Origin of the sequence: Pseudomonas fluorescens (genome assembly GCF_018614655.1) — a bacterium.
Lineage (GTDB): Bacteria > Pseudomonadota > Gammaproteobacteria > Pseudomonadales > Pseudomonadaceae > Aquipseudomonas > Aquipseudomonas fluorescens_BX.
Genome location: NZ_JAGGOG010000018.1, coordinates 1 through 226,408, shown reverse-complemented (window position 1 = coordinate 226,408; position 226,408 = coordinate 1). Strand labels below are relative to the sequence as shown.

Below are 226,408 nucleotides of genomic sequence, written 5' to 3'. Positions count from 1 at the left end.
CACTTTATCGATAGGTGATCCCAGGTTTTGCTGTGCTGATACGCGTGCCGGCATGGCCCTGGACGATAGCTTCGATGTCCGAGAGTGAACCGATCACTGCGGTTTTTCCAGTCTGGCGGGCGAACTCGCACGCGGCCTGAACCTTGGGCCCCATGGAGCCGGCGGCGAAGCCGAGTTTTTCCATTTCGTCGGGATGAGCCTGGCCGATGGCCTTCTGGGTCGGTTTGCCGAAGTCGATAAAAGCGGCATTGACGTCGGTGGCGATCACCAGCAAGTCGGCGCCCAGTTGCCCGGCCAGCAGGGATGAGCAGAGGTCTTTGTCGATCACCGCTTCAATGCCCTGGAGCTTGCCGTCTTCGCCATACATCGTCGGAATCCCGCCGCCACCGGCGCAGATCACGATGCTGCCTTTTTCCAGCAGCCAGCTAATCGGGCGGATTTCAAAAATGCGTTTGGGCCGGGGGCTGGCGACCACGCGGCGATATTTGTCGCCATCGGGAGCGATGGTCCAGCCTTTTTCGGCCGCGAGTTTTTCGGCTTCGGCTTTCGAGTAGACCGGGCCGATGGGTTTGCTCGGGTTCTGGAACGCGGGGTCCTTGGCGTCCACTTCCACCTGGGTCAGCAGCGTGGCGAACGGCACTTGGAAGTCCAGCAGGTTGCCCAGTTCCTGTTCGATGATGTAGCCGATCATGCCTTCGGTTTCGGCGCCCAGCACGTCCAGCGGGTAAGGCGAGACTTGGGTGTAGGCCGCCGCCTGCAACGACAGCAGGCCCACTTGCGGGCCATTGCCATGGGCGATGACCAGCTCGTTGCCGGCGTGGATCTTGGCGATCTGTTCGGTGGCGATGCGGATGTTGGCGCGTTGATTGTCTGCGGTCATGGGTTCACCACGGCGCAGAAGGGCGTTGCCGCCCAGTGCTACGACGATACGCATACAGAGTGTCCTTTCAGAAATCAGCTTTGTGAACACAGGACAAAATGTGGGAGCGGCGGTGCGACGATTCGACTTGCTCGCGAATGCGGTGGATCAGCCACCAGATGTATCAACTGACACCCCGCTTTCGCGAGCAAGTCGAATCGTCGCACCGCCGCTCCCACACTGACTGTGTTCCGACAGCGAGAGTTAGATATCCGCCAGTGCGGAGACCAGAATCGCCTTGATGGTATGCATGCGGTTTTCCGCCTGCTCAAAGGCGATGTTGGCCGGGGACTCAAACACCTCTTCGGTCACTTCCACGCCATTGGCCAGGTTTGGATACCGCGCGGCGATGTCCTTGCCGACCTTGGTTTCGCTGTTATGGAACGCTGGCAGGCAGTGCATGAACTTCACCCGAGGGTTGCCCGAGGCTTTCATCATCTTGGCGTTGACCTGGTACGGCAGCAGCTGCTCGATACGCTCGTCCCACGCTTCCACTGGCTCACCCATGGACACCCAGATATCGGTGTGGATGAAGTCCACGCCTTTAACAGCCTCTTTCGGGTCTTCGGTGATGGTGATGCGCGCGCCGCTTTCTTCAGCAAACGCCTGGCACTGCTTGATGAAGTCTTCATGGGGCCACAGGGCTTTTGGCGCGCCAATGCGCACGTCCATACCCAGCTTGGCACCGATCATCAGCAGTGAGTTGCCCATGTTGTAGCGGGCGTCACCGAGGTAGGCGTAGCTGATGTCATGCAGCGGCTTATCGCTGTGTTCGCGCATGGTCAGGGTGTCGGCGATCATTTGGGTTGGGTGGAACTCAGCGGTCAGGCCGTTGAACACGGGCACGCCGGCGAATTTGGCCAGTTCTTCGACGATTTCCTGTTCGAAGCCACGGTACTCGATGGCATCGAACATGCGACCGAGGACGCGGGCGGTGTCTTTCATGCTTTCTTTGTGGCCGATCTGCGATGACACCGGGTCGATGTAGGTGACGTGGGCTCCTTGGTCGTGGGCCGCCACTTCGAACGCGCAGCGCGTGCGGGTCGAGGTTTTTTCGAAGATCAGCGCGATGTTTTTGCCCTGCAAGTGCGGGCGCTCGGTGCCGGTGTATTTGGCGCGCTTGAGGTCACGGGACAGGTCCAGCAGGTAGTGCAGCTCGCGAGTGGTGTGGTGCATCAGCGAGAGCAGGCTGCGGTTGCGCATATTAAAAGCCATGGTGGATCTCCTTCCCCGACACTGTGAAAGCTACTGCGCTTGGAAATCCTGCGTTAAAAACAGGCTCGGAATGCTCATTTACAACCAGTAAACTCCGCTTCCTCGCCTGTTTTTGCCTTGTCTTTCCTGCGCTCGCTACGCTTTCACAGCGCCGGGTCGCAATAAGTTAAAAAATTTAGGGTTAGTAGTCGATAGGGTCGCGAATGATCGGGCAGGTCATGCAGTGGCCGCCGCCGCGTCCACGGCCCAGTTCGCCGGCGCTGATGGTGATGACCTCCACACCGGCCTTGCGCAGCAGGGTGTTGGTGTAGGTGTTGCGGTCATAGCCGATCACCACACCTGGCTCGACGGCCACCACGTTATTGCCGTCATCCCACTGCTCGCGCTCGGCGGCGAAGCTGTTGCCGCCGGTTTCCACCACGCGCAGGGTTTTCAGGTTCAGGGCTGCAGCGACGGTGTCGAGGAAGCTGGTTTTTTCCCGTTGGATATCGATACCACCGGGCTTGCTCTCGTCAGGGCGCAGGGTGAAGGCGACTATCTGGCTGACCACTTCCGGGAAGATCGTGACCAGGTCGCGGTCGCAGAAGCTGAACACCGTATCGAGGTGCATCGCGGCGCGGGATTTCGGCAGGCCGGCGACGATCACGCGCTCTACAGCCTTGTGCTTGAACAGGTTCAGCGCCAGCTGGCCGATAGCCTGGCGGGACGAGCGCTCGCCCATACCGATCAACACCACGCCGTTGCCGATAGGCATCACGTCACCGCCTTCCAGCGTGGCGTTACCGTGTTCCTGATCCGGGTCGCCGTACCAGACCTGGAAGTCGGCGTTGGTGAACTCGGGGTGGAATTTGTAGATGGCGCTGGCCAGCAAGGTTTCCTGGCGTCGCGCGGGCCAATACATCGGGTTCAGCGTCACGCCGCCGAAGATCCAGCACGTGGTGTCGCGGGTGAATTGGGTGTTAGGCAGCGGCGGCAGAATGAAGCTCGAATGCCCGAGGAAGTCGCGGAACATTTCGATGGTCTTGCCACCGAAGCTGCTCGGCAGGTCGTCGGCCGACACGCCGCCAATCAAAAACTCGGCGACTTTGCGCGGCTCCAGGCTACGCAGCCACGAGCCCACTTCATTGACCAGACCGAGGCCGACCTGGTTGGCGGTGATCTTGCGCTCCAGGATCCAGTCCAGGGCTTCGGGGATGGCAACAATGTCGGTCAGCAGGTTGTGCATTTCCAGCACATCGATATCCCGCTCGCGCATCTTGGTCACGAAATCGAAATGGTCGCGCTTGGCCTGGGCCACCCACAGCACATCATCGAACAGCAGTTCATCGCAGTTGTTGGGGGTCAGCCGCTGGTGGGCCAAACCTGGGGAGCACACCATGACTTTGCGCAGTTTGCCGGCTTCGGAATGTACGCCGTACTTCACTTTTTCCGTGGTCATTACAGATCCTCCAGTGAACAAAGCTTTCTTTGGATAACAGCTACAGAGTCAAGAAGCCGTCATAGAGCCCATAGGCAGCCACCAGGGCGCCTATGACCACTGCGGCGAAAATCAGCTTCTCGACGTGGGTGAAAATCGGTTTGCCCAGTTCATGCTTGGCCTTGGCGAACAGGATCGCGCCGGGGGCATAGAGCAGGGCGGACAGCAGCAGGTACTTGGTGCCGCCGGCGTACAACAGCCAGACCGCGTAGATCAGGGCGATGGCACCGATGAATAGGTCTTTCTTGCGTTCGCCCAGGGCGTTTTCGTAGGTCTCGCCGCGCACCGCCAACAGCAGTCCATAGGCCGCCGACCACAGGTAAGGCACCAGGATCATTGAGGTGGCGAGGTAGATCAGCGACAGGTAGGTGCTGGCGGAGAACAGGGTGATCACCAGGAAAATCTGCACCATGGCGTTGGTCAGCCACAGGGCGTTGACCGGCACGTGGTTGGCGTTTTCCTTACGCAGGAACGCCGGCATGGTGTGGTCTTTGGCGGCGGCGAACATGATCTCCGCACACAGCAGCACCCACGACAGCAACGCTCCCAACAGCGAGATGATCAAGCCGACGCTGATCAGCACCGCACCCCAGTGGCCCACTACATGCTCCAGCACGGCGGCCATCGACGGGTTCTGCAGCTTGGCCAGTTCCGGTTGGGTCATGATCCCCAGCGACAGCACGTTCACCAGCATCAGGAACAGCAGCACCGTGATGAAACCAATCACCGTGGCCTTGCCGACGTCGGAGCGTTTTTCGGCGCGGGACGAGAAGATGCTCGCGCCCTCGATGCCGATAAATACCCAGACGGTGACCAGCATCATGTTGCGCACCTGGTTCATCACGCTGCCCAGGTCCGGATTTTTTACGCCCCAGATGTCGGCGGTGAAGATGTCCAGTTTGAACGCGAAGAGCGCGATCAATACAAACAGCACCAGCGGCACGACCTTGGCGACGGTGGTCACCAGGTTGATGAACGCCGCTTCCTTGATCCCGCGCAGTACCAGGAAGTGCACGGCCCACAGCAACACCGAGGCGCCGATCACCGCCGCCGGGGTGTTGCCTTCGCCGAAGATCGGAAAGAAGTAACCGAGGGTGCTGAACAACAGCACGAAGTAACCGACGTTGCCCAGCCAGGCACTGATCCAGTAACCCCAGGCGGACGAAAAACCCATGTAGTCGCCGAAGCCGGCCTTGGCGTAGGCATACACGCCGCCGTCCAGATCGGGTTTGCGGTTGGCCAGGGTTTGGAAGACAAAAGCGAGGGTCAACATACCGATGGCGGTAATTACCCAGCCGATCAACACCGCGCCGACATCGGCACTGGCGGCCATGTTTTGTGGAAGTGAGAAGATCCCGCCACCAATCATTGAGCCCACGACAAGTGCAACCAGGGCACCGAGTCGGAGTTTTCCGGGAGATTCAGACATTGCATGACTCCAATGCAGGAGAAGAGAGACCACAGAATAAATCCGTGCGCTAATCAAACAGCTGACTCAGATCACTTCATTGGCACATTCCATTGTGAATTAATGGCTTATGATGAAAGAACGCAGGCAATAAGATCCCTCGAAGAGGCTTGTTCCAGAGCCGTTCTCCGTTTCAGATGACAAGATTTCTCATAGGCGTGGACGTTTGAAGCTAGTCCGTTTTCCCAGATGTGCAAATTTTTTCAGGAGGGTTTGCCAAATAGCCCGCAGTCAGGAAAGTTCCAGCCGTATTTAAATTCCAAATTTGCCTAAACTCTATTTATTGCCATGCCTTTAAGTTATGAGGTGCGGTGTTTTATTCGCTATATCTAATAAACGTTGAACGTGCAGCGCACATTAGTCGCCTGTAACAGTTGTTGGCGCAAAGACTGTTTTTCTATTGGGAGTACCCATGTCGCAACCGGCGCAAAAACTTCGACTCAGCGCATTGATCGCGCTAGTGGTGGGTTCGATGGTGGGTGGCGGGATCTTCTCGTTGCCGCAGAACATGGCGGCGCGGGCCGAAGTAGGGGCGGTGCTGATCGGTTGGGCAATCACCGCCGTTGGCATGCTGGCCCTGGCCTTTGTGTTCCAGACTCTGGCCAACCGCAAGCCTGAACTGGACGCCGGTGTGTATGCCTACGCCAAGGCCGGGTTTGGCGACTACATGGGTTTTTCGTCCGCCTGGGGTTACTGGATCAGCGCCTGGATGGGCAACGTCGGTTACTTTGTGCTGCTGTTCAGCACATTGGGCTACTTCTTCCCGGTGTTCGGCCAAGGCAACACGCCCATTGCCATCGCCTGTGCCTCGCTGTTGCTGTGGGCCGTGCACTTTCTGGTACTGCGCGGGATCAAGGAGGCGGCCTTCATCAACCAGATCACCACTGTGGCCAAGATCGTGCCGCTGCTGATGTTTATCGTCATCGCCGCCGTGGCGTTCAAGGCCGATATCTTTATTCGGGATATCTGGGGCTTGAGCAACCCGAACTTTGGCAGCGTGGTGGATCAGGTGCGCAACATGATGCTGGTCACCGTGTTCGTGTTTATCGGCATCGAGGGCGCCAGCGTCTATTCGGCGCGGGCTGAGAAACGTTCGGACGTGGGCCGGGCCACAGTGATCGGTTTTCTCGGGGTATTGGCACTGCTGGTGCTGGTGAACGTGCTGTCGCTGGGGATCATGAGCCAACCGGAATTGGCCACCTTGCAGAATCCGTCCCTGGCCGGTGTGCTGGAGCATATCGTCGGCCCGTGGGGGGCGCTGTTGATCAGTATCGGCCTGGCGGTTTCGTTGCTGGGCGCGTTGTTGTCCTGGGCGTTGCTGTGTGCCGAAATCCTCTATGCCACCGCCCATGACCGGACGATGCCGGCGTTCCTGAAAAAGGAAAACGTCAATCATGTGCCGGTCAATGCGTTGTGGCTGACCAATGTGATGATCCAGATTTTCCTGGTGATCACCCTGTTCTCGGAAAGCACCTACACCACGCTGATTTATCTGGCTTCGTCGATGATTCTGGTGCCCTACCTGTGGTCGGCAGCCTATGCGGTGTTGTTGAGCGGGCGCGGTGACACCTATGAAGGCGCCCACGGCCAGCGGATGAAAGATCTGCTGATCGGCGTAATCGCTTTGGGCTATGCGATCTGGCTGCTCTACGCCGGTGGCTTGAAGTATTTGCTGCTGTCGGCGTTGCTGTATGCACCGGGGGTGATTCTGTTTGCTCAGGCCAAGCACGAACAGGGTCAGCCCTTGTTTACCCGTGTGGAAAAAGGCATTTTCGGCTGCGTGATCGCCGGGGCGAGCCTGGCGGCGTATGGGTTGTACAGCGGGGTGTTGTCATTGTGAAGGTGCAGTTGGCGTATCAAGCCCCTTATGACTGGGAGGCGATGCTGGGTTTTTTGGCGGCGCGGGCGATCAGCGGGTTGGAGACGGTGGTGGCGGGTATGTATACGCGCAGCATCAGCATCGATGGTCGGCATGGCTGGATCAGTGTTGCGTCGGGTGCGGGGGATTGGCTTGAGGTGACGGTCGACTTCGCTGAGCCGGATGCCTTGCCGGAGATTGTCCGGCGTTTGCGGGCGATGTTTGACCTGGACGCTGATCCGCGAAGGATCAATCGACAACTGGCAGCCGATCCCTTGATGGCACGGCTGGTGGCGGCGCGTCCGGGCCTGCGGGTGCCAGGGGCGTGGGATGGCCTGGAAGTGGCGATTCGGGCGGTTTTGGGACAGCAGATTACGGTGGTCGCGGCCATTCGTTTGGCGGGCAAGCTGGTTGCGCACTATGGCGAGCCACTGATGACACCACATGCGGGCGTGACGCACGTCTTTCCTGTGGCCGAGGTGCTGGCGGCAGCGGATCTGGCCAGCCTGGGCATGCCGAAAAGTCGTGGGCGAACCTTATCGGGCGTGGCCCAGGCGTTGTTGGATGATCCGCAGATCTTCCAGCCCAAGGCCAGTCTCAAGGACGTTGTAACGCGGTTGATCGAGTTGCCGGGGATTGGCGACTGGACCGCGCAGTACATAGCCATGCGCCAGATGCGCGAGCCGGATGCGTTTGCGTCGGGGGATATCGGTTTGATCAATGCGTTGGCGGCACTGGAAGGCGGCCCCGTTACCGCACGCCAGTTACTGGCGCGGGCCGAGGCCTGGCGGCCGCTTAGAGCGTATGCGGCGCAGCATTTGTGGACGTCGCTGAGCCGGGCAGATTGAGGGTGCTTTTCAGGGCCTCTTCGCAGGCAAGCCAGCTCCCACACTTGATCGGTGCTGTTGCTGGAAACTCGGTCAAATGTGGGAGCTGGCTTGCCTGCGATGGCAATCGGAAGGTCACCATTGAGGCCGATGTGACCCCAATTCTCCCGCCGGCAAATCCCACTGCAACGGCGTGCCGCTGATGGTAAGCGGCGCCAGCAAGCGATGGGCCTGTCCCCAGGCCGTTTGCTCCACCACCAGCCCCTGATCGGCAGGCTCTTCGGCTCTCAGCGCGGGTTGTTCGGTGGTCAGCCCAGCCTCCACCAATAATTTCGCCGTGCGCGCCAGTGACAGCAGCGCCGAACTGCCCCGGCCGGATTTCAGCCGCTCACTCAGCGCCCGAATCGCACCTGCTGCCATCAAGTAACCGGTGGCATGGTCCAGTGCCTGTAACGGCAACGGTACCGGCTTGTTGGCCTGTTTCCACTGCATGCCGGCCTGAGCAATGCCGCTGCTCATCTGCACCAGGCTGTCGAAGCCTCGGCGATTGCGCCATGGGCCGCTCCAGCCATAGGCGTTGAGGCTGACGTCGATCAGGCCCGGTGCGAGTAGCTGCAACTCGGCGGCTCCGTATCCCAATTGCTCCAGGGCATCGGCGCGGTAGCCATGGAACAGAATATCGGCGTCCTTGAGCAGGTCTTCGAAGACCCTCCGGTCACCTGGGTTCTTCAGGTCCAGGCGAGCGCAGCGTTTACCCAGGGTCATTTCCGGCACCACGCCCGCTTCGTTCCAGTCGGGGGAGTCGATGCGCAATACATCGGCGCCTAACCCTGCGAGAAAGCGGCTGGCCACCGGGCCCGCCAGAACGCGAGTCAGGTCGAGCACCTTGATACCGGCCAAGGGGCGCGCCACTGAACCGAGCCAGGGTTTTTCGCTGACGGCATCGCTGGTTTGGTGTTGGATCAGTGGCTCCTGATTGACCGCCAGGCCTTGAGGATGGGCCTGCCAGTCTTGCCACGAGCGCATCTGCGCCGCACAGCCACCCTCGTCGACGATGGCTTGTTCCAGTTCAGCAGCGTTCCATTGGGCGACCTTGAGCGCCATGGCCTCACGATCAGCCACTTGCCCCAACACCCGCTCGGCGGCGGCGCGGTGGTGGGGCGCGTTGGTGTGCAGGCGGATCCAGCCATCGGCGCTGGCGTAGTCCCCGGCAATCGGGTCCCACAGCGGCGGTACGGTCCAGCCGACGGGGCGTAGCGACGTGGAAAACCAGAAGGAGGCGAGGCGCCGGTCCACGCAAATCGTGGGCAGGCGTCCGGTTTGTTGTTGCAGCAACTCGGCAACGGCCTGGCCTGCTGCGCCGACAGTAGCGCTGGCCAATTCAGTCACGGCAAAGGTCGAAGGCAGGGCGCCAGCCTCGGTGAAGGTCAGCGGGGTACGTGGCAGGTCGAGTGCAGCTTGGATGGATGTGAGCAGATCAGTCATCAAAGGCCCTCCATAAGAGAAGGGCCAGCATAGAACAACCTTAGGGTTGTACTGCAACCCCCGGCTCCAACGGCAAGTCGAGGCTCGCGATAAATCCGCCTCCGGGGTGATTGGCCAGAATCAGGCTGCCGCCATGGCGTTCGGCGGCGCGGCGTGCGATGGCCAGGCCCAGGCCATGGCCTTGGGCGGTTTGCCCGGGAGCGCGGTAAAACGGCTCGCCCAGTTGGCCCAAATGCTCGGTATCCACGCCGGGGCCGTGGTCGCGCACGCTGATCACAATACGCTCGCCCTGGCGTTGGGCCTGCATTTCAATCGGCAGTCCTGGCGGGTTGAAGCGTTGGGCGTTGCGCAGCAAGTTGTCCAGTGCGCGCTCGATCATCGTCGGCCAGCCCTTGAGCTGCAGCCCCGCTTGGGCTTCGAGCTGCACGGGTTGGTCCGGCGCGCCGAGCAGGGCATCTTTTTGCAGGGTCTTGAGCAGCGGGGTGAGTTCGATGTCTTCGGCGCTGGCATTGTCGGCATCGACGCGGGCCAGCACCAGGATCTCGCTGATCAAGGCCTCCAGACGGTCGCATTCGCGGGTCAGGCGTGGCCAGAGTTTTTCCCGAGCGTCGGGCGTGGCGCGTTCCGCCAGGGCCAGGGCGATCCGCAGGCGAGCCAGGGGCGAGCGCAATTCGTGGGACACGTCCCGCAGTAGCTGGCGTTGACTGCTGATCAGGCTTTGCAGGCGTGCGCCCATGCGGTTGAAATCGGTAGCCAGCACGCCAAATTCATCACGGCGGTTAGACAGTTGCGCCAGGCTGTTTTGCTGATAAGTGGTCTGGCCCAGGTCATGCACTGCGCTGCGCAGGCGACTGAGGGGGCGGGTGATGGAGAGCGTCACCAACAGGCTGAACAGGGTCAGCACCACCAGGGCAATGGTCAGCGCACTGAAGGGCCACAGCAGGCTGCTGCGGTGCCAGGCGTCCAGTTCCGGGTGGGGAATGCGGTAGATCAATAGGTAGGTGTCGCCCGTTTTCGCGCTGGTGTATTCAGCGGTCAGCCGGCGCCAGGGCAGGTGGCGGTCCTGGTTGTCGTTTTGTCGCGCTTCGAAGGCGGCGGCCCGGCGCGGAAAGGTACCGCGTACCACCGGTTCGCCGCTTTCGTTAAGCACTTGCACGTCGATGTGGTACTGGCGCTTGCGCTGTTGCAGCAAGTCCTGGGCAGCGTCCTCGCCCTGGGCTTCGTAGAGCTGGGTCCATTCTTCGGCGAGGTTGGCGAGTCCGGGGTGGCGGCTGAGAATCCAGGCATCCTGGTTGAGCATATGCCCAAGCAGGAGCGACAACCCGGCAACCAGGGCGATAGCCAGCCAGAAGCTGGCAAGGATGCGCCAGAACAATGAACGCACGGGAAACCCTCAAACAGGAAAAGCCCAGTGGCACAGGCCACTGGGCTGGGAGTGAAGCTAGGTCATTATTGCGCTTTTTGCGGTTGTTGCGCTTTCCAGGCCTGGAATTCCTTCCACTCGGCACGGCGCTCGGCTTGTTTTTTCACGATCTCGTCGAATTTCTTCTGTTGATCGGGCTTCAGCACGGCGCGAATGTCAGTCTGGGTTTTCTGCTTGGCGGCAGCCATTTCGTCTTGCATGGCTTTCTGGTCGGCGGCCGGGAGTTTATCCAGGTACTTTTTGACCAGTTCCTTGCGACCGTGCATTTGCTGGCCCATCAATTTGCCGATCTGCTGGCGCTGTTCGCGGCTCAGATCAAGCTGGCTGAAGGGGCCGCCTTTGCCACGCATGCCGTGTTCGCCGCCATGGCCCGGGCCGCCCATCATGTGGCCTTCGGACCCGCCCATTGGGCCTTGGCCTTCTGGCATGGCCGCCATGGCAACAGTAGGCAGGGCTGCCGCGAACATCAGAGCGATAAGGGTCTTGCGCATGGTGTTTCTCCTGTCTCGATTCCGGTGAGTCCGGATGTGAGTAGATTAAGGAGATCAAGGTCAGCGGCGGTCAGGGGAGGGTAAAGCTTGGGTAAAGACGATTTTGGCGCAGGCTTACAAAACTGGGGACCTGATTTTCTGTAGCCGCTGCCGAGGCACGAGGCTGCGATGCGGTCCGCAGGGTCGCCCCGGGGGCGGCTGCGCCACCCATCGCAGCCTCATGCCTCGGCAGCGGCGACAGAGGGAACATCAGAGGCTGTAGTAGTAACCACGGCTGCGCAGCGCCATGATCCGTGGTCGGCCATCCGAGTGGGGGCCGATCTTCTTGCGCAGGTTGCTGACGTGCATGTCCAGGCTGCGGTCGTACAGGGTCAGCTTGCGGCCCAGGGCGATTTGCGCCAGTTCCTGCTTGTCCAGCGGCTCGCCCGGCTGGCGCAGCAAGGCTTCCAGCAGACGGCTTTCGGAGACGGTGAGGGCAAATTCCTGCTCGTCGATGGTGACCACGCCGCGCACCGGGCTGAAGCACAGGTCGCCCAGCTCCAGCTGGGTCGACACCGCAGCCGGATGGCTGCGCCGCAATACAGCGCGCAAACGAGCGGTCAACTCCCGGGGGTCACAGGGCTTGGCCAGATAATCATCAGCGCCCAGTTCCAGGCCGAGGATGCGGTCCAGCGGTTCGCCCCGGGCCGAGAGCATCAGCACTGGCAGCTCCGGGTGATCGCTACGCAATTGTTTGAGCAATTCCAGACCGCTGCCGTCGGGCAGCATCACGTCAAGCACCACCGCTGAGGGGGCGGCTTCGGCCAACGCTTTGCGCGCGCTCAGGCCATCATGGCAAGCGCGCACCTGGAAACCTTCCTGGCTCAACCAACTGGTCAGCAGCTCACAGAGCTCCTGGTCATCGTCTATCAGTAACAGCTCGCTCATGACTCACTCAATTTAGCCATTGTCGACGGCGCCGGTGCCCGCCGCTGGCAAAGATACCGCATAGCAGGGCGATCAGCGCTACTCCTGCACCTGTCACAAACCATTGTTGCTGCTCAGTCAGCCAGCGTGGCAACACCGTGCCCTGTGCTTCTTTGAGTTGCTGGACCAGGCGTTGGTTCTCCTGGCGCAGTCGATTCAATTGGGCACTGTCGCGTGAGGCATCGGCGCCTTTCAATTCGGTGCTTTGCAATTGTTTGCTCAGTTCGTCACGCAGTCGTTCGCTTTCCTTCAAGCGTTGCTGCAACTCGGTGATCTGGCTGCCAGCACTCAAGGACAGGGGCGTGAAACTGCCGGTGTTCGAGGTCTCTTCAGCATGGGCGGTTGCCCCGATCGTTAACACTGCCAACAGACACAACTGACTTAAGCGCATCGGAACTCCTGATTCCAATCGATTGTTCAGCACGTTGTCGGCAGCTTACCGAGAATGATGAGCGATAGGAGTACGCCGAACTCAATAGGTTCAGCGTAGCCGGGTCAAGGCAGGACTTGTTTGAACGGTTTGATCACGACATTGGTATAGACGCCTGCCGCGACATATGGATCGGCGTCTGCCCAGGCCTGGGCATCGGGCAGGGAGGCGAACTCGGCAACGATCAGGCTGCCAGTGAAACCGGCTGCGCCAGGATCATTGCTGTCGACGGCCGGGTGAGGACCGGCAAGCACCACGCGCCCTTCGGCTTGCAGCTGTTTCAGGCGCTCGAGGTGGGCCGGGCGCGCGGCCAGGCGTTTTTCCAACGAGTTGGCAACGTCGGTAGCAATGATGGCGTAGAGCATGTCAGTCCTCGGTTTTCGGCGTGGTAGGGTCGGTGTCATGCAGGTGGCGCGACAGGTAGATGCCTTGGGCGACCAGGAACAGCACGGTCATGCCCAGGCTGCCGAAGACCTTGAAGTCGACCCAGTAGTTCTGAAAGGTAAAGGCGACGAACAGGTTAGCCGCGCCGCAGAACAGGAAAAACGCAATCCAGGCGATGTTCAGGCGAGTCCAGACCGGCTCCGGCAATGTCAGCGCGTGGCCCATGATTCGCTTGATCAGCAGGCGATCACCGATGAAGTGGCTGCCGATGAAGGCCAGGGCGAACAGCCAGTTGACTACCGGGGCTTTCCATTTAAGGAAGGTTTCGCTGTGGAAGGCCAGGGTCAGGCTGCCGAAAACCAGGCAGGCGATCAGGGTCAGCCATTGGCTTTTTTCCAGTTTGCGCTGGGAGATGAAGAGGGCGCCGTAGACCACCAGGGAGCTGATGATCAGCACCGCGGTGGCGCTGTAGATGCCACCGACCGTCAGCTCATGGCCTGCGATATCGATGACCCGAGGGTCGAGCTTGTAGACGATGAAAAACAGTAACAGCGGGATGAAGTCGATGAATTGTTTCACAGTAAGAGCCAGAAGCTGGATGTGGCGGCATAATAACAAACATCCTTGGTAGCGAAAGCGCCAGCTGACTTGAGGTTACACACTCCCGTGAATGTTGATTTGCACTGCCACAGCACGGCCTCCGACGGCGCCCTGGCGCCCGCGGTACTGGTTGCGCGTGCGTTTGAAAAAGGCGTGCGAGTCCTGGCGTTGACCGACCACGACACCCTCGAAGGCCTGGAAGAGGCCCGCGTTGCGGCGAATACCCTGGGGATGCAACTGGTCAATGGCGTTGAATTGTCCTGCACCTGGGGCGGCGCAACCATTCATGTACTGGGCTATGGTTTTGACGTAAACGCGCCGCCACTGGTGGAGGCCATCGCCAAATTGCACGATGGCCGCTGGCTGCGGTCCGAAGAAATAAGCCGAAAACTGGCGCTCAAGGGTATGCCCAACGGTCTGGATGGCGCCCGCGCCATTCAGCAGGAACTGGGGGATAGCGGCAACGCGCCGGCCCGTCCGCATTTTGCCGACTGGATGGTGCGTGAAGGTTTTGTAAAGGATCGCGCCGAGGCGTTCCGAAAATGGCTGGGGGCGGGCAAGCTGGGGGACGTCAAGCAACACTGGCCAACCCTGGAGGACACCGTCGCCACGTTGCGCGCGGCAGGCGCCTGGGTCAGCCTGGCGCATCCCTGGCACTACGACTTTACTCGTAGTAAACGCCGCAAACTGATTGGCGACTATATTCAAGCGGGTGGCCACGCCATCGAAGTGGTCAACGGGCATCAACCCGCCGAGCAGGTGGGCAGCCTGGCGATTCTGGCCCGTGAGTTCGGACTGCTGGTGAGTGCCGGCAGTGATTTCCATGGCCCTGGCGGCTGGTCGGAGATTGGCGAATACCGTCAACTCCCGGAAGATTTGCCGCCCCTTTGGTGTCGGTTCAAGCATGACCCCATTATTGCCACCGTCTGAACAGGTAGAGAACGTGAGTCAATTTTTCCAGATTCATCCGGAAAACCCGCAAGCGCGCCTGATCAAACAGGCGGCGGAGATCATCCGTGCCGGCGGCGTGGTGATCTATCCCACGGACTCGTCGTACGCCATCGGTTGCCAGATCGGCGACAAAAACGCCGTTGAACGGGTAAGACGCCTTCGTAACCTGGACAAAAATCACAACTTCGCGCTGATTTGCAGCGACCTTTCCCAGTTGGGGTTGTTCGCCAAGGTCGACACCGGCACCTTCCGACTGCTCAAGGCCCACACGCCGGGGCCCTACACCTTCATTCTCAACGCCACCCGCGAAGTGCCGCGCCTGTTGCTGCACCCGAAGAAGCGCACCATCGGCTTGCGGGTTCCGGAGCACCCGATTGCGCTGGCGCTGTTGGAGGAACTGGGCGAACCGTTGATGAGCGTGTCGCTGATCCTGCCTGGGGAAACCGAGCCCTTGTACGACCCCTACGAAATGCGTCGGTTGCTGGAAAAACACGTCGACCTGATCATTGACGGTGGCTACGGCGGCAACAAGGCCTCCACCGTGATCAACCTGGCCGATGGCGAGCCGGAAGTGGTCCGCGTCGGTTGCGGCGACCCGGCCCCGTTCATGGTCGAGGCCTGAATGTCGGTCGTGGAAACCGTCGACAGCCAGGCCGGCGCCCAGCAGGAGCTGCCATTCGCCATGGTCTACGGCCAGGCGGTCATGGAAATGCCCCTGGACCTGTACATTCCGCCGGATGCCCTGGAAGTCTTCCTCGAAGCCTTCGAAGGCCCGCTGGACTTGCTGCTGTACCTGATCCGCAAGCAGAACATCAACATTCTCGACATTCCGGTGGCGGAAATCACCCGTCAGTACATGGGCTATGTCGAATTGATGCAGTCGGTGCGCCTGGAACTGGCCGCCGAGTACCTGGTGATGGCCGCGATGTTGGCGGAGATCAAGTCGCGCATGCTGTTGCCGCGTTCGGAGACCATCGAAGCGGAAGAGGATGACCCGCGCGCCGAACTGATCCGACGCTTGCAGGAATACGAGCGCTTCAAGGCCGCGGCCGAAGGCATTGACGGCCTGAGCCGGGTCGGTCGTGATGTGGTGGTGCCCAAGCTTGATGCCCCGGAAGCGCGGGCGCGCAAGCTGTTGCCGGATGTGAGCCTGGAAGAATTGCTGATGTCCATGGCCGAGGTGCTGCGCCGTGGCGATATGTTTGAAAGCCATCAGGTCAGCCGTGAAGCCTTGTCCACCCGCGAGCGCATGAGCGATGTGCTGGAGCGCCTCAAAGGCGGCGGTTTCGTGCCCTTTGTCGAGTTGTTTACCAAAGAAGAAGGGCGCCTGGGGGTGGTGGTGACGTTTATGGCGATCCTCGAACTGGTCAAGGAATCCTTGGTCGAGCTGGTACAGAATGAGCCTTTTGCGGCTATCCACGTGCGGGCGCGAGCCGAATAAAGAGCTGAATCGATGAATTTGACTGAACCCCGCGAACTGGCCCCGTTGCTGGAGGCTTTTCTCCTGGCCTCGGGCAAGCCGCAATCCCTGGAGCGCTTGTTCGAGCTGTTTGAAGAGGCTGAGCGCCCGGAACCGCCGGTGTTCAAGAAGGCCTTGGAGATCCTGCGCAAGTCCTGCGATGGCCGGGCGTTCGAACTGCGCGAGGTTGCTTCGGGCTACCGCCTGCAAATCCGCGAGAAATTCTCGCCGTGGGTCGGCCGCTTGTGGGAAGAGCGCCCGCAGCGTTATTCGCGGGCGATGCTGGAGACCATGGCACTGATCGCCTATCGCCAACCCATCACCCGTGGCGAGATCGAAGACGTGCGGGGCGTGGCGGTCAACAGCCATATTGTCAAGACATTGCTGGAGCGTGAGTGGATCCGCATCGTTGGCTACCGTGATGTGCCCGGGAAGCCCGCGATGTTTGCCACCACCAAAGTGTTTCTCGATCACTTCAACCTGAAGAACCTCGACGACTTGCCACCCCTGGCCGAGCTGCGGGAAATAGAGCCGGATCCGATATTGGACTTCGACGACGTGCCGGTGCCTGCTGCGTTGCAGGAACTGGCCGATGCCAGTGCCGAGCCGGAAGAGCCCAAGGATGAAACCAGTTTCCATACGTTGTTGCTGGAACTGGATGATATGGAACAGGGGATCAAGACCGACTTCGACGATTTGCTGCGCGATGGAGTGAGCGAGCCTGATCCGGAAATGACGGTGAATGTTGAAGTCGAGGCTGAGGTCGAGGTTGATGACGCTGAGCCCGAACCCGAACCCGAGGAAGACATCCTCGGTGTGGCCGAAGCCCGGGAGAAACTCCTGGCCGCCGTGGCCGCTCTTGAGCAGCCGGAACTGAGTGATGAAGAGGCCGAGGCCCAGGCATTGGCCGAGGCCATTGAAAATGAGCGCCGCCAATTCGAAGAGTGACCCGATCTGTCAGGCTCCGCTGAACCCCAATGTGGGAGCGGCGGTGCGACGATTCGACTTGCTCGCGAAAGCGGAGTGTCAGCCAATACATGTATGACTGACCCACCGCTTTCGCGAGCAAGCCCGCTCCCACATGGGGACCAACTTCGTCCAGGAAAGCCACCGGTCGGCGGAAAAACAAATGATCCAGCGCTTCTCGACTAGTCTCTGATGCGCAACGCTCGCCATGAGCGTATGATTCGCGACCCTTTGGCGATGCGTTCGCCAACAGCCCAGCTTTTACTATCTTCAGGCCAAGCCTGAATCGACACACCGGGAGGTGCTTAAGATGAGTGACCAAGACCAGAAAGACAGCCAGGAAATTGGCCCTGCAGGCGAAAAGCTGCAGAAAGTCCTCGCCCGTATCGGCGTCGGCTCGCGCCGTGACGTAGAAGCCTGGATCACCCAAAAGCGAATCAAGGTCAATGGCGTTGAAGCCACCCTTGGCCAGCGCGTCGACCTGCACGACGCCATCACCATTGATGGCAAGGTCATCAAGCGTGAAGAGGCCGCCGAATCGGTGCGCCGCGTCATCATGTACAACAAGCCTGATGGCGAAATCTGCACCCGTGACGACCCGGAAGGCCGTCCTACCGTATTCGACAAGATGCCGCGCCCTAAAGAAGGTCGCTGGATCAACATCGGTCGTCTCGACATCAACACCACTGGCCTGCTGATGTTCACCACCGACGGTGAACTGGCCAACCGCCTGATGCACCCGTCCTACGAAATGGACCGCGAATACGCGGTACGTGTACGGGGCGAAGTCGATGACGAGATGATCGAGCGCCTGAAAGCCGGCGTCGTGCTGGAAGATGGCCCGGCCAGGTTCACCGACATCAAGCAGGCGCCAGGCGGCGAAGGCTTCAACCATTGGTACCACTGCGTAGTGATGGAAGGCCGTAACCGTGAAGTGCGTCGTCTGTGGGAGTCCCAGGGCTTGGTGGTCAGCCGCCTGAAGCGCGTGCGTTTCGGTCCGGTGTTCCTCAACTCCGACCTGCCGATGGGTCGCTGGCGCGAAATGAGCCAGTACGAAGTCGACATTCTGAGTGCTGAAGTGGGCTTGACGCCTGTAGCCATGCCGCAGATGAACGCCAAGAGCAAAGACAAGCTTGAGCGTATGCAGCGTAAATCGTCGCGCCCAGTGGCTCGCACCGAGCGTGTTGCACGCACTGTACGCCCAGCCTTGGATGCACCGGCTACTGGCGGTCGCATCTCCCGTGAACCGCACGTGGAAGGTGATCGTCGTCCGTCGGCACCTGCTCGTCAGGACGGTGAGCGTGCTCCACGCACGCCGCGCCCGGCAGGTCGTGGTGATGCGCCAGCGGGCGGTCGCAGTAACCGTGGCGAGTCGGGTCGTGGTGCTCCGGCGACGGATCGCCCGGCTGACAGTGCCAGCACCAAGCGCCCAGCCAAGCCTGCGCCGAAAAAGCGCCCAGCGCTGAAGTTGGTAGACGATGCACCCTCGGGCAAGCGCCGTGGCGCGCCGGCCGGTTCGGGTCAGCGTCCAGGTTTTGGTCGCAAGAAGCCGCAGTGATGCTGTAAGCACTGCACAAAAACGCCAACCCTAGGGTTGGCGTTTTTTTTGGCGAATGGTTTGGAATGCAATCTGCCAAACAACAACGATCAACTGTGGGAGCGGCTCCCACCCGGATCTCCTGTGTTTTCTAGAACACAAACGCCCCATCAAATACCGGCTTATCATCCAGCGCCAACACCCCGCTGGCAAAAATCAAATCCAAGTGATGGCTGCCTTTCTGCCCGCCGCCCAACCCAAGATGCAATCCGCAATGGCGCTCCTCGAAGCCAGCATTGCGCGCATACAGATCCTTCACCCCTTCATTGGTGCCGATGCCCAGCTCTTCCACCCGCCGGTTGGAGGGGTTGGCATTCAGGTACTTGTTGAAGTCATCGGCCAGCCCTGGCACGTCACTGGCGACGGAGCAGATGGTCGAGTTCTCGATCCACAACTCCAGCGGTGACTGCAATACCCCGTATTTACGGGCGAAGGGGATGGTGCTGAGAAAGGTGCCGACAAATCGCACTTGGCCGTTGATGGCTTCGCTGTGGGTGGCAATTTCACCGGGCGCCAGGTCGTGGTTGCCGACGCCGTTGATATTGGTCCACTTCTTGATGCTGCTCATGGGTGCTTCAAGGCGTGAGCCGTGCTCATCGGTGAAGCTCAGCACGCTGGCCTGGGACATGCGACGGATCAGTGTGGCATTGAGGTCAGCAATGCGTTGCGGGGCGACGCTGAAGGTGTCGTAGAAGTAGTCGCCATAGTCTTTGAGCAACAGGGACTTTTTCCAGTGCTCGGCCATGATGCCTTGTAAGGCGCGGATAAAGTCGGGGCCTTCTGCCCGGGGATTGGGCAAGGTCGAGGAATCGTAGAGAAACATGTACAGGTCGCAGTCTTCGATGGACTTGGCCAGGACTTCGCTGGGTTCCAGGTCCAGGCGCTGCACCTTGAAGTCAAAGCGCGCGGCACTGCTTTGGGTGATGGCGTGGGTGATGGCCTCGTAGCGCTCGGTATGGCCCAGGAGCACGGTTGGGCGGTGAAGGCCAGTCAGGGCCGGGTGATGTGCCAGGTAATAGAGAAAATGTTCGACGGCGCGGGCCTTGTCCATGACGTCCATCCTTCAAAGCCTTCGGGAAAGTGGCAGATGCAGCGGACTGCACCTGCCTGGATGCCTGCCTGGTGTTAGAAAGGCCACATCGCGGTGCCGAACGGCACAACGGCGTCAGCTTGCATCATTTCAACGGCGGCCTCATGGGTCGGCGCTTCAAACCAATCGTCGAGTTGCAGTTCGGTTTCCAGGTCGTTTTCCAGTGCTTGCATGGTGTATCTCCTAGAGGACGTTGTTTGAGACGGAGCTTGTCAGCGGGCTGCGCCGAGCAAGTGGAAAGAACCTAGATTAGAGTGTTTCCGAATGCAAAAAATATATTGACACCGTTCCATTTGGATTTTTTATTCTGTTTTTATGGCGATATTTTTATTAATGAAAAACAGATGGCTAGGTGGGTTTATCGGTCAGGAAATGTCCTACCGTCAATTTCTCGTTATCTGACGAATCTATGTCATCTGTCCCGGATATGTGCCACATCGTAACGATTACTTTACGAAAATAGCCCTCGAAGACACAGGTTGTGGAAGAGGAGAAGCGCTGTAAGGAAAACCTGACGACAGGTAGATTCCAAAGCCTTCGGCAGGGTCCTGGGCCTCTTGTTTCGGCTCGCGGCAAAGGCTGTGATGGTGTCGTGCCACGTGCGGTACACCACAACAAGAAGGAGGCGCAATGAACGCCGTATTGCCAAATGATCCCGCCGATTCCCTCGCGCCCGCAGGCCTCATGCGCCGCCTGTCTTCAACGCCCGTGCCCGCAAAGCCCCTGAATAGACCTTTACCGTAAACGCCGGTGTCCGCCCGAACGGTGTTGGCGGTGTACAATGCGCGGCGTTTTACTGTGACCCAACTGCGTATCCGCGCATTTTGCGCCCGTCGGCTGTCGTGATGCCCTTGTGCTCATCGCTGCACCCAAAGGCCAATACCTCAGGGCTATCCGCCTTGTTCACTCCGCCTGGCCACAAGCCAGCCGGGTTCGATTTCGTCACAGATAAAAACAAACAGGTGACGCATGACCGCTAGAAAGACGCTGAACTCCTGGTGCCTGCGCTGGGGTTTGATCGGCGCTGCTTGAGTCCGTTTCAAAGCAGCAACGTGCAACGAACATCATCAAACCTTGCGTGAGACCCTTTTCATGAGTGGACCCAACTCGCATTCAGGCGAGCTAAAACGCGGCCTGAAAAATCGCCATATTCAACTGATCGCCCTCGGTGGCGCGATCGGTACCGGCCTGTTCCTGGGCTCGGCCGGGGTGCTGAAATCCGCCGGCCCATCGATGATCCTGGGCTACGCCATTTGCGGTTTTATCGCCTTCATGATCATGCGCCAACTGGGCGAAATGATCGTTGAAGAGCCGGTAGCCGGCTCCTTCAGCCACTTTGCCCACAAGTACTGGGGCGGCTTCGCCGGCTTCCTGTCGGGCTGGAACTGCTGGATTCTGTACATCCTGGTGGGTATGTCAGAGCTGACAGCTGTCGGTAAATACGTGCACTACTGGTGGCCGGAGATTCCGACCTGGGTCTCGGCTGCAGCCTTTTTTGTGCTGATCAACGTGATCAACCTGGCCAACGTCAAAGTCTTCGGTGAAGCCGAGTTCTGGTTTGCCATCATCAAGGTAGTGGCCATCGTCGGCATGATCGCCCTGGGCAGTTACTTGCTGGTCAGCGGTACCGGCGGGCCACAGGCCTCGGTGACCAACCTGTGGGAACACGGCGGGTTCTTCCCTCATGGTGTCGGCGGGTTGGTGATGGCCATGGCGATCATCATGTTCTCCTTCGGCGGCCTGGAAATGCTCGGTTTCACGGCTGCTGAAGCGGACAAGCCACGCACCGTGATCCCCAAGGCGATCAATCAGGTGATCTACCGGATCCTGATTTTCTACATCGGCGCCCTGGTGGTGCTGTTGTCGTTAACGCCGTGGGACAGTTTGTTGGCGAGCCTCAACGCCTCGGGTGATGCTTACAGCGGTAGCCCGTTTGTGCAGGTGTTCTCGATGTTGGGCAGCAACACGGCTGCGCATATCCTCAACTTCGTGGTGTTGACGGCGGCGCTGTCGGTATATAACAGCGGCACTTACTGCAACAGCCGCATGCTGCTGGGTATGGCTGAGCAGGGGGATGCGCCCAAGGGCCTGGCGAAGATCGACAAGCGTGGGGTGCCCGTGCGGTCGATTCTGGCGTCGGCGGCGGTGACCTTGGTGGCCGTTTTGATGAACTACCTGATTCCGCAACATGCGCTGGAATTGCTGATGTCGCTGGTGGTTGCGACGCTGGTGATTAACTGGGCGATGATCAGTTTTTCGCACTTCAAGTTTCGTCAGCATATGGATCGGACGGGGCAGGTGCCGTTGTTCAAGGCGCTTTGGTATCCGTATGGAAACTATGTCTGCCTGGCGTTTGTAGCGTTTATCCTGTGCATCATGTTGATGATTCCGGGAATCCAGATCTCGGTGTATGCGATTCCGGTTTGGGTGCTGTTTATGTGGGTGTGTTATTGCATCAAGAATAAGCGCAAGGCTCAGGAAACTCTGAGTACAGCCTCGGTGCTTAAATAGGCTCAGGCGATAAATAACAAACCCGGCCATGTGCCGGGTTTGTTTGTTCAGGCAGCCTCATTCCAGCGTCCCTACAAAACTCATCAGTCCTAAATCAGCAAATGGCTACAGAAACAAAGGCCCAGCAGGTGATAAATAACCGTCGAGATTCTGCCCCCAATCGGTGAGGATATTTCCCCATGATCACGACATCACCCTTTTATCCGCAGGTGTTGCATGGGCCCGCACTTGATCCGAGTATGCATCAGAGCAATAACGTTACCGAGAACAAGCAGCTAGAGGCCAATCTTGGCCGAGTGGCCAGTGAAAGCCCGGCAGCCCACAAAACGGTGGATGCCTTGCTTTCAAGCGTGACCAGGCTGTTTACGTTAGTCGAAGGTAGTGAGCTGAAAGCCAGAGCAAAGATGCTCGCCAGTTACTCACTGGACTCTCCCAGTTTTGGGGTGATTGGCCAGTTGGGTGCCGGTGGTTTCACCCGCATCCTTGATGAGGCGCGCCATGGCGGGGTAGACCGCCACCGCAGCGGGCAAGAGCCACTGACACTGCGAGAAAAGGCCACCGCCTTTTTCAACCTGAGCAACTCGCCTTACTTTCGAGAAACCATGGAGCGTATTCACGGTTCGCCCGAGTTGAAAGAACAGGCTGGCGCAATTATTGATATTCGCTATCTGGAGTCAAAACAATTCGGGCCTGCGCGGGGCAGCAGCAAGGAGCTGCCATTACCCGACCAACTGGCGCTTTATACATTCAAAAATGAAAGCACTCAGGATGCTTCGAAAAACGCGCATCTCTATGAGCAAATCAAGGAGGTGAACGGCCAGCCTGTGGTGAGCAATCCAGCCAAGGCAGGTGCCAGTTTGACTAAAGTGCAGAATGATTTCCGTGAAGCCCTACCCCTTGCGAACAAGGTTTGGACGTCGGCCGCTGACCTGAAGAGTGATCAGCGGTTAACCTCCCGTGAGTTTGATTTTGCGCGTCTCAATCCACGTAATCGCATGGATCGGGACGACGGCCAGTTTGGCCATCAAGGCCCGATAAAAAGTTTTACATCCTTGCCCCTCGAGCAAACGGTGGTTCCTCGGGGCAATGGCTTTGCGGTCTGGCAAGTGAAGCAAGACACCGGCTTTGCGCGCGACGCGGTGTTGCAGGCGAAACCAGTCGTGGCAGGACCCTCCGGTACTAGCGACCGCTTTATGACGGCTGCCCGTCTTTTGGGTAATGGCCTGATTAACGAACTGGGCCTCAACTCACCCAAGGCCGGAGAGTCCCACTCGCAAAGTGAGGCCAGGGCACAGCGGGAAATGAAAGAACTGGTGCGCTGGATGGCTACCGGCTACCTGGTGGACGACAATCACCACTCCATGGTTGAGGTCAACCTGGGCGCTGCCAACCACGGTCTTGCGGCGCAATGGGGGGAGGAGCTATACCGCGAACCCTTTACCGCGCCGATCAATACCCGCCAATTCTCTATCTCCAACGCCGACGTCGCACGAGAGTTGGAATGGCAACCGGCAGTGACGACCCATTATGAGAAGTTTCGACATGACTTGCAGGGTGGCAATCGTGCAACGGTGACGCCTGATGGACGGGTGCTCTGATCCCCGGGCCGCCTGGCCGCAGCCGCGGCGACATTCGCGTATCCTTGGGTTCTTCTGACCCAAGGATCCAAGCCCTTCATGCTGGTGATTTCCAACAACGTGCACCTCCCCGACGCTGAGATCGAGTTGACCGCCATCCGTGCCCAAGGCGCCGGTGGCCAAAACGTCAACAAAGTCTCCAGCGCCGTGCACCTGCGCTTCGACATCCCGGCCTCATCATTGCCGGAGTTCTACAAGGAGCGCCTGCTGGCCCTACGCGACAGCCGCATCACCAGCGAAGGTGTACTGATCCTCAAAGCCCAGCAATACCGAACCCAGGAACAGAACCGCGCCGATGCCCTGGAGCGTCTGGTGGAGTTGATCCTCAGTGCCACCAAGGTCGAAAAGAAGCGCCGCCCTACCAAGCCTACCTTGGGCTCAAAAAAGCGTCGCCTTGAATCCAAGACCAAGCGCGGCAGCATCAAGGCCGGCCGCGGCAAGGTCGATTTCTAAGTCGCTTCCCGCGCTTCCCGAGACTTCGGCGCCTGCCGGTACAAATACAGGCTGAGCAGCAAGCCGCCAAACGCCGCGATGGCCGCAAACAGGAAGATCGACGCAAAGCCGAACCCCGCCGCAATCGCCCCGGCCAATGGCCCGGTGATCCCCAGGGACAAATCTATAAACAACGAATACGCCCCCACTGCCGCGCCACGGCTGGACGCTGGCACCAGATTGACCGCTTCCACTCCCAGCGCCGGAAACACCAGGGAAAAGCCGAACCCGCTCAAGGCCGCGCCAGCCAATGCCAGGTGGGCGTCCGGCGCCAGCCACAACAACAGCAGGCCCAGGGTTTCCACCGACAGGCAGGCAATCGCCACGCGAAAGCCGCCGATCCGGTTGATCAGGTTACCGAACAGCAGTCGTGCGCCGATAAAGCTGGCACCGAACAAGCTCAGGCACAGCACTGCGTTGTCCCAGTGCTGGGTGGCGTAATACAGGGTGATAAAGGTGGCGATGGTGCCAAAGCCGATGGAACCCAGGGCCAGCCCGCAACCATGGGGCAACACGCGCCCCAGTACGTGCAGGAACGGCAAGCGTTCCCCCATGACAATGGGCGCTGCGACTTTCGGCCAGGCCAGCACCAGTCCCACCACAGCCAGCAGGATAATGCTGACCCCCATGCTCCACAGCCCCAGGTGGCTGACCAGCAGCACGCCCAGCGGCGCGCCGACGGCCAGTGCGCCGTAGCTGGCGATACCGTTCCAGGAGATGACCTTGGCGGTATTCGCCGCACCCACCCGGCCGATGCCCCAACCGATCGAGCCGGAGCCCACCAGGCTTTCGGCGCTGCCCAGCACCAGGCGGCCGATCAACAGGCTCGTCAGGCTCCAGGCCGGCTGGCTTGTTAGCCAGGCCGAGAGCAGCATGAACACACCGCTCAAGCCACAACCCGCCAGGCCGTACATCACTGCGCGTTTGCTGCCGAGGTTGTCGATGATCCGGCCGGCATAGGGTCGGCTCAGCAGCGTGGCCAGGTACTGCACGCTGATCACCAGCCCGGCGATCACCGCGCCGAAGCCCAGGTCGCTATGGACATAGCCCGGCAGTACGGCCAGGGGAATGCCGATATTCAGGTAGCCGATAAAGGTGAAGAGGACGATGGAAACGACTTGCAGCGTGACCGCCATGGGGCGCTGGGTATCTGGCATGGGGAGAGGTCCACTGTTGCAGCAGGAAAAGATAGGCTGCTTATGATACCGATGGTTTTGCCTGGGCGGGGGGGCAAAACATAAAACGCTTGATCAAAGTTTGGGAGTGGCGGGGTTCAGCAATTGCGTGGTCACCAGGGCGGCGAGGGCGTTTTCCTGGGTGCCGAAGCGCTTGAGTAGCAAGGCTTGTTTTTCCGGGCTGAGGCGGTTCCAGACGTCGACCATCTGCAAGGCAGCGTCGAGCAAGGCGTTGTCGGGCGCGTCGTTGGCGTTGTGGGGCATGGCATCTGTCTCGGGTGATTCAGGCGGTGTGGAAAGCGCGCAATGTAACGCTTTCCACACGGTCTGGGTACGGCGCTCAGTCCTGGCTTTCGCTGTCGACTGGTTTTGCTTGCACAGGCTCAGGTTGTTTGCTGCTGGCCTGTTGCGGGGTTGGCTGCTCAGTTTCGTGCAGGCTTGGGAAGGGGAGATTAGGTATTTCGTGCATCGTCGTCGCTCCTCGCAAGGTCTGTTTTTTCAATCGCAGGTGATTCCGCGCTTTCAAAAAGCCTTGGCAGGATACAGCACTGTAAATGACAAAAAGATTTTTATATCGACAAATGGACCAACCTTCATCGGGTAGGCGCAAGTGACAAGGGGTCACACCCAGGCAGAGAGCCTAAAACGGCACCTTGCCCAGAATCATGTCGCGGTACATCACAAAATCCCCCAGCAGGCTGTAAAACGGATGCTGGAAGGTGGCGGGACGGTTTTTCTCAAAGAAGAAATGGCCGGCCCAGGCAAAGCTGTAACCGGCCACCGGCAATGCCAACAACAGCCACCAGGCGCCCTTGCCGACGGCAAATGCCAGAATAAAAATGACCAGGCTGGTGCCGATGAAATGCAGGCGGCGGCAGGTGCTGTTGCCGTGTTCGCCCAGGTAATAGGGATAAAACTCTGCAAAGCTATTGAATTGTTTGACGTTTTCCACGATGGCCGGCCCTCTGTTTATTGTTCCGCCCAGCAGATGCTCGGCGGGGAGCTTATTTGAGTCTAGAGTCATCGGGCGTAACAGCCAGTGACAATAGATGCCACTTTAGTATCCTTGGGTTCCTGGCTGTAGTTTCAGCCTGCCTTATCAAGAATGCGTGTCAAGAAAACGCCATGAGCGAACGAACAACTTCTGCAAGCTGGGCGATGGGGATAGTCAAGGCACTGGAGATGGACGGCTTGGATTGCCGTGTCTTGTTCAAGCAGCTTGGCCTGGACTATGCCGCCCTGGAAGACCCCGATGCGCGTTTCCCGCAGGATTCCATAACGCGGCTCTGGCAGCGGGCGGTGGAGTTGTCGGGCAACCCGGCGATTGGCCTGAACATGGGCAAGGTGGTGCGCCCGGCGTCGTTTCATGTGGCCGGTTATGCCTTGATGTCCAGTCGTACCCTGGCTGAAGGCTTCATGCGCCTGGTGCGTTATCAACGAATCATTGCTGAAAGCGCCGACTTGAGTTTCCGACTCTTGCCCGAAGGCTATGCGCTGATTCTTACGGTACACGGCGATCACTTGCCACCCACCCGGCAAAGTGCCGAAGCGTCTCTGGCCAGTGCCCTGGCGCTGTGCGGCTGGTTGACTGGGCGTACCCTGCAGCCGCGCAAAGTGCTGGTACAGGGTGATCAGCCGGCGGACCTTGAACCGTACAAAAAAGCTTTCCATTCGCCGCTGGTGTTCAACGCACCTTATGACGCGCTGATTTTCGAGCGCGCGGACATGGAGGCCCCGTTGCCCACGGCAAACGAGGCTATGGCACTGTTACATGATCGTTTTGCCGGCGAATACCTGGCGCGCTTTTCGGAGAGTCGGGTGACCCATCGGGCGCGGCAGGTGTTGTGTCGACTGTTGCCCCAGGGCGAGCCCAAGCGCGAAGTGGTGGCCCAGACCCTGCACCTGTCCCAGCGCACCTTGCAACGGCGGTTGCAGGAGGAGGGCACCAGTTTTCAGACCCTGCTGGACGACACCCGCCGCGAACTGGCGGAGCAATATCTGGCGCAGCCGACCATGACCCTGCTGGAAATTGCCTATTTGCTGGGGTTTGCCGATCCGAGCAACTTCTTCCGGGCCTTCCGCCGCTGGTTCGACGCTACGCCCGGCGAGTACCGGGCGCGGTTGCTGGAAGCGTCAGCGCTGATCAGTGCCGCCAGAACGCCGGAATACACAGCACAAACACCGTAATGATCTCCAGTCGGCCCAGGAGCATACCCAGGGACAGGATCCACTTGGCCGCGTCCGGCAGGCTGGCGAAGTTGCCGGCCGGGCCGATGGTTTCTCCCAGGCCCGGGCCGACGCCGGACACGGTGCTGGCAGCGCCGGTCAATGCGGTCATCCAGTCCAGGCCCAGCAGCGACAGGGCCAAGGCGATCGCGCAGATGGTGATGGCGAAGAAAAACGAAAAGGTCAGGATCGAACGAACGATTTCTTCATCCAGGCGATGGCCGTTGTACTTTTGCTTGATTACCGCCCGTGGGTGAATCAGTTGATTCAGGTTAGCCTTGAGCAGGATGTAGGCTACCTGGAAGCGGAAGATCTTGATCCCGCCCGCCGTGGAACCCGAGCAGCCGCCGATAAAGCCCAAGTAGAAGAACAGCATCAGTGAGAAGTTTCCCCACATGCTGTAGTCCCCGAGAGCAAAACCAGTCGTGGTCACGACCGATGTGACGTTCAGTGCCACATGGCGCAGGGCGTCCAGCCAGTGCAAGTTGGTGGTCCACCAGTACCAGGTGCCCAGCACCAGCCAGGTCACCAGCAGCAATCCGAGCAAGCCTTGCACCTGTTGATCCTTGATCAGCGCCCGGCGATTGCCGCGCAACATGGCCACATACAGGGTGAACGGCAGGGCGCCGAGGATCATCACCACAACCGCCACCCAATGCACCGCCGGCTGTTTCCAGTGGGCCAGGGATTCGTCGGAGGTGGAGAATCCGCCGGTGGAAATCGCCGACATCGCATGGTTGATGGCATCGAACAAACTCATGCCGGCCCACCAGAAGGCCAAGCTGCCGAGGATGGTAATGCCGACATAGGCCGCCACAATCAGGCGCGCCACCATGTGGGAGCGAGGCATCACTTTTTCCGAGCGGTCCGAGGATTCAGTCTGGAACAGACGCATGCCACCGATGCGCAGCAGCGGCAGGATCGCCACGGCCATGCCGATAAAACCGATGCCACCGAGCCAGTGCAACAACGAGCGCCACATCAGGATCCCGGGGGACATGCTGTCCAGGCCGCTGAGTACCGTGGAGCCGGTGGCGGTGATGCCGGACATGCTTTCAAAGAAGGAGTCGGTGTAGCTGATGTGCTGGGTCAGCAGGAACGGCAGCGCGGCGAAGATGCACACCAACACCCAACTGGAGACCGTCAGCAGGTACATGTCTCGGGGGCGCAGGTGCACGTGCTCCGGGCGACCGGGTATCACCAGGGCGAGGCCGGCGAGGAAGGTGATCATGCTGGCCCAGAGAAACGACGGCAGGTCGCTGGTACGTTCGAAAATGACCAGTGTCGCCATCGGCACGACCATGGCGATCGCGAGGGTGATCAGGAAGATGCCGATAATGAAACCGATCATTCGTAAGGTCGGCAACGCCATGAGGTCCGCTCGGTGACAGGGAAAGGCGCCATTCTACCTGCGGTGCAGGGCATGTAAACCAAGGCTCGAGGCGACGCCGGGCAAATGTGGGAGCGGGCTTGCTCGCGAAAGCGGTGTATTAGTCAACGGATGCATTGGCTGACCCACCGCTTTCGCGAGCAAGCCCGCTCCCACAGGGGGTTGCGGTGCTTAATGGACCTTGAAGTTCAGGCACAAAAAAAGGCGACCCGAAGGTCGCCTTTTTTACTCATCCAAACAGCGTTGCTCAGAACTCGTGATCGGCGTTGTCCGGGTTCAGGTCGCTGATGCCCAGCTTGCCCGCCGCCAGTTCGATGGCGCCGGTCTGCTGGACTAGCGCGGCAATGGCGTCGCGCACGATCTGGTTGCCCGCGTCGTTGCCGGCGGCGATCAACTGGTCGTAGTGCTCACCCTTGTTGGCGTGGTCAACCATGACCTGGATCTTCGCTTCGGTGGCCGCCAGGTCCGCTTTGAGGGCTGTGTCGGCGGCCGGGTCGGCCTTGGCCACCAGGGACGACAGGCTGGCGCCGGTCATTTTGTTACCGTCGACACGGGTGTATTCGCCCAGGTAGACGTTGCGGATGCCCTTGGCGTCGTAGAAGTGCGAGTTGTGGGTGTTGTCGCTGAAGCAGTCCTGTTCGTCTTCTGGCGAGTTGGCTTCCAGGGAAACCTTCATGCGCTCACCGGCCAGTTCGCCCAAAGACAGGCTGCCCATGCCGAACAGCATCTTGCGCAGGCCGTCGGTGGCAGGTTCTGCTTCCAGGGTGGCGCGGTAGTTGTCTTCGACGTTGGGTTTCCAGTTGCCGACCATTTCTTCGAGGTCGCTGACCAGCAGTTGGGTGACAGCGCGCAAGTAGGTGCGGCGACGCTCGTTGTGGCCGCCCGTGGCGCCGTCACCGGTCATGTAGTCCGAAGCCGGACGGTTGCCGGCGCCAGGGCCGGTACCGTTCAGGTCCTGGCCCCAGAGCAGGAATTCGATAGCGTGATAGCCGGTGGCGACGTTGGCTTCGGAGCCGCCCAGCTCATTGAGGCTGGCGAGTTTTTCCGCGGTGATGTCCTTGACGTCAACCTTGTCTTCGCCGACCTGGACCTCGGTGTTGGCGATGATATTGGCGTTTGCACCTGGGTTGCCGAGTGCGTGCTCGTAGGACTTGTCGACGTAGTCGATCAGGCCCTCGTCCAACGGCCAGGCGTTCACCTGACCTTCCCAGTCGTCGATGATGGTGTTGCCGAAGCGGAACACTTCACTCTGCAGGTACGGTACGCGTGCGGCGATCCAGGCGGTGCGAGCGGCTTTCAGGGTTTCGTCGTTCGGGTTGGCGAGGAAGGTGTCGATGGCGCTTTGCAGGGTTTTGGCCGTGGACTCGGCATCGCTGTAGACCGCAAAGACCATGTCTGCGTAATGCGCGACCACAGCCTTGGCAGCAGCCTCGTCGACCTGGCCAGCAGGCGCGGCAGCCGCAGGTGCGGTAGCGCTGGCGACTGGTTGAGGAGCGGCGGCCTTGTCTTTGCCCTCACCGCAACCGGCGAGAGAAATGGCAATGGCCAGCAGACTGGCGGTAGCCAGAGGCATACGAATCATGGCGAACATCCTGCGTCGGTAGATGGCTGGGGCGCGTATGGCGGCGCGCAAAACTGCAACATAATGCGAAAGATTTGCATTATGTGTAAAGGGTTAACGCGGTAAAAGTTTTTGACATAGGTGGCTGACGCCCTGGGGTGGCCAGCATGGACTTACAAAATCATCGCGTTGTCCCGTTGGGACTGCTTCAGATACGCCGCCAACTCCCGGGCCGGCAGGGGTTTGCTGTAGTGGTAGCCCTGACCTTCATGGCAGCCTTCGGAGATGATGTAGGCCTCCTGCTCGGCGGTTTCTACCCCTTCGGCGATCACCTGCATGCCCAGGCTTTTACCCAGTTGGATAATCGCTCGCACAATAGTGGCATCGTCGTCGTCATCCAGCAGGTCCTGGACGAAGCTCTTGTCGATCTTGATCTTGTCCAACGGCAGGCTTTTCAGGTAGCTGAGGGATGAGTAGCCGGTACCGAAGTCATCAATGGCGATCAACGCCCCTGAGCGGCGCAGGCTCAGCAGATGCTGGGCGGCGGTGCTGATGTCTTCCATCAGGCCGGTTTCGGTGACTTCCAGCTCCAGGCTGCGGGGCGGCAGGCGATAGATCTGCAGCAGGTTATTGACCACCCGCGGCAACTCGGCATGGTGCAGTTGTACCGTGGACAGGTTCACCGCCATGCGCAGGTCGCTGAAGCCCATGTCATGCCATTCCCGCAGTTGTCGACAGGCCTGGTCCAGTACCCACTCGCCGATCGGAATAATGGTGCCGTTCTGTTCTGCCAGCGGGATGAACAGGTCGGGCGGGACCAGGCCGTGTTCCGGGTGTTGCCAGCGCAGCAGCGCCTCCACTCCCACCACCCGATTCTCGCGATAGCTGATCTGCGGCTGGTACACCAGATGAAACTGCTCGCGGCTCAAGGCATCGCGCAAGTCCTTCTCCAACTCCCGGCGACGGCGCATTTCGCTGTCGACGCTGGCGATGTAGAACTGATAGCGATTGCGTGAGCGGCTCTTGGCCAGCGTCATGGTCTGTTCGGCTTTTTGCAGCAGCTTCTCGGTGCTGTCGCCGTCTTCCGGAAACAAGGTGATGCCAATCGTGGCGCGCAGGCGAATTTGTTCGTGGTCGAGGGCGAACTCGGCTTCCAGGTCATCGAGGATGCTTTGCGCCAGTTCGGCTGCTTCATAAGGTTGTTCGATATCGGCCTGGACCAGGGCGAACTGGTCGCCTCCCAGGCGCGCCAGGGCCCCGAGGCGGCCGCTGTGGGCGCGCAGGCGGTCGGCCAGGGCCAGCAGCAGTTGGTCGCCGGCCTGGTAGGTGAATTGCTCGTTGACGCTTTTGAAGTCATCCAGGCCAACACATAACACCGCCACCCGACGTTGTCGGCGGCCGGCGTCGATCAGGATCTTGTCCAATTGCTCCTGCAACTTCTGGCGGTTCGGCAGACCGGTGAGGAAGTCGTGCTGGGCCAAACGCAGCAGGCTGTTTTCTGCTTCATGGCGCAAGTGGGTGTTGCGTTCGATGGATTCGAGCAGCTGGTTGGCGGTGTTGATCCACAACCCCAGTTCGTTCTTTTCATGACCCTTGAGCTGCGGAATCTTGTGCTCGCTGGGACGGTCGGGGTTGATCGAACTCAAGTGCCCGATGATCCGTGACAGAGGTTTGGTCAGCAGCCAGTGGTAGACGAGGTACAGCACCAGGCCCATGGCCAGGGCGCGCAGCACCCCGGAGATGAAAATGATCACTGAGTTGACCAGAAAGCCTTTGCCATAGGTGGCGGTGTCAAGGGTGATGCTCAGGTCGCCGTAATACTCGCTGTAGGGTCCGCGCCCCACCAGCGGCGTGGTGAAGGTGCGTTCCTGGCCGAGGATCGGGTCGGTGAGCCAGCGACTGGAGGACTGCTGCAGGTCACGGCTTTTCTCGGCGAGCATGGCTTCGTTGGGATGGCCGATGGATGCCATGCGCACGGCGTCATCCTGGAACAGGCCTTCGATGACCTGCATGCCCATCTCCCGGTCCAGGCTGTAGACCGCCTGGGTGGAGGGGTCGCGAAACATGTCGAGAATGCGCTGGGCATCGCCGGCCACGGCCTGGCGGGTTTTATAGGCATCGAAAACGATCTGCGCCACGCTCAGTGCCACGCCTACTATCAATGCCGAAAGCAGTACAACCCGGAGCAACTTCACCGACAAGCTGTTTTTGAGTTCCAGCTTCAAAGGGTCATTCCTTGTTCCATTCGGGTAGCCTCAAGATGCCATGAGTATTGGCAATCCGGTGATGGCAGTCAAAGGGACATTGAAGCAGCAGGCGCTTTGGGTTTTGTCTGGATAAGTTTTGAAAGGCGCTACGTAGAGTTAGCACGGCTTGGAAGGGGGCAGGGAGCGATTGTTGCTCTGAACGTTTTGTTGAAAAGGAGACGGATTGCATCCGCCTCCTTGTTTACACCGCTTGGCTTGCGCCGGAGCATGCGTGTTTTTCAGCGCCCAAAATGGGAAATCGGTGGGCGTCTGACTTTACTTATTACCCACCGATTTTCGCTGGATTATTATCTCCAGCCTGCGCTAGCATCGAGGCCAGGTCCTGACCCCCGCTCTGGTCCGGTGGCGAGTTGCTTTCCGTTATTCCTTTCACAAATCCGCCGATTAGCCCGCCTGCTGCTTCGCCTGCCATTCCTAGCATTCCGCCCATTCCGCCCATAGCGCCCATAGCGCCCATAGCGTCATTCTCCAAAGTTTAATGAGAGGGACATTCCTCTCGCTTCGTAGGTGGCAACTTCCTGTTATTGAGTTCCACTAATCGCCGCTCGCTTTTCCAGTTATGACTACCCACAAAAAAGCCCGGCAATCGCCGGGCTCTTTCTACTGCGAGCGTTGCTTAAGCGGTGAAGGTCTTGCCTTCGAACTGCTCAGCGACGAACTTCCAGTTGACCAGGTTCCAGAACGCTTCTACATACTTTGGACGCACGTTGCGGTAGTCGATGTAGTAAGCGTGTTCCCAGACGTCGCAGGTCAGCAGCGGGGTGTCGCCGCTGGTCAGCGGGTTGCCGGCGCCGATGGTGCTGGCCAGGGCCAGGGAACCGTCAGCTTTTTTCACCAGCCAGCCCCAACCGGAACCGAAGGTACCGATGGAAGTCTTGGAGAACTCTTCCTTGAACTTGTCGAACGAACCGAACGCCGCGTTGATGGCTTCAGCCAGCGCGCCGGTAGGTTGACCGCCGGCGTTTGGCGCCAGGCAGTTCCAGTAGAAAGTGTGGTTCCAGACCTGAGCGGCGTTGTTGAAGATACCGCCCGAGGAAGACTTGACGATTTCTTCCAGGGTCTTGCCTTCGAACTCGGTGCCAGGCACCAGGTTGTTCAGGTTCACGACATAGGTGTTGTGGTGCTTGTCGTGGTGATATTCCAGGGTTTCCTTGGAAATGTGCGGCTGCAGGGCATCGTGTGCATAAGGCAGCGGCGGCAATTCGAAAGCCATGATGATTCTCCTAATCAGGTCAGTTGCGGTGAGCGCAAGGCCGATCACGGGCGGCCATACAAGCGCCGGGGAGTTTGTACTCTTTGCGGCGCAGGGTCCGGATCATAGCACCGGGGGTGCGGCAAAACCACGCAACAACTGTGTGGGATAGAGGTTCCAGAGTCTTTTGGCTGCTCTTCAAATACGTTCAGCTCGTGCTTATTAATTGATAGGCCACGCTGAACATCATTGCTGCCACCAACAAGTCCAGTAAACGCCACGTGGTCGGGCGTGCCAGCCACGGAGCCAACCAGGCTGCGCCGAGCGCCAGGGCGGAAAACCACAGCAGCGAAGCACTGGCGGCGCCGGCGACATAAGCGCCAGGTTCAGTTTGTTGGGCACCCAAGGAACCAATCAACAGCACTGTGTCCAGGTACACATGCGGGTTGAGCAGCGTCACTGCCAAGGCGCTGAGCAGCACCGCGCGCAACGAGCGAACCTTATGGTTTTCTCCTTGCTCCAGGCTTTGCCGTGAACAAGCCCGGCGCAGCGCAAGGGTGCCGTACCACAACAGGAAGGCCGCGCCACCCCAGCGGGCAATGGCCAACAACAACGGGCTCTGGGCCAGCACCGTCGCCAGGCCAAATACCCCGGCAGCCACCAGGATGGCATCACACACTATGCACAGCGCGGCCACCGGCAGGTGATGTTCCCGGCGCAAGCTTTGCGCCAGGACAAAGGCGTTTTGCGTGCCGATGGCCATGATCAGGCCGAGGGCGACCAGCAGACCGTTCACGTAACTTTGCCACATGGTCTTTACTCTGCCTTGGCTGCCAATTGGTGCAGCACGGTCATGGCTCGTTCGGCGTCGCTGTGGCCGACAAACAGGTGGTCGTGGTAGTAACCGGCAATCACGTTGCAACTGATCCCGGCCTGGCCCAGGGCGCTGGCGAAAGCCGCCGTGAGACCGACTGCCTCCAGCGCCGAGTGCACGTTCAAGGTGATCCAGGCGGCGATGTACTCGTAGGGCAATCCCGCTTGTTCGGCCTGTTGGCGCTCGACGATCACCGTCAGGCCTTCTTGTTCACGAAAGCTGCCGATCACCTCGCAACCGTCCGGGATGCGGTGGTCGGGCAGGGTGCAAAATACATAGTCGCCCTCGTTGAGGTGCGGGCTCATGCTGCGCAACAGGGTTGCCAGGGCGGTTTCGCCGGCCATGGGGAGATCCTTGAAAAGTGGAGAAGCGATGCTGGCTATTCTCGGGGTTGAAGCTGTATAAGAAAAACCAATACTGCTGATCGCCCATTAGGAAAACTGATGTTCGACTATAAATTACTGGCCGCCCTGGCGGCGGTGGTGGAACAGGCCGGATTCGAGCGGGGCGCCCAGGTGCTCGGGGTCTCGCAATCGGCTATTTCCCAGCGCATCAAACTGCTCGAAGCGCGGATCGGTCAGCCCGTGCTGGTGCGGGCAACGCCGCCGACGCCGACAGACATCGGCCGACGGCTGCTTAACCATGTGCAGCAGGTGCGGTTGTTGGAGCGGGATCTGCAGAGCCAGGTCCCGGCCCTGGATGAAGAGGGCATGCCAGAACGCCTGCGCATCGCCTTGAATGCCGATAGCCTGGCCACCTGGTGGGCCGAAGCGGTCAGTGATTTCTGCGCCGAGCAGCACCTGTTACTGGACCTGGTGGTGGAGGACCAGACCGTGGGCCTCAAGCGCATGCGCGCCGGTGAGGTGGCAGCGTGTATCTGTGCCAGCGAGCGGCCTGTGGCGGGAGCCCGCAGCTTGCGGCTGGGGGCAATGCGCTATCGGGCGCTGGCCAGCCCCGCGTTTATCGCCCGGCACTTTCCAGACGGGGTGCGCGCAGATCAAGTGGCACGCACCCCAGCGCTGGTGTTTGGCCCTGATGATTTCCTGCAACATCGTTACTTGGTTTCCCTGGGCATCGAAGGGGGGTTCGAGCACCATTTGTGCCCATCGTCCGAAGGTTTTATGCGCATGGTAGAGGCCGGGCTGGGCTGGGGCCTGGTACCCGAATTGCAGGTGCGCGACCAGCTTGAGCGGGGCGTTCTGGTGGAGTTGTTGCCAGATAAGCCCATTGACGTGCCACTGTACTGGCATCATTGGCGCAGTGGCGGGCAATTGCTCGGGATGCTGACTGAGCATCTGGCCCGAGCGACTGGCCAATGGCTAGTGCCGTTGGAGTGACAGGAAGCGTCAAGGTAGCAGCGATGAAAAACGAAAGAATGCGGAGTAACACATGAAAATTCTGGTCACCGGCGCAAGCGGCTTTATCGGCGGACGCTTTGCGCGTTTCGCCCTGGAGCAGGGCCTGGACGTACGGGTCAACGGGCGGCGGGCCGAAGGTGTCGAGCACCTGGTACGGCGCGGCGCCGAGTTTATCCAGGGTGATTTGAATGATCCGGACTTGGTGCGCGACCTGTGTCGTGATGTCGAGGCGGTGGTGCATTGCGCGGGTGCCGTGGGGCTGTGGGGGCGCTATCAGGACTTTCACCAGGGCAACGTGTTGGTGACCGAAAACGTTGTCGAAGCGTGCCTCAAACAGCGGGTCGGGCGCCTGGTGCACTTGTCGTCGCCGTCGATTTATTTCGATGGCCGCGACCACGTGGGATTGACCGAAGAGCAGGTGCCCAAGCGCTTCAAACATCCCTATGCGGCCACCAAGTACCTGGCCGAACAGAAGGTTTTCGGTGCCCAGGAGTTCGGCCTTGAAGTGCTGGCCCTGCGCCCGCGTTTTGTCACCGGCGCCGGTGACATGAGCATCTTCCCGCGCCTGTTGAAAATGCAGCGCAAGAACCGCCTGGCAATCGTCGGCGATGGTTTGAACAAGGTTGATTTCACCAGCGTGCACAACCTCAACGAGGCGTTGCTCAGCAGTTTGCTGGCCACTGGTTCCGCCTTGGGCAAGGCCTATAACATCAGCAACGGCACCCCGGTACCGATATGGGACGTGGTGAACTATGTAATGCGGCAGATGGAAATGCCCCAGGTCACGCGTTACCGTTCCTACGGTTTGTCCTACAGCGTCGCGGCGCTCAATGAAGCATTCTGTGCGATGTGGCCTGGGCGCCCGGAGCCTTCACTGTCCCGGCTGGGCATGCAGGTCATGAACAAAGATTTCACCCTCGATATCAGTCGCGCCCGGCATTATCTCGATTATCAACCCAAGGTCAGCCTGTGGACCGCCCTCGACGAGTTCTGCAATTGGTGGAAGGCCCAGGATGGGAGGGCGCAATAGAACCGACCAATGACCTGTAACACCCCGGGAACCGAAGTTCCGGTTCCCGGTCGATCAGTGCGACGGGCAAGGGGTTTATACTCCGCCGCCAGGCTTTCCATGTGGCCACCTCAAGGATTTAAGGTTGATTCATGCGTAACGATGCTAACGACGACTTCGACAACGTTCCCAGCCTGCGGGCTGACACCGGGGGCGACGATGATTTTGCGCCAACCGCTGCCACGTCCGTCCGCTCCCGGCCGGCGCCAGCGGTCAAGGTCAAGAGCGCCAGCACCGGGCCTTTGTGGGCGTTGGTCGGCGCGCTGTTGTTCGCCTTTGCGGGCCTTGCCTGGTGGAGCTTCCAGCAGATTTCCCTGATGGGCCAGCAGTTGGTGGCGACCCAGGAAAGCTTCGCGCGTATCAGCGAAGAGGCGGCCGGGCGCCTGCAGGATATTTCCGGCAAGGTGGTGGCCAGCGAGGCCAACGTCAATAACGGTAGCGAAGCGCTGAAACTGCAGATTAAGCAGCTCGAAACCCAGTTGCTGGAGCAGAGCAAGCAGCAGTTGGGCGTGGCCGGCCAGGCCACGGATCTGGACAACCGGCTGGCGGCAATGACGTCCGGTACCACTGAACTGTCAGCTGCCAACGTGAAGTTGCAAGGACAGGTTCAGGCCCTGACGGAGGCCGTTGCGACGCTCAAGGCGGGCCAAACCGATGCAAGCAAGCGTGATGCCGAATTCAAGGAGTTGTCCGCTGATGTGGCAGCCTTGAAGAAGCAGGGCAATCCAACAGCGGCCATCGCTCGCCTGGAACAGGATCTGCTGGTGCTCAAGAGCGAGCAGGACAATCGCCAGGCCGCTGCTGACGGCCCGACGACCAAAGAGTTCGATGTGTTCCGCATCCAGACCACCCGTAATGTCACGACCTTGCAAAGTCAGGTGCAGAACCTGCAACAGCAGATCAGCGGAGGGAACCGATAGGTGTAAGGGGTATTTCAAATGTCACCGGTTGGTGACATTTCCAGCCGCCTTCGTTACTTGCCCTCTCCCTGTCCTTGTTTAGACTCCGGTCATCCCATAAAAACAAACAGGGCCCACTATGACCACGCAACCGCTGCCTTCCAGCAGTTGGCTGAACGCACCTGCCCATCACACCTGGCTGGCCACTGAAGGTCAGCGCCTGCTGTCGTTCGCCAAGGCCTCGAAGCTGCCTGAAGGCTTTGGCAACCTGGATGACCAGGGCCACCTGCCGGCCAATGCCATCGCCGAAACCATGAACACCGCCCGTATGACCCACAGTTTCGCCATGGCCCACGCCCAGGGCCTGCCGGGCTACGCCGACCGGGTGGAGCACGGGGTAATCGCCCTCAGCGGCCCGTTGCGCGATGCCCATCACGGTGGCTGGTTCGCTACCCCGCAGGCTTGCGACGGGAATACCGGCAAGGCCGCCTACCTGCATGCCTTTGTCGCTCTGGCTGCCAGTTCGGCAGTGGTGGCTGGTGCACCCGGCGCACAAACCCTGCTGAATGACGCCATCCACATCATCGACCAGTATTTCTGGAGCGAGGAGGAGGGCGCGATGCTCGAATCCTTCGCGCAGGACTGGACGGGGGTAGAAGCCTATCGCGGCGCCAACAGCAACATGCACGCCACTGAAGCCTTCCTTGCCTTGGCCGATGTCACTGGCGACACGCGTTGGCTGGATCGTGCGTTGCGCATCGTTGAGCGCGTGATCCACCGTCACGCCGCCGACAACCAATTCATGGTGATCGAACACTTTGATCGGCACTGGCAACCCGTGCGCGGCTACAACGAAGACAATCCGGCCGATGGCTTTCGCCCTTACGGCATTACCCCAGGCCATGGTTTCGAATGGGCGCGGTTGGTGCTGCACCTTGAAGCGGCGCGCCAGCAAGCCGGGTTGGTGACGCCCGAGTGGCTGTTGACTGACGCCAAGGGCCTGTTCGCCAGTGCCTGCGAGTATGGCTGGGCGGTGGATGGCGCTCCCGGCATTGTCTACACCCTCGACTGGGCCCAGCGCCCGGTGGTCCGCGAGCGTTTGCACTGGACTCACGCCGAAGCCAGTGCTGCGGCGCAGGCCCTGCTCAAACGCACGGGCGAGTTGCATTACGAAACCTGGTACCGGCGTTTCTGGGAGTTTTGCGAGACCCATTTTATCGACCGTATCCATGGCAGCTGGCACCACGAACTGAGCCCGCACAACCAGCCCAGCAGCAAAATCTGGGGTGGCAAACCGGATCTGTACCATGCCTGGCAAGCCGTGCTGCTGCCTGGTCTACCCTTGGCCCCCAGTATGGCCAGCGCCTTGGGCGCGGGACTTAATGTCACCACTTGGTGACATTTGTGCGTCCCTTTGTTACGTGCACCTTAAATATCCCTGTTTAAAATCCTATGCAGCGCAAGCTCTAGACTTGCATGCATAACAACAAAAAAGGTACTCAGATGAACGCGATTAATCGCCTCGCCGTTGCTATTTCCATTGCCTCGTTGTTTCCCCTCAGTGCTTTTGCCGCCGACTCGAAAGGGACGGTTGAAGTTGTGCATTGGTGGACCTCGGGTGGTGAGAAGGCGGCAGTAGATGTCCTGAAGGCCCAAGTTGAAAAAGACGGTTTCATCTGGAAAGACGGTGCCGTCGCAGGCGGCGGTGGTTCCACGGCCATGACCGTGTTGAAAAGCCGCGCCGTTGCTGGCAACCCGCCAGGTGTTGCCCAGATCAAAGGCCCGGACATCCAGGAATGGGCGTCCACCGGGCTGCTCGACACCGACGTCCTGAAGGACGTTGCCAAAGAAGAAAAGTGGGACTCTCTGCTCGACAAGAAAGTCTCCGATACCGTGAAGTACGAAGGTAACTACGTGGCCGTGCCGGTGAACATTCACCGCGTCAACTGGCTGTGGATCAACCCTGAAGTCTTCAAGAAAGCCGGTATCGAAAAAGCACCGACCACCCTCGAAGAATTTTACGCAGCCGGCGACAAGCTCAAGAAAGCGGGCTTCATTGCGCTCGCCCACGGTGGCCAGCCTTGGCAGGACAGCACCGTGTTCGAAGCCGTGGTCCTTTCCGTGATGGGGGCCGATGGCTACAAGAAAGCCCTGGTCGATCTGGATGAAAAAGCCCTGACCGGCCCTGAAATGATCAAGTCGCTGACCGAGCTGAAGAAAGTCGCGACCTACATGGACGCCGACGGCAAAGGCCAGGACTGGAACCTGGAAGCCGCCAAAGTCATCAACGGCAAGGCCGGCATGCAGATCATGGGTGACTGGGCCAAGAGCGAGTGGACGGCGGCCAAGAAAGTCGCTGGCAAGGATTACGAGTGCGTAGCCTTCCCGGGTACCGACAAAGCCTTCACCTATAACATCGACTCTTTGGCGGTGTTCAAGCAGAAAGACAAAGGCACTGCTGCCGGTCAGCAGGACATTGCCAAGGTCGTGCTGGGTGAGAACTTCCAGAAAGTCTTCAGCATCAACAAGGGCTCGATCCCGGTTCGGGTCGACATGCTGAAAGACATGGGCAAATACGGTTTTGACTCCTGCGCCCAGACCGCAGCCAAGGACTTCCTGGCAGATGCCCAGACCGGTGGCCTGCAGCCGAGCATGGCGCACAACATGGCGACCACGCTGGCCGTACAGGGTGCGTTCTTTGACGTAGTGACCAACTACATCAACAACCCGAAAGCCGATCCAGCCACTACCGCCAAGCAACTCTACAGTGCGGTCAAGTCGGCCAAGTAAGCCTTGTGGGAGCGGGCTTTCCCGCTCCCTCATTACATGCCCTTGTAATCTTCCCTGGTACTGGATTTTCCCATGAGTTCTGTTGCTGTGTTCAGCAAAGCCTCGCCGTTCGATGCACTGCAGCGCTGGCTACCCAAACTGGTGCTGGCGCCCAGCATGTTCGTCGTCCTGGTGGGCTTTTATGGCTACATCCTGTGGACGTTTGTCCTGTCGTTCACTAACTCGACTTTCCTGCCGTCCTACAAATTTGTAGGCCTGGCGCAATACGCACGCTTGTTCGACAACGACCGCTGGTGGGTGGCGAGCAAGAACCTGGCGGTGTTCGGTGGCATGTTCATCGGCATCACCCTGGTGATCGGCGTGACACTGGCGATTTTCCTCGACCAGAAAATCCGCCGCGAAGGCTTCATCCGCACCATCTACCTGTACCCGATGGCGCTCTCGATGATCGTCACCGGTACCGCCTGGAAATGGCTGCTCAACCCGGGCATGGGCCTGGACAAACTGCTGCGTGACTGGGGCTGGGAAGGCTTCCGCCTGGACTGGCTGATCGACCCTGATCGTGTGGTGTACTGCCTGGTGATCGCTGCCGTGTGGCAAGCCTCGGGCTTTATCATGGCGATGTTCCTGGCCGGTTTGCGTGGGGTTGATCAATCGATCATTCGTGCCGCCCAGATCGATGGCGCGAGCATGCCCAAGATCTACTGGAAAGTGGTGCTGCCCAGCCTGCGCCCGGTGTTCTTCAGCGCGGTGATGATTCTGGCGCACATCGCGATCAAGAGTTTTGACCTGGTGGCGGCGATGACGGCCGGCGGCCCGGGCTACTCGTCCGATCTGCCTGCCATGTTCATGTACTCCTTCACCTTCAGTCGCGGCCAGATGGGCATGGGCTCGGCCAGTGCAATTCTGATGCTCGGTGCGATTCTCGCAATCATCGTGCCTTACCTGTACTCCGAGCTAAGGACCAAACGTAATGACTAGTCTCGCCGGCAAACCTTCCATCAGCCTGAGCCGCATCGCGATCTACGCGGTGCTGATTCTCGCCGTGCTGCTTTATCTGGTACCGCTGGTGGTCATGCTATTGACCAGCTTCAAGACGCCGGAAGACATCAGCACCGGCAACCTGCTGAGCTGGCCCGCCGTGGTCACCGGCATTGGCTGGGTCAAGGCCTGGGCCACGGTCGATGGTTATTTCTGGAACTCGATCAAGATCACCGTCCCGGCGGTGTTGATCTCTACCGCCATCGGCGCGTTGAACGGCTATGTGCTGTCGATGTGGCGTTTTCGCGGTTCGCAGTTGTTCTTCGGCCTGTTGTTGTTCGGCTGCTTCCTGCCGTTCCAGACCGTGCTGCTGCCAGCCTCGTTCACTCTCGGCAAGATGGGCCTGGCCAGCACCACCACCGGCCTGGTGTTCGTGCACATCGTTTACGGCCTGGCGTTTACTACACTGTTCTTCCGTAATTACTACGTGAGCATTCCTGATGCATTAGTGAAGGCGGCACGGCTGGATGGTGCGGGATTCTTTACGATCTTCCGCCTGATCATCTTGCCGATGTCGACTCCGATCATCATGGTCTGCCTGATCTGGCAGTTCACGCAGATCTGGAACGACTTCCTGTTCGGCGTGGTGTTCTCCAGCGGTGATTCGCAGCCCATCACGGTGGCGCTGAACAACCTGGTCAACACCAGCACCGGGGTCAAGGAATACAACGTGGATATGGCGGCGGCGATGATCGCCGGGCTGCCGACCCTGCTGGTCTATGTGATCGCAGGCAAGTATTTCGTGCGCGGGCTGACGGCCGGCGCAGTCAAGGGGTAATCATGGCAACGCTAGAACTTCGCAATGTAAACAAGACCTATGGCGCCGGCTTGCCGGACACCTTGAAGAACATCGAACTGTCGATCAAGGAAGGTGAGTTTCTGATTCTTGTCGGGCCTTCGGGTTGCGGCAAGTCGACGTTGATGAACTGCATCGCCGGCCTTGAGAACATCACCGGCGGCGCGATCATGATTGGCGACCAGGACGTCAGCGGCATGAGCCCCAAGGATCGCGACATCGCCATGGTGTTCCAGTCCTACGCGCTGTACCCGACCATGAGCGTGCGCGAGAACATCGAATTCGGCCTGAAAATCCGCAAGATGCCGCAGGCTGCCATCGACGAAGAGGTGGCGCGGGTGGCCAAGCTGCTGCAGATCGAGCACTTGCTCAATCGCAAGCCGGGCCAGCTGTCAGGCGGCCAGCAACAGCGTGTGGCCATGGGCCGTGCATTGGCCCGTCGGCCGAAGATTTACCTGTTCGACGAGCCACTGTCCAACCTCGACGCCAAGCTGCGGGTTGAGATGCGGACCGAAATGAAACTGATGCACCAGCGCCTGAAAACCACCACCGTTTACGTCACCCACGATCAGATCGAAGCGATGACCCTGGGCGACAAAGTGGCGGTGATGAAGGACGGCATCATCCAGCAGTTCGGTACGCCGAAACAAATCTACAACGACCCGGCCAACCTGTTTGTGGCAAGCTTTATCGGTTCACCACCGATGAACTTCATCCCTCTGCGCCTGCAACGCAAGGATGGTCGACTGGTGGCGCTGCTGGACAGCGGCCAGGCCCGTTGCGAATTGGCGCTGAACATGAACGACGCCGGTCTGGAAGATCGCGATGTGATTCTCGGCCTGCGCCCGGAGCAGATCGTGCTGGCGGCGTGCGAGGGTAATGGATCGTCGAGCATTCGTGCCGAAGTGCAAGTGACCGAACCGACCGGTCCGGACACCCTGGTGTTCGTGCAGCTCAATGACACCAAGGTCTGCTGCCGTTTGGCGCCGGACGTGGCACCGCAGGTCGGCGAGACCCTGACCCTGCAATTCGATCCGGCCAAGGTGTTGCTGTTCGACGCCAAGACTGGTGAGCGACTGGGTACCGCTGTTTCGCTGCCGGCACAGGGGCATGCTGACAACGTGGCGCAGTTCAAGGGCCGTTGATGCCTCTGTAGGAGCGAGCTTGCTCGCGAAGGTTGTCAACGATGACGCGGGCATCCTGGGTGAACGCGGTGAGCTTGAGTTTTTCGCGAGCAAGCTCGCTCCTACGGACATGCAATTAAAGCTTAACTTGTTGTTTTAATTAAAAAATGTAACCCGCGTTAGATAAAAACAGTTTAATAACAATAAAGACGAGGATGTACGGATGAAAAAGCAACACAACAACACCCGGCTGCTCTGCCAACTGTCAGCAGCAGCAGCCTTTGTATTGTCCGCCAATGCGATGGCGGCCGATGCGTTCAGCGCCGATTCCAAGTGGATGACCGGCGATTGGGGCGGCGAGCGTACCAAGCTGATCGAGCAAGGTATCGATATCAAGGCTGACTACGTAGGGGAAATGGGCTACAACGCCCACGGCGGTTACAACGATGACAAGACCGGTCGTTACTCTGACCAGTTCGGTCTAGGGGTGGCGCTGGACCTGCAAAAGCTGTGGGGCTGGGATAACACCCAGGCCAAGATCCAGCTCACAAACCGTAACGGTCAAAATATCTCCAATGACCGCGTTGGTGATCCGCGTGCCGGCACCTTGAGTTCCTCGCAGGAAGTCTATGGTCGTGGCCACATGGTGCGTCTGACCCAGTTGTGGATCCAGCATCAGTTCCTCGACGGCAAACTGGACGTGAAGGCCGGTTACTTCGGTGAAGGCGAAGACTTCAACACCTTCCCATGTGAATTCCAGAACCTGGCGTTCTGTGGCTCCCAAGTGGGTAACTGGGCAACCAACATCTGGTACAACTGGCCGGTCATGCAGGCGGCGTTGCGCGTGAAGTACAACATCACGCCTGAGTTGTATGCCCAGATCGGTGCGTACAATCAGAACCCATCGCAGACTGAACACGGTAACGGCTTCAAACTCAGCGGCAGTGGTACCAAAGGCACCGTCTTGCCAGTCGAATTGGTCTGGTCGCCGAAGGTCAACGGCCTGCCGGGCGAATACCGTGTGGGTTACTACAAGAGCACGGCCGACGCCAATGACGTCCGTGAAGACGTGAACGGCCAGGATGCGGGTGCCACCGGTAACCCTTACCGCGTACGCAACAGCAAGAGCGGCTACTGGGGCGTGGTGCAACAGCAACTCACTACCCACAACGGCGACGCCTCCCGCGGTCTGAACGTTGCGGCGAACGCGACCTTCCACGACAAGGACACCAACTTCATCGACAACTACCAGTCGCTGATGTTTGTGTACAAAGGTCCATTCGACGCACGTCCAAAGGATGACATCGGTATCGGTTTTGCCCGTATCCATGTCAACGATGATGTGAAGAAAAATGCTGAGTTGATCAACGCGTCCGGCGGCTTCACCGACTACGATCAGGCCGGTTACATGCCGCTGCGAAGCACTGAGTACAACTACGAACTCAACTATGGCTTCCACGTCACCAACTGGCTGACCGTGCGTCCTAACCTGCAATACATCACCCACCCAGGTGGCGTGGATAAAGTCGACAACGCCTTGGTTGCCGGTCTGAAAATTCAGTCGGTGTTCTAACGCTGTTGCGATAAGCTCCTTCTCTCTGTGCGCATTTTGCGGGTAGCCATGGCTATCCGCTTTTTTTTGGGTTGCACTGTGATAATCAGGACCGTGGCACATGCATGAGCATCCGCTGCAACGCTTTTTCAAATCTCTGCGCGAGCGTCCGGTGTTCGCCTGGGAGCGCTTTCAGATGCGCGACGTGTTGGTGATTGACCACCCCCTGTGCCAGGCGGTGTTCAGTCGCCAGGGCGCGCAATTGCTGCACTTTCAGCCCACGGGCCAGAGACCCTGGCTGTGGTGTGCCGCCAAGTGGCCGCAAGTCGGCGCCATTCGTGGTGGCGTGCCGGTGTGCTGGCCGTGGTATGGCCGCCATCCCAGTGAAAACGCCTGGCCATCCCACGGTTGGGCGCGCCTGATCGACTGGAAACTGCTCGACAGCAGCACCGAGGACGATGGCGTACGCCTGCACTGGCGATTGCAGCTGTGTGATTGGCAAGTGGACTTGCATGCACACTTGGGCGAAACCCTGGAACTGCGCCTGAGCACCGAGCATCAAGACGAGTTGCCGTGCCAGTTGAGTCATGCCTTGCACGCTTACTGGCGTATTGGTCATGTTGATGAGGTAGCGCTGTCTGGACTCGACGGGGCGCAAGGTTATGACCAGCTCAATCGCCAGGTTTGCCAGCAGGAAGGTGAGCTGCGCGTGGATGGCGGTTGCCAGCGGGTGTTCCAGCATGACGGTGAATTGCAGCTCAAGGACCACGCCTGGCAGCGCGAGCTGTGCATCGATACCGGCGACAGCGCCGACACGGTGGTGTGGCACCCGGGCAGCCGGCCGCTGCTGGGCGTAAGCTTTAACGAGGCGTCGGGATTTGTCTGCGTTGAGTCGGCGATGGCGGGCGCGAGCCTGGCGCCGGGGGAGCGGGCGCATTTGAGTTTGCAGGCCAGGGCTGGGGTTTGATCCAGACCGAGGTGGCTTTTTGTGGCGAGCGGGCTTGCCCGCGTTGGGCTGCGAAGCGGCCCCAGAGCCATCCTCCTTGTTCTAACTGAAGAAACGCGGCGGCTTTAATGGGGCTGCTGCGCAGCCCAACGCGGGCAAGCCCGCTCGCCACAGAGTCCGACTCACCCAGGCTTTTGGGCTGCCTTAGTTAAACTCATCCCCCACCGGATATCGGCTGTCATTCAAGCTTTCTTTGATCTTGCGCAAATGCGGCTGGAAGTCCACCCCGCGACGCAAGGTCATGCCCGTTGCCAGCACATCCAGCACTGTCAGCTGAATGATCCGCGAAGTCATCGGCATGTAGATGTCGGTGTCTTCCGGCAATGGAATGTTCAGGCTCACCGTACTGGCCTTGGCCAGTGGCGAGTTCTCGGCAGTCACGCCCAATACCGAAGCACCGTTTTCCCGGGCGATACGCGCCACTTCCACCAGTTCGCGGGTACGCCCGGTGTAGGAAATAATCACGAACAGCTCGCCCGTGTGGGCCACCGACGCGATCATTCGTTGCATCAGCACATCAGCATGGGCCGTCACCGCCAGGTTGAAGCGGAAAAACTTGTGCAGGGCATCCATGGCCACTGGCGCTGAAGCACCGAGGCCGAAAAAGTGAATCTGCCGGGCCTGGATCAGCAAATCCACGGCTTTGCTGATCAGGTTCGGGTCCAGCGCCTGGCAGGCGGCGTCCAGTGACGCGATGGCACTGCCAAAGATCTTCTGGGTGTAGGCCTCGGGGTTATCATCGGCCTCCACCGCACGACTGACGTACGCTGCGCCGCTGGCCAGGCTTTGCGCCAGCTGCAATTTGAGTTCAGGGTAACCACTGACGCCGAACGAGCGGCAGAAGCGGTTGACCGTCGGTTCGCTGACCGATGCGGCTTGGGCGAGGGCGGCGATAGAGAAGCGGGTCGCCTGCTGCGGGTTGAGCAGGATGACCTCGGCGACTTTTCGCTCGGCCTTGTTCAGTTCTTCGAGGCGTTTCTGGATCTGTTCCAGAAGATTTCGCACGCGGTCCATTCATGTTTCCTTAGGGCGACGATGCAAATAAGGGTCGTCAACCAATCGACGAGTGGCCCTTTGCGGTGGCCTATCCTACTGAGGGTAGTTCAACACCACCACTCGCAATGCGTATTTCGGGAAAATGTTGTGGTTATTACTACATTTTTCCTTGAGTGATGCCTTGAAAAAAGGTATTTGTAGCTTAACTTGATAAAAGAACAAACATCATGCCTTCGATAACCGTAGAACCCTGCACCTTTGCCCTGTTTGGCGCCTTGGGTGATCTGGCGCTGCGCAAGTTATTTCCTGCCCTCTATCAACTCGATGGCGCCGGGCTCTTGCACGACGACACCCGCATCCTGGCCCTGGCCCGGGAAGCCGGCTCCGAGCAACAGCACCTGGCCCACATTGATCAAGAATTACGCAAATACGTTGGCAAGGAGCTGGATGAAGCTGTTGCCCAACGCTTCCTGGCGCGCCTGAGCTACCTGCACGTCGACTTCATGAAGGCTGACGACTACGTCGCCCTGGCCGAGAAGGCCGGTACCGAGCAGCGTCTGATCGCCTACTTCGCCACGCCTGCGGCGGTGTACGGCGCGATCTGCGAGAACCTGTCCAAGGTCGGCCTGGCGGAAAACACCCGGGTCGTCCTGGAAAAGCCCATCGGTTCGGACCTGGAGTCTTCGCGCAAGGTCAACGATGCCGTGGCGCAGTTTTTCCCGGAAAACCGCACCTACCGTATCGACCATTACCTGGGCAAAGAGACCGTCCAGAACCTGATCGCCCTGCGATTTGCCAACAGTCTGTTCGAAACCCAGTGGAACCAGAACTACATCTCCCACGTGGAAATCACCGTGGCCGAGAAGGTCGGTATCGAAGGCCGCTGGGGTTACTTCGACAAGGCCGGCCAGTTGCGGGACATGATCCAGAATCACCTGCTGCAACTGCTTTGCCTGATCGCGATGGACCCGCCGGCCGATTTGTCCGCCGACAGCATCCGCGACGAGAAGGTCAAGGTGCTCAAGGCCCTGGCGCCCATCAGCCCGGAAGGCCTGACCACCCAAGTGGTGCGCGGCCAATACATCGCCGGTTACAGCGCCGGCAAACCGGTGCCGGGTTACCTGGAAGAAGAGAATTCCAACACCCAGAGCGACACCGAAACCTTCGTTGCCTTACGCGCGGATATCCGCAACTGGCGCTGGGCCGGCGTGCCGTTTTACCTACGTACCGGCAAGCGTATGCCGGACAAGCTGTCGCAGATTGTCATTCACTTCAAGGAACCTTCCCACTACATCTTCGCCCCCGAGCAGCGCTTGCAGATCAGCAACAAGCTGATCATCCGCCTGCAGCCGGACGAAGGTATTTCCTTGCGCGTGATGACCAAGGAGCAAGGCCTGGACAAGGGCATGCAACTGCGCAGCGGGCCACTGCAACTGAATTTTTCCGACACCTATCGCAGTGCACGAATTCCCGATGCCTACGAGCGGTTGTTGCTGGAAGTGATGCGCGGCAATCAGAACCTGTTTGTCCGTAAAGATGAAATCGAAGCCGCGTGGAAGTGGTGTGACCAGTTGATCGCCGGGTGGAAAAAGTCCGGTGATGCGCCCAAGCCGTATGCGGCGGGTTCCTGGGGGCCGATGAGCTCCATTGCACTGATCACGCGGGATGGGAGGTCTTGGTATGGCGATATCTGAATTGAAACTGCCTCAGGGTGTCAGCGCTCATGAGTACCGTAACCCGGTGCTGCTGGCCGAAGGCTTGGCCAATGACGTGGCTGAACAACTGCGCGCGGCCATCAGTGCCCGTGGCGAAGCGGTGCTGGTGGTGTCCGGCGGTCGCAGTCCGGTGGCGTTTTTCCAGAACCTGGCCAAACAAGGCCTGGACTGGTCCAGGGTGACCATCACCCTGGCCGACGAGCGCTGGGTACCGGTGGAACACGCCGACAGCAACGCCGGCCTTCTGAAGAAATACCTGCTGCAAGGCCCGGCGGCCAAGGCGAAGTTTTTGAGCCTGTACCACGTTGCCGCCAATCTTGAAGACGCCGCCGAACTGGCCGACCGTCAGTTGGCAGAGTTGCCGGCGATTGATGTGCTGGTGCTGGGCATGGGGGATGACGGTCATACCGCATCGCTGTTCCCCAACAGCCCGAATCTGCTGGAGGCCTTGAAGCCGGACGGCAGCCGCCGATGCTGGCCGATGCTGGCACCGACCGTGCCTCATCAGCGTCTGACCATGAGTCGTGCGCTGCTGGGCACGGCCAATTACACCGTATTGTCGATTTCCGGCAGTTCGAAACTCACCACCCTGAGCGAAGCACTGGCCAGTGACGATGTTGCTGCCATGCCGGTTCGGGCGTTTTTGCAACCTACTTTAGAGATTTACTGGTGCCCATGAGCCAAGGATCAGCCGCGATGAAAAGCCCTCAACCTACCGTTTCCATGGCGGACAAAGTTGCCTTGATCGACAGTCTCTGCGCTAAGGCGCGGATCCTGCCCGTGATCACCATTGCCCGTGAACAGGACATTCTGCCACTGGCCGATGCCCTGGCGGCCGGTGGCTTGACTGCACTGGAAGTGACCCTGCGCTCGCAGTTCGGCCTCAAGGCCATCCAGGTGTTGCGTGAGCAGCGTCCGGAGTTGTGCACTGGCGCTGGCACTGTGCTGGATCGCACCATGCTCGAAGCGGCAGAAGTCGCAGGCTCGCAATTTATCGTCACCCCAGGCATTACCCGTGACCTGCTGGAAGCCTCGGTGCACAGCCCCATCCCACTGCTGCCAGGTATCAGCAATGCGTCGGGCATCATGGAAGGCTATGGCCTGGGTTATCGCCGCTTCAAGCTGTTCCCGGCGGAAGTCAGTGGTGGCGTCGCCGCGATCAAGGCCCTGGGCGGCCCGTTCGGCGAAGTGAAATTCTGCCCGACTGGCGGCGTTGGCCCGGCCAATATCAAGAGCTACATGGCGTTGAAAAACGTGATGTGCGTGGGCGGTAGCTGGATGCTTGATCCGGAGTGGATCAAGAACGGCGACTGGGCGCGCATCCAGGAAGTCACCGCACAGGCGCTGGCGCTGCTGGACTGATTGGATTTACCGAATCGTTGTTGCTGTGCTTAACGGCATTTTTGCGGTGCACTTGGTCGGTGTACCGCTTTTTTTTGCCTGCTGAAAAAACCAAGAGGGTGATGTTCGTAGCAGCTGTCGAGCCTTGGCGAGGCTGCGTAGGGCTTGACTTGGTCTCGCGCCTGTTTGATACGGCGTTGCTGTCAACGCCGCCTCGCCAAGGCTCTGCAGCTGCTATGGGAGTGGAGGTGGGGCAGGGAGTTAGTTCGTGGCCAACTCGGTAATGGCTTTGATCAGAACACGGATGTCCGCCGCTGAAGTCACAAACCCGGGCGTCACCCGAATACAACTGCCAAACGAGGCGCCGCTGCGGGTCGTGGTAAACAGGTCGTACTCCTTGAGCAAGCGATCCACCATCACTTGCTGATCCACCTGCCCGGTGAACTTGAACGACGTAATCGCGCAATACAGGCGTGGATCATCCGGCGTCAGCACTTCAACCCCCGGCAACTGCCGCACCTCACGCACCCACAAATCCCGCAGGTAGTTGAGCCGGGCGCCTTTGGCCTTGGCGCCGCCCAACGCGCGATGCTCCTCGAACACCAGCGGCAAGGTCATCAGTGCCGGGATATTCGGCGTGCTATAGGGCGTACGAGCGCGTACATCGGTGGCCGGGTAGTGGAACTCGCCCATGTCCGGATCAATATCCGCCAACCGCTGCGGGTCGATATAGATAAAGCCCAGTGTCAACGGTGCACCGATCCACTTGTGCAGGTTGAAACCCGCAAAGGCGATACCCAGTTGGGCCAGGTTGAATTCGATCTGGCCCAGGGCGTGCGCGCCATCGAGGATCACATCGATCCCGTGTTCCCGAGCGGCGCTCGCGATGGCCTCCACCGGCATCACCAGGCCGGTACGATGGGTGACGTAGGTCAGGGCCAGTAATTTGAGGCGAGGGTAACTCACGAAGGCGTCGCGATAGGTTTGCACCAGGCTGTCGAAACTGGCCGGGTGTTGGTGGGAAATTTCGATCACCTCTACCCCACGGTGGCGCGCCAGCCAGCGCATGGCGCCTTTCACGGTGTCGTATTCCAGGTCGCTGATCAGCACCTGATCGCCCGCCTGCAAGCGGTTGTAATTGCGGATCAGCGATTGCAGCGCGTCGGAGGCGCAGCGGGTGAGGGCGATAGCTTCGGGGTCGGCGTCCAGCAAATGCGCCAGCTGGTTACGGACCGCGACGTTTTCGCCCTGCTCGTACCGCTGGCGCGCATAGATCGAATTGCTGCGATTGATGAAGGCAATATTGTCCTGGTACTGCTCAAGTACTGCACGGCTCATGCGCCCGAAGTACCCGTTTTCCAGGTTGATAGGGCCGGGTTCCAGGTCATAGCGCTGGGCGATGGTTTGCCAGTGAGTTTCGTCTTGTGCGTTCCGTTGCATGCTCAGGCTCTTAGTGGCGGGGGGCGGGCTTGCCGTGTTTGGCGCGCAGTGGTTCCAGCAATTCGGAGAGGCCGTTGTGGTCGATCTCTTGCATCAGCGCCAGGAGACCGCCCAGTTCACCGTGAGGAAAACCTTCACGGGCGAACCAATTCAGATAGGGACCCGGCAGGTCGGCGATGATCCGTCCCTTGTACTTGCCGAAGGGCATTTCACGGGTGATCAGCAGTTCAAGTTTTTCAGGGTTCATTGGGCTTCTGGCGTTTGAGTCGATGGCTTGGAAAATACAGGCATTCTGCATGCAGGCCAAATGACAGATCATGCAAAAAAAGCGGATACAGATTTTTAGTGTTGTTTTAACTTATTGATAATTAACGATTAAGGTGTTTTCAAAGACCTGGCACGAGCACTGCAATTAGTAAGGGTAAGTTCCATAACCCGCGAAGGAATTGAAAAATGACTGATATCAATAAAGAGTCGATTTCCGTACTCAATGACCTGATCGAGACCAGCAAGGACGGCCAGGAAGGCTTCAAGACCTGCGCCGAAGATATCAAGCATCCAGAGCTTAAAGCGCTGTTTGCCAAACGCGCCGTTGATTGCGCCACTGCCGCTGCTGAATTGCAGACCGCGGTCAAGGCCTTGGGCGGAGATCCGGAAAACTCCGGTAGCGTCGCGGGCGCATTACACCGTGGCTGGGTCGACGTGAAGTCGATGGTGACCGGCAAGGATGAAGAGGCTGTGTTGAACGAAGCCGAACGCGGTGAAGACCATGCGCTGAAGGCTTATAAAGAAGCGATCGAGAAGATCAACAAGCACAACCTGCTGGGCATTCGTGATCTGGTGGAGCGTCAGTATCATGGCGTGCAGCGCAATCATGATCAGGTGAAAGCCCTGCGTAACCAGGCTCGCGCTCAGTCTTGAGTCGTCGCTGAATAGAAAAAGCCCCGCAGGTGCGGGGCTTTTTCATGGGCGCAGGTTTAGCCGATGCTGATGGCCGGCAACTCGGTCAACGTCACGACCTGTTGTTTGCGTGGCGCCAGGATTTGCGCCTCGCCGTCCACCACCAACTCATCGTGCTGGTTGAACACCCGAGTGGCGATCCGTACGCGGAATTTTGGCAGCTTCTCGAGAATTTCCAGACGCACGGTCAGGGTGTCGCCGATTTTTACCGGTTTCTGAAAGCTCATTTGCTGGCCGATATAGATAGTGCCCGGCCCAGGCAACTCACACGCCACTGCCGCGCTGATCAGGGCGCCGCTGAACATGCCGTGGGCAATGCGCTCCTTGAACATGGTTGCCTTGGCGAATTCGGCATCCAGGTGCACCGGATTGTGGTCGCCGGACATCGCTGCGAACAGCTGGATATCGCGCTCTTCAACGGTTTTGCTGTAGCTGGCGGTCTGGCCGACTTCGAGGGCTTCGTACGGTGTGTTGGTAACCTGGGTCATCTAATGGTGCATCCTGTGGCTAATCAGTAATCTTAATTCGTTGATTTTAAACGAAAATATTTAGACGTTCATTCGCAACGTGCAGGGCGGCGCAGGTTGACGGCCTGCGCCAGCCACGCCAGCACATCGGCTGTGACCGCGTCGCGGTTGGTTTCGTTGAACAATTCATGGCGTGCCTGCGGGTAAATATTCAGTTGCAGGTTCTGGCAACCTCCATCACGCAGGGCATGGGCCAGACTTTTGAGACGCTTGCCTTCACTGACCGGATCACATTCACCCCCCATCACCAGGATCGGCAGGCCCGGATCGATCTGAGCGAGATTGGACGCTTTGCTGATTTGCTGCAAGCCGCCCAACAGGTCGATCCATAGCTGGTTGGTGCAGCGAAAACCACACAGAGGGTCGTTGACATACTTGTCGACCTCGTCCGGGTCGCGGCTGAGCCAGTCGAACGCAGTGCGATTGGGCTTGAACGCCTTGTTGAATGAGCCAAATGACAGAAAATCGATCAGCGCGCTGCGGCCCCTGCGACCCTGGCGCAAGCGTTCGATGTGGGCGATCACCTTGGCGGCGCGGTACAGCGCCACCGGTTGGAAATTCGAGCCGCTGAGAATGGCCCCATTGAGGCTGGCGCTGTGGTGCAGCAGGTAAGCCTGGGCGATATAACTGCCCATGCTGTGGCCCAGCAGAATGATCGGCAGCCCAGGCTGCTGCTGGCCGATGTGCTGGTTGAGGCTGGCCAGGTCACCGACTACTTTGTTCCAGCCGTCACGCTCGGCGAACAGCCCCAGGGTGCCTTCGTCGGCTGTCCGGCCGTGGCCACGCAGGTCGGGGGCATACAAGCCGTAGCCGGCGCCACACATCGCTTCGGCCAGGCGGGCGTAGCGACCACTGTGCTCGGCCATACCGTGGGCGAGCATGATTAACGCCTTGGGCGGTTCGTCCGGCAGCCATTGGTTGACGTACAGGCGACTGCGGTCATTCGCGGTCAGCCAGAAAGTGGTGTGATTCATGGCGCTTCCTTTGCTCAGGGTCGTTGCTGTGTATAGCTCATCTGCCGAGGGTCGTCAGATCAGCCCAGGCCTCAGGGACAAGATTCATACAATCAATGACACGTTTTTGTGTATTTGCCTGTTTGGCCATAGCTGCTAACGTCCCCAAAGCTCCGCTTGTCATAGCAGTAGAAAGCGGCCGGACACACTCAGGTAAGAGGACAAGAATAATGCAACCTGATTTCTGGAATGACAAACGCCCGGCGGGCGTTCCTACCGACATCGACCTGACTGTCTACAAGTCGGTAGTCGAAGTCTTCGAGCGTTCCTGCAAGACCTTTGCCGATCGTCCGGCGTTCAGCAACATGGGGATCACACTGACCTACGCCGAGCTTGAGCGCCAGAGTGCTGCGTTCGCCGGTTACCTTCAACAGCACACCGACCTCAAGCCGGGCGACCGCATTGCGGTGCAGATGCCCAACGTCCTGCAGTACCCGATTGCCGTGTTCGGTGCCTTGCGGGCCGGGCTGATCGTGGTCAACACCAACCCTTTGTACACCCCGCGTGAGATGCGCCATCAGTTCAAGGATGCCGGCGTTCGTGCGCTGGTCTACCTCAATCTGTTTGGTTCGCGTGTACAGGAAGTGACGACCGACACCGAGATCGAGTACCTGATCGAGGCGAAGATGGGCGACCTGATGCCCGCCGCCAAGGGCTGGTTGATCAATACCGTGGTCGATAAGGTGAAGAAAATGGTCCCGGCCTACAGCTTGCCCCGGGCCGTTTCCTTCAAGCGTGCCTTGCGTCTGGGCGCGGGCCAGGGCATTACCCACCACCCGGTCACTCTGGACGACATTGCCGTGCTGCAATACACCGGCGGCACCACCGGCCTGGCCAAGGGCGCGATGCTCACCCATGGCAACCTGGTCGCCAACATGCAGCAAGTGCGCGCCTGCATGTCGCAGCTGGGCGACGACGGTCACCCGCTGATCAAGGAAGGGCAGGAGGTGATGGTTGCGCCGCTGCCGCTTTATCACATCTATGCTTTCACCGCGAATTGCATGTGCATGATGGTGTCCGGCAATCACAACGTGCTGATCACTAACCCCAGGGACATTGGCGGTTTTATCAAGGAGCTGAAAAAGTGGCGCTTTACCGGGCTGCTGGGGCTCAACACGCTGTTTGTGGCGCTGATGGACCATCCGGACTTCAAGAGTCTCGACTTTTCCCACCTCAAGCTCACCAACTCTGGCGGTACCGCGCTGGTGAAGGCCACTGCCGAGCGTTGGCAGCAAATCACCGGCTGCGCAATCGGCGAGGGCTATGGCCTGACCGAAACCTCGCCGGTGGCCAGTACCAATCCCTATGGCAACAAATCGCGGTTGGGAACCGTGGGTATCCCGGTGCCGGGCACGGCGATGAAAGTCATCGATGATGAGGGCGCGGAATTGCCCCTGGGCGAACGAGGCGAGCTGTGTGTGAAAGGTCCGCAAGTGATGAAGGGCTATTGGCAGCAGCCGGCCGCCACTGCTGAGGCGCTGGATGCCGAAGGTTGGCTCAAGACGGGCGACATTGCTGTGATCGACCCGGATGGCTTTGTACGTATCGTGGATCGCAAGAAGGACCTGATCATCGTCTCGGGCTTTAACGTTTACCCCAACGAAATCGAAGATGTGGTCATGGCGCACCCGAGTGTCGCCAGTTGCGCGGTGATCGGCGTGCCGGACGAACGCACCGGAGAAGCCGTGAAGCTGTTTGTGGTCGCCCGTGCCCAGGGCGTCAGCCTTGAGGAGCTGAAGACCTACTGCAAGGTCAACTTCACGGGTTACAAGGTGCCCAAGCACATAGTGCTGAGGGATTCGCTGCCGATGACGCCGGTAGGGAAAATCTTGCGGCGCGAACTTCGCGACATCGCTTGATTTGAAATGCGGTTGTAGCCGCTGCCGAGGTACGAGGCTGTGATGGACTGCGCAGCGGGCCCTAAGGGCGGTCCTGCGGACACGCATCGCAGCCTCGTACCTCGGCAGCGGCTACAACCGCATTCGCGAGCAAGCCGAATCGTCGCGCCGCCGCTCCCACATTTGGTGTGTACACCCCTGATTTAGAGCCTTTTCACAGCGTATAGAATTTTTGCTCTAAATGTGACTGCTGGATATTCTTGAGTCATGTTTATGACTGTAGAGGCCGCTTTTGGCTCTAGGCGGCCTTTGGCAAAGCTGCTACTCTCGGCGCGCTTTGTGACATCTCGGCCTGCTTGAAACAGCCAGACTCACCCTAAAAAACACAAACAAATAATAATCGCATCAAATGCGATGAATGAATTCGCGTCGCTGAGGAGTGGGCTTCCATGATCGAAGACTTTTGGAAGGATAAGTACCCTGCCGGGATTGCTGCAGACATCAATCCAGACGAGTATCCGAATATTCAGGCGGTACTGAAACAGTCCTGCCAACGCTTCGCCGACAAACCGGCTTTCAGCAACCTGGGCAAGACCATCACCTACGGTGAGCTGTACGAGCTGTCCGGTGCATTTGCTGCGTACCTGCAACAGCATACCGATTTGCAGCCCGGTGATCGAATCGCCGTGCAACTGCCCAACGTCCTGCAATACCCGGTGGCCGTGTTCGGTGCCATCCGTGCCGGCCTGATCGTGGTCAACACCAACCCGCTGTACACCGCGCGGGAAATGGAACACCAGTTCAACGACTCCGGCGCCAAGGCCCTGGTGTGCCTGGCCAACATGGCCCACCTGGCCGAAAAAGTCGTTCCCAAGACTTCCGTCAAGCATGTGATCGTCACCGAAGTGGCCGACCTGTTGCCACCGCTCAAGCGGCTGCTGATCAACAGCGTCATCAAGTACGTGAAGAAAATGGTCCCGGCCTATCACTTGCCCAAGGCGCTCAAGTTCAACGATGTCCTGGCCAAGGGGCATGGCCTGCCGGTCAACGAAGCCAGCCCCACCAGCGATGACGTGGCCGTGCTGCAATACACCGGTGGCACCACCGGCGTGGCCAAGGGCGCAATGCTGACCCACCGCAACCTGGTGGCCAACATGCTGCAATGCAAGGCGCTGATGGGCTCCAACCTCAATGAAGGTTGCGAGATCCTGATCACCCCGTTGCCGCTGTACCACATCTACGCCTTCACCTTTCATTGCATGGCGATGATGCTGATCGGCAACCACAACATCCTGATCAGCAACCCGCGCGACCTGCCGGCGATGGTCAAGGAACTGTCGAAGTGGAAGTTCAGCGGCTTTGTCGGCCTCAATACCCTGTTTGTGGCCCTGTGCAACAACGAAGGCTTCCGCAAGCTGGATTTCTCGGCGTTGAAAGTCACCCTGTCCGGTGGCATGGCGCTGCAACTGGCGGCGGCCGAGCGTTGGAAAGCGGTCACTGGTTGTTCCATTTGTGAAGGTTACGGCATGACCGAAACCAGCCCGGTGGCCACCGTCAACCCGATCCAGCACATCCAGATCGGCACCATCGGTATTCCGGTGCCATCGACCCTGTGCAAAGTCATCTCCGACGACGGCGTCGAGCTGGCCCTGGGCGAAATCGGCGAGCTGTGCGTCAAGGGCCCGCAAGTGATGAAAGGCTACTGGCAGCGTGAAGACGCTACCGCCGAGATCCTCGACAGCGAAGGCTGGTTGAAGACCGGTGACATTGCGATCATCCAGCCGGACGGCTACATGCGCATCGTCGATCGCAAGAAGGACATGATTCTGGTCTCCGGCTTCAACGTTTATCCCAATGAGCTGGAAGATGTGCTGGCAACCCTGCCGGGCGTGCTGCAATGCGCGGCCATTGGTGTGCCAGACGAAAAGTCCGGGGAGCACATCAAGATCTTCATCGTGGTCAAGCCGGGCGCCACGCTGACCAAGGAGCAGGTGATGGAGCACATGCGCGCTAACGTCACCGGTTACAAGGTGCCGAAGGCCGTGGAGTTCCGCGATGCACTGCCGACCACCAATGTTGGCAAGATCCTGCGCCGTGAGTTGCGGGATGAAGAACTGAAGAAGCTGGGCTTGAAGAAGTAACCTGGCCTCCAACAAAAAGCCCCGCATTTGCGGGGCTTTTTGTTGGAGGCTGATTTTCCTGCGATAGCAGTTGTAGCCGCTGCCGAAGAATGAGGCTGCGATGGGCTTGGTGCGGCACTCCGACGAAGCAGACCCTGAGGGCGGTCCTCATTCTTCGGCAGCGGCTACAGGTTGGGAGATTCAAAAGAGGCGTAGATACCCATGGCTATCGCAGGTAAGCCCCAGATTATTTCTGCGGTGTTCCTATAGCGCAAACTGCGCGAAGCTCACACCCGCACCCGCCGGGCGCACATCTTTCAAGAACGAATCCTTGTCGGCGCTCAGCTCCAGGGTGATCTCCGGCTTGCGCTTGCCGGCGTTGCGCACCACCAGGCCTTCAAGCTTCTCGCGCATGAACGCCGTCGGCACTTTCAGATGCAGCAACTGGTCGGTATCTGCGTTGTGCATCAACAAGTGAATCCACTCGTACTGGCCCACGCCAATACGGGTCACCGGCAAGTCGAACCACCAGATGTTGCGCTTGCGGTCCAGGTCGGTGAAGTGGCAGTTGTTGACGCCGAGCACGGCACCGCCCAGTTCTTGGTTTCTGCGGGCGATGGCTTGGGTTTTATTGAGTGTCATAACGTTCCTACGGGATCAGGTATTCAGCGTTTTAGCCTGAATGTGCCGGGCATTCTCGTGGGTTGGCCGCAAAACATAAAGCCCAACCTGTCGGCGGCGATGAAATGGTTGGTCAAAAATAATTGAAACTCTGCCAGGCAGCCCAGGGTCAACCTGTACGTAATGACCATAACCCTTGATTGTTCCCGGGAGAAATACCATGAGTAGCACATCGGATAAGGCAAAAGGTTTAGCGAACGAGGCCATCGGCAACATCAAGCAAGGAGTTGGTAAAGTCACCGGCAACGATAAGCTGCGTGCTGAAGGTGTGATTCAGGAAAAGAAAGGTGAAGTACAAAAAGCCGTCGGCGACGCCAAGGATGCGGTAAAGAAAGCGGTCAAATAATTCTGATCCGATTGCTCGCGAATGAGCAGTCCAACGGCCATCCACGGATGGCCGTTTTTGTGTGATGTGCAGTGATTAAAGTTTCGAAATTGTTTCAAGGTCGCCAAATAGGCTACCTTGATGTAGAAAACGGCCCCTGAGTCGCCCACCAACTCAACCTTTTGCGGCGAAAGGAGACGCTATGATTTTTCCGGTATTGAAAGGCTTACCCCTGCACAAAGTGCTGGTACGCACGGTCACCGAGTTCATCGATGACGAGATGCCCACTTACGCCTCGGCACTGGCCTACCAGATGCTGTTCTCGCTGTTTCCCTTCCTGTTGTTCCTGATTGCCCTGATCGGCTTCCTGCATTTGCCGGAGTTTTTCACCTTCCTGCGTGACCAGTCGGCGCTCGTGTTGCCACCCCAGGCCCTGGAACAGGTCAACCCGGTGATCGACCAATTGCAGCAATCCAAGGGCGGCTTGCTGTCCGTGGGTATCGTCGTTGCGCTGTGGACCGCCTCAGCGGGCGTACGCCTGATGATGAGTGCGATGAACGCCGCCTATGATGTGGTCGAAGGCCGGCCGATCTGGAAGCGTTTTCCGCTGTCGGTCTTCTACACCATCGGTGTTGCCGGCATGCTGCTGATGGCCGCTGCGCTGATGGTCCTCGGGCCACAGGTGATGGAGTGGCTGGCGGGCCAGATTGGCATGGAGGAATATGTGGTCACCCTGTGGACCATCCTGCGCTGGCCGGTGATCGTTATCTTGCTGATGTTTGCCGTGGCCTTGATGTACTACGTGATGCCCGACGTGAAGCAGAAGTTTCGCTTTATCTCCCCGGGCTCGGTGCTGGCGGTGGTGGTCTGGATTCTCGCCTCCCTGGGCTTTGGCTTCTACGTCAAAGCCTTTGGTAACTACAACGCCATGTATGGCAGTATCGGTGCGATCATCGTCCTGTTGCTGTACTTCTACATTTCCGCGGCCGTGCTGTTACTGGGGGCGGAGATGAATGCAGTGATTGAACACATGTCGGCCGAAGGCAAGAACCCTGGTGAGAAGGACTTCGGCGAACACGATGATAAACAGCATGTCTCGGGCCTCGGCCGGGACCACTCGCTCAAGCCCACTACTGACGAAGTCTGATCCATGATCCGTGACATCCTGAAAATGGGCGATGAACGCCTGCTGCGTATCGCACCACCGGTTCCTCCGGAAATGTTCGACAGCCCCGAGTTGTGGCAGTTGATTGACGATATGTTCCAGACCATGGAGCACGTCGGCGGTGTCGGCTTGGCTGCACCGCAGGTTGGCGTTGATTTGCAACTGGTGATCTTTGGTTTCGAGAGCAGCGAACGCTACCCGGATGCCCCGGCCGTGCCTCAGACCATTCTGATCAACCCGTTGATCACGCCGTTAAGTTCGCTGCTGGAAGAGGGCTATGAGGGCTGCCTGTCGGTGCCTGGCCTGCGTGGTGCGGTGGACCGTTATCAGCGGATTCGCTATGAAGGGTTTGATCCCAAGGGCGAACCGATTGTGCGTATTGCCGAGGGTTTTCATGCGCGGGTGGTGCAGCATGAATGCGATCACCTGATTGGCCGGTTGTACCCGTCGCGTATTACCGACTTCAGCAAGTTCGGGTTTATCGAGGTGATGTTCCCGGATATGGATCCTACGGCTGACGAATAAGCCATGACCCCTGTAGCGAGCGGGCTTGCCCGCGTTGGGCTGCGCAGCAGCCCCAAACCAGTCACTGAGTTTTATCTGATAAACCTCGATCGTCTTAATGGGGCCGCTTCGCGACCCAACGCGGGCAAGCCCGCTCGCCACAAATGTGCAGTTATTTGGCCGGCTTGACGAACCGCAACGTCATCCGATCCGACTCCCCAACCGCCAGATACTTCGCCTTATCCTTATCCCCCAGCTTCAACGCTGGCGGCAATGTCCAGACCCCATCCGGGTAATCCTTGGTGTCTTTCGGATTAGCGTTGATCTCGCTTTGCCCGTCCAGCTTGAACCCCGCATCCGTCGCGAGTTTCACCACATATGCCGTGGTCAGGTACCCGCTGTGCTTGATGTCATCCAGCGATGCACCATCCTTGGCCCGGTGATCCACCACGCCCAGTACACCACCCGGTTTCAACACGTTGAAGAAGGCTTCAAATGTTGCCGGTGCGGTGTCGGCCAGCACCCAGTTATGCACGTTGCGGAAGGTCAGCACCGTATCTGCTGAACCCGGTTTGCCCAGCGTCGGTGCCTTGGGGTCGAACTCTACGAAGCCAACCTTGGCGTAACGGACCGGGTCGGCGGCGAATTTTTGTTTCAGGCTTTCCTCCGAGGTGCGGGCATAGGCGCTGCTGGTCGGGTTTTGCACAGCGGCGATGTAATGCCCTTGATCCTTGAGCAGCGGCGCCAACACTTCGCTGTACCAGCCGCCACCGGGGGTGATTTCGATCAGCGTCTGGTCGGGCCGCAGGCCGAAGAACGCCAGGGTCTGCTGCGGATGGCGATACACGTCACGTGCACTGTTGGCCGGTGCACGCCAACTGCCAGCCAGCACGGTGGCATATTGCTGGGCAGAAACCGGAGCCTCGGCCGCCTGGCTCACAGTTGGGAGAAGGAGGGCGCTGAGGGATAAAGCCGCAAGGGTCGCTTTCATGATCATCCTGGTGTGGGCCGTTGTGCCGAGGAGGCTAGCACGCAGCCCGCAGCCGCTGATCATCCATTATTGAAGGTCGACCTAACCAACGGTTCTAAGCCCATGGCGATCATTGGCTTATTGCGTTTGTAGCGTACCAATCGTTCGGCCAGTGACTGGGGCAGCAGTGTGTCCTGGGTAAAACCGAGGCGCTGATAAAACCCTTCCAGGTCCGGATGACAGAACAACCACACTGTGCCTTGCACCGGTGCAACGGCCTCACGAATCAAGCGTGCCGCCAGACCTTGGCCACGCAACGCCGGGTCGACAAACAGCCCGGTCAACCATTGCCCGCCCACCACCGAGCTCAAGCAGAGGCCAGCGACAATTTCGCTGTGCCTGGCCACCCACAGTTGGCCGCCCTTCAGGGCTTTCATCGGCGAGTTGTGGCTTCGGTAAAACTTGTTCAGCAGCGGCCAAAGCGGCTCTGCCAGCAGATTGATGTGCAACTCGGGCATGGTATTTCGACAGGCGTGATCAAGGGGCTGGGATTATAAGTCGGGCAAAGCGCCTTCTGTTGGGCAATAGGTGTTATACCCCTTGTTACATCCCCTGTAAGTGGAGCACGTATCATGGCCAAAGGTATGGATTCAAAGAAAGCCGCGAAGAAGAAACCGGCAAAGACCGCCGATGAAAAACGCGCCGACAAAAAAGCCAAGAAATCCGACACGGGTTTGTTTGGTCATTGATTACCTGTAGCCGCTGACGAGGCACGAGGCTGCGATGGGGTGCGAAGCAGCCCCCAATAAGTGCTCCTGCGGACCACTTCGCAGCCTCGTACCTCAGCAGCGGCTACACGTTTGCTTCTAAGCTAAGCACCAAACGATCTGCAAGATTTCCCCGCCTCATTGCACAGAGCAGGATGAAACCGACTTTCGTTGTCGGCCTAGACTGCCCTGAGCCTGCCGATGCCCAACTACCTCGATGACACCCACCGCCTCGAAATCGAAGTCCTGAGTCAAAGCTTCACCGCCCGCACCGAATGGCCGACCTGGCTGTTGTTGATCGGCGTCTACGCCAGTTGGTTTGCCGTGGTCCTGGGCAGCGCCTGGCTGGGCCGGTGGCTGAGCACGGCGCTGTTGATCCCGATTGTGGTGCTGTGGCTGTCCCTGCAACACGAAATGCTCCATGGTCATCCCACCCGTTTCAAAACCCTGAACAAACTCCTTGGCTACGCACCCCTGGCGGTCTGGTATCCCTACACCTTGTATCGCGACAGCCACCTGCTGCACCACAACGATGAACAGCTCACCGTCCCCGGCGTTGATCCGGAAAGCCGCTACGTGACGCAAGGGCAATGGGCCGGCAGCTCGTTATTCGAGCGCAGCCTGCACGGGCTGAACAAAACCGTACTCGGGCGTTTCCTGCTGGGCGCGCCTTTAGCGCTGTGGGCACTGGCACGGGAAGAACTCCTGCGACTGCGCCGAGGCCAGCGTCAGGCCTGGCTGATGTGGCTGACCCATGGCGCATTGACCGTACTGATGCTGGTGTTTATCGCCCGTTACAGCGGGCTGCCGGTGTGGCATTACCTGGCACTGGTCAGTGTGCCGGCGTTGTCGGTGGCGATGATCCGTTCGTACTATGAACACCGCCCGCACCCGCAACCTGAGCAGCGCACAGTGATCAACGAAGCCGGTTGGCCGTGGACCTGGCTGTTTCTCAACCTCAACTTGCATTTGGTGCACCACGACTTGCCGAAGCTGCCCTGGTATTTCCTGCCCCGGGTCTACCGCGCACGCCGAGCGCAGTGGCAAGCGCGCAGTGGTGGATTTGTGGTGCAAGGTTATGGCCGATTGCTCGGGCGCTATGGGCTCAAGACCATCGACAGTCCGCGCCATCCCTTTGTCTGACGAGGTTTGCATGAGCGAACACTACGCCGAGCTGCTGATGTACGTGGCGCCCCAGCAGGTGCTTGAGGCCAACGAGCAATGGCTGGCGCGCATCCTTGAGCGGCTCGACGTTACCCGGCGTACCGCAGACGGCCTGGACCTTCCGAGCCTGTGGCGCACCCCCGAACTGCTGTTGACCCAGACCTGCGGCTACCCGCTGATGACCCAATTGCGCGGGCAAGTGCGGCTGATCGGCCGTCCCCGTTATGAACTGCCCGACAGCAGCGCTGGCAATCACTGCAGCCTGCTGTTGACCCGCGACGACAACCCGCGAACGACCCTGGCGGATTTCTTTGGTAGTCGCGGTGTGATCAACAGCGAAGACTCCAACAGCGGCATGAACCTGCTGCGCGAGCGCCTGGCACCGTTACATCACCAGGGACGATTCTTTGCCAGTGTGGTCATCAGCGGCGGTCATCGCGACAGCCTGCGCTGGCTGCGGGAAGACCGTGCAGACCTCGCCGCCATCGACAGCGTGACCTTCGCCTACCTGGCGCGTTTTGCGCCTGAGGAGGTCGCAGGACTGCGTATCGTCACCCGCAGCGCGATCAGTCCGACGCTGCCTTACATCGGCGCGCGGGGCTTGAGTGACGAATACATTCTGCAGGTCCGTCAGGCGATGAACCAGGCGTTGCAGGATCAGCCGCAGGTGGTGGAAATACTGGGCGTGCAGGAGGTGCTGCCCGCCAGTGAGGCGGATTACCGGGTGCTGTTGGATTACCGGCAGCAGGCCCAGGCATTGGGTTTCGAAAGGCTTCGTTGAACTTGTAGCCGCTGCCGAGGCACGAGTCTGCGATGCGTGTCCGCAGGACCGCCCTCCAGGTTTGCTACGCAACCCAGCGAAGCCTCGTGCCTCGGCAGCGGCTACAGTAAAGTTATATAAAAATGCATTTTAAGTATTATTAAAGAATAAGCAGCCTTGCTAGGATCGCCCCACCGGAACACCGGACATAACGTGCAACCAACTCAGATGGAGCCACTATGTCCGGCGCCGACACTTCTCACAGCGACTATGTGGGCGGATTGTTCCGTAGTCATTACGACTGGCTGTGCAGCCGTTTGCATCGGCACCTGGATTCCCGCACCCACGCCGAAGACATCGCCGCCGACACCTTTGTCCAGTTGCTGAGCGCGCCGGGCGTGACGCCGATCCGCCAGCCTCGCGCCTTGCTGACGACCATTGCCCAGCGCCTGATGTATCAACTGTGGCGTCGCCGCGATCTGGAGCGCGCTTACCTCGACGCCCTGGACCAGGACGAAACTTCATCTGCGCCATCCCCTGAAGACCTGGCGCAAATGCTCGAAGTGTTGCAGGCCATCGACCAATTGCTTGATGGCTTACCGACCAAGGTCAAGGCGACCTTCCTGCTGTCGCAACTCAATGGCCTGACATATCCCGAAATTGCCGCTGAACTCGATATCTCCCAACGCTCCATCAGCGACTACATGACCCGCGCCATCAACCGTTGCCTGCGGCTGTGCCTGGAATGAGTGACGAACTGATCGACAGCGCGGCTCGCTGGACCGTCTTGTGCTTTGAAAAACGAATCACCCAGAGGCTATTCATGAAAAAACTAAAAAACCTGCTCGGTGGCTCGCTGCTGGCATTCACCGTCCTGGCACAGTCAGCCACCGCTGCCGTCCCGACCAAACCGATCCACTTCGGCGACATCACTTGGGAAAGCGGCAGCCTGATCACTGAAGTCCTGCGCTTGATCGTCGAAAAAGGCTACGGCTATCCCACTGACACCTTGCCCGGCAGTACCGTGAGCCTGGAAGCCGCGTTGGCCAAGGACGATATTCAGGTGATCGGCGAAGAGTGGGCCGGGCGCAGTCCTGCCTGGGTCAAGGCTGAAAGCGAAGGCAAGGTGTTCGGCTTGGGCGACACGGTCAAAGGCGCCACCGAAGGCTGGTGGGTGCCGGAGTACGTGATCAAGGGCGACGCGACACGAGGTATCAAACCCCTGGCGCCAGAGTTGAAATCCGTGGCTGACTTGTCGCGCTACAAGGACGTGTTCCGTGACCCTGAAGACCCAACCCGTGGACGCTTCCTCAACAGCCCCACCGGCTGGACGTCGGAGATCGTCAACAGCCAAAAACTCAAGGCCTACGGGTTGACCGACAGCTTCGTCAACTTCCGCACCGGCTCCGGCGCGGCACTGGATGCCGAGGTGGCGTCATCAATTCGTCGCGGCAAACCGGTGCTGTTCTACTACTGGTCGCCGACACCCCTGCTGGGGCGTTTCAAGCTGATCAAGCTGGAAGAACCGCCATTCAACGCTGAGGCCTGGAAGACCTTGGCCGATGCCAATAACCCGCACCCAAAAGGCACCCGCTCGATGCCGGCGCACCTGGCGATTGGCGTTTCGGCACCGTTCAAGACCCAGTACCCCGAGCTGGTGACGTTCTTTGAAAAGGTCGACCTGCCGATTGACCTGCTCAACGGCATCCTCGCGCAGATGGCTGAAAAACGTACGGCGCCTCGTCAAGTGGCCGAAGCCTTCTTGAGAGAGCAACCACAGGTGTGGCAGCAGTGGGTGCCGGCGGATGTGGCGGCGAAGGTCAAGGGGAGTCTCTGATGTTCGAGCAGGCGCTCCCCGTGTAGGCGCGAGCAAGCTCGCTCCTACAGGTTGATTGCATTTCAGGTCATGGGGTTTCGGCGGCCAGTGCAGCAATCACCGCAGGACGTGTACTGATTCGCTGCTGAAACTGCGCCAGCGCCGGCCACTGTTGCAGGTCGATATCGAAAAACGCTGCCCAGCGCAGCACCACAAACAGGTAGGCGTCGGCCACCGAGAACCGCTCACCCAGCAAGTAATCCTGGCGCTCCAGGGTTTGTATCAGGATCGCAAAGCGCTTGAACAACATGGCCTTGAACAGCGCCTTCACCTCTTCCGGGATGGCCGAGTTGAACAACACGCCCAGGCCGCCATGAATCTCGCTGGAGATAAAATTCAGCCATTCCTGCAAGCGCACGCGCTCCCAACTGCCATTGGCTGGAGCCAAGCCCGCTTCGGGCACCTGATCGGCCAGAAACTGAAGGATCGCGGCCCCTTCGGTCAGTACTTCACCGTTCTCCAATTGCAGAGCCGCCACGTAGCCCTTGGGGTTGATCCGCAGAAAGTCGTCACCGTTGGCGGTGGTTTTTTTCTGGTTGTCGACGCGGATCAGTTCAAACGGCAGGGCCAATTCCCGCAACACGATATGGGAGGCGAGGGAACAGGCATTGGGGGAAAAGTACAGCTTCATCGGGCAGACTCCTGCGGAATTTGCGTCAGTTTCCCGGGCATGGCACCGTGGGTAAAATTAATCTTTCAGAATTTATCCATAAGGACAGCTACTGCCATGATGAACCTGATGCACTGGCGCCTTTTGGTCGCCGTGGCGGATAACGGCAGCATCACGGCGGCCGCAGAGCGGGTCGGCATGACCCAGTCTGCCGCCAGCCAAGCCATGGCCGCGATGGAAGCTACTCTCGGTGCCCAACTGTTCGCCCGTGAAAGCCGCCGCACCTTGCCCACTGCGCTGGGCTTGCAGGTGATCGAGCAGGCGCGGGTGATGTTGAATGCCTTGCAAACCATCCGTCGAACCGTGGATGAGTCCAAGCCCATGGTGCGCGGGACCATTCGCCTGGCGAGTTTCCCGATGGTGCTGGCGGCGTTTCTGCCGCCCCTGCTGCGACGTTTCAACCAGCTTTATCCGGGGATTGAGGTGACGGCGCTGGAGGTCAGTGACGATGAGGTCAACACCTTGCTCGACGCGGATTTGATCGACTTGGGTGTAGTGCTCAATCCTGGGCCTGAGCGCAAGGCCACGGTGTTGGGACGAGACAATTGGGTGGCGGTGTTGCCGATGGATCATGCGTTTTCCCGACGCCCGGCCGAGGTCACCGTCGCGCTGGAGGCGCTACTGGAGCAGCCCTTTGTACTGGCCACTGGTGGCTGCACGGTCAATGCTCGCAGCCTGGCTACGGACGCCGGGTTGGCATTACACGATATTCGCGTGGAAGTGCGTGAATGGAACAGCGCCTTCAGCCTCGTGCGCGAAGGTGTCGGCGTGACGCTGGTGCCCGAGATGACCCTGCCAGCCCAGCGCCAGGGCTTGCGCGTCATGCCGCTGACCTGTCCGGTACACCGTGAATTCGCCTTGGTCACCTCTCGAACGCGCGCGCCCTCGGCGGCAGTAAATGCCTTGTTACAGATGCTGGCCGATTAGTGGCCTTGCATAGCGCCACGCCCTGACTATGCTCACCCTAATCATGGATGGCGCTTGCCATATAAAGTGTTCCGGGTGGTGATTTCGACAGCAGTGCCTGACCACAACCCCAGACGGGGCCGTCAAGAAAAGGATGACTTGATAAGAGCGTTGCCCCATGGACTCTCCGATTAACCATCATTTATCTATCGCCTGACACCTGTCCGGTCTCTGGACGGCTGCGTTTGCCTGTGTTGTGAAAAGTTGCACGGGGTCAAATCCAGGAACTAACCGTTATTCAAAGACAGCGCTAAGGTGATCCGATCATGTTTAACCGCCAACACAAATCCGACCTGCTGGAGATCGAGCGTTTTTCCTGCGCGCTGGCCGGGGCCAATGCCAAGCTGGCCGCCATCAGCCGATCCATGGCGATGATCGAGTTCGATCGCGACGGCGTGGTGCTCAACGCCAACGAGAACTTCTGTAAAACCATGGGTTATGGCGCCGAGGAAATCCGCGGCAAGCACCATCGGATCTTCTGTGAGGAGTCTTTCTACCGCAGTGATGCCTATTCCACGTTATGGCGTGACTTGGCCCGGGGCGAGCCCATCAGCGGTACGTTCATGCGTTTGAACAAGAGCGGCCGGGAAGTTTGGCTGGAGGCCAGCTACATGCCGGTGTTTGGTCCGGACAATCAGGTGCAGAGCGTGATCAAGGTGGCGTCGGATATTTCTGCACGGATCCACCGCGAGCATGAAAACCAGAGCCTGATCGATGCCATTGGCCGCTCCATGGCGGTGATCGAATTTACCCCTCAGGGGCAGATCATCAATGCCAACGAAAACTTCCTGAAGACCATGCACTATTCCCTGGGCGAAATCGTCGGCCAGCACCACAGTTTGTTTTGTCATCGCAGCGAAACTGATTCTCCTGCGTACAAAGCGTTCTGGGCTTCCCTCAACCGTGGCGAGTACCACTCCCATCGTTTCGAGCGGCGCAACAAGCACGGGCAAACGGTATTTCTGGAAGCCTCCTACAACCCGATCTTCGACGCCAGTGGGCGGCTGTACAAAGTGGTGAAATTCGCCAGCGATATCACTGATCAAGTCACCACCCTGCAAACCGCCGCCGAGGCGGCCCACAGCACCTCGGTGCAGAACGACGCCTGTGCCCGCAAGGGCTCGGAAGTGGTGCAGCAAACCGTGCAGATCATCGAAGAAATTTCCCGTGACCTTAACGAAGCGGCACTGAGCATCGACGCGGTGAGCAAGCAGTCGGACATCATCGGCAGCATCGTCCAGACCATCCGCGCAATTGCCGATCAGACCAACCTGCTGGCACTCAACGCGGCGATTGAAGCGGCTCGCGCCGGTGAGCATGGCCGTGGCTTTGCGGTGGTGGCCGATGAAGTGCGCAGCCTCGCGGCCCGTACCAGCCAGGCAACGGTGGAAATTGTCGATGTGGTGCGCAAGAACCACGACCTGTCGCTGAGCGCGGTGTCGAGCATGCAGTCGAGCTTGAGTCGTACCGGGCTTGGGGTGGAACTGGCCAACGAGGCGGGGCAGGTGATCCTGGAGATTCAGGAAGGCTCACGGCATGTGGTGGATGCCATCAGTCAGTTCAACTCAACCTTGCAGTTGCAATAACCTGGTTGTGGCAAGCGGGCTTGTTGTGGCAGCCGGTTTGTTGTGGCGAGCGGGCTCGCCACAGCAGGCTCGCTCGCCACAAGTGCGTCAAATAGCGGCCAGGGTATCTTTCACCGCCTGAGCCTGCGGGTTGGCGGTAGTCGCCGCTACCTGTTCCGTCTGCTGAGCCTGCAGGCGCTGGGCTACTTCCTTACCAATGGCGTCCTGCTGTTCCAGCGGCATCTTCTGCACGTCTTCTTCGGTCAAGCCACGTTCCTTGAGCAACTGCTCACGAATGCGCTCGGCCGGGGTCTTGCTCATGTATTCATTGAAATCGCTGCGGGCGGTGGTGGTGCCTTCGGCTTTGGGCGTGCCGGTGGTCGAAGGGGTTGCCGAGGTGTTGGCTTGCAACTGAACGCGAGTCTTGGCGAAGGCTTCGTTGATATTGTCGACGGCCTTATCAGCACTCTTTTGAGTGGTGGCTGGCACGACAGTAGGGTTTTGGGCCGCTTGCAAGGCGCCGCTGTACAGCGTGCTGGCGGCGGCATTGGCCGGGTCCATGTCGGAGCGCTTGCTGTGCTGGATCGTTGAAGCGGCTTGGGCGTTGGTATTGATCAACATGAGCGGGCACCTGGTATGTTGGGCTGTCCGTCAGGTTGAGCAATTAGCGTGCCGGGCTCTAAAGGCCAGGATTCATTGGGTATGAGGACCTTTCCCAGGCAAGCATTGTGCGGCCGACGGCCAATATTTGCCGTCGGCGGCCATTACCCTCAGTGGGCGATATTCTCCAGCGCCAGGTTGCGCGTACGCGGGCCGAATACGCCGATAGTCACCATCACGATCAACATGCTGCTGGCGATAAACGCCAGTACCCCCGGCGTACCGAGGTGTTCGAGAAAGAAGCCGATCAACAGGCTGCTGAACACCGTCGACAAGCGACTGAACGAATAGCAGAACCCCACCGCCCGGGCGCGGATGTTGGTGGGGAACAGTTCACTCTGATAAGAGTGATAACTGAAGCTCAGCCAGGCATTGCAGAAGGTGATCATCACTCCACAGGCAATCAGGCCCACGGCGCTGCTTTGCAGGGCGAACAAGCTGCCGAAGATCATCGCGCCCATGGCCGAGCCAACGATCTGCCATTTGTTTTCGAAGCGGTTGGCGACCTTGACGAACAACAGCGGTCCCAGCGGGTAGGCGAGGGTGATGATGAAGGCGTACATCAGGCTGTGGGTGACGCTGACGCCCTGGCCCGAGAGCAGCGCCGGCAACCAATTGCCGAAGCCAAAGAAGCCGATGGCCTGGAACACATGAAACACAATCAGCATCAACGCCCGGCGGCGGTATGGCGGTTGCCAGATATCGGCGAAGCGCCCGCTGCCCTGGACGCTGACGGCCTCGGGTTCCGGCTCATCCAGGGGCTTGCCGTGGTCTTTTTCGCAGCGCGCTTCCAGGCTGTCCATGATCTGCCCGGCTTCCTTGAAGCGGCCTTTTTGGGCGAGCCAGCGCGGTGATTCCGGCAACCGCGAACGCAGCCACCAGATAAATAACGCAAACACCGCACTGGCCAACACCACCCAGCGCCAACCGGACACCCCGAACGGTGCCTGTGGCACCAGCCACCAGGACATCAACGCCACCGCCGGCACCGATAGGAACTGTATAAAAAAGGCGAAGGCAAACGCTGAACTGCGCATGCGCTTGGGCACCAGTTCCGAGAGGTAGGCGTCGATGGTCACCAGTTCGATACCCAGGCCGATGCCGACCAGAAAACGCATGCAGATAATGCCGAGGGCAGAAGTCTGGATGCCCATTAATACCGTAGCAACGGTGTACCAGATCAGCGCGAAGGTGAAGATCGCCCGGCGCCCGTAGCGGTCGGCAATCGGGCTGAGCAGGCTGGCGCCGAGGAACAGACCGAGGAAAGTAGCCGAGGCGAAGGCTGCCTGATCGGAGAAGCCGAAGACGCCTTGGCTGCCGGTGGCAAAAATGCCGTCTTTTATCAGGCCAGGACTGATATAGGCGGTCTGGAACAGGTCGTACAGTTCGAAGAAACCACCAATCGACAGCAAGGCTACCAGGCGCCAGACGGTGGCAACGGCAGGCAGGCGATCAATACGTGCGCTGATATGGGCGGCTCGGATCGGGTCGATGCCGTCCGAGGCCATCGCGGAGAGTGAGGACATGGCGCGGGACTCAGTAGGTGATGGGAATCTCAAATGTCTGGAACGCATCATCCACCGGCTGATAGCCCAGGACCCGCGTGGTCTCGCTCAAGTCCAGGCGCTTGAAGCGGTTATTGGAGATGCCGTGGGCGATCAGGTGTTTCACGCCCTCGGTTTCCACTGAGCGCTGCAGTAACTGCACGGCATCGCGAGGGCTGAGCCAGGCGCTGAGGTCGCGGGCGTTATTCAGGTCGTGGGTCTCGGGAAACTCAAAGGCACCAATGCGTAAGGCGATGGTGGAGAGTGGAGTTTTCGCCGCGTAGTACCCGCACAGCGCCTCGCCGTAGCATTTGCTCACGCCGTACAGATTGGCCGGCAGCACGGGCATGCCCGGGGTGATTTGCCGGTCCACCGGATAACCTTCGATGGTCTGGGCGCTGCTGGCGAACACCAGGCGCTTTACGTTGGCCGCGACGGCGGCTTCGAACAGGTAGGTAGTGGCGAGGATGTTGTTGGGTAGCAACTCATCGAAAGTGGCGCTGGCGTGGGGAATGCCCGACAGGTGCACGATCACGTCGATGCCGTCGAGCAGCGCTGCCAGGGCCGCTTTGTCACTCAAGTCGGCCTGCACGAAGCGATGGTCGTCGAGGGCGAAATCAGGCGCGATGCGGTCGGTGAGGGTGAAGTGGTAACGATCTTTCGAGGCTTCGAAAAACGTCTTGCCGATCCTGCCGCATGCGCCGGTGAGCAGTATGTTGAGTCCTTTCATCGTGGAGTCCTTTAGTTATGACCGTCGAGGGCAAAGGCCTGGAAGCCTGGGCGCTGGCTGAGTTTTTCGTAGTACGCGCTGACAGCAGGGTAGGACGGATGCTCCATGGGTGTCATCCGCCAACGATGTACTGACAACCCCACCAGGATGTCGGCCAGTGTGAACTCTTCTCCGGCCACGTAGGCGCCGGTGTGGATCAATTGTTGTTCCAGCAGGCGCATTTTTTCGTTCCAGCCGCGCACGCCAGCGGCGATGCGTTGCGGGTCCTGATAGTCCGGGTTTTTGCGCACCAGGGCGTGGAAGGCGTAGCCCCAGGACGGGTTGAGTTCGGTGGCTTGCCAGTCCATCCATTGCTCGACCTTGGCTCGTGGCGCAGGGTCTGCGGGCAACAAATCATGACGTTGGTGCCGGCCTACGAGGTAGCGGCAGATGGTGTTGGACTCCCACAACACACCGTTGTCATCGATGATCACCGGGACTTGAGCATTGGGATTGAGGGCCAGGAACTCGGGAGACTGGGTTGGAGTGAAACCGATGCCCCAGTCTTCGCGGTCATAGGGAATGGCCAGTTCCTGGCAAGTCCACAGGACCTTTCGTACGTTGATGGAGGAAGTACGACCCAAGATTTTCAGCGAATGGCCCATGGTGCTTTCCTGGCAATGGTGAGTTGGCAGGGGGCAATTTAGCAGGGGTGCGAGAGGTCAGCGACATTGTTAAGTGGGCACAGTAAAAAATGTGGGAGCGGGCTTGCTCGCGAAAGCGGTGTGTCAGCCAACATCTCTGGTACTGATACACCGCTTTCGCGAGCAAGCCCGCTCCCACATTGACCGAGTTCTGGCTTTGGATACAGGGTGGCTTCATGATCCATGATTTTGCCCATCAGCAGTTCACCTGACTCGCTCAGTCGGCTGCTGCTCAGGTACTTTCCCGCACCATCAACTCAAAACCCATATCCACCACCGGCCGGGCAATCTTGTTGCCCGCGATCAGTGTCAGTAAATGTTCCGCTGCGCGCCTGCCGATAGCTTCCCGGGGCGTGCTGATGCTGCTCAGGCGCGGCACCATGAAGCTTGATGCAGGCAGGTCGTTAAAGCCCAGCACCGCTACTTGCTCCGGCACTTTGATCCCGTGACGCAGGGCTTCCAGCAGGGCGCCTTGTGCCAGGTCGTCGTTGCCGAAGAAGATCGCGTCCACATCCGGATGGCTGGCCAGCAGTTGCAGGAACAACTCGCCGCCCAGTCCCACCGACGATGGGCGTGGCGTCATCAGCTCCAGCGCCGGGTCATACAGCCCGGCCTGTTGCAGGGCCCGCCGAAAGCCTTCACCGCGCAGCAAGGTGCGTTGGTCCAGTTGCGCGCCGATATAGGCCAGGCGCTTGCGGCCACGGGTAATCAAATGCGCCGCAGCGGTCTCGCCCGCGCTGATTTGCGAGAACCCTACGCAGTTCAGGCCGGCAGCGGGGTCCAGGTCCATCATGTACACGCTGGGCACATTGCAGCTCTCGACCATGCGTCGGGCGCTTTCGGTGCGATCAAAACCGGTCAGCAGAAAACCCCGTGGCTGGTAAGCCATGTAATTGCGCAGCAGGTTTTCTTCTTCTTCGCGGGAGTAGTGAGTATTGCCGATCAGCACTTCGAAGCCTTTGGGCCGTAGTACCTGATGAATGGCTTCCAGGGTTTCGATGAATAACAGATTGGACAGCGAGGGCACCAATACCACCACCGACTGGCTCTGGGCCGAGGCCAGCGCGCGGGCAGCGGGGTTGACCACGTAGTTGAGGTCGGCGGCGGCCTTCTGGACTTTTTCCACCAGTTCGGTGGCCACGGTGCTGATGCCACGCAGGGCCCTGGAGGCGGTAATAGGACTGACGCCAGCCATTCGGGCGACTTCGTTCAGGGTGGGGCGTCCCGTCGTGCGGGTATTTTTATCGTTCTTGGGGGTCATCAGGCGGCTTGCCAAACAAAAATCGAGGCACTAAGGTAGCGCTGTCTCCAGAGGCCTGCAAATCCTTGAGCGTTGGGTTGCCTGATCTTGCTCGAGGGTGCTTGGAGAGGATGCACGCGTCACTCCATAAAAATGACAAGACGGCGCGGGAAAAGCCTGTTTTTGCACTAGCCTTAAGGCTGGCAAAGGTAGCGCTATCTGCGTCCTGAGGTGTTTCATGAGTCAACCTGTTACCGCCCTGGTCATCATGGGTGTTTCCGGCTGTGGCAAGTCCAGCGTCAGCGAGGCCCTGTGCCTGTTGAACGGCGCCACCGCCATTGAAGGCGATAGCTTTCACCCCGCCGCCAATATCGAAAAGATGAGTGCCGGTCATCCGCTTAACGACGACGATCGTGCCGGCTGGCTCGATATCCTCTGTGATGAATTGCGCCGCTCGCTGAAAGCCGGCCAACATCCGGTCCTGACCTGTTCCGCCCTGAAGAAAAAATACCGCGACCACCTGCGCGAAGCTGCGCCGGGCCTGGGTTTTGTCTTTCTGGAACTGACCCGGGAGGTGGCCGCCGACCGTGTTTCCCATCGCCCCGGCCATTTCATGCCCGCGAGCCTGATCGACAGCCAGTTCGCGACCCTCGAATCGCCGAAGGGCGAGCCGCTGACCCTGGCCTTGAACGCCAGCGAAGACAGCGTCGAGGACCTGGCCAAGCAAACCCATGCCTGGTGGCTTGAACACGGCTTTGAACCCATCCAATAATTTTTTGCCTGACAAGATAGCGCTATCTGACGGCACGAAATTCAACACCGGCTTTAATAACAACAACAAACAGGAGAGACCCCCATGTTTGGCATGTCCCACGAGTCTTATCTGCTGCTTGATGCAGTGGTCACTATTATCGGGCTGATCGTCTTGATCACCCGGTTCAAAGTCCACCCGTTCATTGCGTTGATCATCGCTGCGGGCTTTCTCGGCCTGACCTCGGGCATGCCCGTGGACAAGATCATCAAGGCGTTCCAGGACGGCTTCGGCGGCGTGCTCGGTTTTGTCGGGATTATCCTGGCGCTGGGTACGATGCTCGGCAAGATGATGGCCGATTCCGGCGGTGCCGATCAGATCGCCCAGACACTGGTCCGCGCCTTTGGCAAGGAAAAAGTGCAGTGGGCGATGATGTTCGCCGCGTTCCTGGTGGGCATTCCGTTGTTCTTCGAGATCGGCTTTGTGTTGCTGATCCCGCTGGTGTTTATCGTCGCGCGCCGCACCGGCGTGTCGCTGATCAAGATCGGCATCCCGCTGCTGGCCGGCCTGTCGGCGGTCCACGGCCTGGTACCGCCGCACCCGGGCCCGCTGTTGGCCATCGGCGTATTTGGTGCCGACATCGGCAAGACGATTCTCTACGGCCTGATCGTCGCGCTGCCTACCGCCATCATCGCCGGCCCGCTCTACGGTTCGTTTATCTCCAAGTACATCCCGGGCAATCCGTCCCAGGAACTGGTGGACCAACTGGCCCGTGAGCCGGAATCCAAAACCCTGCCGAGTTTCAGCGTGACGCTGATCACCGTGCTGCTGCCGGTGTTCCTGATGCTGTTGAAAACCTTCGCCGACGTCGCCCTGCCGGACGGCCACGCGATTCGCAACTGGATGGACATGATCGGTCACCCGATCACTGCATTGCTGCTGGCCTTGCTGCTGTCGCTGTACACCTTTGGCCATCGCCAGGGCATTGGTTCCAAGCAAATCCTCAAGCTGCTTGACGCCAGCCTGGCGCCCACTGCAGCGATCATCCTGATCATCGGTGCCGGTGGCGGTTTCAAGCAGATGCTGGTGACCAGCGGCGTGGGTGATGTGATCGGCCAAATGGCGGTGACCGCGCAGATCAACCCGATCCTGCTGGCGTGGCTGGTGGCGGCGGTGATTCGCGTGGCCACCGGTTCCGCGACCGTGGCGACCATTACGGGTGCAGGCATTGTGGTGCCGGTGGTCGGGATGATTCCGGGGGTGAACCGCGAGTTGCTGGTATTGGCGACGGGGGCGGGGTCGTTGGTGTTGTCTCACGTCAACGATGCGGGGTTCTGGCTGGTGAAGCAGTACTTCAATATGACCGTGGCTGAAACCTTCAAGACCTGGACGGCGATGGAGACCATTCTGTCCGTTGTGGCATTGGGCTTCATCATGTTGCTGTCGCTGGTGCTCTGACAGGCACACCACAAAACCAAATGTGGGAGCGGGCTTGCTCGCGAATGCGGTGGGTCAGTCAACTAAGATATCGACTGATCTATCGCCTTCGCGAGCAAGCCCGCTCCCACATTGATTGGGTTCTTACCGCTAGATCAGGTCAGGCGTTAGCTTTCTGGACTAAGCCATCGGCCCGAAACATCCCGCGAATACCCCGCACCGCCTGGCGAATCCGGTCTTGGTTCTCGATCAGTGCAAAGCGCACATGATCATCGCCATACTCGCCAAAGCCAATCCCCGGCGATACGCACACCTTCGCTTCCAGCAGCAGCTTCTTGGCAAATTCCAGCGAACCCATGGCCGCATAGGCCTCGGGAATCTTCGCCCAGACGTACATCGACGCCTTGGGGTTTTCCACCATCCAGCCCAACTCATGCAGGCCTTTGACCAGCACGTTACGGCGTTGGCGATACTGGTCGGCGATGTCTTTCACGCATTGCTGATCGCCTTCCAGCGCGGCAATCGCCGCGACTTGCAGCGGGGTGAAGGTGCCGTAGTCGTGGTAACTCTTGATCCGCGCCAGGGCGTTGACCAGTTCTGCGTTACCCACCATGAAACCAATGCGCCAGCCGGCCATGTTGTAGCTCTTGGACAGGGTGAAAAACTCCACCGCAATGTCCTTGGCGCCCGGCACTTGCATGATCGATGGGGCTTTCCAGCCGTCGTAGACGATGTCGGCGTAGGCCAGGTCATGCACCACCAGCACATCGTACTGCTTGGCCAGGGCGATCACCCGTTCGAAGAAGTCCAGCTCCACGCACTGGGCAGTGGGGTTGGAGGGGAAGCCGAGGATCATCATCTTCGGTTTGGGGATCGAGCCGCGAATCGCCCGTTCCAGCTCGGCGAAGAAGTCCACACCGGGAATCAGCGGCACCGAACGCACCTGGGCCCCGGCAATCACCGCACCGTAGATGTGAATCGGGTAGCTGGGGTTGGGCACCAGCACCGTGTCGCCCTGGTCGAGGGTGGCGAGCATCAGGTGCGCCAGGCCTTCCTTGGAACCAATGGTGACGATGGCCTCGGTTTCCGGGTCGATGTCCACTTCATAGCGGTCCTTGTACCAGTGCGAAATCGCCCGGCGCAGACGCGGAATGCCTTTGGAAGTGGAGTAACCGTGGGTGTCTTCACGCTGGGCGACGGTCACCAGTTTCTCCACGATGTGCGGTGGAGTAGGGCCGTCGGGGTTGCCCATGCTCAAGTCGATGATGTCTTCGCCACGACGACGGGCGGCCATCTTCAGCTCGGCAGTGATATTGAACACGTAAGGGGGGAGTCGATCTATGCGCGCAAAGCGGCGCGGCGAACCTTGGTCTGCCATTGTTGCCTCTAACTACGTAAGCGCCCGGAACCGTCCGAGCGACGTCGGCCACTGCGGTGGCCTGCGGGGCAGACAATACGGGCGATGATGGCCAGTTGTCCAGATGGGACGGCGAGTATTTTTGGGCTTTGAGCGAAGTGCCGGTATGACCCTATACTCGTTACGGTTTTGTTCACTCATCGATGGAGACTGTTCAGATGGACCAACAGGCAAACCAACCGCTGTCACCGCGTATGGAAGAGGGCAAGGCCCTGGTGATCGCCGGTGTTGAAGGACGTTACTCGAAAGCCACGGTGGGAGACATTCCCAAGCTGTGGGAGTTGTTCGACAGCTGCATCCGCGACATCAACAAGCGCATCGGTGGCGTGACCTACGGCGTCTGCCATAACCCCAATCACGGTGAGTTCGACTATCTCGCCGGAGTCGAAGTACCTGGCAGGGGCGACGTTCCCGGCAACTTCCAGTCGGTTGAGATTCCCGCCCATCACTATGCGGTCTTCCCGCACTACGGCCCGGTGCAGGCCCTTGAGCAGACCTACGAACGCATCATGTTCGAGTGGCTGCCACACTCCGGGTTCAAGGTCGCCGGCCCGGACTTCGAGCGTTACAGCGCTGATTTTGATGCGAGGAAGGGCACGGGCGGGGTGGAGATCTGGTTACCGGTCGAAGCAAAGGCCTGACCCGTTGGCCTCGGATGCGCTGCTGGATAACCACGCCATGCATCAACCCCTGGGCTTTGCGGAAACCGAACGGGTGAAACCCAAGGCGTACGGCCGTTTATTACAATCAGCTACCAAAACTACGTTGGTAGTCCTGCGCGGATTTTTGGATGGCCTGCGCAACATTGGGTGCTTGTCGGCAATAGTCGTCTTCGCGCTTGAGAACAGTCTCAAGGGTCTGGAGCAGATTCCGGATACGCTCCTCGGGGGTTTCGATATCGCAGGTTTTCGCAAACTCGAGGATGCCCAGGTGCGAAGCAAAAAATGACTTGTTACCGACCAAGTCTAATGCCAGTGAATCCTCTGGAATATAGGCGGTGGTATTCGCGATGTCGTAAGCCGGTGCAAGACGCGCGTCTTGTTTGACCGGGTCGCTGTAAAGCAGGCCGAAATTTTTCAGATGTGCATCACCATTACCGACGATGCAACTCAACGCTACGCTATCGAACAGTTGTTCCAGAGAGCTGCGAACTTCCTCAGGTGAGCAATAGAGGCGCACGGCCTTGGCGATCATGGTGTAGCTCTTGCTGTATTTCTGTTCGGCAGATAGGCCCATCAGTGTCGTCATATCTTCGAACCCCAGGGGGTTGAGCTGCTCATCCCGATCAAACCGTCGCATGATGAAGAGTTTATGGTTCTGCGAAAGGTAAAACGGCGGGACCGGAATGCCCGCGTCTCTGGCAATGGACATGCACAGGTATTCGTTAATGGCCAGTCCGGGGAACTCGTCGCGTCCACTTTTGATAATCAGGTCATTGGTTTTCGACGTGAATTTCTGCTCTGGTGTCTGTGGGGATTCCGGTACCAGTACCTTGGGTTGCACTCCGGAAATACCCGCCCGCAGGATGTACCGGTCTACCAAATCGGCGAACAGGTCTTCGGCGCCATCCCAGGCGAGAATCTGCGCCAGACTCTCACCGTTGGCAGGCGGGCTGTTACGCTGAATCAACTCATTGACTTGAGCCGAAGAAACGAAGACTCGGCCGATTGGTGCACTGCTGCCCGACAATGCGAGTAACAGCATCGGGTCGACCCTCACTGTCTTGGCCAGGCGGTTTCTAAGCTGCTCTAGCACATAACCTTCCGGAAGGTTCATTTGGAAGATCGGATGCAGCTCCCGACGACGATATTCGTCGGCCCGAACAGGCATCAGTAGACTCACTGCGCTTTGCTCCAAGGCGTTATCGCCGTAGCGGAACAGATAGTCATCAGCTCCGATGAACACGCTTCCACTGGCGCCTTGAGGAGTATGAACCTGCAATCTGGGGCTATTCATTAAACAAGTCGTCCACTTCATCCAGTGTTGGCATGGACGCAGGTACGAGTTTGACTTCACTGCCCAAGGCCGCAAAAACCCGTGCGTAGGCGCTCATTGAAACCGAGGGACTGCCTTGCTCGATTTCGATCAGTTTTTGCCGAGTAACACCCGCCAAACGTGCCAGCTCCGCTTGCTTATAGCCACGATTCAGACGCATTGAGCGAACCTGGCTACCGATTTTTTGAGTGAGAACTGAAAAGTCCATGTCTTATATTCATTACATAGCAGAACATAAGTTATGTATACGTTACATTTTTTCGCTGTCAAGGCTGATCTGAGCAAACACCAACGCCAACCGACGCTCATACCCAATCCTTCCCTTGTAAGCCTCCCCGCTATCTACCCACCCTTGCTGCAAATACAGCCCCATCGCGGCCACATTGTCATGGTCCACCGATAACTCCAGTGCCTTGATCTGCGGCCACGCCAGCCGTGCAGCCGCGGGCAATGCTTGCAGGCAAGCTTTGCCGAAGCCCTGGCCTTGTTTGTGGCGGTCGACTTGCAGGGCGTGCAGGGTGGCGCTGTGTTCGTCGGCCCAGTGGGGCAGGCAGGGTGGGCGTTTGAGCAGGAGGAAGGCCACAGGGATGTCTTCGGCCAGCAGTGCGAAACCTTTGACACCGAGGCTGGGGTTGACCAGCAGGGTGTTCAGCGCGCAGTAGATATCGCCGGAAAACGGCAGTTGTTCGGGGTGGACTTCAAGAGCACTGAGTTGCTGGCGCTGGGCAGCGGTCAGCGTCTCATAGGCAACGAGGCGGGTTTCCATGGGTGATATATCCAGGTTCCTACAGAGAGGTCGCAAATTCTAGCGGGTTTGTTGTGCCCGCATTTATTTTTTGCGAGCGTGTCGATTTGCCGACGGCTCACTCGACTAAGGGTGTCTGTAGTGATTTTTCCCATGAAGGAGTATCGCCATGAACACCCAGGTTAAAACCGAAATCAGCACCTTGATCGAACACTGGCAGCAGGCCGTGATGGCAAAGGATATCGAGCGTATTGTCAGCTTCTACGCCGACGATATCGTCTCGTTCGATGCTGTTGGCGCCCTGCAATTCAAAGGCAAGGCCGCCTACCGCGCGCATTGGGAGGCGTGCATGGAAATGTGCCCCGGCCCGGGTATTTTCGAGTTTCATCAGTTGCACATCGTGCCGGCTGCCGACAGTGCCTTCGCCCATTGGCTGGCGCACTGCGGCGGTGCCGGACCGGACGGCGTAGTGAAGGCGTGCTGGATGCGCGTTACGGCGGGTTATCAGCGCATCAATGGGCAATGGCGGGTGGTTCATGAGCACTGGTCGGCGCCCTTTGATATGCAAACCGGCACGGCATTGTTCGAGCTGGAACCCTGATCGTCGGGAAAATCGGCAAATCGCCGATTCGCAGCCATAGTTGATAGTCCGAAAACGGAGAAACGTATGAAGTATCTATGCTTGGTCTACAGCGACGAGCGGTTGCTCCACAGCCTGCCCGAAAGCCCTGAGGACCCCGAGTGCTTTGCCTACGCCGAGTCGATCCAGGGCAGTGGCCGGATGCTTGCCGCCGAGGCTCTGCAATCCGTCACGACCGCCACCACCGTGCGTATGCGCAATGGCAAGCTGTCGATCACCGACGGCCCGTTCGCTGAAACCAAAGAACAGCTTGCCGGGTTCTATCTGATTGATGCCAAGGACCTGAACGAAGCGCTCCAGGTCGCCGGTGGCATTCCGGCGGCCCGGGTGGGCAGTGTGGAAGTGCGTCCGGTGCGCGAGTTGAATCTCTGATCAAAACAATCATAAAACTCAGGAGATTTACCCATGAATACCCAAGCCCTGGCGGGCGCGCAGCCCGCCGAGTTTGAATTGTCCATCAGCCGTTTGATTGACGCACCCCGCAGTCGGGTGTTTCGCGCCTGGACGGAGCCGGCCTTGCTGCAACAATGGTGGGGCCCTCACGGGATGACCACGCCCGAGTGCGAAATGAACCTGTGGGTGGGTGGGCTGTTTCGCACCCTGATGCGTGCGCCCGATGGCAGCGAATACCCGACTCAGGGTGTGTTTCTGGAAATCTCTGCGCCACATCGCCTGGTGTTTACCGATGCCTTCAGCCCGGGCTGGATTCCGTCGGGTAAGCCCTTCATGAGCGCCGAAGTCACCTTTGAAGACGTCGATGGCAAGACCCTCTACACCGCACGCGCCATGCATTGGAGCGCCGAAGACAAACAGGCGCATGAGGCCATGGGTTTTCATGAAGGCTGGGGCCAGAGCCTGGATCGGCTGGTGACACTGGTGACCCAAGGCATGCCCGATTGACCGTCAAGGCTCAGGTCGAGGCCGTCTACCGCAGCGAATCACGGCGCATTCTTGCCACCCTGATTCGCCTGCTCGGCGATTTCGACCTCGCTGAAGAGGCCTTGCACGAGGCGTTCTTCGTGGCGGTCGAGCGTTGGCAGCAGGACGGCGTGCCGGCCAACCCCCGCGCGTGGCTGGTGTCTACCGGACGCTTCAAGGCCATCGATCGCTTGCGTCGGCAGGCGCGTTTTGCCGCGTCCCAGCCGGCGTTGCTGGCGCAGGCCGAGGAGTTGGAAGAGGTCGATTGGAGTGATGACGACGTGGAAGATGACCGCCTGCGCCTGATCTTCACCTGCTGCCACCCGGCGTTGGCGGCGGATGCCCAGGCGGCGCTGACCTTGCGGGAAATCTGCGACCTGACCACCGAGGAAATCGCCCGGGCCTTCCTGGCCACGCCGGCTACCATCGCCCAGCGTATCGTGCGGGCCAAGGGCAAGATCCGCGAGGCGAAAATCCCCTATCAAGTGCCGTCCCTGGCTGAGTTGCCTGAGCGTCTGGACAGCGTGTTACAGGTAATTTACCTGGTGTTCAACGAAGGGTATTCAGCCTCCGTGGGCGCTGATTTGACCCGGGAAGACCTGACGCGGGAAGCTATTCGTCTGGGGCGATTATTGATGGAGTTGTTGCCGGAGCCTGAAGTGATGGGGCTGCTGGCGCTGATGCTGCTCCACGAGTCCCGGCGCCCGGCACGGACTTCGGCCAGCGGTGAACTGGTACTGCTGGATGAACAGGACCGTTCGCTGTGGGACGTTTCGCTGATTGCTGAAGGTTGTGCTCTGGTGGAGAAAGCGCTGACTACACGCAGGTTCGGACCTTACTGTCTGCAAGCGGCGATTGCTGCTGTACATGCAGAAGCGCAGAGCGCTGGCGAAACCGATTGGCCGCAGATTGTCGGGCTCTATGACGTGCTGCTCAGGGCGGCGCCGTCGCCGGTGATCGAACTCAATCGCGCGGTGGCGATGGCCATGCGGGATGGGCCGTTGGTGGGGTTGCAGCAGGTGGACAGGATTTTGGGGCGAGGTGAGTTGTTGGACTATCACCTGGCCTATTCGGCGCGCGGGCAGTTTTGTCGGCAGTTGGGGCGGGTGGAGGAAGCGCGAGTCGCGTATGCAAAGGCGTTGGCGCTCACCCAGCAAGACCCGGAACGACGTTTTATCGAGGGGCGTTTGGCTGAGCTCCGTCAGTCGGAATAATGTGGGAACTGTGCACTGGCCGCCGCAAACCGAGGCGGCTTGATGCGTTATTCGAGCATTTTCTGCAACAACCAGCTTCCTGCCGGGCCGGGTGGATGTTGGCGTGACCACAGTGCATCCACGGCCACCGCACGCGGCCAGCCGCGGACTTTGAGCTCTTTCAGGCTGGCATTGCCAAAGCGTTCTACCAGCCAACGCGGCAACGGTGCCCAGCCGAAACCCAGTTGCGCCATTTCCATCAGCATCAGGTAGCTGGGTGCCGACCACACCCGGCCGATGGCGCGGGTTTCATTAGGGTTGATGACGCTCGCCAGGCGCAGTTCACGGTGTTGCTGCAAGGTGTGCGGGTGGATATCTTCAAGATTCGCCAGGGGGTGTTTGGGGGCAACAAACAGGGCGATTTCCGTGCGTTCTTCCACAGGCGCACGGGTCAGGTCCGGCGGATACACCTCTTGCATCTCAATAAAGGCAATCTGCGCCCGACCGCTTTGCACCAAGGCAATCAGGTCTTCGCATTCGGCGATCAGGCATTCCAGCTCCAGGTCCGGATAGCGCTGCTCAAAGGCGCTGAGGGCCGTTTCAAACCGGTCCGACTGGTACGTATCGGACATCGCGATACTGAGCTTGGGCTCCAACCCCTGAGATAATTGACTGGCTGCCAACTCCAGACGGCTGCTGGCCTCCAGCACCTGCTCGGCCCGTTGCAGCAACACATGGCCTGCCGGTGTCAATGTCGGCTTGCGGCTGCTGCGGTCAAACAGCACCACGTCCAGATCAATCTCCAGGCTCGCCACCGCCGCACTGACGGTGGACTGGCTCTTGCCCAGTTTGCGTGCCGCTGCCGAAAACGAACCTTGGGTCGCCGCCTGGACAAACGCCTGGAGCACTTCGTGGGAAGCCATACTATCGCCTTGATCGATGGTTATTGGTTATGAAGTATCGGATCTGGGTATGAATATAGCAACCACAGTCACTCACGGAGCACGGGTCATGAGCCCTACCAAAACCCTTACTGAACGCGTTTTCCAAGCCATCGGCTTCGAGGGCCTGGCCTTGGTGATCTGCACCCCGTTACTGGTGTGGATCACCGGAAGACCCGCCCTGGAGATGGGTGCAGTCACCCTGGCCATCAGTCTTTTGGCGCTGACCTGGAACGTGATCTTCAACGGTCTGTTCGATCGCCTTAAAGCGCGGCTGCAATTGAGCGAAGGCGGCTGGACCCGAGTGTTGCACGCGTTGATGTTCGAAGGCGGCCTGATTCTATTTGCCGTGCCGTTGATCGCTGCGTGGCTGAATATCAGCCTGATGCGGGCCTTCATCCTCGACATCGGCGTGCTGCTGTTCTTCCTGCCGTACACCTATGTGTACCACTGGGGTTATGACGTGTTGCGGGAGAAGTTTGTGCAGCGCCGGGCGCTGGCGACATAGGAGCCGGCGTACCGGCTCCTGGCGAGGAGGGCGTTACAAAAACATCCCGCCCGACGCTTCGACCCGTTGCCCGGTGATCCAGTTGCTGCCGTCGGCCAGCAGAGTAGAAATCGCCCCGCCAATGTCGTCTGGCAAGCCTACCCGACCCAGGGCGGTGTTGCCGGCGACAAAGGCGTTGACGTCGGCGTTATCGCGCACGGCGCCACCACTGAAGTCGGTTGCAATCGCCCCAGGCGCCAGGGTATTGACGGTGATACCACGCGCGCCCAATTCCTTGGCCTGGTAGCGAGTCAGCACTTCAATCGCGCCTTTCATCGAGGCGTAGGCCGAGTAGCCGGGCAGGCTGAAGCGGGTCAGGCCGCTGGAGATATTGAGGATCCGGCCGCCGTCGGCGATCAGCGGCAGCAGTTTTTGCGTCAGGAAGAATGGGCCCTTGAGATGGATGTCGACCATCTGATCGAACTGTTCCTCGCTGGTGTCAGCAAAGCTGGCGTGGGCGCCGATACCGGCGTTATTGATCAGGAAGTCGAAGTGATTCTGGGTAAAAACCTGTTTCAGCAACGCACCGACTTCAGCTGTGAAGGCTGCGAACGTTGAGCTCTGACTGACATCCAATTTCAACATGGCAGCGCGACCACCGAGCTTTTCGACCTCGGCGGCCACCGCTTGAGCTTCATCGGCCTTGCTGTGGTAAGTGCCGATGATATCGACGCCTTGTGCGGCCAGGTGCAGGGCTGCGCTTTTGCCCAGGCCACGGCTGGCACCGGTGATGAGTGCGATTTTACGGGTCATAGTGAAGTCCTTGGAGCGAATGATTGATTGTGGACTGAGTGTATTTGTCCGGTCATAACGTGATAAATAGGGATGAACCGGAATCACTGGCCGGATAAGTCGAACAATCAGGGGCGCCCCATGAACAAGCTGGAACTGCTGCGCACCTTTGTCCGCGTCACCGAACTGTCGAGTTTCACCCAGGCCGGCGAGAGTCTCGGCTTGCCGCGCTCCACGGTGTCCGAACATGTGCAGGCGCTGGAGGCGTTGCTCGGCGCCCGCCTGCTGCAGCGCACCACACGCAGGGTTCAGGCAACTCAGGACGGTCGGGTGTTGTATGAGCGCAGCAAGGATTTGCTGTCGCATATGGAGGAGTTGGAAGGCCTGTTTCGTCAGGATGAGGCACAACTGAGCGGACGGATCCGCGTCGATATGCTCAACGCCATGGCCAGGATGGTGATCGTGCCGCGCCTGCCGGAGTTCATGGCGCGGCACCCGCTGATTGATCTGGAAATCAGCAGCTCTGACCGCCAGGTTGACCTGCTGGCCGAGGGCTTCGATTGTGTGCTGCGGGTGGGAGCGCAGCCGGACCAGTCGGTGGTGGCACGGGTGTTGTGCAGCATGCCGATGATCAACTGCGCCAGCCCCGCATACTTGCAACGCTATGGCGTGCCCAAAACGTTGGCTGATCTGGCCGATCATCAGTTGGTGCATTACGTGCGCCCGCTGGGTTCGCGCTCGTCGGGGTTTGAATACCAGCAAGGCAACAAGGTGCAGCGGATAGACATGGCCGGGCGTGTCACGGTCAACAGCACGGATGCGTATCAAGCGGCCTGCCTGGCGGGTTTTGGCCTGATTCAGGTGCCGCTCCTGGGGATCCGTGAGCTGCTGGCCAGCGGTGAGCTGGTGGCGGTCTTGCCTGAGTATCCGGCGCCTTCGATGGATGTTTCCCTGCTATACGCCGGTCAACGGCATCTGCCGTTGCGGGTGCGGGTCTTCATGGACTGGTTGACCACCACGCTGCAAAGCGCGTTAACGGCGGGCTGACAACTGTTGCGGGGCGAGAAACGCATCGTGGAAATAGTCACGAAACGCCTGCATTGCCGGGGTGAACACGCGTTCGCGGTGCCAGGCCAGGCCGACGCTCATCGGCGGCACCTTATCGGTCACACTCACGGTCTCGATACGCTTGCCCTCCAATGACCAGGGACGGTGCACCAGGTCCGAGAGAATCGCCACGCCGCTGCCATTGGCGACCATGCTGCGCACCGCTTCCACCGAACTGGTGCGCAGCCGCACCTTGGGCATTTGCCCGGCGTGTTCCCAGTAGCGCATGGCGCTTTGTTCGGCTTCGTCGACGGTCAGGAAAATGTACGGTTCCTGGGCCACATCCGCGAGGCTGACAGCGGCGCGTTCGCACAGCGGATGGTGGCTGGGCAGCCACAGGCGGCGTTCGGAGTTGAAGAGGATTTCCGAGACGATGTCCGGGTGGGTGAGGTTGGCGGTGAGCACCACGGCCATGTCGAACTGGCCATCCAGCAGGCCGTGTTCGATGGCCTGGCGTTCTTGCTCGAAGACGTCGATGTTCACGTCCGGGTGCCAGTGCGCCATGCGCTGCAAGTGGTGGGGCAGGAAATAACCCAGCACCGTGTAGCTGGCCGCGACCCGCAACACACCGCTGGCGCGATAGTCCGGCAGCGGGCTGTTGAGGGCGTCGTCGACGCTGCGCACAATCACATAGGCCCGGTTGAGAAAGTGGCGCCCGGCGTCGGTCAGGTTCATGCCTTGGGCCGAGCGCACAAACAGCTGCACGCCGAGCATGGCTTCCAGCTCCTTGATCGCGGTGGTCACGGCCGACTGGGAGATGTTCAGGTGGATCGCCGCCTGGGAAATCTGGCCGATTTCGGCGGTGGCGACGAAGTAGCGAACCTGGCGCAGCGTGAGGGACATAACAAATCCTGGACTGTAGCCGCTGCCGAGGCACGAGGCTGCGATAAGGGCCGCAGGACCTTCCGGCGGTTGCAAGGCCCCGCGACTGCTTCGCAGCCGATCGCAGGCTGTGCCAGCGGCGACATGGGTACGTGAGTATCTGATTTTCAGAAGATACCCTATCTGATAATAGATCTTCCCAAGGGGTCAAGCCGCGGCCTAATTTCCATGGCATGAACTTTCGCGGAGCAACCCCGATGCAGGCAGTGGATTTCAATTCGGACATGGGCGAAGGCTTTGGTCCCTGGACCATCGGCGATGGGGTGGATAACGAGCTGATGGCGTTTATCAGTTCCGCCAACATCGCCACCGGGTTTCACGCCGGCGACCCTGGCACCATGCGCCGCACGGTCGAGCGCGCCAAGCAACTGGGTGTGGCTATCGGCGCCCACCCCGGCTTTCGCGACCTGGTAGGTTTTGGCCGGCGCCACATCAATGCCCCGGCCCAGGAACTGGTGGACGACATCCTCTACCAACTGGGTGCCCTGCGAGAAATCGCTCGGGCCCAAGGTATTTCCCTGCAACACATCAAGCCCCACGGTGCACTCTACATGCACCTGGCCCGAGACGAAGAAGCCGCACGCCTGCTGGTGGAAAACCTGCAAATCATCGAGCCGACGCTGTTGCTGTACTGCATGCCCAACTCGGTGATCTGGCGCATCGCCAACGAACTCGGTCAACCGGTGGTGCGAGAATTTTACGCCGACCGTGAGTACGACCTCTCAGGGTCCATCGTTTTTACCCGCACTGTCCGCGCGCTGGATCCGGCGACCGTTGCTGCGCGGGTGGTGCGTGCCTGCCAGAGCGGTCTGGTGCGGACTGTGGAGGGTGAAGATTTGCCCATCGAATTCGATTCCATCTGCTTGCACAGTGACACCCCTGGCGCACTGGACCTGGTGGAGGCCACCCGTACAGCACTGAATGGGGCTGGCATCGAAGTTGTGGCAAGTGGGCTTCTTGTGGCGAGCGGGCTTGCCCCGCGTTGGGCTGCGAAGCAGCCCTGAAACCTGCCATCGTATTCTGTCTGGATGAGTGGAGCTGATTTTATTGGGGCTGCTTCGCAGCCCAACGCGGGGCAAGCCCGCTCGCCACAGGAAGCCCGCTCGCCACAACAAGCCCGTTTGCCACAGGAAGCCCGCTCACCACAATACGCGGGCTCACCACAAAAACGATAAGCCCTGTACCACCGTTAGATGATTTTTTGCCTGCCTTTCTATAATGATTCCAAGAGGAACAGACATGGCTGAATCTTCCCCGATCCGCTACAGCTTTGGCGGTGATGAGCACCTGTTTGCCGAGGTCAGCGAAAGCATGTCCCTGGAAGCCTTTTTCAAGGGCATGGCGGTCACCCGTGCGGTAGAACGCCTGGCCCTGGAAGGTGTGCTGGACGTGTGCCTGGCCAACGCCTCATTCCAGATTCGTTTCGACCCGGACCGCATCGCGCCTCACGTGCTGCTGGATGCGGTGCAGAGCGCCGAAGCCCAGGCCGTGGCCGAACGTACCTTGCACACGCGGATCATCGAGATTCCGGTGCTGTACAACGACCCCTGGACCTTAGAGACCCTGATGCGTTTTCGTGACCGTCATCAAGACCCCAGCGGTACCGATCTGGAGTATGCAGCACGTATTAATGGCCTGGCAGATGTCGAGGCCTTTATCGCCGCTCACAGTGGTGCGCCGTGGTTTGTCTCGATGGTCGGCTTTGTCGCCGGGCTGCCGTTCATGTTCCAGATGGTGGAACGCGAGCGCCAGTTACAGGTGCCCAAATACCTGCGCCCGCGTACTGACACCCCGAAACTGACCCTGGGCCATGGGGGCTGTTTCGGGTGTATCTATTCGGTACGCGGCGCTGGCGGCTACCAGATGTTCGGTGTGACGCCGGCGCCGATCTACGACCCTGAGCAACAGCTGGCCTACCTCAAGGAACACATGGTGTTCTTCCGGCCCGGCGATATCGTCCAGTTCAAACCCATGGACCGCGAGGCTTATGACGTGGCGATCGCGCAGGTCGAGGCCGGGCGTTTCGACTTGCGCATCCGCCCGGTGGAATTTTCCCTGGATGCCTTCCTCGCCGACCCTGTCGGTTATCCGAAAACCCTGCAGGAGGCGCTGGCATGATCAAGGTCCTCAAACCCGGCCTCGCCACCTCCGTACAGGATCTTGGCCGTGAAGGTTACTACCACCTTGGCATTCCACCGTCCGGTGCGCTGGACCAATACGCCTTGAGCGTGGCCAACCACCTGGTGGGCAACCCGGCCAATGCAGCGGGATTGGAGTGCACCTTGATCGGGCCGGAGCTCGAGTTTCAGCAGGACGCGTTGGTGGCGTTGAGCGGCGCGCTGATGTCGCCGCGCCTGGACGGTGAAGTGGTGCATCAAGACACGGCTTTCCAGGTGCGCGCCGGGCAGGTGCTGCGGTTCGAGTTTCCCAAGGCCGGGGCGCGAACCTATTTGGCGGTGGCCGGTGGCATTGATGTACCGCTGGTGCTCGGCAGCCGCTCCACCTATACCCTCGGTGCACTGGGTGGTTTTCACGGCCGGCGGCTGGCAGAGGGCGACGAGCTGCCCATCGGATCTGCCAGTGGCAAGGGCCGCGCCGGGAACAGCTTGCCCATGGCCTTGCGTCGGTCGGTGGGCGGTGAGGTCACGTTGCGGGTGGTGCCGGGGCTGTATTACGAGCGGCTGACGGCGGGAGCGAAAAGCAGTTTTTTTGCCGAACCCTGGACCGTCGGATCGGAGGCCGACCGCATTGGCTACCGCTTCAAGGGCGGCAGTGCTTTGAGCTTCCAGCCTCGGGAACAGCCGTTTGGCGCAGGCTCGGATCCGTCGAACATTGTCGACAGTTGCTACCCCATCGGCTCGATCCAGGTGCCGGCGGGTTTGGAGCCGATTGTGCTGCATCGGGATGCGGTGTCGGGAGGTGGTTACGCAATGATTGGCACGGTGATCAGTGCCGATCTGGATCTGATCGGCCAAATGCAACCCAACCAACGCGCCGGGTTTGTCGCGGTGACGTTGGAGGAGGCGCTGGAGGCGCGTCGGGTGTACAAAAAACGGCTGAAGGTGATGGGCGGGCTGTTCAGCAACTGAATTGCAGTTGTAGCCGCTGCCGAGGCACGAGGCTGCGATGCGTGTCGCAGGACCGCCCTCGGGGGCCGCTGCGCAGCCCGTCGCAGCGGCTACAACCGCTTTGTGTCAGAACAGCTTGGTAAACAACCAATACAAGCTACCCGACAACAGAATCGCCGCCGGCAAGGTCAGCACCCAGGCCATCAACAGGTTGCGGATGGTCCTCATCTGCAAGCCGCCGCCGTTGGCGACCATGGTCCCGGCCACGCCCGAGGACAGTACGTGGGTGGTGGACACCGGCAAACCGTACATGTCCGCCGCACCGATGGTCAGCATCGCCACCATCTCCGCCGACGCGCCTTGGGCGTAAGTCAGGTGGGTCTTGCCGATCTTCTCGCCCACCGTCACCACGATGCGTTTCCAACCGACCATGGTGCCCAGGCCCAGCGCAATCGCCACGGCGATCTTCACCCACAACGGAATAAACCGTGTGGCGTTGTCGATCTGTTGCTTGAACAGTTGCAGCTTGTTTTGAGTGTCGGCGTCGAAGTTGCCGACCTTGCCCTTGTCCATCAAGCGAATGGTTTCGCTGGTCAGGTACATGTCGTTACGCACGTTACCCATGGCTTCGGCGGGGACCTTGGCCAGAGAGCCATAACCTTTCACTTCTTCACCGATATGCCCGGTGATGGAGGCGAGGGCGGGCACCAGCTCCGGAGTGGCTTCCTTGGTGCGCACGTAAGTCGACAAGGTGGCGCGCGAGTCGGCCGGGGCGGCTTGCGGTGCGCTTTTCACCAGGGCCTGCTGGGTGACTTCGGCCACGGCGGCGAACTGCAGCGACTGGTCGGCAGGCATGGTGCGGTTCAGTGCGTAGGCCATCGGCAAGGTGCCCACCAGGATCAACATGATCAGGCCCATGCCTTTCTGGCCATCGTTGGAACCGTGGGCAAAGGACACGCCGGTACAGGTGGCGATCAGCATGCCGCGAATCCACCAAGGCGGCGGAGTGTCGCCCTTCGGTGCCTTGTACAGCGAACGGTTCTTGACGAAGGCGCGCAGGGCCAGCAACAGCAGGGCGGCGAAAGCGAAGCCGATCAGCGGCGACAGCAGCAGGGCATAACCGATCTTGATCGCCTGGCCCCAATCCACGCCGCTGGTGCCGTCGCGACCGTGCATCAGGGCATTGGCCACGCCCACGCCAATGATCGAGCCGATCAGGGTGTGGGACGACGATGCCGGCAACCCCAGCCACCAGGTGCCGAGGTTCCACAGGATCGCGGCGATCAGCAGGGCGAAGATCATGGCGAAACCGGCGGAGGAGCCGACTTGCAAAATCAGCTCGACCGGCAGCAACGCAATGATGCCAAACGCCACCGCGCCGCTGGACAGCAGCACGCCGAGGAAGTTGAAGAACCCGGACCACACCACCGCAAAATGCGGCGGCAGCGAGTTGGTGTAAATCACCGTGGCAACGGCGTTGGCGGTGTCGTGGAAACCATTGACGAACTCGAAGCCCAGGGCGATCAACAGTGCTACGCCCAGCAGCAGGAACGGGGTCCAGGTGGTGACGACGGTGCCGAGTTCGTGCATGTCGTGCATCAGGCTGTAGGCGGTGAACAGCAGGCCCATGGCGAGCACGGCGAAGAAAATGATCACTGTCAGCAGCCCGGGTTTCTTGTCCAGGCGGGGTCTTGGGTCGGTCGTGTCAGCGTGCGTGGAGGCGGTCAGGGAAGGGGTGGCCATGCCGGAGCATCCAGTGTGGGGAGGATGTCGCCCATGATCATTGCGAAATGTTACAGAAATGCTGCGGCAAGTCAGTGTTCAGGTGAATGAGAGTGACCACTGGTCTATAAAATATTCAGTGGTCGTAGCAGCTGTCGAGCGCCAGCGAGGCTGCGTAGGACGCGCGAAAGATCCAGAACCGAGTCGCGGCCTACGCAGCCTCGCTGGCGCTCGACAGCTGCTACGGGGGAAGGGTTAGGTCGCTTCAGTAATCTTTGCGTTTTCTGAAGGCCCAGCGCCCGGCAATCAGGGTAAAGGTGGCAACCAATGCCACCAGAATCCAGAACCCCTCAGGGTCCGTGGAAAGCGGTACGCCCCCCACGTTCATGCCAAAAAAACCGGCGATGATATTGATCGGCAAGGCCAGCACCGTCACCACGGTCAAGGTGAACAACGTGCGGTTACTTTGCTCGTTGAGGTTGGCGGCGATCTCTTCCTGCAACAGTTTGATCCGCTCTCCCAATGCCATCAGGTCGTTGATGATCAACGCAAACTCCTCGGTGGACTTGCGCAACTCCTTCACGTCTTCTTTCTGAAGCCATTGGGGCGGGCGATTGAGCAGTCGCAGCAACGAGCCCGGCTCCAGGGCCAGCAGCCGTTGCAGGCGCACCAGCACCCGACGCATGGCCCCCAGCTCGGCGCGGTTGGTAGACAATCGCGAGGACAGCAATTGGTCTTCGATATGGTCGACGCTGATGCTGGTCTGGCGCACGATCTGCGTCAGCACTTCGCCCTGGTCTCGTAACAGGTGCACCAGCAACTCCAGGGGCGAGCGAAAACGTTCGCCGGCTTTGACCGACGAGCGCAGCTTGTCCACCGAATGCAGCGGTTGCAGGCGCGCGCTGATCAGCAGGCGGCTACGGGCGCAGACCCACAAAGTGGAGATGTCCGAAGACACCATGCTGCTGAAGTTGAACACCACGTCGTTGACCACCGCCAGCAAGGCCGAGTCCACGTGTTCGATGCGGGTGGAGCGCGAGCCTTCGTGCAAGGCTTCGAAGAACTCTGCAGGCAGCTCCAGGTGCGCCTGCATCCAGCGCTCGCAAGCGGCGTGGGCCAGGTTCAAGTGCAGCCAGAGAAACTCCTCGGGGTCACCGGGTTGCTGCAAGGCTGCGAGTGCAGTGGCTGAATCGATCTGCTCGCCTTTTTCACCCGGACGAAAACGAAAACCGTAAAGCAAGCCAAACAGATCGGAATCCTGATGGCTGTGGTCGATGCTGTGGTTCATGGAGGCTCGCAGGGAAAGCGCCTGTAGGGAATTTCACAGGTTCACTTGAGCGCATCATGGCAAGTGGATTTGACGGTTTTGTGACCGTTTGGAGATGCGCATAAAAACGCCGCGCGGCCCGAGGGCGGCGCGGCGTTTTCGAAAGGGTAAATCAGGTGTCTTGCTTGTTTTCCAGGACTTCGCCGGTCTTGGCGTCCAGCTTCACGTCCCACTTCTTACCGGTGGTGTCGGTCAGATCGACCTCGTAGACCAGGCGGCCGGCTTCGTGATCCAGCTCGGTGTCGTTGATGGTGGCACCCGCGTGCTTGGCCAGGGCGGCGCTATTGAGCTTCTCGAACGCCATGACCTCGCCGGATTTGAGCAGCGCCGGAATCTGGTCTGGACGAACGTCGGCTTGGGCGAAACCGGCGGTGAGGGTCAGGGCAGCAGCGGCGAACAGGGCAGTAAGGTTCTTCATGGTATGGATCCTTGGGGTGATTTGTTTAAGTGGCGCCAGATTAACCGGCGCAACTTAACTCATCCTTAATGGCACACCGACTCAGTAACCATTGTCCTGCAGCAGATCCGACACGCTCGAGGACGGCCAGCGCTTGTAGTACTTCAGCAGTTCGCCAGCGCGGTTGGTGAAGATGCCATCAACCCCCGCGTCCATCACCTTCTTGAAGTCCACCGGCTCATCGACGGTGTAGACGTGCACCAGCATGCCCTTGTCGTGGGTCATCTGGTTCATCCATGGCTGGACCAGGTCCGAATAACTCTGATCACCCTGGTCAGTCAGCAACGCCGATGGACCGGTGCCGATGGCGCCGAGGTTCTTGGCCTCGTCGACCCATTTTTCGAACTCGCCCTTGTCCTTCGGCTCTTGTTTGGCGTAGTAAGCGGCTTTGGTGGGTTCACCGGACTCGGCGAAGGTCACCTTGGACTTGGGTTCGATGCTGCCTTCACCGACCCACAACAGGAGGATTTTCGGGGTGTTGGGCATTTCTTCCTGGAGTTTTTTCAGGCTTTCCTTCTCGAAGGTCTGCAGCACCACGCGGCCTTTGCCTTGGCCCACACCGGTGTTGCTCTTGCCCAGCTTGGAGCCGGCGGAGCTCAGCCAGCCTTTGTCCAGCAGCTTGTTTTTCAGGTCGGCTTCGATTCCAGGAAACTGTTTTGGCTCCTTGGTTTCGATGTACAGGCCAGGCTTGTGTTGCGGGTTGCCTTCGGCGATTTTGATGATTTGGTCGAGGGACTGAATCTTCAATCCTACAAAACCTGGCCGCGCCCGATCCGGGTAAGCGGCGTTGAACCAACTGCCGGCGTCGAGGGTTTGCAGTTCTTCCCAGGTGAATTCGTTGGCCGGGCTGTCCTTGCGATCAGGGAACTTGGTGGCCACGTCGGTGGTGCGTTGCAGGTTGTTGTCGTGGAGGGCGAACAGTACGCCGTCCTTGCTGCGTTGCAGGTCCATTTCCAAGTAGTCGGCACCCAGGTCGCGTGCGACTTTGTAGGACGCGGCAGTGGATTCCGGTGCGTCAAAGGACGCGCCACGGTGGGCAATCACCGCTGGATGGGGGATACCCACATTGGTCGCCAATTCAACCGGGCTGATTGGGCTAGCCTGTGCGTGGCCAAGGCCCAGCATCAGGGCAAGCAGCAGGGCACTCTTGGTAAACGTGGCAGGCATAGGCGAGGTCCTTTCGTGGAGGTAGCGTCAGAAGGGCTCCTTTTTAACAATTGATTGCGAAAGGCGCTATCACCAAACCGACATTAACGTGCGCGTGGGCCATTTTTCTGCGCTTTTGTGTCGTGCTTTGCAGTACTCTTGGCTCGAGTTGCCCCATTAGAGGGCAATACCTTTCTTGCCACGCGTGTAAACCATCTTTCCAGTCCCCGTGGGACTTTTCAGTGAGGTTTACCATGCGCATCACCTCCGAGCTTATCTGCCAGGCCGCCGACCAACTCAACGGCTTCGTCGGGCTGAACCGCAAGACCGGTCACTATATCGTGCGATTCAGCGAAGATGCCTTCGGCATGGACGTCGCCGATGACGGCATCATTCCTACCGCCGAATTCGTCTGGCAACCCGTCGATCAGCAGACCATGACGTTGTCTCGCCAGCGTATCCGGTTGCTGCTGGATCAGAATATCGATGACCGTATCAACATCACTGATCCACTACGGGTGTATATGCGCCGGGTGGAGATTCCACAGATCAGTGCGGTACGCAGTCTGGTCAATTGAACGGACACAATCTTTGGCATGACGAAGATCAAAATGTGGGAGCTGGCTTGCCTGCGATAGCATCACTGTGGTCTGTCTGATAGACCGAGGTGTCTGCATCGCAGGCAAGCCAGCTCTTATCAAACTTAAAATAACTTACTGATTTTAAAGGGTTAAAATTTCACCCTAAAGTCTTGAGTCCTGCATAAACAATTTCAGGCGACCGCATTCTTGTGGCGAGCGGGCTTGTCCCGCGTTGGGCTGCGCAGCAGCCCCAAAACCAGGCGCAGAGGAGTGCCTGATACACCGCATTCGTCTTCATCAGGGGCGCTTCGCACCCCAACGCGGGACAAGCCCGCTCGCCACAGAAGTCCCAGTTTGCTGCGCGACAGCGCTACGTCGAAGATGTGGCGGGGACTCCCACATTCATCCAGTGGTGAATCATGCCGATACCTCCTGGCAGGCCTTGAGCAGCGCGATGGCCAGTGGTGGGAGGGTGCCTTTAAGGGCCGCCCGCTCCGGTTGGAACAAGGTGGCGACAAAAAACGGATGGCCTTCCAGCTCCAGTGCTCGCAGGTCGCCGGTGGCGTCATGGCCGGTGGCGCGCAAGGCGCCTGCCAGCAGCGCGCTTTCAAAGTCAGGGTTAACGCCGTAGCGGCAGCGGTAGCCTTCATGGATATCAAGGGTGCCGTAGGCCTTGGCGATACGCGAGCCTTCGCGCAGGTGGATGCTGTCGGTGGCTTCAACCAGAGCACAGCTCAGGGGTGTGAGGACGGCGCGCGGTGCGTTGGGCGCCAGTTCACCGTGTTCAGCATCGGACCAGCCCAGAACGTTGCGGGCATATTCCAGCACCGCATGTTGAAAACCGCCGCAGGTGCCGAGGAACGGACGTTGTTGTTCGCGGGCGTAACGGATGGCCAGAAGCGCGCCGTCCAGGTCGCGGTAGGGGCTGGCGGGGATGGCCCAGAAACCATCGAAGGCCTGTAATTGCTCGGTGGACTTGATGGTGTCGGTGGTCAACCAGTCAAACTGGACCGTCAAGCCCAACACTTCTCCAGCCTGTTGCAGCGCCACAGGAATGGCCTGATGGGCAGTGACTTTTGGGTCGTGATCGCCGATCAGGCCCAGGTGCAGAGAGGTCTTTTTCATCGCGTGTTCCCTATGGCTTGTTGAGTCCAGGTGCTCACTATAGATTGGCGTTCACGCAATCTATATTGGCGCTTATCCATATGCTCAATGCAGCCACGCACTATCGAATCGACTACCCTGACCTTTCGCTGGTCCTCGCCCTGGTACGCGGCGGTACCCTGGCGCGGGCAGCAGGGTTGTTGCGGGTCGATGTGTCCACTGTGTTTCGCGCGGTGCGGCGGCTGGAGGCGGCCTTGGGCCAGACCCTGTTTGAAAAAGGCCGCAGCGGTTACTTGCCCACGACGCTCGCCACCACCTTGGCCGAACAGGCAGAGCGTGCCGAACAGGCGCTGGATGCCGCACGTATCGGGGTGGAGCAGGGTGGCGAAGTGATCAGCGGCACCGTGCGCCTGACCTGCACCGACTCCGTGCTGCAAGGCCTGCTCCTACCGGCCTTGGGACAGTTCATGCCCAACTACCCGGCGCTGACCCTGGAACTGAGCACCTCTAACGATTTTGCCAACCTCAGTCGGCGTGATGCAGACGTCGCCTTGCGCCTGACTACGGCGCCGCCGGAGCATCTGGTGGGGCGGTGCCTGGGCACGGTGTCTTATCGGATCTGTGCCAGCGCCCGTTATGTGCAACAGCATGCAACCGATGATCTGACGGCCTTGGCGTGGATTGCCCCGGATGACTTTTTGCCGGATCACCCCACCGTCGCCTGGCGCCGTCAGCACTTGCCCGGGGTCGTGCTCAGTTATCGCTGTAACAGCATGCTGTCGGTTGCCGAGTTGGTGCGGGCGGGGCTGGGTGTGGCGGCGTTGCCGGATTACCTGCTGGGGGAAAGTCAGGGCCTGCTGCCGTTGGGGCCAGCGTTGGCAGGGCATGACACAGCCCTGTGGCTGCTGACGCGGCCCGATTGCCGGGCGCTGCGCTCGGTGGTGACGTTGTTTGATGAGCTGGGGCGGCATGTGCGGTTGCCGCCTCGCGGGAATTAGGGCTTGCGCACGAAGTGATCATGCATTTCCGAGGTCAGGCCTTCAATACGCTCAGTCAGCTGCTTGGTCATCTCGGTCAGCCGGGTGTTCTGCTCCAGCAGATCCATCAGTTGTCGCGTGGTCTGCGCCGCCTGGGCCTGGCGTTCGGTGTTAGCAATGGCCAGGGCCTCACGGTGCTGTGCATCGGCATCGGACTGGGCCTTGTCCCGGGCAGCCTGGCGGGTTTGGGCCAGTAGAATCAGCGGCGCGGCGTAGGCCGATTGCAAGCTGAACGCCAGATTGAGGAGGATGAATGGATAGACGTCGAAGTGAGTGATGCCGGTCATGTTGAGCACGACCCAAAGGATCACAATCGCCGTTTGCGCACCCAGGAAGGTCGGCGTACCAAAGAACCGGGCGAAGGCTTCTGCTTTCAAGGCAAAGGTGTCGTTGCCAAACGTCGGCCCAAGGTGGGCATGGGCGCGGTGAAACCGCAGGTGGTCGACTTTGCTGGCGGGGGCTGCTTCAGGTTTGTCTGGGGTCATGGCGGGCTCGAGTCATCGATCTAAGTAACACAGTGAAGCACTATAGACCGAGCCTGACACATGAAGATTCCTGTCGCCGGCACCGGCAACTGCGCCCTTCATCGACAGCGGTATCTACACAACTTTGAAAACTTGGCTTTCTGCCTCGGCAGCGGATACAGGGGCTGTGTCGATCCTGTAGCCGCTGGCGCAGCCTGCGATCGGCTGCGCAGCAGTCGCCAGTCTCTTGAAATTGCCGAAGGTCCTTCGGCCCTTATCGCAGCCTCGTGCCTCGGCAGCGGCTACAGGGCTTTCAGGGGATTGAATAAATGTGTCGATACCTATGCCTTCATCGGACGAGATGTCGTGAAACGGACTTCAGGCGGAATGGGCGATCATGTACTCGTCGACGTTGACCCGATTGCGGCCGGTGTCCTTGGCGGCATACAGCGCTTTGTCCGCAGCATTGAGCCACATCGCGGCGTCAGTGAAGGCCGGTCGGAAGGACGCCAGGCCGATACTCAGGCTGACCCGTAGTTCGGGGATTTCGGGATTGCGGTAGTTGCTGAACACTTCCCGCATACGGTTCATGATCAGAGCCGCCTGTTCCAGCGGTATATCCGGAAGAATCACACAGAACTCGTCCCCTCCGTAACGCCCGGCCAGGTCGTTTTTCCGCAGGTTGCTTCGTAACTCCAGGCTCAACTGGCGCAGTACCGCATCGCCGATGATATGTCCGTAGGTGTCATTGATCTGTTTGAAGTGGTCGATATCGATCAGGGCGATGGTGGCCTGTGTGTGTTGTTGCTGGCACTTGTGAAACTTCAAGTGCAGCAAGTCTTTCCAGGACCCGTGGTTGAGCAGGCCGGTCAGGCTGTCGGTGCGGCTCAGGGCGCTCAAGGCGCGCTTGTGTTCCGACAATTTGATCGCCAAGCGATAGCAGACCATACCCAGTACCATCGGGTAGAACATCAGCATCGGCAGGCAAGCGTAGACTTCGGTGCGGCTGACATCGCCGTTGAAGCTGACGCCGAATAATAGCCACGCCAGGCCGACGCCAACCACTTGAGCCATTGTGCCGCGGATAAACATGCGCTTACCGCCGGAGGCGAAGTTGTTCATGACCATCATCGACAAGATGGTCACGGCCGTCAGCGGTGTGAACTGCGTGGCCGCAGCCCAGAACCCGCCACACAGCGAGTCGTACAGTATGTTGCGTCGTTCAGCGTGGTAGGGGAATTCGGAGCGAGTCGAGAGCTGATACGCCAAGTGCGGCCAGACAAACCCGTTGAATATCAAAAAGCCCCAAACCCAGTCTGGCATCTGCAGCGGGTACAGGGCAGCAGCGACACTGAAGCAGCCGATGCCCAGGCCGATGATCCTTGGCCTGTAGATACGTCTGGCAAATGACAGCCCTTTGCCTCGTTGGTTTTCCATAGATTCCTGGGTCAGATGTTCTTTTGCGGATACGAAGGTGTGCGATATCGGGAATACCAGGGGGCGGATAGTGCCGGTGAATATTGTCAGTTATTCACGCCGGAATAATCAGTGTCCTTCCAGGCCATTTGCGTCGCAGACGGCCGTAATAGAGCAAAAACGACACGCCGATGTCGTACCGGCAACAGGATCTGTGGAGGAGGAGGCCGAGCGTATCAGCGCTGGTCGACGATCTCGTAGCCGGCCAGGAACAGGTCCATTGCCGATTCGATGACGCTGGCTTGGGTGGCGGCGTCAAGGATGGGCTGGCCAAGGGTGATCTGCGGCCAGAATGCGAAGGCCTTGAGCAGGCTTTGCACCTGGTGGGCAGCGAAGCAGGGGTCTATGGCCTTGAGCCGGCCATCCTCTTGGGCGGCGCGTACCCACAAGGTGAAACCTTCTTCCCGTTCGCTCAGGCGGTTGACGATGTCCTGGGCCCGTTCCGGGGAGTGGATGGTTGCGGCAATCGCCACGCGGGCCAGGTCGAGGAAGTTGGTGTCCGACATCATCTTCATTTTCGCCTCCAGCAGCACACGCAACTGGTCGCGCAAGGGATGCACGCTGTTGTAGCTGACGTCCAGTTGCGCCACGCTGCTGGCCCACAGCTTGTGCAAGATCTCGGTGAACAACTCTTCTTTGCTCGGGAAGTGGTTGTACACGGTGCGCTTGGACACGCCGGCGGTGGCGGCGATCTTGTCCATGCTGGTGACCTCGAAACCGTTGTCGCGAAACTCGGCGATGGCAGCCGCCACAATGGCTTCGCGTTTACGGTCGGTGAGGCGCAGGGGGGCGGTCATGGGTCGCGTTCGGCTCTTGAGAGAAAATTACACTCAGTAGTTTACTTGCTATAGATTTTGTTGCAATCTTGAAACTACACTGTGCAGTGTAGTTGTTGACCGACATGTCGGCAGGAGTCACTCCGTAATGGCCACAATCTCAACCCGTCTCGACCCTTCTTCAGCGTCCAAACGTTCGGAACCGCAGCCAGGTCACTTCAGCAATGGCACCCCGGTACCGCATGGGGGCTTTGGCAAGACCTTGCAGATCTTCTGGAAAATGCTCTTCCATAAGCCCCGCAGCACACGGCCTGTGGGCGAGATCCCGGTGCAGCCGCTGACCCGTGAGCAGTTATTTGCTGCCCCTGATCACAGCATATTTCGCCTTGGCCACTCCACGGTCTTGCTGAAAATGCGCGGCAAATTCTGGCTGACCGACCCGGTATTCGCCGAGCGCGCATCGCCCTTCAGTTGGGCCGGCCCCAAGCGTTTTCACCAGCCTCCTATCAGCCTCGAAGAGCTGCCGCCGATTGAAGCGGTGATTCTTTCCCACAACCATTACGACCACCTGGACCGCAAGGCCGTGGTGCAACTGGCCGAGAAGACCCACCATTTCCTGGCGCCGCTGGGGGTGGGTGACACGTTGATTAAGTGGGGTGTGGACGCCAGCAAAGTGCGGCAACTGGATTGGTGGCAGGGCACTGAAGTGGACGGCATCCGCTTTGTCGCCACCCCGGCCCAGCACTTCTCCGGGCGCGGCCTGTTTGATGGCAACCAGACCTTGTGGGCATCTTGGGTGATGATCGATGGTGCGCGACGGATCTTTTTCAGTGGTGATACCGGCTACTTCGATGGCTTCAAACGCATCGGCGAACAGTACGGGCCGTTTGATCTGACCTTGATGGAAACCGGTGCTTACAACGTCGACTGGCCCCACGTTCACATGCAGCCCGAGCAAACGTTGCAGGCCCATATCGACCTCAAGGGGCGCTGGTTGCTGCCGATCCACAATGGCACCTTCGACCTGGCGTTCCATGCCTGGCACGAACCCTTTGACCGCATCATGGCTCTGGCTTGGGAGCGCAATGTGTCGATTGCCACGCCGCCCATGGGGCAGGCGTTCATGCTCAATCAACCGGAACGCGGGCAAGCCTGGTGGTTGGAGGTGGAGCACGTCAGCGGTGAGGGACGTGTCAGCGGATGATGGCTATTCAGCTACTGGCGCTGCGATGAAGAAAAGGCAGTTGCAAGGTGTTTCCGGCCTGCGACAAGCGTGAGAAAAGGATGCAATCATTTCTTGAAAGGGTCATTTCGAGGAGTGAGCGTCTATGGACGAGAAGTGTAGGAAAGCCATATCAGTGGGTGCGCCGTGTGTGTTCAGGTCGTCGGTGCCTGGGACGGACGCTGTTCCCGGATCTTGCGACCCCGTAACGGGCAAGGTCGGTGAGGCTGGTTCGGCGCGACTGGTATTTGGTACCCAGGGCGGTGGTGCGATTGTCGATTCGAGTTCCCATCAACATGGCCTCGATTTTGGTGCTGATCACCGGGGGTATGGGCCCAGGTTCGACATCCCGGGACCTATGATGCGTACCGTGCGTGATCCCTCGCTTTCACTGATAGCGTCGAGCGAGGTCGACCCCGAAGGACCGGTGATGGTCGAGATCCCTCCGGTTACCGACGCCGGCTACTTGAAACATAATCTGTCGCTGGCGGGCAGCCGTATCGGTTTTGCCTGCGAGTACGTTTCAGGCGATGTTCGGGAGACGATCGAGCACAGCGCACATTTTGCCCTGGTACTGAATTCGCTGCGAATAGCAGGTGCGCAATTGGTGCCGGTGCATGCTCTTCTGGTGGATGACACGCGTCATTTCACACTTGATTTGAGCAATGAGATTAACGACCGAGTAACGGAAAATCGTCTGGACATGTTGGTCTCTGATGCAAAAAGCGCCGCTTTTCATCGGGCCGCCACTTCCGGTAATCCAAGCGTGTGTGTGCCCACCGGTACGGATTCCGATGGGGCTGCGACTTCTGTCTGGTTCTACGGGGCCCATTGGGCCGGTAACCGCTTGGCGGCGCTGGTGCAAGGCTGTCAACAGGTGTTGTTACAGACTTGAGTTCTCGACGGTTAACGTTCGGCGCGAAACCTGGAGGAGGGCGCGCATCACCCGGTCATTCGACTGGACTCTACGCCCCCTTCGGTTGAGGTATTGCTGGGTCCATTGACGCCGTTGTCGAGTCCATAAACCGGGCGATAATCCCTTTGAAGGCCGGCTCCGTGGTGGTCGCGCAAGCCCGCACACTCATGCCCCAGCCCGGCGCAAATCCCGGGAAAAACACCAGGCCTTCGGCCTCCAGGCGAAATGCCAGGGTGAGGTGGGTTTCGTCACTCACCTCGGCATGGCTTTCAAAGCGTTGAAGGGTGATGGTATCCACCCCGGACTCACGGGAGAAATCTTCCCGGCTCCAGCCCAGCATCGCGCGGGCCTGGACACTGTGCCGTGGGGTGAATTGATGAAGGACGATTTGCTGTTCTACGGGGCTGCTCATTGCCAGAGAGGACATGGGTTTTCTCCAGAGTTCGACGAGGAGGACAAACTATACTGTGTTTTTGTACAGTTGTTTTGACCGCTCATCAACTCGTTTTTTTTCGGCAGAGCTGCGGTTGATGCTGCTGAGCAGGTGGAACTGATGAAACCTAGGCTTCCAGGCCCGGCGCCTCGCGAATAATCAGGTGATCCAGGTTCTCGATATCGGCGCTGAATACGCCGAATGTCTGCTCGGGGTTCTTCTTGCTCGGCACATGTTTCAACTCCGGTGTCACTCCATAGAAGAAGCAATATAACGGCCGTTCACTGCCCACTGCGGCCTTGATCTGCTCCAGGAACGCCTTGCGCTTGCGGTAGTTCTCGATCAATTTTTTATTCAGGTAAACGTTGACCGAGTAGGGCTTCTTGTCGAGCCAGACTTTCTTTTCGAAGTCGATACGCAAGCTACTGGTGTAGTCCTTGATCTCCTTGATCCGGCCCCAGTAGATCAAACCCTTGTTGTCCTGCAAATACTCGATCTTCTTGAAAAAAGTCCAGTAGGTCGCAGTGGTCTCACCTATCTTCAACGGCATGCCCTTGAGCTTGTCCTTGTCGTCGATGTTGGACACGTAGCATTCCACCGGGTGGGCGAAGACACTGGTCTTGTCCGGAGTGGTGTCGCTGGAACTCCGGGATGTGTTAGTGCGGACTGAAGGTGTTTTCGGTAGATCCTGTAAGGCAACGGCCTCGGTGCCTGGCACAGGTGTTTTGCGTTCGTACTCACGCCGCGTCAGGACAAATTCCGACGGGAAGTTTTCCTCACGTTCGTCCTCGGTTTCAGCCGTGCCCGCCTTGTGACTGGCGTAGCGGCAGCCGTCGATATGGTGAGTGCTGGGGGTGTTCTTGAAGTGCGGCGTGCGCCGGTAATTGACGTTTTTCGCGTTGAAGGTGGTCAGCACATTGCTGGCCGCGAACGCCGCCCGGCATTCATCGTTGGGGCAGAGGAAACTGTCCTTGTCGGAGTCGAAGGCGGTGGTTTCGTCGAAATTCAGGTCTCGCACGTCGTAGATCGACAGCTTGTCGTCGAGATTCAGGCTGTAGGCCGTGTCGAATTTCATGGGGCTCGGGTCCGTGAGAGGTTTCGCTATTGTAGCCGCAGTCTCGCGTGCTCGGCAGCGGCTACGAAACACAACGTCCCACCCACCGCCGTCAGCCCGCTCAATACATAAAACATGCTCGCCGGTGCCGCGTTGATCAGCAGGTATCCGCAAATCACCGGGCTTAACGCCCCGCCAAATGCCGCCAGGTTCTGCGCACCGTAATAGCTGCCGCGCAGCGCGTCGGGAGCGATGGTGTCGATAAACAGGAACTCGGAGGGATAAATGATCATCTCCCCCAAAGTGAACACAAACATCGCGATGCACCACGACACCAGGCTGTCCGCCATGCTGAAGCCGATCAACCCGGCAATAAACAGCGAAGTGCCCAGCACGATCCAATACCGCAGCTGTTCACGCTTGAGAAAACGACCGATCTGATACTGCATCAAAATTACCGTGATGGCATTGCAAGCCAGCACGGCAGAGAGAATTTTCAGCGCGTTCTCCGGCTTGTAGGCCACCAGCAAAAACTGTGACAGATACAGGGTATAGCGCCCGTGGACAATGGTGCTCAACAGGCTGCCACCGGTAAACAGAATCAACGTGCGATCGTTGCGCAACGTCCGCAGGGTGCTGAGGAAGCTCAACGGTTTGTTGCTGTCGTCGCGTTGGGTCGGCGGGATGCCGATCATCAGGAACAGGCTGCCAAAGGCAATCGCACTGGCGATCAGAAAGGGCGCCAAGGGAAACTGGCCGGCAATCACCACGCCGAGCATGGGGCCGGTCGCATAGCCGACATTGGTCAGGGTATAGCGCAGGGAAAATACCTTGGCCCGCTGGCCCACCGGCAGGTTCTCGCTGATGATCGCCTTGGAGCCAATCAGGAACAGTGCCGAGGCCGCTTCGGTGATTACCAGGGTTAGGGTGGTCAGGTACAGGTTGCTGGCAAAAGTCAGCAACAGAAAACCGATGGAGCTGGAGAGCATTGCCAGGATCAGCAGCTTGCGCTTTTCCAGGCGGTCGATGATGTAGCCGCCGTAGAGCCCGAGCAGCGTAGCGATGAAGACCGCGATGCCCATCAGCAAGCCGATGTCTTGCTGGTTGAGGCCCAGGCGTGTGCTCAGTAAAAGGGCCAGCAAGGGGCTGGTCATGGCGCGGCTGACGACGATCGTCACCGAGCAGATCATCAGGCGGCGGATTACCAGGGAGTAGGTGGCCACGGTGGGGCGAGTGTCCTTATTCTTGGGGCTGACTACGATCTTTCATACACAACATGTATCCCAGTGGGCGCGAGCGAGCCGCGAAAACGGGTTGTAGCCGCTGCCGAGGCACGAGGCTGCGATGCGTGTCCGCAGGACCGCCCATAGGGGCCGCTGCGCAGCCCATCGCAGCCTCGTGCCTCGGCAGCGGCTACAACCCGCAATCGCGGGCAAGCCCGTCTCCCACAGGGTTATGCGTTGTTACTGGCCGGCATTGATGGTGATTTTTTCCACCGCACCCTGCTCAAGATCCCACTTCTTCAGAATCTTGCCGTACGTCCCATCATTAATCATGGCCTGCAACGCCTCACTGATCGCCGTCACCAGCTCGGTATTGCTCTTCTCAATCCCCAACCCCGTGAACTGCTTGGAAATCGCTAGGCCCACCGGCTTGTACTTACCTTTGTCCAGCGACATCAAGTAAGGAATGGTTTCGCTGCCCTGCATCGCTGCATCCAGACGATTCTGCTGCAATTGCGCACGGGCATCCGCCGAGCCTTCAGTACCGATCACCACAATGGCCGGCTTACCGGCGGCTTCACAGTTTGCCTTGCTCCATGCGGTAATTTCTGACGGCCAGGTAGTCCGTCGGCTGGTGCCAACTTTTTTGCCACACAGATCGGTCAGCTCCTTGAGGTCTTCACGCTTGGCCAACGTGTACAACTGCGGGCCGCTGGTGAAGTAGTCAATAAACGTCACCGACTTTTGCCGCTCGGCGGTGTCAGTCATGCCCGATAGCACGATGTCGACGCGCTTGGTGGTCAAGCCGCTGAGCATCTGTTCGAAACCAGTCTCCTGCCACTTGATCTTCACCCCCAGGCGTTCGGCCAGGGCGTTGCCCAGGTCAAAGTCCAGGCCGGTGAGTTTGTTGGTGGCGGTGTCCTTGAAATCCATCGGCGGGTAGTTCGGCACGATGGCCGCGCTGATCTCACCCTTGTCCTTGATCGCTGCCGGCAATGCCGCCAAAACCGAAGTGGAGGCCATCAGGCCTGCGAGCAACAATGGAAGTGTCAGATTTTTCATGGGGGCGTTCTCGTTAGTTTTTTAGTTAAGTGCGAACGGCAGAAATAAAGCTTTGGGTACGCGGGTTTTGTGGGCTTATTAGAATTTCTTCCGGGCTGCCGGCTTCCACAATCTGGCCGGCATCCATAAACACCATGCGGTTGGACACTTCGCGAGCGAAGCCCAACTCATGGGTGACCACAATCATGGTCATGCCGGTGGTGGCTAAGTCGCGCATCACCGACAGCACTTCTCCTACCAGCTCCGGGTCGAGGGCTGACGTGGGTTCGTCAAACAACATCAGCTTCGGCCGCATCGCCAGCGCACGGGCGATTGCCACGCGTTGCTGCTGCCCGCCGGACAACTCCACCGGATAGGCATTGCGCTTGTCCGCAAGACCGACGCGGGCCAGTAGCTCCAGTGCATCCTCAATGGCTTCCTTGGGCGAGCGCTTGAGTACCTGGCACGGGCCTTCGATGATGTTCTGTAACACAGTCATATGCGGGAACAGATTGAAGCGCTGAAACACCATGCCGGTGGCCAGTCGCTGACGAGCAATCTGCGATTCATTCAACTCGTGCAGCTTGTTGCCGACGACCCGGTAACCCACCAGTTCGCCGTCGACCCACAGGCCGCCCTTGTCGATTTTTTCCAGCTGATTGACGCAGCGCAGCAAGGTGCTTTTGCCGGATCCAGATGGGCCGATGACGCACAGTACTTCGCCTTGCTCGACTTCCAGGTTGATGTCCTGCAACGCGTGATACTGGTCGTAATACTTGTTCAGGTTGACAGCCTTGACGATGCTTCTCATAGGGCAAATCTCCTCAGTCAGGGCTTACGAACGCTTGCCGGCGCCGCGGGCAAAACGACGCTCAAGGCGGCTCTGACCGAATGAAAGAACCGTCACCACCGCCAGGTACCAGATGCCGGCAACCATCAGCAACTCCATGACCCTGGCGTTGGCGTAGTAGATGTTTTGTGCGTTGTGCAACAGCTCCGAGTACTGGATCACACTGGCCAGGCTGGTCATTTTCACCATGCTGATGAACTCGTTGCCTACAGGCAGAATGATCACCGGCATCGCCTGGGGCAGAATCACCCTACGCAACGCTTGCAAGCTCGGCATGCCGATCGACTTGGCGGCTTCATACTGGCCGGTGTCCACCGACAGCAGGCCGGCACGTACTACCTCGGCGGTGTAGGCCCCTTGGTTGATACTCAAGCCGAGGAGGGCGGCCACGAACGGCGTCATCAGGCTCACAGTATCGATGCTGAACAGGCCGGGAATCGCGATCACCGGAAAAATCAGCGCCAGGTTGAACCACAGCAGCAGTTGCAGAATCAGCGGCGTGCCACGAAACAGCCAGGTGTAGGTGATGGCCACGTAACGCAGGATCGGGTTGGCTGACATGCGCATGATCGCGGTGATTACCCCGATCACCACCCCCAACGCCATGGCCAGGATCGACATGATGATGGTATTGACCAAGCCCCAGATGATTGCCTCGGACGTGAGGAACTGGCCGATGTAGGACCATTCGATCTGACCGTTGGCGAAGGCCCGCAACAAGGCGGCTAGCGCAATCACGATCAACGTGGCAAAAAACATCCGCCCGTAATAGCGACGAGGCACGTGCTCATACTGCGTGATATCGAACTGGTTCTCGGACTGTTGGCGCTCGGCCAGCAAACGCTCTGCCGGGGTTTGGTTCATGGTGATTCTCCAAAACTAATAAATCTCTAACGGCTGTACTCGGTCCAAATGTGGGAGCGGGCTTGCTCGCGAAAGCGCCAGCCCGAACAACACCTGTCTTGCAGACCTAAATCCGAAACCCCTGATAACTCTCAGCCCACTTCTGCTGCCCAGCCAGCGCCACCTTCAACCGCCCAATCTGCTCTCTAACCCGCTCCGGCGCCGTGCCACCCCAACCACTGCGCGCCGCAATCGCCGCTTCCAGGGTCAGGCAATCACGCACCTGCGGCGTCAACCGCGTATCCACCTCTGCCAACAGCGCCGGCGAGGCTTCCCATAATTCAATCTCATGCTTCTCACAGGCCTGCACCAGTGCGCCTGTAATCTCATGCGCCTCCTTGAACGGCACACCGCGCATGGCCAACCAATCCGCCACCTCCGTCGCCAAGGTAAAACCCATCGGCGCCTGACGCCGCAGTTCTTCCACCTGCACCTTCATCGTTGCAACCATCCCGGCCATCGCCGGCAGCACCAACAGCAACGTATCCACGCTGTCCAACACGCTGTGTTTGTCTTCACTCAAATCGCGGTTGTACGACAGCGGCAGCGATTTGAGCGTCGACATCAACCCAGTCAAATTGCCAATCAACCGCCCAGCCTTGCCCCGCGCCAATTCGGCAATGTCCGGGTTCTTCTTCTGCGGCATGATCGAACTGCCCGTCGCGTAGGCATCATCCAACTGCACCCAGCGAAACTGTCGCGACGACCACAGGCAAAACTCCTCCGACAGTCGCGAAATATTCACCCCGAGCATGCCTGCCACAAACAGAAACTCCGCCACATGGTCACGACTGGCGACAGCGTCGATGGAGTTTTCGCACGGCCCGGTGTAACCCATCTCCTTGGCCGAGTATTCCGGCTGACGCGCAATCGCCGAGCCGGCCATTGCCGCTGCGCCTAATGGCGACAACGCCGTACGCGCATCCCAATCCACCAGACGCTGCACGTCTCGCAGCATCGATTGCGCGTGGGCCAGCAAGTGGTGGGCGAAGACGATAGGTTGCGCCTGCTGCAAATGGGTAAAACCGGGGCAGATGCTCTCAACATGCTGCTCGGCCTGCTCCACCAGCGCCTGCTGCAAACCCAGTACCTCAGTGGTGATGGTACGCGCGTGGTCCCGTAGGAACAGTCGCAGATCATTGGCAGTCTGGTCATTGCGCGAACGCCCGGCCCGCAACTTGCCGCCCAGGGCGCCCAAACGCTCGGTCAACACCCGCTCGATGAAGGTGTGCACGTCCTCGTCATCCAGTGTCGGATGCAAGCGGCCAGCGGCGAAGTCTTCACCGATCCGGTCCAATGCTTCCAGTGTGCGCAAGGTTTCCGACTCATCCAGCAACCCGGCCCGCTGCAACTCACGGGCATGGGCCCGGGAGCCGGCCAGGTCGTAAGGCGTCAGGCGGAAATAGCGCTCAGGACAACGGGACAACGCGGCCAGTGCGGCAGACGGGCCGGTCTTGAAGCGAGCGCCCCAAAGGCGATCGGTGGGCTGAGACATGGGTGTTCCTCACGCTTGTTTTTAGAAGAGTCGGAGGCAGTAGAAAAGTAAAAAGTCCTGATCGGAGTGTCAGGTTTTTTAGGGCGTTAAATCAGCCTCTGTGTGCTGTTCAACCCGCTATATTCAAGGTTGCCAAGGGCGGATGTTTATGTTCATTATCGCCGCCTGGCTATATTCAAGGACTGGGTTGAAGCCTGTTGAATATGGCACTTGAGGTCAACGCGTATTATGGAAACTCCACTTTCCACTTCTGGAAACATACCGCCAAAACCCGGCACAAGACCGCCGCTGCAACTGAGCGGCCTGGACTTCAAATTGCTCCGGGTATTTATGGCCGTGGTCGAAGCCGGTGGCTTCAGCGCCGCGCAAAACGAGCTCAACGTGGGCCTGGCCGCCATCAGCAAACAGATCTCCGACCTGGAAATCCGCATCGGCATGCGTCTGTGTACACGGGGTAGAGAAGGCTTTGGCCTCACCGAAGAAGGCAAGCTGGTGTATCAAGCGTGCATCGAGTTATTTACCTCGGTAGACAGCTTCAGAGACAAGCTTAGTTCGGCACAAAATGAACTCATCGGCGACCTGAGTGTGGGCGTTATTGATAACACTGTGTCCGACGTTAATTCCCCGCTAATTGCTGCCTTGGGAAAATTACATAGCGAATCGCCAAAAATAAGATTACGCCTACATGCCTCGCAATTGGACGAAGTTGAACGAGGCGTCGTGGAAGGGCGGCTAATCGTCGGCATCGTCCCGGTGTACCAGCGGCGTGAAGAATTCGACTACTTCCCTCTGTACGAAGAAAAGTCCCACGCCTATTGCGCCGTCGGACATCCGCTATTTGAAGCACGCGATATCAACGCCGACGTCCTGCGCCAACATGAAGTGGTGAATCACCGGTATGCGATCCATCGTGACAAGGCCAACTTCGTCAGCTACGACAGCCAATCAGCGTCTGCTTCACAGGTTGAAGCGGTCGCCATCCTCATCCTCACTGGCCGCTTCCTGGGCTTTCTGCCGGAACACTATGCCGCGCCGTTGGAGAGGGAAGGGCGCTTGCGCGTGTTATGCCCGGAACAGATACACCTGAGTACGCCGTTCAACCTGATCCTGCGCCACAACGCACCGAGAAGCCCGTTGGTCAAAGCGTTCGCGACGGCATTGGGTGTGAATTTGAAAGCGATTAGCTGATCTGCTTTTATGGGTTCATACAAACCTGACGGCAAACACAAAACCTGTGGCGAGCGGGCTTGCCCGCGCTGGGTCGCGAAGCGGCCCCAAATCCTGCCACTCGGTTCTAACTGGAGAAATGTGGCCACTCTCAATAGGGGCTGCTGCGCAGCCCAACGCGGGCAAGCCCGCTCGCCACATAGAGCTTGTTAGCAGCGCATCAACGCTGCAACTTACCCAGCTTCTTCTTCGAATGAAAATGCCGAAAATGCGCATCCTGCGCCGCCGCCAACAACTCCCGATCCCCGCGCGTATCGCCCCAGGCCCTGAGCCGATACTCCCCCAAGTCCCCATACACCGTCTCAAGCCGCAGCACCTTGTTCTCACACCGGCAATTATTCCCCGTGAGCTTCCCCGTCAACACACCGTCCACCACCTCAAGCTCAGTCCCGATCAACTTGATCCCAAGCCGATCCGCAAACGGCTGCAACACCAACGCCGGCGACGCCGAACACAGCGTCACCACCGCCCCGGACTTCACCTCATCGGCCACCGATTGCAAGCCGGCTGGCCGCATCAACTTGGGCCAATACGCCTGGCAATATTCCTCGGCTTTGCGCTGGACCCACGCCTTTTCCACGCCGGTCATAAAGGTGCGGATCAACTGCGCCTTGAGTTCATCGCGGCTCATCTGACGGATAAGAAACCTCGCGCCAGGTACTGTTAGTTTCAGCATCCTGCGGCTGAACTCCCCCCACCCAAAAGCAAACCTCAGGAAGGGCACAAAACTGTCGTGGTGGGTCAGGGTGCCGTCGAAGTCAAAGACGGAAAGTACTTTGGCATCCAAGGGGCCGGCTTCGAGCATGTCTGGATTCACGGGCTAGTCTCGGTCCTATCTACTATTTTTTAGAATGCATCAGATGTGACCGCAGGAGCTTACTCCGGTATCAATCTAGTGATTTTGGAGTAAAGCCCTTTGGTGAAAACATCCCGGTCACTCGACCGGTGACAACGCTGATGGCAATTGGGGCACAAGGCTACAGCATTGGTAACGCAATCCGAACCCTTCTGGGCGAGGTGCTTGACGTGATGTACTTCAAGAAATGGCTGGCCGTTGTCTAGATTAAACGGGGCCTTTACACCGCAACCCTCGCATCTGCCTTCCGCCTGCTGACGTACCCAGGCCCGGACTACCGGATCGCGTACGTAAGATGTGCTGGTGGTACTGACCTGTTGCGGAACGGCGATACCTTCAGGTTGGGCCTTGATAGGTTTGCTTTGAAGCTTTACTGCACGTCGCTCCAGTAACTCTTCATCAAACGTGGGGGCAACGTCTTGATTTTCAACGATGCCGCGCTGTGCCAGCATTCGACGGATGCGAGAGACAATTCCTGAACCGACATTTTTTGCTGCGGTATAACCGCCAATCGGCGTCTGATTTAGCGTCTCAAATACGGCAGAAATATTGCGCATGCGATAGTCGACCGACGCTGAGGAGCGAGAACTCAAAGCGCCAGCGCGCAAAAGCGCGTGTTCGGCTGACTTTTTAAACGGCTGGCCAGCATTCTCCAGCTTCAACATTTTCAGATAAGCGTCGACGGAAGCTTCAAGCTCCTCATCGGTCCATCCGGTATTACCTTTTTGTGTGTCCATACAGCCGCCGAGGGTAGAAAACCCTCGGACGATACTGAGTGGCCATTATTACGTCTACGAAATTTCCTACTCATCTATAGGACTTTGCGTTCAACGAATACAAAAAAGCCCTGAGCAAGTCAGGGCTTTTTAGGTCGGCCGAGCTATCAGCTCAACCCTGGAAAATGCTCATTGGCTGAAGGATCAATCCCAGCTAAGCGCACCACCGGTTTGATACTCGATCACACGAGTCTCAAAGAAGTTCTTCTCTTTCTTCAAGTCCATGATCTCGCTCATCCAAGGGAACGGATTCGTCGTCCCTGGATACTCTTCCTTCAACCCAATCTGCGACAGGCGACGGTTAGCGATGAACTTGAGGTAATCCTCCATCATCGCCGCATTCATGCCCAACACGCCGCGCGGCATGGTGTCACGCGCGTATTCGATCTCCAGCTGAGTCCCTTGCAGGATCATCTGGGTCGCTTCTTCTTTCATCTCGGCATCCCACAGGTGTGGGTTTTCAATTTTGATCTGGTTGATCACGTCGATACCGAAGTTCAGGTGCATCGACTCATCCCGCAGGATGTACTGGAACTGCTCGGCCACGCCGGTCATTTTGTTGCGGCGGCCCATGGAGAGGATCTGGGTGAAGCCGCAGTAGAAGAAGATGCCTTCCAGGACGCAGTAGTAGGCGACCAGGTTGCGCAGCAGTTCTTTATCCGTCTCGACGGTGCCAGTTTCGAACTTCGGATCGGAGATCGAACGGGTGTACTTCAAGCCCCAGGCTGCCTTTTTGGCGACCGATGGGATCTCGTGGTACATGTTGAAGATCTCGCCTTCATCCATGGCCAACGATTCGATGCAGTACTGGTAGGCGTGGGTGTGGATCGCTTCTTCGAAGGCCTGGCGCAGGATGTACTGGCGGCACTCCGGGTTGGTGATCAGGCGGTACACGGCCAGCACCAGGTTGTTTGCGACCAACGAATCGGCAGTGGAGAAGAAACCGAGGTTGCGCATGACGATGCGACGTTCGTCGTCGGTCAGGCCTTCGGGGGTTTTCCACAGGGCGATGTCGGCGGTCATGTTGACCTCTTGCGGCATCCAGTGGTTGGCGCAGCCGTCGAGGTATTTCTGCCAGGCCCAGTCGTACTTGAAGGGCACGAGTTGGTTGAGGTCGGCGCGGCAGTTGATCATGCGCTTTTCGTCAACGGCGACGCGGGCGGCGGAGCCTTCGAGTTCTGCGAGGCCTTCGGCGACGTCGAGTTTGTCGAGGGCGGCCTTGGCGCGCACGATGGCGGCGGAGTCACTGGCGGTGACGGCGCGGGCTTCGATGGCGGCGGCAGCGCCGGCACCGTCGAGGCGATCCATGTTGGCTTCGGTGGCGTGGCCGGCGTTGGCGCCTTTGGCAACTACTTCGCCGTCTTCTTCTTTGTCGAATTCGTCCCAGCTCAGCATGACGTGTCGTCTCCTGCGTGAGGGCTCAAGGGTGCCCGTGTGAAACCGGATGGTTGGGTGTTCACACGGCCCAAGGGCCGCGGTGGATCTTTAAGGAATCGTTTGTTGCAACAGCTGACGCAGGCATTAAACGGAATTTGGTCACGGGGTCCTGCGTGAGGCTTGAGGGGCGGAGCGTGTGTTGCTTGCTCCTGCGGGGCCTCAGGTCTGGCTCTTCGTCCCTGTAAGGGGATATTGCAGGCCCGATATACCCGCGCATTATAGGGAAAAAAACATCTTTGTGTTGCGGCGGATGGCCTCAGTCGCCGGCCAAAAAGCCACCTTTGCAGGCCAAGCCGCGGGTTTGTTGGGGTTTGCCGGGGTGGGATTTTTTTCGGGAAGCGAGGAGGGGAAAGGTGGGGCGTGTCAGGTGTCGGATTCTTGGCCGCAAGAACGATTTCTTGCGGCGGATAAGATCAGGTTTGGTTTCAACTAACGAAGTTACGAACCGTTAGAGCAGCCATTGCCCATGATCCTGTAATTAAGAATATGTCGTTGGCCTTGGTGATCTTCATATTCCATACGCGCTGGTACAACTTCACATACATCCGGGATATTGCTCATGGACACTACGCGGGCAATGTCCAGGTCAGTGTCGTACGTGTAATCCTCAACAGTAGCGGTGTTCTGGCTGGCTACCTCGGTCGGGATCTCGTCGGCCAGGGCGGCGGTAGCGCACAAGCTGCTGAGGGCCAATACTAATAAAGCTTTCATTTGACTATTTACCTTTTTTCGGTCGAAAGGGGTCACGGGGCCCTTGTGAGGCCACGTGTGTAACTGGATTGGAAAGTTCGGATTAACGTGCCTTCGTGGGGGCTGCAACTTGGTTAATCACGGTGCCTTGGTTGGCAGAAGTGATTTTAGGCCTGCGGGTTTAATTCATATACCCGTGCTTTTGATAAACACTATTGGCCGATCCTGTAACAATCCCGACACTCAGGTTTTTTTCAAACGCCGCAAACCAGCGTAGGCCGCGGGCCAGAGCGGCGTCGAGGTATAGCTGGGCAATTTGTAGGGGCTTGTTACTACCATCGTCGAATGGTTCTATAGGCCCGGCCCGGCTACAACAGGGCCATACAACAACAACTATGTCACCGAGGTAAGAAAGATGAGTGCGGCTTCTCTGTACCCCGTTCGCCCCGAAGTAGCAGCCAACACGCTGACCGACGAGGCGACCTACAAGGCCATGTACCAGCAGTCGGTGGTCAACCCCGACGGTTTCTGGCGCGAGCAGGCTCGTCGTCTTGACTGGATCAAGCCTTTCACCACGGTGAAGCAGACTTCCTTCGACGATCATCATGTCGACATCAAATGGTTTGCCGACGGCACTCTCAACGTTTCCTACAACTGCCTGGACCGTCACCTCGCCGAGCGTGGCGATAAGGCCGCAATTATCTGGGAAGGCGACGACCCTGCCGAAAGCCGCACCATCACCTACCGTGAACTGCACGAACAAGTCTGCAAGTTCGCCAACGCCTTGCGCGGCCAGGATGTACACCGCGGCGACGTGGTGACTATCTATATGCCGATGATTCCCGAAGCCGTGGTCGCCATGCTGGCCTGTACCCGGATCGGCGCGATTCACTCGGTGGTGTTTGGCGGTTTCTCGCCAGAGGCCCTGGCGGGTCGGATTATCGACTGCAAATCCAAGGTGGTGATCACCGCCGACGAAGGCTTGCGTGCCGGTAAGAAGATTCCGCTGAAGGCCAACGTCGATGACGCTCTGACCAACCCTGAAACCAGCAGCATCCAGAAAGTCATCGTGTGCAAGCGCACCGGTGGCGACATCAAGTGGAACCAGCATCGCGACATCTGGTACGAAGACCTGATGAAAGTGGCGGGCACCGTGTGTGCGCCGAAAGAGATGGGTGCTGAAGAAGCACTGTTCATCCTTTATACCTCCGGCTCCACCGGCAAGCCCAAGGGCGTGCAGCACACCACCGGCGGCTATCTGTTGTATGCGGCGCTGACCCACGAACGTGTGTTCGACTACCGCCCGGGCGAAATCTACTGGTGCACCGCCGACGTCGGCTGGGTCACTGGCCACACGTATATCGTCTACGGGCCGCTGGCCAATGGCGCGACCACGCTGCTGTTCGAAGGCGTGCCGAACTATCCGGATATCACTCGGGTGGCGAAGATTGTCGACAAGCACAAGGTCAATATCCTCTACACCGCGCCAACCGCGATCCGCGCGATGATGGCTTCGGGTACCGCTGCTTGCGAAGGCGCTGATGGTAGCAGCCTGCGCCTGTTGGGTTCGGTGGGTGAGCCGATTAACCCGGAAGCGTGGGACTGGTACTACAAGAACGTCGGCCAATCCCGTTGCCCGATCGTCGACACCTGGTGGCAGACCGAGACCGGCGCCACCCTCATGAGCCCGCTGCCGGGTGCGCATGCGCTCAAGCCTGGCTCGGCTGCACGGCCGTTCTTTGGCGTGGTGCCGGCGTTGGTGGACAACCTGGGCAACATCATCGAAGGCGCTGCCGAAGGCAACCTGGTGATTCTCGATTCGTGGCCAGGCCAGGCACGTACGCTTTACGGCGACCATGACCGTTTCGTCGATACCTACTTCAAGACTTTCCGTGGCATGTACTTCACCGGTGACGGCGCCCGTCGCGATGAAGACGGCTACTGGTGGATCACCGGCCGGGTGGATGACGTGCTTAACGTGTCCGGCCACCGTATGGGCACCGCCGAGATTGAAAGTGCCATGGTTGCCCACCCGAAAGTCGCGGAAGCGGCGGTGGTGGGGGTGCCGCACGACATCAAGGGCCAGGGCATTTATGTCTATGTGACCCTGAAAAATGGTGAAGAGCCGACTGAAGCCTTGCGCCTGGAATTGAAAAACTGGGTGCGCAAAGAGATCGGGCCGATTGCTTCGCCGGATGTGATCCAGTGGGCACCGGGCTTGCCGAAGACTCGTTCGGGGAAAATCATGCGGCGCATTCTGCGCAAGATTGCCACCGCTGAATATGACGGGTTGGGGGATATCTCCACCCTGGCGGATCCGGGTGTGGTGCAGCATTTGATTGAGACCCACAAGACCATGAACGTCGCGTAAGGCGGGTTCGTGGGATGAAGCCCCATTCGGTGTGAGCCGGGTGGGGCTTTTTTGTGGGGCTTATCCCGATATTGCTGGCGGAGCCGCCCTCTGTAGCCGCTGGCGTAGCCTGCGATCGGCTGCGCAGCAGTCGCCAGTCTCTTGAAGCGGCCGAAGGTCCTGCGGCCCTTATCGCAGCCTCGTGCCTCGGCAGCGGCTACAGGGGATGTGTCGATCATCTGTAGCCGCTGGCGCAGCCTGCGATCGGCTGCGTAGCAGTCGCCAGTCTTTTGAAACCGCTGAAGGTCCTTCGGCCCTTATCGCAGCCTCGTGCCTCGGCAGCGGCTACAGAGGATGTGCCGATCATCTGTAACCGCTGGCGCAGCCTGCGATCGGCTGCGCAGCAGTCGCCAGTCTCTTGAAGCGGCCGAAGGTCCTGCGGCCCTTATCGCAGCCTCGTGCCTCGGCAGCGGCTACAGGGGATGTGCCGATCATCTGTAACCGCTGGCGCAGCCTGCGATCGGCTGCGCAGCAGTCGCCAGTCTTTTGAAACCGCTGAAGGTCCTGCGGCCCTTGTCGCAGCCTCGTGCCTCGGCAGCGGCTACAGGGGATTCATGGGATTCATGGGATTGCATTTCAGGGCGGTTTCAGCGGTGGGATGACGGACCGGCATCACCACCAGGCCAATAAATATCGGTTTCTATCGTAGGAAGTTTCTGAATGTTACCTAGTCATCCAAATGTGTAACCCGCTACCCAAACATGAGGCAAAGGGCTACGCCCGCGCCGCCAAAACCCGCGTTTTAGACACCCGCTGAAATAAGATTAAACGCCAGACTTGCCGTGCTAGAAGGGTTTGCGAATAATAGGCCCGCAATTTGCAGCGTTAACAGGTTTAATATCTTTTGCCTCTGCATAAATTCTAGAGGCTGTCAATGGGTTTGGGCCGCTTTCTCGGTGCATCTGTAAATTGTTGTCGCATTGAGGAAATATCGGCTTCCGGCCTGTCGTTAGAATGCCGATCACTCGCTCGCCGTCGTTTACGTTCAATTGCGTAGGGCTAAGCGGCGCTATTCGGTTTTACTCAGTCGCATCGTGGGCCATGGCTCATACTGCTGTTTTTGCCCTATACCGATGGAGTCCCAAGATGAAGAAACTCGTGCTGTTGGGCGCCCTGGCGCTGTCTGTGTTGTCCATGCAGGCCTTCGCTGACGAAAAACCCCTGAAGATTGGTATCGAAGCGGCTTACCCTCCGTTTGCCTCGAAGGCGCCGGATGGCAGCATCGTGGGTTTCGACTACGACATCGGCAACGCCCTGTGCGAAGAGATGAAGGTCAAGTGCACGTGGGTCGAGCAAGAGTTCGATGGCCTGATCCCTGCGCTGAAGGTACGCAAGATCGACGCGATCCTGTCGTCCATGTCCATCACTGACGACCGCAAGAAGTCCGTGGACTTCACCACGCGCTACTACCTGACCCCGGCACGCCTGGTGATGAAGGACGGTACTGTGGTCAGCGACAGCCTGGATGAGCTCAAGGGCAAGAAAATCGGCGTGCAGCGTGGTTCGATCCACGACCGTTTCGCCAAGGAAGTTCTGGCCCCTAAAGGCGCCACCGTCGTTCCTTACAGCTCGCAGAACGAAATCTACCTGGACGTGGAAGCCGGTCGCCTTGATGGCACCGTGGCAGACGCCACCCTGTTGCAGGACGGTTTCCTGAAGACGCCCGCGGGTAAAGGCTACGCGTTTGTTGGCCCGCAGTTCACCGACGTCAAGTACTTCGGCGACGGCGTAGGCATCGCGGTGCGTAAAGGCGACAAAACCAATCTGGACAAGATCAACGCTGCCATCGCTGCGATCCGTGCCAACGGTAAGTACAAGCAAATCCAGGACAAGTACTTCGACTTCGATATTTACGGCGCTGATCCAAAAGCCGCCAACTAAGTCATCGCAACTGTCTGTCCGAAATGGCGCAAGCACCAGGGTCTCTGAAGTTTGCGCCATTTTTTCATCCCCCTTTTCGAGGACCTGAATCATGTTGAAAGGCTACGGGGCTGTCATCCTCGATGGCGCATGGTTGACGCTTCAGCTCGCCTTGTCGTCCATGGCCCTGGCCATTGTTCTGGGTCTGATCGGGGTCGCGTTACGCCTGTCGCCGGTGCGCTGGTTGGCATGGCTGGGCGACTTGTACTCCACGGTGATCCGCGGGATCCCCGACCTGGTGCTGATCCTGCTGATTTTCTATGGCGGTCAGGACCTGCTGAACCGCGTCGCGCCGATGCTCGGCTACGACGACTATATTGACTTGAACCCTTTGGCCGCCGGTATCGGCACCCTGGGTTTCATCTTTGGCGCCTACCTCTCGGAAACGTTTCGTGGTGCCTTCATGGCCATTCCCAAGGGCCAGGCTGAAGCCGGCCTTGCTTATGGCATGAGCAGCTTCCAGGTGTTTTTCCGGGTGATGGTGCCGCAGATGATTCGGCTGGCGATTCCCGGCTTCACCAACAATTGGCTGGTGTTGACCAAAGCCACCGCACTGATTTCCGTGGTGGGCCTGCAAGACATGATGTTCAAGGCCAAGCAGGCGGCCGATGCCACCCGCGAACCTTTTACCTTCTTCCTCGCAGTGGCGGCGATGTACCTGGTGATCACCAGCGTGTCGTTGCTGGCCTTGCGTCACCTTGAGAAGCGCTACTCGGTAGGCGTAAAGGCGGCTGATCTATGATCTTCGACTACAACGTCATCTGGGAGGCGATGCCGCTGTACCTCGGCGGCTTGCTGACCACCCTGAAATTGTTGGCCATCTCGCTGTTCTTCGGTTTGCTCGCAGCCTTGCCCCTGGGCCTGATGCGCGTATCCAAGCAGCCGGTCATCAACGGCGCTGCCTGGCTCTACACCTATGTGATCCGCGGCACGCCGATGCTGGTGCAACTGTTCTTGATCTACTACGGTTTGGCTCAGTTTGAGGCCGTGCGTGAAAGCTTTCTCTGGCCGTTGCTGTCCAGCGCGACGTTCTGTGCCTGCCTGGCTTTTGCCATCAACACCAGTGCCTACACCGCCGAGATCATTGCCGGTAGCCTCAAGGCCACGCCTCATGGCGAGATCGAGGCGGCCAAGGCCATGGGCATGTCGCGTTACAAGCTGTATCGCCGGATCCTGTTGCCGTCGGCCCTGCGCCGGGCACTGCCGCAGTACAGCAACGAAGTGATCATGATGCTGCAGACCACCAGCCTGGCCTCCATCGTCACGCTGATCGACATCACCGGCGCCGCGCGCACGGTGAACGCCCAGTACTACTTGCCGTTCGAAGCCTACATCACCGCCGGCGTGTTCTACCTGTGCCTGACGTTCATCCTGGTGCGCCTGTTCAAGTTGGCCGAGCGCCGCTGGCTGAGCTACCTGGCTCCACGGAAGCACTGATATGGAACGTATCGATCACGTATTGCCCTGGGGGCACCTGGGCTGCGAGCGCCAACTGACGGTGTTCCGTTTCGGCAGCGGCGAGCGCAAGGCTTATATCCAGGCCAGCCTGCACGCCGACGAATTGCCGGGCATGCGTACCGCCTGGGAGTTGAAAAAACGCCTGGTCGAACTGGAGCAGCAAGGCGCCCTCAACGGCGTGATCGAGCTGGTGCCGGTGGCCAACCCGATGGGCTTGGGGCAGTTGCTGCAAGGCGCTCATCAGGGGCGTTTCGAAGTCGGCAGCGGCAAGAATTTCAACCGTGATTTCGTCGAGTTGAGCGAGCCGGTTGCCGAGTTGCTCAAGGGTTGCCTTGGGGATGATCCCCACGCCAATGTGCGTCTGATCCGTCAGGCAATGAGCGATGCACTCAACGCTTTGCCGGCGCCGAGCAGTCAATTGCAAGGTATGCAGCGGGTGTTGCTGAGTCATGCGTGCACCGCCGACGTGGTGCTCGACCTGCACTGCGACGCCGAAGCCGCGCTGCATATGTACGCGCTGCCCCAGCATTGGCCGCAGTGGCGTTCGCTGTCGGCACACTTGAATGTGAAGGTCGGGCTGCTGGCGGAAGATTCCGGCGGCAGTTCCTTTGACGAGGCCTGCTCGCTGCCGTGGTTGCGTTTGTCGCGGGAATTCCCCGAGGCGCAGATTCCCCTGGCTTGCCTGGCGACGACGCTGGAATTGGGTGGTCAGGCTGACACAGGTCGAGATGAAGCGATTTTCCACGCTGAAGGCATCCTGGCCTTTCTCGCCGAGCAAGGCTTGATAAAAGGGGAGTGGCCACAAGCGGCCCATGACCCCTGCGAAGGCATGCCCTTCGAAGGCACCGAGTTGTTGTTCGCGCCCCATGCCGGGGTGATCAGTTACCTGCGCCGCGCCGGTGAGTGGGTGGAAGCGGGCGACCCTCTGTTTGAAGTGATTGATCCTTTGACCGACCGCGTCAGCATTGTCTGCGCCGGTACGTCGGGAGTGTTGTTTGCCGTTGAACGGCTACGTTATGCCCAAGCGGGTTTCTGGCTGGCCAAGGTGGCGGGGCGCGAAGCGCTGCGTCACGGGCGCTTGCTCAACGACTGACCAACTGTTTTTGTGAGAACCGACCGCATGTACAAACTTGAAGTCCAAGACCTGCATAAACGCTATGGCAGTCATGAAGTGCTCAAAGGTGTGTCCCTGGCCGCCGCGGCCGGTGATGTGATCAGCATCATCGGCTCCAGTGGTTCGGGCAAAAGTACCTTTTTGCGCTGCATCAACCTGCTGGAGCAACCCCACGCCGGCAAGATTCTGCTCAACAACGAAGAGCTGAAACTGGTGGCCAACAAGGACGGAGCCATGAAGGCGGCCGACCCCAAGCAGCTGCAACGCATGCGCTCGCGACTGTCCATGGTGTTCCAGCATTTCAACCTGTGGTCCCACATGACTGCGTTGGAAAACGTCATGGAGGCGCCGGTCCATGTCCTCGGCATGTCGAAAAAAGACGCGCGGGAAAAGGCCGAGCACTACCTGGCCAAGGTCGGCGTCGCTCATCGTAAGGATGCGTTCCCCGGCCATATGTCCGGCGGTGAGCAGCAGCGTGTGGCGATTGCCCGTGCCTTGGCGATGGAGCCTGAAGTGATGCTGTTCGACGAGCCTACCTCGGCCCTCGACCCGGAGCTGGTGGGCGAAGTGCTCAAGGTGATGCAGGACCTGGCCCAGGAAGGTCGGACCATGGTAGTGGTGACCCACGAAATGGGCTTTGCCCGTGAAGTCTCCAACCAGTTGGTATTCCTGCACAAAGGTATCGTCGAAGAGCGTGGTAACCCGCGTGAAGTACTGGTCAACCCACAATCCGAGCGTTTGCAGCAGTTCCTGTCCGGTAGCTTGAAGTAATCAAGGCTGCCGTTGTGCACTGATATAGGGCATGCTTCGCGCGGCTTACAGGCTAACCCCGGTCCAGTGTGGGAGCTGGCTTGCCTGCGATAGCGTAGTGTCAGGCGATAGGAATGTTGAATGTGCTGGCGCCATCGCAGGCAAGCCAGCTCCCACATTTGATCTTCATCGGTTTTAAGATTTGTGTTCACTTACGGGCTAGCATTAGCGATGCCTTTAACACTGTTTTTCGTTTCGGATAGCACTCCATGACCGCCCATCGAATTGGTTTCCTGATTTGGCCCAGCACTAAAGCCCTGACGCTTGCGCTGGCTGAGGAGGCCTTGCGCGTTGCTCAGCGGGTGCATCCGGACGTGGTGTATGAACTGTCGTTTCTCCAGGCGGAACCGCCGGTGGACGGTGCGTGGCAGTTGCCGGGTGAGCCTTGGGCCGGCAAGTTGGAAGGTTTTCAGAAGCTGTTCTTGCTCGCCGATGAGCCGCCTACCGTGTTGGCTTCGCCGTTGAGCAGCGCGCTCAAGCAGTTGGTTCGTTCCGGCTGTGTGATCGGTGGTTTGTCGGCAGGTGTCTATCCACTGGCACAGTTGGGCTTGCTCGACGGCTATCGCGCCGCCGTGCATTGGCGCTGGCAGGATGATTTTGCCGAGCGCTTTCCCAAGGTCATCGCCACCAGCCACCTGTTCGACTGGGACCGTGATCGCCTGACCGCCTGTGGTGGCATGTCGGTACTCGACCTGCTGCTGGCAGTACTGGCCCGCGACCATGGCGCCGAACTGGCCGGGGCGGTATCGGAAGAGTTGGTAGTAGAGCGCATTCGTGAAGGCGGCGAGCGTCAGCGCATTCCATTGCAAAATCGCCTGGGTTCCAGCCATCCGAAGCTGACCCAGGCCGTTTTGCTGATGGAAGCCAATATTGAAGAACCGCTGACCACCGACGAAATCGCCCAGCATGTTTGCGTCTCGCGACGACAACTGGAACGCATCTTCAAACAGTACCTCAATCGCGTCCCCAGCCAGTACTACCTGGAGCTGCGCTTGAACAAGGCCCGGCAGATGCTGATGCAAACCAGCAAGTCGATCATCCAGATCGGCCTGTCGTGCGGCTTCTCCTCGGGGCCGCACTTCTCCAGCGCTTACCGCAACTTCTTTGGCGCCACGCCGCGTGAAGACCGTAACCAGCGCCGCAGCAGCAGCCCGTTTGAATTGTCGTCGGTGCCTTCCGAGCGCGGTTGATCCCATATTCAGCGCGCAGCAGAATTCCAGTTGCGTGGCCGCAAACTCTCGTCATCAGTTTAAACTGCGCCATTGCGACGCTATTTGTCGCATTGGCGTAAACCCGCGTAAAACCGGGGTTAGCGCTATAAGAAGTTGTCGCTTGGCGACAAGGCCGGGCTGAAAACTGTCCTTACAATCCCTCCATCGCCCGCCAGTTTCAGGCAGGCGTTCCTCTTCAGGAGACTCCGATGTCCGTTGAGCAAGCCCCGGTGCAACGTGCCGATTTCGACCAGGTCATGGTTCCCAACTATGCACCTGCCGCGTTCATTCCTGTGCGTGGCGCAGGTTCGCGCGTGTGGGACCAGTCGGGTCGAGAGCTGATTGACTTTGCCGGCGGCATCGCGGTCAACGTATTGGGCCATGCCCACCCGGCGCTGGTCGGTGCACTGACCGAACAGGCCAATAAGCTGTGGCACGTATCCAACGTCTTCACCAATGAACCGGCCTTGCGCCTGGCTCACAAACTGATCGACGCCACCTTTGCCGAGCGTGTGTTCTTCTGCAACTCCGGCGCCGAAGCCAACGAGGCCGCCTTCAAGCTGGCCCGTCGCGTCGCGTTCGACCGGTTCGGCAGCGAGAAGTACGAAATCATCGCCGCGCTGAACAGCTTCCACGGCCGCACCCTTTTCACCGTGAACGTTGGTGGCCAGTCGAAGTATTCCGACGGCTTCGGTCCGAAAATCACCGGTATCACCCATGTGCCGTTCAATGATCTGGACGCGCTGAAAGCCGCTGTTTCGGACAAGACTTGTGCTGTGGTGCTGGAGCCGATCCAGGGCGAGGGCGGCGTGCTGCCGGCTGAGCTGGCTTACCTGCAAGGTGCCCGCGACCTGTGCGATGCCAATAACGCGCTGCTGGTATTCGACGAAGTACAAACGGGTATGGGCCGCAGCGGCGAGCTGTTCGCCTACCAACATTACGGCGTAGTGCCGGACATCCTCACCAGCGCCAAGAGCCTGGGCGGTGGTTTCCCGATTGCAGCGATGCTGACGCGTGAAGACCTGGCCAAGCACCTGGTGGTCGGCACCCACGGCACCACCTACGGTGGCAACCCGCTGGCGTGTGCGGTGGCGGAAGCGGTGATTGATGTGATCAACACCCCGCAAGTGCTGGCTGGCGTTAAAGCCAAGCATGACCTGTTCGTGGCTCGTCTGGAGCAGATCGGCCAGCAATACGGCATTTTCACCGAAGTGCGCGGCCTGGGCCTGCTGCTCGGTTGCGTGCTGAGCGATGCCTGGAAAGGCAAGGCCAAGGACATCTTCAATGCCGCCGAGCGTGAAGGCCTGATGATCCTGCAAGCCGGTCCTGATGTGGTGCGCTTCGCCCCGAGCCTGGTGGTGGAAGATGCTGACATTCAAGAAGGCCTGGATCGTTTCGAACGTGCCGTGCAAAAGCTGACGCAAGCCTGATAGACACACATTTATTTGCCGGACCGGATCAAATGTGGGAGCGGCGGTGCGACGATTCGACTTGCTCGCGAAAGCGGTGGTTCAGTCGCCAGAGGTATTGACTGATACTCCGCATTCGCGAGCAAGTCGAATCGTCGCACCGCCGCTCCCACATCGGGGTCTGTGTTGATTCAAATCTGTCCGGTATTTTTCCTATGAGTTTTTCGAGTTAAGGAGTGACACCATGCTGGTGATGCGCCCCGCGCAAATGGCTGATCTGGGCGAGGTACAGCGTCTGGCTGCGGACAGCCCGATTGGTGTCACCTCCTTGCCGGATGATGTCGAACGCCTGAGCGACAAGATCTGCGCAAGCGAAGCGTCCTTCGCTGCCGAAGTCAGTTTCAACGGTGAAGAAAGTTATTTCTTTGTCCTTGAAGACACCGAGACCGGCAAGTTGGTGGGCTGTTCGGCCATCGTCGCCTCGGCCGGTTATTCGGAGCCGTTCTACAGCTTCCGTAACGAAACCTTCGTGCATGCCTCCCGTGAGCTGAAGATTCACAACAAGATCCACGTTCTGTCCCAGTGCCATGACCTGACCGGTAACAGCTTGCTGACCAGCTTTTATGTGGTGCCGGAGCTAGTGGGATCGCCGTGGTCGGAGCTCAACTCCCGTGGCCGCTTGTTGTTCGTCGCCAGCCACCCCGAACGCTTCGCCGATTCGGTGGTGACCGAGATTGTCGGCTACAGCGACGAGAATGGTGATTCGCCGTTCTGGGACGCCATCGGGCGTAACTTCTTCGACCTCAACTATGCCGAGGCCGAGCGCCTGTGCGGGTTGAAGAGCCGTACCTTCCTCGCCGAGCTGATGCCGCATTACCCGATCTACGTGCCGCTGTTGCCGGACGAAGCTCAGGAGGCCATGGGCCAGGTGCATCCGCGGGCGCAGATCACCTTCGACATCCTGATGCGCGAAGGCTTCGAGACCGATCACTACATCGACATTTTCGACGGCGGCCCAACGCTGCACGCACGAATCTCGGGTATTCGCTCGATCGCCCAGAGCCGCGTGGTGCCGGTGAAGATCGGTGAGAGGGTCAAGGGTGTCGGTCGTCAGTACCTGGTCAGCAATGCGCAGTTGCAGGATTACCGCGCGGTGATGCTGGAGCTGGACTACGCGCCAGGCAAACCGGTGATCCTGGACCTGGAAGCCGCCGAAGCCCTGGGCGTCGGTGAAGGTGCCAGCGTGCGTCTGGTGGCGGTTTAACGCATTCGAGAGTTTCGCGGGTGGCTGGAGCCAGCGGCCCGTTTGAGGAGATAGCATGATCGTTCGTCCCGTACGCAGCAGCGATTTACCGGCCCTGATTGACCTGGCGCGCAGCACTGGCACCGGCCTCACCACCTTGCCGGCCAACGAAGAGCGCCTGACCCACCGCGTCGGCTGGGCTGAAAAGACCTTTCGCGGCGAAGCCGGGCGCGGTGATGCCGATTACCTGTTCGTGCTGGAAAACGACGACGGCCAGGTGGTGGGGATTTCCGCCATCGCCGGCGCTGTCGGCCTGCGTGAGCCCTGGTACAACTTCCGGGTTGGCCTGACGGTCAGCGCCTCCCAGGAGCTGAATATCTACCGCGAGATTCCGACGCTGTTCCTGGCCAACGACCTGACCGGCAATTCCGAACTGTGCTCGTTGTTCCTCCACGCCGATTACCGCACCGGCCTCAACGGCCGCATGCTGGCCAAGGCGCGGATGCTGTTCATTGCTGAGTTCCCGCAGCTGTTCGGCAACAAGATCATCGCCGAGATGCGCGGCATGTCCGACGAAGCCGGGCGTTCGCCATTCTGGGAAAGCCTGGGCCGGCACTTCTTCAAGATGGAGTTCAGCCAGGCCGACTACCTCACCGGTGTTGGCAACAAAGCCTTTATCGCCGAGCTGATGCCGAAGTTTCCGCTGTACACCTGCTTCCTCTCCGAGGATGCACGCAACGTGATCGGCAAGGTTCACACCGACACCGAGCCCGCCTTGAGCATGCTCAAGAGCGAAGGCTTCAGCTATCAAGGCTACGTCGATATCTTCGACGCGGGCCCGGCGGTGGAGTGTGAAACCAGCAAGATCCGCGCAGTGCGTGACAGTGAGGCGCTGGTGCTGGCCATTGGCACGCCGGGAGACGACGCCACGCCGTTCCTGATCCATAACCGCAAACGCGAAGATTGCCGCATCACCGCTGCTCCGGCGCGTCAGGCGGCTGGCACGTTGGTGGTCGATCCACTGACGGCCAAGCGCCTGAAACTGATCGCCGGTGATCAAGTGCGTGCCGTACCGTTGTCCGCTGCACGGGAGTCGAAATAATGAATTCGCTATACATCGCAGGTGAGTGGCTGGCAGGCCAGGGTGAGCGCTTTGAGTCGCTGAATCCGGTGACCCAGCAGGTGCTGTGGTCGGGTAACGGTGCCACCGTTGAGCAGGTTGAGTCCGCCGTGCAGGCGGCGCGTCAGGCATTTCCGGCCTGGGCCAAGCGTTCGTTGGAAGAGCGTTTGAGCGTGCTGGAAGCGTTTGCCGCCAACCTGAAAAGCCGTGCCGATGAACTGGCGCGTTGCATTGGTGAAGAGACCGGCAAACCGCTGTGGGAATCGGCGACGGAAGTCACCAGCATGGTCAACAAGATTGCGATCTCGGTGCAGAGCTACCGCGAGCGTACCGGCGAAAAGAGCGGCCCGTTGGGCGACGCCACTGCCGTGTTGCGTCACAAACCTCACGGTGTAGTGGCGGTGTTTGGTCCGTACAACTTCCCGGGTCACTTGCCCAATGGGCATATCGTTCCCGCGTTGCTGGCGGGTAACACCGTGTTGTTCAAGCCGAGCGAGCTGACCCCGAAAGTGGCCGAGCTGACCGTGCAGTGCTGGATCGACGCCGGCTTGCCGGCGGGCGTGCTGAACCTGCTGCAAGGCGCGCGGGAAACCGGGATCGCCCTGGCGGCCAATCCGGGTATCGACGGCCTGTTCTTCACCGGCTCCAGCCGTACCGGCAACCACCTGCACCAGCAGTTCTCCGGGCGTCCGGACAAGATCCTCGCCCTGGAAATGGGCGGCAACAACCCACTGGTGGTGGACGAAGTGGCCGACGTGGATGCGGCGGTCTACACCATCATCCAGTCGGCATTCATCTCTGCCGGCCAACGTTGTACCTGTGCCCGACGTTTGCTGGTGCCGGAAGGCGCCTGGGGCGATGCGCTGTTGGCGCGGCTGGTGGCGGTGAGCGCGACGATTGAAGTCGGTGCGTTCGACCGACAGCCAGCGCCGTTCATGGGTTCGGTGATTTCCCTGGGAGCGGCGAAAGCCTTGATGGATGCCCAGGAACTGATGCTCGCCAATGGCGCTGTAGCGTTGCTGGAAATGACCCAGCCACAGGCCCAGGCCGCGTTGCTGACGCCGGGCATTATTGATGTGACGGCGGTCACCGAGCGCGAGGACGAAGAACTGTTCGGCCCGCTGCTGCAAGTGATCCGCTACGCTGATTTCGAAGCGGCAATTGCCGAGGCCAACAACACCCAATACGGGTTGGCCGCAGGCTTGCTGTCGGACTCCGAGGCGCGTTACCAGCAGTTCTGGCTCGAAAGTCGTGCCGGGATCGTCAACTGGAACAAGCAACTGACCGGCGCTGCCAGCAGTGCGCCATTCGGTGGAGTCGGGGCCTCGGGCAACCATCGCGCCAGCGCCTATTATGCTGCGGATTATTGTGCGTACCCGGTGGCCTCGCTTGAGACCCCAAGCCTGGTGTTGCCGGCCGCGCTGACACCGGGTGTAACACTGATCTAAATGTAGGTGCGGGCTTGTGTGGGAGCGGGCTTGCTCGCGAAGGCGGTGTGTCAGTCGCTGGATGCATTAACTGATCCACCGTCTTCGCGAGCAAGCCCGCTCCCACACAAGCCCGCTCCCATATTTGATTTGTGGTGTTTTCAAGTAATTTGAAGCCAATAAAAAACAGATGTTCGTGGAGCCTCGCCGATGAAATCCTGTGAAGTCAATTTTGACGGTCTAGTGGGGCCGACCCATAACTACGGCGGTTTGTCCTACGGCAACGTCGCGTCCCAGAGCAACAGCCAGCAATCTTCCAACCCCAAGGAAGCAGCGCTGCAAGGTCTGGCGAAAATGAAGGCCCTGATGGAAATGGGCTTTGTGCAAGGCGTGCTGGCGCCGCAGGAACGTCCTGACGTAGCGGCTCTGCGCAACCTTGGCTTTGCCGGCACCGACGCACAAGTGATCCAGCAAGCAGCCAAGCACGCCATGCCGTTGCTGGTAGCAAGCTGCTCGGCGTCGAGCATGTGGGTGGCCAACGCCGCCACGGTCAGCCCGAGTGCCGACACTGCCGATGGCCGCGTGCACTTCACCGCTGCCAACCTCAACTGCAAATACCACCGCAGCATCGAACACCCGACCACCAGCCGCGTGCTGGGAGCCATGTTCGCCGACCAGAAACACTTCGCCCACCACGCTGCATTGCCGGCGGTGGCGCAGTTTGGTGATGAAGGCGCGGCCAACCACACGCGTTTCTGCCGTGACTATGGCGAGGCTGGCGTAGAGTTTTTCGTGTTCGGCCGCAGTGCGTTCGACACCCGCTACCCGGCGCCGCAAAAGTACCCGGCGCGCCAGACTCTCGAAGCGTCCCAGGCCGTCGCCCGCCTGCACGGCCTGCAGGATGACGGTGTGGTATTCGCCCAGCAGAACCCGGCGGTGATCGATGCCGGTGTGTTCCACAACGACGTGATCGCGGTAGGCAACGGCGAAGTACTGTTCTATCACGAGGATGCCTTCCTCAATACCGAGCAGATGCTCGGCGAATTGCAGGGCAAGCTCGGCAAGCGTGGCGGTAATTTCCAGTCGATCTGCGTGCCGCGTGCCCTGGTCAGCGTTGAAGATGCGGTGCGTTCCTACCTGTTCAACAGCCAGTTGCTGACCCGTGCTGACGGCTCGATGCTGCTGATCGTGCCAGAAGAGTGCCGCAGCAATGAACGTGTCTGGCAGTACCTGCAAAGCCTGACGTCCTCCGGTGGCCTGATCCGCGAAGTGAAGGTTTTCGACCTCAAGCAAAGCATGCAGAACGGCGGTGGCCCGGCATGCCTGCGCTTGCGGGTGGCCTTGAATGAAACCGAACTGGCGGCGGTCAACCCAGGGGTTATCATGACGGCACCGTTGTACGACACTCTGACCCACTGGGTCGACAAGCACTACCGCGACAGCCTGCGGGAAACCGACCTGGCTGACCCGCAATTGCTGCTTGAGTGCCGGACGGCACTGGATGAACTGACGCAAATCCTTAAACTGGGCTCGGTTTATCCTTTCCAGATCAATTAATGCCCCAGATGAGAGCTACTTTATGACCGACACCCTGCAACTGATCCTTGAAGACACCGATGGCACTCAGCTGGAAACCTCCTGCACCCGCGTCGCGGTGATCTGGCAGGGCAAGGAAATCTGGATCCAGCACGATGGCCGTGGCCAACTGCTGATCGGTGTCGATGTGGAAGAAGGTGACACCGAGTACGCCAACCTGCTGATGCGCCCATTGGCCACCAACCTGATGAGCCTGCAACTGGAAATGGAACCGGCTGACGTCGGTGATGATGAAGATCACGTCCACGGTCCAGACTGCAACCACTAAGGAAGCTGATCTATGCTCGCCCTCGGCAAACTGCTTGAACTGACCCTGGCCGGACGCGAACCGGCCGAGAAGACTCAAACGACTGTCGAAGGCGTGCGATTGCGCTGGCTCAGTGAGGGCGCGCTGGAAGTGCGCCCACCTGAGGCGCGGGACAACGGCAACGATGTGCTGCTATCGTCCGGCATCCACGGCAATGAAACCGCACCGATCGAATTACTCGACCGGTTGCTGCACGGCATCGCCCGCGGCGATCTCAAGCCGCGTGCACGTATTCTGTTCCTGTTCGGCAACCCCGAAGCCATGCGCCGAGGCGAGCGTTACCTCGAACAGGACGTCAACCGGCTGTTCAACGGCCGTCACGAACAAAGCAGTGGTCCGGAAGCCCTGCGCGCAGCTGAGCTTGAACAGTTGGCCCGCAGCTTCTTCAGTCTGCCTGATCGTTCGCGCCTGCATTACGACCTGCACACCGCCATTCGCGGCTCGAAGATCGAGCAGTTTGCCCTGTATCCGTGGAAGGAAGGACGTCAGCATTCACGCCGCGAGCTGGCGCGCCTGCGCGCTGCGGGCATGGAAGCTGTGCTGCTGCAGAACAAGACTTCGATCACCTTTACCGCGTTTACCTACGAACAATTGGGCGCCGAGGCGTTCACTCTGGAGCTGGGCAAGGCTCGGCCGTTCGGGCAGAACCAGGGGGTGAATGTGTCCCGTCTGGAAACCCGCCTCAAGCAGATCATCGAAGGCAACGAGCCTGAAACCGAAGCCCTGGACGGCCTGCAGCTGTTCAGCGTCTCCCGGGAAGTGATCAAGCACAGCGATGAGTTCATCCTGCACCTGCCGGCGGATGTGGAAAACTTCTCGGAGCTGAAAAAGGGTTATCTGCTGGCCGAGGATATTGCCAAAAGCCGCTGGGTGATCGAGGAGGAGGGTGCACGCATCATCTTTCCTAACCCGAAGGTGAGAAATGGTTTGCGAGCGGGGATCTTGATTGTGCCCACGACGGACAAAGGCCTCGCATAAACTTTAGGGTTGATCACAACCAAATGTGGGAGCGGGCTTGCTCGCGAAGGCGGAGTGTCAGTCAAAAATGTATCAACTGACCCACCGCCTTCGCGAGCAAGCCCGCTCCCACATTGGTTTTGCACTGTGGCTTAAACCGCGACAGCCCGTGGCTCATTGCGACGCAGTGCACGAATCTTGTGCAGCGTGTCGGCACAGGTCTTCGCCGCTTCCTGGCCCTTGTGCACGAAGTGCTCAAAGAAGAACGTCTGGTGTTCCATACCTGCGTGGAAGTGATGCGGGGTCAGCGACACCGAGAACACCGGCACTTCGGTTTCCAGCTGAACCTGCATCAGGCCGCTGACCACTGACTGGGCGACGAACTCGTGACGGTAGATCCCACCGTCCACTACCAGGGCTGCCGCGACGATGCCGGCATAGCGGCCGGTCTTGGCCAGCAACTTGGCGTGCAGGGGCATTTCAAAGGCGCCACCGACTTCGAAGAAATCGATATCCGACTCCTGATAGCCCTGGGCGATCATCTCGGCGAGGAAGCCTTTACGGCTCTGATCGACAATATCCTTGTGCCAGCAGGCCTGGATAAATGCGACGCGCTCGCCGTGGTGGTTTTTGGCTTTGCTGTCAATTGCGGTGGGTTGCATGTTCTGACTCCTGTTTATGAAAAAAACAGGGCGTTATGAATCGAATGGGATTTAAGGGTACGGCATCACCCACCATGCCAGGCATGATCGATTGCGCACGGCCCTTAGGCGCCAATCCCGTTCTCTCTTCATCCGGACTATGACCGTCGGCCCCGGGATCACACCGGGTCTGCTGACCTTGTCGCCGTCCTGCCTGAGCAGTTCGAGGCGCCAAGCGCTCGCGGGCTATGCACATTGCGCGCAATTACCGCCGGTGGGGAATTACACCCCGCCCTGAGAACGTTGCCACCAGAACCCTGGCGGCGGTCAGTTTTTACCACATATTTCTGAAAGCTGCATAGGCTGCTTTTCGATAATTGCTATTGATTATATTGGTTGGTCTGTTTGTGGCTCGCGTGCCTACAAGGGACTTGATATTCAACCGCTATGCCCGCAGTAATCGTTATCCAAAGGACATTACTCATCCGCCAGAGGTTTGCTTCATGACCGTGATTGACCTTCGCAGTGACACCGTGACCCAGCCGACCCCGGGGATGCTCGACGCCATGGCCAAGGCTGCCAGTGGTGATGACGTCTACGGCGAAGACCCCAGCGTCAATCGCCTGGAAGCTGAACTGGCCAGCCGCCTGGGATTTGCCGCGGCACTGTTCGTGCCCACCGGCACCATGAGCAACCTGCTGGCGTTGATGGCCCACTGTGAGCGTGGCGAGGAATACATCGTCGGCCAGCAGGCCCACACCTACAAATACGAAGGAGGCGGTGCGGCGGTGCTGGGCTCGATCCAGCCTCAGCCGCTGGAGGTCCAGGCGGATGGTTCCCTGGACCTGGATCAGGTGTTGGCGGCCATCAAACCGGATGACTTCCATTTCGCCCGTACTCGGCTGCTGGCGCTGGAAAACACCATGCAAGGTAAAGTCTTGCCGCTGGCCTACCTGGCGGCGGCACGGGCTTTGTGTCGTGAGCAAGGTCTGGCCCTGCACCTGGACGGCGCGCGGATCTACAACGCGGCGGTCAAGCTGGGGGTGGATGCCCGCGAGATAGCCCGGCATTTCGATTCGGTCTCGGTGTGCCTGTCCAAGGGGCTCGGGGCGCCGATCGGTTCGGTGTTGTGTGGCTCCACCGCGTTGATTACCAAGGCTCGCCGTTTACGCAAGATGGTCGGTGGCGGCATGCGTCAGGCAGGCTCGTTGGCGGCTGCGGGGTTGTATGCGCTGGATCATCAGGTAGAGCGCCTGGCCGAGGACCATGCCAATGCTCAATGGTTGGGTGATGAGTTGCGCAGCGCCGGCTACACGGTTGAGCCGGTGCAGACCAATATGGTCTACGTGCAGATGGGCGATCAGGCCGAGGCATTGAAGGCTTTTGCGGCTGAGCGCGGGATCAAATTAAGCGCTGCACCGCGGCTGCGCATGGTCACTCATCTGGACGTCAGTCGCGCGCAGTTGACGCAAGTGGTCGAGACATTTGTCGCGTTTTCCCGAAAATGACAGTGCTGGCCGTCTAATTGACTGTTTCTATCACATAAACACGCTGTACCACGGGCAAAGGGCCGATATAATGCGGCCCTTTGCCGTCGCTCCGTCTGATGACGTTTAGCACTGGCCTTTGGCCGCAGCCTCCGTGGAAGAACCTAATGAAAAGCGCAGAAATCCGTGAAGCCTTCCTTCGCTTCTTCGAAGAGCAAGGTCACACCCGTGTTGCCTCCAGCTCTTTGATCCCAGGCAATGACCCCACCCTGCTGTTCACTAACGCGGGGATGAACCAGTTCAAGGACTGCTTCCTGGGCCAGGAAAAGCGCGCCTACACCCGCGCCACCAGCAGCCAGAAGTGCGTACGCGCCGGCGGCAAGAACAGTGACCTGGAGAACGTTGGCTACACCGCTCGTCACCACACTTTTTTCGAGATGCTGGGCAACTTCAGCTTCGGCGACTATTTCAAGCGTGACGCCATTACCTTTGCCTGGACCTTCCTGACCGGCGTGCTGAACCTGCCGAAGGAAAAACTCTGGGTCACCGTCTACGCCACCGATGACGAAGCCTACGACATCTGGACCCAGCAGATCGGTGTGCCGGTCGAGCGCATGATCCGCATCGGCGACAACAAGGGCGCGCCTTACGCCTCCGACAACTTCTGGACCATGGGTGATACCGGCCCGTGCGGCCCGTGCACCGAGATTTTCTACGATCACGGCGCCGACATCTGGGGCGGCCCGCCGGGCTCGCCGGAAGAAGACGGTGACCGTTACATCGAGATCTGGAACAACGTGTTCATGCAGTTCAACCGCACCGCCGATGGCGTGTTGCATCCGTTGCCTGCTCCGTCGGTGGATACCGGCATGGGCCTGGAGCGGATCAGTGCGGTGATGCAGCACGTTCACTCCAACTACGAAATCGACCTGTTCAAGAACCTGCTGAGTGCGTCGGCCGCTGCCATTGGCTGCGCCAACGAAGACCAATCTTCGCTCAAGGTGGTGTCGGACCACATTCGTTCCTGTGGTTTCCTGATTGCCGACGGTGTGCTGCCGTCCAACGAAGGCCGCGGCTATGTGCTGCGCCGTATCATCCGTCGCGCCTGCCGTCACGGTAACAAGTTGGGCGCCACCGGTAGCTTCTTCTACAAAATCGTTGCCGCGCTGGTGGCCGAGATGGGCGAGGCCTTTCCGGAACTCAAGCAGCAGCAGGCCAACATCGAGCGCGTGCTCAAGGCTGAAGAAGAGCAGTTCTCCAAGACCCTGGAACACGGCTTGAAGATCCTGGAACAGGACCTGGCTGAGCTTAAAGGCACCGTGGTGCCGGGCGACGTGGTGTTCAAGCTGTACGACACTTATGGCTTCCCGATGGACCTGACGGCCGACATCGCCCGTGAGCGTGAACTGACTGTCGATGAAGTCGGTTTCGAGCGTGAGATGGAAGCCCAGCGTGTGCGCGCCCGTTCCGCCAGCTCCTTTGGCCTGGACTACAACACCCTGGTCAAGGTTGACGTGGCCACTGAGTTCACGGGCTATCACGCCACCGTTGGTTCGGCCAAGATCGTGGCTATCTATAAGGATGGCAAGTCGGTCGACGTCCTGAACGAAGGCGAAGAGGGCGTTGTGGTCCTCGATCAGACGCCGTTCTACGCCGAATCCGGCGGCCAGGTCGGTGACTGTGGCTTCTTGAGCTCGACATCCGGTCGTTTCGACGTGCGCGACACCACCAAGACCGGCGGTGCTTTCCTGCATCACGGTGTATTGGTGTTGGGCAACCTGACGGTCGGCGCGCCGGTAGACACTCAGGTTGATGCTGATGTGCGCCATGCAACTGCTTTGAACCATTCGGCGACTCACTTGCTGCACGCCGCGTTGCGTCAGGTGCTGGGTGAGCATGTGCAGCAGAAGGGTTCGTTGGTCGATAGCCAGCGCCTGCGTTTTGACTTCAGTCACTTCGAAGCGATCAAGCCTGAGCAGTTGAAGGCACTGGAAGACATCGTCAACGCCGAGATCCGCAAGAACACCCCGGTGGAAACCGAAGAAACCGATATTGAAACCGCCAAGAAAAAAGGCGCCATGGCGCTGTTTGGCGAGAAGTACGGCGACGAAGTGCGCGTGCTGAGCATGGGTGGCAGCTTCTCCGTGGAGCTGTGCGGCGGTATCCACGCCAACCGTACTGGCGACATCGGTCTGCTGAAAATCATCAGCGAAGGCGGTGTGGCTTCCGGTGTGCGTCGTATTGAAGCGGTCACCGGTGCTGCGGCCCTGGCTTACCTCAACGCCGGCGAAGAACAACTCAAGGAAGCGGCCGGCCTGGTCAAGGGCGGCCGTGACAACCTGATCGACAAGCTTTCTGCCGTATTGGAGCGCAACCGTCAGTTGGAGAAACAGCTGGAGCAGTTGCAGGCCAAGGCAGCCAGTGCGGCAGGCGATGATCTGTCGGCTTCTGCCCTGGACGTCAAGGGCGTGAAAGTCCTGGCGGTGCGCCTGGATGGTCAGGATGGCAAGGCGCTGTTGGCCTTGGTCGATCAGTTGAAGAACAAGCTCGGCCGCGCAGTGATCCTGCTCGGCAGTGTCCATGAGGAAAAGGTCGTTCTGGTTGCCGGTGTAACCAAAGACCTGACTGGCCAACTCAAGGCCGGTGATTTGATGAAACAAGCCGCTGCGGCAGTGGGCGGGAAGGGCGGTGGTCGTCCGGACATGGCGCAAGGCGGTGGTACTGACGCTGGCGCCCTGGACGCGGCCCTGGCCCTGACCGTGCCGTTTGTCGAGGCTGGTATTTAAGACGCTGTTCATGAGTCCGCGGTCTAGTCGCGGGCTCAGGCAGCGCTGGTTGATTGAATAATGGGCGCCCCTTTACGGGCTGAGGCGGCTTAGAAATGGCTTTGATCGTACAGAAATTCGGAGGCACCTCGGTCGGTTCTGTCGAAAGAATCGAGCAGGTCGCCGACAAGGTTAAGAAATTCCGCGATGCCGGCGATGACCTGGTGGTGGTGCTGTCGGCCATGAGCGGTGAGACCAATCGCCTGATCGATCTGGCCAAGGCCATCAGTGGCGATCAACAACCGCTTCCTCGTGAACTGGATGTGATTGTTTCCACGGGTGAGCAGGTGACCATTGCTTTGTTGGCCATGGCGCTGAACAAGCGTGGTGTGCCGGCGGTGTCCTACACTGGTAGTCAGGTCCGCATTCTGACGGACAGTGCGCACACTAAGGCGCGCATCCTGCAGATTGATGACCAGAAGATTCGCGCCGATCTGAAAGAAGGCCGTGTGGTGGTTGTCGCCGGTTTCCAGGGCGTTGACGAGCACGGCAATATCACCACCCTCGGGCGTGGCGGTTCGGACACCACGGGCGTGGCCCTGGCAGCGGCCTTGAAGGCTGACGAATGCCAGATCTACACCGACGTGGATGGCGTCTATACCACTGATCCACGCGTTGTATCCGTGGCTCAGCGCCTGGACAAGATCACCTTTGAAGAGATGCTGGAAATGGCCAGCCTCGGTTCCAAGGTGTTGCAGATTCGCGCGGTGGAGTTCGCCGGCAAGTACAACGTTCCGCTGCGCGTATTGCACAGCTTCAAAGAGGGTCCGGGCACCCTCATTACTATTGATGAAGAGGAATCCATGGAACAGCCGATCATTTCCGGCATCGCTTTTAACCGCGATGAAGCCAAGCTGACCATCCGTGGCGTGCCAGACACCCCGGGCGTGGCCTTCAAGATCCTCGGCCCGATCAGTGGCGCGAACATTGAAGTCGACATGATCGTGCAGAACGTTTCGCACGATAACACCACCGATTTCACCTTCACCGTGCACCGCAACGAGTACGATGCGGCCCATCGGATCCTGGAGAACACCGCGAGCGAAATTGGCGCCCGTGAAGTGGTCGGCGATATCAAGATTGCCAAGGTGTCGATCGTCGGTGTGGGCATGCGCTCTCACGCAGGTGTTGCCAGCCGCATGTTCGAAGCCCTGGCCAAGGAGAGCATCAACATCCAGATGATCTCTACTTCGGAAATCAAGGTGTCGGTGGTTATCGAAGAGAAGTACCTGGAGTTGGCTGTGCGCGCACTGCATACCGCTTTTGAGCTGGACGCTCCGGCCCGACAGGGCGAGTGATGGGGTACCAGGAAGGCGCGGTTTAACCGCGCCTTTCATTTTTCTGTCTGGTGCCTGTAGAGACCTGTTCTTTTACGTGTGCTCGACAATACTTAGGTGTGTAGGGCTGCGGCCGTCTGGTTGTAGGTCGAATGCCTTTTTTTTGCAGACTGTTGTCCCTGAACTGAAATGCGTGAGGAGAAAGGTATGCTGATTCTGACTCGTCGATGCGCGGAGAGCTTGATTATTGGTGATGGCGAAATCACCGTGACCGTGCTTGGCGTCAAAGGCAATCAAGTACGAATCGGGGTTAACGCTCCGAAAGAGGTGGCTGTCCACCGTGAGGAAATCTACCTGCGGATCAAGAAAGAGAAGGACGAAGAACCAAGCCATTAATTTTTATCGTTTTTTATGTTTGCAAACGGGGATGAAGCTGGTTAATATACGCCCCGTGTTGCGGAGAGCTGGCCGAGTGGCCGAAGGCGCTCCCCTGCTAAGGGAGTACACCTCAAAAGGGTGTCGGGGGTTCGAATCCCCCGTTCTCCGCCATTATTTGCGTAGTACGTTGCAATCTGGTTTTTTCGGTAAGTTGTTGAAATTACTCGAAAAAATAGCTTTACATAGAGATTGAACGGCCTATAATGCGCGGCAACAAATGCACTCGTAGCTCAGCTGGATAGAGTACTCGGCTACGAACCGAGCGGTCACAGGTTCGAATCCTGTCGAGTGCACCATTTAAGAGTTAGTTGCAGTAATGCAAGTAGCTTGGCTTCAACCAGTTGTGATCTGGTCTAAAAACACAACTTGCACTCGTAGCTCAGCTGGATAGAGTACTCGGCTACGAACCGAGCGGTCACAGGTTCGAATCCTGTCGAGTGCACCAAACAACAAAAAGCCCGCCTAGTGCGGGCTTTTTGCCGTCTGGGGGTTTTGTTTCCATTGCTGCGCCATCCGCGTGCGGCAAACGGCCCCGGTTCTTTTTCTGCCCGTCCATGTGTTTTCTTTTCTCCCGGTGTCGTCGCAACTCCATACGTGCGGCCAATACTCAGGTTTGCACCGCAAGCGCTTGTTCTTTCCAGTTTTTTGACGTTTAAAACGGCCGGGCAGTGTATCATTGCGCCCGTCAGCCCCGCCGGGGCTTGTGGAATACCTCCATGGACTTACCCAGTAGTTACTTAACACCCCGCTTTACCAATCATGAATTGACTGATTGATCCTTCCGGCGTGCCCCGCTGCTGGGAGTGGAGTTCGCCTATGACCGAAGTTGAAGTAAAGAAAACACAAGAAAGCCTGCAGGATCGCCTGGCTCAAGTGGTTGAGTTGCTGCATCGCCAGCGCGTGGTCGAAGACCTGACCCATCGCCAGGAAGGTCCGCATCACGATCGGGTCGAGAACCTGGTCCACCGCCAAAACCTCGTCGAGTTGCAACGCAAGCTCGATGATCTGCACTCCGCCGACGTCGCCTACATCCTTGAGGCCTTGCCCCTGGATGATCGCCTGACCCTCTGGCAGTTGGTCAAGGCTGACCGCGACGGCGACATCCTCCTCGAAGTATCCGACTCGGTTCGTGAAACCCTGATCGCCGACATGGACGATCACGAGCTCCTGGCTGCCGCCAAGGAGATGGATGCCGACGAACTGGCTGACCTGGCCCCTGAGTTACCTCGTGACGTTGTCCATGAGCTGATGGAGGCTCTCGACGGCCAGCAGCGTGAGCGTGTGCGCTCCGCGTTGTCCTATGATGAGGAGCAGGTCGGCGCACTGATGGACTTCGAGATGGTGACCATCCGCGAAGACGTCAGCCTGGAAGTGGTCCTGCGTTACCTGCGCCGCTTGAAGGAGTTGCCAGGCCACACCGACAAGCTGTTTGTGGTCGACTACGAAGGCATCCTCAAGGGGGTGCTGCCGATCAAGCGCCTGCTGGTCAATGACCCGGACAAGAAAGTCGCGGACGTCATGGCCAGCGATCCGGTGAGCTTTCATCCGGATGAAGATGCTTACGACGCTGCCCAGGCGTTCGAGCGTTACGACTTGATCTCGGCCCCGGTGGTCGACAAGAACGGCAAGTTGATCGGTCGTTTGACTATCGATGAAATGGTCGACCTGATCCGTGAGGAAAGCGAAAGCGAAGTCCTCAACATGGCGGGTCTGCGTGAAGAGGAAGATATTTTTGCGTCAGTCTGGAAGTCCCTGCGTAACCGCTGGGCCTGGCTGGCGATCAACCTGATTACTGCGTTTATTGCTTCTCGTGTGATCGGGCTATTCGAAGGCTCTATTGAGAAACTGGTGGCATTGGCGGCGTTGATGCCGATTGTGGCCGGGATTGGTGGTAACTCGGGCAACCAGACCATCACCATGATTGTACGAGCCATGGCGCTGGATCAGGTGAGTACGGGGCATGGTTCACGGCTGCTGCGCAAGGAGCTGGTAGTCGCTTTGATCAATGGCCTAGTGTGGGGTGGCGTGATTGGCATAGTGGCTTACCTGCTTTATGGCAGTTGGTCTCTGGGCGTGGTCATGACTGCTGCCATGACGCTTAACCTGTTATTGGCAGCCCTGATGGGGGTGCTGATCCCTATGACCCTGGTACGTCTGGGTCGCGACCCTGCCATGGGTGCCAGCGTGATGATCACCGCCATGACCGACAGCGGCGGCTTCTTCATCTTTCTTGGTCTGGCGACCATCTTCCTCCTCTGACACTTCGGGGCTGCTGGCAGCCCCAAGCGCCAAATCCGAGGCAAAAAAAAGCCAGCACATGGCTGGCTTCAGCTTTCAATTGAAAATCAGTTGGCTTCTGCAGCGGCCTCGACGTCGTGGGCGATAAGCGACACGAGGGCGTTTTGCTGGCGGTGGGAGAGCTGGCGAAAACGCTGCAGCAGTTCGCGTTCATGCAGTGACAGCTCCGGGCTGTCCAGGCGCATGCTCAACTCGTCGCCCAGTGCACCTTCCTGAATAAGGCTCTGCTCCAGGCGTGCAATGATTTCGGAGTTCATGCTGCGGTGATGATTGCGAGCCACCTCGGCAATGCGTTCCCGCATTCCGTCTGGCAGACGTACGACGAACTTGTCAGCCGTACGGCTGGAATAAATTGCCTGTTTCAATGGGCGCATATATTTAACCGGTTAGTTCAGGGGAGCGGTTTTTGGAATTGGCCGCAAGATGTCTGTTAGGACAAGGCTTACCACCAAATGTTCAACCTGAATTGCAAAGAGGCCGCATCATGCCTCAGATTTGCCAGTTCATTGGCGTCAAATCTGTGACAAATATTGAACCGGCTAAAGGCTTTATGCCAGCACTCATTTTCAAATTTGCGGACTGGTTTGAAAACTTTATCTGCAGGGTGTCCAAGGGAGTGGCAAGGCTGCAGACGCCGGGGGCAAACGGGTTTTCGGGGGTGCATGCTAAAGCAATATGGCCTTTTGCCCTTAGGTTTAAGACTAGTGGCAATTTGCCGATTTACGAGGCCTTGGCGACATAAGGTCGGGCATTTGGACGGGCTTGAACCGCGGTGGAGGAGGGGGGCAACTATTTTTTGACTGCGGCGTGCTCGCAGAAATTGCTCAGCGCAATAGCGGATCAAATTTGAAGCGTCGCCCGATAATGGTCGTCAGTAACCACAGGCTGCCACATACAGCGCTGGCGATAAAGGCGGTGGTTTGTATGTCCTGTGATGTGATGTTCAGGCCCGCAATGCCGGTAACCAGGGCCAGGGTCAGAAACAGCCAGGCGGATTTTGTCATGGGGCGTTCCGTGGGGAGTGTCAAAAAATCCAGTGCTCAGATGAAGCGGTGGCCTGGATGCCTTGGGTCAGTTGGACGGGTGATTGAGCCGTGGCGTTCATGACGGCCAATTGTGGGCGTTGTTGAATAGGGTGTGAGGCGGCCTGGCTGACGTATACCGGTTCATCACCGGTAGTAGATTGAAAGTGGAACATCACCAGTGCGGTCAAGGCCATCGCATTGAGGGCTAGCAGAAGTGCACTGTTCATGGGTGTGTTCTCCGCAGAATGGTGGTGTTGGCTGGATCTTCAGGGATAAGGATTGCAGGGGGCGTGCCAGTCTTTTATTTATAAAAAATACTTAAAAAACAATAAGTTATATTGATATTGAAATGATGCTTTATTGCATTTTGCAATGATGGCATTTTGAGTTGTTGCATTTTGCACGATCGTGATTATCGCCAGGCATTATTGGGTGGCGCCTGGCTCTTTGTTAGGAGGCGCGGCCTACACTCAAAAAGCCCACGGACGACATGACAAAACTCGACTCGGCCGTTAACATGCACGCCGTCCGTCGCAACGCCTTTGGCGCGGTGGCTGTCACTTGTCCCAGTAGCTCAATTGGATAGAGCATCCCCCTCCTAAGGGGAAGGTTGGCCGTTCGAACCGGCCCTGGGACACCATCATTGACGCTCCGCTCTTTTTAAAAAGGGCAGGGATTCGAGAAGGCCCCGTCAGAACATTCTGGCGGGGCTTTTTTGTGGGTGGGTGGGCAGCCCCAGGTTAAATAAAGCGCCTGGGTTTGCAGCTCTTTTTGATCGTGCCCCGAACCTTGTCGATGTTTGAGGCTCAATGGCATTGCGGCGCGAGTTTGTACCTTACAGGTCGCCATTGAGCGTCTGAGACGTAGCCTCTTGGCGATGCACCAGCTTTAACGAAAATATTCCCTGGAAACGGTGTGTTTTGGCTTCCCGGGCCTGACGACGTTGCGCCGTCGGACTATCATGCCGATAGCCTGACACTCACTGCAAGGAGCCGCTCGGAACGCCGATGCGCCAAATCTGGAAATCTTTTCGAGCCCTGTATTTCGCCTCCTTGATGATGCTGATCGGCTCCGGCCTGTTGAGTACGTACCTGGCCCTGCGCCTGGCGGCGGATCATGTCGACAGTTTGTGGGTCGGTGCGTTGATGGCCGCCAACTACTTCGGCCTGGTGCTGGGGGGCAAGATCGGTCACCGGCTAATCGCCCGGGTCGGACATATCCGGGCCTATGCCACCTGTGCCGGGATTGTCGGTGCGGCCGTGTTGGGTCACGGCCTGATCGATTGGTTGCCCGCCTGGATCGTACTGCGGATGGTGGTGGGCCTGGGCATGATGTGCCAGTACATGGTCATCGAGAGCTGGCTCAATGAGCAGGCGGAAGCCAAGCAGCGAGGTGTGGTCTTCAGCGGCTACATGATCGCTTCTTACCTGGGGCTGGTGCTGGGGCAACTGATTCTGGTCATGCACCCTCAGTTGGGTCTTGAGCTGCTGATGTTGGTGGCGCTGTGCTTTGCCCTGTGCCTAGTGCCGGTGGCCATGACCCGGCGTATCCACCCGGCGCCCTTGCACCCAGCGCCGATGGAGCCGCGCTTCTTTATCAAGCGGGTGCCGCAGTCCCTCAGCACGGTGTTGGGAGCGGGGCTGATTGTCGGTTCCTTCTATGGTCTGGCGCCGCTCTATGCCTCCCAGCAAGGGCTGAGCACCGAGCAGGTCGGTCTGTTCATGGGTAGCTGCATTTTTGCCGGGCTGCTGGTGCAGTGGCCGCTGGGTTGGTTGTCGGATCGGTATGATCGGGCGCTGTTGATTCGTTGTTTTGCCTTGTGCCTGGCAGTGGCGGCGTTGCCATTGGCGATCATGACCCAGGTGCCGCTGGAGGTGTTGTTTGTGGCGGGCTTCCTCTGTTCGTTGGTGCAGTTCTGTCTGTATCCGCTGGCGGTGGCGTTTTCCAATGATCACGTCGAGGGGGATCGTCGGGTTTCCCTGACGGCGATGCTGCTGGTGACCTACGGTATTGGTGCCAGTGTCGGGCCGCTGTTGGCGGGTGTGGTGATGAAGTTGTTCGGCAGCCATATGCTCTATGCGTTTTTCAGCCTGTGCGCCTTGATTCTGGTCTGGCGTATCCGGCCGAAGGCGGTGACTAACCTGCATCAGGTAGACGATGCCCCACTGCATCACGTGGCGATGCCCGACAGCATGTCCAGCTCGCCGCTGGTGGCTGCCCTCGACCCTCGGGTGGATGAGCAGGTGGTGCAGGACCAGATGCAGACGACAGTCCCGGATCCCGAGCCGGAGCCCGAAACCACTCCTGAGCCGGCGATAGATGAGCAGGCCTCACTCGTTGAGCCAGCAGAGCCGCCAGAGCATCCGGACCCGGATGATCATCCTCATGATCTGAGCAGGGCGCGCCCCTGAAACAAAAAAACGGGCAGTTCCCTGAAGGAACTGCCCGTTTTTTATCGCAACCTTTAAAGGTTAAAGGTCGTCATCCTTGTCAAACCGCCGCGCCTCACGCTGCAATTGGTAAACAAAACGTTCAACCTGGCGCTGCACCAGCCCGCTCATGTTGTGAAAGCGTACGCCGGCAAAGGTGGTGTCGATCTTTTCTTCGAAGTGCAAATAGCGCAGCTCTACGGCGGTGCTCATGCTGCCGAAGGGCAGGGCGGCGATGAAGCGGTCATAAACCTGGCCCAGTTGCAGGCGCTCGGAGATGTCGCCATCAAAGCGCAACTTGCAGCCGGTGGCGGAAATATCCAGCAGCTTTCCGTTGATGGAGGCCTTGAGTTTCTCGCCGCCCAGCTCGACATTCACCAGTTGCGCCAGCTTCAGGGCGGCACGGAAGGCACTGCGGCGCTGATGGTAAACCACCTCGACAGGCATGCTACCGTTGTAGCTGCGGTGACCGTCTGTTTCGCTGATGGTCAGGGTGCCGTTGCTTTCCCAGGCCACTCGCACGCCCTCGTGAAAACCTTCGATGCGGAAGGCTTCGCCATTCTCGAGGTAGCGTTCGCCGTCGCGGGGAATCATCTCGTCCAGGGCAAGGCTTTGGCTTTCCCGGTCCACATCCACCAAGTAGCTCTGGAAGCGCTGGTTGCGTTCGTGGAAGGTGATGATCAGAGGATCATGGCTTTCTTGCAGCAGCCGCAAGGTGGCGGCAATTTCCAGCGGCGTGGTGAGGACCTTGGGTGGCTGCGGAGCATCTTCCGCGTTAAGGGTGTTGAACACGGTTCTTCCATCTCCAGGCAAAATACGACTACACGCAAGAACCGGCATTTTGCCATCATGTTGCGCGCCTTGATAGGTCGCGCAATAAACCGGCGTCAGGCTTGGCTGAGGGTGCTGGGTTTGACCAGGCGTGAGGTGGAACCCTGGGCGTTGTACAGCGCCGCAGGTTCGCCGCCGTGAAGGATGCGCAACTGGTTGGCTGTCGTGGCTTGCTGAAGCTGGATCGATTGGCCATTGAGCGTATTCGCCTTCTGGCACTTGATCAGCAACTGGTTGAGCTCGTTGCTCTGGGCCAGCAACTGGTCGCCGACCGAGGAATGGCTGGCCAGTTGGGCAAGGCCGTCGTGGTCTGCTGGCAGCCCCAGGCTGACCAGAATCTGGCTGCGCTTCTTGCCATGCTGTTCCAGCAGGACGATCAGCGACTGCTTGCGCGCCAGGATATCCTCCAGCAGGAGCATGTCCCGGCCGTACAGAGCCAGCGATTCTTCTTGAAGCAGCTCGAGCAAATGTTGTGCTGGAGCCAGGTCTTCAGTGATCAGTTGGAGTAAATTTTCGTCGTGCATGGCTGGCCTTGGGTTTTAAGCGTCCAAAAGCCTGGCGCAGGCCTTTGCCTAGCGCTCGGCTTCGAAGTTAAGCAGTTTGCTGGCTACACGGCTGCTGTCGACTTTATAGCTGCCATCGGCAATCGCTTGCTTCAATTCGGCCACGCGGGCTTTATCGACAACCGGTTGATCGCGCAGCGAGTCAGTGACCTTCTGCAACTGTTGAGCCTCATTGCTCAGGTGTACGGATTCCCCACTCTGGCTCGCGCCGGCCTGTTCTGCCTTGGCGGGCAGAGGCTGGGGCTTGGCTTCAACGCTGTCTTTGGCAACGCCGGTGCGCGTATTGCCGGGAAGCGGCGGCGTGTTATTCAAACGACTGAAATCAATGACCATGTTAGAAAACCCCTGGGTATTTGGACGCTTGCCATGTTTTCGGCCATACCCGGACAAACTTTAGGCTCGATTGATAATAAACCTGTACGTGATGGCGTCTGTGCACAGTGTAGGAAAAGCCGGCGTCCCGCGCCAGCTATCTAGAGTGCCACCTCCACTTGGCCCGGGGCTGTCACCTGTGCCTTGATCACCCGGTTGGAGTTGAGGTTTTTGACCCGTATTTGCTCGCTCATGCCGCCATTGGACAACGCTTCACCGGGCATTTTTACGGTCAAGGTGCCACTGCTGGCGGAGATCACCACCTGATCACCCTTGCGCACGACTTCGGCCTGTTCGAGATGGACCAGGGTGATGACCTGGTCGGTGACCATTGGTCGGGTGAGTTTCTGTCCGACCGCCTGATCTACCGACGTCAGGTACCCCTGACTGATTTGGCTGATGTCGCGTTCACGCAGGGCGACGTCTTCGAAACCGATGATCCCTGTGCGTTTCAGTGGCCGGGTGACGACGACGACATCACGAAACAGTTTGACCTGGGCGGGCACAAATACCGTCCAGGGCGAGGCGCCGTCACAGCGTACCCGCACCGTGACGCGACCGATGGGTTGGGCCGGGCTTTCCAGGGTGGCAGTCAATTCCTTGTCGCACATGGGCATGCGCAGGCGCGGATCCAGTGGGCTGACCTGGATTTCGTAGCGCCCCGGGGTCTGCGTGGTGGCCAGATAATCTTCTACGGTGAACTCAAGAAAGCCTTGGGTGACGCCGATAAGTAGATCAGGCAAGGTGACATTATCGGCATGGGCCGGTTGACCGGCCATGAAAGCCAGTAACGCCAACGCGGCGCAGAGCCATCTGCGCAGCGGTGATTGGGGGCGTCGGGAAACTGTCGGTTTGATGTTCATGGCCAATAAAAAGCAAAGCTCGTGCCGTTTAATGTGGGGTACACGTCGTACCCATAAGTTTTAGCGTAGGAGTCAGGGCATGGCGGGTGTAATGGATGCAGTGAACCAGCGGACACAGCTGGTAGGGCAGAACCGCCTGGAGTTGCTGTTGTTTCGTCTGGATGGCAAGCAGCTTTACGGCATCAACGTCTTCAAGGTGCGGGAGGTGCTGCAGTGTCCCAAGTTGACGATATTGCCCAGGTCCAGCCCTGTAGTCTGTGGCGTGGCCAACATCCGTGGCGCGACGATTCCGATTCTTGACCTGGCGATGGCCACCGGTTCCCCTGGGTTACAGGATCGTGAGAACCCGTTTGTAATCATTACCGAGTACAACACCAAGACCCAGGGGTTCCTGGTGCGCTCGGTGGAACGCATCGTCAACATGAACTGGGAAGAGATTCATCCACCGCCCAAGGGTACCGGGCGTGATCACTACCTCACGGCAGTGACGCGGGTCGACAACCAATTGGTGGAAATCATCGACGTGGAGAAGGTACTCGCGGAAGTGGCTCCGACCTCGGAGGCAATTTCAGTGGGAGTGGTGGATGCAGACACCCAGCACAAGGCGATCTCCCTGCGAGTACTGACGGTCGATGACTCCTCGGTAGCGCGCAAGCAGGTATCCCGTTGCCTGCAGACCGTCGGTGTTGAGGTGGTGGCGCTCAATGATGGCCGCCAGGCCCTGGACTACCTGCGTAAGTTGGTGGATGAGGGCAAGAAACCGGAAGAAGAATTCCTGATGATGATTTCCGACATCGAGATGCCGGAAATGGACGGCTACACCCTCACGGCCGAGATACGCAACGATCCACGCATGCAAAATTTGCACATCATCCTGCATACTTCGTTGTCAGGTGTATTCAATCAGGCGATGGTCAAGAAGGTCGGTGCCGATGACTTTCTGGCCAAATTCCGCCCTGATGACCTGGCATCCCGGGTAGTCGACCGGATCAAGGCAGCAGATCACGGCTAAGGGTTTTTCCCCTGGCGGTCACACGATTTAAGAGGCGGTATCATTGTCTACGGGTAATTTGGATTTCGAACAGTTCCGGGTCTTCCTGGAAAAAGCCTGTGGCATATTGCTCGGTGAAAACAAGCAGTACCTGGTATCCAGCCGTCTTAACAAACTGATGGAGCAGCAGGGGATCAAGTCCCTGGGTGAGTTGGTCCAGCGGATCCAGGGCCAGCCGCGTAGCGGGCTCAAGGAAATGGTGGTGGATGCCATGACCACCAACGAGACCCTGTGGTTTCGCGATACCTATCCGTTTGAAGTGCTCAAGAACAAAGTCCTGCCGGAGTCGATCAAGGCCAGCCCGGGCCAGCGCCTGCGGATCTGGTCGGCGGCGTGCTCCTCGGGGCAGGAACCCTATTCGATTTCGATGTCCATTGATGAGTTCGAACGGACCAACATGGGCCAGTTGAAAGCGGGGGCGCAGATTGTGGCCACTGACTTGTCGGGCACCATGCTCACCAACTGCAAGACCGGCGAGTACGACAGCCTGGCCCTGGGGCGTGGTTTGTCGCCGGAGCGTTTGCAGCGTTACTTCGATCCCAAGGGCGCCGGGCGCTGGGCGATCAAGGCACCGATCAAGAGTCGGGTGGAGTTTCGTTCGTTCAACCTGTTGGACAGTTATGCCAGCCTGGGCAAGTTCGATATCGTGTTTTGCCGCAATGTGCTGATCTACTTTTCGGCTGAGGTGAAGAAGGACATTTTGTTGCGTATCCATGGCACGCTCAAGCGTGGTGGTTACCTGTTCCTTGGCGCGTCCGAGGCGTTGAATGGTTTGCCGGATCATTACCAGATGGTGCAGTGCAGCCCCGGGATTATTTACCAGGCCAAGTAATACACGGAACAAAATGTGGGAGCGGGCTTGCTCGCGAATGCGGTGTGACAGTCACCAGATGTATGACTGACCCACCGCATTCGCGAGCAAGCCCGCTCCCACTTTTTTTGTGCTCGTCTTTGATATCCCTCTTTGCAAGTCGCCGCAAAGCGGCAACCCCTCATTGCCGCTTTACTGGCGCCACGCGGAAACCCCTTGCCGCTTTTCTGGCATTGTCGATCGCAATTTCCCCGCAACCCCTTGATATAAGGGCGCCCGCAAGATTGGCATGCCCCTTGCTATAACCCTGTTACGAAAAGCAGGTCAGCCCCTAAAGGTTTCCACCATGAGCATCAGCTTCGATAAAGCGCTCGGCATCCACGAACAAGCCCTGGGGTTTCGCGCCCAGCGTGCCGAAGTCCTGGCTAACAACATCGCCAACGCCGACACCCCGAACTACAAGGCTCGGGACCTGGACTTCTCCGCCGTGCTCGCCGCACAGCAAGACAAGACCAGGAACGGCACCTTCGCCCTGAACATGACGAACACCCGTCATATCGAAGCGCAAGGGCTGGGCAATGGCGACGAGTCGCTGCTGTATCGCACGCCGATGCAGCCTTCGATCGACCAGAACACCGTCGACGCCCAGCTGGAGCAATCGGCCTACGCCGAAAACTCGGTGAACTTTCAGGCCAGCTTTACCCTGCTCAACAGCAAATTCAAAGGGCTGATGTCGGCCCTGCGTGGAGAGTAAGTCATGTCTCTAGCCAGTGTTTTCAATATTGCCGGTAGCGGCATGAGCGCCCAGACCACGCGCTTGAACACCGTCGCCAGTAACATCGCCAACGCCGAGACCGTGTCGTCGAGCATCGATCAGACCTACCGTGCCCGTCACCCGGTGTTCGCCACCATGTTCCAGGGTGGCCAGAGTGGTGGCAGCGATTCGCTGTTCCAGAACCAGGACGCTGCCGGCCAGGGCGTTCAGGTGCTGGGCGTGGTGGAAGATCAGAGCAACCTCGAAGCGCGTTATGAGCCCAACCATCCCGCCGCCGACGCCAAAGGGTACGTGTACTACCCCAACGTCAACGTGGTCGAGGAAATGGCAGACATGATTTCCGCCAGTCGCTCGTTCCAGACCAACGCGGAAATGATGAACACCGCCAAAACCATGATGCAGAAGGTCCTGACCCTGGGTCAGTGATAAGGGGCGCCAAATAATGGCCATTGTTGATACGTCATCAAACAACACGGCGATCCAGGACCTGTTCAACTCCAAGGTCAAGGACGCTTCGGCAAACAATGATGGGTTATCGGGCGCGGCCAAGGCCGCGACGGGCAATCAATCGTTGGGCAAGGATGCGTTCTTGCAGTTGCTGGTTACCCAGTTGAAAAATCAGAACCCGCTGTCGCCCCAGGATAACGGCGCGTTCGTGGCACAACTGGCGCAGTTCAGCAGTCTGGAAGGCATCAACACCCTGAACGACTCGGTCAACAACATCTCCAGCAACTTCAGCTCATCGCAGGCGCTGCAGGCCTCGTCGCTGGTGGGGCGTTCGGTGATCACCCAGACCGACAAGGCCATGGTGGACACGAGCAAGAGCCTCAACGGTTCCGTGGCGGTCACCTCGACAGTGGGCAACGTCACGGTCAAGGTCTCCGACAAGGACGGCAAGCTGATCAAGACGATCGACTTGGGTGCCCAGAGTGCCGGCAAGGCTGACTTTATCTGGGACGGTAAAAACGATGCCGGTGAGACGGTCGCTTCTGGCACCTACACCTTTAACGCCTCCACCAAGACAGACAAGGGCGACTCGGTAGCCCTGACGACCTCTCTGCCGGCGACGGTCACCAGCGTGACCCTTGGCCAGAATGGCGGCGAGATGATGCTCAATCTTGCGGGCGGCATGGGCAGTATCAAGCTGTCGCAAATTCAGATTATCGGTACATAGAGCCGGCTAAATACGGCAAGAGGAGAGAAACATGTCTTTTAATATCGGCCTTAGCGGCCTCTATGCGGCCAACAAACAGCTGGACGTGACCGGCAACAACATCGCCAACGTCGCGACCACCGGCTTCAAGTCGTCACGCGCGGAGTTTTCCGATATCTATGCGCAGTCCAAGCTGGGTACTGGCCAAAATAACGTTGGCAGCGGCGTGAACCTGGCGGCGGTATCCCAGCAGTTTACCCAGGGCGAGGTCAACAGCAGCGGCGGTCTGCTGGACATGGCGATCCAGGGTGGTGGTTTCTTCGTGCAGAAGGGCAGCGATGGTTCGCTGGAGTACACCCGTAACGGCTCCTTCAAGCCGGACAAGGATGGTTATATCACCAACAACACCGGGACTTCGCGACTGCAAGGTTATGCTGCGGACGCTGATGGCAACATCATCAAGGGCGCGCTGACCGACCTGCAGATCAACCTGTCCAACCTGCCGCCCAAGGCTTCCACCAAAGTGGACTCCACCAGTAACCTGAATTCGTCGTCGCCGGTTATCGATCAAACGGCAAATCCGTTCGACCCGACCAAGTCAGAAACCTTCAGCACCCAGTACACGACCACCTTGTATGATACCCAGGGCAACGCGCACCCGATGATTCAGTACATGGTGAAGACGGACTCCAACACCTGGAAGTCCTACACCTTGATCGATGGTCGTAACCCCAACGGTACGCCAATCAGTGGTGCGGGTGCCGTCGCGCCAGTGGCCTCGACCGTGACCTTCGATACCTCCGGGAAACTCACCGGGATCGTTACACCGCCCAGTACGGTGTCCAACACGACGCTGACCATCGCTGACTGGAAGCCGGGCGTGATGAACAACGGTACCTGGGTTGATAACGGCGCTGGGGCCAACCCGACGGGTATCGCTGTCAACATGGCGAGCATCACTCAGTACAACTCCGCCAGCTACCGCAATCCACCGATCACCGATGGCTATGCCACGGGTGAAATCACCAACCTCAAAGTTGACGGTAACGGTGTCTTGTTCGCGACCTTCAGCAACCAGCAAAGCAAGGCCATCGGCCAGCTGTCCCTGGCCAGCTTCAATAACGAACAGGGCCTGGCGCCAGCCGGTGGTACCACCTGGAAAGAAACCTTCGCATCGGGCCAGCCGGGTTACGACAACCCTCAGGCCGGTACCTTGGGTTCGATCGTCGCGGGCTCCCTGGAGAACTCCAACGTCAACCTGACCAATGAGCTGGTAGACCTGATCAAGGCCCAGAGCAACTATCAGGCGAACGCCAAGACCATCTCCACTCAAAGCACCATCATGCAGACCATCATTCAGATGACCTGATGCGGTAGCGTTCCACAAGAGGCCCCTCGTGAGAGGGGCTTTTTTGTGGGCGTAAGAAAACAACCTGCGGTGTATCGGGTTACGCACTGAAATGCTTGGGAAGGAACGCTCCATGTTCGCTTCACCACTGATCGGGTCAGAGCCCAGAGGCTCACCAGTCAAGGGGGGAGCGGGTATGTGGTGGAATTCGTCAGGGGCCGGCCAAGGGCCCACAGGTATACGAGGGCAGTATCTGGAGGGCGTAAGTCGTTCAGATGACAAGAGGGACGACGTAGGTGTCAACAATAAGGACAAGGAAGCGGTCAGCAAGCTTCTTAAAGAGCTTGAAGATGCCGAGAAAACGTCCAAGAGTCAGACTGTTCAGGATTTACGTGACAAGCTGAATGAAAAGCGAAAGGAGCTCGGGGAGGAAAAATTCAAGGAGATCCTCGAGCAGCTTAAGAAAGACGCGTCTGAGGATTGGCTCGCGTGGTTGAAGAGACTGTTTCCGGATTTATTTCCGGATGAGCCGTCTCCTTCTCCATCCCCTTCTCCAAAACCCTCGCCAGGTGGTGGTGGTGGTGGTGGTGGTGGTGGTGGTGGTGGTGGTGGCAGAGTTAATCCGAGAGATTTTGGCTCCGTAGAGTCCATGAGTAACAAGCCGTTTACCGAGGGGGCTCGTTACACTGACTATAAGCCTGACAAGAGCAATCCCGGGAAAAAACCCGGAATGGGCAGAGAGGCCGGCAATATCTGGTCTGGTTTCACACAGGGGCCAGACGGAAACTGCGTCACGGTTTCAGGAATAAAGGCCGCAATGATGAAGTTTGGCCAGAAACCCACTGATGTTTTCAAGGATGTGCAAGCGGCAGGCGATGGCTGGGACGTGGAGATGCGGGATGGGTTCAAGCTCCATCTGAGCAAGAATGAATTGACGCAGGCGGCACAGCAGGCTCGGTTCAGGGGGGATGACCCCGAAATGATGACCAATGCCAACTTTATGTACGCGGCCAGCGCCAAGCGGGCTCATATGGAAGGGAATCCCGGGGGAGGGGGAGAAAACGACCATAATGCCAAGAGAAGTTTTCTGGATGCAGCGATAAGCTTGAACGACGGTGAGCACGCTGATGAAGGGCTCAAGCGCTTGGGGCTGAAAGGTCTGTACAGGCAGACTACGAGTAATGCGCTTGCCGGTGGCGCGTTGGGCGTTGTGAATTACGGTGGCCATTCGATGGCTGTGATTGGAGGGCAAATAGAATTATGGGGTGGGCGAGGTGGTCGCCCTCAAAGGGAGGACCCGGGGCAGGCTTACACCTTTATATAGAGCGGCAGGTAAGCAGAAGTAAGCGCTGTCGTCGCACTAAAAAGCCCGTTAACCCTTCAAGGGTTAACGGGCTTTCAGTTACTCGCTCAGCTTATTGGCAAGCTTCGCAATCCGGCTCGTCGATCGCACAAGCCTTTGGCACTGGCGCCGGGCCGGCAGGAGCAGCCAGGACCGAATCATCACCATGGTTGCCGCCGCTGGAAACCGCGTTCAGCTTGCCGGTGTTGATGGTCGACTTCTCGGTGCTGGTCGCAGCCAGGGCACGGAGGTAGTAAGTGGTTTTCAGGCCACGGTACCAAGCCATGCGGTAGGTCACGTCCAGCTTCTTGCCCGAGGCGCCGGCGATGTACAGGTTCAGCGACTGAGCCTGGTCGATCCACTTCTGACGACGGCTGGCGGCGTCAACGATCCACTTGGTGTCCACTTCGAAAGCCGTCGCGTAGAGCTCTTTGAGTTCTTGCGGGATGCGCTCGATCTGTTGCACCGAACCGTCGTAGTACTTCAGGTCGTTGATCATGACCGAGTCCCACAGGCCGCGAGCTTTCAGGTCGCGAACCAGGTACGGGTTGATCACGGTGAATTCGCCCGACAGGTTCGATTTCACATACAGGTTCTGGTAGGTCGGTTCGATCGACTGCGACACGCCAGTGATGTTGGCGATGGTAGCGGTCGGCGCGATGGCCATGATGTTGGAGTTACGAATGCCTTTCTGCACACGGGCACGTACCGGCGCCCAGTCCAGGGATTCGTTCAGGTCAACGTCGATGTACTTCTGGCCACGTTGCTCGATCAGGATCTGTTGCGAATCCAGCGGCAGGATGCCTTTGGACCACAGGGAACCCTGGAACGTCTCGTAGGCACCGCGCTCGTCGGCCAGGTCGCAGGAAGCCTGGATCGCGTAGTAGCTGACCGCTTCCATGGACTTGTCGGCGAACTCGACCGCTGCATCCGAACCGTAAGGAATGTGCTGCAGGTACAGCGCATCCTGGAAGCCCATGATGCCCAGGCCAACCGGACGGTGCTTGAAGTTGGAGTTCTGCGCCTGTGGCACCGAGTAGTAGTTGATGTCGATAACGTTATCGAGCATGCGAACGGCGGTGTTCACGGTACGTTCCAGCTTGGCGGTGTCCAGCTTGCCGTTGACGATGTGGTTCGGCAGGTTGATCGAACCCAGGTTGCAAACAGCGATCTCGTCCTTGTTGGTGTTCAAGGTGATCTCGGTGCACAGGTTCGAGCTGTGGACCACACCCACGTGCTGCTGCGGGCTGCGCAGGTTGCACGGGTCCTTGAACGTCAGCCAAGGGTGGCCGGTTTCGAACAGCATGGACAGCATTTTGCGCCACAGGTCTTTGGCCTGGATGGTCTTGAACAGCTTGATCTTGCCTGGGTACTGGGACAGGGCTTCGTAATACTCGTAACGCTCTTCGAAGGCCTTGCCGGTCAGGTCGTGCAGGTCCGGCACTTCGGATGGCGAGAACAGGGTCCATGGGCCGTCATCGAAGACGCGCTTCATGAACAGGTCAGGGATCCAGTTGGCGGTGTTCATGTCGTGGGTACGACGACGGTCATCACCGGTGTTCTTGCGCAGCTCGATGAACTCTTCAATGTCCATGTGCCAGGTTTCCAGGTAGGCACACACAGCGCCTTTGCGCTTGCCGCCCTGGTTGACCGCTACGGCGGTGTCGTTCACGACTTTCAGGAACGGTACAACGCCCTGGGACTTGCCGTTGGTGCCCTTGATGTACGAACCCAGTGCACGAACCGGCGTCCAGTCATTGCCCAGGCCGCCCGCGAATTTGGACAACATGGCGTTGTCGTGGATCGCGTGGTAGATGCCCGACAGGTCATCCGGCACGGTGGTCAGGTAGCAGCTCGACAGCTGTGGACGCAGGGTGCCGGCGTTGAACAGCGTTGGGGTCGACGACATGTAGTCGAAGGACGACAACAGGTTATAGAACTCGATGGCACGGTCTTCTTTCTGCTTCTCTTCGATTGCCAGGCCCATGGCCACGCGCATGAAGAAGATCTGTGGCAGTTCGAAGCGGATACCGTCCTTGTGGATGAAGTAACGGTCGTACAGGGTTTGCAGGCCCAGGTAGGTGAACTGCTGGTCACGCTCGTGGTTGATCGCCTTGCCGAGTTTTTCCAGGTCGAAGGTGGCCAGGATCGGGTTCAGCAATTCGAACTCGATACCCTTGGCGATGTAGGCAGGCAGAGCCTTGGCGTACAGGTCGACCATCTCATGGTGGGTAGCGCTTTGGGCGACGTTCAGGAAGCCCAGGCCTTCGGCACGCAGGGTGTCCATCAGCAGGCGGGCGGTCACGAACGAGTAGTTCGGCTCACGCTCGACCAGGGTGCGGGCGGTCATTACCAGAGCGGTGTTGACGTCGGTCAGGGCCACGCCGTCGTACAGGTTCTTCAGGGTTTCGCGCTGGATCAGGTCGCCGTCGACTTCTTCCAGGCCTTCACAGGCTTCGGTAACGATGGTGTTCAGGCGGCCCATGTCCAGCGGCGCGAAAGAACCGTCGGCGAGGGTGATGCGGATCGATGGGTGAGCCTGCACGGTTTCTTCGGACGGGGCGCGTACGGCACGTTCCTTGGAGCGAGCGTCACGGTAGATCACGTAGTCGCGCGCCACTTTCTGCTCGCCGGCACGCATCAGGGCCAGTTCGACCTGGTCCTGGATTTCTTCGATGTGGATGGTGCCGCCCGATGGCATGCGACGCTTGAAGGTCGCGGTGACTTGTTCGGTCAGGCGAGCAACGGTGTCGTGGATGCGCGACGAAGCAGCTGCGGTGCCGCCTTCAACTGCAAGAAACGCTTTGGTGATGGCGACGGTGATTTTGTCATCGGTGTAAGGAACGACAGTGCCGTTACGCTTGATCACACGCAATTGGCCGGGCGCGGTAGCGGACAGATCCATATTCGAATCAGCGCCCTGCGGCACGGAGCCTTGCGGGTTCTCGCGAGTTGTGTCGGTTTGCATGGGGGGTTGTCTCCACATTCTCTGTATTTATTTGGGCACCATCACGGTGCCCACCGTTCCGTCCTGAAGCACTACAACCGGTGAAACCGGGCATAACCACTTCGGGACAGTAGGAAGGGAGCTGCTCGCGCCGCTTCCATGCCGAAGTCAAAGCATTGAAGCCAGGGCTTCAACGCCGTATTCCTGATGGGGTGACAGGCCTCTTTCTATTACGGCTCTGCAACACCCGTACCGTTTTCCCCGATATGGCCCGGAAAACAGCTGCCATCCGCGTGCGCGGTTTGGTCTACTGAAAAAGCCTTTAGTTCCACCAAACAGGAGCAAGAAAGCGCTTGAGTTTCTTGGCTGATGTGTGTTTGGTTTTTTCGCTCAAAACCCTACATGTAGGGTTTTTTTTGCGACAAGGTACAAGATAATGCGTTTTGGGGGGCTTAGCAACGGACTACCTGTGGATAACGCTGTGGGTAAAATGTGTATGAAACGTGGAACAGGCGTGTAGGCCGCAGTACTGCTGGACTGTGCCGTTTGTCACCGAATATTCCAGGCTGAAAACGCCTGGGTGGATTTTTGCGGGCGCGAACCCTACCACAAAAAAACGCGATCACCGAATGCATTTCCCGGCTTGTGTTTGAGGGTTGGACCGTTGCTACAATCGGGTCCGGTACACGCTGTGTTTATGCACGCTTCACATGACAAATGTAGGAGCGAGCTTGCTCGCGAAAAACGTGAGGGCACCGCGTTGAATCAGGATGCCAGCGTTATCGTTGACGTCCTTCGCGAGCAAGCTCGCTCCTACAAATATAAAAAGAGGTAGCGCATGGAGCATGAAGCCTGGCAGGTATTGATTGTCGAGGATGATCTGCGTCTGGCTGAGTTGACCCGTGATTACCTGGAGGGCAACGGCCTGCGGGTTTCGGTCGAAGGCAACGGCGCCCTGGCGGCGGCGCGGATCATCGCCGAACAACCAGACCTGGTGATCCTTGACCTGATGCTGCCGGGGGAAGACGGCCTGAGCATCTGCCGCAAAGTGCGTGAGCGCTACGACGGGGTGATCCTGATGTTGACCGCGCGCACCGATGACATGGACCAAGTGCTGGGCCTGGACATGGGCGCTGACGATTACGTCTGCAAACCTGTGCGCCCGCGCTTGCTGCTGGCCCGGATCCAGGCCCTGTTGCGGCGCAGCGAAAGTGTTGAGCCCGTGGCCCCCGAGAAACTGCGGCGCGTGCAATTCGGCCCGCTGGTAGTGGACAACGCCCTGCGCGAAGCCTGGCTGCACGACAGTGGCATTGAACTGACCAGCGCCGAGTTCGACCTGTTGTGGCTGCTGGTGGCCAATGCCGGGCGCATCTTGTCTCGGGAAGAGATCTTCACCGCGCTGCGCGGTATCGGCTATGACGGCCAGGACCGCTCCATCGATGTGCGCATCTCGCGGATCCGCCCGAAAATCGGCGATGACCCGATCCACCCGCGCCTGATCAAGACCATTCGCAGCAAAGGCTACCTGTTCGTCCCCGAAGCTGCCGCCGATATGCCGCTGTGAACTCGATCTTCCTGCGCATCTATGGCGGCATGTGCGCGGCGCTGATCCTGGTGGCCCTGCTCGGCGTGCTGGCCTTGCACTTGCTCAACGAAGTGCGCGGCGGCCAATACCGCGAACGCCTGGCCCACGGCACCTTTGCGCTGATGGGCGACAATCTGCAATCGATGAGTGCCATCGAACGACGCCGCGCTCTGGCGGTGTGGGAGCGCTTGCTGGGCATTCCCCTGGAATTGCAGGCAGTGGCCGATGCTCATCTTGACCTCACCCAGCGCAATCGCCTGCAACGCGGCCAGGTCCTGGTGGAGCAGACCGGTCCTCATGCCGCCAAGGTGTTGCGGCTGGTCAGTGAAACCGAGCAGTTATTGCTCACGGGGGAAGTGCAGCAGATCAGCGAGCAATTGGCCCGGGCGACTATTTACCTGCTCGCCGATGAACTGGTGCGCTTTCCGGTCGCCGAGCAGCCGCAACGGCTGGCGGATCTGAAAGAGGCCAAAGGCTTTGGCTTCGACATGCATCTGGTGAACCTCGACCAGGCCGACATGGACGACGACCAGCGCCGCCGCGTGGCGGAGGGCGACACCGTGATGGCCTTGGGCAAGGGCGGTGATTCGATCCGGGTGTTTGCCGGCATGGTCGGCACACCGTGGGTCCTGGAAATCGGGCCGTTGTACCAGATGAATCCTTATCCGGCGCAATGGCTGATCCTGATCGCGCTGATTGGCCTGTCCTTGATCGGCTTGATCGTCTACCTGCTGGTGCGGCAATTGGAGCGGCGCTTGAGTGGGCTGGAATCGGCCGCTACGCGCATTGCCAAAGGCAACCTGGAAGCCCGGGTGCCCACCCGCGGTGCCGATTCGGTGGGGCGCCTGGCGGCGGCCTTCAATGGCATGGCTGAACACCTGCAACGTTTGCTGGCGATCCAGCGCGAATTGGTACGAGCAGTGTCCCACGAACTGCGCACCCCCGTGGCTCGGCTGCGTTTTGGCCTGGAGATGATCGGTGATGCCGCCACCCCTGAGGCCCGGCGCAAGTATATGGAAGGCATGGACAGCGATATCCAGGACCTCGACGGCCTGGTGGACGAGATGCTGACGTATGCGCGCCTGGAGCAAGGTTCGCCGGCGTTGAATTACCAACGGGTTGACCTCAGTGCCTTGCTCGATCAGGTGATTGACGAGCTGGCGCCCCTGCGCCCGGAAATCAACGTGGCACGAGGTATTTGCCTGTCATCGGCTCATTGGGACGACGCCTGGGTCGACGCTGAACCACGCTATTTGCACCGAGCGCTGCAAAATCTGGTGAGCAATGCGATGCGCCATGCGAAAGGACACGTGTTGATCAGCTATCAGGTCGGGCAGGTGCGTTGTCGGATCGATGTGGAGGACGACGGCCCCGGCGTGCCGGAAAATGCCTGGGAACGCATCTTCACCCCGTTCCTGCGCCTGGACGACAGCCGTACCCGCGCTTCGGGCGGGCATGGGCTGGGGTTGTCGATTGTACGGCGAATCATCTATTGGCATGGCGGGCGGGCGTTGATCAGCAAGAGCAACAACCTGGGTGGGGCGTGTTTCAGTTTGAGCTGGCCGAGGGATCAGGAGAAAACTTGACACCACTCTCCCACTATCTTCTCGTTGCAGCTGTCGAGCTCCGGCGAGGCTGCGTAGCCCGCGACTCGGTCTGGCGTCTGGCTCAAAAAGAGTAGCGCTCCTCATGCAGCCTCGCCGGAGATGGGCAGCGGCTATGAGGATTGATCAGGCGCTGATGGCCACCAGGCTCAGCAACTGCCCCTCATGCACTGAAAACTGGGCTTGCAGCTCCTTGCCATGGCACCACTCATCCGACAGATCAGCCAGCAGCCGCAATCGCGCATGTCCTGTCTCGGACCACTCCACCACCTCGGCATGTTCAAAGTAGAAGCGCTTCTGCACGATGGGGTAGAGCGCCTTGAACAGGCTTTCCTTGGCCGAAAAAGTCAGGGTCACGCACTGCGCGATCTGCGCTCGCGGACCACTTGCCATGCGCTGCAACTCATCCGGCGTCAGGATCTCTGCGGCAAGCCGCTCAGCCCGTTCAAGCGTCAGTACATTTTCCAGATCCATCCCCAGCCCGCGCCACTGCACCTTATGCGCAACGATGGCCGCCGCGTGCCCGGTGCTGTGGGTGATCGAGCCGCTGATATGTCCAGGCCACACCGGCGCACGGTCCTCGCCAATGGCCGGGACGCAGTCCAACCCTTCAAGCTGTTGCAGTGCCGCGCGGGCACAGAGCCGTCCGGCGAGGAACTCGGCCTGACGCTTGGCCACCGAGCGCTGGATGCTGGCCGGTGGCGGCACAGCGCTGCGTTGGAAATCGCTGGCGACCAGCAAGGCCGGATCAAAGCGGGTGCTCAGGAGCACCGTGCCTGGCAAAGGATCGGGTAGCGGCCAATGGGCATCGAGTGGGGAGCAGCAGGCAGGTAGGGGATTCATGCTGGGTATTTTGCCGAGTTGAAGGGCAACTGGATAGCCTGGGGCGTTCGTAGCTTAAATAACTTGTTACGAAGTAGCCCGTTCGGTTCAGCCCAGGTTCAGAGAGCGTTCAGGGGGAGTTCAGGGGCACCTGCGTAGTCTGGGCCCGTACTCAAAGCCCGAAGCGTACGAGGTAACACTATGACGACGTTCAAGAAGCTGATGTTAGCGGTTACCATGCTCAGTGCCAGTGCCGCAGTCCAGGCCTCTGACGGTAACCTGATGATCCAGGACAATAACAGGATCAAGAAATCCAGCAGTGTGAGTGCAGGTCTTGATCACGTCAGCTTCAATGATGCCGGCGGCCAGGGCTCTACCTGGGGCCAGCCGCTGGGCCGGGCTACTCCGTCGTCGCCCTATTACGCAGGATACGAGAACCTATCCGGCCGTTTTAACGGCACTAAACTACGCCAGCAAGACCTGCAGGGCCGCTATGATGTACCCCTGCCGGAAAGTTGACTTGCCTTGGAGAGCTTTATGAAACTGCTGGTTGTGGAAGATGAGGCGCTGTTGCGTCATCACTTGCTGACCCGACTCACCGACAGCGGTCACGTGGTTGAAGCCGTGGCCAATGCCGAGGAGGCGTTGTACCAGACCGGGCAATTCAACCATGACCTGGCAGTCATCGACCTGGGCCTGCCGGGCATGAGCGGGCTGGACCTGATCCGCCAGTTGCGGGCCCAGGCCAAGACATTCCCGATTCTGATCCTGACGGCGCGCGGCAACTGGCAGGATAAGGTCGAAGGTTTGGCGGCGGGTGCCGACGACTACGTGGTCAAGCCGTTCCAGTTCGAAGAGCTGGAAGCGCGGATGAACGCGTTGCTGCGTCGCTCCAGCGGTTTCACCCAGTCGACCATCGTTGCCGGCCCCTTGCTGCTGGACCTCAATCGCAAGCAGGCATCCCTCGAGGAACAGCCGCTGGCGCTGACCGCCTATGAATACCGGATCCTTGAGTATCTGATGCGTCACCATCAACAGGTGGTGGCCAAGGACCGCCTGATGGAACAGCTCTATCCTGATGATGACGAGCGTGATCCGAATGTGATCGAAGTGCTGGTCGGCCGTCTGCGTCGCAAACTGGAAGGGCCATCGGGTTTCAAGCCGATCGACACCGTACGTGGCCTGGGTTACCTGTTTAACGAGCGCTGCCGTTGATTCGCTCGTTACGTGTGCGCCTGATGTTGGCGGCCACTATCCTGGCCGTGTTGTTCATGCTGGCGTTGCTGCCGGCCATGCAAGGCGCCTTCAGCCTGGCCTTGCAGGACTCCATTGAGCAGCGTTTGGCGTCGGACGTAACGACCCTGATTTCTGCGGCTCGTGTCGAAAACAATCGGCTGTTGATGCCAGCGCAATTGCCGGATGAGCGCTTCAACCTCACCGACAGCCGCCTGCTGGGCTACATCTATGACCGTGAGGGCCATCTGGTCTGGCGCTCGCGGGCGACCCAGGAAGAAAACATCAACTACAAACCGCGCTATGACGGGCGCGGTAATGAGTTTGCGCGGATTCGCGAGGCCAACGGCCAGGAGTTCTTCGTCTATGACGTCGAGGTCAAGCTGCTGGGGGGCAAAAGCGCAGCCTTCAGTATCGTCGCCCTGCAACCGGTGCGCGAATACCAACTGACCCTCGAAGGCCTGCGGGAGAACCTCTACCTGGGTTTTGGCGCGGCGTTGCTGGTGTTGCTGACATTACTCTGGATCGGTTTGACCTGGGGCTTGCAAGCATTGCGGCGGCTAAGCCAGGAGTTGGACCAGATCGAAGGCGGCACCCGCGAAAGCCTCAGTGAAGAACACCCTCGAGAGCTGTTGCGCCTGACCGGTTCCCTCAACCGCCTGCTGCATAGCGAACGCGAACAGCGCACCCGCTATCGCGATTCCCTGGATGACCTGGCTCACAGCCTGAAAACCCCGCTGGCGGTGTTGCAGGGCGTGAGTGAAGACATGGCCCAGCGCCCCGAAGACCGCGACCAGGCCTGGGTCCTGCAGTCGCAGATCGAGCGCATGAGCCAACAGATCAGCTATCAACTGCAACGCGCCAGCCTGCGCAAAAGCGGCCTGGTGCGTCACCAGGTGCGCTTGCAGCCGGTGCTGCAAAGCCTGTGCGACACACTGGACAAGGTCTACCGTGACAAGGCCGTTCACGTGGCCTTTGTGCTGTCGGACGAGTGTGATGTGCCCATCGAGAAGGGTGCCTTGCTGGAGTTGCTCGGCAACCTGCTGGAAAACGCCTATCGCCTGTGCCTCAGCGAAGTACGCGTCACCTTGCAAGAAAGCCTGGAAGGCATCGAACTGTGCATCGAAGACGACGGCCCCGGCGTGCCGCCGGACCAGCGTGCGCGGATCCTGGAAAGGGGTGAACGGCTGGATCGCCAGCATCCGGGGCAGGGGATTGGTTTGGCGGTGGTCAAGGACATCATAGAAAGCTATGGCGCACAGCTGACCCTTGGGGATTCGCCGCTGGGTGGCGCGGCGTTCAAGATTCACTTTCCGGCTGTTTGATCTTTGTTGGCTGTGCTGGCCTCTTCGCGAGCAAGCCCGCTCCCACATTTGACCGAGTTGTCATGCCGATCACCGATCAAATGTGGGAGCGGGCTTGCTCGCGAAAGCGTCAGTCCAGGCAACATACCTCTAACTTTCCTGCGCCCGGTACGCCCCCGGCGTCAGCCCGGTCCATTTCTTGAACGCCCGATGAAACGCCGACGGCTCGGAAAACCCCAACTGCTCGGCAATTTCCTGCAGCGACAGATCCGCCCGCCCCAGGTGGTAAATCGCGATATCCCGACGCAACTCATCCTTGAGCACCTGAAAGCTGGTGCCTTCCTCCCGCAAATGCCGGCGCAAGGTTTGTGGGCTGATATGCAGGTGTTGAGCCACGGCCTCCAGGTCAGGCCAAGGCGTACGGTCGCGGCTCAGTAAGCGCCGCAACTGGCTGCTCAAGCTATCGCCCTCATCAGGGCGCGACAGCAGGTCCGCGGGGGAGCGCTCAAGGAAAAGCTTGAGGGTGCGTTCGTCCTGCAACAGCGGCAGGCTCAAGTAACGGCTATGAAATACCAGGCTGCTGGCGGGGGCGCCGAACACCTGGGGGCAGGGGAACAGCAAATCGTACTCGCCACTGTGGGCGGGCATCGAGTAGCTGAACGTCGCCTGTTCCAAGCGAATGCGCTGGCCGATCAGCCAGCTGCCGAGGCGATGCCAGATCACCAGCAGGCATTCACTCAAGAAATGATCCGGGTCCCACAACTGGGAGCCGTCCAGGCTCAGGCGAGCCATATCGCCTTCACGCGTCAGGTGCCAGCGCGGACCTTGCGGGAACAGGCTATAAAATAATAAGCCGCGTTCCAGCGCTTTCTCCAGGGTGCGGCAATGGATCAGTGCGTGGCACATCATGGCGAAGGTGCCGCGCTTGCTCGGGCCTTCGGCAAACCCCAGGTACTCGTCATCCAGCCCCAGCCAGAGCATTTGCAGCAATCGGGTGAACTGCTCGGGTGCGATGCGGGCACGAGGCTCGCAGAGCAACTCGGGCGTGATGCCTACCTGTTGCAGCACGCCCGAGTAATCGTAGCCGGCCCTGCGTGCGCCACCGAGGGCAGCCCGGGCGTAATGACTGGCGATGGTACGTTCACGCATGAAGGGGCCTCGTCCATTGAGTGGCGGATGTTAGCCATCACTTTTGGGCACCACAAGGCGGATATCCGCCAAATTGTAGGACGAGACTGGCCGGCTAGGCGGAAATCCGCCACCAGGTCCACCCTTATGACGATGTTCAGGCAACCTCAATCCCTGATGTCTAAAGGCCTTCAGGGTTTTTCAGTAAAGTGGCACGGCGTTTGCGATACATGTGGGAGAACTGCCCTGCGCAGCTCGCACAACAAATCCCTCCAGTGCAGGAGGGTTCGCAATTCAAGTGTCGTGGGCAATGGCGGATATTTGCCACACGGGACGATTGAGGAACTTTGCAATGACGACTCGTCAGCCACTGTACAAATCCCTGTATTTTCAGGTGATCGTTGCCATCGTTATCGGTATCTTGCTCGGTCATTTCTACCCGCAGACCGGCGTGGCCCTCAAGCCTCTGGGTGACGGGTTCATCAAACTGATCAAAATGGTCATCGCCCCGATCATCTTCTGCACCGTAGTCAGCGGTATCGCTGGCATGCAGAGCATGAAGTCGGTTGGCAAAACCGGTGGCTACGCGCTGCTGTACTTCGAAATCGTCTCCACCATCGCCCTGTTGATCGGTCTGGTCGTGGTTAACGTTGTGCAACCGGGCGCCGGCATGCACATCGACGTGGCTACCCTGGATGCTTCGAAAGTCGCGGCCTATGTGACGGCCGGTGCCGACCAGAGCATCGTGGGTTTCCTGCTCAACGTCATCCCTAACACCATCGTCGGTGCATTCGCCAACGGCGACATCCTGCAAGTGCTGATGTTCTCGGTGATCTTCGGTTTCGCCCTGCATCGCCTGGGTGCTTACGGCAAGCCGGTGCTGGACTTCATCGATCGCTTCGCCCACGTGATGTTCAACATCATCAACATGATCATGAAGCTCGCGCCGATCGGTGCCCTGGGTGCCATGGCGTTCACCATCGGTGCCTACGGTGTGGGTTCGCTGGTGCAGCTCGGTCAGTTGATGATCTGCTTCTACATCACCTGCATCCTGTTCGTCCTGGTGGTCCTCGGTGGTATCTGCCGCGCCCACGGTTTCAGCGTACTGAAACTGATCCGCTACATCCGTGAAGAACTGCTGATCGTACTGGGTACTTCCTCGTCCGAATCCGCATTGCCCCGCATGCTGATCAAGATGGAGCGCCTGGGCGCGAAGAAGTCGGTAGTAGGTCTGGTGATTCCAACTGGCTACTCCTTCAACCTCGACGGTACTTCGATCTACCTGACCATGGCGGCCGTGTTCATCGCTCAGGCGACTGACACCCACATGGACATTACCCACCAGATCACCCTGTTGTTGGTGCTGCTGCTGTCCTCCAAGGGTGCTGCTGGCGTGACCGGTAGTGGTTTCATCGTACTGGCGGCCACCCTGTCGGCCGTTGGTCACCTGCCGGTTGCTGGCCTGGCGCTGATCCTGGGTATCGACCGCTTCATGTCCGAAGCCCGTGCCCTGACCAACCTGGTGGGCAACGCTGTTGCAACCCTGGTGGTGGCCAAGTGGGTCAAGGAGTTGGACGAAGACAAGCTGCAAGTCGAGCTGGCTTCCGGTGGTCGTGGTATCTCCGACACCCGTGAAGAAGATGACCTGGGCGTGGCCGAAGGCCCGGCTCCTGTCATCAAGTAAGCTGCACAGCGTATGAAAAAACCCATCTTCGGATGGGTTTTTTTATGCCTCGTCAATTCTATTGAACGTTTATGCAATTGCCGCTCACCGCCAACACTGCCTACTCTGTGTCCAATCGAATTGGAATCGGAGCTCCCATGTCAGGCCCGTTGGCGTCCCTCAAAGTGCTGGATTTCTCGACCCTGCTGCCGGGGCCGTTCGCCTCGTTGCTGCTGGCGGACATGGGTGCCGAGGTATTGCGTATCGAATCGCCCACCCGCATGGACCTGCTGCGGGTGCTGCCGCCCCATGACCACGGCGTCTCGGCGAGCCACGCTTACCTGAATCGCAACAAGCGCAGTCTGGCCCTGGATCTCAAGCAGGCCGAAGCCGTGGAGATTGTCCGGCAACTGGTGAAAGATCACGACATTGTCCTTGAGCAGTTTCGCCCCGGTGTGATGGAGCGGTTGGGCCTGGGGTACGAGGCCTTGAAGGCGATCAATCCTAAGTTGATCTACGTGTCGATCACCGGTTACGGCCAGACCGGTCCTTACAAGGACCGCGCCGGCCATGACATCAACTACCTGGCACTGGCCGGTGTGGCCAGCTACACCGGGCGCCAGGACAGTGGGCCGGTGCCTTTGGGGGTGCAGTTGGCAGACGTTGGCGGCGGCTCGCTGCATGCGGTAATCGGCCTGTTGGCGGCCGTGATCGCTCGGCAGCAGAGTGGTGTCGGCCAGTATCTGGACGTGAGCATGACCGACTGCGCCTTCAGTTTTAACGCCATGGCCGGTGCTGGTTACCTGGCCTGTGGCGTAGAGCCGGACTGGGAAAACCAGGTGCTCAATGGCGGCAGTTTCTATGACTACTACCGCTCGCGGGATGGTCGTTGGCTGTCGGTGGGGAGCCTGGAGCCGGCCTTCATGCAGCAGTTGTGTGCGGCCTTGGGGCGTCCGGAACTGGCCGCCCAGGGATTGTCGCCCAAGCCAGAGCAGCAAAAAGCCCTCAAACAGGCGCTGCAGATCGAGTTCGAGAAGCGCAGTTTTGCTGAGTTGTGCGCGTTGTTCGCCGCAACGGATGCGTGTGTCGAACCGGTGCTGAGCCTGAGCGAAGCCCTTGAACATCCCCAATTGAAAACCCGGGAACTGGTCAGCCAGGTGCCTCGAGGCGACGGCTCGACCCAGGCGCAAATGGCGTGCCCGCTGAAGTTCTCGGAAGGCTTGCCGACGCCCAGGCATATTGGCGTAGCGTTGGGGGCCCACAGCGACCAGGTGTTGGCGGAGTTGGGGTTCAGTGCACAGCGGATAGATGATTTGCGGCGTGCCAAGGTGATTAAGTAGCGCTTGGGCCGGCCCCTTCGCGAGCAAGTCGAATCGTCGCACCGCCGCTCCCACATTTGATCGCATTCCAATGTGGGAGCGGCGGTGCGACGATTCGACTTGCTCGCGAAGGGGCCCTTACAGCCACCACAAGCGCTACTCCACCCGGGTTTCCCCGGTAAACACCAGTGTCTCTCGGCACCGCCTGCACAAATACCGCCGCCCCTGGCTCACCAACCCATGGCGTTGGGCCGAAAACGGGAAATCGCTGTCGGCGCACGGGCAACGGTAGATATAGCGGGTCATCCGCCGCCGCTGGATTTCATAGGTATGGCAGCGGTCGGGCGGTAGTTCGTACACCCCACGCATGATCAGTTGCCATTCCTCGCCGTGGGGCTGGATGCGCTCGCCGAACAATTGGTGGGCAATCAGGTGCGCCACTTCGTGGGCGACGGTCTGTTTGAGGAAGTGCTGGCTGTTTTCACGGTACAACTGCGGGTTGAAGCGCAGCAGGTTCTCGTGCAAATGCGCGACACCGGCTTTCTGGCCTCGTAGCTTGAGGCTGACTTGAGGGCGTTTGAAACTTCGTTTGAAAAAGGATTCGGCTTGTTGGAAACAATCTTCGACGCGGGTATTGAGTTGCTCGGGCATGCTGTACATATCTCCAGAGATGTCCAGTATGCCGCAAACTAGGGTGGATCCGAATCTGTCAGGCGCCGAATGGTCATGCATAACGCACAAAGCCACCTTGTGGTGGCTTTTCCTGCGAGGTGAAGCGGCCTAATTGGTATAGATCGGCCCGACGCCCAGGCCCCAGACGATCACGGTAAACGCCATGATCGCGACCAGCACCACCAGGCCCACGGCCAATACCGAGCTGGAAAACAGGAAGCCTTCGTCCGGGTTGATGTTCATGAAGGTCGGTAGCCCCACGTACAGCAGGTACACCGTGTAACAGATGGCGGCGGTGCCGACGACCATGCCCAGCCACATATGCGGGTACAGCGCCGCCAACCCGCCGAGAAACAACGGTGTTGCGGTATAGGTGGCAAAGGCTACGCAGCGCGCCATGCTTGGGTTGGCATCGTAGGTGCGGGCCATCCAGTGAACGAAGGCGCCCATGACCGCCACGCCACCGAGCATCGCCAGGTACGACATGACCGTCATCCACAAGGCGCTTTCCACGGTCAGCATGACCGGGGCGCGGCTGCCGATGACCCAACCGACCTGTGTGGTACCGATAAAGGCTGACACGGCGGGGATCGCCGCGAGAATCAGCGTGTGAGTGAGGTACATGTGGCTGATGCTTTCTTCCTTGTCGCCACGAATCTGCCGCCATTCCTGATCGGGGTGGGTGAAAAGCCCCACAACGTGATGGATCATGCCAGTCACTCCTGTCGTTATTACCATCGCCCCCCAGTGGAGCGCCCACGGGCCAATTGGCCTGAAAGGTCTGGATATATGTGCGACCTTATGTCGCAGTATAGGAACGGATGACCGGAAAAACTGTGGGGCTTTAGAGCAAATTGCGCTGTAAACACTGGGGTTAATCGCGGTTGGGTCTGTCAGGAGTAGCGCAATCAAGTGTGCGAGCGGGCTTGTGTGGGAGCGGGCTTGCTCGCGAAGGCGGTGTATCAGTCAGCACATGTATTGACTGACCCAGCGTATTCGCGAGCAAGCCCGCTCCCACACAAACCCACTCCCACACAGGATCTGCGTCGCTCATCCCGATTTTTTTGCGTAAAATACCCGGCTTTTCGTCACATACCTTTCGCGGATCCAAGCGCCATGGGCACTCTTACGGTCAACCAGAACAAACTGCAAAAACGCCTGCGTCGCCTGGCCGGCGAAGCGGTCGCCGATTTCAACATGATCGAGGAAGGTGACAAGGTCATGGTCTGCCTGTCCGGCGGCAAAGACAGCTACACGATGCTCGATGTGCTGATGCACCTGCAAAAGGTCGCGCCCATCAAGTTCGACATCGTGGCCGTGAACATGGACCAGAAGCAGCCCGGGTTTCCCGAGGATGTGTTGCCGGCCTACCTTAAAGCACTGGGGGTCGAGTACCACATCGTCGAAAAAGACACCTATTCGGTGGTCAAGGAGCTGATCCCGGAGGGCAAGACCACCTGCTCGCTGTGCTCGCGCCTGCGCCGTGGCACGCTCTACACCTTTGCCGACGAGATTGGCGCGACCAAGATGGCTTTGGGTCATCACCGCGATGATATCGTCGAAACCTTCTTCCTCAATATGTTCTTCAACGGCTCCCTCAAGGCAATGCCGCCCAAGTTGCGGGCCGACGACGGGCGCAACGTGGTGATCCGTCCGCTGGCGTATTGCAACGAAAAGGACATCCAGGCGTACTCGGATTTCAAGCAATTCCCGATCATTCCGTGCAACCTCTGCGGCTCCCAGGAAAACCTGCAACGCCAGGTGGTCAAGGAGATGTTGCTGGAGTGGGAGCGCAAGACCCCGGGCCGTACCGAGAGTATCTTCCGCAGTTTGCAGAACGTGATCCCGTCGCAGTTGGCCGACCGCAATCTGTTCGACTTCAGCAGCCTGCGCATCGACGAAACGGCAGCTTCACGTTTCGTCAACGTAGTGAACCTCTGAGCCGTTCAATCGCTCTGACAGACGGCGCTCCTGAGCGCCGTTTTCATTTCATTCCATAGGAGAGGGCATGCGCGATTACAAGTGGCTGCACGAATATTGTCTGAACCATTTCGGTTCGGCGGCCGAGCTGGAAGCGCACCTGCCTGTGCCCAAGACCGCGGCGCAATTGCGCAAGATCAGTGATGATCGCTATCTGTCGACCTTGTCGCTGCGGGTGTTTCGTGCCGGGCTCAAGCACAGTGTGGTGGACGCCAAGTGGCCGGCGTTCGAGCAAGTATTCTTTGGCTTCGATCCAGAAAAAGTCGTGCTGATGGGCGCCGAACACCTGGAGCGACTGATGCAGGACACGCGGATCATTCGCCACTTGGGCAAGCTCAAGAGCGTGCCGCGCAACGCGCAGATGATTCTGGATATCGAGAAGGAAAAGGGCAGCTTTGGCGCATTGATTGCGGACTGGCCGGTGACCGATATCGTCGGCCTGTGGAAGTATTTGAGCAAGCACGGTCATCAGTTGGGCGGGTTGTCGGCGCCACGCTTTTTGCGCATGGTCGGCAAGGACACCTTCGTCCCCAGCTATGACGTGGTGGCGGCGCTGAATGCGCAGAAGATTGTCGACAAGGTACCCACCAGCTTGCGTGATCTGGCGACGGTGCAGGGCGCATTCAACCAGTGGCACACCGAGAGCGGGCGGCCGATGTGTCAGTTGTCGATGATGCTGGCCTACACCGTTAATCACTGACCTTGTGGCGAGGGGGCTTTTGTGGCGAGGGGGCTTGCCGGATCGCTCGCCACAATAGCTGCCTATCAGGCTACCTGACCTTCCCCCGCCAACCGCCGATCCAGCTGGAACCGCCAGCGCACATAAATCATCGCCGTGCAGAACACGGCCAAACTGGCCAGCATTTCCAGTACGCCAAACCACTGTCGGTTCGGGTCGTACGCTGCCAGTGCGCCCTTGATGAAGTACAGATTCACCATAAAACACATCCACGAATGCCCACGCGCGCTGCCGATCACCATGCCTGGCGCCAGCAACAGCAGCGGCACCAGCTCGATCAGCAAGATCACCCAGGGCCGTGCGCCATGCAGGTCGGCGAACATCAGGTAATAGGCGCACAGCAAACCCACCAGCCCGAGAAAACTCACCAGGCTCAGGACCCGTGCCACCTTGACCCGCGGCTCCAGCCAAGCCTGGGGCGGCAGGACTTTAGGCTTCTTGGCCACGGCCGCTCTCCAGTTTCATGGCGGTCTTCGCCAGGCGTAGGCCCAGGGCACGGCACAGGGTGATTTCATGTTGGTCCAATGCCCGTTTGCCATCGGCACCGGCATGGTGGCTGGCCCCGTAAGGCGTGCCGCCACCCTGGGTGTCGAGCAGCGCCTGTTCGCTGTAGGGCAGGCCGGTGATCAGCATGCCGTGGTGCAGCAGCGGCAGCAGCATCGACATCAAGGTGGTTTCCTGGCCGCCGTGCAGGCTGGCGGTGGAGGTGAAGACCCCGGCCGGTTTGCCGACGAGGGCGCCGGTCAGCCACAGGTTGATGGTGCCGTCGAGAAAGTACTTCAACGGAGCTGCCATGTTGCCAAAGCGGGTCGGGCTGCCCAGGGCCAGGCCCGAGCAGTTTTTCAGGTCATCAAGGCTGGCGTACAGCGCGCCTTCAGCCGGAATGCTGGGGGCCACCGCTTCGCATTCGGTGGAGATTGCCGGCACGGTGCGCAGTCGCGCTTCGAGCCCGGCTTGCTCGATGCCCCGACCAATCTGCCGGGCCATTTCGCTGACCGAGCCGTTGCGGCTGTAATACAGCACCAGCACATACGGCGCACTCACGGCAGAATCTCCAGGACTTTTTCTGGAGGACGGCCAATCACGGCCTTGGCGGCGGTTTCCAGGATCGGGCGTTCCATCAGTTTCGGATGAGCGGCGATGGCGGCGATCAGTTGCGCTTCGCTCAGGCTGGCATCGGCCAGGTTGAGGGTTTTGTACTCCTCTTCGCCGGTGCGCAGCAGTTGCCGGGCGCTGATCTGCAATTTTCCCAGCAAGGCCTGCAAGTGTGCGGCGTCGAGCGGGGTTTCCAGGTAGCGCACCACGGTGGGCGTCAGGCCTCGGGCTTCCAGGAGTTCGAGCGCACCGCGAGATTTCGAGCAGCGCGGGTTGTGATAAAGCGTCAGATCGGTCATGTGCGGGTCGCATCTTGCGTAAGGTGGCGGGTATTCTACCTGCGCTGCGTGAAGTCCTGAACCTTCAGAGGCGATAGGCCGCAGTTCATGTTCATTTTTGCTTGAAGGAATACCCCATGACGAGGCGACTGTTAGGCGCATTGTTTATCACCACGACGCTACTGCTCAGCGGTTGCGGCAATGACTATGGCGTTGATCAATACGGTCAGAAAGTGGCTGCCGAACGCCTGGACAAGCAATGGCTGGTGGTCAATTACTGGGCAGAATGGTGTGGTCCGTGCCGTACCGAGATTCCGGAGCTCAACGCGTTGGCCGAGCAACTCAAGGGCCAGTCGGTGGGTGTGTTTGGCGTCAACTTCGACAATGCACAGGGCGAGGAGCTCAAGAGCGCCAGTGACAAGCTGGGCATCAAGTTCACCGTGCTGGCGCAGAACCCCGACGGGATATTCGATATTCCCCGCAGCGAAGCCTTGCCGGTGACTTACATCATCGATGACAAGGGCAAGGTGCGTGAACAGTTGATGGGTGAGCAGACGGCAGAAGGGGTGTTGGCCAAGCTCAAGGCGCTGCGCGGTTAAAGTGTGGGAGCGGCGGTGCGACGAGCGAACACGGTTGTAGCCGCTGCCGAGGCACGAGGCTGCGATGCGTGTCCGCAGGACCGCCCTTGGGGCCGCTACGTCGGAATGCCGCACCAAACCCATCGCAGCCTCATTCTTCGGCAGCGGCTACAACCGTATTCGCGAGCCAGTCGAATCGTCGCACCGGCGCTCCCACATTTTGATCCGCAGTGCTTTATAAAGCGCGAATCAGCCCTCTTCCAGCCACAGCCGCAACGGCTTGCCTTCGGCCGGCCAGAAACGGGTTTGCTCGATAGGCGAGATGTCCCAGCGCTCCACGGTCTGCAAGGCCTCGAAGAAACGGTGCTCCTGCTCCATCAGCGCCTCGGCGCAGAATTTGCGGGTGCTGCCGATCTTGCCGAAGCTCAGCTTGTCGCCGTTGAGGGTGTATGGCGCAAACCAGTGGTTGCAGCCGCCATTGCCATAGGCCCGGCCGTCGGAGCCGAGGGTGACGGTCAAGTGGGCGTAGTCCATCAGTGGCCGTTCGCCGATCCACTCCAGTACGTAGCTGTGATCCTGCTGGAGCTTGACCGGTTCACCGGCGCAACCTGCCAGGCCTGCTCCCAGCGCAGCGAGCAGGAACAACGGCTTCATTGAGCCGCCTTCTGGCATTTCGGGCAGCGATGCTTGTCACCGACCGTGGCCCAGCCCAACTCGGCGATTCGCGCAGTGGCGGCCGGTTGCAGGGGCTCCTTGGTCAGCTTGGTCTCTACCGAGAACTCAAACTCAAGTTTCGCCTCACAGCTGTCGCAGTTGACGTTCCAGGTGTGAATTTCCAGCTCGCCGAACTTCGGTCCTTGAGCCATGGCGACCCATTGGCCAGCCGGCTTGAGGGAATAGCGAGCATCGCCTTCAACGGTCAGGCGCATTGACAGGGTCTTGCTGCCGCGCAGGGTAACGATCAGCACATCGCCGTTTTTAATCGAGCCACCGTTGCCGGTGACTTGATAACGGCCCGGCACCAAGGCGCGGCATTCGATCAGGGTGTGTTGCGGGCTCAGCAAGCTGAAGCGGAAATCGTGTTCGGTCATGGATCCTCCAAATAGGCGCGGCATCCTATCACGGGCCGCAGCCCATCATCGTTCCGGTATGTGACCATTGATCAGCCGTCGACCACGTTCTGCGGCAGCCCGTCGGCCCATGCCGCGATGTTCGCCAAAGTAGTGCCGGCAATCGCCGCCAGGGCCTCGCGGGTCAGGAACGCCTGGTGCGCCGTGATGATCACGTTGGGGAAGGTCAGCAGGCGCGCCAGCACGTCGTCTTGCAGCGGCAAGTCCGAGCGATCCTCGAAAAACAGCTGCGCCTCTTCTTCATAGACATCCAGCCCCAGATAGCCCAGTTGTCCCTCCTTGAGCGCCTCGATCAGCGCCGGTGTGTCCACCAGGCCGCCGCGCCCGGTATTGATCAGCATGGCACCGGGCTGCATGCGGGCCAGGGACCGGGCGTTGATCAAGTGTTTGCTGTCGGTGGTCAGTGGGCAATGCAGGCTGATGATCTGCGCCTGGGCCAGCAGCTCTGGCAGGGTTACATAGCGGGCGCCCAGCGCTTCGACCTGGGGATTGGGGTAGGGATCGTACGCCAGCAAGGTACAGCCAAACCCGGCCATGATTTTGGCGAAGGTGGCGCCGATCTGCCCGGTGCCGACCACCCCGACGGTCTTGCCCACCAGGTCGAAGCCGGTCAGGCCGTGGAGGCTGAAGTCGCCGTCGCGGGTGCGGTTGTAGGCGCGGTGCAGGCGGCGGTTGAGGGCCAGGATCAGCGCGACGGCATGTTCGGCCACCGCATGCGGCGAGTAGGCTGGCACGCGGACAATGGTCAGGCCCAGGCGCTTGGCGGCCGCCAGGTCGACATGGTTGTAGCCGGCCGAACGCAGGGCAATCAGCCGCGTGCCGCCATGGGCCAGGTGTTCCAGCACGGGCGCGCTGAGGTCGTCGTTGATAAAGGCACAAACCACCTCGTGATGTTCCGCCAGGGTCACGGTGTCGAGGTTCAGGCGGGCGGGCTGGAATTGCAGCTCCATGCCCGCAGGTAACGCTTCGCCCAGGAAACTGTCACGGTCGTAGGCCTGGCTGCTGAAGAGGATGATGCGCATCAAGTCGTTCCTTTGGACTGAGGCCAGCTAACGGATTCCCCGTAGACAAGCAGGCCACTACTGTGTGTATCGGTCAGGCGCTGACCCGCGCCTCACTGGCCAGTCGTGTAATCGCCAGGTCCAGTTCATCCAGGGCCGCCATGGCCCTGGCGTCATCCTGCTTGAGCAGGGTTTCGGCCCGTTGGCAGGCTGCGCGCAATTGCGGGACGCCGCAGTAACGGGTGGCACCGTGCAGGCGGTGCACTCGTTCGATCAAGGCGTTGTGGTCGCTGGCTTCCCGGGCGATACGAATGGCTTCGCGGTCGGCTTCCAGGGAGGCCAGCAACATGGCAAGCATGTCGGCGGCCAAGTCGGCTTTGCCGGCCGCCAGGTGCAAACCTTCCTCGTGGTCGAGGACCGGCAGTTGAACCGCATGGACAACGGCTTCCGTACCGCGCTCCTGGCCTTGGTTGCGCAAGGCTAACCCCGTCCACTTCAACACTACCTGGGCCAGTTGCCGTTCACTGATGGGTTTGGTCAGGTAGTCATCCATGCCGCTTTGCAGCAGGGCACGCTTTTCGTTGGCCATGGCGTGGGCGGTGAGGGCGACCACCGGCAACGGTGTGCCGTGGCGCTCGCTTTCCCACTGGCGAATCGCTTCGGTGCTCTGGCGGCCGTCCATGCCAGGCATTTGCACGTCCATCAGCACCAGGTCGAAGGTTTCCTTTTTCACCGCGTCGATCGCGGCGTACCCGCTTTCCACCGCGAGGACCTTGGCGCCCATGTCTTCCAGCAGCGTTTGCACCAGCAGCAGGTTGGCCGGGTTGTCGTCGACGCACAGCACCCGTGGCGCGCGACTGGACAAGGGTTCGCCCGGTTCGCTGCGCATCGGGCGCGGGCTGATCAGGTCGGCCAGGGCCCGTCGCAGTTTGCGGGTACAGGCCGGCTTGGCCTGCAACTGGCTGTTGGGGTTGGGGACCGACTCGTTGAACAGCATCTGTTCGGTGGTGGGGCACAGCACCAGGACCTTGCAGCCCAAGTGTTCGAGGTCCCAGAGATGCTGGTTAAGGCGTTCCGGCGGAATGTCATTGGCGGTGATGCCCAGTACGGCCAGGCCAATTTCCTGTTCGGTCTGATGGGCACTGGTGATGCCGTTGGTCAGACTCTCCAGGGTGTTGAACAGGGTCACTTCCAGGCCGCAGTCTTCCAATTGATGTTGCAGGGCCTGGCGCGCCAGTTCGTGGTTTTCCAGCACGGCCACGCGTCGACCCAGCAGCGGCGGGGAGGGCAGGTCTTCGGCATCGTCACGGGTTTTTGGCAGGTTGAGGCTGATCCAGAATTCCGAACCTTCTCCTGGTGTACTTTCGACGCCGATTTCGCCGCCCATCTGTTCGATCAGACGCTTGGAAATCACCAGGCCCAGACCGGTGCCGCCGGGTTGTCGGGACAGCGAATTATCGGCTTGGCTGAACGCCTGGAACAACGCCCGCACATCCTGATTGGACAGGCCGATGCCGGTGTCCTGGACACTGATGCGCAGTTGCACGCTGTCTTCCTGCTCGTCTTCGAGCATGGTGCGGGCGACGATGGTGCCTTCGCGGGTGAACTTGATCGCGTTGCTGACCAGGTTGGTCAGAATCTGCTTGAGCCGCAATGGGTCGCCCACCAGGGCCAACGGCGTGTCGCGGTAGACCAGGCTGACCAGTTCCAATTGCTTGGCATGGGCGGCCGGGGCGAGGATGGTCAAGGTGTCTTGCAACAGGTCACGCAGGTTGAACGGGATGCTGTCGAGCACCAGTTTGCCGGCTTCGATTTTCGAGAAATCGAGAATTTCGTTAATGATCCCCAACAGGTTGTCGGCGGATTTTTCGATGGTCCCCAGGTAATCCAACTGACGGGGCGACAGCTCGCTTTTCTGCAACAGGTGGGTGAACCCCAGGATGCCGTTCAGCGGCGTGCGGATTTCATGGCTCATGTTGGCCAGGAATTCCGATTTGATACGGCTGGCCTCCAGGGCCTCCTTGCGGGCCAGGTCCAGCTCGATGTTCTGGATCTCGATGGTTTCCAGGTTTTGCCGCACGTCTTCGGTGGCCTGGTCGATGCTGTGTTGCAATTCTTCCTGGGCGTTTTGCAGGGTCTCGGCCATGCGGTTGATGCCTGAGGCCAGTTGATCCAGTTCCTGGCTGCCCAGCGGTGGCAGGCGGGTTTCCAGGTTGCCGTCCTTGAGTTGGGCGACGGCTTGTTTGATCTGGCCTATGGGTGAGTTGATCGTGCGGCTGATGCGCAGGGCCAATGCGGCGGTGCAGATCAGGCCGATGGCGATCAACAGCAGGCTGGCAAACAGGCTGCGATAGCCGCGCAGCAACATGCCGTTGTGGGAAAGCTCCAGCTCGACCCAGCCCAGCAGGCGGTCGGCCTCATCGGGAATCAGTTCGCCGGCCAGGTTGCGATGGCGGCCAAAGACCGGCAGCAGATAGCGGGTTGCATCATTGCCGGTGCGCTGCAACAGGTGAGAGCTGTTGCCAATGGGCGGCTGATTGAGCATGGTCGGGCCGGCGTGGGCCAGGGGCGTGCGGTCCGGCCCAAGGAAGGACACGGCGCGTACGTCTGCTTGTTCCAGGGATTGGGTGGCAATGCGTTCCAGCAGGTCAGTGTTCTTGGTGCCCAGGGCGGGGGCCACCAGAGGTGCCAGTTGTTCGGCAATCATCTCGCCGCGATTGAGCAACTGCGTCTGCAGCTCCGACAGCTGCATCCAGGTGAAATAGCCACCCAGCAGCAACGCCATCAGGCTGGTAGGCAATAAGGTCAGCAACAGTACGCGGCCTTTTATCCCCATTCTTCTAAGCACGCCACTCTCCTGCTACCACGCTGTTGTCGAATTCTGCGCAGGCATCCAGCCCGCGCCACCTGCGCAGTGTAGCCATTTGCGCGGTGTGGAATCTTGCAAATTAATGACGTGAGGCAAACATCGGGCCATTGAACGCCCGGTGGCGGTTGCCTAGGGCCAGGCAATCTTGAATAATCAGTCATTGAGAATGACTTGCAGACGCTAATGAATCCTGTAGCAATTGGCCTTCCCAGCATCCTGACCATTGAAGATGATCCCGTACTGGGCGCTTATGTCCATGAGCAACTGGGGCGTTGTGGTTTCCAGGTGACCTGGTGCCAGAACGGCCAGGCAGGTCTGAAATTGGCCCGCGAGCAAGCCTTCGACGTGGTGTTGATGGATATTCTGCTGCCGGGCATGGACGGTCTGTCGGTCCTCACCCATTTGCGCCAGAGCCATTCGATCCCGGTGATCCTGATGTCGGCCCTGGGAGCGGAAGCCGACCGCATCAGCGGCTTTCGCCTGGGGGCGGATGATTATCTGCCCAAGCCGTTCAGCATGATCGAGCTGCGGGTGCGCATTGAGGCGATTCTGCGGCGGGTGGCTTTGGACCGGCGACCTCTACCGGCCCTCGCCGCAGTACGTAACGATGCCAGCAGCCTGCGTTTTGACGATGAACTGTGCGACGTCTTTCACCAGGAACAATGGGCCGGTTTGACCCGCAGTGAATACCGCCTGCTGGAGACCTTGCACCGCAATGGTGAAGAGGTGCTCAGCAAGGCATTCCTTTATCAGCATGTGTTGCAGCGTGGCTATGCGCCCCATGATCGTAGCCTGGACATGCACGTCAGTCAGATCCGCCGCAAGCTCAAGACCATCGGTTATACCGAGCGTGAAGTACGCACCGTGTGGGGCAAGGGCTACGTGTTGAGTGGTCTCGATGAAGGGGCTTGAATGTTCACTCAAGCGACTGCCGGGCAAGCACTCGTTATTCTGGAAGCTGGCCTGCCTGTTGATTGCCTTTTGTCTGCTGATGATCTGGCTCAGTTGGTCATGGGGCCGCTATATGGAGCAGCAGGGCGCCTTTCTGTCGGAGGAGGCGCGTGCCACTTTGAGCGGATATGCGGCCGGTGCGGAACGGGCCTGGAACACCGGGGGCAGTACCGGCGTGGATGCCTGGCTGCAAACGATGGGCACGCGTGAGTCCACCTGGCTGGGGGTGATCGGCAACGACCTGCAATCCTTGAGCAGCTCCCCCCTGTCCGACAAGGAAAGCCAACGCCTGACCTTTCTGCGGGGCCTGGACTGGCCCGTGAGCCGCCACGCCAAGGGTCTGCCGTGGCTGAAAATCCCGTTTCCTGTTGATCCCGGCGCTGGTGTGTTGGTCATCGAATTGCCGCAACGGTTTATGCCTGGGCGCTATCAGTTGTTCTGGCGCGTGGTCACCAATGGGGTGATCCCCGGGTTGTTCACTTTATTGCTGTGTGTGGGGCTCTATCGACTGCTGATCATGCCCCTCAACCACCTGCGCGAGCAGGCCAATGCCTGGCGTGCTGATCAACTGGCCACCCGTCTGTCCCATGACGCCACCAGCCGTCAGGATGAGCTGGGTGAACTGGGTCGTGCCTTCGATCACATGTCCGAGCGGCTGCAAAGTACGGTGGCCCTTCAGCAACAGTTGTTGCGCGACCTGTCCCATGAACTGCGCACGCCGTTGAGTCGCCTGCGGGTGGCTTGTGACAGCGAGCAGGATCTGCCGCAGTTGCGTGAACGTTTGGGGCGGGAAATCGACGGTATGCAGCGCCTGGTGGAGGACACCCTGCAACTGGCCTGGCTGGACACTGAGCGTGCGCCGCCGCCTCAGGAAGACATCCAGGTCCAGGCCTTGTGGGACATGCTCAGGGAAAACGCCTGCTTTGAAAGCGGCTGGCCTGTTTCACGCTTGCAGTGCGGGTTGGAAGCCGATTGCTGGGTGCGCGGCCACCTGAATTCCCTGGCCCAGGCTCTGGAAAATATCCTGCGTAATGCTATTCGGCACTCGCCGGAGGCGGGGATTGTGCGTCTGGATGGGCGTTGCGAAGGGAGCGAGTGGCACTTGTGGCTGCAAGATCAGGGTGGGGGCGTCGATGAGGAAGAACTGGAGCGGATCTTCGAACCGTTTACCCGGTTGGATGGCTCTCGCCCCGGAGATGGCGGCTTCGGCCTGGGCTTGAGCATTGCCCGCAACGCCGTACAGCGCCAGGGTGGTCGCTTGTGGGCAGAAAACACCGGGCAGGGCTTGCGGGTGCATATGCGTTTGTCGGCCCGATAGCGTCAGGGTTTGCGCAGTTTGCGCTTCTTCCATTGCCGCGCGACCCACCAGCGCCAATACAGCATGGTCAAGCAGTAACCCAGGGCGCCCAGTACCAACCCCATCACCACCGAACCCAGCAGGAAGGGCTGCCAGAGTGTCGACAACTGCCCGCTGATCCATTCCCAGGTCAGTTCGTCGGGAAGGCTGCGGGGCGGGAGGTTCATCAGCCATGCCCCAGTCATGTAGGTGCAGAGGAATATCGGCGGCATGGTGATCGGGTTGGTCAGCCACACCAGGCTCACCGCAATGGGCATATTGCCGCGCACCGCGATGGCCAGGACGGCGGCCAACAGCATTTGCAATGGCATGGGAATAAACGCCGCGAACAGACCGACCGCCATAGCGCGGGCAACCGAATGCCGATTGAGGTGCCAGAGGTTCGGGTCATGCAGCAACTTACCGAGAAAGCGTAAGGATTTGTGTTCCCTGATACTGGTTGGATCGGGCATGTACCGTTTGAATAAGCGCCGTGGCATAAGGGGTCCAGGTCAGTTCGAGGGGCAAGTATGACCGCATTTTACGTACAGGAAATTCAGACTTTGTGACAAAAGATCATAGTCTGCGCCGTGGGGGCAGCTAACACTGATGGGTCACTTTCAAGGAATGATCCATGAGAACAGGGATGTTCGCACTCGCAGTGGGGTTGCTTGTCCTGCGTTTTTTGCCGGCATTGCCGTCGACGGGCTGGCTGCTGGCCATGCCGATGTTGGCATTGATGCTGTTACCGTTTCGCACCTACCCATTGGCGTTTTTCCTGCTGGGGTTGAGCTGGGCTTGCCTTAGTGCGCAGTGGGCCCTGGATGACCGGCTGAGGCCCTCGTTGGACGGGCAGACCCGCTGGCTGGAGGGCCGGGTCACCGGGTTGCCGCAACAGGCCGACGGGGTGGTGCGCTTTGAACTGGCCGACAGCCGGTCACGCAAGGATTTGCTGCCCAAACGTATCCGCGTGACCTGGCATGGCGGGCCGCCGGTTCATAGCGGCGAGCGTTGGCGCCTGGCGGCCACGCTCAAGCGTCCTTCCGGGTTGCTCAATGGCCATGGCTTTGACTATGAGGCCTGGCTGTTGGCCCAGCGTATTGGTGCCACCGGTTCGGTCAAAGACGGCCAGCGTCTGGCACCTGCCCGGCATGCTGTGCGCGACTCGATCCGCCAGCGTCTGTTGACGGTGGATGCGCAGGGCCGCGAGGCAGGTCTGGTGGCGCTGGTGCTGGGGGATGGTTCGGGCTTGGCGTCGCAGGATTGGCGGACGTTACAGGACACGGGCACCGTCCACCTGCTGGTGATTTCCGGCCAGCATATCGGGTTGTTGGCGGGGTTGATCTACGGGCTGGTGGCCGGTCTGGCCCGTTATGGCTGCTGGCCCATGCGGTTGGCGTGGTTGCCCTGGGCGTGTGGCCTGGCGTTTGCCGCCGCGCTGGGGTATGGCTTGCTGGCGGGGTTTCAGGTACCGGTGCAGCGGGCCTGTGTCATGGTGGGGCTGGTATTGCTGTGGCGCCTGCGCTTTCGTCACCTGGGGATTTGGTGGCCGCTGTTGCTGGCACTCAATGGCGTGTTGATCCTGGAACCGCTGGCCAGCCTGCAGCCGGGGTTCTGGCTATCGTTTGCTGCCGTCGCTGTACTGATCCTGGCCTTCAGCGGCCGATTGGGCCCCTGGAGTCCCTGGCAAACCTGGACCCGGGCCCAATGGTTGATTGCCATCGGCCTGTTCCCGGTGCTGCTGATACTGGGGTTGCCCATTAGCCTCAGCGGGCCGTTGGCCAATCTGTTTGCCGTGCCGTGGATCAGCCTGGTGGTGTTGCCGTTGGCGCTGTTGGGGACCGTGTCATTGCCTTTGCCCCTTATAGGCGAGGGTTTGTTGTGGCTGGCGGGTGGTGCGCTCGATTGGCTGTTCCGGGGCCTGGACCTGTTGGCGCAACGCTTGCCGGCCTGGACGCCCGCCGAGGTGCCCATCGGCTATTGGCTGGTGAGCCTGTTGGGCGCGGTGTTGTTGTTGCTGCCCAAGGGCGTGCCGTTTCGCCTGTTGGGTTGGCCGATGTTGCTGTTGGCGGTGTTCCCCCCGCGTGAATCGGTGCCTCACGGCCAGGTTGATGTCGTGCAACTGGACGTCGGGCAAGGGCTGGCGATCATGCTCCGTACCCGCAACCACACGCTGCTGTACGACGCCGGGCCTCGGTTTGGCGAATTTGACCTTGGCGCGCGGGTGGTCCTGCCTGCATTACGCAAGTTCGGTGTCACAGCGCTGGACGTGATGCTGCTCAGTCACGCCGACGCCGACCATGCTGGTGGTGCGGCAGCTATTGCCCAAGGGCTGCCGATCAAGCGGGTGGTGGGCGGGGAAACCGATAGGCTGCCGGCCTTTCTGGGCGTTCAACCGTGTATCAGCGGGGAGCAGTGGGAGTGGGACGGCGTGAAGTTCGAGTTGTGGCAATGGCCGGACGCGGCCAGCGGTAACCAGAAGTCCTGTGTGTTGCAGGTGCAGGCCAAGGGGGAGCGACTGCTGTTGACCGGTGATATCGACCGCGATGCCGAACGGGCGCTGCTGGCCACTTCGCTGGCGGTGCGCACCGATTGGCTGCAAGCCCCCCACCATGGTAGCCAGAGTTCCTCTTCATGGCCGTTTCTCCAGCAGCTCGCGCCCACGGCGGTGCTGATTTCACGGGGGCGTGGTAACGCCTTCGGGCATCCTCATCCCCTGGTCGTGGCGCGTTATCAGGCGCTGGGCAGCGCGATTTATGACAGCGCCGAGCAGGGAGCGCTACGCTTGCAACTGGGCACCTTCCAGCCACCGGTCGCCGCTCGCAGTCAACGTCGCTTCTGGCGCGAACTCCCACCGCAATCCGGCGTTACCAAAGACCGGGTGCCTGCGACATGATGCACGTGGGCGGGCTAGCCCTTCCTGGGGAGCCTCTATGCTAAAGTGGCGCACTTTTTCGAGGGGGCATTCACTGTGTGGGAATTGGTCAAATCCGGCGGCTGGATGATGTTGCCGATCATTTTGAGTTCCATCGCCGCACTCGGCATCATCGCTGAACGTCTGTGGACCCTGCGGGCCAGTCGTGTGACCCCGGAGCATCTGCTGGGGCAGGTCTGGGGCTGGATCAGAGACAAGAAGCTGGACAAGGCCAAACTCAAGGAACTGCGAGCCGATTCACCCCTTGGGGAAATCCTTGCCGCAGGCCTGGCCAACTCCAAGCACGGTCGCGAGATCATGAAGGAGTGCATCGAAGAGGCCGCTGCGCGGGTCATCCATGAGCTGGAGCGCTATATCAACGCCCTGGGCACCATCGCGGCCATGGCGCCGCTGCTCGGGCTGCTGGGTACGGTGCTGGGCATGATCGATATCTTCTCCTCCTTCATGGGCTCGGGCATGACCACCAACGCCGCTGTATTGGCGGGGGGGATTTCCAAGGCCTTGATCACCACGGCGGCGGGCCTGATGGTGGGTATTCCTTCGGTGTTCTTCCACCGCTTCCTGCAACGCCGGATCGATGAACTGGTGGTGGGCATGGAGCAGGAAGCCATCAAGCTGGTGGAAGTGGTGCAGGGTGACCGTGACGTGGACCTGGTTGAGGGCAAAGCGTGAAATTTCGCCGCAAGCAACGGGAAAACGTCGATATCAACCTGGCGTCGTTGATCGACGTGGTGTTTATCCTGCTGCTGTTTTTTGTCGTCACCACCACGTTTACTCGGGAAACCCAACTGCGGGTCGACCTGCCGGAAGCGGTCACCGGCTCACCTGCCGAAGACCAGCAGGCCAAGCAGTTGGACATCGCCATCAGCGCCGATGGCATCTTCTCGGTAAATAACCAGTTGCTGGAGAAAAACGATTTGGCCGGCTTGATGGACGCGCTGCAGAAAGAGTCCGGCGGTGATACCAGCCAACCACTGTCCATCAGCGCCGACGGCAAGACCCAGCACCAGGCCGTGATCACCGCTATGGATGCCGCCGGCAAGCTCGGTTTCAGCCATTTGCGCATGACCACTGTCGAGGCGGCGAAGCAACCCTGATGGCCATGTCCGATCGTTTGCTCAATGCCTGGTACGCCGGCCATCCGGCCCTCACGCTCTTGCGGCCTTTGGAGTGGCTCTATCGCCGGGTGGTGCGGCGCAAGCGTGAGCGCTTCCTGGTGGGCGAGGGAGAGATCTACCAGTCACCGGTGCCGTTGATCGTGGTCGGTAATATCACCGTCGGCGGCACTGGCAAGACGCCATTGATTCTCTGGCTGATTGATCACTGCCAGCGCGCCGGTTTGCGCGTGGGTGTGGTCAGCCGTGGTTATGGCGCCAAGCCGCCGCAGTTGCCCTGGCGCGTGGAAGCCAGCCACAGCGCTGAAGTGGCGGGGGATGAACCCTTGCTGATCGTTCAGCGCAGCGGCGTGCCGCTGATGATCGATCCCGACCGTAGTCGTGCGGTGCAGGCGTTGCTGGCCAGCGAGACGCTGGATCTGATCCTGTCCGACGATGGCCTGCAACATTACCGTCTGGCCCGTGACCTGGAACTGGTGTTGATTGACGCCGCCCGAGGCCTGGGCAATGGCCGTTGCCTGCCTGCCGGCCCGTTGCGCGAGCCGATCGAGCGTTTGCAAAGTGTCGACGCGCTTCTTTATAACGGCGCGGGCTCGGACCGTGACGATGGTTTTGCCTTCCGTCTGCAGCCCAGTGCACTGGTCAACCTGCAAAGCGGTGAGCACAAGCCCGTCGACTATTTTCCGGTAGGGCAGCGCGTTCACGCCGTGGCGGGTATCGGTAACCCGCAACGTTTCTTCAATACCCTTGAAACGCTACACTGGCTGGCGCTACCCCATGCGTTTGCCGACCACGCGCCTTACAGCGCCGAGGTCCTGAATTTCACACCCGCATTGCCTCTGGTCATGACTGAAAAGGACGCGGTGAAGTGCCGCGCCTTTGCCCAGCCCGACTGGTGGTACCTTGCGGTGGATGCGGCACCGTCACCGGCGTTCATCGCCTGGTTCGACACGCAGCTGATGCGTTTACTGCCCGCCCGTCTTTTGCCTTAAAACGTTGCTCTCCAGGAAACATTCATGGACACCAAACTGCTCGACATCCTCGCTTGCCCGATCTGCAAAGGCCCACTCAAGCTCAGCGCCGACAAAACCGAGCTGATCAGCAAGGGCGCCGGCCTGGCTTACCCGATCCGCGATGGCATCCCGGTGATGCTGGAAAGCGAAGCCCGCACCCTGACCACCGACGAGCGCCTGGATAAATGACCACCGCCTTCACCGTTGTCATTCCGTCCCGCTACGCCTCCACCCGTCTGCCGGGCAAACCCCTGCAGATGATCGGCAACAAGCCGATGATTCAGTTGGTCTGGGAGCAGGCCTGCAAGAGCAGCGCCGAGCGTGTGGTCGTGGCCACCGATGACCTGCGCATCATCGAAGCCTGCAAGGGCTTTGGCGCCGAAGCGGTGTTGACGCGCGAAGATCACAATTCCGGCACCGACCGCCTGGCCGAAGTGGCCACGCAGCTTGGATTGGCACCCGACGCCATTGTGGTCAATGTGCAAGGTGACGAACCGCTGATCCCGCCAGGCGTCATCGACCAGGTGGCCGCCAACCTCGCGGCCCATGGCGAAGCACGCATGGCGACCCTGGCCGAGCCGATCGAAGACATTCAAACCCTGTTCAACCCGAACGTGGTGAAAGTGGTCAGCGACATCAATGGCCTGGCACTGACCTTCAGCCGCTCCACCCTGCCGTGGGCGCGGGATGACTTCGCCAGGAATCCTGATGTGTTGCCGGCTGGGGTGCCTTACCGCCGCCACATCGGCATCTATGCCTACCGCGCCGGTTTCCTCCATGACTTTGTCAGTTGGGGCCCGTGCTGGCTGGAAAACACCGAGTCCCTGGAGCAACTGCGTGCCTTGTGGCACGGCGTGCGGATCCATGTGGGCGACGCCCTGGAAGCGCCACCGGCCGGTGTCGACACGCTTGAAGACCTCGAGCGCGTGCGCCGCCTGCTGGGGGCTTGATGGAAGTTCTGTTCGTCTGCCTGGGCAACATTTGTCGCTCGCCTACCGCCGAAGGCGTATTGCGCCACAAGCTGCGTGAAGCGGGGTTGGCAGCTCAGGTCGAAGTGGCCTCCGCCGGCACCGGTGAGTGGCACATTGGCAAGGCACCGGACAAGCGCAGCCAGCGCGCAGCGTTGCAGCGGGGCTACGATTTGTCGGCCCAGCGTGCCCAGCAGGTGTCCCGTGCCGACTTTTCCCGGTACGACCTGATCCTGGCCATGGACCACAGCAACCTGCGTAACCTTAAGGCGATGCAACCAGCCCAAGGCAAAGCGCAGTTGGACCTGTTCTTGCGCCGCTACGACTCGGTGGTGGATGAAGTGCCAGACCCGTACTACGAGGGCGAGCAAGGGTTCGAACAGGTATTGGACCTGATCGAGCGCGCCTGTGATTTGTTGGTGATTGAATTGAAGGGACGGTTATGACCTTGCACGTGCAAGCGCAGGTTTCGCTCAAGCCGTTCAACAGCTTTGGCATTGATGTGCGCGCCAGGTTGTTTGCACAGGCCCACAGTGACGCGGATGTGCGTGAGGCCTTGGCCTATGCGGCCGGGCAACAACTGCCATTACTGGTGATTGGCGGCGGCAGCAACCTGCTGCTGACCCAGGACATCGATGCGGTGGTGTTGCGCATGGCCACCCAGGGTATTCGGGTGCTTCATGATGATGGCGTGCAGGTCGTGGTCGAAGCCGAAGCTGGCGAAGCCTGGCATCCGTTTGTGCTGTGGACCCTGGAACACGGCTTTTCCGGCCTGGAAAACCTCAGCCTGATTCCCGGCACGGTCGGGGCGGCACCGATGCAGAACATCGGCGCCTACGGTGTAGAGATCAAGGACGTGTTTTGCGGCCTGACCGCCCTGGATCGCCAGACCGGCGAACTGCGGGACTTCAGCCTGGCTGAATGTAACTTTGCTTACCGTGACAGCCTGTTCAAGCACGAAGTCGGGCGCTGGCTGATCCTGCGGGTGCGTTTTGCCCTGAGTCGCGCTGTGCACTTGAAGCTGGAATATGGTCCTGTGCAGCAGCGACTGACTGAACAGGGGGTTACCCTGGCGACGCCCAGCGATGTCAGTCGGGCGATTTGCAGCATTCGCAGCGAGAAACTGCCAGACCCCGCAGTGCTGGGCAACGCGGGCAGTTTCTTCAAGAACCCACTGGTTTCCCAGGCGCTGGCTGCCGAGTTGCAGGGCTTATACCCGGACCTGGTGGCTTACCCTCAGGCGGACGGGCAGATGAAACTGGCCGCCGGCTGGTTGATCGACAAGGCCGGCTGGAAAGGCTTTCGCGAGGGGGATGCCGGTGTGCATCGCTTGCAGGCCCTGGTATTGGTCAACTACGGTGGCGCCACGGGGTTGGAGATTTCCAACCTGGCGCAACGGATCCAGCAGGACATCGCCCAGCGCTTCAAGGTTGACTTGGAAATGGAGCCCAACCGCTATTGAGCTAAGCTTCTTTTTGGACTGATCGAGCCCTGCATTGCAGGGCTTTTTTGTTCTCTTCACACCGTAATGCCAGGTGAGTTAACTTAGCTGACTAACGATGCTTTTTTTACTTTAGAGATGCCGTTCACCAAAGGCCCAGTGAAGATCCGTCTTCACAAGAGAGCCCGATTAGCCTGAGCCATCTGCATGAACCGATTCCGCTTGCCTCAAGCGGCAGATTGCTCGACCCCATAACCCAATAAATATGCGGGCGTGCCCATGATTACCCTGAAGCTCAACGGTCAAGACCATCCACTGGACGTCACTGAAGATATGCCGCTGTTATGGGCGATCCGTGACGTGGCAGGTTACAACGGCACCAAATTCGGTTGCGGCATGGGCCTGTGCGGCGCGTGCACCATTCATGTCGACGGCTCCCCGGCCCGCAGTTGCATTACCCCGATTGGCTCGGTCAAAGGCCAGAATGTCAGCACCATCGACAACCTGCACAACGACCCGATCGGCCAGGTGGTCCAGCAAGCCTGGCTGGACACCGCCGTGGCCCAGTGCGGTTACTGCCAGGGCGGGCAGATCATGTCCGCCACTGCACTGCTGAAAACCAACCCAAACCCCAGCGACGAGCAAATTGAAGAGGCGATGGTCGGCAATATTTGCCGCTGCGGCACCTACAACCGCATCAAGACCGCGATCCGCCAGGCCGCTACTCATTTGCAGGAGGCCAAGGCATGAGCCGGTTACCCGCTGATTTCGTCCTGAACAACCTCAGTCGCCGCGGCTTTCTCAAAGGCGTTGGCGTCACCGGTGCCTTGGTTGTCGCTGCCAGTTGGGGCTTGCCGGATGCGTTTGCCGAAGAGGTGAAGCAATATGGCGGTGACGCCATGCCCCATGGCGTGATCGATGATCCCAAGGTTTACGTCAGTATTGCCACTGACGGTACCGTGACCGTGATCTGCAACCGTTCGGAAATGGGCCAGGGCGTGCGCACCAGCCTGACCATGGTGGTGGCCGATGAGCTGGAGGCTGATTGGGCACTGGTGAAAGTCCAGCAGGCGCCCGGTGATGAAGTGCGCTTCGGCAATCAGGACACCGATGGCTCACGCAGCATGCGTCACTGGTATGAGCCGATGCGCCGTTGCGGCGCGGCTGTGCGAACCATGCTGGAGTTGGCCGCTGCTGAACAGTGGAAGGTCCCGGTGGGCGAGTGCCATGCGCAGTTGCATAAAGTGATTCACCAACCCAGCGGTCGTGAATTGGGTTATGGCGCCCTGGCCGCTGCGGCTGGCGCACTGGCAGTCCCGGCGCGGGACAGCCTGCGTCTCAAGCAACCCTCGGAGTTTCGTTACATCGGTAAAGAAGGCACCAAGGCCATTGATGGTGCCGACATCGTCAACGGCCGGGCGGTCTACGGTGCCGATGTGCATTTTGACGGCATGCTCTATGCCACCATTGCGCGGCCGCAGGTCTATGGTGGCAAGGTCAAATCCTTCGATGCCAGCGCGGCGCTGAAAGTCCCGGGTGTGGTCAAGGTCCTGGAAATCGAAAGCCGGCCACTGCCGTCGGAGTTCCAACCCTTGGGCGGCGTGGCGGTGATCGCCAGCAATACCTGGGCGGCGATCAAGGGGCGTGAGGCCTTGAAGATCGTCTGGGATGACGGTGTCAACGCCGGCTACAACTCCATCGACTACCGCAAGGAACTGGAAGCCGCCGCTTTGAAACCCGGCAAAGTGGTGCGCAACACGGGCAGCATCGACCAGGCCCTGGGCGACGCCGACAGCACCCTGGAAGCTGCCTACTACTTGCCACACCTGTCTCAGTCGCCGATGGAACCGATGGTGGCCATTGCCCGTTATGACAAGGGGCAATGTGAAGCCTGGGCTCCCAGCCAGGCACCCCAAGTGACCCGCGAGCGGATTGCCGAGCGGTTGGGCCTTCCGTTCGATAACGTCACCTTCAATGTCACGCTGTTGGGCGGGGGCTTTGGGCGTAAATCGAAACCGGATTTCATCGTCGAGGCCGCCGTACTGGCCAAGGAGTTCCCGGGCAAGGCCGTGCGTGTGCAGTGGACCCGTGAAGACGATATCCATAACTCCTATTTCCATACCGTGTCCGCCGAGTACCTCAAGGCCGGCCTGAACAAGGACGGCATGCCGTCGGCCTGGCTGCACCGTACGGTGGCGCCGAGCATCACCGCATTGTTTGCCCCAGGCATGAACCATGAGGCGCCGTTCGAGTTGGGCATGGGCTTTACCAACATGGCCTACGCGATCCCCAATGTGCGTCTGGAAAACCCCGAGGCGGCGGCTCATACCCGGGTGGGTTGGTATCGCTCGGTGTCGAACATTCCTCACGGCTTTGCGATCCAGAGCTTTGTCGATGAGTTGGCCCATAAGGCCGGCCAGGATCCGCTGAAATACCAACTCAAACTCTTGGGCCCGGACCGTCAGATCGATCCCAGGACCCTGAGTGACGAATGGAACTATGGCGAATCCCCTGAGCGTTATCCCATCGATACCGCACGGTTGCGTGGTGTGCTGGAAACCGCCGCCAAGGCCGCCGGTTGGGGTCGCACTTTGCCCAAAGGGCGTGGCTTGGGCCTGGCGGTGCATTACAGCTTCGTCACTTATGTGGCAGCGGTGATCGAGGTCGAAGTCAAAGATGACGGCGCCCTGATCGTGCACAAGGCCGACATCGCCGTGGATTGCGGCCCGCAGATCAACCCGGAACGTATTCGCTCGCAGTTCGAAGGCGCCTGCGTCATGGGCCTGGGCAATGCGGTGTTGGGGGAAATCAGCTTCAAGGACGGCAAGGTCCAGCAGGACAACTTCCATATGTACGAAGTGGCGCGCATGTCCCTGGCGCCCAAGGAAGTGGCGGTGCACCTGGTGACCCCAAAAGGCGACGTGCCCCTGGGCGGTGTCGGTGAGCCGGGTGTGCCGCCCATTGCGCCGGCCCTGTGCAACGCGATCTTTGCCGCCACCGGCAAGCGCATCCGTAACCTGCCGGTGCGTTATCAGTTGCAGGGTTGGCAGGAGGTGAAGGCCTGATGGACAGTGTCGATCTGAATGTCCTGCGCAGCGTGCTGGAGTGGCGCCGCGCCGGACAACGGGTGGTGCTGTACAGCGTGGTTCAGACCTGGGGCAGCGCCCCCCGGCCACCGGGGGCCATGCTGGCCTTGCGCGGGGATGGGGTGGTTATCGGCTCGGTCTCCGGCGGTTGCATCGAGGATGACCTGATCGCCCGCTTGCAGGATGGTCGCTTACCTGAAGACGGGCCGCCGGTGCAATGGGTGACTTACGGCGTAACCCGCGATGAAGCGGCACGTTTTGGACTGCCCTGTGGCGGGACCTTGCGCCTGATCGAAGAGCGCGTCGGCGATCCGGCGTGGGTGGCTGAACTGCTGGCGCGTTGTGAGGCCCATGAGATTGTCGCCCGGGAGTTGGACCTGACCACTGGCGACGTGACCTTGAACGGCGCGAGCAAGACCGACACGCTGACGTTCGACGGTGAGCGCCTGCGAACCATTTATGGGCCGCGCTGGCGTTTGTTGTTGATCGGCGCCGGCCAGTTGTCGCGCTACGTGGCGGAAATGGCCCGGCTGCTGGATTTCGAAGTATTGATCTGCGACCCGCGCAAGGAGTTTGTCTACGGTTGGGAGGAGCAGCACGGACGCTTCGTGCCGGGCATGCCCGATGAGGCGGTGCTGAACATCCAGACGGACGAACGCACCGCAATTGTTGCGCTGACCCATGATCCGCGCCTGGACGATATGGCGCTGCTCACCGCGTTGAACTCCAGGGCGCTTTACATTGGCGCCCTGGGTTCGCGGGTCAATAGTCAAAAGCGTCGGGAAAACCTCGCGGCGTTGGGCCTGGCACCACAAGCGATTGAGCGCCTGCATGGGCCTATCGGTTTGCACATCGGCAGCCATACGCCAGCAGAGATTGCGCTGTCGTTGATGGCGCAGATTGTGGCCATCAAGAATGGCGTGGATCTGTTGCAGAAGAAGCCGTTGCAGGTGACGGTCAGTTGAGGGGGCCAATTACCGCGATTATCCTGGCGGCGGGGCAGGGCAGTCGTTTTCGGGCGCAGGTGGATCAGGACAAGCTGCTGGCACCTTGTGTGGGTCTTGATGGCGCTACGCGGCCGGTGATTGAGCAGGTGTTGGTCAATCTGCCGGCTAATGTTGCCAAACGCTGGGTGGTCACGTCGCCTGATCGATCCGAAGTCATTCGCCTGGCGCAGGCCCATGACTGTGAAGTGTTGCTTGTGTCCTCGACAGGCATGGGCGACAGCATCGCGGCGGCGGTAGCGGCCAGTGGTGCTTGCGAAGGGTGGTTGGTGGTACTGGGCGACATGCCGTTTGTCTTGTCTTCGAGTATCGAGCAAGTGGTGGATGGGGTTGAGCAGGACGGCATCAGCGTTCCAGTGCATGAGGGCCAGTATGGTCACCCCGTAGGGTTTGGCCGTTCGTTCGGACCTGCCCTGATGGCGCTGACTGGGGATAGAGGCGCAAAGCCCTTGTTTGCCCAGGCCTTGGTGCTGGAAGTGTCGGTCGATGATCCGGGCGTGCTGTGGGATGTGGATGTGCCAGAGGCATTGCATTATCAGTAATGGAGAGCAGACATAAAAAAGCCCCGCCTGATCACTCAGGCGGGGCTTTTTAGTAGCCGATGGAATCAGGCGAGGGGTTTAGGCTCGTGCTCTTCTTCCAGGGCTTTAGGGTTGTGCTCGACCACTTCCTCAACGGAACGCAGGTTCTCGTCGATGGCAGGGGCGGTGTGCTCAACCACGGCTTCAACTGCCGGGGCGGATGCCTCGACGACTTCAGCCACAACCGGTGCAACTTCGGCAACGACCGGAGCCGCAGCGGCAGCCAGTTCGGCTTCCTTCTGCAGACGTTCGGCTTCACGCTTGCGACGGCGTACTTCACGCGGGTCGTTCGGCGCACGACCGTTTTCGGTCAGGGCGCTGACAGGGGCGGCTTCTACCACTGGAGTGGCTTCGGCAACGACTGGCGCTTCTACGACTGGCGCTGGTTCGGCAACAACGGCGACTGGCTCGGCAGCAACCACTTCAGCGACAGGCGCTGGAGCTTCTTCCACGACCGGAGCAGGGGCTGGTGTTTCGACAACAGCGGCTGGCTCGGCAGTCCACTGGAATGCGGTCTGTTCTTCGCGAACTTCACGCACTTCAGGTGTCGACTCGGCTACTGGCGCTTCGACGGCAGCTTCAACCACTGGCTGTTGCTCGGCAACCACCACTGGTTCGGCAACCACTTCAACTTCCGGCAGGGCTTCGCGAACTTCACGAACCGGTGCAACTTCCACTTCCGGAACCGCTGGGGCTTCGACTGGAGTCGTTGCTTCAACCACTGGTGCTTCAACGACAGGCGTCTCTACAACAGTGTGTTCCTGGACAGCAGCGGTAGCGCGTTCGGCTTGCTCATTGGCCTGGGCTTCAGCCGGTGCGCTGATGACCGAGCTGGCAACCGCAGCGGTAACGGCCAGGCCGGCAGCCAGTTCGGCGCCAGTTGGTTCGCTGGTGTTGTCTTCAGTGGCTTCGCCGGTCTCTTCCGAGCCTTCGATCACGTTGCCGTTGGCATCACGTTGACGCTCGCGACGGTTGCTGCGACGACGCTGGCCACGGGAGCGGCGGCGTGGGCGATCGCCTTCGGCGTGCTCCTGACCGTCTTCCTGTTGCTGCTCGTCGTTGGACAGCAGTTCTTCTTCTTCGCTGGCGGCTGCGGCTTGCTCGGCGCGAGGTTGACGCTCTTCACGCGGTGGGCGTGGAGCACGTTCTTCACGAGGCTGACGAGCCGGGCGTTCTTCGGCAGTGGCGGCAGCGGCCACGGCTGGAGCTGCATCCAGAGGCTCGCGCAGTTCACGCACGCGTTCTTCACGCTCGCCACGTGGCTTGCGGTCTTCACGAGGTGCGCGTGGTGCACGCTCTTCGCGAGGGGCACGTGGTGCACGTTCCTCACGGGCTACGGCCGGGGTTTCTTCACGGGCTTCGCGAGGCTGACGCTCTTCACGTGGTGCGCGTTCTTCACGCGGAGCACGTTCTTCGCGAGGCTTGCGCTCTTCGTCACGGCGACCGTTGCGGTTACGGCTCTGCTGGCGACCGTTGCGACGCTCTTCGTTGCGGGCAGGGCGTTCGGTAGCAGGTTTTTCGGCCACAGCCGGAGCAACCGGCTCTTCCTTGGTTGCGAACAGGCTGACCAGCGACTTCACCAGACCTTTGAACAGGCTTGGCTCAGGCATGGCGGCTGGCGCGGCAACTGGCGCTGCGGCTTCAACCGGAACCGGTGCGTTGGCACGGGCCGGTGCGGTCTTGACGGCGGCTTCCTGGCGAACCAGGGTGCGGGTCGCAGCGGCTGGCTGGACTTCTTCCACTTCGGCAGCGGCAGCAGCGATTTCGTAGCTGGACTGATTGGTGTGGGCTTCCGGGCTGTCATCACGCAGGCGCTGCACTTCGAAGTGCGGCGTCTCGAGGTGATCGTTCGGCAGGATGACGATGCGGGCACGGGTGCGCAGTTCGATCTTGGTGATCGAGTTGCGTTTTTCGTTGAGCAGGAACGCGGCCACCGGGATCGGCACTTGTGCGCGAACTTCGGCAGTGCGGTCTTTCAGGGCTTCTTCTTCGATCAGGCGCAGGATCGCCAGGGACAGCGATTCAACGTCACGGATGATGCCGGTGCCGTTGCAACGCGGGCAGACGATACCGCTGCTTTCGCCCAGGGATGGACGCAGGCGTTGGCGGGACATCTCCAGCAGGCCGAAGCGCGAGATACGGCCGACTTGTACGCGGGCACGATCGGCTTCCAGGCATTCACGGACTTTTTCTTCCACGGCGCGCTGGTTCTTGGCCGGGGTCATGTCGATGAAGTCAATGACGATCAGGCCACCGATATCACGCAGGCGCAGTTGGCGGGCGATTTCTTCAGCCGCTTCCAGGTTGGTCTGCAGGGCGGTTTCTTCGATGTCGCTGCCTTTGGTGGCGCGCGCCGAGTTGATGTCGATGGACACCAGGGCTTCGGTCGGGTCGATAACGATGGAGCCGCCGGAAGGCAGTTCGACGACGCGCTGGAAGGCGGTCTCGATCTGGCTTTCGATCTGGAAACGGTTGAACAGCGGAACGCTGTCTTCGTACAGTTTGATCTTGCTGGCGTACTGCGGCATCACTTGGCGGATGAAGGTCAGGGCTTCGTCCTGGGCTTCAACGCTGTCGATCAGCACTTCGCCGATGTCCTGGCGCAGGTAATCGCGGATGGCACGGATGATCACGTTGCTTTCCTGATAGATCAGGAATGGCGCGGAACGGTCCAGGGACGCTTCTTTGATAGCGGTCCACAGTTGCAGCAGGTAGTCGAGGTCCCACTGCATTTCTTCGCTGCTGCGGCCAAGGCCGGCAGTGCGCACGATCAGGCCCATGTCGGCCGGAGCGATCAAACCGTTCAGTGCCTCACGCAGTTCGTTGCGCTCTTCACCTTCGATGCGGCGGGAAATACCACCGGCACGCGGGTTGTTCGGCATCAGAACGAGATAGCGGCCAGCCAGGCTGATGAAGGTGGTCAGGGCTGCGCCCTTGTTGCCACGTTCTTCTTTTTCCACCTGAACAATGACTTCCTGGCCTTCGCTCAGGACGTCCTTGATGTTCACGCGGCCTTCCGGGGCTTTCTTGAAGTATTCGCGGGAGATTTCTTTGAGGGGCAGGAAGCCGTGGCGCTCGGAGCCGAAATCGACAAAGGCAGCCTCAAGGCTTGGTTCGATGCGAGTAATCCGGCCTTTATAGATGTTGGCCTTCTTCTGCTCGCGTGCACCGGATTCGATGTCCAGGTCGTAGAGGCGTTGGCCATCTACCAGTGCAACACGCAACTCTTCGGGTTGAGTTGCGTTAATCAGCATTCTTTTCATGTTGTACCGTCGGTTTCCGGGCTGCCGGAAACGGCGTTCGGCACACACGACTTCTCACGGTCGGTGTCAGGTGCGTCAAGAGTGGTTGGCCACTCCAGTGTCCAGCAAAACCCGCCAATGTGGGCCGGTATCGCGACGGACGCGTCCTGCTTGTTAGCGGTGGTGACAAAGGCACCACTTCAACAAAAGCTAAGGTCAGGAGGAGGAATCAACCGGCGACTGTGGACGAGATGAAGCGTCTAAATATAAGCCTAGTGCTACACGGTCCGACGGTTGTGCATCTCCACCCTACACGTATCCCTGATAATTCGGGTGCTGCCGCGCGCAGAATCCGCAGCGGGTTGGCATTTACCGTGTTCTCCAATGGGGAGAACACGCTCATGGCTAAACAAGACCGGGTGTGGGCGACTGTGCTCTCACTCAGCTCGTAACAGGCGTTGTTTCCGAAGCATTCGCCGTGGTCTGGCTCAAGACTGACTGCACTTTGTGAACTGGCCGTAAATATCGGCGCAAAAGGCGAGTATCTACTCTGCTTTTTGCACTCGCTTCAGGCCTCATGTCACCTGCGCTTGTTACAATCTCGAGCCTTCCAGGGTGGCGAAAGCCCCGTAGGACGGCCTCGCGTCCTGATGAATTGCGATGGTCAGGGCCGGCAGTTTGCCGCTAGTCCTCTGTCCAGGCCGCTTTTGGCGGCGTTCGCGACTATAGCAGCAATGATTAAGTGCTTCAATTCCATAAAAAATTGTTATCATCGCCGCCATGACGACTACCGCCCCCCAGACCCCCAGCGTCCAGCTGCTTGAGGTCTCGCCGGAATATGCCGGCCAACGCATCGACAACTTTCTTCTTGCCAGGCTCAAAGGCGTGCCCAAGACCTTGATTTACCGCATTTTGCGTAAAGGCGAAGTGCGCGTGAACAAGGGCCGGATCAAGCCCGAGTACAAGCTGCAGGCGGGCGATATCGTCCGTGTGCCGCCGGTACGGGTGCCTGAGCGTGACGAGCCGGTCCCTCTGGCCCAAGGGCTGTTGCAGCGCCTTGAAGCGTCGATTGTCTTCGAAGACAAGGCGCTGATTGTGATCAACAAGCCTTGCGGTATCGCCGTTCACGGCGGCAGCGGCCTCAACTACGGGGTGATCGAAGCCTTTCGTCAGTTGCGCCCGGACGCCAAGGAGTTGGAGCTGGTGCATCGCCTGGATCGCGACACTTCCGGGCTGTTGATGATCGCCAAGAAGCGCAGCATGTTGCGCCATCTGCACGCCGCCCTGCGCGGAGATGGCGTGGACAAGCGCTACATGGCGCTGGTACGTGGCAATTGGGCAACCTCCATCAAGAGCGTCCGTGCGCCGCTGCAGAAGAGCAATCTGCGTTCCGGTGAGCGCATGGTCGAGGTGGACGAGGAGGGCAAGGAGGCGCTGACCCTGTTCAAGGTGCTGCGTCGCTTCGGTGACTTCGCCACGATGGTCGAAGCCAAGCCGGTTACCGGTCGTACCCATCAAATTCGCGTCCATACCCTGCATGCTGGCCACGCGATCGCCGGAGATACCAAATACGGCGACGAGGATTTCTCCAAGGAGATCCGAGATCTGGGTGGCAAACGCCTGTTCCTGCACGCCTACATGCTGACCGTGCCGCTGCCTGATGGTGGCGAGTTGAAGCTGCAAGCGCCTGTCGATGACATGTGGGCCAAGACCGTGGAGCGCCTGAGTGTCGCGCCTTGACTACAAGCTGCTGATCTTTGATTGGGATGGCACGCTGTGCGACTCCATTGGTCGGATTGTCGAGTCGATGCACATGGCGTCGGCGCGTTCGGGGTATGAGCTGCGGGACGACCTGGCGGTCAAGGGCATTATTGGTCTGGGGCTGCCAGAAGCGATTCGCACCCTGTACCCGGACATTGGCGACGATGAGCTGGTGGTGTTTCGTCAGCACTATGCCGATCATTACCTTGCCCTGGAAGCTGAGCCTTCGCCCTTGTTTGACGGGGTGGTGCAGTCTATGGAGGCCTTCCGTGCCGAGGGGTATCACCTGGCGGTAGCTACCGGCAAGGCGCGTCGCGGGCTGGATCGGGTGCTCAAGGCTCATGGCTGGGAAACGTATTTCGATGTCACCCGTGCGGCGGACGAAACCGCCAGCAAGCCCCATCCGCTGATGCTGGAGCAGATCCTCGCCCATTGTGGCGTATCTCCTCGGCAGGCGTTGATGGTGGGCGATGCGTCGTTCGACCTGATGATGGCGCGCAACGCCGGGATGGACTCCGTGGCGGTCAGCTACGGTGCCCAGTCTGCCCAGGCCTTGCAGGTGTACGAGCCCAGGCTGACGATTGACTGCTTTTCTGAATTGCAGGCCTGGCTCAGTCAGGCCAATTAAGTCTTTGTTGGGGTGGATGGCATGACCGATGAGTGGAAAGCGCCTGAAAAGGCCAATACCGATAGCAATGACGACAAAAGCTGGAAGCTGCTGGAAAAAACCTTGCTGGCCAGCGTCCAGGAGCAGCGTCGTTCGCGACGGTGGGGGATCTTTTTCAAGCTGCTGACCTTTGTTTATCTGCTGGGCATGCTGGCGCTGTTCAGTCCACTGATGGATATGGAAAAAAGCGCCACCCGTAGTGGCGGTTACACTGCGTTGATCGAGGTGCGCGGGGTGATTGCCGATAAGGAGTCCGCCAGCGCCGATAATATCGTTAGCAGCCTGCGGGCAGCCTTTGAGGATTCCAAGGTCAAGGGCGTGATCCTGCGCATCAACAGCCCGGGAGGCAGTCCGGTACAGTCAGGTTATGTGTATGACGAGATCCGTCGTCTGCGCAGCTTGCACCCGGACATCAAGTTGTACGCGGTGATTTCCGATCTGGGTGCTTCGGGTGCCTATTATATCGCCAGCGCCGCTGACCAGATTTACGCCGACAAGGCCAGCCTGGTGGGTTCCATTGGTGTGACGGCGGCCGGTTACGGCTTTGTCGGCACCATGGAGAAGCTGGGTGTTGAGCGTCGGACATACACCTCTGGCGAGCATAAGTCGTTCCTGGATCCGTTCCAGCCGCAAAAGGCTGATGAAACCCAGTTCTGGCAGGGCGTGCTGGATACCACTCATCGGCAATTCATCGCCAGCGTCAAGCAGGGGCGGGGTGATCGACTCAAGGATAAAGACCATCCTGAACTGTTCTCCGGGTTGGTCTGGTCTGGCGAGCAAGCACTGCCACTGGGTTTGATCGATGGTCTGGGCAGTGCCAGTTCAGTGGCGCGGGATGTGATTGGCGAGAAAGAGCTGGTGGATTTCACGGTTGAGGAATCGCCGTTTGACCGCTTCTCCAAGAAGCTCGGTGCCAGCGTGGCTGAGAAGCTGGCGCTGTATATGGGCTTCCAGGGGCCGACGCTGCGCTGAGATCTCAAGCCTGGTGTAGGTCAAAGTGTGGGAGGGGGCTTGCTCCCGATAGCAGTGGGTCAGTGACAGATAAATTGACTGATCCACCGCCATCGGGAGCAAGCCCCTCCCGCATTTGGTTTGCGATGTATTCAGGGGATTTGCACGCCTTCGGCCAACAGCATATCCACCAATCGAATCAGCGGCAGGCCCACCAGGCTGGTGGCGTCTGGCCCTTCGGTGCGTTGAAACAGGCTCACCCCCAGGCCTTCGGCCTTGAAGCTGCCAGCGCAGTCGTAGGGCTGTTCGGTTCGCAGGTAGCGCTCGATGCGCGCCACGTCCAGTGTGCGCATGTGCACGGTGAAGGGGACGCAGTCGACCTGGATGCGTCCGGTGTCGCTGTTCAACACTGCCAGGCCGGTCAGAAAGCTGACTTGCTGGCCACTGGCTGCCAGCAACTGCTCGCGTGCCTTCTCAAAGGTGTGAGGCTTGCCGATGATCTGCCCGTCGAACGTTGCCACCTGATCGGAGCCGATAATAAGATGAGCTGGATGACTGCCGGTAAGCGCCCGGGCTTTTTCCTCGGCCAAGCGCTTGACCAGCTCCACGGCCGTCTCGTTCGTGCGGTGGCTTTCGTCGATATCCGGTGAGCTGCAGGTGAACGGCAGGTGCAGGCGGTTCAACAATTCCCGGCGATAAACCGAGCTGGAAGCGAGTAATAAAGGCAGCATGGACGTCTCCTCAGGGCAGTCGCGAATTCTAGCGAGGTGGCCAGGTGACGGACAGGGCTGAATTTCCTTTGACATGGCCGGGTGCATCCCTATAATGCTGCGCCTATGTTGAATGACCCGATTCCACCTCACGTTGACCCGCGCAAATTGGCTGATCGTGGCACCACCCTTCAAGGTGAAGTGCTGCTGGCCGATTTGGAGAGACTCTGCGACCCGCTTTCCGACAATGTCGGTACGGTGCAGGCTAAATTCGTTTTTGAACGAGATGAACGTAAATCTGTGGTAATTCACAGCTTTATCGACACTGAAGTCAAAATGGTTTGCCAGCGTTGTCTTGAGCTGGTCACCCTGCCGATCCACAGCGAATGCAGTTATGCTGTGGTGAAAGAGGGTGCGAATACCCAGTCGTTGCCGAAAGGTTATGACGTGCTGGAACTGGGCGAAGATCCATTGGATCTGCATGCACTGATCGAGGAGGAGCTTCTGCTCGCCTTGCCCATTGTGCCTGCTCATCATCCGGAAGAATGCCAGCAGCCGGAGGGTCTCGATGACGAGGCCGAGCCGAGCGAGGACGAGGTAACGCGGTCCAACCCGTTCAGTGTATTGGCGCAGTTAAAGCGTGACCCAAACGTTTAGGAGTTAATCAATTATGGCTGTTCAGCAGAACAAAAAATCCCGCTCTGCCCGTGACATGCGTCGTTCCCACGATGCACTCGAGGCTAGCACCCTGTCCGTAGAAAAGACCACCGGTGAAGTTCACCTGCGTCACCACGTATCGCCAGAAGGCGTATACCGTGGTCGTAAAGTGATCGACAAGGGCGCTGACGAGTAATCACTTGTCTGCTCAAGTCATCGCGATTGACGCAATGGGCGGGGACTTCGGTCCCCGCAGCATTGTTCAGGCCAGTATTGCTTGCCTGTCTGCTACACCCTCGCTGCACCTGACCCTTGTCGGTCAACCCTCCCTACTTGAAGAACTGATTGCCAGCCATCCGGCGGTGGATCGCGTGCGCCTGACGATTACGGCTGCCAGCGAAACCATTGGCATGGATGAAAAGCCTGCGCAGGCACTGCGTGGCAAGCCGGATTCTTCGATGCGTGTGGCTCTTGAGTTGTTACGTGATGGCAAGGTTCAGGCCTGTGTCAGCGCCGGCAATACCGGGGCCTTGATGGCGTTGTCCCGTCATGTGTTGAAAACCCTTCCGGGCATTGACCGGCCGGCGATGGTGGCGGCAATTCCCACCCAGCGTGGCTATTGCCAGTTGCTGGATCTGGGGGCGAATGTCGACTGCAGTGCCGAGCACTTGTTGCAATTTGCCGTGATGGGCTCGGTGGCCGCGCAAGCGTTGGGTGTGGTGCGGCCTCGGGTGGCCCTGCTCAACATCGGCACCGAAGACATCAAGGGTAATCAACAGGTCAAGCTGGCTGCCAGTTTGTTGCAAGGCGCGCGGGGTTTGAATTACATCGGTTTTGTCGAGGGTGACGGGTTGTACCGGGGCGAAGCGGATGTGGTGGTGTGCGACGGTTTTGTCGGCAATATCCTGCTCAAGTCCAGCGAAGGCTTGGCGACGATGATTGCGGCGCGCATCGAGGCCTTGTTCAAGCGCAACCTTGCTTCACGCGTGGTGGGCGCCCTGGCGCTGCCGTTGATGCGGCGCTTGCAGGCCGATCTGGCACCGGCGCGGCATAACGGTGCGAGCTTCCTGGGTTTGCAGGGTATTGTGGTCAAAAGCCATGGCTCGGCGGGGGTACAGGGTTTTCAAAGTGCCATCCAGCGTGCCTTGATCGAGATCCAGGAAAACCTGCCGCAACGCTTGCGCGGCCGCCTTGAGGATCTGTTGCCTTAGGCGAATGGGGCCGGAAATGCTTAAATGTGACCGGCCAGTTCAATTGACCATCCAATCTGTCAGTTTCTTGCGCTCCCACCTGTGGGGCGCCAATTTCCGACGACCAGATCATTAGGGGCTTGTTACATGTCTACATCCCTCGCATTCGTCTTTCCAGGGCAGGGTTCGCAGTCCCTCGGCATGTTGGCCGAGCTGGGCGCGGAACATCCGCTGGTCCTGGACACTTTCAAGGAAGCTTCCGATGCCCTGGGTTACGACCTGTGGGCGCTGACCCAGCAAGGGCCGGAAGAGCAGCTCAACCAAACCGACAAAACCCAACCGGCCATTCTTACTGCCTCGATCGCTTTGTGGCGCTTGTGGCTGGCCGAAGGTGGTGCGCGTCCGGCTTATGTCGCCGGCCATAGCCTGGGCGAATACAGTGCCCTGGTAGCCGCTGGCAGCCTGACCCTCGGTGAAGCGGTCAAGCTGGTGGAGCGTCGTGGTCAATTGATGCAAGAAGCCGTTCCTGCCGGGCAGGGTGGCATGGCCGCGATTCTCGGTCTGGAAGATGCTGACGTGATTGCCGCCTGCGCCGAAGCGGCCCAGGGCGAAGTGGTCAGCGCCGTGAACTTCAACTCCCCTGGCCAGGTGGTGATCGCCGGCGCCAAGGCGGCGGTAGAGCGCGCCATCGAAGGCTGCAAGGCCCGTGGCGCCAAGCGTGCGTTGCCGTTGCCGGTCAGCGTGCCGTCCCACTGCGAACTGATGCGCCCGGCTGCCGAGCGTTTCGCCGAGTCGATCGCTGCGATCAACTGGCAGGCGCCGCAGATTCCGTTGGTGCAGAACGTCAGTGCCGCCGTGGCCTCTGACCTGGAAACCCTCAAGCGCGATCTGCTGGAACAGCTGTACAAGCCGGTTCGCTGGGTTGAGTCGGTGCAGACCCTGGCCGCCAACGGCGCCACCCAATTGGTAGAGTGCGGCCCGGGCAAAGTCCTCGCCGGCCTGAACAAGCGTTGCGCCGAAGGCGTGTCGACTTCCAACCTCAATACCCCGGATGCCTTCGCTGCCGCTCGCGCAGCCCTGGCCTGACGTTAATTTCCGAACCTAGGAGAAGCCTGCATGAGTCTGCAAGGTAAAGTTGCACTGGTCACCGGCGCAAGCCGTGGCATTGGCCAGGCGATCGCCCTGGAGCTGGGCCGTCTGGGCGCTGTGGTCATCGGTACCGCAACCTCCGCCGCCGGCGCTGAGCGTATTGCTGCGACGTTGAAGGAAAATGGCGTTCAGGGCACCGGTCTTGAGCTTAACGTGACCAGCGATGAGTCAGTGGCTGGCGTGCTGGCCGAAATCACGGCGCAATTTGGCGCCCCGGCTATTCTGGTGAACAATGCCGGTATCACCCGCGATAACCTGATGATGCGCATGAAAGACGACGAGTGGCATGATGTCGTCGACACCAACTTGAACAGTCTGTTTCGCCTGTCCAAGGGGGTTCTGCGCGGCATGACCAAGGCTCGTTGGGGTCGAATTATCAATATTGGCTCCGTAGTGGGTGCCATGGGCAACGCAGGCCAAGTAAACTACGCCGCCGCCAAGGCAGGTCTGGAAGGTTTCAGCCGTGCACTGGCGCGTGAAGTCGGCTCGCGGTCGATTACGGTCAACTCGGTGGCCCCAGGGTTCATCGATACCGATATGACCCGCGAATTGCCTGAGACGCAGCGTGAAGCCTTGCTGACGCAGATTCCGCTGGGCCGTCTGGGCCAGGCTCAAGAGATCGCGAATGTGGTCGCTTTTCTGGCATCCGACGGTGCGGCATACGTGACTGGGGCTACAATCCCGGTGAACGGCGGGATGTACATGAGTTAAATTGTGACGGATCGCTTCAAAAAAATGTCATACGAGCTGTCTAAAATCCGTTATAAAGCTGCAATCTATTTATAGACAGATGGCCAATAGGGTACGAGGGTGAAGCTTTCAGTTGAAAAGCTGAAAAGTCTTTCTATACACTTACCCACTGGCCAGCTGCCTGAATTTGTCCATTAGGAGTGAAAACAAGGTATGAGCACCATCGAAGAGCGCGTCAAGAAAATCGTTGCCGAGCAACTGGGCGTTAAAGAAGAAGAAGTGACCAACACTGCTTCCTTCGTTGAAGACCTGGGTGCCGACTCCCTTGACACCGTTGAGCTGGTGATGGCTCTGGAAGAGGAATTCGAGACCGAAATCCCGGACGAAGAAGCTGAAAAAATCACTACTGTTCAAGCTGCTATCGACTACGTAACTAGCCATCAGGCGTAATAGTTTGTAATCGTCGCTTGCTGTGATGGAAAAACCGCACTGCCCTATGGCGTGCGGTTTTTTCCTTTAGGCCTGATGCAAAGTGTCGTCATTAGAAAAAGGAGAGTGCTGTGTCGCGTAGACGCGTCGTAGTCACCGGTATGGGTATGTTGTCGCCACTGGGTACGGATGTGCCGAGCAGTTGGCAGGGCATTCTGGCTGGCCACAGTGGTATTGGTCTGATTGAGCATACGGACCTTTCTGCCTATTCCACCCGTTTTGGCGGCTCGGTAAAGGGTTTCAATGTCGAGGATTACCTCTCGGTCAAGGAATCCCGCAAACTCGACCTGTTCATTCAATACGGCCTGGCAGCCGGTTTTCAGGCGGTGCGTAATGCCGGCCTGGAAGTCACCGACGCCAACCGTGAGCGCATCGGCGTGGCCATGGGTTCGGGTATTGGCGGTCTGACCAATATCGAAGAAACCAGCCGCACCTTGCACGACTCCGGTCCTCGTCGAATCTCACCGTTCTTCGTGCCCGGTTCGATCATCAATATGATTTCCGGCTTCCTGTCCATCCATCTGGGTGCCCAGGGGCCTAACTACGCCATTTCCACGGCGTGCACCACGGGTACTCACTGCATCGGCATGGCGGCGCGTAATATCGCTTATGACGAGGCCGACGTGATGATCGCCGGTGGCGCCGAGATGGCGGCCTGCGGTCTGGGCATGGGCGGCTTTGGTGCTTCCCGTGCGCTGTCGACCCGCAACGACGAGCCGACCCGCGCCAGCCGTCCGTGGGACAAGGGCCGTGATGGCTTCGTGCTTTCCGATGGTGCCGGTGCGCTGGTCCTCGAAGAGCTGGAGCACGCCAAGGCGCGTGGCGCGACCATCTACGCCGAACTGATCGGTTTTGGCATGAGCGGTGATGCTTACCACATGACGTCGCCGCCGGCCGATGGTGCAGGTGCTGCACGTTGCATCACCAACGCGCTGCGCGATGCCAAGATCAACGTCGATCAGGTGCAGTACATCAACGCACACGGCACTTCGACCCCGACCGGCGACTTGGCGGAAGCCGAGGCCATCAAGTCGGTATTTGGCGAGCACGCCTACAAGCTGGCGGTCAGCTCCACCAAGTCCATGACCGGCCACTTGTTAGGTGCGGCGGGCGCGGTCGAGGCGATCTTCAGTGTGCTGGCGATCCAGGACCAGGTCGCACCGCCGACCATCAACCTGGATGAGCCGGATGAGGGCTGCGACCTGAACTTCGTGCCTCACGAGCCGCAGAAGATGCCGATCGACGTGGTGCTGTCCAACTCGTTCGGCTTTGGCGGCACCAACGGTTCCCTGGTGTTCCGTCGGTTCGCCGAGTAATGCACAGCTGGGTCGACGGTCAGCCGGAGGACGCAGTGTCCCTGAAAGATCGCGGCCTGGCATACGGCGATGGCTTGTTTGAGACCATCGCTGTCAAGGCCGGGCGGCCGGTGCTGCTCGACCGCCACCTGCAGCGCCTGGACGAAGGCTGCAGGCGGTTGGCGATTGTTGCGGATCAGCCGTTGATCCGCAGCGAGTTGCAGGCCTATGCCGCCGCCTTGGGCGACGGTGTCCTCAAGTTGATCCTCACGCGTGGTGATAGCCTGCGCGGTTATGGCATCAATGCGGGCGCCCCGGCGCGTCGCATTCTGCAAGGCAGTCCACCTGCCACTTATCCCGAAACTCATGGCTCGTCAGGCATACGCCTGTTTCCGTGCGTTACCCGTTTGTCCGAGCAACCCTTGCTTGCCGGTCTCAAACACCTCAATCGCCTGGAACAGGTGATCGCCCGTTCCGAGTGGCAGGATGCCGATCATGCCGAAGGTTTGATGCTGGATATGTCCGGTCGAGTCATCGAAGGCGTGTTCAGCAACCTGTTCCTGGTGCGTGACGGCATGTTGCTGACCGCTGATCTGAATCGTTGCGGTGTCGCCGGCGTCATGCGGGCTGAGTTGTTGGCCCAGGCGCAGGCGTTGGGCATCCCAGTCATCGTGGCCGATGTAAGTGTTGACCAATTGCAACAGGCCGACGAAGTCTTCGTTTGCAACAGCGTATATGGCATTTGGCCGGTGCGTGGATGTGGGGCAATGAGCTGGTCGGTTGGGCCGCTCACCCGTAAACTGCAAGGCATTGTTCGCGCGCTATTGGATATTTGATTTGAGACGTAAATTTGTACTGTTGCTGGAGATCGGTCTGGTCCTGGCGGGTTTGCTGCTGGGCGCTTCTGCCTGGAAGATGAACTCGGCCCTGGAGCAGTCTTTAAACCTGACCCAGGAGCAGTTGCTGGATGTGCCGGCCGGTGCGACACCCACCGGTACCTTTAATCGTCTGGAAAATGACGGCGTACTCAAGGATGCCTTCTGGTTGCGTCTCTACTGGCGTTTCAACCTCAACGGCCAGCCGCTGCACAGCGGTGAATACCGCATGAACCCCGGCCTCACCGCGCAGGGCCTGATCGGCCTGTGGCAGCGTGGCGAAGTGGTGCAGTACAGCATCACGCTGGTGGAAGGCTGGAACTTCCGTCAGGTGCGTACCGCCCTGGCCAAGCATGAAAAAATCGAGCAAACCCTGTCGGGCTTGAGCGACAGCGAGGTGATGGACAAGCTCGGTCACCCAGGCATTTTCCCGGAAGGGCGGTTCTTCCCGGATACCTATCGTTTCGTGCGCGGCATGACCGACCTTGAGTTGCTGAAAAAGTCCTACAACCGACTGGACGATGTCCTCGCTCAGGAATGGAACAAGCGCGCTCCCGACGCGCCCTACACCGAGCCCTATCAAGCGCTGATCATGGCTTCCCTGGTGGAGAAAGAAACCGGCGTGCCAGAAGAGCGTGGGCAGATTGCCGGGGTGTTTGTACGGCGCATGCAGATCGGCATGTTGCTGCAAACCGACCCGACAGTGATCTATGGCCTGGGTGAACGCTACAACGGCAAGTTGACCCGCGCCCACCTCAAGGAAGCCACGCCCTACAACACTTATGTGATTAGCGGCCTGCCGCCGACACCGATTGCCATGGTGGGTCGCGAGGCCATTCACGCGGCGCTGAACCCGGTGCCGGGCAGCAGCCTGTACTTTGTTGCCCGTGGCGACGGCAGCCATATTTTCTCTGACAGCCTGGATGCGCATAATTCAGCCGTGCGTGAATTCCAGATGAAGCGTCGCGCCGATTATCGTTCCAGCCCTGCGCCCGTGGCGAAGCCGACGGATGCCGCCCCCGAGGCGCCAGCCGAACAAGCGCCCGAACCTGCTTCAACGCCGGATACCGACGCGCTGCAAAGCCCGCAATGACTCTGACTAAGGACTGCCTGTGACTGGCTTGTTTATTACCCTGGAAGGCCCTGAAGGTGCCGGCAAAAGCACCAACCGTGAATACCTGGCTGAGCGTTTGCGCGCCGAGGGTATCGAGGTGTTGTTGACCCGCGAACCGGGCGGTACACCTCTGGCCGAGCGGATTCGCGAAGTCTTGCTGACCCCGGGCGACGAGCCGATGAACCCGGATACCGAACTGCTGCTGGTGTTTGCTGCCCGCGCCCAGCACCTGGCTGAAGTGATTCGCCCGGCCCTGGCCCGTGGTGCCGTGGTGATTTGTGATCGCTTTACCGATTCGACTTACGCCTATCAGGGCGGTGGTCGTGGCCTGTCCCTGGAGCGCATCGCGACCCTGGAGACCTTCGTCCAGGGCGACTTGCGTCCGCACCTGACTTTGGTGTTCGACCTGCCGGTGGAGGTCGGCCTGGCCCGCGCCAGTGCCCGCGGTCGTCTGGATCGTTTCGAGCTGGAAGGCCGGGTGTTTTTCGATGCGGTGCGCAGTGCCTACCTCAAGCGCGCTGAAGCAAACCCGGCACGTTACTGCCTGGTGGACGCGGCGCAGCCCCTGGCTCAGGTTCAGCAATCACTGGATACCCTGTTGCCGAAACTGCTGGAGCTTTACCGTGGCTGAAGCCTACCCCTGGCAGGACAGTCTCTGGCAGCAACTGGCCGGCCGTGCCCAGCACGCCCATGCCTATTTGCTTCATGGCCCCGTAGGCATCGGCAAGCGCGCGCTGGCCGAGCGGTTGATGGCCAGGCTGTTGTGCCAGCGGCCGGACGGTCTGGAGGCGTGCGGGCAGTGCAAATCCTGTCTGTTGCTTAAAGCCGGCAGCCATCCGGACAACTACCTGCTGGAGCCGGAGGAGGCGGACAAGGCGATCAAGGTCGATCAGGTTCGCGATCTGGTCAGTTTCGTGGTGCAGACTGCGCAGATGGGCGGGCGCAAGGTGGTGTTGATCGAGCCGGTGGAGGCGATGAACATCAACGCCGCCAACGCTTTGCTCAAGAGCCTGGAAGAGCCGTCCGGCGATACCGTCCTGTTGCTGGTCAGTCATCAGTCCAGCCGTTTGCTGGCGACCATCCGCAGCCGCTGCGTGCAACAGGCTTGCCCGTTGCCCAGCGAAGCCATGAGTCTGCAGTGGCTGGGCCAGGCCTTGCCGGCGTGCTCCGAAGAGGAGCGGGTTGAGCTGCTGACCCTGGCGGCCGGCTCACCTCTGGCGGCGGTCAAGTTGCAGGCCCAGGGCGTGCGCGAGCAGCGAGCGCTGGTGGTGGACGGCGTGAAGAAGCTGCTCAAGCAAGAGCAATCCGCTACGCAACTGGCTGAAACCGCCTGGAAAGACATTCCATTGCTGCTGCTATTTGACTGGTTCTGCGACTGGTCGAGCCTGATCCTGCGCTACCAACTGACTCAGGACGAAAACGGCCTGGGGCTGGCAGACATGCGCAAGGTTGTGCAGTACCTGGCGCAGAAGAGTGCCCAGGACAAGGTCCTGAACATTCAGGACTGGATCCTCGCCCAACGCCAGAAGGTCCTGGGCAAGGCCAACCTCAACCGCGTGCTGCTGCTTGAGGCCTTGTTGGTGCAATGGGTCGGTCTGCTCGGCCGCCGTTAATTTCAGTGGCCGACAGGTGTATCGTTGGCCAGACACTTCCCGCGACTCAAGTTGTAATTTCCTATGCTCGTAGATTCCCATTGCCACCTCGATCGCCTCGACCTCGCCGAACACGGCGGCTCCCTGGATGCCGCCCTTGAGGCTGCGCGCCAACGCGGGGTAGGGCACTTTCTGTGTATTGGCGTCAGCGCGGAAAACGCCGCCGACGTCAAAGCCCTGGCGGATCGTTACGCCGATGTCGATTGTTCGGTGGGCATTCATCCCCTGGACCTCAAGCCCGGTGAAGCGCCGGCCCTGGATTGGTTGCTGGGCGAACTCAATCATCCGCGAGTGGTAGCCATCGGCGAGACCGGCCTGGATTATCACTACGAACCGGAAGCCGCCGAACTCCAGCAGGCATCGTTTCGCCTGCACCTGCAAGCCGCCCGGCAAACCGGCAAGCCGGTGATCGTCCATACCCGCGGTGCCCGTGCCGATACCTTGGCCCTGCTGCGCGAAGCGGCGCTGCCCCAAGCGGGCGTGTTGCACTGCTTTACCGAGGATTGGGACATGGCCAAGGCCGCCCTGGACCTGGGCTTTTACATCTCGCTGTCGGGCATCGTGACCTTCCGTAATGCGGATGCGTTGCGTGATGTGGCTCGCCAGGTCCCGGCGGACCGCCTGCTGGTGGAGACCGATTCGCCGTACCTGGCACCCATCCCTCATCGTGGCAAGCCGAACCTGCCGCAATATGTGCGTGATGTGGCGGATTACCTGGCGATGCTGCGGGGCGAGTCTTACGAGCGGTTTGCCGAACAGACCACTGAAAATTTCAAGCGCCTGTTCCCCCTCGCGCACGTCGCTTAAATTCAGGGCAAAAAAAACCCGGGTTCTGGGGGGTGAATCCGGGCTAAGACCATTAGGAGTAAAACAAAGGTACACAGTCCGTCGGTACCCAGGTCGACGCATCACTTGGGGGAGATGTCGCGCCGACATTTCAAGTATTGATCAGTATCCCATTCAGTCCAGCCACATCTGATCGTTTTTTAAACAGATTTGGAATACGCCCGCTTCAGTTGAGTTCTCATTGATGCGATAGACGCCGGCATAGGTCGTGTCTTATTTCTGACTCATACCGCTCTATTCGTTGGCGGACTGTAAGTTAAGTGCATGGGTTGTTCACATAGACGTTGCCCAACGACCGTTCAGTCGGGATAATCCCACGCACCGGGTAAAACGTTCCGCCAAGCGTAGCTTGGGGCGCACAACCCTCCCCATATAGACCTCTGCAGACCTTTTCTTATGCACAAAGAACCCCGTAAGGTCCGTGAGTTTCGCCGCCGCGAGCAGGAAATTCTCGACACCGCACTCAAGCTGTTCCTCGAACAAGGTGAAGACAGCGTCACCGTCGAGATGATTGCGGATGCCGTGGGTATCGGCAAAGGCACCATCTACAAGCACTTCAAGTCCAAGGCCGAGATCTACCTGCGCCTGATGCTCGACTACGAGCGGGATTTGAACGAGTTGTTGCATTCGGCGGATGTCGACAAGGACAAGGAAGCCCTGTCCCGGGCCTACTTCGAATTCCGCATGCGTGATCCACAGCGTTATCGCTTGTTTGATCGCCTGGAAGAGAAGGTGGTCAAGGGTAACCAAGTGCCGGAAATGGTCGAGGAGTTGCACAAGATCCGCGCCTCCAACTTCGAACGCTTGACCTTGCTGATCAAGGGTCGCATCAGCGAAGGCAAGCTGGAAGATGTACCGCCGTACTTCCACTACTGCGCTGCCTGGGCGTTGGTGCATGGCGCCGTCGCGCTGTATCACTCGCCGTTCTGGAGCAATGTGCTGGAAGATCAGGAAGGCTTCTTCCAGTTCTTGATGGATATCGGCGTGCGCATGGGCAACAAGCGCAAGCACAGCACCGATCTGCCGAACGCCGAGACACCCGCTACCTGAGTCATTCGCTTAAGTGATGGCGATATGATTTTCTGTCGGGTGCAGTAGCCCAGGAATATACTCAGGCAAGGACCTTGCTAAAATCTGATTTATGAGTCAGGTTTTAGCGCGCCCGAATTATCCTCTGCCGGAGTGATCCATGATCGTTGATCGACAAGGCAGGCGATTCCGCAATTTGCGGATCAGCCTGACCTCAGCCTGTAACTACGCGTGTACCTACTGCGTGCCCAATGGCAAGCGGCTGGTGGCTGCGCAGGATGAGCTGTCGGCCGAGGCGATGGCACGGGGCGTGGCCTATTTGATCGAGGCCGCCGGTATCGAGCGTCTGCGGATTACCGGGGGTGAGCCTCTGGTCAGTCCCAAGCTGGAAGCCTTCATGGGCGCAGTGGGGCAGATGGGCTTGAGTGACATCAGTCTGACCACCAACGGCCAGTTGCTGGCACGCAAGCTGCCGCTGCTGGTGGACGCCGGGATCCGGCGGATCAACGTTTCCCTTGATACCCTGGATGCCGACGCCTTCCGCAGCATTGCCCGCGGCGGCGATCTGGCCACCGTGCTCGATGGCATGGACCAGGCGAGCGCGGTCGGGATCAAGATCAAGGTCAATATGGTGCCGTTGCGCGGTCAGAACCTCGACCAGGTGATGCCGCTGCTCGACTATTGCCTGGCGCGCGGCTATGAATTGCGCTTTATCGAACTGATGCGCATGGGCCACTTGGCCAATGACGCCAATGCCTTCCTCCAGCAATTCGTCAGTCTCCAGCAACTGCTGAGCCTGATTGGCGACCACCATGAATACCTGCAAGCCGATGCCCCGGTGGACGCCACCGCCGTGCGTTACGAAATTCCCGGCAAAGGCTTCTTCGGTGTGATTGCCAACGAAAGCGTGCCGTTCTGCCGTACCTGCTCGCGGTTGCGTCTGTCGTCCACGGGCTGGCTGCATGGCTGCCTGTCGTCGAGTAACCGCCACTACGTTGGCGACTTGCTGGACAAGCCCCGCCACCAGGCGCTGCCGGCCTTGCAACGGTTATTGGTCAAGGCGTTGGGCGACAAGCAGGAAGTAGCGTTCTCGGGCGGGGCAACAGTGATGAAGATCATCGGCGGCTAATCTCCCAAGCTGGCGCAAAATCTGCATCTTGTGCCCATTCGCCGGTTTTCCGTCACCGGCTTCTGGAGGATAGGATGCGTAGTCTGGTGTTGTTGCTGGCGTCACTGGCGTTGGGTGGCTGCATGACCGTCAGTGATATGGCCGAAGGCACTCGCTATCAGATGAGCGATGCCGGGCTCCTGGATCACAGTGATACCCGTCGCGCCAACTCGATCCGCGTGCAACCCGATTCCTTTATCTTTATTGCCCAGGGTGCGTTTACGCCGCCGGGCAGCGCCTACCCGCGTCCCAACGTGGTGGCCGAAGAAGCCTTCAACGGCTTTGTCGAGTATTTTCCCATGGTTCGCCGCGCGCGCGCGCCGGAGGGTCTGGAACAGGCGATGGCCGAGGCCCGTAGCGTTGGCGCCCATTACTTGCTGTACACCCGCTTCGCCAAGGCCGATGACCGCATCGGTAACGCTGATCAATGGGCCGACCAGCAGGCCGTGGATCGCCTGGGGATCGACAGCGGGGTGATTCAGATCATGTTGATCGAGACCAGCACCCAGTACTTGATTGATACTGCACGGATTCGCAGTCGTGGCGGTTTACTGACGTTCCACGACACCCAGCCGGAAGACCTGATTGCCAAACCCCTGGCGCAATACGCCCGTAGCTTGTTGGGCATGAGTGATCAGTAAGACCTGAGGAGAACCCCATGACCGATTCCGCCAAGACCAATGATTTGTTGGCGCAATTGCCCAAGGGCAAAGGCCCGGCGCCGGTGCATCTGTGGAATCCGGACTTTTGCGGCGACATCGACATGCGTATCGCCCGCGACGGCACCTGGTTTTACCTCGGTACGCCTATCGGTCGCAAACCCATGGTCAAGTTGTTCTCCAACATCATCCGCCGCGACGGCGATGATTACTTCCTGATCACACCGGTGGAAAAGGTCGGGATCAAGGTCGAGGATGCGCCGTTTGTCGCAGTGACCCTGGAAGTCGAAGGGCAGGGCGAAAGCCAGGTTCTGCGCTTTACCACCAACGTTGAAGAGCAGGTCGAAGCCGGTACCGATCACCCGCTGCGGGTGGTGATCGACCCGCAGACTCAAGAACCTGCGCCGTACCTGCTGGTACGCAACAACCTCGAAGCCCTGGTGCATCGCAACGCTTTCTACCAGTTAGTGGAGTTGGCGGTGAGTCGTCCGATCAACGGTCAGCACTGGCTTGGTGTCTGGAGCGGCGGCGTGTTTTTCCCTATCGGCCTGGAGCCTTGAGGCCGACTTTTCCCTTTCTCTGAAATAATTTCCTTGCTGTAGCAGGGCGGTTTCGGTTATCAATTTGTACATGATTAGACATGTTCGATTTGATAAGAAAAAACGCGTCGTCGACGAGCTGATCCGCCGTATCGAGGGCGGGATGATGGCCGACGGTTTCCTGTTGCCGGGCGAGCATCAACTGGCTGAAGAGTTTGCGGTCAGCCGCGGCACCCTGCGCGAAGCCCTCGCCGAACTCAAGCGCCGTAACTACATTGCTACCCAGAGCGGCGTCGGCTCCATCGTCACCTTTGACGGCATGGCGCTTGATCAACGCAGTGGTTGGGCACAGGCGCTGGCGGATACCGGCGCTTTAGTGATCGCCGATGTCTTGCGTCTTGAAGCGGTCACGCGGCCGGACCTGCTCAGCCGCTTTGGCAGCGATCAGTTCATTGCCCTCGATCGTCGCCGACGCACCACGGATGGCACCTTCGTGTCCCTGGAGCGCTCGCTGATGCCGGCCTCGGGTAGCCTGGAAAGCTTGCCGCGTGTCGGCCTTATCGATAACTCCCTGACCATCACCCTGGCAGCTTACGGCTACATCGGCGCCGGCGGTGACCAGTGGATCGGCGCCGAGCCACTGAACGAGGTCGATACCGAGTTGCTGGGACGTCCGGCCGGCACCGTATTTCTCAAGGCATTGCGCACCACCTACGACCGTCGCGAGCGGTTCATGGAATACGTCGAAAGCTTGCTCGACCCGTTGCACTTTCGCCTGCACCTTCAATTTGGAACGCCGAAATGACCCCGCACACTCGCGCCCTCGGCGCGTTCTACGGCCTGGCCTTGGGCGACGCCCTGGGGATGCCTACCCAATCCTTGAGCCGCGAGCAGGTCAAGGCACGCTTCGGTGAAATCACCACCCTGGAAGACGCCGGCCCCGACCAGCCCATTGCGCCCAACATGCCCAAAGGCTCCATCACCGATGACACCGAACAGGCGATTCTGGTGGGTCAGTTGCTGGTGGATGGTCAAGGCAAAATCGAGCCGACTTTACTTGCCCAGCGCCTGATTGATTGGGAAGCGGTGATGCGTGCCAAAGGCTCCCAAGACCTGCTGGGCCCGTCGACCAAACGTGCGATCGACATGATCCTGGCCGGCCACACCCCGGAAGAATCCGGGCGCTACGGCACCACCAATGGCGCAGCCATGCGCATTACGCCCGTGGGCATCGCGGCAAACGTCGCCGATCCAGAGCCGTTCATCCAATCGGTGATCCAGGCGTGCCAGGTGACTCACAACACCACGCTGGGCATTGCCAGCGCGGCAGCGGTCGCGGCGGTGGTTTCGGCCGGTATCAATGGCGAGGACCTGGGAGAAGCGCTGAACATTGGCACCCGGATCGCGCAACAGGCTGAAAGCCGTGGGCACTGGGTCGCCGGTGGGCGTATCGGCACCCGCATCAGTTGGGCGCGGACCCTGAGTGTCGGCAGCAGCGACAAAGCGCTGTTTACCGACCTGCTCTACGAATTGATCGGTACTTCCGTCGCCTCCCAGGAGTCGGTGGTGGTGTCGTTTGCCCTCGCGCAGCAAGTGGCCGTAGGTGAGATGGACGCTTTCGAAGCCCTGTGCATGGCCGCCAGCCTTGGCGGCGACACCGACACCATCGCCGCGATTCTCGGTGCGATGCTCGGCGCGTGCCTGGGGATGGCGTGCTGGCCTGAGGCGCTGATCGAGCAGGTCAAGGCCGTCAATGGCCTGGATTTGCAGCCGTTGGTCCAAGGGCTGCTCCAATTGCGTTGAACTCCACAGATCAAATGTGGGAGCGGGCTTGCTCGCGAATGCGGTGTATCAGCTAGCAAATTGGGTGCTGAACCACCGCATTCGCGAGCAAGCCCGCTCCCACATTTGATCGCGTGGAGTCAGGAAGACCGGAATATAGATCCAATCTGCCACAACCACAAAAACAGGCATCAGGAGCACCCCATCATGAGTTCGACCTCTTCCGGCCAAGGTGCTGGGCAATTGGAAACGCGTGGCATCGAGCCCGTCCCGGAAAGCGAGTGCAACGGGCATCCGCTGCAGCTGTTCTGGGTCTGGTTCGCCGCCAACATCAGCATCCTCGGCTTACCATTGGGGGCGACGTTGGTGGCCTTTCGCGGGCTGGCGATCTGGCAATCCATCATCGTCGCGGTCCTGGGTGCCGCCGGTTCGTTCGCGGTGGTGGGGATCATTTCCATCGCCGGCCGTCGTGGTCGTGCGCCGAGTCTGACCTTGTCCCGAGCGATCTTCGGTGTACGCGGCAACATTGGCCCGACCCTGGTTTCGCTGATGTCGCGCCTGGGCTGGGAAACCGTCAACACCACCACCGCGGCCTTTGTGCTGCTGTCGTTGTGCTCGATCCTGTTCAACTCGCCCGTGGCCGCCAAAAGCGCACCGCTGCTGACCTTGCTGTTTATCGGCATTTTCGTGCTGCTGACCCTGGCCGTTTCCGGTCTGGGCCACGCCACCTTGCTGGTGATCCAGAAGTGGGCAACCTACGTCTTCGGCGCGCTGAACATCCTGGTGGGCGGCTTCCTCTGTGCCACTATCGACTGGAGCGCGGTATTCAACGCCACCCCGGCACCGCTCAGCGCGATGATAATCGGCGTGGGTACCATGGCCGCCGGTACCGGCATCGGTTGGGCCAACGCGGGGGCCGACATGTCCCGTTATCAGCATCGCAGCGTGAAGGCCGTGCGCCTGGTGGCATCAGCCGCCTTCGGTGCGGGGATTCCGCTGGTACTGCTGATCACCTTGGGCGGCTTGCTGTCCGTGGGCAATAACGACCTGGCCTCGGCCACTGACCCGATCATCGCGATCCGCGACATGCTGCCCACCTGGATGGCCGTGCCGTACTTGATCACCGCGTTTGGCGGGCTGCTGCTCTCCAATAACCTGTCGGTATATTCGGCGGGCCTGACCACCTTGACCCTCGGCTTGAAGGTCAAGCGCGTCCACGCGGTGATTGTCGACATCGTCGCGATCTTCGCCGGCTCCATCTACTTCATGCTGATTGCCGACAGCTTCTACGGCCCATTCATCACCTTTATATCGCTGCTGGCCGTGCCGATCACTGCTTGGGTGGGGATCTTCGTGGTCGACCTGATTCACCGTCACTACTACAGCGCCAAAGACTTACTGGACGTCACGCCGAGCAGCGCCTACTGGTATCGCGGCGGGATTGAATGGCGCGCGTTCGGTGCCTGGGTGGTCGCCATCGTGTTGGGTTTCAGCTTCACCACCATCGGCACCACCGCCGAGAACATCTGGTTCGCCGGGCCGCTGTCGGACTCCTGGCTGGGTCATAACGGCCTGGGCTGGATCGTCACCTTCCTGGTGGCCGGCGGGATTTATGCGGTATTGGGCGGTGCTGCTGATCGTCGTCCGGCCTTAGTAGAGAGCCACAATGTCTAGATTGATTCACAGCGGCCAGGTCATCGTCGACCTGGTCATGTCCCTCGACACCTTGCCGGCAACCGGCGGCGACGTATTGGCCAAGTCCGCCAGCTTCGAAGCCGGCGGTGGCTTCAACGTGATGGCCGCTGCCCGACGCAACGGCTTGCCGGTGGTTTATTTGGGGCGGCACGGCAAGGGGCGCTTTGGCGACCTGGCGCGTGCAGCAATGCAGGCCGAGGGCATTGAAATAGCCCTGGCTGCCAGTGACAACAAGGACACCGGCCTGTGCGTGTCGCTGACCGAGGCCACCACCGAACGCACCTTCATCTCCCATATCGGCGCTGAAGGTGAACTGAGTACGGAAGACTTGGCCAACGCCGTGCCCCATGCCGACGATTATGTGTACGTCAGCGGCTATAGCTTGCTGCTGGAGGGCAAGTGCCAGGCCTTGATCGATTGGTTGCTGGCGTTGCCGCGCGAGATCACAGTGGTATTCGATCCGGGGCCGCTGGTCAAGGCGCCCGACTCGGGCTTGATGGCTGCGTTGTTGCCGCGTATCGATATCTGGACCAGCAACGGCCCTGAAGCCCTGGCCTTTACCGGCGCGGCGGATATCGCTACGGCGTTGCTCAGTCTCACCGATCATCTGCCTGCCGAGACGTTGCTGGTGGTGCGGGACGGGCCGAACGGTTGCTGGATCAGCCGTAACGGTCAGGCTGAGCATGTACCGGGGTTCAAGGTGCAGGCAGTGGACAGCAACGGGGCAGGTGATGCCCACGCCGGGGTGTTTATGGCAGGGCTGGCTAATGGGTTGGCACCGGCGGCGGCTGCACGTCGGGCGAATGCGGCGGCTGCATTGGCGGTAACGCGCTGGGGCCCGGCCACTTCTCCAGGTACCGTCGAAGTGGACGCACTCCTGGCTGAATAAACACGAACAAAATGTGGAAGCGGGGAAGCCCACTCCCACATTGGATAGACGGTGGCTCAGCGCCCTGGTCTAGCCGGTCGCCTTCAGCGCTTCGGCAGTGGCTACGGCGCGTTTTCCAGCTTGCGAGCCGCTTCCACGCCGGACGCCGTAAGCTTGATCGGCAGGCTCAGCGCATGCTCACCGGTTTCGTTGCAGGTCACGTGACCTTCCTTGATCCAGCCCCGCTCCTGAAGTGTCGCCAAGGCGCTGGCGACCACTTTCTCACCTCGGTAGTTATCCAGCACTTCCTTGCCCAAGCCACTGGGATGGGCATGCAGCAAGCGAGTGAGGACTTCTTTTTCAAGGTTCTTATCGACGTTCATGCATACCTCTTCACTGGGAAATGGTTAGGTGTTCGTCTGGCTGTTACTCAGGGTTTTGGTTGTTGGGGGGCGCCAGGGACATTGGAATCGTCGCCACCTGGCGTGGCGTTCTTGCCGGGGCCCATTTTGCCGTTCTCCACATCGGAACCAAGGCCCTGACGGTTGCCGTCATTGCCTTTGGTCCGTGGATCTGCGCCGTCCTGAATGATGGCGCCGCCGTTGGTGTCCATGCCGGTGCCCATGGAGCCCTTGGACTCCTCGGTTGCCGGGCTGGGCGGGCTGCCGATGGGGTCGGTCGGGCCGGTGGAGTTATTCGAGGCGGCAACGCTGCTCAGTGAAACGGCAGACAGTAATCCGGTGAGGGCGAGGGCAGTCAGTCTGGAAGTCGTCATGAGGGTGTCTCCTTATGATTTAAGTCCTTACCTCATATTGGTCCGCCCCTGTTTGCCATTGGTGCCTCACTGGCGACGAACGGTCCTACGCGGCTTGTAAGATTTTATGTGGCGAGACACGACGCCAGATCAGTCGCCCCACGGTGATCAGCCAGTTGAGCGAAGCCACGGCCAGCACGCTCATCAACAGGGTCTGCAGGCCGTATTCGACGATGACCTTGCCGGCCAACAATGGAAAGCCAAACACCCCGATAAAGTACGACAAGCTGAACAGCAACAGAGCCTGGGACGTGGTGCCGGCCGGTGCCTCGTTGGCGGCCAGGCCATTGATCACTGAATAGGTCAGGCCATAACCCACTCCCAGGGTGATGGCCGCCAACAGGTAACTGACGCTGTCGTTGACCAGGAAGCCGAACATCAGGATCGACACCAGCATCACCCCAGACAACACACACGCCGCCCAATAAGGATCACGCTTGACCACGATGCTGGCGATCAACAGGCGACTGGTGATGGCTGCGCTCATGAACCCCAGGAAGAACAACGAATAGTCCAGCGAATGAGCCGCCGCATAGCTGGTTTGAAATGACGACAGGCCACCAAACACGCAACCGCCCAGGCCGACCATGATGATGGCGAACACCGCTTTGGAGGACAGCACCTGGCGTGTGGCGGACCAGGATATTTTCGACACGGCGGCGACGCCCAGCAGGTTGGGGCGCTGCGTAAGCTGTGCACCCAATCGCCAGAACATCACCACACCTGCCAGGCTCGCGAGTGCGGCGAGGTAGAACGCTGCGGTCAGTGGCAGATCCAGGGCATTCGCCGCGCGCCCCAGCAGCGGCCCCGAGCCGATGCCGGTCATCATGCTGCCCGACAGCAGGGCAAAGTACTTGGCGCGCTGCGTCGGTTCCACCAGCATCGCCACGATGATCGGGCCCAAGGTGTAAAACACGCCCCAGCCCAGTCCCAGGGATAAACCGAAGAGCATCAAGCCTTCACCAAAACCGGGTGTCAGGGCAAAGCCCAGGCAGGCCACCACCAGTAAGACACCCAGGCAGGCGATGGAACGGGCCGCGCCCAAGGCGTCCGACAAATGCCCGGACACCATGACCGCGACGAATGTACTGAGCATTGCCATGGAGATCACGCTCCCGGCGTCATGCTCATTGCCCCCTCGGGCGTGAATCAGCAGCGACAGCAGAAAGGTCGAGCCGTACGACAACGACAGCAGGTAGCTGGCAAGACAGAACAGGGCAAACAGTTTGCCGCCAACCGGTGGAGTGGAGCGCATGGGCAAGCCTGTAGTTCGTTGGATTTATGCCAGGTTTTTTACCATGCGCGGCAAGACGGTTTGTTCAGTGGTTAGCGGTTTTTGCATTAGCGCTGGGCGGAGTAACGACGCATTTATTGGGCGCCGATCTCTTCAATGAAAGTCTCCATGAATCCCTTGAGCCGTTGATGGCGGACCTGCGCCAAATGTTGTCCCGTCGCGGTTTGGAAACCATCGGCCAGGTGCAGCAGTTTGGTCTGGAAGTGATCAAGGCAAAAGCGCTTGTCGTCATAGTCCCGATTCAAGGCGGTCGGATCAGCCGGGTCATACAGCGCGCTGCCCATGCGCCCGGCGGTATAGAACGTGCGGGCCACGCCGATCATGCCCAGGGAGTCGAGGCGGTCGGCGTCCTGGACGATCCTGGCTTCCAGGGAGTTGGGCGTAAGCCCCGCAGAAAAGCTATGCGTCTCGATGGCATGGGTGACGGCGGCGATACGGGCAGGCTGCCAATTCAGGGCCTGCAACACCTTCTCGGCCTTGGTCGCCGCCAGCGCTGAAGCTTTCGAGCGCAGGGGGGAGTTCTTTTCCACCGCCACACAGTCATGCAGCAGCACCGCCGCCAGCAGCACCTCAAGGTCACCCCCTTCTTCGGCTTGAATTGATCGTGCGTTGTGCCATACCCGCTGCAAATGGGACAGGTCGTGGGCGCCATCCTCTGAAGGTTCCAGGGCGTGAGGCAGTAAGGTATCGGCAAGGGCAGACAATGGAGAGAAGGGCATGAGGATTCTCAAAGGGTGAATACCTTACAGGGTAGTCGCGAATGAAATTGCACTGCAATCAGTCATCAAACCCCCTTAGTATGTGTCCTTTCCTTTGACCTCAAGGCCCGTCCATGACCATCGAGATTCGCCCCGCCGTGCCCAGCGATGCTGCGCAGATCCTGACCTTCATCACGGAGTTGGCCGACTACGAGAAAGCCCGCCACGAAGTGATCGCCAGCGTGGTGGACATCGAGCGCAGCCTGTTCAGCGAAGGCGCCACCGCCCACGGCCTGATCTGTCTGCGGGACGGCTTGCCGATTGGTTTTGCGGTGTTCTTTTTCAGCTATTCCACCTGGCTGGGCAGCAATTGCCTGTACCTGGAAGACCTCTACATCAACCCGGAACAGCGGGGCGGCGGGGCGGGCAAGAAGTTGCTGCGGCACCTGGCGAAAATCGCCTTCGACAACGGCTGCGGGCGCTTCGAGTGGAGCGTGCTGGACTGGAACGAACCGGCCATTGCGTTCTACAAATCCATTGGCGCCCAGCCTCAGGAAGAATGGGTGCGCTACCGCATGGAAGGCGACGCACTGCGCGAATTTGCCCAAGGCTGAGTGTGGGAACGATCTAACCGGCGAAGTGAAACCTAGGTGGGAGTTGTCGAGCCCCAGCGAGGCTGCGATAGCGTCGGCTCTGCCAGCATTGATGTTGGCGGACCCACCGCAATCGCAGTCTCGCTGGGGCTCGACAACTCCCACATTTGTTTTTCGTTGCCTTGTAGGACTGTGTTCACCTAACTGACTGCTGTCAGTTTTTTTGTGATGTTTCTCATTATGTGGGATGAGTAATTATATATTGAGATGTTTCAGGTTCTGGGTTTATAGTCTTCTGCATCAGCACTCACTACCAAAAATAAAACAGGTGAAGCGATGCAGGCTCAACCGTTGTCGTTACCCGCCGTGCCCGAGCCGACTTACGGCGAGCGGCTGAAACACAAAGTGGTGATCATCACCGGCGCCGCCCAAGGCATCGGCGAGGCCATCGTTGCTTGTTTCCAAGCGCAACAGGCGCGTCTGGTGATCGGTGATATCCAGGGCGAGAAGGTCGAGGCAGTCGCCGTCCATTGGCGTGAGCGCGGTGCCCAGATCTACGCGCAACAAGTCGACATCACCTCCAAGGACCAATGGCGGGCTCTGGTGGACGTTGCCATCGAGCGTTTTGGTCGCGTCGATGTGCTGATCAACTGCGCCGGCGTCAACGTGTTCCGCGACCCGCTTGAGATGACCGACGAAGACTGGCGTCGTTGCTTCGCCATCGACCTGGACGGTGCCTGGTTCGGCTGCCGTACCGTATTGCCGCACATGATCGAGCAGGGTATCGGCAACATCATCAACATCGCCTCGACTCACTCCAGCCACATTATTCCCGGCTGCTTTCCCTATCCGGTGGCCAAACACGGCCTGCTCGGCCTGACCCGCGCCTTGGGCATCGAATACGCACCCAAGGGCATCCGCGTGAATGCCATTGCGCCGGGCTATATCGAAACCCAGCTCAACGTCGACTACTGGAACGGCTTCCCCGATCCCCATGCCGAGCGCCAGCGCGCCTTCGACCTGCACCCGCCCAAGCGCATCGGCCAGCCCGTTGAAGTGGCGATGACGGCGTTGTTTCTAGCCACCGATGAAGCGCCCTTTATCAATGCCACCTGCCTGATGATCGATGGCGGGCGGTCGGTGATGTACCACGACTAAACCCTATAACTCTCCAATAACAAGAGGTGGTTTATGTTCAAGAAGACAGTGCGCACCCTGGCAGTCGCCGTTGCACTCAGCAGCCTCAGCGCCCTTGCATCTGCCGAAGAAGTGAAGATCGGCTTCCTGGTCAAGCAAGCCGAAGAGCCCTGGTTCCAGACTGAATGGGCCTTCGCCGAAAAAGCCGGCAAGGATCAGGGCTTCACCGTGATCAAGATCGCCGTGCCCGACGGCGAGAAAACCCTCTCAGCCATCGACACCCTCGCCGCCAACGGTGCCAAAGGCTTCGTGATCTGCCCGCCGGACGTATCCCTGGGCCCTGCAATCATGGCCAAGGCCAAGCTCAACAATCTCAAGGTATTGGCGGTGGATGACCGCTTTGTCGACGCCCGGGGCAAGCCCATGGAAGACGTGCCTTACGTTGGCCTCGACGCCTACAAGATCGGCCAGAAACAAGGCGAAGCCATGGCGACTGAAGCCAAGCATCGTAACTGGGACTGGAAAGAAACTTACGCCGTCATCAACACCTTCGACGAGTTGGAAACCGGCAAGAAACGCACCGACGGTTCGGTAGAGGGCCTCAAGGCCGCCGGCCTGCCGGCTGACCATATTCTGTTCAGCGCGCAGAAAACCCTCGACGTTCCAGGCGCCATGGATTCCACCAACTCAGCCCTGGTGAAACTGCCCAGTGGTGCGAAAAACCTGATCATCGGCGGCATGAACGACAGCACCGTGCTGGGCGGCGTGCGCGCCACCGAGAGTGCCGGCTTCAAGGCCGCCAACGTGATTGGCGTGGGCATCAATGGCACCGACGCTATCGAAGAGCTTAAAAAATCCGACACCGGCTTCTACGGCTCGATGCTCCTGAGCCCCGACGCGTCTGGTTATAAAACCGCCACCGCAATGTTCGAGTGGGTCACCAAAGGCACCGAGCCGGCCAAGTTCACCGCGCTGGATAACGTGACCCTGATCACCCGTGCCAACTTCAAGGAAGAGTTGAGCAAGATCGGTCTGTGGAAATGAACGCCGCCGCCTTCGATACCTTGCGCTTCAACGGCATCGGCAAGGAGTTCCCCGGGGTGAAAGCCTTGGCGCAGATCAGCTTTGAAGCGCGGCCCCATTCGGTGCATGCGCTGATGGGCGAGAACGGCGCGGGCAAGTCGACCTTGCTGAAAATCCTCGGCGGTTTCTATCCGCCCAACAGCGGCAGTTTGCAGTTGGGCGAGCGCAGCGTCAGTTTCAAATCGGCGGCCGACAGCATCGCCCATGGCATCGCAGTGATCCACCAGGAACTGCAACTGGTGCCGGAAATGACCGTCGCCGAAAACCTGCTGCTGGGGCATATGCCGTCGCGCTGGGGCGTGGTCAATCGCGGGGCGATGGTGCGCAAGGCCCGGGAGCTGCTCAAGGGCCTTGCGGATGAAATCGACCCGAACGTGCGTCTCGGCAGCTTGTCCCTCGGGCAGCGGCAACTGGTGGAGATCGCCAAGGCCATGTCGCGCAATGCTCATGTGATTGCTTTCGACGAACCCACCAGCAGCCTCTCGGCCCGAGAGATCGAGCGGCTGATGGTGATCATCGCTCGGCTGCGGGACGAAGGCCGGGTGATCCTTTATGTGTCCCACCGCATGGAAGAGGTGTTCCGGATTTGCGATGCAGTGACGGTGTTCAAGGACGGGCGCTTTGTGCGCACATTTGAGGACATGAAGCAGTTGAACGTCGATCAATTGGTCAACTGCATGGTCGGGCGCGATATCCAGGACATCTACAACTACCGGCCTCGCGAGCATTTTGGCGAGGCGCTGCGGGTCGAGGGTTTACTCGGGCCGGGGCTGCAGGAACCGGTGAGCTTGAAGGTCGACAAGGGCGAGATTCTTGGGCTGTTCGGCCTGGTCGGGGCAGGGCGCACGGAGCTGTTGCGCCTGTTGGCCGGCCTGTCTCGCAGCGAGCAGGGCGCGCTGGTACTGCATGGCCAGGCGCAGACGTTCAAGTCGCCTCGGGATGCGATTGCGGCGGGTGTGTTGCTGTGTCCGGAAGACCGCAAGAAGGAAGGCATCGTGCCTCGCGCCAGTGTTGCCGAGAACATCAACATCAGCGCCCGCCGCGACCATGCACGCTTCGGCTGGCTGATCCAGGGCGGCTGGGAGCGGGACAACGCCCAGCGGCAAATCAGCGCGATGAATGTGCGCACACCGTCGGCGGATCAACCGATTTTGTACCTCTCCGGCGGTAACCAGCAGAAGGCAATTTTAGGCCGCTGGCTGTCGATGCCGATGAAGGTCCTGTTGCTGGATGAGCCGACTCGGGGGATCGATATCGGCGCCAAATCCGAGATCTACCAGATCATCCACAACCTGGCGGCCAGCGGCATTGCGGTGATCGTGGTGTCCAGCGACCTGATGGAAGTGATGGGGATCTCCGACCGCATCCTGGTGATGAGTGAAGGTGCCCTGACAGGCGAATTGACCCGCGATCAAGCGGACGAAGCACGGCTGCTGCAATTGGCGCTTCCGCGTACGCGGGACTGAAGAATACGAGGTGGGTATGTCACAGATAAAAACCGCGAGAAGTTTCTGGCCGGGTTTCAACCAGCGTAAGTTTCTCGACGATTGGGTCATGCTGTTGGCGGCCTTGGGCATTTTTGTGCTCAGCGCCGTGTTCATCGACAATTTCCTGTCGCCGCTGAATATGCGCGGCCTGGGCCTGGCGATTTCCACCGTCGGGATTGCCGCCTGCACCATGTTGTTTTGTCTGGCGTCGGGGCACTTCGACTTGTCGGTGGGCTCGGTGATCGCCTGCTCGGGGGTGGTGGCGGGCATCGTGATCCGCGACACCGACAGTGTTGTCCTGGGCGTGTCGGCGGCCTTGGCCATGGGCCTGGTGGTGGGGCTGATCAACGGCATCGTCATTGCCAAGCTACGGATCAACGCGTTGATTGCGACTTTGGCGACGATGCAGATCGTCCGGGGGCTGGCGTACATCTTTTCCAACGGCAAGGCGGTTGGGGTGATGGATGAAGGCTTCTTCGTGTTCGGTAACGGCCAACTGTTTGGCGTGCCGGTGCCGATTGTCATCACCGTGCTGTGCTTTGTGTTTTTCGGCTGGCTGCTGAACTACACCACCTATGGGCGCAACACCATGGCCATCGGTGGTAATCAGGAGGCGGCGTTGTTGGCCGGGGTGAACGTTGATCGGACCAAGATCATTATTTTTGCCGTACACGGTGTGATCGGGGCGTTGGCCGGAGTGATCCTGGCATCGCGGATGACCTCGGGCCAGCCGATGATTGGCCAGGGCTTCGAGCTGACAGTGATCTCTGCATGCGTATTGGGCGGGGTGTCGCTGAGCGGTGGCATTGGCATGATTCGGCATGTGATTGCCGGGGTGCTGATCCTGGCGATCATCGAGAATGCGATGAACCTGAAGAACATCGATACCTTCTACCAATACGTGATTCGCGGCTCGATTCTGTTGTTGGCCGTGATTATCGACAGGATGAAACAACGCTGAGGGTGAACGGGCTTTTTGTGGCGAGGGGGCTTGTCCCCCGTTGGGCTGCGAAGCAGCCCCAGAACCAGCCAACCCCGATCTGTCTGAAAAAAGTGATGACGCTATTGGGGCTGCTGCGCAGCCCAACGGGGGACAAGCCCCCTCGCCACAGTGATCATCAGCGCCCATAATGGCCGCCGTTTTCGTACCACCACATAGGCCCGACATGCAGGAAAACGCCCACATTCCCGTCAAAGACACCGCCCCCACCGGCACCCAGACCCTGCTGCGTGGCCTGGGCGTGGTGCAAGCGGTGGCGGCCGGCGCGCGGGATCTCAAGGAGATTGCCAAGCGCATCGGCACCACCCGCAGCACCACTCACCGCCTGGCCAGTTGCCTGGTGGAAGAGCGTTACCTGCGCGTGGTACCACAGGTCGGCTACCTGCTGGGCCCGAAGCTGATCGAGCTGGGTTTCCAGGCCCGTGAAGAGCTGCCCCTGGTGACGTTGGCTGTACCGTATCTGGACGAGCTGTCGGCATTGACCGGCGACACCATCCACCTGGCCATTCGCGAATTCGATGACGTGCTCTATTTGCACAAGAACCCCGGTCGTAACGGCCCGGAAATGCGCTCGCGGGTTGGTCATCGCATGCCGCTGGCGCGCACCGGGATCGGCAAGGCCTTGCTGCTGGATGACACGGTAGAGGAGTGGCAGCGCCTGTATCAGGTCAGCTTGCCGGCTGGCGGGAAAAACCTGCAGTGGCCGCAGCACCCGGAACAATCCTGGGCTCAGTTCGAGCAGCGCATGCAGGAGTATGTGGTGGGCGGTTATGCGTTCGATCTGGAAGACAACGAACCGTCGATCCGCTGCGTGGCGGCACCGGTGCGCGATGCCAGCCGGCGAATAGTCGCCGGCATCAGCATCGCCAGTACCGTGCCTTACATGCCGCTGGAAAAAATGGCCGAGCTGATTCCTGTGGTCAAACAGGTCGCAGCCAGGCTGTCAGCGGAGTTGGGGGCGAAGGCCTGATCCAGCCCGTAGATACCGGACAAGATCCCGTAGCAGCTGTCGAG

General features: G+C 59.5%; 223 protein-coding genes, 4 tRNA genes, 1 pseudogene and 1 riboswitch. Of the genes and pseudogenes, 139 read left to right on the top strand and 89 right to left on the bottom strand.

What is annotated here, in order from left to right; all coding sequences use genetic code 11:
- Positions 1-4 precede the first annotated feature (4 nt).
- The 4 genes from arcC to arcD (J7E41_RS19090) all read right to left on the bottom strand — a co-directional run bounded on the left by arcC (position 5) and on the right by arcD (J7E41_RS19090) (position 5,040).
- Positions 5-934, bottom strand: a complete 930-nt coding sequence (gene arcC / locus J7E41_RS19105) for a carbamate kinase (protein WP_214995165.1) — start codon at positions 932-934, stop codon at positions 5-7.
- A 189-nt stretch (positions 935-1,123) separates the two neighbouring features.
- Positions 1,124-2,134, bottom strand: coding sequence for an ornithine carbamoyltransferase (locus J7E41_RS19100; RefSeq protein ID WP_027605559.1), 1,011 nt, complete (start codon positions 2,132-2,134; stop codon positions 1,124-1,126).
- Positions 2,135-2,315: 181 nt separating this feature from the next.
- Positions 2,316-3,572, bottom strand: coding sequence for an arginine deiminase (arcA, locus tag J7E41_RS19095; RefSeq protein WP_214995163.1), 1,257 nt, complete (start codon positions 3,570-3,572; stop codon positions 2,316-2,318).
- 40 nt (positions 3,573-3,612) lie between these two features.
- Positions 3,613-5,040, bottom strand: coding sequence for an arginine-ornithine antiporter (arcD, locus tag J7E41_RS19090; protein WP_214995161.1), 1,428 nt, complete (start codon positions 5,038-5,040; stop codon positions 3,613-3,615).
- Between the two features lie 451 nt (positions 5,041-5,491).
- Between arcD (J7E41_RS19090) and arcD (J7E41_RS19085) the strand changes: the two genes are divergently transcribed.
- Positions 5,492-6,919, top strand: coding sequence for an arginine-ornithine antiporter (gene arcD, locus J7E41_RS19085; protein ID WP_214995159.1), 1,428 nt, complete (start codon positions 5,492-5,494; stop codon positions 6,917-6,919).
- Positions 6,920-6,921: 2 nt separating this feature from the next.
- Entirely contained in the window at positions 6,922-7,785 is an 864-nt protein-coding gene (locus J7E41_RS19080) for a DNA-3-methyladenine glycosylase family protein (RefSeq protein ID WP_214995368.1), read from the top strand.
- Positions 7,786-7,899: 114 nt separating this feature from the next.
- Here J7E41_RS19080 and J7E41_RS19075 read toward each other — a convergent pair whose 3' ends face one another.
- The 7 genes from J7E41_RS19075 to J7E41_RS19045 form a co-directional block, all read right to left on the bottom strand.
- Entirely contained in the window at positions 7,900-9,249 is a 1,350-nt protein-coding gene (locus tag J7E41_RS19075) for a CoA transferase (RefSeq protein ID WP_214995157.1), read from the bottom strand.
- 40 nt (positions 9,250-9,289) lie between these two features.
- Positions 9,290-10,633: a sensor histidine kinase gene (locus J7E41_RS19070; RefSeq protein ID WP_214995155.1), complete on the bottom strand. Its 1,344-nt coding sequence runs from the start codon at positions 10,631-10,633 to the stop codon at positions 9,290-9,292.
- 65 nt (positions 10,634-10,698) lie between these two features.
- A complete protein-coding gene (locus J7E41_RS19065) occupies positions 10,699-11,163 on the bottom strand; it encodes an LTXXQ domain protein (RefSeq protein ID WP_169355990.1) in 465 nt (154 codons plus the stop codon).
- Between the two features lie 249 nt (positions 11,164-11,412).
- Entirely contained in the window at positions 11,413-12,090 is a 678-nt protein-coding gene (locus tag J7E41_RS19060; RefSeq protein WP_214995153.1) for a response regulator transcription factor, read from the bottom strand.
- A gap of 7 nt (positions 12,091-12,097) precedes the next feature.
- The gene (locus J7E41_RS19055; protein ID WP_214995150.1) at positions 12,098-12,520 is read right to left on the bottom strand and encodes a translation initiation factor 2; all 423 of its coding nucleotides are present in this window, start codon (positions 12,518-12,520) and stop codon (positions 12,098-12,100) included.
- A gap of 104 nt (positions 12,521-12,624) precedes the next feature.
- Positions 12,625-12,924 (bottom strand): YciI family protein, encoded by a 300-nt coding sequence (locus J7E41_RS19050; protein ID WP_214995148.1) that lies wholly within the window; start codon positions 12,922-12,924, stop codon positions 12,625-12,627.
- Position 12,925: 1 nt separating this feature from the next.
- The gene (locus J7E41_RS19045; RefSeq protein WP_169355986.1) at positions 12,926-13,522 is read right to left on the bottom strand and encodes a septation protein A; all 597 of its coding nucleotides are present in this window, start codon (positions 13,520-13,522) and stop codon (positions 12,926-12,928) included.
- A gap of 87 nt (positions 13,523-13,609) precedes the next feature.
- Between J7E41_RS19045 and J7E41_RS19040 the strand changes: the two genes are divergently transcribed.
- The 5 genes from J7E41_RS19040 to rluB all read left to right on the top strand — a co-directional run bounded on the left by J7E41_RS19040 (position 13,610) and on the right by rluB (position 18,477).
- Positions 13,610-14,473, top strand: coding sequence for a PHP domain-containing protein (locus J7E41_RS19040; RefSeq protein WP_214995146.1), 864 nt, complete (start codon positions 13,610-13,612; stop codon positions 14,471-14,473).
- A gap of 13 nt (positions 14,474-14,486) precedes the next feature.
- Positions 14,487-15,116: an L-threonylcarbamoyladenylate synthase gene (locus J7E41_RS19035; RefSeq protein ID WP_214995144.1), complete on the top strand. Its 630-nt coding sequence runs from the start codon at positions 14,487-14,489 to the stop codon at positions 15,114-15,116.
- A gap of 120 nt (positions 15,117-15,236) precedes the next feature.
- On the top strand, positions 15,237-15,935 hold the full coding sequence (locus J7E41_RS19030; RefSeq protein ID WP_169875663.1) for a segregation and condensation protein A: 699 nt from the start codon (positions 15,237-15,239) through the stop codon (positions 15,933-15,935).
- 12 nt (positions 15,936-15,947) lie between these two features.
- Positions 15,948-16,901 carry an SMC-Scp complex subunit ScpB gene (gene scpB, locus J7E41_RS19025; protein WP_214995142.1) on the top strand — a complete coding sequence of 318 codons (954 nt, stop codon included), beginning with the start codon at positions 15,948-15,950 and terminating at the stop codon, positions 16,899-16,901.
- 328 nt (positions 16,902-17,229) lie between these two features.
- On the top strand, positions 17,230-18,477 hold the full coding sequence (rluB, locus tag J7E41_RS19020; protein WP_214995140.1) for a 23S rRNA pseudouridine(2605) synthase RluB: 1,248 nt from the start codon (positions 17,230-17,232) through the stop codon (positions 18,475-18,477).
- Positions 18,478-18,607: 130 nt separating this feature from the next.
- On the opposite strand, the gene J7E41_RS19015 is transcribed toward rluB, so the two are convergent.
- Together J7E41_RS19015 and J7E41_RS19010 are read right to left on the bottom strand one after the other, a co-directional pair.
- The gene (locus tag J7E41_RS19015; protein ID WP_214995138.1) at positions 18,608-19,567 is read right to left on the bottom strand and encodes a leucyl aminopeptidase; all 960 of its coding nucleotides are present in this window, start codon (positions 19,565-19,567) and stop codon (positions 18,608-18,610) included.
- Positions 19,568-19,641: 74 nt separating this feature from the next.
- A complete protein-coding gene (locus J7E41_RS19010; protein WP_003175756.1) occupies positions 19,642-19,779 on the bottom strand; it encodes a hypothetical protein in 138 nt (45 codons plus the stop codon).
- Between the two features lie 919 nt (positions 19,780-20,698).
- On the opposite strand from J7E41_RS19010, the gene J7E41_RS19005 reads away from it, so the two are divergent.
- The 3 genes from J7E41_RS19005 (at position 20,699) to arfB (ending at position 24,207) form a co-directional block, all read left to right on the top strand.
- Entirely contained in the window at positions 20,699-22,117 is a 1,419-nt protein-coding gene (locus tag J7E41_RS19005) for an amino acid permease (protein ID WP_214995136.1), read from the top strand.
- A 179-nt stretch (positions 22,118-22,296) separates the two neighbouring features.
- On the top strand, positions 22,297-23,715 hold the full coding sequence (locus J7E41_RS19000; RefSeq protein WP_214995135.1) for a hypothetical protein: 1,419 nt from the start codon (positions 22,297-22,299) through the stop codon (positions 23,713-23,715).
- A gap of 78 nt (positions 23,716-23,793) precedes the next feature.
- Positions 23,794-24,207, top strand: a complete 414-nt coding sequence (gene arfB, locus J7E41_RS18995; RefSeq protein ID WP_065908949.1) for an alternative ribosome rescue aminoacyl-tRNA hydrolase ArfB — start codon at positions 23,794-23,796, stop codon at positions 24,205-24,207.
- On the opposite strand, the gene J7E41_RS18990 is transcribed toward arfB, so the two are convergent.
- From J7E41_RS18990 to J7E41_RS18980, 3 genes are all read right to left on the bottom strand, one after another.
- Positions 24,204-25,403: an MFS transporter gene (locus J7E41_RS18990; RefSeq protein WP_214995133.1), complete on the bottom strand. Its 1,200-nt coding sequence runs from the start codon at positions 25,401-25,403 to the stop codon at positions 24,204-24,206. The two genes, arfB and J7E41_RS18990, sit on opposite strands and share 4 nt — an antisense overlap.
- Before the next feature lie 93 nt (positions 25,404-25,496).
- Positions 25,497-25,685 carry a hypothetical protein gene (locus J7E41_RS18985; RefSeq protein WP_214995131.1) on the bottom strand — a complete coding sequence of 63 codons (189 nt, stop codon included), beginning with the start codon at positions 25,683-25,685 and terminating at the stop codon, positions 25,497-25,499.
- Positions 25,686-26,061: 376 nt separating this feature from the next.
- Entirely contained in the window at positions 26,062-26,373 is a 312-nt protein-coding gene (locus tag J7E41_RS18980) for an Mpo1-like protein (protein ID WP_214995129.1), read from the bottom strand.
- Positions 26,374-26,546: 173 nt separating this feature from the next.
- Between J7E41_RS18980 and J7E41_RS18975 the strand changes: the two genes are divergently transcribed.
- Complete coding sequence (locus J7E41_RS18975) at positions 26,547-27,608, top strand: AraC family transcriptional regulator (protein WP_214995127.1); 1,062 nt, start codon at positions 26,547-26,549, stop codon at positions 27,606-27,608.
- Here the strand turns inward: J7E41_RS18975 and J7E41_RS18970 are convergent.
- The 6 genes from J7E41_RS18970 to J7E41_RS18945 form a co-directional block, all read right to left on the bottom strand.
- Entirely contained in the window at positions 27,565-29,019 is a 1,455-nt protein-coding gene (locus J7E41_RS18970) for a TrkH family potassium uptake protein (RefSeq protein WP_214995125.1), read from the bottom strand. The two genes, J7E41_RS18975 and J7E41_RS18970, sit on opposite strands and share 44 nt — an antisense overlap.
- A gap of 265 nt (positions 29,020-29,284) precedes the next feature.
- Positions 29,285-30,619: an imelysin family protein gene (locus J7E41_RS18965; protein ID WP_214995123.1), complete on the bottom strand. Its 1,335-nt coding sequence runs from the start codon at positions 30,617-30,619 to the stop codon at positions 29,285-29,287.
- 152 nt (positions 30,620-30,771) lie between these two features.
- Positions 30,772-32,823, bottom strand: coding sequence for a putative bifunctional diguanylate cyclase/phosphodiesterase (locus J7E41_RS18960; protein WP_214995121.1), 2,052 nt, complete (start codon positions 32,821-32,823; stop codon positions 30,772-30,774).
- Between the two features lie 658 nt (positions 32,824-33,481).
- A complete protein-coding gene (locus J7E41_RS18955; protein WP_169355970.1) occupies positions 33,482-34,078 on the bottom strand; it encodes a superoxide dismutase in 597 nt (198 codons plus the stop codon).
- Between the two features lie 187 nt (positions 34,079-34,265).
- The gene (locus tag J7E41_RS18950) at positions 34,266-34,868 is read right to left on the bottom strand and encodes a LysE/ArgO family amino acid transporter (protein WP_214995119.1); all 603 of its coding nucleotides are present in this window, start codon (positions 34,866-34,868) and stop codon (positions 34,266-34,268) included.
- Between the two features lie 5 nt (positions 34,869-34,873).
- Entirely contained in the window at positions 34,874-35,275 is a 402-nt protein-coding gene (locus J7E41_RS18945; RefSeq protein WP_214995117.1) for an ACT domain-containing protein, read from the bottom strand.
- A gap of 99 nt (positions 35,276-35,374) precedes the next feature.
- Here J7E41_RS18945 and J7E41_RS18940 point away from each other — a divergent pair, with 99 nt between their 5' ends.
- The 10 genes from J7E41_RS18940 (at position 35,375) to J7E41_RS18895 (ending at position 46,527) form a co-directional block, all read left to right on the top strand.
- Positions 35,375-36,268: a LysR family transcriptional regulator ArgP gene (locus J7E41_RS18940; protein ID WP_214995115.1), complete on the top strand. Its 894-nt coding sequence runs from the start codon at positions 35,375-35,377 to the stop codon at positions 36,266-36,268.
- Between the two features lie 52 nt (positions 36,269-36,320).
- A complete protein-coding gene (locus tag J7E41_RS18935) occupies positions 36,321-37,319 on the top strand; it encodes an NAD-dependent epimerase/dehydratase family protein (protein WP_214995113.1) in 999 nt (332 codons plus the stop codon).
- A gap of 131 nt (positions 37,320-37,450) precedes the next feature.
- A complete protein-coding gene (locus tag J7E41_RS18930) occupies positions 37,451-38,278 on the top strand; it encodes an ATPase (protein ID WP_214995111.1) in 828 nt (275 codons plus the stop codon).
- A 118-nt stretch (positions 38,279-38,396) separates the two neighbouring features.
- A complete protein-coding gene (locus tag J7E41_RS18925) occupies positions 38,397-39,656 on the top strand; it encodes a D-mannose isomerase (protein ID WP_214995109.1) in 1,260 nt (419 codons plus the stop codon).
- 104 nt (positions 39,657-39,760) lie between these two features.
- Positions 39,761-41,047, top strand: coding sequence for an ABC transporter substrate-binding protein (locus J7E41_RS18920; protein WP_214995107.1), 1,287 nt, complete (start codon positions 39,761-39,763; stop codon positions 41,045-41,047).
- Between the two features lie 72 nt (positions 41,048-41,119).
- Complete coding sequence (locus J7E41_RS18915) at positions 41,120-42,028, top strand: carbohydrate ABC transporter permease (RefSeq protein WP_214995105.1); 909 nt, start codon at positions 41,120-41,122, stop codon at positions 42,026-42,028.
- Entirely contained in the window at positions 42,021-42,866 is an 846-nt protein-coding gene (locus tag J7E41_RS18910) for a carbohydrate ABC transporter permease (protein ID WP_214995103.1), read from the top strand. Before J7E41_RS18915 ends, J7E41_RS18910 begins: the two co-directional genes overlap by 8 nt.
- Before the next feature lie 2 nt (positions 42,867-42,868).
- The gene (locus tag J7E41_RS18905) at positions 42,869-44,029 is read left to right on the top strand and encodes an ABC transporter ATP-binding protein (protein ID WP_214995101.1); all 1,161 of its coding nucleotides are present in this window, start codon (positions 42,869-42,871) and stop codon (positions 44,027-44,029) included.
- 202 nt (positions 44,030-44,231) lie between these two features.
- Positions 44,232-45,581: a carbohydrate porin gene (locus tag J7E41_RS18900; RefSeq protein ID WP_214995099.1), complete on the top strand. Its 1,350-nt coding sequence runs from the start codon at positions 44,232-44,234 to the stop codon at positions 45,579-45,581.
- A gap of 100 nt (positions 45,582-45,681) precedes the next feature.
- Entirely contained in the window at positions 45,682-46,527 is an 846-nt protein-coding gene (locus tag J7E41_RS18895; RefSeq protein ID WP_214995097.1) for a D-hexose-6-phosphate mutarotase, read from the top strand.
- A gap of 183 nt (positions 46,528-46,710) precedes the next feature.
- On the opposite strand, the gene J7E41_RS18890 is transcribed toward J7E41_RS18895, so the two are convergent.
- The gene (locus J7E41_RS18890; RefSeq protein ID WP_178123141.1) at positions 46,711-47,571 is read right to left on the bottom strand and encodes a MurR/RpiR family transcriptional regulator; all 861 of its coding nucleotides are present in this window, start codon (positions 47,569-47,571) and stop codon (positions 46,711-46,713) included.
- Positions 47,572-47,789: 218 nt separating this feature from the next.
- Here J7E41_RS18890 and zwf point away from each other — a divergent pair, with 218 nt between their 5' ends.
- From zwf to J7E41_RS18875, 3 genes are read left to right on the top strand one after another with little or no spacing between them, the layout of a single operon-like run.
- A complete protein-coding gene (gene zwf, locus J7E41_RS18885) occupies positions 47,790-49,256 on the top strand; it encodes a glucose-6-phosphate dehydrogenase (RefSeq protein ID WP_169355957.1) in 1,467 nt (488 codons plus the stop codon).
- Positions 49,243-49,956: a 6-phosphogluconolactonase gene (gene pgl, locus J7E41_RS18880; RefSeq protein ID WP_214995095.1), complete on the top strand. Its 714-nt coding sequence runs from the start codon at positions 49,243-49,245 to the stop codon at positions 49,954-49,956. Before zwf ends, pgl begins: the two co-directional genes overlap by 14 nt.
- Positions 49,957-49,973: 17 nt before the next feature.
- Positions 49,974-50,639: a bifunctional 4-hydroxy-2-oxoglutarate aldolase/2-dehydro-3-deoxy-phosphogluconate aldolase gene (locus tag J7E41_RS18875; RefSeq protein WP_214995094.1), complete on the top strand. Its 666-nt coding sequence runs from the start codon at positions 49,974-49,976 to the stop codon at positions 50,637-50,639.
- A gap of 240 nt (positions 50,640-50,879) precedes the next feature.
- Here J7E41_RS18875 and J7E41_RS18870 read toward each other — a convergent pair whose 3' ends face one another.
- On the bottom strand, positions 50,880-52,058 hold the full coding sequence (locus J7E41_RS18870; RefSeq protein WP_214995091.1) for an aminotransferase class V-fold PLP-dependent enzyme: 1,179 nt from the start codon (positions 52,056-52,058) through the stop codon (positions 50,880-50,882).
- A gap of 10 nt (positions 52,059-52,068) precedes the next feature.
- A complete protein-coding gene (locus J7E41_RS18865; protein ID WP_003213031.1) occupies positions 52,069-52,305 on the bottom strand; it encodes a DUF3820 family protein in 237 nt (78 codons plus the stop codon).
- 206 nt (positions 52,306-52,511) lie between these two features.
- Here J7E41_RS18865 and J7E41_RS18860 point away from each other — a divergent pair, with 206 nt between their 5' ends.
- Complete coding sequence (locus J7E41_RS18860) at positions 52,512-52,979, top strand: ferritin-like domain-containing protein (protein WP_214995089.1); 468 nt, start codon at positions 52,512-52,514, stop codon at positions 52,977-52,979.
- A 56-nt stretch (positions 52,980-53,035) separates the two neighbouring features.
- Here the strand turns inward: J7E41_RS18860 and J7E41_RS18855 are convergent, their stop codons facing one another.
- Positions 53,036-53,506 (bottom strand): MaoC family dehydratase, encoded by a 471-nt coding sequence (locus tag J7E41_RS18855; RefSeq protein ID WP_214995087.1) that lies wholly within the window; start codon positions 53,504-53,506, stop codon positions 53,036-53,038.
- 68 nt (positions 53,507-53,574) lie between these two features.
- Positions 53,575-54,519 (bottom strand): alpha/beta hydrolase, encoded by a 945-nt coding sequence (locus tag J7E41_RS18850; RefSeq protein WP_214995085.1) that lies wholly within the window; start codon positions 54,517-54,519, stop codon positions 53,575-53,577.
- Between the two features lie 209 nt (positions 54,520-54,728).
- On the opposite strand from J7E41_RS18850, the gene fadD2 reads away from it, so the two are divergent.
- Both fadD2 and fadD1 read left to right on the top strand, forming a co-directional pair.
- The gene (fadD2, locus tag J7E41_RS18845) at positions 54,729-56,417 is read left to right on the top strand and encodes a long-chain-fatty-acid--CoA ligase FadD2 (RefSeq protein ID WP_214995083.1); all 1,689 of its coding nucleotides are present in this window, start codon (positions 54,729-54,731) and stop codon (positions 56,415-56,417) included.
- 428 nt (positions 56,418-56,845) lie between these two features.
- Positions 56,846-58,537, top strand: a complete 1,692-nt coding sequence (gene fadD1, locus J7E41_RS18840; protein WP_214995081.1) for a long-chain-fatty-acid--CoA ligase FadD1 — start codon at positions 56,846-56,848, stop codon at positions 58,535-58,537.
- A gap of 243 nt (positions 58,538-58,780) precedes the next feature.
- On the opposite strand, the gene J7E41_RS18835 is transcribed toward fadD1, so the two are convergent.
- Entirely contained in the window at positions 58,781-59,158 is a 378-nt protein-coding gene (locus J7E41_RS18835) for a hypothetical protein (RefSeq protein ID WP_214995080.1), read from the bottom strand.
- A gap of 199 nt (positions 59,159-59,357) precedes the next feature.
- Between J7E41_RS18835 and J7E41_RS18830 the strand changes: the two genes are divergently transcribed.
- The 3 genes from J7E41_RS18830 to def all read left to right on the top strand — a co-directional run bounded on the left by J7E41_RS18830 (position 59,358) and on the right by def (position 61,212).
- Positions 59,358-59,543 (top strand): CsbD family protein, encoded by a 186-nt coding sequence (locus J7E41_RS18830; RefSeq protein WP_155581446.1) that lies wholly within the window; start codon positions 59,358-59,360, stop codon positions 59,541-59,543.
- A 181-nt stretch (positions 59,544-59,724) separates the two neighbouring features.
- Positions 59,725-60,669 (top strand): YihY/virulence factor BrkB family protein, encoded by a 945-nt coding sequence (locus tag J7E41_RS18825; RefSeq protein ID WP_214995079.1) that lies wholly within the window; start codon positions 59,725-59,727, stop codon positions 60,667-60,669.
- Between the two features lie 3 nt (positions 60,670-60,672).
- Positions 60,673-61,212 (top strand): peptide deformylase, encoded by a 540-nt coding sequence (gene def, locus J7E41_RS18820; protein ID WP_214995078.1) that lies wholly within the window; start codon positions 60,673-60,675, stop codon positions 61,210-61,212.
- 151 nt (positions 61,213-61,363) lie between these two features.
- Here def and J7E41_RS18815 read toward each other — a convergent pair whose 3' ends face one another.
- Positions 61,364-62,182 (bottom strand): class I SAM-dependent methyltransferase, encoded by an 819-nt coding sequence (locus tag J7E41_RS18815; protein ID WP_214995077.1) that lies wholly within the window; start codon positions 62,180-62,182, stop codon positions 61,364-61,366.
- Positions 62,183-62,241: 59 nt separating this feature from the next.
- Positions 62,242-62,679 (bottom strand): GNAT family N-acetyltransferase, encoded by a 438-nt coding sequence (locus tag J7E41_RS18810; RefSeq protein WP_214995076.1) that lies wholly within the window; start codon positions 62,677-62,679, stop codon positions 62,242-62,244.
- A 450-nt stretch (positions 62,680-63,129) separates the two neighbouring features.
- Here J7E41_RS18810 and J7E41_RS18805 point away from each other — a divergent pair, with 450 nt between their 5' ends.
- The 4 genes from J7E41_RS18805 to J7E41_RS18790 all read left to right on the top strand — a co-directional run bounded on the left by J7E41_RS18805 (position 63,130) and on the right by J7E41_RS18790 (position 66,689).
- Entirely contained in the window at positions 63,130-64,071 is a 942-nt protein-coding gene (locus J7E41_RS18805) for a fatty acid desaturase (RefSeq protein WP_214995075.1), read from the top strand.
- 10 nt (positions 64,072-64,081) lie between these two features.
- Positions 64,082-64,873, top strand: a complete 792-nt coding sequence (locus tag J7E41_RS18800; protein WP_214995073.1) for a phosphate/phosphite/phosphonate ABC transporter substrate-binding protein — start codon at positions 64,082-64,084, stop codon at positions 64,871-64,873.
- A 218-nt stretch (positions 64,874-65,091) separates the two neighbouring features.
- Entirely contained in the window at positions 65,092-65,601 is a 510-nt protein-coding gene (locus J7E41_RS18795; protein WP_214995071.1) for a sigma-70 family RNA polymerase sigma factor, read from the top strand.
- Between the two features lie 74 nt (positions 65,602-65,675).
- Entirely contained in the window at positions 65,676-66,689 is a 1,014-nt protein-coding gene (locus tag J7E41_RS18790; protein WP_214995069.1) for an ABC transporter substrate-binding protein, read from the top strand.
- Between the two features lie 67 nt (positions 66,690-66,756).
- Here J7E41_RS18790 and gstA read toward each other — a convergent pair whose 3' ends face one another.
- Positions 66,757-67,359, bottom strand: coding sequence for a glutathione transferase GstA (gene gstA, locus J7E41_RS18785; RefSeq protein WP_214995067.1), 603 nt, complete (start codon positions 67,357-67,359; stop codon positions 66,757-66,759).
- Between the two features lie 96 nt (positions 67,360-67,455).
- Between gstA and J7E41_RS18780 the strand changes: the two genes are divergently transcribed.
- From J7E41_RS18780 to J7E41_RS28550, 3 genes and pseudogenes are all read left to right on the top strand, one after another.
- Entirely contained in the window at positions 67,456-68,325 is an 870-nt protein-coding gene (locus J7E41_RS18780; protein WP_214995065.1) for a LysR family transcriptional regulator, read from the top strand.
- Positions 68,326-68,630: 305 nt separating this feature from the next.
- Positions 68,631-69,407, top strand: a pseudogene (locus J7E41_RS28555) (PAS domain-containing protein); the annotation flags it as partial.
- Positions 69,381-69,950, top strand: coding sequence for a methyl-accepting chemotaxis protein (locus tag J7E41_RS28550; protein WP_435304131.1), 570 nt, complete (start codon positions 69,381-69,383; stop codon positions 69,948-69,950). The pseudogene J7E41_RS28555 and the gene J7E41_RS28550, both read left to right, overlap by 27 nt.
- 87 nt (positions 69,951-70,037) lie before the next feature.
- On the opposite strand, the gene J7E41_RS18770 is transcribed toward J7E41_RS28550, so the two are convergent.
- The 5 genes from J7E41_RS18770 to J7E41_RS18750 form a co-directional block, all read right to left on the bottom strand.
- A complete protein-coding gene (locus J7E41_RS18770) occupies positions 70,038-70,550 on the bottom strand; it encodes a hypothetical protein (RefSeq protein WP_214995062.1) in 513 nt (170 codons plus the stop codon).
- A 149-nt stretch (positions 70,551-70,699) separates the two neighbouring features.
- On the bottom strand, positions 70,700-72,115 hold the full coding sequence (locus J7E41_RS18765; protein WP_214995060.1) for an MFS transporter: 1,416 nt from the start codon (positions 72,113-72,115) through the stop codon (positions 70,700-70,702).
- A 10-nt stretch (positions 72,116-72,125) separates the two neighbouring features.
- On the bottom strand, positions 72,126-72,863 hold the full coding sequence (locus J7E41_RS18760) for an NAD-dependent epimerase/dehydratase family protein (protein WP_214995058.1): 738 nt from the start codon (positions 72,861-72,863) through the stop codon (positions 72,126-72,128).
- An 11-nt stretch (positions 72,864-72,874) separates the two neighbouring features.
- Positions 72,875-73,507, bottom strand: coding sequence for a glutathione S-transferase family protein (locus J7E41_RS18755; protein ID WP_214995056.1), 633 nt, complete (start codon positions 73,505-73,507; stop codon positions 72,875-72,877).
- A 271-nt stretch (positions 73,508-73,778) separates the two neighbouring features.
- Positions 73,779-74,810, bottom strand: a complete 1,032-nt coding sequence (locus J7E41_RS18750) for a LacI family DNA-binding transcriptional regulator (RefSeq protein WP_214995366.1) — start codon at positions 74,808-74,810, stop codon at positions 73,779-73,781.
- A 214-nt stretch (positions 74,811-75,024) separates the two neighbouring features.
- Between J7E41_RS18750 and J7E41_RS18745 the strand changes: the two genes are divergently transcribed.
- Complete coding sequence (locus J7E41_RS18745; RefSeq protein WP_214995054.1) at positions 75,025-75,558, top strand: gluconokinase; 534 nt, start codon at positions 75,025-75,027, stop codon at positions 75,556-75,558.
- Positions 75,559-75,642: 84 nt separating this feature from the next.
- Entirely contained in the window at positions 75,643-76,995 is a 1,353-nt protein-coding gene (locus J7E41_RS18740; protein ID WP_214995053.1) for a GntP family permease, read from the top strand.
- Between the two features lie 139 nt (positions 76,996-77,134).
- Here the strand turns inward: J7E41_RS18740 and alaC are convergent, their stop codons facing one another.
- A complete protein-coding gene (gene alaC, locus J7E41_RS18735; RefSeq protein ID WP_169355925.1) occupies positions 77,135-78,352 on the bottom strand; it encodes an alanine transaminase in 1,218 nt (405 codons plus the stop codon).
- Between the two features lie 197 nt (positions 78,353-78,549).
- Here alaC and J7E41_RS18730 point away from each other — a divergent pair, with 197 nt between their 5' ends.
- Positions 78,550-79,032 carry a GyrI-like domain-containing protein gene (locus J7E41_RS18730; protein ID WP_214995051.1) on the top strand — a complete coding sequence of 161 codons (483 nt, stop codon included), beginning with the start codon at positions 78,550-78,552 and terminating at the stop codon, positions 79,030-79,032.
- A gap of 106 nt (positions 79,033-79,138) precedes the next feature.
- Here J7E41_RS18730 and J7E41_RS18725 read toward each other — a convergent pair whose 3' ends face one another.
- The 3 genes from J7E41_RS18725 to J7E41_RS18715 are packed head-to-tail and all read right to left on the bottom strand — an operon-like array spanning position 79,139 to position 81,152.
- Positions 79,139-80,347 (bottom strand): type II toxin-antitoxin system HipA family toxin, encoded by a 1,209-nt coding sequence (locus J7E41_RS18725; RefSeq protein ID WP_214995049.1) that lies wholly within the window; start codon positions 80,345-80,347, stop codon positions 79,139-79,141.
- Positions 80,340-80,594, bottom strand: coding sequence for a helix-turn-helix domain-containing protein (locus J7E41_RS18720; RefSeq protein WP_214995047.1), 255 nt, complete (start codon positions 80,592-80,594; stop codon positions 80,340-80,342). The genes J7E41_RS18725 and J7E41_RS18720 overlap by 8 nt, the downstream gene beginning before the upstream one ends.
- A gap of 42 nt (positions 80,595-80,636) precedes the next feature.
- Positions 80,637-81,152, bottom strand: coding sequence for a GNAT family N-acetyltransferase (locus J7E41_RS18715; protein WP_214995044.1), 516 nt, complete (start codon positions 81,150-81,152; stop codon positions 80,637-80,639).
- A 148-nt stretch (positions 81,153-81,300) separates the two neighbouring features.
- Here J7E41_RS18715 and J7E41_RS18710 point away from each other — a divergent pair, with 148 nt between their 5' ends.
- The 4 genes from J7E41_RS18710 (at position 81,301) to J7E41_RS18695 (ending at position 83,903) form a co-directional block, all read left to right on the top strand.
- The gene (locus J7E41_RS18710; RefSeq protein ID WP_214995042.1) at positions 81,301-81,732 is read left to right on the top strand and encodes a YybH family protein; all 432 of its coding nucleotides are present in this window, start codon (positions 81,301-81,303) and stop codon (positions 81,730-81,732) included.
- Positions 81,733-81,798: 66 nt separating this feature from the next.
- Complete coding sequence (locus tag J7E41_RS18705; protein ID WP_214995040.1) at positions 81,799-82,143, top strand: YciI family protein; 345 nt, start codon at positions 81,799-81,801, stop codon at positions 82,141-82,143.
- A gap of 33 nt (positions 82,144-82,176) precedes the next feature.
- Positions 82,177-82,671: an SRPBCC family protein gene (locus tag J7E41_RS18700; RefSeq protein WP_214995038.1), complete on the top strand. Its 495-nt coding sequence runs from the start codon at positions 82,177-82,179 to the stop codon at positions 82,669-82,671.
- On the top strand, positions 82,668-83,903 hold the full coding sequence (locus tag J7E41_RS18695) for an RNA polymerase sigma factor (RefSeq protein ID WP_214995036.1): 1,236 nt from the start codon (positions 82,668-82,670) through the stop codon (positions 83,901-83,903). The genes J7E41_RS18700 and J7E41_RS18695 overlap by 4 nt, the downstream gene beginning before the upstream one ends.
- 47 nt (positions 83,904-83,950) lie before the next feature.
- Here J7E41_RS18695 and J7E41_RS18690 read toward each other — a convergent pair whose 3' ends face one another.
- A complete protein-coding gene (locus J7E41_RS18690; protein WP_214995034.1) occupies positions 83,951-84,805 on the bottom strand; it encodes a LysR family transcriptional regulator in 855 nt (284 codons plus the stop codon).
- Between the two features lie 88 nt (positions 84,806-84,893).
- On the opposite strand from J7E41_RS18690, the gene J7E41_RS18685 reads away from it, so the two are divergent.
- Positions 84,894-85,331 carry a multidrug/biocide efflux PACE transporter gene (locus tag J7E41_RS18685; RefSeq protein ID WP_214995032.1) on the top strand — a complete coding sequence of 146 codons (438 nt, stop codon included), beginning with the start codon at positions 84,894-84,896 and terminating at the stop codon, positions 85,329-85,331.
- Between the two features lie 33 nt (positions 85,332-85,364).
- Here J7E41_RS18685 and J7E41_RS18680 read toward each other — a convergent pair whose 3' ends face one another.
- On the bottom strand, positions 85,365-86,123 hold the full coding sequence (locus J7E41_RS18680) for an SDR family NAD(P)-dependent oxidoreductase (protein WP_214995030.1): 759 nt from the start codon (positions 86,121-86,123) through the stop codon (positions 85,365-85,367).
- 120 nt (positions 86,124-86,243) lie between these two features.
- Here J7E41_RS18680 and J7E41_RS18675 point away from each other — a divergent pair, with 120 nt between their 5' ends.
- Positions 86,244-87,149, top strand: coding sequence for a LysR family transcriptional regulator (locus J7E41_RS18675; protein ID WP_214995028.1), 906 nt, complete (start codon positions 86,244-86,246; stop codon positions 87,147-87,149).
- Here the strand turns inward: J7E41_RS18675 and J7E41_RS18670 are convergent.
- The gene (locus J7E41_RS18670; protein ID WP_214995026.1) at positions 87,135-88,052 is read right to left on the bottom strand and encodes a LysR family transcriptional regulator; all 918 of its coding nucleotides are present in this window, start codon (positions 88,050-88,052) and stop codon (positions 87,135-87,137) included. The genes J7E41_RS18675 and J7E41_RS18670 overlap by 15 nt on opposite strands.
- Before the next feature lie 236 nt (positions 88,053-88,288).
- Here J7E41_RS18670 and J7E41_RS18665 point away from each other — a divergent pair, with 236 nt between their 5' ends.
- From J7E41_RS18665 to J7E41_RS18655, 3 genes are all read left to right on the top strand, one after another.
- Positions 88,289-89,095: a 5-oxoprolinase subunit PxpA gene (locus tag J7E41_RS18665; protein WP_214995024.1), complete on the top strand. Its 807-nt coding sequence runs from the start codon at positions 88,289-88,291 to the stop codon at positions 89,093-89,095.
- 235 nt (positions 89,096-89,330) lie between these two features.
- Entirely contained in the window at positions 89,331-90,209 is an 879-nt protein-coding gene (locus J7E41_RS18660) for a 5-oxoprolinase subunit B family protein (protein WP_214995022.1), read from the top strand.
- Entirely contained in the window at positions 90,206-91,180 is a 975-nt protein-coding gene (locus J7E41_RS18655; protein ID WP_214995020.1) for a biotin-dependent carboxyltransferase family protein, read from the top strand. Before J7E41_RS18660 ends, J7E41_RS18655 begins: the two co-directional genes overlap by 4 nt.
- Positions 91,181-91,285: 105 nt before the next feature.
- Here the strand turns inward: J7E41_RS18655 and J7E41_RS18650 are convergent, their stop codons facing one another.
- From J7E41_RS18650 to J7E41_RS18635, 4 genes are all read right to left on the bottom strand, one after another.
- Positions 91,286-92,902, bottom strand: coding sequence for an inorganic phosphate transporter (locus J7E41_RS18650; protein ID WP_214995018.1), 1,617 nt, complete (start codon positions 92,900-92,902; stop codon positions 91,286-91,288).
- A gap of 244 nt (positions 92,903-93,146) precedes the next feature.
- On the bottom strand, positions 93,147-94,169 hold the full coding sequence (locus J7E41_RS18645; RefSeq protein WP_214995016.1) for a transporter: 1,023 nt from the start codon (positions 94,167-94,169) through the stop codon (positions 93,147-93,149).
- Between the two features lie 151 nt (positions 94,170-94,320).
- Complete coding sequence (locus tag J7E41_RS18640) at positions 94,321-94,626, bottom strand: PepSY domain-containing protein (protein WP_214995014.1); 306 nt, start codon at positions 94,624-94,626, stop codon at positions 94,321-94,323.
- Between the two features lie 81 nt (positions 94,627-94,707).
- Positions 94,708-95,832, bottom strand: a complete 1,125-nt coding sequence (locus tag J7E41_RS18635; RefSeq protein ID WP_214995012.1) for a glycerophosphodiester phosphodiesterase — start codon at positions 95,830-95,832, stop codon at positions 94,708-94,710.
- Between the two features lie 233 nt (positions 95,833-96,065).
- Here J7E41_RS18635 and J7E41_RS18630 point away from each other — a divergent pair, with 233 nt between their 5' ends.
- Positions 96,066-96,389 carry a DUF2025 family protein gene (locus J7E41_RS18630; protein WP_214995010.1) on the top strand — a complete coding sequence of 108 codons (324 nt, stop codon included), beginning with the start codon at positions 96,066-96,068 and terminating at the stop codon, positions 96,387-96,389.
- Positions 96,390-96,809: 420 nt separating this feature from the next.
- Here the strand turns inward: J7E41_RS18630 and J7E41_RS18625 are convergent, their stop codons facing one another.
- A complete protein-coding gene (locus tag J7E41_RS18625; RefSeq protein WP_214995008.1) occupies positions 96,810-97,517 on the bottom strand; it encodes a CTP synthase C-terminal region-related (seleno)protein in 708 nt (235 codons plus the stop codon).
- 17 nt (positions 97,518-97,534) lie between these two features.
- On the opposite strand from J7E41_RS18625, the gene J7E41_RS18620 reads away from it, so the two are divergent.
- Positions 97,535-98,494, top strand: a complete 960-nt coding sequence (locus J7E41_RS18620; RefSeq protein ID WP_214995006.1) for a LysR family transcriptional regulator — start codon at positions 97,535-97,537, stop codon at positions 98,492-98,494.
- Here the strand turns inward: J7E41_RS18620 and J7E41_RS18615 are convergent.
- The 3 genes from J7E41_RS18615 to J7E41_RS18605 all read right to left on the bottom strand — a co-directional run bounded on the left by J7E41_RS18615 (position 98,491) and on the right by J7E41_RS18605 (position 101,270).
- Positions 98,491-99,018, bottom strand: a complete 528-nt coding sequence (locus J7E41_RS18615) for a DUF1003 domain-containing protein (protein WP_214995003.1) — start codon at positions 99,016-99,018, stop codon at positions 98,491-98,493. The genes J7E41_RS18620 and J7E41_RS18615 overlap by 4 nt on opposite strands.
- A gap of 357 nt (positions 99,019-99,375) precedes the next feature.
- Positions 99,376-100,434, bottom strand: a complete 1,059-nt coding sequence (locus J7E41_RS18610; RefSeq protein WP_214995001.1) for a diguanylate cyclase — start codon at positions 100,432-100,434, stop codon at positions 99,376-99,378.
- Positions 100,435-100,649: 215 nt separating this feature from the next.
- Positions 100,650-101,270, bottom strand: a complete 621-nt coding sequence (locus tag J7E41_RS18605) for a TetR/AcrR family transcriptional regulator (RefSeq protein WP_214994998.1) — start codon at positions 101,268-101,270, stop codon at positions 100,650-100,652.
- 127 nt (positions 101,271-101,397) lie between these two features.
- Here J7E41_RS18605 and J7E41_RS18600 point away from each other — a divergent pair, with 127 nt between their 5' ends.
- Entirely contained in the window at positions 101,398-102,453 is a 1,056-nt protein-coding gene (locus J7E41_RS18600) for an MBL fold metallo-hydrolase (protein WP_214994996.1), read from the top strand.
- A 379-nt stretch (positions 102,454-102,832) separates the two neighbouring features.
- Entirely contained in the window at positions 102,833-103,366 is a 534-nt protein-coding gene (locus J7E41_RS18595; protein WP_214994994.1) for a hypothetical protein, read from the top strand.
- Positions 103,367-103,436: 70 nt separating this feature from the next.
- On the opposite strand, the gene J7E41_RS18590 is transcribed toward J7E41_RS18595, so the two are convergent.
- From J7E41_RS18590 to argH, 7 genes are all read right to left on the bottom strand, one after another.
- The gene (locus J7E41_RS18590) at positions 103,437-103,814 is read right to left on the bottom strand and encodes a helix-turn-helix transcriptional regulator (protein ID WP_214994992.1); all 378 of its coding nucleotides are present in this window, start codon (positions 103,812-103,814) and stop codon (positions 103,437-103,439) included.
- 133 nt (positions 103,815-103,947) lie between these two features.
- The gene (locus J7E41_RS18585) at positions 103,948-104,895 is read right to left on the bottom strand and encodes a hypothetical protein (protein ID WP_214994990.1); all 948 of its coding nucleotides are present in this window, start codon (positions 104,893-104,895) and stop codon (positions 103,948-103,950) included.
- A gap of 26 nt (positions 104,896-104,921) precedes the next feature.
- Positions 104,922-106,097, bottom strand: coding sequence for an MFS transporter (locus J7E41_RS18580; RefSeq protein ID WP_214994989.1), 1,176 nt, complete (start codon positions 106,095-106,097; stop codon positions 104,922-104,924).
- 240 nt (positions 106,098-106,337) lie between these two features.
- Complete coding sequence (locus tag J7E41_RS18575; protein WP_214994987.1) at positions 106,338-107,159, bottom strand: ABC transporter substrate-binding protein; 822 nt, start codon at positions 107,157-107,159, stop codon at positions 106,338-106,340.
- A 25-nt stretch (positions 107,160-107,184) separates the two neighbouring features.
- Positions 107,185-107,949, bottom strand: a complete 765-nt coding sequence (locus J7E41_RS18570; protein ID WP_214994986.1) for an amino acid ABC transporter ATP-binding protein — start codon at positions 107,947-107,949, stop codon at positions 107,185-107,187.
- 24 nt (positions 107,950-107,973) lie between these two features.
- Entirely contained in the window at positions 107,974-108,852 is an 879-nt protein-coding gene (locus J7E41_RS18565; RefSeq protein WP_214994984.1) for an amino acid ABC transporter permease, read from the bottom strand.
- Between the two features lie 106 nt (positions 108,853-108,958).
- On the bottom strand, positions 108,959-110,386 hold the full coding sequence (gene argH / locus J7E41_RS18560; RefSeq protein ID WP_214994982.1) for an argininosuccinate lyase: 1,428 nt from the start codon (positions 110,384-110,386) through the stop codon (positions 108,959-108,961).
- Between the two features lie 228 nt (positions 110,387-110,614).
- Between argH and J7E41_RS18555 the strand changes: the two genes are divergently transcribed.
- Complete coding sequence (locus tag J7E41_RS18555) at positions 110,615-111,574, top strand: LysR family transcriptional regulator (protein WP_214995364.1); 960 nt, start codon at positions 110,615-110,617, stop codon at positions 111,572-111,574.
- A gap of 199 nt (positions 111,575-111,773) precedes the next feature.
- On the opposite strand, the gene J7E41_RS18550 is transcribed toward J7E41_RS18555, so the two are convergent.
- The 4 genes from J7E41_RS18550 to J7E41_RS18535 form a co-directional block, all read right to left on the bottom strand.
- Positions 111,774-112,418 carry an HAD-IB family hydrolase gene (locus tag J7E41_RS18550; RefSeq protein ID WP_214994980.1) on the bottom strand — a complete coding sequence of 215 codons (645 nt, stop codon included), beginning with the start codon at positions 112,416-112,418 and terminating at the stop codon, positions 111,774-111,776.
- Between the two features lie 71 nt (positions 112,419-112,489).
- Positions 112,490-113,206, bottom strand: coding sequence for an HNH endonuclease (locus J7E41_RS18545; protein ID WP_214994978.1), 717 nt, complete (start codon positions 113,204-113,206; stop codon positions 112,490-112,492).
- Positions 113,207-113,389: 183 nt separating this feature from the next.
- On the bottom strand, positions 113,390-114,640 hold the full coding sequence (locus J7E41_RS18540) for a ribonucleotide-diphosphate reductase subunit beta (protein WP_214994976.1): 1,251 nt from the start codon (positions 114,638-114,640) through the stop codon (positions 113,390-113,392).
- A gap of 480 nt (positions 114,641-115,120) precedes the next feature.
- Positions 115,121-115,393: a DUF2790 domain-containing protein gene (locus tag J7E41_RS18535; RefSeq protein WP_214994974.1), complete on the bottom strand. Its 273-nt coding sequence runs from the start codon at positions 115,391-115,393 to the stop codon at positions 115,121-115,123.
- 394 nt (positions 115,394-115,787) lie between these two features.
- Between J7E41_RS18535 and acs the strand changes: the two genes are divergently transcribed.
- The 14 genes from acs to astE all read left to right on the top strand — a co-directional run bounded on the left by acs (position 115,788) and on the right by astE (position 132,375).
- Positions 115,788-117,743 carry an acetate--CoA ligase gene (gene acs, locus J7E41_RS18530; RefSeq protein WP_214994972.1) on the top strand — a complete coding sequence of 652 codons (1,956 nt, stop codon included), beginning with the start codon at positions 115,788-115,790 and terminating at the stop codon, positions 117,741-117,743.
- 1,125 nt (positions 117,744-118,868) lie between these two features.
- Positions 118,869-119,663 (top strand): ABC transporter substrate-binding protein, encoded by a 795-nt coding sequence (locus tag J7E41_RS18525; protein ID WP_214994971.1) that lies wholly within the window; start codon positions 118,869-118,871, stop codon positions 119,661-119,663.
- Positions 119,664-119,754: 91 nt separating this feature from the next.
- A complete protein-coding gene (locus tag J7E41_RS18520) occupies positions 119,755-120,444 on the top strand; it encodes an ABC transporter permease (RefSeq protein ID WP_155586204.1) in 690 nt (229 codons plus the stop codon).
- Positions 120,441-121,139 carry an ABC transporter permease gene (locus tag J7E41_RS18515; protein WP_214994969.1) on the top strand — a complete coding sequence of 233 codons (699 nt, stop codon included), beginning with the start codon at positions 120,441-120,443 and terminating at the stop codon, positions 121,137-121,139. Before J7E41_RS18520 ends, J7E41_RS18515 begins: the two co-directional genes overlap by 4 nt.
- A gap of 1 nt (position 121,140) precedes the next feature.
- Positions 121,141-122,253 (top strand): M14 family metallopeptidase, encoded by a 1,113-nt coding sequence (locus tag J7E41_RS18510; protein WP_214994967.1) that lies wholly within the window; start codon positions 121,141-121,143, stop codon positions 122,251-122,253.
- A gap of 27 nt (positions 122,254-122,280) precedes the next feature.
- Positions 122,281-123,045, top strand: a complete 765-nt coding sequence (locus tag J7E41_RS18505; protein WP_088426873.1) for an ABC transporter ATP-binding protein — start codon at positions 122,281-122,283, stop codon at positions 123,043-123,045.
- Between the two features lie 248 nt (positions 123,046-123,293).
- A complete protein-coding gene (locus J7E41_RS18500) occupies positions 123,294-124,274 on the top strand; it encodes a GlxA family transcriptional regulator (protein WP_214994965.1) in 981 nt (326 codons plus the stop codon).
- A 230-nt stretch (positions 124,275-124,504) separates the two neighbouring features.
- Positions 124,505-125,725, top strand: coding sequence for an aspartate aminotransferase family protein (locus tag J7E41_RS18495; RefSeq protein ID WP_214994963.1), 1,221 nt, complete (start codon positions 124,505-124,507; stop codon positions 125,723-125,725).
- Between the two features lie 223 nt (positions 125,726-125,948).
- Entirely contained in the window at positions 125,949-126,968 is a 1,020-nt protein-coding gene (gene aruF / locus J7E41_RS18490) for an arginine/ornithine succinyltransferase subunit alpha (RefSeq protein WP_214994961.1), read from the top strand.
- Positions 126,969-127,023: 55 nt separating this feature from the next.
- On the top strand, positions 127,024-128,049 hold the full coding sequence (gene astA / locus J7E41_RS18485) for an arginine N-succinyltransferase (protein ID WP_214994959.1): 1,026 nt from the start codon (positions 127,024-127,026) through the stop codon (positions 128,047-128,049).
- A complete protein-coding gene (gene astD, locus J7E41_RS18480; RefSeq protein WP_214995362.1) occupies positions 128,046-129,515 on the top strand; it encodes a succinylglutamate-semialdehyde dehydrogenase in 1,470 nt (489 codons plus the stop codon). The genes astA and astD overlap by 4 nt, the downstream gene beginning before the upstream one ends.
- Before the next feature lie 189 nt (positions 129,516-129,704).
- The gene (gene astB / locus J7E41_RS18475) at positions 129,705-131,051 is read left to right on the top strand and encodes an N-succinylarginine dihydrolase (RefSeq protein ID WP_214994957.1); all 1,347 of its coding nucleotides are present in this window, start codon (positions 129,705-129,707) and stop codon (positions 131,049-131,051) included.
- A gap of 22 nt (positions 131,052-131,073) precedes the next feature.
- On the top strand, positions 131,074-131,358 hold the full coding sequence (locus tag J7E41_RS18470; protein WP_214994955.1) for a topoisomerase II: 285 nt from the start codon (positions 131,074-131,076) through the stop codon (positions 131,356-131,358).
- Between the two features lie 12 nt (positions 131,359-131,370).
- Positions 131,371-132,375, top strand: a complete 1,005-nt coding sequence (astE, locus tag J7E41_RS18465) for a succinylglutamate desuccinylase (RefSeq protein WP_214994953.1) — start codon at positions 131,371-131,373, stop codon at positions 132,373-132,375.
- 131 nt (positions 132,376-132,506) lie between these two features.
- On the opposite strand, the gene J7E41_RS18460 is transcribed toward astE, so the two are convergent.
- The gene (locus J7E41_RS18460; RefSeq protein WP_155586193.1) at positions 132,507-133,016 is read right to left on the bottom strand and encodes a 6,7-dimethyl-8-ribityllumazine synthase; all 510 of its coding nucleotides are present in this window, start codon (positions 133,014-133,016) and stop codon (positions 132,507-132,509) included.
- A gap of 115 nt (positions 133,017-133,131) precedes the next feature.
- Positions 133,132-133,301: riboswitch (FMN riboswitch) on the bottom strand.
- A gap of 197 nt (positions 133,302-133,498) precedes the next feature.
- Between J7E41_RS18460 and ltaE the strand changes: the two genes are divergently transcribed.
- The 8 genes from ltaE (at position 133,499) to mgtE (ending at position 141,281) form a co-directional block, all read left to right on the top strand.
- Positions 133,499-134,503: a low-specificity L-threonine aldolase gene (ltaE, locus tag J7E41_RS18455; protein ID WP_214994951.1), complete on the top strand. Its 1,005-nt coding sequence runs from the start codon at positions 133,499-133,501 to the stop codon at positions 134,501-134,503.
- Positions 134,504-134,649: 146 nt separating this feature from the next.
- A complete protein-coding gene (gene alaS, locus J7E41_RS18450) occupies positions 134,650-137,268 on the top strand; it encodes an alanine--tRNA ligase (protein WP_214994949.1) in 2,619 nt (872 codons plus the stop codon).
- Positions 137,269-137,363: 95 nt separating this feature from the next.
- Positions 137,364-138,605: an aspartate kinase gene (locus tag J7E41_RS18445; protein WP_169355869.1), complete on the top strand. Its 1,242-nt coding sequence runs from the start codon at positions 137,364-137,366 to the stop codon at positions 138,603-138,605.
- Between the two features lie 186 nt (positions 138,606-138,791).
- On the top strand, positions 138,792-138,980 hold the full coding sequence (csrA, locus tag J7E41_RS18440; protein WP_002554426.1) for a carbon storage regulator CsrA: 189 nt from the start codon (positions 138,792-138,794) through the stop codon (positions 138,978-138,980).
- A 62-nt stretch (positions 138,981-139,042) separates the two neighbouring features.
- Positions 139,043-139,133 (top strand) — tRNA-Ser (locus J7E41_RS18435).
- A gap of 108 nt (positions 139,134-139,241) precedes the next feature.
- Positions 139,242-139,318 (top strand) — tRNA-Arg (locus J7E41_RS18430).
- 72 nt (positions 139,319-139,390) lie between these two features.
- A tRNA-Arg gene (locus J7E41_RS18425) sits at positions 139,391-139,467 on the top strand.
- 371 nt (positions 139,468-139,838) lie between these two features.
- Positions 139,839-141,281: a magnesium transporter gene (gene mgtE, locus J7E41_RS18420; RefSeq protein WP_214994947.1), complete on the top strand. Its 1,443-nt coding sequence runs from the start codon at positions 139,839-139,841 to the stop codon at positions 141,279-141,281.
- Between the two features lie 86 nt (positions 141,282-141,367).
- Here mgtE and J7E41_RS18415 read toward each other — a convergent pair whose 3' ends face one another.
- On the bottom strand, positions 141,368-141,694 hold the full coding sequence (locus tag J7E41_RS18415) for an Arc family DNA-binding protein (RefSeq protein ID WP_003175643.1): 327 nt from the start codon (positions 141,692-141,694) through the stop codon (positions 141,368-141,370).
- A gap of 32 nt (positions 141,695-141,726) precedes the next feature.
- Here J7E41_RS18415 and J7E41_RS18410 point away from each other — a divergent pair, with 32 nt between their 5' ends.
- On the top strand, positions 141,727-142,062 hold the full coding sequence (locus J7E41_RS18410; RefSeq protein ID WP_214995375.1) for a hypothetical protein: 336 nt from the start codon (positions 141,727-141,729) through the stop codon (positions 142,060-142,062).
- Between the two features lie 82 nt (positions 142,063-142,144).
- Here the strand turns inward: J7E41_RS18410 and J7E41_RS18405 are convergent, their stop codons facing one another.
- Both J7E41_RS18405 and J7E41_RS18400 read right to left on the bottom strand, forming a co-directional pair.
- The gene (locus J7E41_RS18405) at positions 142,145-142,324 is read right to left on the bottom strand and encodes a PA3371 family protein (RefSeq protein ID WP_214994945.1); all 180 of its coding nucleotides are present in this window, start codon (positions 142,322-142,324) and stop codon (positions 142,145-142,147) included.
- Between the two features lie 20 nt (positions 142,325-142,344).
- Positions 142,345-142,572 carry a hypothetical protein gene (locus J7E41_RS18400; RefSeq protein ID WP_214994943.1) on the bottom strand — a complete coding sequence of 76 codons (228 nt, stop codon included), beginning with the start codon at positions 142,570-142,572 and terminating at the stop codon, positions 142,345-142,347.
- A 336-nt stretch (positions 142,573-142,908) separates the two neighbouring features.
- Between J7E41_RS18400 and J7E41_RS18395 the strand changes: the two genes are divergently transcribed.
- Positions 142,909-142,985, top strand: a tRNA-Arg gene (locus J7E41_RS18395).
- A 367-nt stretch (positions 142,986-143,352) separates the two neighbouring features.
- Positions 143,353-144,756, top strand: a complete 1,404-nt coding sequence (locus J7E41_RS18390; RefSeq protein ID WP_214994940.1) for an MFS transporter — start codon at positions 143,353-143,355, stop codon at positions 144,754-144,756.
- Between the two features lie 60 nt (positions 144,757-144,816).
- Here J7E41_RS18390 and J7E41_RS18385 read toward each other — a convergent pair whose 3' ends face one another.
- From J7E41_RS18385 to flgA, 4 genes are all read right to left on the bottom strand, one after another.
- The gene (locus J7E41_RS18385; RefSeq protein WP_214994939.1) at positions 144,817-145,566 is read right to left on the bottom strand and encodes a flagellar brake protein; all 750 of its coding nucleotides are present in this window, start codon (positions 145,564-145,566) and stop codon (positions 144,817-144,819) included.
- A 95-nt stretch (positions 145,567-145,661) separates the two neighbouring features.
- Positions 145,662-146,129 (bottom strand): flagella synthesis protein FlgN, encoded by a 468-nt coding sequence (locus tag J7E41_RS18380; protein WP_214994937.1) that lies wholly within the window; start codon positions 146,127-146,129, stop codon positions 145,662-145,664.
- 48 nt (positions 146,130-146,177) lie between these two features.
- A complete protein-coding gene (gene flgM, locus J7E41_RS18375) occupies positions 146,178-146,501 on the bottom strand; it encodes a flagellar biosynthesis anti-sigma factor FlgM (protein ID WP_214994935.1) in 324 nt (107 codons plus the stop codon).
- Between the two features lie 140 nt (positions 146,502-146,641).
- A complete protein-coding gene (gene flgA / locus J7E41_RS18370) occupies positions 146,642-147,403 on the bottom strand; it encodes a flagellar basal body P-ring formation chaperone FlgA (protein ID WP_214994933.1) in 762 nt (253 codons plus the stop codon).
- 79 nt (positions 147,404-147,482) lie between these two features.
- Here flgA and J7E41_RS18365 point away from each other — a divergent pair, with 79 nt between their 5' ends.
- The 7 genes from J7E41_RS18365 (at position 147,483) to J7E41_RS18335 (ending at position 153,865) form a co-directional block, all read left to right on the top strand.
- On the top strand, positions 147,483-148,415 hold the full coding sequence (locus tag J7E41_RS18365; protein WP_214994931.1) for a chemotaxis protein CheV: 933 nt from the start codon (positions 147,483-147,485) through the stop codon (positions 148,413-148,415).
- 43 nt (positions 148,416-148,458) lie between these two features.
- On the top strand, positions 148,459-149,286 hold the full coding sequence (gene cheR / locus J7E41_RS18360) for a protein-glutamate O-methyltransferase CheR (RefSeq protein WP_214994929.1): 828 nt from the start codon (positions 148,459-148,461) through the stop codon (positions 149,284-149,286).
- 325 nt (positions 149,287-149,611) lie between these two features.
- On the top strand, positions 149,612-150,019 hold the full coding sequence (gene flgB, locus J7E41_RS18355; RefSeq protein ID WP_155586180.1) for a flagellar basal body rod protein FlgB: 408 nt from the start codon (positions 149,612-149,614) through the stop codon (positions 150,017-150,019).
- A gap of 3 nt (positions 150,020-150,022) precedes the next feature.
- Complete coding sequence (flgC, locus tag J7E41_RS18350) at positions 150,023-150,466, top strand: flagellar basal body rod protein FlgC (protein ID WP_046046514.1); 444 nt, start codon at positions 150,023-150,025, stop codon at positions 150,464-150,466.
- Positions 150,467-150,482: 16 nt separating this feature from the next.
- A complete protein-coding gene (flgD, locus tag J7E41_RS18345) occupies positions 150,483-151,214 on the top strand; it encodes a flagellar hook assembly protein FlgD (protein ID WP_214994927.1) in 732 nt (243 codons plus the stop codon).
- A 31-nt stretch (positions 151,215-151,245) separates the two neighbouring features.
- Positions 151,246-152,562: a flagellar hook protein FlgE gene (flgE, locus tag J7E41_RS18340; protein WP_214994926.1), complete on the top strand. Its 1,317-nt coding sequence runs from the start codon at positions 151,246-151,248 to the stop codon at positions 152,560-152,562.
- A gap of 175 nt (positions 152,563-152,737) precedes the next feature.
- A complete protein-coding gene (locus J7E41_RS18335; RefSeq protein WP_251029561.1) occupies positions 152,738-153,865 on the top strand; it encodes a hypothetical protein in 1,128 nt (375 codons plus the stop codon).
- A 91-nt stretch (positions 153,866-153,956) separates the two neighbouring features.
- Here J7E41_RS18335 and J7E41_RS18330 read toward each other — a convergent pair whose 3' ends face one another.
- On the bottom strand, positions 153,957-156,851 hold the full coding sequence (locus J7E41_RS18330) for a ribonucleoside-diphosphate reductase subunit alpha (protein ID WP_214994922.1): 2,895 nt from the start codon (positions 156,849-156,851) through the stop codon (positions 153,957-153,959).
- An 817-nt stretch (positions 156,852-157,668) separates the two neighbouring features.
- On the opposite strand from J7E41_RS18330, the gene J7E41_RS18325 reads away from it, so the two are divergent.
- The gene (locus J7E41_RS18325; RefSeq protein ID WP_214994920.1) at positions 157,669-158,394 is read left to right on the top strand and encodes a winged helix-turn-helix domain-containing protein; all 726 of its coding nucleotides are present in this window, start codon (positions 157,669-157,671) and stop codon (positions 158,392-158,394) included.
- Entirely contained in the window at positions 158,391-160,001 is a 1,611-nt protein-coding gene (locus J7E41_RS18320; protein ID WP_214994918.1) for an ATP-binding protein, read from the top strand. Before J7E41_RS18325 ends, J7E41_RS18320 begins: the two co-directional genes overlap by 4 nt.
- A gap of 144 nt (positions 160,002-160,145) precedes the next feature.
- Here the strand turns inward: J7E41_RS18320 and J7E41_RS18315 are convergent, their stop codons facing one another.
- Positions 160,146-160,862, bottom strand: a complete 717-nt coding sequence (locus tag J7E41_RS18315; protein WP_214994916.1) for a 4'-phosphopantetheinyl transferase family protein — start codon at positions 160,860-160,862, stop codon at positions 160,146-160,148.
- 180 nt (positions 160,863-161,042) lie between these two features.
- On the opposite strand from J7E41_RS18315, the gene J7E41_RS18310 reads away from it, so the two are divergent.
- The 3 genes from J7E41_RS18310 to J7E41_RS18300 are packed head-to-tail and all read left to right on the top strand — an operon-like array spanning position 161,043 to position 163,399.
- Positions 161,043-161,360, top strand: a complete 318-nt coding sequence (locus J7E41_RS18310; RefSeq protein ID WP_214994914.1) for a hypothetical protein — start codon at positions 161,043-161,045, stop codon at positions 161,358-161,360.
- Between the two features lie 18 nt (positions 161,361-161,378).
- Positions 161,379-162,056: a response regulator transcription factor gene (locus J7E41_RS18305; protein ID WP_169355850.1), complete on the top strand. Its 678-nt coding sequence runs from the start codon at positions 161,379-161,381 to the stop codon at positions 162,054-162,056.
- Positions 162,053-163,399, top strand: coding sequence for an ATP-binding protein (locus J7E41_RS18300; protein WP_214994912.1), 1,347 nt, complete (start codon positions 162,053-162,055; stop codon positions 163,397-163,399). Before J7E41_RS18305 ends, J7E41_RS18300 begins: the two co-directional genes overlap by 4 nt.
- 129 nt (positions 163,400-163,528) lie before the next feature.
- Here the strand turns inward: J7E41_RS18300 and J7E41_RS18295 are convergent, their stop codons facing one another.
- Positions 163,529-164,527, bottom strand: a complete 999-nt coding sequence (locus tag J7E41_RS18295) for an AraC family transcriptional regulator (RefSeq protein WP_214994910.1) — start codon at positions 164,525-164,527, stop codon at positions 163,529-163,531.
- Between the two features lie 331 nt (positions 164,528-164,858).
- On the opposite strand from J7E41_RS18295, the gene J7E41_RS18290 reads away from it, so the two are divergent.
- Positions 164,859-166,190, top strand: a complete 1,332-nt coding sequence (locus J7E41_RS18290) for a dicarboxylate/amino acid:cation symporter (RefSeq protein WP_214994909.1) — start codon at positions 164,859-164,861, stop codon at positions 166,188-166,190.
- Between the two features lie 137 nt (positions 166,191-166,327).
- Positions 166,328-167,509, top strand: a complete 1,182-nt coding sequence (locus J7E41_RS18285; RefSeq protein WP_214994907.1) for a CaiB/BaiF CoA transferase family protein — start codon at positions 166,328-166,330, stop codon at positions 167,507-167,509.
- Between the two features lie 135 nt (positions 167,510-167,644).
- On the opposite strand, the gene J7E41_RS18280 is transcribed toward J7E41_RS18285, so the two are convergent.
- Both J7E41_RS18280 and J7E41_RS18275 read right to left on the bottom strand, forming a co-directional pair.
- The gene (locus J7E41_RS18280; RefSeq protein ID WP_155583185.1) at positions 167,645-168,139 is read right to left on the bottom strand and encodes a SprT family zinc-dependent metalloprotease; all 495 of its coding nucleotides are present in this window, start codon (positions 168,137-168,139) and stop codon (positions 167,645-167,647) included.
- 129 nt (positions 168,140-168,268) lie between these two features.
- Complete coding sequence (locus tag J7E41_RS18275; RefSeq protein WP_155583184.1) at positions 168,269-168,871, bottom strand: Yip1 family protein; 603 nt, start codon at positions 168,869-168,871, stop codon at positions 168,269-168,271.
- Positions 168,872-169,276: 405 nt separating this feature from the next.
- Between J7E41_RS18275 and ttcA the strand changes: the two genes are divergently transcribed.
- Both ttcA and J7E41_RS18265 read left to right on the top strand, forming a co-directional pair.
- Positions 169,277-170,101: a tRNA 2-thiocytidine(32) synthetase TtcA gene (ttcA, locus tag J7E41_RS18270; protein ID WP_214994905.1), complete on the top strand. Its 825-nt coding sequence runs from the start codon at positions 169,277-169,279 to the stop codon at positions 170,099-170,101.
- A 67-nt stretch (positions 170,102-170,168) separates the two neighbouring features.
- Entirely contained in the window at positions 170,169-170,840 is a 672-nt protein-coding gene (locus J7E41_RS18265) for a DNA-3-methyladenine glycosylase I (protein WP_214994903.1), read from the top strand.
- A gap of 65 nt (positions 170,841-170,905) precedes the next feature.
- Here J7E41_RS18265 and J7E41_RS18260 read toward each other — a convergent pair whose 3' ends face one another.
- From J7E41_RS18260 to arsC, 3 genes are read right to left on the bottom strand one after another with little or no spacing between them, the layout of a single operon-like run.
- On the bottom strand, positions 170,906-171,325 hold the full coding sequence (locus J7E41_RS18260) for a DUF2069 domain-containing protein (protein ID WP_214994901.1): 420 nt from the start codon (positions 171,323-171,325) through the stop codon (positions 170,906-170,908).
- A complete protein-coding gene (gene wrbA, locus J7E41_RS18255) occupies positions 171,309-171,923 on the bottom strand; it encodes an NAD(P)H:quinone oxidoreductase (protein WP_214994899.1) in 615 nt (204 codons plus the stop codon). Before wrbA ends, J7E41_RS18260 begins: the two co-directional genes overlap by 17 nt.
- A complete protein-coding gene (arsC, locus tag J7E41_RS18250; protein WP_214994897.1) occupies positions 171,920-172,273 on the bottom strand; it encodes an arsenate reductase (glutaredoxin) in 354 nt (117 codons plus the stop codon). Before arsC ends, wrbA begins: the two co-directional genes overlap by 4 nt.
- 116 nt (positions 172,274-172,389) lie before the next feature.
- Between arsC and J7E41_RS18245 the strand changes: the two genes are divergently transcribed.
- Complete coding sequence (locus J7E41_RS18245; RefSeq protein WP_214994895.1) at positions 172,390-172,851, top strand: TlpA family protein disulfide reductase; 462 nt, start codon at positions 172,390-172,392, stop codon at positions 172,849-172,851.
- A 228-nt stretch (positions 172,852-173,079) separates the two neighbouring features.
- Here the strand turns inward: J7E41_RS18245 and J7E41_RS18240 are convergent, their stop codons facing one another.
- From J7E41_RS18240 to J7E41_RS18225, 4 genes are all read right to left on the bottom strand, one after another.
- Complete coding sequence (locus J7E41_RS18240; RefSeq protein WP_214994893.1) at positions 173,080-173,484, bottom strand: META domain-containing protein; 405 nt, start codon at positions 173,482-173,484, stop codon at positions 173,080-173,082.
- Positions 173,481-173,921 carry a hypothetical protein gene (locus tag J7E41_RS18235; RefSeq protein ID WP_214994891.1) on the bottom strand — a complete coding sequence of 147 codons (441 nt, stop codon included), beginning with the start codon at positions 173,919-173,921 and terminating at the stop codon, positions 173,481-173,483. Before J7E41_RS18235 ends, J7E41_RS18240 begins: the two co-directional genes overlap by 4 nt.
- Before the next feature lie 71 nt (positions 173,922-173,992).
- On the bottom strand, positions 173,993-174,982 hold the full coding sequence (locus tag J7E41_RS18230) for a 2-hydroxyacid dehydrogenase (RefSeq protein ID WP_214994889.1): 990 nt from the start codon (positions 174,980-174,982) through the stop codon (positions 173,993-173,995).
- Positions 174,983-175,055: 73 nt separating this feature from the next.
- Entirely contained in the window at positions 175,056-177,809 is a 2,754-nt protein-coding gene (locus J7E41_RS18225; RefSeq protein WP_214994887.1) for a response regulator, read from the bottom strand.
- 204 nt (positions 177,810-178,013) lie between these two features.
- On the opposite strand from J7E41_RS18225, the gene J7E41_RS18220 reads away from it, so the two are divergent.
- Complete coding sequence (locus tag J7E41_RS18220; protein WP_214994885.1) at positions 178,014-178,742, top strand: response regulator transcription factor; 729 nt, start codon at positions 178,014-178,016, stop codon at positions 178,740-178,742.
- A complete protein-coding gene (locus J7E41_RS18215) occupies positions 178,729-180,099 on the top strand; it encodes a sensor histidine kinase (protein ID WP_214994883.1) in 1,371 nt (456 codons plus the stop codon). The genes J7E41_RS18220 and J7E41_RS18215 overlap by 14 nt, the downstream gene beginning before the upstream one ends.
- Before the next feature lie 2 nt (positions 180,100-180,101).
- Here the strand turns inward: J7E41_RS18215 and J7E41_RS18210 are convergent, their stop codons facing one another.
- The gene (locus tag J7E41_RS18210; protein WP_214994881.1) at positions 180,102-180,617 is read right to left on the bottom strand and encodes a DUF2062 domain-containing protein; all 516 of its coding nucleotides are present in this window, start codon (positions 180,615-180,617) and stop codon (positions 180,102-180,104) included.
- A 146-nt stretch (positions 180,618-180,763) separates the two neighbouring features.
- Between J7E41_RS18210 and J7E41_RS18205 the strand changes: the two genes are divergently transcribed.
- The 12 genes from J7E41_RS18205 (at position 180,764) to J7E41_RS18150 (ending at position 192,221) form a co-directional block, all read left to right on the top strand.
- Entirely contained in the window at positions 180,764-183,013 is a 2,250-nt protein-coding gene (locus tag J7E41_RS18205) for a DNA internalization-related competence protein ComEC/Rec2 (RefSeq protein ID WP_251029560.1), read from the top strand.
- A 75-nt stretch (positions 183,014-183,088) separates the two neighbouring features.
- A complete protein-coding gene (locus J7E41_RS18200) occupies positions 183,089-183,724 on the top strand; it encodes a MotA/TolQ/ExbB proton channel family protein (RefSeq protein ID WP_214994877.1) in 636 nt (211 codons plus the stop codon).
- Positions 183,721-184,149: an ExbD/TolR family protein gene (locus J7E41_RS18195; protein WP_214994875.1), complete on the top strand. Its 429-nt coding sequence runs from the start codon at positions 183,721-183,723 to the stop codon at positions 184,147-184,149. The genes J7E41_RS18200 and J7E41_RS18195 overlap by 4 nt, the downstream gene beginning before the upstream one ends.
- Entirely contained in the window at positions 184,149-185,159 is a 1,011-nt protein-coding gene (gene lpxK, locus J7E41_RS18190; protein ID WP_214994873.1) for a tetraacyldisaccharide 4'-kinase, read from the top strand. Before J7E41_RS18195 ends, lpxK begins: the two co-directional genes overlap by 1 nt.
- A gap of 24 nt (positions 185,160-185,183) precedes the next feature.
- Positions 185,184-185,369, top strand: coding sequence for a Trm112 family protein (locus tag J7E41_RS18185; RefSeq protein ID WP_003174668.1), 186 nt, complete (start codon positions 185,184-185,186; stop codon positions 185,367-185,369).
- Positions 185,366-186,130, top strand: coding sequence for a 3-deoxy-manno-octulosonate cytidylyltransferase (gene kdsB, locus J7E41_RS18180; RefSeq protein ID WP_214994871.1), 765 nt, complete (start codon positions 185,366-185,368; stop codon positions 186,128-186,130). The genes J7E41_RS18185 and kdsB overlap by 4 nt, the downstream gene beginning before the upstream one ends.
- Positions 186,130-186,594 (top strand): low molecular weight protein-tyrosine-phosphatase, encoded by a 465-nt coding sequence (locus J7E41_RS18175; RefSeq protein WP_214994869.1) that lies wholly within the window; start codon positions 186,130-186,132, stop codon positions 186,592-186,594. The genes kdsB and J7E41_RS18175 overlap by 1 nt, the downstream gene beginning before the upstream one ends.
- Complete coding sequence (murB, locus tag J7E41_RS18170; RefSeq protein WP_214994867.1) at positions 186,591-187,610, top strand: UDP-N-acetylmuramate dehydrogenase; 1,020 nt, start codon at positions 186,591-186,593, stop codon at positions 187,608-187,610. Before J7E41_RS18175 ends, murB begins: the two co-directional genes overlap by 4 nt.
- Positions 187,611-187,868: 258 nt before the next feature.
- Positions 187,869-188,339 carry a (2Fe-2S)-binding protein gene (locus J7E41_RS18165; protein WP_214994865.1) on the top strand — a complete coding sequence of 157 codons (471 nt, stop codon included), beginning with the start codon at positions 187,869-187,871 and terminating at the stop codon, positions 188,337-188,339.
- A complete protein-coding gene (locus tag J7E41_RS18160) occupies positions 188,336-190,654 on the top strand; it encodes a xanthine dehydrogenase family protein molybdopterin-binding subunit (protein WP_214994863.1) in 2,319 nt (772 codons plus the stop codon). The genes J7E41_RS18165 and J7E41_RS18160 overlap by 4 nt, the downstream gene beginning before the upstream one ends.
- A complete protein-coding gene (locus J7E41_RS18155) occupies positions 190,654-191,640 on the top strand; it encodes an XdhC family protein (protein WP_214994861.1) in 987 nt (328 codons plus the stop codon). Before J7E41_RS18160 ends, J7E41_RS18155 begins: the two co-directional genes overlap by 1 nt.
- Entirely contained in the window at positions 191,637-192,221 is a 585-nt protein-coding gene (locus J7E41_RS18150) for a nucleotidyltransferase family protein (RefSeq protein WP_214994859.1), read from the top strand. Before J7E41_RS18155 ends, J7E41_RS18150 begins: the two co-directional genes overlap by 4 nt.
- Positions 192,222-192,286: 65 nt before the next feature.
- Here the strand turns inward: J7E41_RS18150 and rne are convergent, their stop codons facing one another.
- The gene (gene rne / locus J7E41_RS18145; RefSeq protein WP_435304130.1) at positions 192,287-195,523 is read right to left on the bottom strand and encodes a ribonuclease E; all 3,237 of its coding nucleotides are present in this window, start codon (positions 195,521-195,523) and stop codon (positions 192,287-192,289) included.
- A gap of 759 nt (positions 195,524-196,282) precedes the next feature.
- On the opposite strand from rne, the gene rluC reads away from it, so the two are divergent.
- The 3 genes from rluC to J7E41_RS18130 are packed head-to-tail and all read left to right on the top strand — an operon-like array spanning position 196,283 to position 198,902.
- Complete coding sequence (gene rluC, locus J7E41_RS18140) at positions 196,283-197,242, top strand: 23S rRNA pseudouridine(955/2504/2580) synthase RluC (protein WP_214994855.1); 960 nt, start codon at positions 196,283-196,285, stop codon at positions 197,240-197,242.
- Entirely contained in the window at positions 197,229-197,891 is a 663-nt protein-coding gene (locus J7E41_RS18135; RefSeq protein WP_214994854.1) for an HAD-IA family hydrolase, read from the top strand. The genes rluC and J7E41_RS18135 overlap by 14 nt, the downstream gene beginning before the upstream one ends.
- 21 nt (positions 197,892-197,912) lie before the next feature.
- Positions 197,913-198,902, top strand: a complete 990-nt coding sequence (locus tag J7E41_RS18130; RefSeq protein ID WP_214994852.1) for a S49 family peptidase — start codon at positions 197,913-197,915, stop codon at positions 198,900-198,902.
- Between the two features lie 131 nt (positions 198,903-199,033).
- Here J7E41_RS18130 and J7E41_RS18125 read toward each other — a convergent pair whose 3' ends face one another.
- Positions 199,034-199,612 carry a Maf family protein gene (locus J7E41_RS18125; protein ID WP_214994850.1) on the bottom strand — a complete coding sequence of 193 codons (579 nt, stop codon included), beginning with the start codon at positions 199,610-199,612 and terminating at the stop codon, positions 199,034-199,036.
- A gap of 105 nt (positions 199,613-199,717) precedes the next feature.
- Between J7E41_RS18125 and J7E41_RS18120 the strand changes: the two genes are divergently transcribed.
- The 20 genes from J7E41_RS18120 to J7E41_RS18025 all read left to right on the top strand — a co-directional run bounded on the left by J7E41_RS18120 (position 199,718) and on the right by J7E41_RS18025 (position 217,309).
- Positions 199,718-200,248 (top strand): YceD family protein, encoded by a 531-nt coding sequence (locus J7E41_RS18120; protein WP_169355818.1) that lies wholly within the window; start codon positions 199,718-199,720, stop codon positions 200,246-200,248.
- A gap of 13 nt (positions 200,249-200,261) precedes the next feature.
- Positions 200,262-200,444 (top strand): 50S ribosomal protein L32, encoded by a 183-nt coding sequence (rpmF, locus tag J7E41_RS18115; RefSeq protein ID WP_003179396.1) that lies wholly within the window; start codon positions 200,262-200,264, stop codon positions 200,442-200,444.
- 4 nt (positions 200,445-200,448) lie between these two features.
- Positions 200,449-201,459, top strand: coding sequence for a phosphate acyltransferase PlsX (plsX, locus tag J7E41_RS18110; RefSeq protein WP_285229511.1), 1,011 nt, complete (start codon positions 200,449-200,451; stop codon positions 201,457-201,459).
- Positions 201,460-201,585: 126 nt separating this feature from the next.
- A complete protein-coding gene (fabD, locus tag J7E41_RS18105) occupies positions 201,586-202,524 on the top strand; it encodes an ACP S-malonyltransferase (protein WP_214994848.1) in 939 nt (312 codons plus the stop codon).
- 30 nt (positions 202,525-202,554) lie between these two features.
- Positions 202,555-203,298 carry a 3-oxoacyl-ACP reductase FabG gene (gene fabG, locus J7E41_RS18100; protein WP_214994846.1) on the top strand — a complete coding sequence of 248 codons (744 nt, stop codon included), beginning with the start codon at positions 202,555-202,557 and terminating at the stop codon, positions 203,296-203,298.
- A gap of 192 nt (positions 203,299-203,490) precedes the next feature.
- The gene (gene acpP, locus J7E41_RS18095) at positions 203,491-203,727 is read left to right on the top strand and encodes an acyl carrier protein (protein ID WP_010165887.1); all 237 of its coding nucleotides are present in this window, start codon (positions 203,491-203,493) and stop codon (positions 203,725-203,727) included.
- A 110-nt stretch (positions 203,728-203,837) separates the two neighbouring features.
- Positions 203,838-205,082, top strand: coding sequence for a beta-ketoacyl-ACP synthase II (fabF, locus tag J7E41_RS18090; RefSeq protein ID WP_214994844.1), 1,245 nt, complete (start codon positions 203,838-203,840; stop codon positions 205,080-205,082).
- Positions 205,082-205,897, top strand: a complete 816-nt coding sequence (pabC, locus tag J7E41_RS18085; RefSeq protein ID WP_214994842.1) for an aminodeoxychorismate lyase — start codon at positions 205,082-205,084, stop codon at positions 205,895-205,897. Before fabF ends, pabC begins: the two co-directional genes overlap by 1 nt.
- 1 nt (position 205,898) lies before the next feature.
- Positions 205,899-207,029 carry an endolytic transglycosylase MltG gene (mltG, locus tag J7E41_RS18080; protein ID WP_214994840.1) on the top strand — a complete coding sequence of 377 codons (1,131 nt, stop codon included), beginning with the start codon at positions 205,899-205,901 and terminating at the stop codon, positions 207,027-207,029.
- Between the two features lie 19 nt (positions 207,030-207,048).
- Complete coding sequence (gene tmk / locus J7E41_RS18075) at positions 207,049-207,681, top strand: dTMP kinase (protein WP_214994838.1); 633 nt, start codon at positions 207,049-207,051, stop codon at positions 207,679-207,681.
- Positions 207,674-208,663 carry a DNA polymerase III subunit delta' gene (locus J7E41_RS18070; protein ID WP_214994836.1) on the top strand — a complete coding sequence of 330 codons (990 nt, stop codon included), beginning with the start codon at positions 207,674-207,676 and terminating at the stop codon, positions 208,661-208,663. Before tmk ends, J7E41_RS18070 begins: the two co-directional genes overlap by 8 nt.
- Positions 208,664-208,726: 63 nt before the next feature.
- On the top strand, positions 208,727-209,509 hold the full coding sequence (locus J7E41_RS18065; protein ID WP_214994834.1) for a TatD family hydrolase: 783 nt from the start codon (positions 208,727-208,729) through the stop codon (positions 209,507-209,509).
- Between the two features lie 435 nt (positions 209,510-209,944).
- A complete protein-coding gene (locus J7E41_RS18060; RefSeq protein WP_214994832.1) occupies positions 209,945-210,598 on the top strand; it encodes a TetR/AcrR family transcriptional regulator in 654 nt (217 codons plus the stop codon).
- A gap of 139 nt (positions 210,599-210,737) precedes the next feature.
- Positions 210,738-211,706, top strand: coding sequence for a GTP 3',8-cyclase MoaA (locus J7E41_RS18055; RefSeq protein WP_214994830.1), 969 nt, complete (start codon positions 210,738-210,740; stop codon positions 211,704-211,706).
- A 74-nt stretch (positions 211,707-211,780) separates the two neighbouring features.
- Complete coding sequence (locus J7E41_RS18050) at positions 211,781-212,386, top strand: DUF4823 domain-containing protein (protein ID WP_214994828.1); 606 nt, start codon at positions 211,781-211,783, stop codon at positions 212,384-212,386.
- 17 nt (positions 212,387-212,403) lie between these two features.
- Positions 212,404-212,964 (top strand): DUF1285 domain-containing protein, encoded by a 561-nt coding sequence (locus J7E41_RS18045; protein WP_214994826.1) that lies wholly within the window; start codon positions 212,404-212,406, stop codon positions 212,962-212,964.
- A 70-nt stretch (positions 212,965-213,034) separates the two neighbouring features.
- The gene (locus tag J7E41_RS18040) at positions 213,035-213,748 is read left to right on the top strand and encodes a GntR family transcriptional regulator (protein WP_214994824.1); all 714 of its coding nucleotides are present in this window, start codon (positions 213,035-213,037) and stop codon (positions 213,746-213,748) included.
- Positions 213,745-214,746, top strand: coding sequence for an ADP-ribosylglycohydrolase family protein (locus tag J7E41_RS18035; RefSeq protein ID WP_214994822.1), 1,002 nt, complete (start codon positions 213,745-213,747; stop codon positions 214,744-214,746). The genes J7E41_RS18040 and J7E41_RS18035 overlap by 4 nt, the downstream gene beginning before the upstream one ends.
- A 186-nt stretch (positions 214,747-214,932) precedes the next feature.
- The gene (locus J7E41_RS18030) at positions 214,933-216,399 is read left to right on the top strand and encodes a purine-cytosine permease family protein (RefSeq protein WP_214994820.1); all 1,467 of its coding nucleotides are present in this window, start codon (positions 214,933-214,935) and stop codon (positions 216,397-216,399) included.
- Complete coding sequence (locus J7E41_RS18025; protein WP_214994818.1) at positions 216,392-217,309, top strand: PfkB family carbohydrate kinase; 918 nt, start codon at positions 216,392-216,394, stop codon at positions 217,307-217,309. Before J7E41_RS18030 ends, J7E41_RS18025 begins: the two co-directional genes overlap by 8 nt.
- Before the next feature lie 101 nt (positions 217,310-217,410).
- Here J7E41_RS18025 and J7E41_RS18020 read toward each other — a convergent pair whose 3' ends face one another.
- The 4 genes from J7E41_RS18020 to J7E41_RS18005 all read right to left on the bottom strand — a co-directional run bounded on the left by J7E41_RS18020 (position 217,411) and on the right by J7E41_RS18005 (position 220,115).
- The gene (locus J7E41_RS18020; RefSeq protein ID WP_214994816.1) at positions 217,411-217,671 is read right to left on the bottom strand and encodes a hypothetical protein; all 261 of its coding nucleotides are present in this window, start codon (positions 217,669-217,671) and stop codon (positions 217,411-217,413) included.
- Between the two features lie 47 nt (positions 217,672-217,718).
- A complete protein-coding gene (locus tag J7E41_RS18015) occupies positions 217,719-218,063 on the bottom strand; it encodes a hypothetical protein (RefSeq protein WP_214994814.1) in 345 nt (114 codons plus the stop codon).
- Between the two features lie 85 nt (positions 218,064-218,148).
- Positions 218,149-219,357 (bottom strand): MFS transporter, encoded by a 1,209-nt coding sequence (locus tag J7E41_RS18010; RefSeq protein ID WP_214994812.1) that lies wholly within the window; start codon positions 219,355-219,357, stop codon positions 218,149-218,151.
- Between the two features lie 113 nt (positions 219,358-219,470).
- Positions 219,471-220,115, bottom strand: a complete 645-nt coding sequence (locus J7E41_RS18005) for an HD domain-containing protein (RefSeq protein WP_214994810.1) — start codon at positions 220,113-220,115, stop codon at positions 219,471-219,473.
- A 113-nt stretch (positions 220,116-220,228) separates the two neighbouring features.
- Between J7E41_RS18005 and J7E41_RS18000 the strand changes: the two genes are divergently transcribed.
- From J7E41_RS18000 to J7E41_RS17975, 6 genes are all read left to right on the top strand, one after another.
- Positions 220,229-220,708 carry a GNAT family N-acetyltransferase gene (locus J7E41_RS18000; RefSeq protein WP_155583144.1) on the top strand — a complete coding sequence of 160 codons (480 nt, stop codon included), beginning with the start codon at positions 220,229-220,231 and terminating at the stop codon, positions 220,706-220,708.
- Positions 220,709-221,023: 315 nt separating this feature from the next.
- Positions 221,024-221,845, top strand: coding sequence for an SDR family oxidoreductase (locus J7E41_RS17995; protein WP_214994808.1), 822 nt, complete (start codon positions 221,024-221,026; stop codon positions 221,843-221,845).
- 33 nt (positions 221,846-221,878) lie between these two features.
- Complete coding sequence (locus J7E41_RS17990) at positions 221,879-222,868, top strand: substrate-binding domain-containing protein (RefSeq protein ID WP_214994806.1); 990 nt, start codon at positions 221,879-221,881, stop codon at positions 222,866-222,868.
- Entirely contained in the window at positions 222,865-224,373 is a 1,509-nt protein-coding gene (gene araG / locus J7E41_RS17985; RefSeq protein ID WP_214995358.1) for an L-arabinose ABC transporter ATP-binding protein AraG, read from the top strand. Before J7E41_RS17990 ends, araG begins: the two co-directional genes overlap by 4 nt.
- Positions 224,374-224,389: 16 nt before the next feature.
- Complete coding sequence (gene araH, locus J7E41_RS17980; RefSeq protein ID WP_214994804.1) at positions 224,390-225,355, top strand: L-arabinose ABC transporter permease AraH; 966 nt, start codon at positions 224,390-224,392, stop codon at positions 225,353-225,355.
- 205 nt (positions 225,356-225,560) lie between these two features.
- Entirely contained in the window at positions 225,561-226,364 is an 804-nt protein-coding gene (locus J7E41_RS17975; protein ID WP_214994802.1) for an IclR family transcriptional regulator, read from the top strand.
- Positions 226,365-226,408: the final 44 nt, after the last annotated feature.

Coding starts and splice junctions, on each gene's coding strand:
- J7E41_RS18585 (WP_214994990.1), bottom strand. CDS start 104,895: ATGAAATTCGACACGGCCTACAGCCTGAATCTCGACGACAAGCTGTCG.
- J7E41_RS18510 (WP_214994967.1), top strand. CDS start 121,141: ATGGAACGTATCGATCACGTATTGCCCTGGGGGCACCTGGGCTGCGAG.
- J7E41_RS18835 (WP_214995080.1), bottom strand. CDS start 59,158: ATGACACTCAATAAAACCCAAGCCATCGCCCGCAGAAACCAAGAACTG.
- J7E41_RS18305 (WP_169355850.1), top strand. CDS start 161,379: ATGAAACTGCTGGTTGTGGAAGATGAGGCGCTGTTGCGTCATCACTTG.
- J7E41_RS18010 (WP_214994812.1), bottom strand. CDS start 219,357: ATGCGCTCCACTCCACCGGTTGGCGGCAAACTGTTTGCCCTGTTCTGT.
- J7E41_RS18230 (WP_214994889.1), bottom strand. CDS start 174,982: ATGCGCATCATCCTCTTCAGCAGCCAGGCCTACGACCGTGACAGTTTC.
- J7E41_RS19075 (WP_214995157.1), bottom strand. CDS start 9,249: ATGACTGATCTGCTCACATCCATCCAAGCTGCACTCGACCTGCCACGT.
- araH (WP_214994804.1), top strand. CDS start 224,390: ATGTCACAGATAAAAACCGCGAGAAGTTTCTGGCCGGGTTTCAACCAG.
- J7E41_RS18680 (WP_214995030.1), bottom strand. CDS start 86,123: ATGACCCGTAAAATCGCACTCATCACCGGTGCCAGCCGTGGCCTGGGC.
- J7E41_RS18205 (WP_251029560.1), top strand. CDS start 180,764: ATGTTCGCACTCGCAGTGGGGTTGCTTGTCCTGCGTTTTTTGCCGGCA.
- J7E41_RS18020 (WP_214994816.1), bottom strand. CDS start 217,671: ATGAACGTCGATAAGAACCTTGAAAAAGAAGTCCTCACTCGCTTGCTG.
- J7E41_RS18905 (WP_214995101.1), top strand. CDS start 42,869: ATGGCAACGCTAGAACTTCGCAATGTAAACAAGACCTATGGCGCCGGC.
- J7E41_RS18865 (WP_003213031.1), bottom strand. CDS start 52,305: ATGAACCCTGAAAAACTTGAACTGCTGATCACCCGTGAAATGCCCTTC.
- zwf (WP_169355957.1), top strand. CDS start 47,790: ATGCCTTCGATAACCGTAGAACCCTGCACCTTTGCCCTGTTTGGCGCC.
- J7E41_RS18445 (WP_169355869.1), top strand. CDS start 137,364: ATGGCTTTGATCGTACAGAAATTCGGAGGCACCTCGGTCGGTTCTGTC.
- J7E41_RS18860 (WP_214995089.1), top strand. CDS start 52,512: ATGACTGATATCAATAAAGAGTCGATTTCCGTACTCAATGACCTGATC.
- arcA (WP_214995163.1), bottom strand. CDS start 3,572: ATGACCACGGAAAAAGTGAAGTACGGCGTACATTCCGAAGCCGGCAAA.
- J7E41_RS18500 (WP_214994965.1), top strand. CDS start 123,294: ATGACCGCCCATCGAATTGGTTTCCTGATTTGGCCCAGCACTAAAGCC.
- J7E41_RS18800 (WP_214995073.1), top strand. CDS start 64,082: ATGAGCGAACACTACGCCGAGCTGCTGATGTACGTGGCGCCCCAGCAG.
- J7E41_RS18720 (WP_214995047.1), bottom strand. CDS start 80,594: ATGGACTTTTCAGTTCTCACTCAAAAAATCGGTAGCCAGGTTCGCTCA.
- J7E41_RS18700 (WP_214995038.1), top strand. CDS start 82,177: ATGAATACCCAAGCCCTGGCGGGCGCGCAGCCCGCCGAGTTTGAATTG.
- J7E41_RS18470 (WP_214994955.1), top strand. CDS start 131,074: ATGACCGACACCCTGCAACTGATCCTTGAAGACACCGATGGCACTCAG.
- J7E41_RS19005 (WP_214995136.1), top strand. CDS start 20,699: ATGAGTGGACCCAACTCGCATTCAGGCGAGCTAAAACGCGGCCTGAAA.
- J7E41_RS18600 (WP_214994996.1), top strand. CDS start 101,398: ATGGCCACAATCTCAACCCGTCTCGACCCTTCTTCAGCGTCCAAACGT.
- fadD2 (WP_214995083.1), top strand. CDS start 54,729: ATGCAACCTGATTTCTGGAATGACAAACGCCCGGCGGGCGTTCCTACC.
- J7E41_RS18310 (WP_214994914.1), top strand. CDS start 161,043: ATGACGACGTTCAAGAAGCTGATGTTAGCGGTTACCATGCTCAGTGCC.
- J7E41_RS18285 (WP_214994907.1), top strand. CDS start 166,328: ATGTCAGGCCCGTTGGCGTCCCTCAAAGTGCTGGATTTCTCGACCCTG.
- J7E41_RS18030 (WP_214994820.1), top strand. CDS start 214,933: ATGAGTTCGACCTCTTCCGGCCAAGGTGCTGGGCAATTGGAAACGCGT.
- J7E41_RS18595 (WP_214994994.1), top strand. CDS start 102,833: ATGCGTACCGTGCGTGATCCCTCGCTTTCACTGATAGCGTCGAGCGAG.
- J7E41_RS18265 (WP_214994903.1), top strand. CDS start 170,169: ATGCGCGATTACAAGTGGCTGCACGAATATTGTCTGAACCATTTCGGT.
- J7E41_RS18670 (WP_214995026.1), bottom strand. CDS start 88,052: ATGTCCCTCACGCTGCGCCAGGTTCGCTACTTCGTCGCCACCGCCGAA.
- J7E41_RS19000 (WP_214995135.1), top strand. CDS start 22,297: ATGATCACGACATCACCCTTTTATCCGCAGGTGTTGCATGGGCCCGCA.
- J7E41_RS18810 (WP_214995076.1), bottom strand. CDS start 62,679: ATGCCCGAGTTGCACATCAATCTGCTGGCAGAGCCGCTTTGGCCGCTG.
- J7E41_RS19010 (WP_003175756.1), bottom strand. CDS start 19,779: ATGCAAGCACTGGAAAACGACCTGGAAACCGAACTGCAACTCGACGAT.
- J7E41_RS18610 (WP_214995001.1), bottom strand. CDS start 100,434: ATGGAAAACCAACGAGGCAAAGGGCTGTCATTTGCCAGACGTATCTAC.
- csrA (WP_002554426.1), top strand. CDS start 138,792: ATGCTGATTCTGACTCGTCGATGCGCGGAGAGCTTGATTATTGGTGAT.
- def (WP_214995078.1), top strand. CDS start 60,673: ATGATCCGTGACATCCTGAAAATGGGCGATGAACGCCTGCTGCGTATC.
- J7E41_RS18645 (WP_214995016.1), bottom strand. CDS start 94,169: ATGAACCACAGCATCGACCACAGCCATCAGGATTCCGATCTGTTTGGC.
- arcD (WP_214995159.1), top strand. CDS start 5,492: ATGTCGCAACCGGCGCAAAAACTTCGACTCAGCGCATTGATCGCGCTA.
- J7E41_RS18160 (WP_214994863.1), top strand. CDS start 188,336: ATGAGCCGGTTACCCGCTGATTTCGTCCTGAACAACCTCAGTCGCCGC.
- arcC (WP_214995165.1), bottom strand. CDS start 934: ATGCGTATCGTCGTAGCACTGGGCGGCAACGCCCTTCTGCGCCGTGGT.
- J7E41_RS18815 (WP_214995077.1), bottom strand. CDS start 62,182: ATGAAAGCGACCCTTGCGGCTTTATCCCTCAGCGCCCTCCTTCTCCCA.
- J7E41_RS18625 (WP_214995008.1), bottom strand. CDS start 97,517: ATGAAAAAGACCTCTCTGCACCTGGGCCTGATCGGCGATCACGACCCA.
- J7E41_RS19065 (WP_169355990.1), bottom strand. CDS start 11,163: ATGCGCAAGACCCTTATCGCTCTGATGTTCGCGGCAGCCCTGCCTACT.
- J7E41_RS18730 (WP_214995051.1), top strand. CDS start 78,550: ATGGACCAACAGGCAAACCAACCGCTGTCACCGCGTATGGAAGAGGGC.
- J7E41_RS18655 (WP_214995020.1), top strand. CDS start 90,206: ATGATCAAGGTCCTCAAACCCGGCCTCGCCACCTCCGTACAGGATCTT.
- J7E41_RS18275 (WP_155583184.1), bottom strand. CDS start 168,871: ATGATCCATCACGTTGTGGGGCTTTTCACCCACCCCGATCAGGAATGG.
- J7E41_RS18605 (WP_214994998.1), bottom strand. CDS start 101,270: ATGACCGCCCCCCTGCGCCTCACCGACCGTAAACGCGAAGCCATTGTG.
- rpmF (WP_003179396.1), top strand. CDS start 200,262: ATGGCTGTTCAGCAGAACAAAAAATCCCGCTCTGCCCGTGACATGCGT.
- J7E41_RS19055 (WP_214995150.1), bottom strand. CDS start 12,520: ATGCGCTTAAGTCAGTTGTGTCTGTTGGCAGTGTTAACGATCGGGGCA.
- J7E41_RS18690 (WP_214995034.1), bottom strand. CDS start 84,805: ATGGCTTCCCACGAAGTGCTCCAGGCGTTTGTCCAGGCGGCGACCCAA.
- J7E41_RS18380 (WP_214994937.1), bottom strand. CDS start 146,129: ATGCACGACGAAAATTTACTCCAACTGATCACTGAAGACCTGGCTCCA.
- astB (WP_214994957.1), top strand. CDS start 129,705: ATGAAATCCTGTGAAGTCAATTTTGACGGTCTAGTGGGGCCGACCCAT.
- astE (WP_214994953.1), top strand. CDS start 131,371: ATGCTCGCCCTCGGCAAACTGCTTGAACTGACCCTGGCCGGACGCGAA.
- J7E41_RS18725 (WP_214995049.1), bottom strand. CDS start 80,347: ATGAATAGCCCCAGATTGCAGGTTCATACTCCTCAAGGCGCCAGTGGA.
- J7E41_RS18545 (WP_214994978.1), bottom strand. CDS start 113,206: ATGGACACACAAAAAGGTAATACCGGATGGACCGATGAGGAGCTTGAA.
- J7E41_RS18495 (WP_214994963.1), top strand. CDS start 124,505: ATGTCCGTTGAGCAAGCCCCGGTGCAACGTGCCGATTTCGACCAGGTC.
- J7E41_RS18540 (WP_214994976.1), bottom strand. CDS start 114,640: ATGCTGAGCTGGGACGAATTCGACAAAGAAGAAGACGGCGAAGTAGTT.
- arcD (WP_214995161.1), bottom strand. CDS start 5,040: ATGTCTGAATCTCCCGGAAAACTCCGACTCGGTGCCCTGGTTGCACTT.
- flgA (WP_214994933.1), bottom strand. CDS start 147,403: ATGAACATCAAACCGACAGTTTCCCGACGCCCCCAATCACCGCTGCGC.
- J7E41_RS18185 (WP_003174668.1), top strand. CDS start 185,184: ATGGACACCAAACTGCTCGACATCCTCGCTTGCCCGATCTGCAAAGGC.
- J7E41_RS18665 (WP_214995024.1), top strand. CDS start 88,289: ATGCAGGCAGTGGATTTCAATTCGGACATGGGCGAAGGCTTTGGTCCC.
- J7E41_RS19060 (WP_214995153.1), bottom strand. CDS start 12,090: ATGAGCGAGCTGTTACTGATAGACGATGACCAGGAGCTCTGTGAGCTG.
- J7E41_RS18935 (WP_214995113.1), top strand. CDS start 36,321: ATGAAAATTCTGGTCACCGGCGCAAGCGGCTTTATCGGCGGACGCTTT.
- J7E41_RS18675 (WP_214995028.1), top strand. CDS start 86,244: ATGAACAAGCTGGAACTGCTGCGCACCTTTGTCCGCGTCACCGAACTG.
- J7E41_RS17975 (WP_214994802.1), top strand. CDS start 225,561: ATGCAGGAAAACGCCCACATTCCCGTCAAAGACACCGCCCCCACCGGC.
- J7E41_RS18155 (WP_214994861.1), top strand. CDS start 190,654: ATGGACAGTGTCGATCTGAATGTCCTGCGCAGCGTGCTGGAGTGGCGC.
- J7E41_RS18025 (WP_214994818.1), top strand. CDS start 216,392: ATGTCTAGATTGATTCACAGCGGCCAGGTCATCGTCGACCTGGTCATG.
- J7E41_RS17995 (WP_214994808.1), top strand. CDS start 221,024: ATGCAGGCTCAACCGTTGTCGTTACCCGCCGTGCCCGAGCCGACTTAC.
- J7E41_RS18925 (WP_214995109.1), top strand. CDS start 38,397: ATGACCACGCAACCGCTGCCTTCCAGCAGTTGGCTGAACGCACCTGCC.
- J7E41_RS19015 (WP_214995138.1), bottom strand. CDS start 19,567: ATGGACAAGGCCCGCGCCGTCGAACATTTTCTCTATTACCTGGCACAT.
- J7E41_RS18770 (WP_214995062.1), bottom strand. CDS start 70,550: ATGTTGATCAATACCAACGCCCAAGCCGCTTCAACGATCCAGCACAGC.
- J7E41_RS18315 (WP_214994916.1), bottom strand. CDS start 160,862: ATGAATCCCCTACCTGCCTGCTGCTCCCCACTCGATGCCCATTGGCCG.
- J7E41_RS18590 (WP_214994992.1), bottom strand. CDS start 103,814: ATGTCCTCTCTGGCAATGAGCAGCCCCGTAGAACAGCAAATCGTCCTT.
- J7E41_RS18335 (WP_251029561.1), top strand. CDS start 152,738: ATGTGGTGGAATTCGTCAGGGGCCGGCCAAGGGCCCACAGGTATACGA.
- J7E41_RS18870 (WP_214995091.1), bottom strand. CDS start 52,058: ATGCAACGGAACGCACAAGACGAAACTCACTGGCAAACCATCGCCCAG.
- J7E41_RS18515 (WP_214994969.1), top strand. CDS start 120,441: ATGATCTTCGACTACAACGTCATCTGGGAGGCGATGCCGCTGTACCTC.
- flgD (WP_214994927.1), top strand. CDS start 150,483: ATGGCCATTGTTGATACGTCATCAAACAACACGGCGATCCAGGACCTG.
- fabG (WP_214994846.1), top strand. CDS start 202,555: ATGAGTCTGCAAGGTAAAGTTGCACTGGTCACCGGCGCAAGCCGTGGC.
- J7E41_RS18850 (WP_214995085.1), bottom strand. CDS start 54,519: ATGAATCACACCACTTTCTGGCTGACCGCGAATGACCGCAGTCGCCTG.
- J7E41_RS18330 (WP_214994922.1), bottom strand. CDS start 156,851: ATGCAAACCGACACAACTCGCGAGAACCCGCAAGGCTCCGTGCCGCAG.
- J7E41_RS18930 (WP_214995111.1), top strand. CDS start 37,451: ATGCGTAACGATGCTAACGACGACTTCGACAACGTTCCCAGCCTGCGG.
- arsC (WP_214994897.1), bottom strand. CDS start 172,273: ATGACCGATCTGACGCTTTATCACAACCCGCGCTGCTCGAAATCTCGC.
- J7E41_RS18460 (WP_155586193.1), bottom strand. CDS start 133,016: ATGCAACCCACCGCAATTGACAGCAAAGCCAAAAACCACCACGGCGAG.
- J7E41_RS18985 (WP_214995131.1), bottom strand. CDS start 25,685: ATGCCCCACAACGCCAACGACGCGCCCGACAACGCCTTGCTCGACGCT.
- J7E41_RS18040 (WP_214994824.1), top strand. CDS start 213,035: ATGATTAGACATGTTCGATTTGATAAGAAAAAACGCGTCGTCGACGAG.
- J7E41_RS18325 (WP_214994920.1), top strand. CDS start 157,669: ATGGAGCATGAAGCCTGGCAGGTATTGATTGTCGAGGATGATCTGCGT.
- ltaE (WP_214994951.1), top strand. CDS start 133,499: ATGACCGTGATTGACCTTCGCAGTGACACCGTGACCCAGCCGACCCCG.
- J7E41_RS18830 (WP_155581446.1), top strand. CDS start 59,358: ATGAGTAGCACATCGGATAAGGCAAAAGGTTTAGCGAACGAGGCCATC.
- rluC (WP_214994855.1), top strand. CDS start 196,283: ATGACGACTACCGCCCCCCAGACCCCCAGCGTCCAGCTGCTTGAGGTC.
- J7E41_RS18745 (WP_214995054.1), top strand. CDS start 75,025: ATGAGTCAACCTGTTACCGCCCTGGTCATCATGGGTGTTTCCGGCTGT.
- J7E41_RS17990 (WP_214994806.1), top strand. CDS start 221,879: ATGTTCAAGAAGACAGTGCGCACCCTGGCAGTCGCCGTTGCACTCAGC.
- alaS (WP_214994949.1), top strand. CDS start 134,650: ATGAAAAGCGCAGAAATCCGTGAAGCCTTCCTTCGCTTCTTCGAAGAG.
- J7E41_RS18035 (WP_214994822.1), top strand. CDS start 213,745: ATGACCCCGCACACTCGCGCCCTCGGCGCGTTCTACGGCCTGGCCTTG.
- J7E41_RS18125 (WP_214994850.1), bottom strand. CDS start 199,612: ATGCTGCCTTTATTACTCGCTTCCAGCTCGGTTTATCGCCGGGAATTG.
- J7E41_RS18895 (WP_214995097.1), top strand. CDS start 45,682: ATGCATGAGCATCCGCTGCAACGCTTTTTCAAATCTCTGCGCGAGCGT.
- J7E41_RS18015 (WP_214994814.1), bottom strand. CDS start 218,063: ATGACGACTTCCAGACTGACTGCCCTCGCCCTCACCGGATTACTGTCT.
- flgM (WP_214994935.1), bottom strand. CDS start 146,501: ATGGTCATTGATTTCAGTCGTTTGAATAACACGCCGCCGCTTCCCGGC.
- J7E41_RS18940 (WP_214995115.1), top strand. CDS start 35,375: ATGTTCGACTATAAATTACTGGCCGCCCTGGCGGCGGTGGTGGAACAG.
- J7E41_RS18630 (WP_214995010.1), top strand. CDS start 96,066: ATGCGCATCACCTCCGAGCTTATCTGCCAGGCCGCCGACCAACTCAAC.
- alaC (WP_169355925.1), bottom strand. CDS start 78,352: ATGGCAGACCAAGGTTCGCCGCGCCGCTTTGCGCGCATAGATCGACTC.
- J7E41_RS18650 (WP_214995018.1), bottom strand. CDS start 92,902: ATGGCCACCCCTTCCCTGACCGCCTCCACGCACGCTGACACGACCGAC.
- J7E41_RS18365 (WP_214994931.1), top strand. CDS start 147,483: ATGGCGGGTGTAATGGATGCAGTGAACCAGCGGACACAGCTGGTAGGG.
- J7E41_RS18290 (WP_214994909.1), top strand. CDS start 164,859: ATGACGACTCGTCAGCCACTGTACAAATCCCTGTATTTTCAGGTGATC.
- gstA (WP_214995067.1), bottom strand. CDS start 67,359: ATGAAGCTGTACTTTTCCCCCAATGCCTGTTCCCTCGCCTCCCATATC.
- J7E41_RS18740 (WP_214995053.1), top strand. CDS start 75,643: ATGTTTGGCATGTCCCACGAGTCTTATCTGCTGCTTGATGCAGTGGTC.
- flgB (WP_155586180.1), top strand. CDS start 149,612: ATGAGCATCAGCTTCGATAAAGCGCTCGGCATCCACGAACAAGCCCTG.
- J7E41_RS18795 (WP_214995071.1), top strand. CDS start 65,092: ATGTCCGGCGCCGACACTTCTCACAGCGACTATGTGGGCGGATTGTTC.
- J7E41_RS18405 (WP_214994945.1), bottom strand. CDS start 142,324: ATGACAAAATCCGCCTGGCTGTTTCTGACCCTGGCCCTGGTTACCGGC.
- rne (WP_435304130.1), bottom strand. CDS start 195,523: ATGAAAAGAATGCTGATTAACGCAACTCAACCCGAAGAGTTGCGTGTT.
- J7E41_RS18790 (WP_214995069.1), top strand. CDS start 65,676: ATGAAAAAACTAAAAAACCTGCTCGGTGGCTCGCTGCTGGCATTCACC.
- J7E41_RS18245 (WP_214994895.1), top strand. CDS start 172,390: ATGACGAGGCGACTGTTAGGCGCATTGTTTATCACCACGACGCTACTG.
- scpB (WP_214995142.1), top strand. CDS start 15,948: ATGAATTTGACTGAACCCCGCGAACTGGCCCCGTTGCTGGAGGCTTTT.
- J7E41_RS19050 (WP_214995148.1), bottom strand. CDS start 12,924: ATGCTCTACGCCATCATTGCTACCGACGTTGCCAACTCGTTGGAAAAA.
- J7E41_RS18660 (WP_214995022.1), top strand. CDS start 89,331: ATGGCTGAATCTTCCCCGATCCGCTACAGCTTTGGCGGTGATGAGCAC.
- J7E41_RS18765 (WP_214995060.1), bottom strand. CDS start 72,115: ATGTCCTCACTCTCCGCGATGGCCTCGGACGGCATCGACCCGATCCGA.
- rluB (WP_214995140.1), top strand. CDS start 17,230: ATGAGTGACCAAGACCAGAAAGACAGCCAGGAAATTGGCCCTGCAGGC.
- J7E41_RS18685 (WP_214995032.1), top strand. CDS start 84,894: ATGAGCCCTACCAAAACCCTTACTGAACGCGTTTTCCAAGCCATCGGC.
- J7E41_RS18950 (WP_214995119.1), bottom strand. CDS start 34,868: ATGTGGCAAAGTTACGTGAACGGTCTGCTGGTCGCCCTCGGCCTGATC.
- J7E41_RS18130 (WP_214994852.1), top strand. CDS start 197,913: ATGACCGATGAGTGGAAAGCGCCTGAAAAGGCCAATACCGATAGCAAT.
- J7E41_RS18945 (WP_214995117.1), bottom strand. CDS start 35,275: ATGGCCGGCGAAACCGCCCTGGCAACCCTGTTGCGCAGCATGAGCCCG.
- aruF (WP_214994961.1), top strand. CDS start 125,949: ATGCTGGTGATGCGCCCCGCGCAAATGGCTGATCTGGGCGAGGTACAG.
- J7E41_RS18505 (WP_088426873.1), top strand. CDS start 122,281: ATGTACAAACTTGAAGTCCAAGACCTGCATAAACGCTATGGCAGTCAT.
- J7E41_RS18045 (WP_214994826.1), top strand. CDS start 212,404: ATGACCGATTCCGCCAAGACCAATGATTTGTTGGCGCAATTGCCCAAG.
- fadD1 (WP_214995081.1), top strand. CDS start 56,846: ATGATCGAAGACTTTTGGAAGGATAAGTACCCTGCCGGGATTGCTGCA.
- J7E41_RS18280 (WP_155583185.1), bottom strand. CDS start 168,139: ATGCCCGAGCAACTCAATACCCGCGTCGAAGATTGTTTCCAACAAGCC.
- pgl (WP_214995095.1), top strand. CDS start 49,243: ATGGCGATATCTGAATTGAAACTGCCTCAGGGTGTCAGCGCTCATGAG.
- J7E41_RS18965 (WP_214995123.1), bottom strand. CDS start 30,619: ATGATTCGTATGCCTCTGGCTACCGCCAGTCTGCTGGCCATTGCCATT.
- kdsB (WP_214994871.1), top strand. CDS start 185,366: ATGACCACCGCCTTCACCGTTGTCATTCCGTCCCGCTACGCCTCCACC.
- J7E41_RS18065 (WP_214994834.1), top strand. CDS start 208,727: ATGCTCGTAGATTCCCATTGCCACCTCGATCGCCTCGACCTCGCCGAA.
- J7E41_RS18755 (WP_214995056.1), bottom strand. CDS start 73,507: ATGGGCCATTCGCTGAAAATCTTGGGTCGTACTTCCTCCATCAACGTA.
- J7E41_RS18055 (WP_214994830.1), top strand. CDS start 210,738: ATGATCGTTGATCGACAAGGCAGGCGATTCCGCAATTTGCGGATCAGC.
- J7E41_RS18805 (WP_214995075.1), top strand. CDS start 63,130: ATGCCCAACTACCTCGATGACACCCACCGCCTCGAAATCGAAGTCCTG.
- J7E41_RS18415 (WP_003175643.1), bottom strand. CDS start 141,694: ATGCGCCCATTGAAACAGGCAATTTATTCCAGCCGTACGGCTGACAAG.
- J7E41_RS18050 (WP_214994828.1), top strand. CDS start 211,781: ATGCGTAGTCTGGTGTTGTTGCTGGCGTCACTGGCGTTGGGTGGCTGC.
- ttcA (WP_214994905.1), top strand. CDS start 169,277: ATGGGCACTCTTACGGTCAACCAGAACAAACTGCAAAAACGCCTGCGT.
- J7E41_RS18715 (WP_214995044.1), bottom strand. CDS start 81,152: ATGGAAACCCGCCTCGTTGCCTATGAGACGCTGACCGCTGCCCAGCGC.
- lpxK (WP_214994873.1), top strand. CDS start 184,149: ATGGCCATGTCCGATCGTTTGCTCAATGCCTGGTACGCCGGCCATCCG.
- J7E41_RS18390 (WP_214994940.1), top strand. CDS start 143,353: ATGCGCCAAATCTGGAAATCTTTTCGAGCCCTGTATTTCGCCTCCTTG.
- J7E41_RS18175 (WP_214994869.1), top strand. CDS start 186,130: ATGGAAGTTCTGTTCGTCTGCCTGGGCAACATTTGTCGCTCGCCTACC.
- J7E41_RS18910 (WP_214995103.1), top strand. CDS start 42,021: ATGACTAGTCTCGCCGGCAAACCTTCCATCAGCCTGAGCCGCATCGCG.
- J7E41_RS18955 (WP_169355970.1), bottom strand. CDS start 34,078: ATGGCTTTCGAATTGCCGCCGCTGCCTTATGCACACGATGCCCTGCAG.
- J7E41_RS19100 (WP_027605559.1), bottom strand. CDS start 2,134: ATGGCTTTTAATATGCGCAACCGCAGCCTGCTCTCGCTGATGCACCAC.
- J7E41_RS18705 (WP_214995040.1), top strand. CDS start 81,799: ATGAAGTATCTATGCTTGGTCTACAGCGACGAGCGGTTGCTCCACAGC.
- J7E41_RS18550 (WP_214994980.1), bottom strand. CDS start 112,418: ATGCTCGAAGCCGGCCCCTTGGATGCCAAAGTACTTTCCGTCTTTGAC.
- J7E41_RS18710 (WP_214995042.1), top strand. CDS start 81,301: ATGAACACCCAGGTTAAAACCGAAATCAGCACCTTGATCGAACACTGG.
- J7E41_RS18295 (WP_214994910.1), bottom strand. CDS start 164,527: ATGCGTGAACGTACCATCGCCAGTCATTACGCCCGGGCTGCCCTCGGT.
- J7E41_RS18570 (WP_214994986.1), bottom strand. CDS start 107,949: ATGAGAAGCATCGTCAAGGCTGTCAACCTGAACAAGTATTACGACCAG.
- J7E41_RS18120 (WP_169355818.1), top strand. CDS start 199,718: ATGTTGAATGACCCGATTCCACCTCACGTTGACCCGCGCAAATTGGCT.
- J7E41_RS18780 (WP_214995065.1), top strand. CDS start 67,456: ATGATGAACCTGATGCACTGGCGCCTTTTGGTCGCCGTGGCGGATAAC.
- J7E41_RS18210 (WP_214994881.1), bottom strand. CDS start 180,617: ATGCCACGGCGCTTATTCAAACGGTACATGCCCGATCCAACCAGTATC.
- argH (WP_214994982.1), bottom strand. CDS start 110,386: ATGTCTCAGCCCACCGATCGCCTTTGGGGCGCTCGCTTCAAGACCGGC.
- J7E41_RS18565 (WP_214994984.1), bottom strand. CDS start 108,852: ATGAACCAAACCCCGGCAGAGCGTTTGCTGGCCGAGCGCCAACAGTCC.
- J7E41_RS18575 (WP_214994987.1), bottom strand. CDS start 107,159: ATGAAAAATCTGACACTTCCATTGTTGCTCGCAGGCCTGATGGCCTCC.
- flgC (WP_046046514.1), top strand. CDS start 150,023: ATGTCTCTAGCCAGTGTTTTCAATATTGCCGGTAGCGGCATGAGCGCC.
- astA (WP_214994959.1), top strand. CDS start 127,024: ATGATCGTTCGTCCCGTACGCAGCAGCGATTTACCGGCCCTGATTGAC.
- pabC (WP_214994842.1), top strand. CDS start 205,082: ATGCACAGCTGGGTCGACGGTCAGCCGGAGGACGCAGTGTCCCTGAAA.
- murB (WP_214994867.1), top strand. CDS start 186,591: ATGACCTTGCACGTGCAAGCGCAGGTTTCGCTCAAGCCGTTCAACAGC.
- J7E41_RS18400 (WP_214994943.1), bottom strand. CDS start 142,572: ATGAACAGTGCACTTCTGCTAGCCCTCAATGCGATGGCCTTGACCGCA.
- J7E41_RS18900 (WP_214995099.1), top strand. CDS start 44,232: ATGAAAAAGCAACACAACAACACCCGGCTGCTCTGCCAACTGTCAGCA.
- mgtE (WP_214994947.1), top strand. CDS start 139,839: ATGACCGAAGTTGAAGTAAAGAAAACACAAGAAAGCCTGCAGGATCGC.
- J7E41_RS18520 (WP_155586204.1), top strand. CDS start 119,755: ATGTTGAAAGGCTACGGGGCTGTCATCCTCGATGGCGCATGGTTGACG.
- J7E41_RS18635 (WP_214995012.1), bottom strand. CDS start 95,832: ATGCCTGCCACGTTTACCAAGAGTGCCCTGCTGCTTGCCCTGATGCTG.
- J7E41_RS18535 (WP_214994974.1), bottom strand. CDS start 115,393: ATGAAAGCTTTATTAGTATTGGCCCTCAGCAGCTTGTGCGCTACCGCC.
- J7E41_RS18000 (WP_155583144.1), top strand. CDS start 220,229: ATGACCATCGAGATTCGCCCCGCCGTGCCCAGCGATGCTGCGCAGATC.
- J7E41_RS18615 (WP_214995003.1), bottom strand. CDS start 99,018: ATGACCCCAGACAAACCTGAAGCAGCCCCCGCCAGCAAAGTCGACCAC.
- J7E41_RS18060 (WP_214994832.1), top strand. CDS start 209,945: ATGCACAAAGAACCCCGTAAGGTCCGTGAGTTTCGCCGCCGCGAGCAG.
- J7E41_RS18825 (WP_214995079.1), top strand. CDS start 59,725: ATGATTTTTCCGGTATTGAAAGGCTTACCCCTGCACAAAGTGCTGGTA.
- J7E41_RS18760 (WP_214995058.1), bottom strand. CDS start 72,863: ATGAAAGGACTCAACATACTGCTCACCGGCGCATGCGGCAGGATCGGC.
- J7E41_RS18235 (WP_214994891.1), bottom strand. CDS start 173,921: ATGACCGAACACGATTTCCGCTTCAGCTTGCTGAGCCCGCAACACACC.
- J7E41_RS18640 (WP_214995014.1), bottom strand. CDS start 94,626: ATGAAGAACCTTACTGCCCTGTTCGCCGCTGCTGCCCTGACCCTCACC.
- acs (WP_214994972.1), top strand. CDS start 115,788: ATGAGTGCGGCTTCTCTGTACCCCGTTCGCCCCGAAGTAGCAGCCAAC.
- J7E41_RS18220 (WP_214994885.1), top strand. CDS start 178,014: ATGAATCCTGTAGCAATTGGCCTTCCCAGCATCCTGACCATTGAAGAT.
- J7E41_RS18165 (WP_214994865.1), top strand. CDS start 187,869: ATGATTACCCTGAAGCTCAACGGTCAAGACCATCCACTGGACGTCACT.
- araG (WP_214995358.1), top strand. CDS start 222,865: ATGAACGCCGCCGCCTTCGATACCTTGCGCTTCAACGGCATCGGCAAG.
- J7E41_RS18990 (WP_214995133.1), bottom strand. CDS start 25,403: ATGCCAGATACCCAGCGCCCCATGGCGGTCACGCTGCAAGTCGTTTCC.
- J7E41_RS18525 (WP_214994971.1), top strand. CDS start 118,869: ATGAAGAAACTCGTGCTGTTGGGCGCCCTGGCGCTGTCTGTGTTGTCC.
- J7E41_RS18215 (WP_214994883.1), top strand. CDS start 178,729: ATGAAGGGGCTTGAATGTTCACTCAAGCGACTGCCGGGCAAGCACTCG.
- flgE (WP_214994926.1), top strand. CDS start 151,246: ATGTCTTTTAATATCGGCCTTAGCGGCCTCTATGCGGCCAACAAACAG.
- J7E41_RS18920 (WP_214995107.1), top strand. CDS start 39,761: ATGAACGCGATTAATCGCCTCGCCGTTGCTATTTCCATTGCCTCGTTG.
- J7E41_RS18555 (WP_214995364.1), top strand. CDS start 110,615: ATGGAAACTCCACTTTCCACTTCTGGAAACATACCGCCAAAACCCGGC.
- J7E41_RS18970 (WP_214995125.1), bottom strand. CDS start 29,019: ATGGCGTTGCCGACCTTACGAATGATCGGTTTCATTATCGGCATCTTC.
- J7E41_RS18915 (WP_214995105.1), top strand. CDS start 41,120: ATGAGTTCTGTTGCTGTGTTCAGCAAAGCCTCGCCGTTCGATGCACTG.
- J7E41_RS18005 (WP_214994810.1), bottom strand. CDS start 220,115: ATGCCCTTCTCTCCATTGTCTGCCCTTGCCGATACCTTACTGCCTCAC.
- J7E41_RS18240 (WP_214994893.1), bottom strand. CDS start 173,484: ATGAAGCCGTTGTTCCTGCTCGCTGCGCTGGGAGCAGGCCTGGCAGGT.
- arfB (WP_065908949.1), top strand. CDS start 23,794: ATGCTGGTGATTTCCAACAACGTGCACCTCCCCGACGCTGAGATCGAG.
- J7E41_RS18855 (WP_214995087.1), bottom strand. CDS start 53,506: ATGACCCAGGTTACCAACACACCGTACGAAGCCCTCGAAGTCGGCCAG.
- J7E41_RS18975 (WP_214995127.1), top strand. CDS start 26,547: ATGAGCGAACGAACAACTTCTGCAAGCTGGGCGATGGGGATAGTCAAG.
- acpP (WP_010165887.1), top strand. CDS start 203,491: ATGAGCACCATCGAAGAGCGCGTCAAGAAAATCGTTGCCGAGCAACTG.
- fabD (WP_214994848.1), top strand. CDS start 201,586: ATGTCTACATCCCTCGCATTCGTCTTTCCAGGGCAGGGTTCGCAGTCC.
- J7E41_RS18875 (WP_214995094.1), top strand. CDS start 49,974: ATGAAAAGCCCTCAACCTACCGTTTCCATGGCGGACAAAGTTGCCTTG.